Here is a 215,479-nt window from a genome sequence, read left to right on the forward strand (position 1 = left end):
GGTCAGCCGGTACATCTCACGCAGCCGGTCCCAGGTGCGGTGGGACGAGGTCTCGCCCATGGAGACCAGGGCGAGCCGCGCGTACCGGTCGGCCTGCTCCGGGTCGTCGGCGATGAAGCAGGCCGAGGCGAGGGAGATGTAGTCGAAGAGCTTGGACCGGTTGTGACCGCTGCGGCGCAGGTCCAGGGCCAGCTTGGCGTGGCGCTGCGCCGGAACCGCGGCCGCGGGGTCGTGTTCGGCGAGGGTGCGGTACGCGAGGGCCTGCATGCCGTGCATGTCGGCGTCGTCGAAGTTCTGCATCCAGCTGGGCGGCGGCACGTCCGACCGGTCGGAGACGAAGAGGTCTTCGGCCTCGCCGAGCGTACGGCGCATGGCCTGGCCCTTGCCCATGGACGCCTGCGCCCATGCCTCGATGGTGTGCAGCATCGCCTGCGTACGCGGCAGAACCTCCTCGCCGGAGCCGGACTTGGCGAGCTTCATCAGGTCGAGGGCGTCGTCGGGCCGGCCCAGGTGCACCATCTGGCGCGCCGCGCGGGACAGTGCCTCCCCGGCGCGCGGCCGGTCGCCGCCCTCACGGGCCGCGTGGGCGGCGATGACGAAGTACTTCTGGGCTGTGGGTTCCAGGCCCACGTCGTGGGACATCCAGCCCGCCAGGACGGCCAGGTTGGCCGCGACGCCCCAGAGGCGACGCTGGAGGTGGTCGGGGTGGCGGTAGGCGAGCATGCCGCCCACCTCGTTCAACTGTCCTACGACCGCCTTGCGTTGGAGACCGCCGCCGCGGGAGGCGTCCCACGCTCGGAACACCTCCACCGAGCGCTCCAGTGCTTCGATCTCCTCCGACCCGATGGGGGCGGCCTCGTAGCGGTCGAACCCAGCGGGGTCGGCGTGGAGGGGATCGTTCGCACGGGGGGCCTGCGCGGCGCGTGCGGGGTCGGTGTGGAGCCAGTCGTGCATGGCGCTGCTGAGTGCGGAGCCGGCGGCGAGCACGGCGCCCGCGCCCATCAGGCCGCGTCGGTTGAGCATGAGGTCCATTCCCGTGAATTCGGTGAGGACCGCTGCCGTACGCTCGGGCGCCCAGGGCAGCCCGTCAGGGTTGTCGGTGTTCCTGACGTTCTGCCGTCTCCCGGCGCGCCCGTGTCGTACGAACCCGAGGTCCTCGATGGTCACGACACGGCCGAGTCGCTCGGTGAACAGTGCAGCCAGCACCCGGGGTACGGGGTCGCGCGGGGTCTCCCCCATGTCGATCCATCGCCTCACCCGTGAGGTGTCGGTCGACAGTTGCGGATGGCCCATGGCCGCCGCCTGCCGGTTGACGAGTCTCGCGAGCTCTCCCTTGGACCAGCCGGCGAGGCCGAAGAGGTCTGCCAGGCGGGTGTTGGTCTGTCCGGTCACGTCTAAGCCCCCAGGTTCTCGGCTGAGTTGACAGTAACCCCCTGTCATAGGGCTGGCGACTATTCGCCAGGCTTCGCCAGGGTGCGCCCGATGTTCCGCCACCCGCGCCGGGGTGTCAGGTAGGAACGCGCCACCCCGCCCCGGCAACCGGCCCACATTCCCCAGGGTGCGGCCCGGAGGTCGGGCGGGGCGACGCACGCAACTTGTCGGCACACGAAGGGATCTGTCTCCTCCATGTACACAGCATCGTCCTCCGTGTCCGCCCCGCCCCGGCCCCAGCACCGTTCCGTACCGGTCGGCAGCGGACCGTACCTCGCCCCGGTCGTTCCGGCGGCCCGCGCGAGGCGATGGGCGGGCAGTGCCGCTCAGCCGCTCAGCGGAAGAATCGACCTGTCCGGCCCGCAGGGGGCCCAGGTGCGGATGGCCATCGCGTCCGTCCACCGGATCTGCCCGGAGTTCAACCCCGTACAGGTCCTGCGACGGAGCGGGCGTTCCGTGCTGATCGTCGGCACGACCGGGCGGGCCACGGCCGTGGCGAAGTGTTTACTGGACCACTCCCCCGCGTGGGTCGAGCGGTTCCAGCACGAAATAGCTGCCTACCGCTCCTTCGTCCGGCACCGTCCCCCGGTGCGAGCCCCCCGGCTGATCGCCGCGGACCCGGAGAACTGCACGTTGGTGATCGAGCGGATGCCGGGACGGGCGGCGGCGCTGACGCGCCACCCCGTCGAGGCTCCGCCCCGCACGGATCTGCGCGCGGCGCTCGGCGCGATCGCCCGGCTGAACGCCTGGCGGCCGCCGGCCGGCACCTTCGACGCGCCGCTGGACTACCCGTCCCGGATCGCGCGCTACCACGAGCTGGGCCTCTTCACCGACCGTGACCGGGACGACCTGCAGAAGCTGCTGCACGGCCTGGCGCACGCCGGTGGCCGGCAGGGCATGGGGCAGTTCTGTCACGGGGACGCCCTCCTCTCCAACATCCTGCTCTCGCCCGCGGGACCGATCCTGGTCGACTGGGAGCACGCGGGCTGGTACCTGCCGGGCTACGACCTGGCCACCCTGTGGTCGGTGCTCGGTGACGCGCCGGCGGCCCGGCGTCAGATCAGTCAGCTCGCCCAGCAGGCGGGGGCGGCGTCCCGGGACGCCTTCCTGGTGAACCTGATGATCGTCCTGACCAGGGAGATCCGTACGTACGAGACCGCGGTGCAGCGCACCATCAAGGAGGCTCCGCCGGCCGGTTCGGTACCCGTCCCGTCCGGTGCGGTCTCGCCCGGTGAGGAACAGCGGCGGCTGCTGCGGCGGCTGCACGACGACTGCGCCATGGCACGGCGGGCCGTGCGCGCCGCGGTCGGTACGCGCTGAGGCCGCGCCGACCGTTCCACGGGGGTGGTGACACGCCGTGCGCCCGGTGCCGACACACCGGGTGCGCGGCGTTCCGCCGTCCGCCGTGCGCTCCGCCCATTGGTCCACGCCTTTGACGCGCCGCAGGCCCGCGAGCCGTCGCCGCGAAACTCCGTGAGACTGTCCCGGCATCCCCTCTGACATGGGAACTTCCGCGCATCGAGGGGTGATTGACGGATCGTCCGGAAGCCGATACCCCTGTACGGGTCCGGCCCCGCACGCCCCCTCGTCACCCCTGGTACCGGAGGCTGCCTTGCACCGTTCCGTGTCGCGTAGACGGGTCCCCCGAGCGGTGGGCGCAGCGGCGTCCGCCGCCCTGCTCCTCCCCCTCCTGTCGGCCGCGCCACCTGCCACGGCAGAGCCGGTGGAGGCCGGCTCGCTCCAGCGGCAGTTCGCGGCGGCCGCCGAACGTCAGGGCGTGCCGCCGAGCGTGCTGCTCGCGGTGGCGTACCTCCAGTCCCGGTGGGACGCGCACGGCGGCGCCCCGAGTGTCACCGGCGGCTACGGCCCGATGCACCTCACTGACGCGGCGACCGCGCTCGCGGAGGCCCCGCACCACTCGCACGGCGAGGAGGACGTACGGGGCGACGGTTCCCGCGCGCCGCGGGCCGGCTCCGACACGCGGACCGCACCGCCCACGGCGGCGCGGCTGCCGGAGCGGCTGAGGACGCTGGACCGGGCGGCCGCGTTGACCGGGATTCCGGCGCGGGAGCTGCGAACCAGCACCTCGGCGAACATCGAGGGCGGAGCGGCACTCCTCGCCGCGGCTCAGCGCGGATCGGGGCGGCCGCTCAGCGCCGACCCGGCCGACTGGTTCGGCGCGGTGGCGCGCTACTCCGGCGCCGACGACACGGCGACGGCCACGACGTACGCGAACGACGTGTTCGACGTGATCCGGTCCGGTGAGTCCCGGCGTACCGACAGCGGGCAGGTGGTCACGCTGCCCGCGGACGCGGACCTCGTGCCCGAGACCGGACAGGTGGCGTCGCTGGGGCTGCGGACGGCGGACACGGGTCGGACCGAGTGCCCGAGGACGGTCGCCTGCGAGTGGATCCCGGCGCCGTACGAGGAGTTCGGGGACGGGGACTACGGCAACCACGACAAGGCGGACCGGCCCGCGTCCCAGTCGATCGAGTACATCGTCGTCCATGACACCGAGGCGTCCTGGGACGTCACGCTCCAGCTGGTGCAGGACCCGACGTACGTGTCGTGGCAGTACTCGCTGCGCTCGTCGGACGGCCACGTCGCGCAGCATCTGCCGCTGAAGGACGTCGGCTGGCACGCGGGCAACTGGTTCGTGAACGCCAAGTCGGTGGGTCTGGAGCACGAGGGGTTCCTCACGGCGCCGGACTCCTGGTACACGGAGGCGATGTACCGCAGCTCGGCGCGTCTGGTGCGGTACCTGGCCCAGCGGTACGACATCCCGCTCGACCGCCGGCACGTCCTGGGACACGACAACGTGCCGGGCACGACGACGTCGACGATCCGCGGCATGCACACCGATCCGGGGCCCTACTGGGACTGGGCGCACTACTTCCGGCTGCTCGGCCGGCCCTTCACGCCGACCGCGGGCCCGAACGCGGGAGTGGTGACGATCCGCCCGGAGTACACCGCGCACCAGCCGGTCTACACGGGGTGTGTGAAGGCCGGCGAGGCGTGCGCCCCGCACGGCAGCGGCGCCGTCCGGCTGCACACGGCGCCGGACGCGGACGCCCCGCTGGTGAAGGACGTCGGGCTGCGGCCGGACGGCCAGGACTCGACGACCGGGGTCAACGACACCGGGGCGCGGGCCTCGACGGGCCAGCAGTACGCGGTGGCCGAGCGGCGGGGCGACTGGACGGCGATCTGGTATCTGGGGCAGAAGGCCTGGTTCCACGACCCGAAGGCGCAGCGTACGTCGGTGGGCTCCCGGGGTCTGGTGCTGACACCGAGGGAGGGCCTCGCGGAGGTACCGGTGTACGGGCGGGCCTATCCGGAGGCCTCGGCGTATCCCGCCGGAGTGCCGGTCCAGGCGGTGTCGCCGCTGCCGTACAGACTGCTCGCGGGCCAGTCGTACGTGGTGGGCGGCCGCACCCCGGGCGAGTACTACTTCGCTCCGGTGTTCGACACCACGGGGCACCGGGTCGTCCGGGGCCAGGAGGAGTACTACGAGATCCAGTTCGGTCATCGGGTCGCCTTCGTGAAGGCGGCTGACGTGCGGGTCTCCCGGGCCTGAGCGGCTTCCGAACGGAGCGCGGAGGGGTGTCGCCGGAGGAGGGGGCCGGCGACACCCCCTCGTCGTTCATATGACTAACTTCGGTGCCGAGTGGGTCTCCCGGGCCGGGGGTAGGGCTTGGCCGGTCGACGCCCACGCTCATCGAAAGGCCCCGCACGCATGGCTCAGCCCTTCGTCCTGCCGGATTTCTATGTCCCGTATCCGGCGCGGCTCAATCCCCACGTGGAGACCGCCCGCACGCACACCCGGGAGTGGGCGCGGGAGATGGGGATGCTGGAGGGCTCCGGCATCTGGGAGCAGCACGACCTCGACTCGCACGACTACGCGCTGCTCTGCTCGTACACCCATCCCGACTGCGACGCCCAGGTCCTGTCGCTCGTCACCGACTGGTACACGTGGGTCTTCTTCTTCGACGACCACTTCCTGGAGGTCTTCAAGCGCACCCCGGACCGGCCGGGCAGCAAGGCGTATCTGGACCGGCTGCCGCTGTTCATGCCGAAGGACCCGTCCTCACCCGTGCCCGAGCCGACCAACCCGGTGGAGGCCGGCCTGGCGGACCTGTGGCGGCGTACGGTCCCGTCCATGTCCGCCGCCTGGCGGGAACGGTTCGCCACGGCGACCGAGGCGCTGCTGTACGAGTCCCTGTGGGAGCTCGACAACATCGGCGAAGGCCGGATCGCCAACCCCGTCGAGTACATCGAGATGCGCCGCAAGGTGGGCGGAGCGCCCTGGTCGGCCGGACTCGTCGAGTACGCGGCGGGCGCCGAGGTACCGGAGCAGGTGGCGCAATCGCGGCCGCTGCTGGTACTGCGCGACACGTTCTCCGACGCGGTGCACCTGCGCAACGACCTCTTCTCGTACCAGCGGGAGGTCGAGGACGAGGGCGAGAACAGCAACGGCGTGCTCGTCCTGGAGAAGTTCCTCGGCTGCACGACGCAGGAGGCGGCCGAGGCCGTCAACGACCTGCTCAGCTCACGGCTCCACCAGTTCGAGAACACGGCGCTGACCGAAGTCCCGGGACTGTGTCTGGAGAAGAGGCTGACCCCCGCGGAGTGCGCGGCGGTCGCGGCGTACACGAAGGGACTCCAGGACTGGCAGTCGGGCGGCCACGAATGGCACCTGCGTTCCAGCCGGTACATGAACGAGGGTCTGCGCACCGGGACCTCGCGGGTCGAGGGGGTGCTCGGCACCTCCGCCCTGGACGTCACGACCCTCTTCGGCCGCCCAGCCGCCGCCCGTCTGCGCGCCCTGACGCACGTCCCCCACCAGCGGGTGGGCGCATCGCTGCTGCCCGCCTTCGACCTGCCCTACCCGCTGACGGTCAACCCGCACCACCGGGAGGCGAAGCGCCGGTCCGAGGACTGGGCGGATCGGATGGGGCTCCTGGACGACATCTGGGACCGCCCCATGATGGAGGGCTTCGACCTCGCGCTCTGCTCGGCGGGGCTCGACCCCGACGCCACGGTGGAGGAGTTGGAGCTCAGCGCTGAGTGGCTGACGTGGGGCACGTACGGCGACGACTACTACCCGCTGGTCTTCGGCCGGCCGCGGAACCTGATCGGCGCGAAGGAGTGCACCGAGCGTCTCAAGTCCCTGATGCCGGTGACCGATCCGGACGCGGGGCGGGCATCGGCCGTGAGTCCGCTGGAGCGTTCCCTCGCCGATCTGTGGACGCGGACCGCGGGACCGATGAGCCTGGACGCCAGGGCGCGGCTCCGCTGCGCCATGGACGGGATGCTCGACAGCTGGATGTGGGAGCTGCACAACCAGGCGCAGCACCGGGTCCCCGACCCCGTGGACTACATCGAGATGCGGCGTCGCACCTTCGGCTCGGAGATGACGATGCTGCTGTGCAAACTGCGGCGCACGGACGGGCTGCCGCCCGGGATCTTCGACAGCGGCACGGTCCGGGCGCTGGAGAACTCGGTCTCGGACTACGCAGCCCTGCTCAATGATCTCTTCTCGTACCAGAAGGAGATCGAGGTGGAGGGCGAGGTCCACAACGGTGTCCTCGTCCTGCAGAAGTTCTTCGACTGCGACTACCCGACGGCCGTGTCGATGGTCGACGATCTGATGCACGGACGGCTGCGCCAGTTCGAGCATGTGAAGAGGCACGAACTGCCGCTGCTGTACCAGGACTTCGGACTCGACGCGCAGGGGCGCGCCGCGTTCGAGGCGTATGTGCGCGAGCTGGAGGACTGGCTCGCGGGGATCCTCAACTGGCACCGGCGAGTGCGCCGTTACGGCCCCGACGAGGTGCGCTCCGGCAGTGGTACGTCACTGGCCCGGCGAGGTCCGACCGGCATCGGCACCTCGGCGGCGCGGCTGACGGCGCTGTTCTCTGCGTAGGCCGCGGCGAGCTCGGGGAGAGCATGACTCTCCCCGAGTGACCTCGTCAAGGGGTTAGCCAAGTCTCCTGGACAACTCCGGGGACCACACCTGTTCGCTCCCTGGACTGCCATTGACGCCCCCGGCCGAGGTTGTGTAACTCTCTTTCATCGACCCACCCGCGACGGGCTGATGGAGGAGGCGGACGTGCCCAGTGGCATACGGGGAAAGGACCTGGCCGGTCTGCGGAGGATGAACACCGCAGTGGTGATCCGCGCGTTGCACGCGCGCAGTCCCCAGACGGTCAGTCAGCTGACGTCTGCCACCGGGCTGTCCAGGCCCACGATCGAGGCCCTGGTGGAGACCCTGTCCGCGCGCGGATGGGTGGCGGAGACCGAGGGGAGTCCCTCGGGAAGGGCCGGCGGCAGGCCCGCCCGCTCCTTCCGGTTCCGGAGCGAGGCGGGCCTCGTCGTGGGCGTCGACATCGGCCTGCACAAGGTCGTGATGGACCTGTCCGATCTCGCGGGCGAGACGATCGCCCGTGTACGGGAGGACACCGATCCGGAGATGACGGGGCTGGCGCGTCTCGACTTCCTGCGCACCCGTCTCGCCGCGCTCCTGTCCGCACATTCCGTGTCCTCCGACCGGCTGCTCGCGATCGCCGTCGGCGTGCCCGGCATGGTCGACGCCACGGGCCGGGTCAGGTCACTGGTGATCCCGGAGTGGAACGACGTCGACCTCTCCCGGCGGCTCGCGGACACGTTCTCGTGCCGGATCCTCGTCGAGAACGATGCCAACCTGGCCGTGGTCGCCGAGCATTGGCGCGGCTCCGCCGCGCTGGTGGACGACGCCGTCTGCATCCTGGCCGGTCGCCGGATCGCCGCCGGGCTGCTGCTGTCGGGGCGTCTGCACCGGGGGCGCCGTGGCGGCGCGGGCGAGATGAGTACGCTTCCCCAGCTCGGCCTGGGGCCGGCCCGCGAGTCCCTGCGCTGGAGCGGTGAGCGGCTGCCCGGGGAGTCGGACATCGAGGCGCTCACCCGCGCGGCGGCGGAGAAGGATCCACAGGCCCTCGCGGCCGTCCACGACTTCGCACGGCGGCTTGCCCCGGCCATCGCGGCCCTGATCCTGGCGGTCGACCCCGAGCTCGTGGTCCTCGCCGGCGGGATCAGCCCCTTGGCCGACGCCCTGATCCCCTCGCTGACCGCGGAACTCGACCACATGACCCAGCATGTACCGCCCATCACCGCCAGCACTCTGGGCGACGCGGTGGTGGCGCGCGGCGCCGTCCGCAGGGCCCTGGACGCCGTGAACCGCGAACTCCTCGACGATCCCGAGTCCCTGACTCCCATGACCTGACGAACGGCCGTCCCCTCCCCGGCTGTCTGTGAAAGAAGGAGCGAGACATGTCCGACGCGACAACGCTGCTGGTGGTCGGCGCGGGTGACCGCGGAACCCGGCACGCCCGCTACGCCCTGCACCATCCGGACCGCGCACGGGTCGTGGCCGTGGCCGAGCCGTTGCGTGTACGGCGCGAACGGTTCGCCACCGAGCACGGCCTCGTCCCCGACGCCGCCGTGGCGGACTGGCGCCGGATCGTGGAGCGCGGCCGCGTCGCGGACGCGGTCCTGCTCTGCACCCTGGACCGCGACCATCTGGAGCCCGCTCTGGCGTTCGCCGCGCAGGGCTACCACATCATGCTGGAGAAGCCGATGGCCCTGGACGAGGAGTCCTGTCGCGCCATCGTCGACGCCGTCGAGCGGGCCGGAGTGATCCTGGCCGTGGGCCACGTCCTGAGGTACACCCCGTACACCCGTGAGCTGAAGCGCCTCGTCGACGCGGGCCGCATCGGGGACGTCGTCAGCGTGCAGCATCTGGAACCGGTCGGTCACTGGCATCAGGCGCACTCCTACGTCCGTGGCAACTGGCGGCGTACGGACGAGGCCACGTCCATGCTGATGGCGAAGTCGTGCCACGATCTGGACTGGCTGCAGCACATCATCGGCGAGCCGCCCGCCCGCGTCTCCAGCTTCGGCCGCCTGACGCACTTCACACCCGCCAACCGCCCCCAGGACGCCGCCGACCGGTGCGTGGAGTGCCCCGTGCGCGGCGAGTGCGCCTTCGACGCCGTGCGGTTCTACGGCGACCGGCTCGCCGCCGGCGAGAAGGGCTGGCCGCTGTCGGTCGTGCTCGACGACTTCACCGGGCCGGCTCTGGACGAGGCGCTGCGCACCGGCCCGTACGGGCGCTGCGTGTACGCCTGCGACAACGACGTCGTCGACCATCAGGTCGTCGCCATGGAGTTCGCCGGTGGTGCCACCGCCACCTTCACCATGACCGGCTTCACGGAGATGGCCAACCGACACACCCGGATCTTCGGCACTCGTGGCGAGATCCGGGGCGACGGCCGCATGCTGCACATCCATGACTTCCGCACCGGAGCCACCGAGGAGATCGACACCGTCCCCGCCGGGGACATGTCCGCCTCGGGCGGTCACGGCGGCGGCGACGAGGGCCTCATGGAGGCGTTCGTCGCGGCGGTCGCCGCCGAGGACCCCTCGCTCGTCTCGTCAGGTCCGCGTGAGTCGCTGCTCAGCCACCTGTCCGTGCTCGCCGCGGAGCGCGCCCGCGAGACGGGAACCGTCGTCGAGGTGTCCTGAGCCCGGCGTCAGGCGGACCGGCCGCGCAGTTGGTCCAGTTCGCGGCGCTCGCGCTTGGTCGGACGGCCGGCGCCGCGGTCCCGGACCGCGGCCACCGCAACGTGCTCGCGCGGGGGCGGTGGCGGACTGTTGTCGACGTACGCCTCGGCGGCGACGGACGGGCCGACCCTCTTGGTGAGGAGCTGTGTGACCTCGACGATCCGCTCCCGGCCGCCGTGGAAGAGGCGCACCTCGTCGCCGGGCTTCACCGGCTGTGCGGGCTTGGCGCGGTCGCCGTTCACCTTGACGTGCCCGGCCCGGCAGGCGGCGGCCGCCTGCGAGCGGGTCTTGGTGAGGCGGACCGCCCAGATCCAGCTGTCGACGCGTGCGCTCATCGGCCCCCGCCTCTCGTCAGCCCTGCTGGAACAGCTCGGCGGGCAGCGGCTTGAGCAGCGCGTAGAGATCGTCGGTGATGGGACGGTCCCAACTGGCGATCGTGACGAGGACGTTGTCGCTGCGGTCGAACTGCACGCAGGCGATACGACTCTCGGAGAGCTTCAGGCGGCGCACGATCAGCAGGTTGTCTCCCTGCATCACCGGCATGTCCTCGGTGTCGAGCACCTCGACGGGCTCGTCGTTGTCCAGCGCCGCGAGGAGCTGGGCCACCTCGAAGGGGATCTGGCCCTCGGCGAGCTCGCGGGCCGGAGAGCCCTCCGGGAGGTTGCCGATGATCATCGCGGGACCACGGCCGCCGAACAGGTCGTAGCGCAGGAAGACGCCCTGGCAGCTTCCGTCGGGTGCGGGCAGCAGGCCGGCGCCGAGATTGCCGGGCCAGTCCCCCGGGTCCATGGCCAGGACGTCGAAGTCCGGGCCAGCGGGTGTGGCGGCGCTGCGGCGGCGGAGGAAGGACATACGGCCATGGTACGTGCCCCGGCGCCCACCGCGACGCGCCGGGGCGCCTCCGGCCGAGGCACCTCGGCGACACGCCGCGACACCCCTGCGGGGCGCACCACGACGGGCCTGCTCACCGGCGGTGAGCAGGGACGACGAGGGCGCCGGGCGGGTCAGGCGGGGCGGTCGGGGCTCCCGCTCTCGCGGAACTCCCGGCCGGTCTTTCCGAGGGCCTGGGCGAGGCCCGCGCGATCCGTGCCGAGCTTGCGGTAGACGGCGGACAGCAGCTGGGTCACCGCCGCCTCGTCGGCGCCCAGCGCGGCCGCCGCGTCCTCGCCACGGACAGTGAGCTCGGCCGCGGTGTGCTCACGCGCGGTGAGTGTGTCCGTGCCGGCCGGGTGGAGGGTCCGGGGCCTGAGCCCGGCGGCGGCGAGCTCTGCCCTGGCCTCGTCCCCCAGCCCGTCCGCCCCGCATGTCTGGGCGGCCTCCAGGCCCCGGTAGAGGTAGTCGGCGGCCTCGCCGGTGCGTCCGGTTCGGCGCAGCGCGCCGCCCAGGGCCACGAGGGATCGGGCCAGCTCGTACGCGGCGGGTGACCGCTCCAGCCAGTCGACGGACTCCTCCAGGAGCTTCACGCGCTCGTAGCCGCCGACGACCTCGGCCGTCACGCGCAGCGCCTGGCCGATCGTGGAGGGCGCGCCGTACTGGCGGGCGCGGGCCACGGCCTCCAGGGCGGTCGCGGTGGCCCGGTCCGGGGTCTCCCGCGCCTCAGCGAGGGCGAGGTGGAGCTGCCAGGGGCACCAGGCCGGGTTGCGCATGCCGCGCGGGTCGAGGCGCCGGCCTACGGCGGCCAGCTCGGCCGCCGCCTCCTCGACGCGTCCCGTGGCGAGGAGGAGTTCGGCGTGGACGGTCTGGGAGTCGGGGAAGGTGACGGCGGCGGGGAAGGGCTCGCCGAAGTCGTGGGTCCGGGCGATCCGTGCGGCCTCCTCGACCCGGCCCCGGGCGAGCAGCACCTCGATGGTGACACCGACGGCGTACCAGTGGGCGGGGGTGCGGGGTCCGACGCGCTCGGCGAGCCGCAGGCCGGCGCGGACGAAGTCCTCGGCCTCGACGAGCCGGCCGCGGCGCAGCCTGATGTAGCCCTGGAGCGTGTACGCGAAGGAGAGGTGGGCGCCGCGCCAGCCCTGGCGCTCGAACTCGGCGGTGCCGGCGGCGAAGAGCTCCTCGGCGCGGCCGGGCCGGTCGGCGTAGAGGAAGGTGAGCGCCACCAGGACCGGGACCTCGAAGCCCCGGCTCTCGTCGGCCCAGCTGAGGCCGCCCTCCAGGGCACGGTCGGCGTGGTCGACGGCGACGGCCGAGGGTTCGGCGCGCAGGGTGGCGTCCCAGGCGCGCAGGCCGATGACGTACCGCTCGGTGAGGTCGCGGCCGGTGAGCCGGTCGGCGAGGCGGGCCAGTCGGCGGGAGCGGGCGGGCGAGTCGGGTTCGTCGGCGCGGAAGGCGTCCCACATGAACTTCTCGGACTGCATACGGAGCCGGCTGCGGGCGTCGGTGGTGAGCCGGGACTCGCGGCCGAGGAGTTCGGAGGCCTCGACGAGCCGGTCGCTGTGGGCGAGGACCTGGGAGAGGCGGTAGACGATGCCGTGGCGCAGCGCCGGGTCGGAGACGGGCTCCTCCAGGGCGGCGCGGAGGTGGTTGACGGTGGTGGCGGGCTCGGTGAGCAGGGAGGCGCTGCCGAGTTCGAAGAGGACGGCGGCGCGTTCCTCGTCGGCGGGAGGCTCGCGCAGGGCGCGGGCGAGGAAGCGGCGGGCCGCGTCGGGGGCGCCGGCGCGCAGGGTCTCGCGGGCGGCCTCGCGCAGATGGCCGACCACCCAGGGGTCGCCCTCCGGGTGGGTCTCCAGGAGGTGGCGCGCGGCGGCGGCAGCGCCGAGTCCGGCGTCGATGACGCACCAGGCGGCCTGCCCGTGCAGTGCGACACGGGTGGCGGCGGGGATGGCCTTGTAGACGGCGGTGGCGATCAGCGGGTGGACGAACTCGAGGGTCTCGGTGCCCGCGAGGACGCGCGCGTCGCGCAGTCGTCCGGCGCAGTCGGCGACCGCCTCGCCGCCCAGCCCCGCGACGGCGCCGGCCAGCTGGGGCGAGATCTCGGTGCCGAGGACGGCGCAGGCCCACGCGAGGCGGACGGTCGCGGTGCCGAGCCGTTCGAGGGTCGCCACGAGGCCGCTGCCCTTGACGGCGGCGGCGAGGTCGCGGAGTTCGTGGGCGGCCTCGGCCCGGGGTTCGAGGCCCCGGTCGCGGACCTTGGCAGCGAGTTCGACGGCCTCGAAGGGGTTGCCGGAGGTGACGGTCCAGCACTCGCGGCAGAACGTGTCGTCGGCGTGCGAGCCGACCCGGTCGCGGACGAGGCTCGCGATGGCGGAGGAGGTGAGGGGTTCGAGGCCGAGGGGTCGCCTGCCGGACCGGCGTCCGGTGAACTCGTCTCCGCTGTCCGGGAGTTCGTCGGGCCGGTAGGCGACGACGAGGAGCATGGGCAGTTCCTCGGCGCGCGGCGCGAAGGCGGAGAGCCAGCCGAGGGACTCCGGGTCGGCCCAGTGGGCGTCGTCGAGGACGACGACGAGCGGGGCGCGCCGGACGGCCAGGTGGGTCAGGACCCAGTCGAGCCCGTCGCGCAGGCCCTGCGGGTCCGGTGGCCCGCCGTCGCCGGCGGCGCAGAGCCCGAGGGCGGGGCCGACGATGTCGTACCAACTGCCCAGCTGGGCGCGGAGTTCGGTGTCGGACGCCGCGGCGAGCTGCGGCTGCAGGAGCTGCCGCGCGACGTGGAAGGCGACACGCTGCTCCTGGTCGCCGCCGCGCGCCGCGAGCACGGTGCATCCCTTGTCGGCGGCGCGCCGCCGGATCTCGGCCAGCAGCGTGGTCTTCCCGAGACCGGCGGGCGCGGCGTAGGCGAGGACGCCACCGCGGGGCGTACGGGAGCGCGGCGGGGTGGCGCGTCCCGTCGACGCGTACCCGGGAGGTGCCGGGACCGCCGCCTGTTCCTCGGGGCCGGCGGGGCCCGCCGGTTCGGGCACACCGCGCAGGAGCCGCAGCGCCGGGCCTTCCGGCCCGGCCGAGCCCTCCCGCGGGAGCCCGCCCGGCGCTTCGGGTCCGGGTGCCTCGCGCGGTAGCGGGGACCGTTCGTCCGGATCATCCGGTTCCGGCCACGGCTCGTCGTCGCCGAGACCGGTCAGCTGGTTCAACGCCTCTTCCGCCGCCGCGAGTTCCGCCTCACGCTCGAAGAGGCCGAATCCCCGGCGGCCCGCTCTGCCACTGTGCACTGCCACGTTCGTCCACCCCCACGCCGGGGGCGCACACCCGGCGCGCGGATGAGTGCGGCCGGGCCGCTGGGCCCCGCGAGGACCCCAGCGTACGCCCGTATACGCCCCCTGCGAGGGTCAGACGGCGGACCGGTCCGGGTGTTCCGCAAGTTCTTTCAGCACGGCCAACGCCTGCTCCGCCCGGGCGTGTTCGACGAAGAGGTGGTCGTGGTGGAATCCCGCCACGACATTGCAGCTCAGTCCGGCCCTGGCGAGCTCCCGCGAGACGGCCGCGGTCAGTCCGACCGCGTCGAGCGCGGAGTGGACCCGCAGCGTGATCCAGGCGGCCACGTAGTCGTACTCCAGACCGGCGTCGTCCGCCTCCTCCTGGCGTACGACCAGCGTGAGCCCCTCGCGCTCGGCGACGGTGGCGACCGGGGCGACGCCCCCGGGAGCGGGGCCGTCCACGGTGGTGAAGACATAGCGGCCGGAGTTGAGCTCCGGCCGCATCCCGGCGACGAGCCGGGTCAGATCACGTTCTGCACTCATGACCACCACCCTAGGACGGGCGGGACCGGGAGAGGGGCCGTGGACGAGGTGTCAGGTCAGGTCGAACTCGCCCTCGCGTGCGTTGACCACGAACGCCCGCCACTCGGCCGGCGTGAAGATCAGCGACGGCGCCTCCGGGCTGCCTCCGTTCCGCATCGCGATGAAGCCCTCGACGAAGGCGATCTGGACGTCTCCCGCGCCCTGACTGCCCGACCTCCAGTCGGCGCCGCTGAGGTCGAGTTCGGGCTTGTCCCCACCCGTGAAGGCCTGCTGAGTGGTGGTGCTCTCCGCCACGTCCGTGCTCCTCCCGCATAGCGCAACGTCGTCGTTCCGGGGCTCAGGGTAGCGAGGGGGACCGGGCGCCGACAGACCTCACGCGCCGGGCGGACGGTCGCCCACGAGCCACATGGCGAAGAACTGCGCGCCCCCTCCGTACGCGTGCCCGAGCGCCCTGCGTGCGCCCTCCACCTGATGCTCGCCCGCCTGCCCGCGCACCTGCAGCGCCGCCTCGGCGAAGCGGATCATGCCCGAGGCTCCGATGGGGTTGGTGGAGAGCACCCCGCCCGAGGGGTTCACCGGCAGGTCGCCGTCGAGTTCGGTCACTCCGGCCTCGGTCAGCTTCCAGCCCTCGCCCTCCTCGGCGAAGCCGAGGTTCTCCAGCCACATCGGCTCGTACCAGGAGAACGGGACGTACATCTCGACCGCGTCGATCTCCCGGCGCGGGTCGGTGATCCCGGCCTGCCGGTAGACGTCGGCGGCGCAGTCCTTGCCCGCCTGCGGGGAGACGAAGTCCTTCCCCGCGAAGAGCGTGGGCTCGCTGCGCATCGCGCCGCCGTGCACCCAGGCGGGCGGCCGGGGCGAACGCTCCGCGCCCGCCCGGTCGGTGAGGACCATCGCGCAGGCGCCGTCGGAGGACGGGCAGGTCTCGGAGTAGCGGATGGGGTCCCAGAGCATCGGCGAGGCCTGGACCTTCTCCAGGGTGATGTCGTGCTCGTGGAGGTGGGCGTACGGGTTCTTCAGGGCGTTGCGCCGGTCCTTGTACGCGACGAGGGAGCCGACGCCGTCGGGGGCGCCGGTGCGCCGCATGTAGGCGCGGACGTGCGGGGCGAAGAAGCCGCCCGCCCCGGCGAGCAGCGGCTGCTGGAACGGGACGGGCAGGGAGAGGCCCCACATCGCGTTGGATTCGGACTGCTTCTCGAAGGCGAGGGTCAGGACGGTGCGGTGGACGCGGGCGGCGACCAGGTTCGCGGCGACGAGCGCGGTGGACCCGCCGACGGAGCCGGCGGTGTGGACGCGGAGCATCGGTTTGCCGACCGCTCCGAGCGCGTCGGCGAGGTACAGCTCCGGCATCATCACGCCCTCGAAGAAGTCGGGGGCCTTGCCGATGACGACGGCGTCGATGTCCGCCCACGTCAGTCCGGCGTCCTCCAGGGCTCGCTGGGCGGCCTCGCGGACGAGTCCGGCGATCGACACGTCGTGCCGGGCGGCGACGTGCTTGGTCTGGCCGATCCCGACGACGGCCACGGGCTCCTTAGGCACGAGAGTCCCCTTCCAGGACGGCGACCAGGTTCTGCTGCAGGCAGGGCCCGGAGGTGGCGTGGGCGAGGGCCCGGTCGGAGGCGCCCCGGTGGATGCGGGCGGCGGCCTCGCCGAGGCGGATCAGACCGGCGGCCATCATCGGGTTGGCGGCGAGCGCTCCGCCGGACGGGTTGACCCTCACGCTCTCGTCGAGGTCGAGGGCCCGGCGGAGCACGACCTCCTGGGAGGTGAAGGGCGCGTGCAGTTCCGCCGTGTCGACGGGCCGGTCGAAGGCCCCGGCGCGTTCGGCGGCGAGGCGGGTGGAGGGCGAGTCGGTGAGGTCCCGTACGCCGAGCGAGTGGGCCTCGATCCGGTGGTCGATGCCGCGGATCCAGGCCGGGCGCTCGCACAGTTCGCGGGCCCGCTCGCCGACGGCGAGGATAACGGCGGCCGCGCCGTCGCCGACGGGCGGGCAGTCGCCGGTGCGCAGCGGTGCGACGCGGTACTCGCCCTGGTCACGGGCGCCGGGCAGCTGGGCGTGCGGGTTGGCGGTCGCGTCCTGGCGGCTGCGGGCGGCGACGGCGGCCAGCGCGGGTTCGTCCGCATGTCCGGCGTCGATGAGCGCCTGTGCCTGGAGCGCGGCGAGGGCGACGCTGTCGGGCCAGAGCGGGGCGACGTAGTAGGGGTCGAGCTGCCGGGTGAGGACGTCGCGCACGGAGCCGGGTGAGGACTTGCCGTACGAGTAGACGAGCGCGCTGTCGGCCTCGCCGGTCAGCAGCTTCACCCAGGCCTCGTAGAGCGCCCAGGCGCCGTCCATCTCGACGTGGGACTCGGAGATCGGCGGCCAGGCGCCGACGCCGTCGAGGGCCATCGTGAAGGAGAAGGCGCGCCCGGCGAGGTAGTCGGAGGAGCCGGAGCAGGTGAAGCCGATGTCGGAGGTCTTCAGGCCCGTCCGTCGCAGCACGTCGTGCAGGACGGGCATGAGCATCTCGACCTCGGACAGGTCGTCCGTGCGCCGCCGGTGGTCGGTCTGGGCGAAGGCGACGATCGCCACCTCGCGGTCCGGTCGGTCCGATCGGTCCGGCGTCACAGCAGCTCCTTGTACGTGTCGTAGTCGGCGTCGGGTTCGCCGGTGGGCCGGTAGTGGTCGGGGAAGCGGCCGTCCTCGCTCCACACGGGTTCGACGCGCAGACCCATCCGGACCTGGTCGTACGGGATGCCGCCGATCCGGCCGTGGAGCGCGAGCCCGGCGCCGTCGAGGGCGATGTGGGCGTACACGTACGGCACTTCGATGTCGAGGTTCTTGGCCTTGATGTTGACGATGCAGAAGGTGGTCACGGTGCCGCGCGGGCCGACCTCCACCCGTTCGGTGGTGGCCACGCCGCAGGTGGGGCAGGCGCCGCGGGGCGGAACGTAGACCTTGGTGCAGGACGGGCAGCGTTCGCCGACGGTCCGGTTCTCGGAGAGGGCGTGGAGATAGGCGGTCTGGGCGCGGCCGGGGCTGTACGTGTAGTCCAGCCGGGCTGGGGCGACGATGCCGGTGACGGGGTCGTCGAAGGTGCCGTCGTGGTGGCGGGCGCCGGTCACGGGCTCGCCGTCGTGCGGCTCGAAGCAGGCGATGTCGGTGATGGCGCCGGCCCGTTCGGCGGCCCAGCGGATCCGGACCCGCGTCCCGGTGCTCACGGCTTCCGGTCCGGGCGCGTCCAGGGCGTGGAGGAGGGCGGTGTCGGCGCCGTCGAGCCGGACGAGGACCCAGGCGAAGGGGGTGGACAGGGGCTGTCCGGGGCGGGGTTCGGGGTTCCAGGCCCAGGTCGTGACGGTGCCGGTGGCGCCGACCTCGACGAGTTCGCGCAGTTCGGCGGCGGTCACGGGGTCGTACTCGACGGGCGGTACGAGCACACGCCCGTCCTCGGCCCGGACGCCGAGTACGGTCTCTTCGCGCAGCCCGGTCAGAAAGGCGGCCTGCACGGGCCCGAGGGACCGGGTGAAGGGGAACTCGACGACGAGGGGCGCGCGGAGGGTGTCCGGCGCGGGGGCGACTGACATGGGACTCCTTGGGTGGGGGCGAGGGCGGAGGGGAATCCAGCCCCGCCGACGTTCGAGGCGCGGAGCCGGGCCGGAGCGCCGGTCCGGGAGGCGAGGTCACTCCCGAACCGGGCTGGGGCACGGAGTTCCGGGCCGGAGCGCCGGTCCGGGAAGGGAGGCGCTCCTCAACCGGGCCGAGGGCCCGGGGTTTCCCGGGACGGGGAGCCCCTGGTCCGGGAAGGGAGGCGCTCCCCAACCGGGCTCAGGGCCCGGGGTTTCCCGGGACGGGGAGCCCCTGGCCCGGGAGGGAAGGTCACTCCCGGCGGTACACGGGCGGGCGTTTCTCCGCGAACGCCCGCGCCCCCTCCTTCGCGTCCGCCGTCTCGAAGATCGGCCAGCCGCGCTTCAGTTCCGCCGCCAGCCCCTCCCCTTCCGTCATCTCCGCCGTCTCGTACACCGACGCCTTCACCGCCTCGACCGCGAGCGGCCCGCAGGCGTTGATCTGCTCGGCGACGGCCAGGGCCGCTTCGAGTGCGGTTCCGTCGGGGACGACGCGGCCGACCAGTCCGATCCGGGCCGCCTCCTCCGCGCCGTACGGACGCCCGGTGAGGAGCATCTCCAGCGCGTGGGTCCGGGCGATCTGGCGGGGCAGACGGACCGTCGAGCCGCCGATCGGGAACAGCCCCCGCTTCACCTCGAACAGTCCGAATGTGGCGGTGACGCCCGCGATGCGGATGTCGGTGCCCTGCAGGATCTCGGTGCCGCCCGCGACGCAGTACCCCTCGACGGCGGCGATGACGGGCTTGCGGGGGCGGTGATGGCGCAGCATCGCCTTCCAGTGCAGATCGGGGTCGGCGTTCATCCGGTCCCGGTACCGCTCGCCCTCCATCCCCTTGCCCGCCAGCGCCTTCAGGTCCATCCCGGCGCAGAAGGAGCCGCCGGCGCCGGTGAGGACGACGGAGCGGATCGTGTCGTCGGCGTCGGCCTCCTGCCAGCCGTCGTAGAGCCCGACCAGCATGGGCAGTGAGAGCGCGTTCTTGGCCTCAGGCCGGTTGAGCGTGAGCACGAGTGTGGCGCCTTCGCGCTGCACGGTGAGGTGTTCTGTCCCACCCATGGACGTTCTCCCGTCTCCAGACCTAGAACAGGTTGCAGGAGGTGCGGGTCCAGTTCAATAGTTTTCTGACACCCAGTCAGATTCTTCTGCGCGACCCCTTCCCACCTCCGCCGCCCGGCGCTCTAATGACCGCCGAGTCGGAGTCAGTTCGGGCCAGGACGACCAGCGAGGTCAGGAGGAACGGTGGAGTACAACCTTGCCGACCTGTTCGAATCGGTCGTGGACGTGGTCCCGGAGCGCGAGGCGCTCGTGTACGTCGACCACCCGGGCACGGGGGCGGAGCGCCGGCTCACGTACGCGGAGCTGGACACCGCGGCCAACCGTCTCGCCCACCATCTGATCGACGCCGGGATCCGGCCGGGCGAGCACCTGGGCCTGCACCTCTACAACGGGATCGAGTACCTGCAGACCGTCCTGGCCTGCCTCAAGGCACGGATCGTCCCGGTGAACGTGAACTACCGCTATGTGGAGGAGGAGCTGGTCTACCTCTACACGGACGCCGATCTGGCCGCGCTCGTCTTCGACGCCGAGTTCACCGGACGGGTCGCGGCCGCGCTGCCGCAGACGGAGAAGCTGCGGCACCTCGTGCGGGTGGGGACCCTGCGCGAGAACGCGCCCGCGCTCGACTGCGTGCCGTTCACGGAGGCGGAGGCGGCCGGTTCGCCGGAACGGGGCTTCGCCCCGCGCTCCGCCGACGACCTCTTCATCATCTACACCGGCGGTACCACGGGGATGCCGAAGGGCGTCATGTGGCGCCAGGAGGACCTCTTCTTCGCCGGGCTCTTCGGCGGCGACCCGGCGGGCGAGCCGGTCAAGCGGCCGGAGGAGCTCGCGGAGCGCGTGGCGGCGGGCGGCTCCGGGATCACGTTCTTCCCCGCTCCCCCGCTGATGCACGGAACCTCGACGCTGACCTCGTTCATCGCCTTCAACTACGGCCAGCGGGTGGTGATCCACCGCAAGTACGCGCCCGAGGAGGTGCTCCGGACCATCGAGAAGGAGAAGGTCTCCAGTGTGTCGCTGGTCGGTGACGCCATGCTCAGGCCGCTGATCGACGCGCTCCACGGGCCGCTCAAGGGCACGGACCTCTCCTCCCTCTTCAGCGTCTCCTCGTCCGGGGCGATCATGTCGGAGACGGTACGGGCGCAGTTCCAGGCGCTCGTGCCCGGCGTCCTGCTCCTGAACAACTTCGGCTCCTCGGAGTCCGGCTCCAACGGCAAGGCGACGGACGACTCGGGCCCGGAGAAGGGCTTCCGCCTGGAGGTGAACGAGCGCACGCGGGTGGTCGACCCGGCGACGTACGAGGAGGTGGCCGTGGGCGAGCCCGGACGCCTCGCCCAGCGCGGACACGTGCCGCTCGGCTACTACAACGACCCGGCGAAGACGGCCGAGACCTTCTTCCAGAAGGGCGACGAGCGGTGGGTCCTGCTCGGCGACATGGCGACCGTCGACGAGCACGGCATCGTCACGGTCCTCGGCCGCGGTTCGCAGTGCATCAACACGGGCGGCGAGAAGGTCTACCCGGAGGAGGTCGAGCAGGCGCTCAAGTCCCATCCGGACGTGTACGACGCGCTCGTCGCCGGGGTTCCCGACGCGAAGTGGGGCAACCATGTGGCGGCCGTCGTCCAGCTGCGCGCCGGGGCCCCCGCGCTCGATCTGGAGACCGTCCAGACCCACTGCCGTACCCGGCTCGCCGGGTACAAGATCCCCCGCCAGCTCGTGATCACCGACCGCATCGAGCGCTCCCCCAGCGGCAAGGCCGACTACCGCTGGGCCCGCTCGGTCGCCGCCGCCGAGGACCCCCGGTCCTCACGCTCCTGAGCACCGACGCCGCCGGGCGCTCCGGGCCTGCCGAACCACCTCGTCCAGCCGGTACCGGGCGCGGCGTCGTCGCACGGGGCCGGTGGGGCGAGGCTGTCCTGGTATGACTCGGACATGACGCGCATCATCGCCGACATCTCGGTCTCGCTCGACGGCTTCGTCACCGGTCCCGATCCCGGTCCGGAGAGCGGTCTGGGCAGGGGTGGCGAGGCCCTGCACACCTGGGCGTTCTCCGACGACGCAGAGGACCGCCGGATCCTGCGCGAGGGGACCGTCCGCTCGGGGGCCGTCGTCCTCGGTCGTCACCTCTTCGACCTCGTGGACGGGCCGCAGGGCTGGGACGACACGACCGGTTACGGCGCCGGCGAGGTCGGCAGGCCCGCGTTCGTGGTCGTGACGAGTTCGCCACCGGAATCGGTGCGTCTCACCGATCTCGACTGGACCTTCGTCACCGGCGGTCTCCCCGAGGCCGTCGCCGTCGCGCGCGAACGCGCCGAGGCCGCCTCCTCGGTCAGCGACGAGGACCTCGACGTCGTCCTCATGGGCGGCGGTGCGACGATCGGCTCGGCTTTCGAGGCCGGGCTCGTCGACGCGCTGTCCCTGCACCTCGCACCCGTCGTCCTGGGCTCCGGGACGCCCCTGTTCACCGGCGGAACCCCGCGCACGCTGGTGCGGCGGAGCGTGACCCCGACATCGACCGCGACCCACCTGATGTACGACGTCCTCTGACCGCTGCCAGAGGGTGTCAGATGCCGAACTCCCTCAGCGCGGCGAGGAACTCGACCGGCCGGGAGGTGTGGATCTCGTGGCCCGTCCCGATCGTGACGAGGCGGCCCTCGGGCAGTCGGTCCGCCATCCAGAGCAGCCGCTCCTGCGCGAGACGGCTGCTCTCGCCCCCGGCCAGGACCAGGGTCGGTGAGGTGATCTCGCTGACGCCCTCGCGCCAGGCGGGGTCCGGCTCGTTCAGCTGGGCGTTCGTCGCGAGGACGACCTCCCAGTCGAGAACCGGGGGGCCTTCGGGGCGCTCCGCGTGGCCGCGCGGCGGGTCCAGCGGGAAGAAGACGGGCGCCTCCTCCAGGACCAGCCGGCCGATCAGGCTCGGTTCGTCCATGGCGAGGAGGTAGGCCGCGGCGCCGCCCATCGAGTGGGCGACCACGTCGGCGCCGCCGAGATCCAGCGCCTTCATGAACCCGCGCAGCTCGTCGCGGAACGCGTCGAAGCCGTACGGGCCGGTCCAGTCGCTGAGGCCGTGCCCGCGCAGATCGACGGCGTACACGCGGCGGTCGCCGGCCAGCTCCTCGGCGATCCGCACCCAGTCGGCGCCGCTCCCGCCGCGGCCGTGGACCAGCACGACGGGCGGGGCACCCTCCTCGCCCCACACCCGGTACGCGAGGCGCACGCCGTCCACGGCGACCGTGCGTACCTCCGGGTCGAGGAACGCGGCGACCGGACGGGCGAAGGCCGCCGCGTCGTCGACCCAGGGGAAGTGCCCCGCGCCGCGCTGGACGGCCACCTCGGCGTGCGGGAAGCACTCCGCGAGCTCCGCCGCCCGCGCCGGGGACGGACCGCCGTCGTACTCCCCCGCCAGGATCAGGACCGGCGCGGTGAGGGCGCTCAGCGCCGCCCGGGTCGCCCCGGGGTCGAAGGCGCCGGGTGCGTAGTAGGCGGCCGCGGCGTCCCAGTGGATCTCGTCGGCCGCCGCGGCGGCGTGGGCCCGGGCGGCCTCGTCCCACCGTCCGTAGGCGAAGGGGGAGGCGATCTCCATGACCCGCGCCATCGGTGTGTCGGTGCCGATCGTCGCGAGGCCGGCCCGCGCCCCGGCGTACCAGGGCTGGTCCGCGAAGACCTCCCCGGCCCGGTCCCACTCCTCGTCCGTGATGTCGATGCCCACCGCCCTCGTGCCCGGGGTGACCAGGACGAGGGAGCGGACCCGCTCGGGGTGCGCCGCCGCGTAGAGGGTGGCCAGGTTCCCGGCGGCCGAGTGGCCGAGCAGGTCGACGCTGTCCAGGCCGAGGTGGTCGCGGAGCGCCTCGACGTCCGCCACCTGCCGGTCGCAGCGGTACGAGGCGGGGTCCGCGGGTACGCCGCTCGCACCGGTGCCGCGGAGATGGAGCACGATCAGCCTGCGACGCGCGGCAAGGCCGCCGAGCTCGCCGAAGTACGTGGCGTCGCGCATGGGGCCGCCGGGCAGGCAGACGAGCGGCTCGCCGTCCCCCCGTACGTCATAGGCGAGTTCGGTCCCGTCGTACGTCGTGAAGGTAGGCATGGCACCGATCGTCGGCGAGGCCCGATGATCTTCGCAACCGATTTCACCCACGGCGCGATACGGTGGCAGTCCACCCCCGTCGACGAAGGAACAGCACACCCATGCCCGAGACCCTCCGAGGCGACTGCGCCAACTGCTTCGGACTCTGCTGCGTCGCGCTCCCCTTCGCGAAGTCCGCGGACTTCGCGGTGAACAAGTCCTCGGGCGAGCCCTGCCGGAACCTCCAGGGGGACTTCCGCTGCGGCATCCACACCAGGCTGCGGCCGAGCGGTTTCTCGGGGTGCACGGTGTACGACTGCTTCGGGGCAGGCCAGAAGGTCTCCCAGGTCACCTTCCACGGGGTCTCCTGGCGCGAGGCCCCGGAGACCTCGCGCCAGATGTACGAGGTGTTCCCGGTGATGCGGCAGCTCCACGAGCTGCTGCGCTACCTCACCGAGGCGCTCGCCCGGCCCGCCGCCCGCCCGGTCCACGGCGAGCTGCGGCATGCCCTCGCCCGGGTGGAGCGGCTGACGGAGGGGTCGGCGGACGACCTGGAGAAGCTCGACGTCGCCGCCGTGCGCGGTGAGGTCAACCCGCTCCTCCTGAGGACGAGCACGCTGGTGCGGGCGACCGCGGGCGGCAAGGCCAGGAGCCGGCGGGGCGCGGACCTGATGGGGGCACGGCTCAGAGGAGCCAAGCTGCGGGGCGCGGACCTGCGCGGCGCTCTGCTGATCGCCGCCGACCTCACGGGCGCGGACCTGTCCCTCGCCGATCTGATCGGCGCGGATCTGCGCGACGCCGAGCTGTCCGGGGCGGACCTCACCGGCGCCCTGTTCCTCACCCAGCCGCAGCTGAACGCGGCCCGCGGCGACGGCACGACCCGCCTGCCGGAGGGCTTCGAGCGCCCCACCCACTGGGCGCGCCCGTAGCCACCGGCCGGCGTGCCACTCCCTAGGGGGCGTACACGTACGGCGTGGTCGTCGTGAGGGCGGCGAAGCCGAGGCGCTGGAGGATGGGGCGGCTCGTCTCGGCCGCGTCGACCTGGACGAAGCGGTGGCCCCGCTCGAGGGCGATCCGTGTACGGAAGGCGACAAGCGCCCGGTACAGGCCCTTGCCCCGCCAGGGCTCGACCGTGCCGCCGCCCCACAGGCCCGCGAAGTCCGTGCCGGGGTAGAGCTCGAGGCGCGCGGCGCTGACGGGTTCGTCGCCGGCCATGGCGAGTACGGCGGCGACGGTGTCGGGGGCGGCGGCCAGCTGGCCGAGGAGCTGCCGGCCGATGTGGGAGCTGTCACCGCCGAAGGCCCGGTCGTGGACCTCGGTCACCAGCTTCACCCCGGCGGCGTCGGTGACGGGGACCAGTGCGACGCCCTCGGGAAGGTCCACGGAGGTGGGCAGCGTCGCCGCCTCGGCGACCATCAGGGTCTCCGGATCCTCGGCGGTGAAGCCGGCAGCGAGGAGGCGCTCGGCGAGGTCGGCCGGGCCGTCGTGCCCGTACACCTTCCACTCGAAGGGCAGGCCGAGCTCCGTGAAGTGCCGGATCTGTCCGGCGATGGCCTCGTCGGCGTCCCGCTCCTGGAGGCCGGACCAGAGGACCCCGTTCCAGGCGTGGGCCGGGCCGGTCTGCCGTACGACCGGGCCGACCCGCTCCACCCGGGTGCCGGGCCCGTCCGGGCGGGCGCCGAGGCGCAGTTGACGGTCGAAGAGGGCGCGTAGCGCTGCGTGGTCCATTCACGGCACTCCAGCACCCGTGTCGGGGCGCGGCAAGTGGATTTCCGCGCCCCGACGAGCCGGGGGGTGTGAACCGTCGGGTCAGGCGCGCGGACGCACGTCGACGTCGACCGGACCGATCATGAGTCGTCACGTTCTCGTCACTATCCGCATCCAGATGTGACGCATTGTTGCCCATGGCATAGGTACGCGGCCCTGCGCGCCGCAGCACGCGCGGGAGGGGGCGCCGCGCGAGCGCCGTGCACGCTCCGCCGGTCGGGCGTCGTCGCACGGCGGACGCCACGTCGTCGCACGGCAGGCGCCACGTCACCGCACTGCGGACGCCTCCCGGGCGGGCTCCCAGAACTGCGCCAGCGCGCCTTCCCGGTACGGAGCGGGGCTGACGCTCAGCTCCCCCGCGAAGGGCCGGTCGAGGACGACGACCAGGAGGAGGCTGAAGCCGATGAGCGCCGCCACCGAGGCGACGAACAGCAGCTGCATCCGCCGGCTCCGCATGCCGTAGAGGAAGGTCAGCGGGATGATCACCAGGGCACCTCCGACGGCGAGCACCTGAAGGAGGGGCGGCAGCTGCTGGCCGGCCATGGTGAGCCGGGCCCGGCGGTCGCCGGCCACGCCGTCCAGCGTGGCGACCGCCTGGGCGTAGAAGGCCTTCTGCGACTCGGTGACGGGCTCGTACGCCTGCAGGGCGTCGTACAGCTCCTCGAGCCTCCGTCCGGTGACGGAGTAGTCCGCGGTGCCCTCGCGCATGAGCGGCCACTGCACCTCGACGACGGTGTGCACATAGCCGGAGGCCGCCGCGTTCACCCGGGCCTGTTCCGCCGGCGGGAAGGCGCGGGCGTCCCGCACGATCAGCGCGACACCGGTCGCCTCGGCCGCGACGACGTTCTGGGTGTTCTCCATCTGGGTCCACAGGGTGACGATGACGAAGGCGAGGATGATCCCGTAGATGGCGCCGAACATCCCGAGGACGACACCCACCATGTCGTTGTGCTCGCCGTCGGCGAGCCGGGGGTGTCTGCGGCGCAGCAGCACGCTGCCGGTGAGTGCCGCGAGTACGGTGCCGCCGACGATCAGGACGGCGAGGGTGAGGGTACCGACGTGGTTGAGCAGCCAGAGAATCACGGTCACTCAGCGTAGGGGGGCGATCACGGGAGCAGAAAATCGGCGCCACCCTCTTGCCATGCGCCCGGTCGAGCCGGATTTACTGACCTCACTACATCTACCGAATGATCGGTAGTCCGATTTCAGACGTTCAGGGCGTTCGGACGGGAGTGGGCGGCACATGACGGATCTGCTGGACAGCGGCGAACGGCTCGGACGCGAGGAGCTTGAGGCACTCCAGCTGGAGAGGCTGCGCGCCACGCTGCGCCACGCGTACGGGAACGTGGACTTCTACCGGCAGTCCTTCGACAAGGCGGGGATGCACCCCGACGACTGCCGCTCACTGGCCGACCTCGCCCGCTTCCCGTTCACCGTCAAGACCGACCTGCGGGACCACTACCCCTTCGGGATGTTCGCGGTCGACCAGTCCGAGGTCCGGCGCATCCACGCCTCCAGCGGGACCACGGGCCGCCCGACGGTGGTCGGTTACACCGACCGCGACCTGGACACCTGGGCGGACGTCGTGGCCCGCTCGATCCGCGCGGCGGGCGGCAGGCCGGGGCACAAGGTCCATGTGGCGTACGGGTACGGCCTGTTCACCGGCGGTCTCGGCGCGCACTACGGCGCGGAGCGGCTCGGCTGTACGGTCATCCCCGCCTCGGGTGGCATGACGGCACGTCAAGTGCAGCTGATCCAGGACTTCAAGCCCGAGATCATCATGGTCACGCCCTCGTACATGCTCACCCTGCTCGACGAGTTCGAGCGGCAGGGGGTTGATCCGCGGACGACCTCGCTCAAGGTCGGGATATTCGGCGCCGAGCCGTGGACCGAGGCGATGCGCCAAGAGATCGAGGAGCGCTTCGCCATCGACGCCGTCGACATCTACGGGCTCTCGGAGGTGATGGGTCCGGGCGTCGCGCAGGAGTGCGTGGAGACCAAGGACGGCCTGCACATCTGGGAGGACCACTTCTACCCCGAGATCGTGGACCCGTTCACGGGAGAGGTGCTGCCGGACGGCGAGGAGGGCGAGCTGGTGTTCACCTCCCTCACGAAGGAGGCCATGCCCGTCATCCGGTACCGCACCCGCGACCTGACCCGGCTGCTGCCGGGCACGGCGCGGGTGTTCCGGCGGATGGAGAAGGTCACGGGCCGCAGCGACGACATGGTGATCCTGCGCGGGGTGAACCTCTTCCCCACCCAGATCGAGGAGATCGTCCTGCGGACGACCGCGGTGGCCCCCCACTTCCAGCTGAAGCTGACCCGGGAGGGGCGGCTCGACGCGCTGACCGTCCGGGCCGAGGCGCGCCCTGACGCCTCCCCCGAGCAGCGGGCGGAGGCGGCCCGGACGATCGCGCAGGCGGTGAAGGACGGTGTCGGGGTCTCGGTCGCGGTCGAGGTGGTCGACCCCGAGACGCTGGAGCGGTCGGTGGGCAAGATCAAGCGGATCGTGGACCTGCGGGGCGAGCACTGACCGGCTTCCCCTCCGGAGGGGAAGCCGGTCGCGCCGCCGTCAGGAGGCGGCGAAGCGGTCGCGCAGCTCGCGCTTGAGGATCTTTCCGCTGGCGTTGCGCGGCAGCTCGTCCACGAAGAGGACCTTCTTCGGGGCCTTGAAATGGGCGAGTTTCTCACGGGCGTGGGCGAGGAGTTCGGCCTCGGTCACCCCGGCCGCGCGGGGGACGACGACGGCGGTGACCGCCTCGATCCAGCGGTCGTCCGGCAGACCCACGACGGCGACCTCGGCGACTCCCGGATGGGTGTACAGGGCGTCCTCGACCTGGCGTGAGGCGACCAGCACACCGCCGGAGTTGATGACGTCCTTCACGCGGTCCACGACCGTGTAGTAGCCCTCCGCGTCGCGCACGGCGAGATCGCCCGAGCGGAACCAGCCCCCGCGGAAGGCGGCCCTGGTCTCGTCGTGCTTGTCCCAGTAGCCGTCGCACAGCTGCGGTGAGCGGTAGACGATCTCGCCGGGTGTGCCGTCGGGGACCTCCGCCCCGTGCTCGTCGACGACCTTGGCCTCGACGAACCGCACCGGCTTCCCGCAGGAGTCCATCCGGCCCTCGTGCTCGTCGGGGCCGAGGACGGTGGCGAGCGGACCGATCTCGCTCTGCCCGAAGCAGTTGTAGAAGCGCAGCCCGGGCAGCCGTTCGCGCAGCCGCTCCAGCACGGGCACGGGCATGATCGACGCGCCGTAGTACGCCTTGCGCAGGGCGGAGAGGTCGCGGCCGGCGAACTCCGGGTGGTTGGACAGCCCGATCCACACGGTCGGCGGCGCGAAGAGGCTGTCGGCGCGGCCCTCCTCGATCAGGTCGAAGAGCGTCTTCGGATCGGGCCCGTCGACGATGGTGTTCTCGGCGCCGACCGCGAGGTAGGGCATCAGGAAGACGTGCATCTGCGCGGAGTGGTAGAGCGGCAGCGAGTGGACGGGCTTGTCGTCCTCGTGCAGGTCGAGGGCCTCGATGGCGCTGGCGTACTCGTGGACGAGCGCCCGGTGGGTCATCCGGGCGCCCTTGGGCAGGGCGGTCGTGCCGGAGGTGTAGAGCAGTTGGACGTACTCGCGGGCGTCGCGGTCGGTGTCGTACGTGTCGGGCTCGGCGAGCGCCGCGAGGAAGGAGTCCTCGGTGTCCCGCAGGGCCCGCACCGCCAGGTCGGCCGGAACCCGGTCGGCGAGCGCGGGGTCCGCGAGGACCAGCGAACTGCCGGACTGACGCAGGATGTAGTCGAGGTCGTCGCCGGTGAGGTGGTGGTTGACGGGGACGTGGATCAGATCCGCGCGGGAGCAGGCGAGGAAGGCGATGAGGTACGCGTCGGAGTTGTGGGCGTACGTCGCGACGCGGGCCCGATCCTCGAGCCCGTACCGCTCGCGCAGCACGGCGGCCGCGGTGGTCACGGCCGCGTCCAGCTCGGCATAGGTCCAGGCGCGGTCCGCGTACCGCAGGGCGATCCGCTCGGGGGTGCGCTGGGCGCTCATGCGCAGGACGCCGTCGACGGTCCGGGTGAGGAGTCGTTCCATGCCGGGATCCTCGGCGGCCCCGTGCGACGGGTCAAGTACCGGTGCAGGCCGGGTGCGTTGCCGAGCCCGCGTCAGGGGCTGAACGACAGGAAGACGAACGCGGCGAAGATCGCGAGGTGGACGCCACCCTGGAGCAGGGTGGCCCGGCCGGGCACCACGGTCAGCGCGCTCACGACGGCGGTGAGCACGAGCAGGACCATGTGGACGGCCCCGACGCCCAGGACCAGGGGTCCGGAGAGCCAGATCGAGGCGAGGGCGATCGCCGGGATGGTCAGGCCGATGCTGGCGATCGCGGAGCCGTAGGCGAGGTTGAGGCTGGTCTGCATCCGGTCCCGGCGTGCGGCGCGCACGGCGGCGAGCGTCTCGGGGAGCAGCACCATCAGGGCGATGATCACGCCGACGACGGCCTTCGGCAGGCCGGCCGACTCGACGCCGTCCTCGATGGTCGGCGAGATGATCTTGGCAAGACCCACCACCGCGACGAGCGCCAGCAGGAGCAGGCCGAGGCTCGCCACGGTCTCCCGGACGCTCGGCGGATCGGCGTGGTCGTCCTCGGACTCGTGCCCGGGACGCGCGACGGGGAGGAAGTAGTCGCGGTGCCGGAAGGTCTGGACGGCGACGAACACTCCGTACAGACAGAGCGAGGCGACGGCGGCGAAGGCGAGCTGCGCCCCGGAGAACTCGGGGCCGGGGTGGCTGGTGGTGAAGGTCGGCAGGACCAGGGTCATCGTCGCGAGCGTGCAGACCGTGGCGACGGCGCCGCCGGACCCCTCGGCGTTGAAGACGGCGACGCGGTTGCGCAGGGCGCCCACAAGAAGGGAGAGCCCGACGATGCCGTTGCAGGTGATCATGACTGCGGCGAAGACGGTGTCACGGGCGTAGGTGGAGGCCTTCTCGCCACCGCCTGCCATCAGGGTGACGATCAGTCCGACCTCGATGACCGTGACGGCGACCGCGAGGACGAGCGAGCCGAAGGGCTCGCCCACGCGGTGGGCGACGACCTCGGCGTGATGGACGGCGGCCAGGACGGCGGCGAACAGACAGGCCGCGACGAGGCCGATGACGAAGCCCGGGAGACCACGCCCCCATGTGAGCCCGAGGGTGACGGCCGCAAGGACCGGTCCCCACGTCGTCCACTGCCGTACCAGCCCCGCCTCGCTCGAACTCATGCCCTGCATCCTGCCATAAAGGAGACATTCGCCGACTTGCGGCCTATGCTCCACCCCGCTCCGTCTACCACCCGGCTCCGTGCTCCATGCGGTCCCGGTGCCCCACGCGGTCCGGGACCGGCGGCGCGTGGTCAGCCGAGCCGGCGCCCGTCGACGTTCGGGTGGCTGTCGCCGAACACCCACGGACTCGTCCCGTCGATGAAGTCGTGGGGGAAGCCGCGCGTGAACTCCGTCGCCGCCTCCAGCCGCTCCACGACCTCCTGGGGCAGCGTCACCTCGAGTGCGCCGAGGTTGTCCTTGAGCTGTTCCGCCGAGCGGACGCCGACGATCGGGAGCACGGCCCGGGACCGGTGGCGCACCCAGGCGAGCGCGACCTGCGAGGGCGTGACTCCCAGTTCGTCGGCGGCGTCCTGCACCGCGCGCGCGACAGCGAGGTCCCGGTCGGAGAGGGAGTCGACGGAGTACCGCGAGGTCGCGCCCGGTCCGCCCGGCCGGGTGTACTTGCCGGAAAGGACGCCGCCGGCCAGCGGACTCCACGCGGTGACGCTCATGCCGAACTCCTCGGCCATCGGCAGCAGTTCGCGCTCGACGTCGCGCTGGAGCAGGCTGTACGGCACCTGAAGGCCCGCGAAGGGCTGCCAGCCGCGCCACTCCGCGAGGGTGTTGGCGCGGGCGACGAGCCAGGCGGGGGCGTCGGAGATGCCGACGTAGAGGACCTTGCCGGCGCGCACGGCGGCGTCGAGGGCGCTCATGGTCTCCTCGATCGGCGTGTGCCGGTCCCAGATGTGGACCCAGTAGACGTCGACGTGGTCCGTGCGCAGCCGCCTGAGGCTCGTCTCCAGGGAGCGGACGAGGTTCTTGCGGTGGTTGCCGCCCGCGTTCGGGTCGGTCGCGTCGCGGGTGACGGTGTACTTGGTGCCGAGGACGAACCGGTCGCGCCGCCCCGCGAGCAGCTCGCCGAGGATCGTCTCGCTCTCGCCGCCCTGGTAGTTCACGGCCGTGTCGATGGCGTTGCCGCCCGCGTCGGCGTACAGGTCGACGATCCTGCGGGCCTCCTCCGGCGAGGTGCCGACGCCACCCTCCTCACCGAAGGTCATCGCGCCGAGCATCAGCTCGGACACGCGCAGGCCGGTTCGGCCGAAGAGTCGGTAGCGCACAGCGGGACACACCTTCCGGGGCCGGGGCACGACGGTTCGACTGTACGTGAACCGGCCCGGAAGCCGGCTAGAGCGGGCGCTCGTGACCCTCCCAGTAGGGCTCCCTGAGCCTGCGCTTGTAGAGCTTGCCGTTCGGGTCCCGGGGCATGGCGGCGATGAAGTCCAGCGACTTGGGGCGCTTGTAGCCGGCGAGGCGCTCCTCGCAGTGCGCCAGGATCTCCGCGGCGAGCGCGTCGCCCGCTTCGTGGCCCTCGGCCGCCTCGACGACGGCCTTCACCTCCTCGCCCCAGTCGGCGTGCGGGATACCGAAGGCCGCGGCGTCGGCGACCGCGGGATGGGTCAGGAGCGCCGACTCGATCTCGGCGGGATAGATGTTGACCCCGCCCGAGATGATCATGTCGATCTTGCGGTCGCGGAGGAAGAGATAGCCGTCCTCGTCGAGGACGCCCAGGTCGCCGACCGTGAAGAAGTCGCCGATGCGGTTCTTCGCCGTCTTCGCCTCGTCCTTGTGGTACGAGAAGCCGCCGGTGCTCATCTTCATGTAGACGGTGCCGAGTTCGCCGGGCGGGAGGCGGTTGCCGTCGTCGTCGAAGACGGCGAGTTCGCTGATGGGCCACGCCTTGCCGACCGTGCCGGGCTTCTTCAGCCAGTCCTCGGCGGTGGCGAAGGCGCCGCCGCCCTCGCTGGCCGCGTAGTACTCCTCCACACAGCTCCCCCACCAGTCGATCATCGCCCGCTTGACGTGGTCGGGACAGGGCGCGGCGCCGTGGATGGCGTGGCGCATCGACGAGACGTCGTACCGGCTCCGCACCGCCTCGGGCAGCGCGAGCAGCCGGTGGAACTGGGTGGGGACCATGTGCGTGTGGGTGCAGTCGTGGGCGTCGATGAGCCGCAGCATCTCCTCGGGGGTCCACTTGTCCATGAGGACGAGCGGATGGCCGATGTGGAGCGCGGCGCCGGCGAACTGCAGCACGGCCGTGTGGTAGAGCGGCGAGCAGACGAGGTGCACGTTTCCGTCGAAGGGCCTGATCCCGAAGATGCCGAGGAAGCCTCCGAGGTACGTCTCCTCGGGGAGCTTTCCCGGCAGCGGGCGGCGGATGCCGCGGGGGCGGCCGGTGGTGCCGGAGGTGTAGTTCATGACCCAGCCGAGGGTGCGGTCCTCCGGGACGGACTCCGATCGCCCGTCCAGGAGTTCGGCGTACGGCCGGAACCCCGGCACCGTTCCCACGGCGTAGCGGTGGGTGGCGGGCAGGCCCGCCTCGTCGGCGGCGGCCGTCGCCGCGGGCCCGAACCGCTCGTGGGCGACGAGGACCTTGGAGCCGGAGTCCGCGACGATCCAGGCGATCTCGGGCCCGACGAGGTGGTGGTTGACCGGGACGAGATAGAACCCGGCCTGGGAGGCGGCGAGATACGCGGCGAGGAACTCCACGCCGTTGGGCAGGACGACGGCGAAGGCGTCGCCCCGCTCCAGGCCGGCCGCGCGCAACCCGTGGACCAGCCGGTTCACGTCGGCGTGGAGCCGTCCTGCCGTCCACTCCTCGCCGTCCGGCGCGATCAGCACCGTACAGGCGGGGTCGGCGGTGGCCTGGGACCAGAATCCGTTCGTCTGACTCACGGGGCACTCCGTCCGGCGATGCGGTTGATGCGGTCGACGGCCTTCTCGAACCCGCTGGTGAGCTCGTCGAAGACCTGCTGCACACTGCGCTCGGAATTCATCCGGCCGACGATCTGCCCGACCGGCGTGCCGAGCAGCGGATCGACCTCGTACTTCTGGATACGGGAGACGGCCTCGGCGACCAGCAGCCCCTGGAGCGGCATCGGGAGGGTGCCGGGGCCCGCCGGGTCGTCCCACGCGTCGGTCCACTCGGTGCGGAGCTGGCGGGCGGGCTTGCCGGTCAGGGCGCGGGAGCGGACGGTGTCGCCGGAGCCGGCGGCGAGGAGCTTGGCGGTGAGGGCGCGCGAGTGGAGATCGGCCTCGGTGGTGGTGAGCCAGAGCGAGCCGAGCCAGACGCCCTGGGCGCCGAGCGCGAGCCCGGCGGCGATCTGCTCGCCGCTGCCGATGCCGCCGGCGGCGAGGACGGGCAGCGGGGAGACGGCGTCGACGACGTCGGGGGTGAGGACCATGGAGGCGATCTCGCCGGTGTGGCCGCCGGCCTCGTACCCCTGGGCGACGACGACGTCGATGCCTGCCTCGGCGTGGTGGCGAGCGTGCCGGGCGCTGCCCGCGAGCGCCGCGACGAGCACGTCGTGGTCGTGGGCTCGCCGGACCACGTCGGCGGGCGGGGAGCCGAGGGCGTTGGCGAGGAGCTTGATGGGGTAGTCGAAGGCGACGTCGAGCTGGTTGCGGGCGACCTGCTCCATCCAGCCGGTGATGCGCCAGCCGGAGGCCTCGCCTTCGGCGAGTTCGGGTACGCCGTGCTTGGCGAGGGTGGTGCGGACGAACTCGCGGTGCCCTTCGGGGATCATCGCCTCGACGTCGGACTCGCTCACCCCTTCGACCTTCTTCGCGGGCATGACGACGTCGAGCCCGTACGGCAGTCCGTCGGTGTGGTCCTGCATCCAGTCGAGGTCGCGGGCGAGTTCGTCGGGGGCGGTGTACCGGACCGCTCCGAGCACGCCGAAGCCGCCGGCTCTGGTGATGGCGGCGGCCACCGCGGGAAAGGGCGTGAAGCCGAAGATGGCGTGCTCGATCCCCAGTTTTTGGCTCAGCTCCGTCTTCATGGGCGGCAGGATGCCGCAGGGGATCGGCCGAGGGAAGAGATTTTCTGATGCAGTGTCAGATTCTTTGCCCGACCGCCCGCTTCCTTGACGCCCCCTCACCCCGGTAAGAAAGTTTCAGCCGTTGCGCGTGTGGCCGAAGGATTCTTTCAGAGGCGTGGGAGAGGGTAGGCATGACGGAGGAATCGGCAGGAGTCGCGGTGGGCCGGGGCATCGGTCGCCGGGCGTTCGGCGGCCGGGTGCTCGCCCTGGGAGGTGCGTTGATGGTCGGCTCGATCCCGGGGGCCGCCGCGGCCTCCGCGCCCGGGGGCGGACGGACGACCCTGCGGCACGGATCCGCCGAGCGGGCCGGGCTGCTGCCGGAGCACCTGGACCGGCTGGTCGCCGACGCCGAGGCGTTCCTCGGCCCCTCCCCCCGGCACCCCTGGTACGCGGGAGCGGTGCTGCTCGCCGGGCGCGGCGGAACGGTCGCGCTGCACCGGCCGATCGGGGCGGCGGTGCGATACGCGGGGTACGACGAGACGACGGACAGCGGGATCGAGCTGCCCGCGGAGCAGCAGATCCCGATGGCGGCGGACACGGTCTTCGACCTGGCGTCCGTCTCGAAGCTGTTCACCTCGATCCTGGCGGTGCAGCAGATCGAGCGCGGGGCGCTCGATCTGGAGGCGCGGGTCACGAGGTACCTGCCGGAGTTCGGGGGCGGCGGGAAGCAGGACGTCACGGTCCGTCAGCTGCTGACGCACACCTCGGGGTTCCGGGCCTGGATCCCGCTCTTCAAGGAGCCGACGCGCGAGGGGAAGCTGCGGCTGCTCTGGGCGGAGACGCCGGCCAGCCCGCCCGGGACCCGCTACCTCTACTCGGATCTGAACCTGATCTCGCTGCAGCTGATCCTGGAGGAGATCACCGGCCGCACCCTTGATGTCCTGCTCCGGAACGAGATCACCGCTCCGCTTCGGATGCACCGCACGCGTTTCAATCCCCCGCTCTCCTGGCGGCCGAAGATCGCGGCGACGGAGGACGCCCGGCTGCCCTGGTCCGGGCTCGACCGCGGCATGGTCTGGGGAGAGGTCCACGACGAGAACGCCTACGGCCTGGGCGGGGTGGCCGGCCACGCGGGCGTGTTCTCCTGCGCCTGGGACCTCGCGGTCCTCGCCCGCACCCTGCTCAACGGCGGTGCGTACGGCGACGCCCGGATCCTGACCCCCGAGTCCGTGGAGCTGATGTTCACCGACTTCAACACCGACTTCCCGGGCGACGAGCACGGTCTCGGCTTCGAGCTCTACCAGCACTGGTACATGGGCGCGATGGCGACCCCGCACTCGGCCGGCCACACCGGGTTCACCGGTACGAGCCTGGTCCTGGACCCCACGACGGACGCGTTCCTCGTCGTGCTCGGAAACTCCGTCCACCCGGTCCGCTCGTGGCGTTCCGGCTCGGCGCCCCGGGTCGCCGCGGCGAACAACCTGGCCCGGGCGGTGCCCGTCCGCCCGGCGCACGGCCGGACGGCCTGGTTCTCCGGCATGGCGAGCGCGACGACCTCCACGCTGACGCTGCCGGCGCTCGGCGGTACGGAACGGCTGGAGTGCGCCCTGTGGTGGGACACCGAGCCGGGGGTGGACGCCGCCCTCCTGGAGGCGTCCACGGACGGCGGCGCGACCTGGGGGCCGGTCCCGTTCACCACCGTACGGAGAGGGCAGGAGCCACGGGAGCGCGCGGCCGGCTCGGTGAGCGGCTGGTCCGGGCGCGTCTGGCACGAGGCGTTCGCCGACCTGACGGCCCTGGCCGGCGCCGCCTCCGTACAGCTGCGGTGGCGGTACACGACGGACAGGCTCTACGTCGGACGCGGCGTGTACGTCGACGGTCTGCGGGTCCTCGGCCGCTCGGGGCGCCCGATCTTCGACGCCTCGCGCCCCGCGGACGCGTCCCGGATCGAGGCCGTGGGCTGGGCCAGGTCGGCGGACTGAGCCGCTCGCGCGGGGCGGGGTGCGCTCGCGCAGGGCGGGCTGCGAGACGTCGAGGCGGGGTCGGCCGGGTTCAGGCCGCGACCCGCTCGGCCTCCACCCGGGAGAGGAAGCCCTCCACGACCTGACGGTAGTGCTCCGGCTCCTCGACGGAGGCCATGTGGGCGCTCTCCTCGAAGAGCGCCCACACGGCGCCCGGAATGCTCTCCACCACGGGGCGGACCACCGCGGGGGTCACCATGTCGTGGCGGCCTGAGGTCACCAGGACCGGCAGGTCGATCTCGCCCAGCCGGTCGGCGACGCTCCAGTCCTTCAGGCTGCCCGTGACGTTCCACTCCGGGCCCCACAGCGCCGCGTTCACGTCCTCCCGCATGGCGAGCACGGAGCGCACCAGGTGTTCGGGCCAGGGGTCGAGGCGGCAGAGCCAGCGCTGGTAGAAGGCCATGGTGGCCCCCAGGTAGGCGTCGTCGTCGGTCGTCCCCTCCGCCTCGCTCCGGTCGATGACCTCGCGGATCTCGGTGGGGAGGGAGTCCTTCAGCCGCCGCGCCTCGGCGGCGTACGCGGGCGCGTCGGCGACCACGCCCGCCAGGACGAGGCCGGCCACGCCGGACGGCCTGCCGAGGACGTACTCCAGGGCCACCTGGCTGCCCCAGGAGTGGCCGAGCAGATGGACGCGGTCGAGCCCGAGCTCCCGGCGCAGTGCGCCGATCTCGGCCACGAACGTCTCGAGGGTCCACAGCGCGGGGTCCTGCGCCTGTTCGGACCTGCCGCAGCCGAGCTGGTCGTAGAAGACGACGGCGCGACCACCTCCGTCGGCGAGCGCCCCGAGGTCCTCCAGGTAGTCGTGCGACAGGCCGGGGCCGCCATGCACAACAAGGAGCGGCGGCTTCCCGTCGGGGCCGGGGAGCCTGCCGACGACCCGGTACCAGGTGTGGAAGCCGCGGAACGGCACGGTGCCTTCGGTGACGGCCATGGGGCCTCCTGGGGAGATCCGGCGTTCCTCCCATCATGGGCAGGGCGCGCGGGAGCGCGCACGCGCAGGTCCCGGCGTGCCCCGGCCTGCCGGGGCGGCCGCCGGCCTCAGCCTGCCGGTGCGGCCGCCGCCCGCAGGGCCGCGAGGACCGGGCTGATGAGGGGGTGCTCCTCGGCTCCCCTGCGCACGGCGGCGAAGACACGGCGGGTGGGCGCCACGCCGTCCACCGGGCGGATCACCACCTCGTCGAGGGGCGCGCCGCGCAGCGCGGAGCGCGGCACGAGCGCCACGCCCGCGCCCGCCGAGGCAAGGGCGACGACGGCCCGGAAGTCGTCGGAGGAGTGCTCGAGGCGGGGTTCGAAGCCGGCGTACTCGCAGGCCAGGACGGTCACGTCATGGCAGGGGTTCCCGGCGGACTGGCCGATCCAGGCGTCCTTGGCGAGATCGGCGAGGGCGATCCGCTCGTCGCCGGCGAGCGGGTGCCCGGGCGGCAGGACGGCGTCGAACGGCTCGGCGTACAGCGGTACGCGGGTGAGCCTGGCGTCGTCCTCGCCGGGAGCGCCCCGGTACTCGACGGCCACGGCGACGTCGACCTGGCGGTCCAGGACCATCAGCAGGCTCTCGTCGCCCTCCGCGTCCCGTACCCGGACCCGTATGCCGGGCGACGTGCGGGCGAGGCCGCTGATGGCGGGGGCGACGACCAGGCCGATGCCGGTGGCGAAGGCCGCGACCGTGACCGTGCCGGCCTCGCCCGACCCGTAGGCGGCGAGCTCGGACTCGGCGCGCTCCAGCTGGGCGAGGACCGCGTTGGCGTGGCTGAGGAGGATCTCCCCCGCCGGGGTGAGCCGCGCCCCGCGGGCGTTGCGCTCGACGAGGCGGTGGCCGGTCTCCTGCTCCAGGGCGGCGAGCTGCTGGGAGACGGCCGAGGGGGTGAGATAGAGCGCGGCGGCAGCCGCCGTGACGGTGCGGTGGTCGGCCACCGCCCGGAGGATGTGCAGCCGCCGCGCTTCGATCATGCCCCTAGTTTCGCAGGGCGGCGCGCGCGTCGACGAACGCGTCCACAGCCCGGTTCACATCATCGGACGAATGGGCCGCCGAGAGCTGGACCCGGATGCGGGCCTGGCCCTGCGGGACGACCGGGTACGAGAACCCGATCACGTACACACCGCGGTCCAGGAGCAGCTCCGCCATCCGTCCGGCCTCGGACGCGTCGCCGATCATGACGGGCGCGATGGCGTGGTCGCCGGGGAGGATGTCGAAGCCCTCCGCGGTCATCCGGGTGCGGAAGAGCTCGGTGTTGGCGCGCAGCCGCTCGCGCAGGTCGCCGGCGGACTCCAGCAGGTCGAGGACCTTGAGGGAGGCGGCGGCGATGACCGGCGCCAGGGTGTTGGAGAAGAGGTACGGGCGCGAGCGCTGGCGCAGCAGGGCGACGATCTCGGCACGGGCGGCGACGTAGCCGCCGGAGGCGCCGCCGAGGGCCTTGCCGAGGGTGCCGGTGACGATGTCGACCCGGTCCATGACGCCGTGCAGCTCGGGGGTGCCGCGACCGCCGGGGCCGACGAAGCCGACGGCGTGGGAGTCGTCGACCATCACCATGGCGTCGTAGCGCTCGGCCAGGTCGCAGATCTCGCCGAGCGGGGCGACGTAGCCGTCCATCGAGAACACGCCGTCGGTGACGACCAGCTTGCGCCGGGCGCCGCCCTCCGTGGCCTCCTTGAGCTGCTGCTCCAGGTCGGCCATGTCGCGGTTGGCGTAGCGGAAGCGGCGGGCCTTGGAGAGGCGGATGCCGTCGATGATCGAGGCGTGGTTGAGGGCGTCGGAGATGACGGCGTCCTCGGGGCCGAGCAGCGTCTCGAAGACACCGCCGTTGGCGTCGAAGCAGGAGGAGTAGAGGATCGTGTCCTCCTGGCCGAGGAACGAGGAGAGACGGGCCTCCAGCTCCTTGTGCACCTCCTGCGTGCCGCAGATGAAGCGCACGGACGCCATGCCGTAGCCCCAGCGGTCGAGGGCCTCGTGGGCGGCGGCGATCACCTCGGGGTGGTCGGCGAGGCCGAGGTAGTTGTTGGCGCAGAAGTTGAGCACCTCGCCAGGCTGACCACCGGCGGTGACGGCGACGGTCGCGGACTGAGGCGTGCCGATCACGCGCTCGGGCTTGTGCAGCCCGGCGGCGCGGATCTCGTCGAGGGTGGTACGGAGGTCGTCGCGTACGGAAGTGAACATGGTTCGGTCCTTTGAGGGGATCAGACGGTCCAGTCGAGGATGATCTTGCCGCCCTTGCCGGACGCGGCGTCGTCGAATGCGGCCTCGAAGTCGGTGTACGCGTAGCGGCCGGTGATCACCGGGGCGAGGTCCAGTCCGCCCTCCAGGAGGACGGACATGGCGTACCAGGTCTCGAACATCTCGCGGCCGTAGATGCCCTTGATCGTGATCATGGAGGTGACGATCTTCGCCCAGTCGACGGAGAAGTCCTCCGCGGGCAGACCCAGCATGGCGATCTTGCCGCCGTTGGTCATGTTCGCGACCATGTCGCGCATGGCGCGGGGGTTGCCGGACATCTCCAGGCCGACGTCGAAGCCCTCCTTGAGGCCGAGCGTGCGCTGGCCGTCGGCGATCGTCTGCTCGGCGACGTTCAGCGCGAGCGAGACGCCCGCCTTGCGGGCGAGCGCGAGGCGCTCCTCGCTGACGTCGGTGATGACGACGTTGCGCGCGCCGGCGTGCTTGGCCACGGCCGCCGCCATGATGCCGATCGGGCCCGCGCCGGTGACGAGGACGTCCTCGCCGACGAGCGGGAAGGAGAGCGCGGTGTGCACGGCGTTGCCGAACGGGTCGAAGATCGCGGCGATGTCGAGGTCGACGGGGACGCGGTGCACCCAGACGTTGGACGCGGGCAGCGCGACGTACTCGGCGAACGCGCCGTCGCGGCCGACACCGAGGCCGACGGTGGCGCGGCAGAGGTGGCGGCGGCCGGCCAGACAGTTGCGGCACTTGCCGCACACGAGGTGGCCCTCGCCGCTGACCAGGTCGCCGATGGCGATGTCGGCGACGTCACGGCCGGTCTCGACGACCTCGCCGACGAACTCGTGGCCGAGGGTCAGCGGCGCGGCGATGGTCTTCTGCGCCCAGCCGTCCCAGGAGCGGATGTGCAGGTCCGTCCCGCAGATGCCGGTCCGCTTGACCTTGATCAGTACGTCTCCGGCGCCGATCTCCGGCTCCGGTACGTCCATGAGCCAGAGTCCCGGCTCCGCGTTCTGCTTGACCAGCGCCTTCAATGCCATGGCTCCCGACGTGCGTGTCCTGTGACCTTCGGGGTCCGGGCGCGGGTCCGCGCCCAAGATCCCCGAAGGAAATCTTCCGTACGTCAGGCTCCCGGTCCATCGAGGTTTTCTTAAGCACCGCCACAGGTGAGCTTCACGCCGTCGGCCGGACGCGGCCTCCCGTCAGCGTCCGAGGGCCGCCATGGCGGCGTTGTGGCCGGGGATTCCGCTCACTCCGCCGCCCCTGACCGCGCCGGCGCCGCAGAGGAGGACGTTGGCGTGCGGGGTCTCGACGCCCCAGCGGCCGGTGCCCTCTTCCCCGTAGGGGAAGGAGAGGTCGCGGTGGAAGATGTGGCCGCCGGGCAGCCGCAGGTCGCGTTCGAGGTCGAGCGGGGTCTTGGCCTCAATACAGGGGCGGCCCTCGTCGTCGACGGCCAGACAGTCGGCCAGCGGCTCGTCGAGCACGGCGTCGAGTTCGGCCAGGGTCGCCTTGAGGAGGGCGGCGCGGGCGGAGTCGTTGTCGGCGGCGAACAGCCGGGCGGGGGTGTGCAGTCCGAAGAGCGTGAGGGTCTGGTAGCCGCGCTCGGCGAGGTCCGCGCCGAGGATGCTCGGGTCGGTCAGCGAATGGCAGTAGATCTCGGAGGGCGGCGCGCTCGGCAGCCGGCCGGCGGCGGCTTCGGCGTAGGCGGTGGCCAACTGGCCGTATCCCTCGGCGATGTGGAAGGTGCCGGCGAACGCCTCGCGCGGGTCGACGGACCGGTCCCGGAGCCTCGGCAGCCGGGTGAGGAGCATGTTGACCTTGAGCTGGGCGCCTTCGGCGGGAGCCGGGGGTGTCTCGCCGAGCAGGGCCGCGAGCGCCTGGGGTGAGGCGTTCACGAGCGTGTGCGCCGCCGCGACGACGCCCTCGCCCTCGGCCGTGCGGTAGGAGACCTCGGCTCGGACGCCGTCGGTCTCGATCCGGGTGACCTCGTGACCGGTGCGGATCTCCGCGCCCGCGGCGCGGGCGGCGGCCGCGAGGGCGTCGGTGAGGGCGCCCATGCCGCCGACGGGGACGTCCCAGTCGCCGGTGCCGCCGCCGATGACGTGGTAGAGGAAGCAGCGGTTCTGCAGCAGCGAGGGGTCGTGGGCGTCGGCGAAGGTGCCGATCAGTGCGTCGGTCAGGACGACGCCCCGGACGAGGTCGTCGGCGAAGGTCTCCTCGACGGCGGCGCCGATCGGCTGCTCGAAGAGCATCCGCCACGCGGTCTCGTCGCCCACGCGGGCGCGCAGCTCCTCGCGGGAGGGCAGCGGCTCGGTGAGCGTGGGGAAGACGCGCTCGGCGACCTCTCCCGTACGGCCGTAGAAGGCCTGCCAGGCCTCGTACTCGCTGTCGGAGCCGGTGAGCGCGGCGAAGGAGGCACGGGTGCGCGCCTCGCCGCCGCCGACGAGCAGGCCGCCGTCGCCCTTCGGGGTGTACGAGGAGATGGACCGTTTCCGCACCGCGAACCGCAGCCCCAGCTCGCGCACGATCTTCGGCGGCAGCAGGGAGACGAGGTACGAGTACCGGGAGAGCCGGGCGTCCACCCCCGCGAAGGGCCGGGTGGAGACGGCGGCTCCACCGGCGGAGCCGAGGCGTTCCAGGACGAGGACGGTACGTCCGGCGCGGGCCAGGTAGGCGGCGGCGACCAGTCCGTTGTGGCCACCACCGACGATGACGGCGTCGTACGAGCGCTGTGCGGTCATGTCTCTTGCTAACACGCGAAGATCGCCCCGCGGAACCCCGCGTGCGCGGATGGGCCGGACTCGCGGCCGCTGCCGGCGGGGCCGGCGGGGCCGGCGGGGCCGGCGGGGCCGGCGGGGCCGGCGGGGCCGGCGGGACGAACGGCGGGGCCGGCGGGGCGGGCACGGAACGGCGGGAGCTAGGGCGTGTTCTCCCGGGCGGCCGCGGGGCCGTCGGTGGCCTGTGGGGCGGCGACCCTGCGGTAGAGCTCGACGGCCTCCGTGTGGCGGCCGAGGCGTTCGAGGCAGTCGGCCTCGTCGTGGCGGCTTGCGCGAGTGTCCGGGTGGTCGTCTCCGAGCACACGCGCGCGTGCCCGGGCGACGTGGTGGTAGACCGCGAGCGCGTCCTCCCAGCGCGCGAGCCAGCCGAGGCCCACGGCGATCTCGCGACGGCTGACGAGCGTGTCCGGGTGGTCCTCGCCGAGGACCCGCGCGCGGATCGACCACACGTCGCGGGCCTCCTCCACGGCCTCCTCCCACCGGGAGAGACGGCCGAGGTTCACGCCGAGGCCGTGACGGGCGCGCAGCGTCTCGGGGTCGTCGGGGCCGAGGAGACGCGTGCGGGCGTCGACGAGGTCGCGGTAGACGTCGAGGGCCTCGGCGCTCCGGCCGAGGCGGCCCAGACAGATACCCACCTCGTAGCGGGCGGCAAGGGTGTCGCCGTGGTCCGGGCCGAGGACGGCGCCCCGCGCCGCGGCGACCTCGCGGTAGGTGGACAGCGCCTCCGCCCAGCGCCCCAACCGGCCCAGGTTGTACGCCACTTCGTACCGCGTCACCAGCGTGTCGGGGTGCTCGTCCCCGAGCAGCCGGGCACGCGCCTCGGCCACCTCCGCCGCCATCCGGTACGACTCGTCGAGCCGCCCCAGCCGGCCCAGGTTGAACGCCAGGTTGTGGCGGCAGCGCAGGGTGTCGGGGTGCTCCGGGCCCATGGTGCGCTCACGCGAGGCGAGCACTCCCGCGTAGACCTCGTGCGCCTCGGCATGGCGCCCGAGGCGGCCCAGGACGTACGCCGTCTCCTGGCGCGCGGCCAGGGTGTCGGGGTGGTCCACACCGAGGACCCGCTCGCGCGCCTCGGCCACCCGCCCGAACTCACGCAGGGCGTCGGCCGGCCGGGCGAGCCTGCTGAGCGTGAACCCGAGTTCGTACCCGCTGGTGAGCGTGTCGGGGTGGTCGGGTCCGAGGGCGCGGCGGCGGTCCTCGACGACCGACCGGTGCACGTCCTCCGCCTCGCGCCAGCGGCCGAGCCGGCCGAGGCTGAGCCCCGCCTTGTGCCGGCTGGCGAGTACGGCGAGGAGTTCCGGCGCCGGAGCGGGCCGTTCGGTGCGTTCGGAGGCCCACCGGGGCGGCACGGGCGACGCGGTCGTCCACTCCCCCGTGAGTTCGGCGGCCGGGTCGGACGCCAGGGTGCGCAGCGCTGGGGACGCGGCGGGGACGCGGAGTCCGGAGGTCATCCCCCTGGCCCAGGGGGGAAGCGGGCGGGATGCCGGCTCGCGCGTCCCGACGTGCGACGGCCCGAGCCCCGGCACCGGGCCGTACGCGGACACCGGGCCCGGGCCCGTGCGGGCGATGACGATCCTGCGGCGCAGGTCGCTCGCGTCCGTGGGCCGCCCGTCCGGCGTCTTGGCGAGCAGGTCGAGGACGATCCGGTCCAGGTAGTCGGGAAGCTCCGCGCGGTGCGTCCGCAGCGGTTCGGGCGGGGTGTCGCGATGGCCGACGAGGACGGCCCAGGAGTCCTCCAGGTCGAAGGGCGGGGCGCCGGTGGCGATCTCGTACAGCACGCACCCGAGCGAGTACAGATCGCTGCGGTGGTCGATCTCGCCGCCGCTGATCTGCTCCGGCGACATGTAGTGCGGCGTGCCCATGGCGATGCCCGTGCCGGTGAGCTTGGAGGTGAAACCGATGTCGGCGCCCAGGCGCGCTATCCCGAAGTCGCAGATCTTCACGGCCCCGTCGCCGAGGCGCATGATGTTGGCGGGCTTGAGGTCGCGGTGGACGATGCCCTGGCGGTGCGTGTAGGCGAGGGCCTCGGCGACCTGTTCCGCGATGTCCACGACGTCGTGCACGGGCAGCGGGTGCTGCTTGTTCTCCTCCAGGAGCTGGCTGAGGTTGTGGCCCTCCAGCAGCTCCATGACGAGGAAGAGCACTCCGTCGTACTCGCCGAAGTCGTGGACGACGGTGACACCGCGGTGCTGGAGGGAGGCGGCGACCCGGGCCTCCCGCCGGAACCGTTCGCGCAGCACCGTCATGAAGGCCGGATCCCGTTGCGGCCCCAGCGGCTTGAGGCACTTGACCGCGACCCTGCGGCCGAGCGACTCGTCGGTGGCACGCCACACCTCGCCCATACCGCCCCGCCCGATCACGTCGTGCAGCCGGTACCGGCCCTGGATCAGCCTGGTGTCCGCCATCGCGTGCTGTCGCCCCCGTTGATGTTCCGCGCCCTCCCCGGCGGGTCCAGTATGGCCGCCTTGTGCCTGAGTGTGTACGGCGCGGGGCGCGCTTCGGGGCCCAGCCGTGCCATCGCTTTCAAGATGTGACCTGGCGGCAGCCGCCAGCGGAGCCTGGCCGGGACGGAGCGCAGCAGATTGGCCGTGGCGGTGAGCCGGTACGTGACGGTGTCGGCCGGCGGTGCGGCCCTGCCGTAGAGCTCGTGGGCGTAGTGGGGCAGGGAGTCGTACGCGAGTGCTGCCACGCGCCGCCAGATGATCTCGCGCGCCGGTACGAGGGCGGGTCCGACGGGCGGGCGGCGCAGGAAGGCGTCGACCGTGCGGGCGTCCTCGCCCGCCGCGAGCTGTGGCCGGACGTCCTCGAAGTAGGAGGCGAGTTCGCCGGCGGTGGCGGGGACGGCATGCGGGTCGAGTCCGACGAGCCGGGCGGAGACGCGGTGTTCGTCGATGTAGCGGTCGGCCTGGGCGTCGGTGAGGGAGATGCCGGAGCGGCGTACGACCGACAGGTACGAGTCGACCTCGGCGCAGTGCACCCAGAGGAGGAGCTCGGGGTCGTCGACCCCGAGCAGCCGGTGGATCTTCCGTACGCGTGCGCCGGCCGCCTCGGCGGCCTCGGTGGTGCCGTAGCTGATCGTGCCGACGAAGTCCGCCGTGCGCAGCAGCCGGCCCCAGGCGTCGTTCCTGAAGTCGCTGTTGATCATGACGCCGCGTACGGCGACGGGGTGCAGCGCCTGCAGGTACAGGGCGCGGACGCCGGCGATCCACATCACCGGGTCGCCGTGCAGCTGCCAGGTGACGGAGTCGGGACCGAAGAGCCCGGGGTCGGCGTCCTGCCTCATGGCGTCCAGGCTACGGGTGGGGACGCCGGATCGTCCGGGAGGAGCCGAAGGAGAGCCGGACGCTCCGGTTCCCGTGTTCTCGCCATGCCCGCCGCGCCCGCTGCCGTACCGTCACCAGGTTCGTCTCAGCCGCGGACCTCGGGGTCGTCGGTCCAGGTCAGGGAGTCGATGAGCCACTCGCCGTCGGCCCGCTTGACCACGGTGTGCTTGCGCCCCCACGCCGAGAAGGGGACGCCGCCGCGGATGCCGTGCTTGTGGTAGAGCGAGGTGCGCAGGGCCCGGTCACCGGCGACGACGGTCGAGTACTGGACCTCGAACTCCTCGAAGTCGGTCAACTCCGCTCCGTTCAGATATTCCTGACGTGGCACCAGGAACTCCTCGACATCCATGCGGGTGACGCTCCCGTCCGCCGCCGCGTACGCGATGACGGCGTCCGGGGCGAGCACCGCGCGGGCCGCGTCGAGGCTGACCGGTTCTCCGGAGCGGCGGGTGAAGGCGGAGAGGAAGGCGGTGAGCGCCGTGTCGACGGCTCGCTCGTCGGTGGAGCGCTCCGGGGTCCTGCGCCACTCGTGGGCGAGGGCGGCGAACACCGAGTCGCTGCACCATTCGTTCTTGAGGAAGGTGGCGTCGCGCAGGACGGACTCGTGGCGCATGCCGATCCGCCGCATCAGCGCGGCGGAGGCCCGGTTGCGGATGTCGCAGATCCCTATGACGCGGTGCCAGCCGAAGTGTTCGAAGGCGATGTCGAGCGCGGCGGCGACGGCCTCGGAGGGGATGCCGGTCCCGTGCACGTCCGGGTGGAAGGCGAACCCCACCTGTCCGGTGTCCGGCTCGTCGGGCTCACGGCGGAGCAGCACCTCGCCCACCACCCGGCCGGACTCGTCCTCCACGGCCAGGTCGAGCCAGTCACCGGGCTTGGCGAGCGACTCCCCCGCGATGACCCGCTCGACGACCTCGGCGGTCACCTCCCGCGTGTGCGGCTCGTGCGGCAGGTAGCGGGCGACCTCGGGCAGCGAGCGGTGGGCGTGGACGGCCTCGACGTCGTCCATGCGCACGGGCCGCAGGCTGAGCCGCTTCGTCCGGACCGGGTACGGCGGGTGGACGGGCGCACCGTCGGCGGTCGGGTCGGCGGGGCCGGCCGGCTGGGGAAGGTCGGGTACGTCCGTCATGGGGGCTCCGTTCGCGCGGTGAACTGCACAGTCTGCCGTGCATGGTTCGGGCCGCCCTACACCGGGTCGCCGAGGCTTCCGGGCGGGCGCCGCAGCCCCCGGGGCCCGGGCTTCGGAGCGGGCACCCCGGGCCCCCGGGCCACTCCTTCGGCGGCCCTCGGCGGGCGTGGGCCCCCTGCCGCTCCCATGCTGGCCCGGGGGAGATGACCGCTGTCCGAGGCCGCCGTCGAACCCCGGCTTCCTTGGACTTGGCCGCGGAGGACCGGAGCGCCGATGAGGCTCGTCGTCGATCTCAACAGATGCCAGGGGTACGCGCAGTGCGCCTTCCTGGCGCCCGAGGTGTTCACCATGCACGGTGAGGAGACGCTCGTCTACGACCCGGCCCCGGAGGACGAGCACCGGGAGAAGGTGGCGCGCGCCGTGGCGGCCTGCCCCGTGCGGGCGATCACGGCCGAGGGTCCGGCCGGCCGGCCGCGCACCGCGGCGGCGAGCGCCGCGCAGCCCGCCGGGCCCCGGCAGGAGCCGTCCGATGCCGGCTGAGGACTACCACGCCTGGCTCAGACGCGAAGGCCGGATCGTGATCGTGGGGGCGTCCCTGGCGGGGCTGCGGGCCGCGGAGACGCTGCGCGCCGAGGGCTTCGCCGGCTCCCTGACGCTGGTCGGGGACGAGCCGTACGAGCCGTACGACCGGCCCCCGCTCTCCAAGGCCGTCCTGCTGGGCAAGGCCTCGCCCGCCCGCACCGAGCTGCCCCGGCGCCGGGAGATCGACGCCACCTGGCGGCTGGGGGTCGCGGCGACGGGCCTCGACATGGCGGCCAGGCGGGTGCGCCTCGCCGACGGGGAGGCCGTGGAGTACGACCGTCTGCTGATCGCGACCGGCGTACGCGCCCGGCCCTGGCCGCATGAGGAGGAGGCCCGGCTGGACGGGGTCTTCGCTCTGCGGACCCGTGACGACGCGGTCGGCCTCCACCGCCGTCTCGGGGCCTCGCCCCGCCGCGTCCTGGTCGTCGGCGCCGGGTTCACCGGTTCGGAGATCGCCTCGGCGTGCCGGGACCGGGGCATCGACGTCACCGTCACGGAACGCGCCGGCGCTCCGCTGGTGGGCGCGCTCGGCGGGGTGGTCGGCGCGGTCGCGGCGGACATGCACCGCGAGAACGGCGTGGATCTGCGGACGGGTGTCACGGTCACCGCGCTGGAGGGCGACGGGGCGGGCCGTGTCCGCGCCGCTCGTCTCTCCGACGGCGGCGTCGTGGAGGCGGATGTCGTGGTCGTCTCCCTGGGGGCGCTGCGCAACACCGAGTGGCTCGCGGGTTCGGGCCTCGGGGCGGGCCCCCGAGGGATCGCCTGCGACGCGGGCTGCCGGGCCTTCGACGTCCGGGGCATCGTCACGGACGACATCTACGCCGCCGGTGACGTGGCCCGGTCCCCGAACGCCCTGTTCAACTACCAGTTCCTGTCCCTGGAGCACTGGGGCAACGCCGTGGCGCAGGCCGAGGTCGCGGCCCACAACATGATCAACGCCAGTGCCCGGCGCCGTCCCCACATGGGAGTGCCCGCCTTCTGGTCCTCCCAGTTCGGCGTGAACATCAAGTCCGTCGGCGTACCCCCGATGGCCGACGAGATCATGTTCACGCAGGGCACGCCGGCCGAGCGGCGTTTCATCGGCGTGTACGGCCACCAGGGCCGCGTCGTCGCGGCCGTCAGCTTCGACAACTCGCGGTGGCTGGACTTCTACCGACGGCTGATCGAGACGGGCGCGCGGTTCCCCGTGGAGTTCCCGACGGTGGACCGGCGGCCCGAGGGCCGCAGGCCGGTCCCGGCCGACTTCCCCGACCCGTCCCTGCCGACGCACGGCCCGACGGTGACCCTCAGCGGTTACTCGCCGACCGACCAACGGCTGGTGTTCACCCCGGCCCACCGCTGACGGACCTCGCCCCAAGGACACCTCATGACGGACGCCATCCCGCTCCTGCACCAGATCACCGACTACGCCAGTCGCGCGAACCCCTACCCGCTGTACGAGAAGCTCCGCGAGACGCCGGTGCTCCAGGAGGAGGCGGGCGGCCCGTTCGTCATCAGCTCCTACCACGACATCCTCGGTCTGCTCCACGACCCCCGCATCAGCTCGGAGGCCGCCAACCTCGCCGCGGCGAGCGCAGGCGGAGGCGCCTCCGGCATGGGCGGCGCCGAGGAGACGGGACTGCCGCCGAGCTTCATCCGGCTCGATCCCCCCGAGCACGACCGGCTGCGCCGCATCGCCAACCGCCCCTTCGGCCCCCCGCACAGCCCCCGCCGGATCGACTCCATGCGCGGCGAACTGACCGAGATCGTCGCCGGGCTGCTCGACGGCCTGGCGGATGCCACGGAGATCGACCTGGTCGACCAGTTCGCGTACCCGTTTCCCGTGACCGTCATCTGCCGGCTGCTCGGGGTGCCGCGCGAGGACGAGCCGCGCTTCCGCTCCTGGGTCGACCCGATCGTGGCCGGTCTGGACCCGGACGACGGCGGTGACATCGACGAGCGGCGGCGGGAGGCGCGGGACGCCCGGCTCCAGCTGGGCATGTACCTGGCCGGGCTGGTCGAGCAGCGCGGCAGGGAGCCCCGTGAGGACATACTGTCCGAACTGGTGACGAGTCAGGGCGAGGACGGGCCCATGACGACGATGGAGGTGCTCAGCACCTCGGTCCTCCTGCTGATCGCGGGTCACGAGACGACGGTCAACCTCATCACCAACGGCATGCTCACCCTGCTGCGCCATCCCGACGTCCTGGACAGGCTGCGCGAGGACCCGGGCCTCGCCGTCAACATCGTGGAGGAGCTGCTGCGGTACGAGCCGCCCGTGCAGCTCGTACCGCAGCGCACGTGCCTGACGGACATCGAGGTGCGCGGGGTGACGATCCCGAAGGGCTCGACGATCTGGCTCGTGCTCGCCTCGGGCAACAGGGATCCCGAGCGCTTCACGGACCCCGACCGCTTCGACCCGGACCGCGAGGACATCCAGCATCTCGGCCTGGGCAGCGGCATCCACTCCTGCTTCGGCGCGCCGCTGGCCCGGCTGGAGGCCCAGATCGCGCTCTCCACGCTGGCCCGCCGCCTCGACAACCCGCGACTCCTGGAGGACCCGCCGCCGTACCGTCACAACGCGGTGCTGCGCGGCCCCCGCCATCTGCGCATCGGCGTGGACGCGGTACGCCCCTAGGGGGTGCGGTCAGGCGGTGACGTCGAGCATGCGCGTGAGGATGGTCCGGCCGCGGTCGGCGAGCTTCGGATCACGCCGGGTGATGCCCGTGTCGAGGTAGGAGACGCCCAGGCGCGCGGTGAAGAGGGGCAGGGCCCGCCGCTCGGTGTCGGAGAGCCCCCGTCCGTATCCGCCGAAGAAGGCCGGCGCGAGCTCCGGGCGCGGCGGCCAGGCCGCGCAGCACAGCCACACGAGGTCCTCGACGGCGATGCCGTGGTCGGACTTCTCGAAGTCGATCAGGCTGTGGGTGCCGCGCCGGGCGTCCCAGAGCCAGTTGCGGGTCGAGTAGTCGCCGTGCCGGAAGACGACCGGGAGGTCCTCGGCCAGCCGGGGCAGCTCGTCGCACACGCGCTGGACGAGGGCGCGCTCGGCGTCCGTGAGGTGGTCGGCGGTGCGCTCCAGACAGGCCGCGGACTCGTCCGCCTGCCGGGCCACCGCGGCCAGGATCTCCGTGCGTTCCCGGCCCGTCCTCGGCACCGGGTGGTCGTGCCACCGGCGGAGCAGCCGGCCGGCGAGTTCGTGTACGCGGGTCTCCTCCCCGGCCGTGAGCGGGAGGCCCCTGACGACCCGCCCGGGGAGCGGCGAACTCAGGATGGCCCGCAGAGCGGGATCGCAGGCCAGGAGCCGAGGGGCCTCCCCCTCGGCGAGCGAGCGGGCCGCGTGGTCGTAACCGCGCACCTCGCGGGCGAAGTTCTCCGGGTTCGGGCTGAGCTTCACGTACGCCGCCTCCGTCCCGGAGTCCACGCGCCAGACCCTGGAGTCCCCGCGGGACCAGGAGACGTCCAGGACGTGGGCGAGCCCGGGCAACCGGCGCGTGACCCATTGCCGCAGATCCGCGGGGAGGGGGGCGTCGACCGGCACGTACGGGGCTCTTCTCGGTGGGGGACCGCGGCACTCGGAGTACCGGTCTACCCGCGCCACCACCGCCCCTACGCGACCCGCGCCCACCTTTCATCCGAAAAGCACGCGCTTCCGGCCGCACGGCCGCTCTAGGTCTCCGCGCCATGCGCGTGCCGGGGCCAGTCCGGCGCGGGGTCCACGGCGAGCAGCGGCCGCAGGGCACCGACGACGGCGCCGATGCACACGTCACGCAACTGGGTGCGGGTGCAGGTCTCGTGGGTGAGCCAGTCGACACAGAGGACCTGGACGAAGACCAGCCAGCTCTTCAGGACCCCGGACACGGCCTTGCGGGCGCCCTCGTCCGCGAGGGGGAGAACGGCCAGCAGCCGCGCCCGGAGCGCGTCCAGCTCGTTCGTCATGATCGTCTGGATCACCGGGTCCCCCGCGAGGACCCGGTTCGCGGCGAGGACGGCGTTGCGGTTCGCCACGAAGTAGTCGAGATGGACGTCCATGCCCTGGATGAGCTGCTCCACCAGGGAGTCGGCGGGGTCGAACCGCGTCCGGGCGAGCAGCTGGTCGGCCGCCTGCCGGTAGACGGCCGCGAAGAGTTCCTGCTTGCCGGGGAAGTGACGGTAGAGCAGGGCCCGTGAGACGCCCGCCTCTTCGGCGACCTGCTCCATCAGCACGTCGCCGTACGGATGCGCGGCGAAGAGCCGTGCGCCGACGGCGAGGAGCTGGGCGCGGCGGTCGGCGGGGGCGAGTCGCTGGCGAGGGGTCACGGACGGAGTCTAGTTGACATGTGTCTACTAGCGCTCCACTGTAGTAGACACATGTCAACTAGACTCCGCCTCGGCGGCTTGGGGGGACGATGGTCAAGGTTCTGCGGGCACTTGCGCACCTGATGGGCTGGGCCTGCGTCGCGATCGGCCTGCTCCATGTGGCACTCGGCAACGCGGCGACCCCGGGAATCGGCGCCGCCGGTGCGACGGTCGACAGCTGGGGCCGGTTCATGGGGGCGGCCTTCGTCGGCTACGGACTGGCCTGGCTGTGGGCCGCATGGCAGCGACCGGTCCCTGCCCGGGCGGTACGGTGGCTGACCGCCGTCTTCCTGCTGGGCGGGGTGGGCCGGCTGCTCTCGCTCGCCGTGCACGGCCGGCCGCACGGCTTCCAGATAGCGCTGACGGTGATCGAACTCGGCCTGCCCCCGATCCTCTTCCTGCTGGCGGGCGCGGAGGAACGGGCCGCACGGACGCCCCGGGAGACCGCACCCGCCGGGGGCTGAGCCCGGGGCGGGCGGGCGGGGCGCCGCACGGACTCAGCGGCGGACGCGGGGCATGCCGAGGCCTATCCAGGAGATGATCTCGCGCTGGATCTCGTTGTTGCCGCCGCCGAAGGTGAAGATGACGGCCGAGCGGTAGCCGCGTTCGAGTTCGCCGTGGAGGACCGTGCCCGCCGAGCCCTCCTTCAGGGCCCCGGCCGAGCCCACGACCTCCATGAGCCAGGCGTAGGCGTCGCGGCGGGCCTCGGAGCCGTAGACCTTGACGGCGGAGGCATCCTGCGGGGTGAGGGTGCCCTGCTGGACGGCGTTCACCATCTGCCAGTTGAGGAGCTTCATCGCGTCGAGCCGGGCGTGCGTGCGGGCGAGACTCCGGCGGACCCAGCCCAGGTCGATGACCCGTCGGCCGTCGGCGAGCTTGGTGTCGGCGGCCCAGCGCTGGACGTCGTGGAGGGCGCGGATCGCCATCGTGCCGTGGGCGGCGAGGGTCACGCGCTCGTGGTTGAGCTGGTTGGTGATGAGCCGCCAGCCCTTGTTCTCCTCGCCGACGCGACGGGAGACGGGCACGCGGATGTTCTCGTAGTAGCTCGCCGTGGTGTCGTGCGAGGCGAGGGTGTTGATGAGGGTGCAGGAGTAGCCGGGGTCGCTCGTCGGCACGAGGAGCATCGTGATGCCCTTGTGGGCGGGAGCGTCGGGGTCGGTGCGGACGGCGAGCCAGACCCAGTCCGCGGTGTCGCCGTTCGTCGTCCAGATCTTCTGCCCGTCGACGACGTACTCGTCACCGTCCCTGACCGCCCGCGTCTTGAGGGCGGCGAGGTCGGTGCCGGCGTCCGGCTCGCTGTAGCCGATGGCGAAGTCGATCTCGCCGGAGAGGATCTTCGGCAGGAAGTACGCCTTCTGTTCGTCGCTGCCGAACTGCATGATCGTCGGGCCGACGGTGTTCAGGGCCATCAGCGGCAGCGGGACACCGGCCTGGGCGGCCTCGTCGAAGAAGATGAACTGCTCCATGGGGCTCAGCCCGCGTCCGCCGTACTCGACGGGCCACCCGACGCCGAGCCAGCCGTCGGTGCCGAGCCGGCGGACGGTCTCGCGGTAGAACCGCTTCTGTGCCGCCGGGTCGGCATAGCGCGCGTGGACGTCCTCCGGCACGAGCTCGGCGAAGTACCCACGCAGCTCCTCGCGCAGGCGGTGCTGGGCGGGCGTGTACTCGAGGTGCATGGGGCCTCCCGTGGCGGCGTCCTGGGTACCGTGCGCGCGACGGCGGCCACGGTAGAACGTGTTCCACAAATGGGGAAGCCCCACGACCGTCCCGGGACGGTGGCGGGGGGGGGACAGACCGAGTACCGCCGCCGGCCCGGTGGGGGATGAGGCCGGACCGAGGGCGGTCGGAGATTCTTCCGGGCGTGGGTCAGGGCAGGAGCTCGTCCAGGGATGCGCGTCCCTTCTCCGCCATGCGGCGCTCCGCCCACGCGATGCTCTTCGGATTGACGTCACGACCTGAGGCGAGGACGAGGTCCTCCGCCGTGTATTCGCCCTCCGACCCGGCATGCAAGAGGCGGTCGGGCGTCGGGCTGTCCCCCGGAGATGTCTTGTCGGACTCAGCGTTCATGCCGCCTCCTAGGAGTTCTTCCGGTACCGGCCATTCTCGTGTCCGGGCCCCGGGACCGCATCCGGGCCGGTCCGCAGGCCCGGGCTCGGCCTCGGGCACGGCCTCGGGCTCGGGCTCGGGCTCAGACCAGGGCCGCGGCCTCCTCCACCGAGAGGCCGCCGCCTTCCGCGTACCGCTGCTCGTACGTCTCCGGGTCGAGGACCGCGCGCAGGGCGTCCTCCGCGCGTTCCCGTACCGACGCCTCGGTCTGCTGGGTGAGGGGGCCGAAACCGCCGCCGCCCAGGTCCGTGCCATGGGCGTCGTACGCACCCAGGAGGCGGGCACCGTCCTCGGCTGCGCCCGGCGAGCCGAGTCCGGCCTTGGCCCACGCGGCCGTCGCGAACTGGCCGACCATGAGGTAGGGGGCCACCAGGTAGGCAAGGCTCGCCACGTCCCGTACCGAACGGGTCAGCCGCGCCGCGGCCTCGTCGTACGCGCCGTCCAGACACGCGAGCCAGCCGCGCAGTCCCCCGGACAGGCCGATGAAGAGATCGGGCGTGTCACCACTGAACTCCTCCTCGATGCGGTCGAGTTGCTCGCGGGCGAGGGCGGTGCGTCCGGTGTGTCCGTAGTGCTGGGCGAGAAGCAGGCGCGCCGTGCTGACCGGCTCGCCGCTGGGCTCCTTCGAAGCCTCCCCGGCCGCTTCGACGAGGAGCCCTTCCGCCGCGGACCGCGCCGCGGGGTCGGCGGAGATCCTCAGGCGTACGGCGGCGAGCCGGGCCTTGAAGGCGGGCAGCTGGGAACGGGCGCCGAGGCCGGCGGTGGCGAGGGAGGCCCGCTCGAAGTCGGCGGCGGCCTCGGCGAGCCGTCCCGACCGCTCGTACGCCTCTCCGCGCGCGGAGAGGGATTCGGCGATGCCCCAGGCGTCCTGGAGCCGCTCGAAGCGGGTGAGAGCCGCCTCGGCGTCGTCGGGGCGGCCACCGAGGAGTTTCGCCCGCACGAGGTGGGTGAAGGCGAGGTCCCAGTCGAGGCCCTCGGCGCGGCAGGCGGCGAGGAGCGCGCCGAGCGTCTCGTCGAGGCTGTGGAACTCGCCGGTCATCAGTCGGGCGAAGAACCACATGGTCCCCGGCTGCCGGCAGTTCTGCCGGAGGCCGGGGCGGTAGGCGGAGACGACGGCGTCGAGTCGGGCGCGGATCCCGGGCCGCTGAAGGGCGGTGGCGCCTTCGCCGCCCTCGGACGCGAGCACGAGCAGCCCGCACGCTCGTCGCGCCTCCCACAGCTGTTCCTCGGACCACGGCGGCGGCGTGTCGGTGCAGCGGCCGGCGAGGGGAGCGGCGGGTCGTACGGGTGGAGCGAACGGGTCGGGTCCGAGGGCGGCCGCGGCTCGGGACCAGGCACGGGCGTCGGCCTGCCGGGCCCGGAGCTGCCAGAACCAGCTCAGGGAGAGGACGAGACAGAGCGCTTCCTCCTCGTCGCCGCGGTCGACGGCGGTCCGCAGGGCGGCGGTGAGGTTGTCGTGCTCGCGCTCGAAACGGCGTAGCCAGAGGTCCTGCCCGGGTCCCCGGAGGGCGCCGTCCCCGGTGCGGGCGAGCTCCCGGTAGTGGACGAGGTGGCGGTACTCGGCGTCAGCCCGGTCCCCGGCCTCGTCGAGCCGCTCGCCCGCGTACTCGGCGACCGTCTCCAGGAGCCGGTAGCGCATGGCCCCGTCATCGCCGGGCGCGGCGACGACGAGCGATTTGTCGACGAGCGAACCGAGCAGATCGAGAACGTCGCCGCACGACGCCATGGCCCTCACGGGGGTGTCGGCACCAGCGCGTGGACCCGCCACGGCACCGGCGCCGGGCCCACCGCCGCCCGGACGGCCACCGGTATCCGCGGCGGCCTGTCCGGGGGGCGGGCCGTCGGCCGCCGGAGCGGCCTTCGGACCGGCCCCCTCGTGCGTCGTCGGGCAGATCGCCTCCGCCGCCTCCAGGTCGCAGCCGCCCGTGAAGACCGACATGCGGCGCAGCACGGCGCGTTCGGGTGCGGTGAGGAGGTCCCAGGACCAGTCGACGACCGCCCGGAGCGTCTTCTGCCGGGGCAGGACGGTCCGGGCGCCCGAGGTCAGGAGCCGGAAGCGGTCGTCGAGGCGGTCGGCGATCTGGCGCGGGGACAGCAGCCTGAGCCGGGCCGCCGCCAGTTCGATCGCGAGCGGGAGCCCGTCCAGGCGCCGGCAGATCTCGGCGCACGCCTCGGGGTCGTCGGCCGGCGTGAAGCCCGCGCGGGCGGCCGCACCCCGGTCGGCGAGCAGCCGGAGCGCCGTGTCCTGCGGCAGCGGCTCCACCACTCGCACGAACTCCCCCGGTACGCCCAGTGGTTCGCGGCTCGTCGCCAGAACCGTCACGCCCGGGCAGCGCGCCAGCACCTGCTCCACCAGCTGCGCCGCCGCGCCCACCACGTGCTCGCAGTTGTCCAGGAGCAGGAGCAGGCGGCGCGGCGTGCCGTACTCCACGATCCGGGTGAGGGTGTCACGCGCGGCGCCGCCCCACAGCTGTGTCTCCCGGCCGCCGAGAGCGGTGAGGACGGCGTCGGCGACGTCGGACTCCTCGCGTACGGCGGCCAGTTCGGCGACGCGTACCCCGTCCGGCTGCCGCTCCGCCGTGCCTCCGGCAGCTTCCAGGGCCAGCCGTGTCTTGCCCACTCCGCCGGGTCCGAGCAGGGTGACGAGCCTGCGCTCACCCAACTCGGTCATCAGGGATTCGAGTTCGCCTCCGCGCCCGACGAAGGAGGTCAGCCGGGCGGGGGGAGGCAGCGGGCGCCCCGCGGGCTCCTGACCCGCAAGCAACTCCGCGTGCAGCGAGCGGAGTTCGCTCCCCGGGTCCGCTCCCAGGCGGTCGGCGAGGAGGGTACGGACCTTCTCGTACGCCTCCAGCGCCTCGGCGGCCCGACCCGCCGCCCGCAGCGCGCGGATACGGAGCGCCTGAAGGGGCTCGTCCATGGGGTGCTCGGCCGCCAGGGCCTCCAGCGACGGGAGAGCCGTGTCCGCCTCGCCCAGGGCCACGGCCGCGGTGAGCCGGTCCCGGCGGGCGTGCGTGTGGCGCTGTTCCACGCGTACGACCAGCGGATCACCGTCCCGGCCCGGCAGATCCGCGAGCGCGGGCCCGTTCCACAGTCCGAGCGCGTCGTCGAGCAGCCGCGCCGCCCGCTCCGCCTCCCCGGCGGCCACCGCCGCTGCCCCCTCGGCGGCCAGCCGTTCGAACACGTACAGGTCGATGTCCTCGGGCTCCGCCGCGATCCGGTAGGCGCCGGCGAGCGAGACCACCGCCTCCCGCCCCAGCGCCCGGCGCAGCCGCCCGACCAGCGCCTGGAGTGCTTCCGTGCCGTCGCCGGGGGGCTCGTCCTCCCAGATCAGCTCGATCAGCTCACCCGTCCGGACGCCACGCCCGCCGGCTGCGGCCAGCGCCGCGAGCAGGGCCCTCAGCCGGGCGCCGCCGAGCGGGGCCTCCCGGCCGTCGGGCAGCAGGGCCCGGCTCGGGCCGAGGACGCGGTACGGGATGATCACCGGCCCATTCTCCCTCGCTGGGTCACAACTCCGGCACTCGGTGTGTCGCCGCCATGGCGTCGGAGGGGTGCGGGTTCGACAATGGTGGGGATGACCGATGAAGACCGGAGCACGCACAGTGGCGAGATCGGGCCCACCGAGCGGCTCGCCATGAACCGGACCGGCAGCTTCGACTGGGATCTCGACACGGGCACCATCGACGTCGACGAGGCCGGGCTGCTGGTCTTCGGGCTGGAGCCGGCCGCGTTCGACGGACGGCCCACCACACTCGTCCAGCGCCTCGACGAGGAGGAGCGGACCCGGCTCGGCCAGGTGATCCGGCATGCGATCACCAGTGGCGAGACCTCGTACTCCGCGCACTTCCAGACCGAGGACGAGGACGGCGCACCCCAGTGGACGCATGTGCAGGCGCGGATTCTGCGGACGCCCGACGGCATGGCGCACCGCATCGTGGGGATCGTCCGGGACACCACCACCGAGGTCGCGCACTCCGAGTTCGTCCTCGACCTCGAGAAGCGCCGCGAGGTCCAGACGAGCATCGTCGAGCGGACCACGCACGCGCTGTCGCGGGCCGTGACGGTGGACGACGTGACGGCGGCCATGACCGGGCCGGGCGGGCTCGCCCGGCTCGGCGCGGACGGACTCGCGCTCGGCCTGGTGGAGAACGGATCGCTCAACATCATCGCGCTCAGCGGGGAGTCCCTGGACGCGCTGAACGACTTCCGTTCACGCCGCCTCGACCGGGGACTGCCGCTCGCCGAGACGGTGTTGAGCGGACGGCCGCGGTTCGTGCCCTCGTTCCCCACCATCGGGCGTGACTTCCCCGTACTCGCGCCGTACGTCGAACGGCTGAGGTTCAAGTCCGCCTGTTATCTGCCGCTCGTCGCGCAGGCGCGTTCGCTCGGCGGGATGGCGCTGTTCTACCGGCGCCGCTCGGCGTTCAACGCCGACGAACGCAATCTGCTGCTCGGGCTCGCCGCGATCGTCGCGCAGTCGCTGCAGCGCGCCATCCTCTTCGACGAGGAGCGGGAGCTGGCGACCGGGCTGCAGGAGACGATGCTGCCGCGGCGCATCCCGGCGATCTCCGGCGGCGAGATCGCGGTCCGCTACCACGCGGCCTGGAGCGGCCGGCAGGTCGGCGGTGACTGGTACGACGTGATCGCGCTGCCCCGCAGCCGGGTCGGGATCGTCGTAGGGGACGTCCAGGGCCACGACACGCACGCGGCGGCGATCATGGGCCAGTTGCGCATCGCGCTGCGGGCGTACGCGGGTGAGGGCCATGCGCCCTCGACCGTACTCGCGCGGGCCTCCCGCTTCCTCGCCGAGCTGGACACCAACCGGTTCGCGACCTGCACGTACGCCCAGGTCGACCTGGGTACCGGAACCGTGCGTGCGGTGCGCGCCGGCCATCTGGGGCCGCTGATCCGGCACACGGACGGCCGGGTCGGGCAGCCCAAGCTCCGGGGCGGGCTGCCGCTGGGCCTTGCGACCGTGTTCGGGGAGGAGGAGTTCCCCGAGACCCGGCTCGACCTCGTGCCGGGCGAGACGCTGGTGCTGTACACGGACGGTCTCGTCGAACAGCCGGGCTCGGACATCCAGTCCGGCCTCGACGCGCTGTCGTCGGCGATGAGCAGCGGACCGCCGCAGGCGGAGGCGCTCGCGGACCATCTGTCGGAGCAGCTGTGGGAACGGTGGGGCGCGGGCGACGACGTGGCGCTGCTCGTGCTGCGGCGCAGCCCGGACCCCGGAACGCCGAGGGCGCCGCGCATCCACCAGTACATCCACCAGGCGGATCCGCAGGGCCTCTCGGACGCGCGGGCGGCGGTGGGGCAGGCGCTGCGGGACTGGGACATGGCCGAACTTGCCGATGACGCCGAGCTGTTGACCGGCGAGCTGCTCGTCAACGTACTGCTGCACACCGAGGGCGGCGCGGTGCTCACGTTGGAGGTGCTGCCGGAACCGGTCCGCCGGGTACGGCTGTCGGTGCAGGACCGGTCGAGCGCCTGGCCCCGCAGGCGTACACCGGGCGAGGCGGCGACCTCGGGGCGAGGCCTGATGCTGCTCGACGCCCTCGCGTCGCGGTGGGGCGTGGAGCCGCGTGGCGAGGGCAAGGCGGTGTGGTGCGAGATCGGCCCGGTGCACGCGGAGGTCGCGCCCGGGCCGCCCGCCCGAGGGTGAGTGAGGAGCGGCGATGGACCCCGTGGCGGCGCTGGACCGGATCGCCTTCCTGCTGGAGCGCTCGCAGGCGCCGACGTATCGCGTACGGGCGTTCCGTACCGCGTCCGCCGCCGTCGCGGCCATGGGAGACGACGAGGCGCGGCGGCGCGTCGCGGCGGGGACGCTGGAGTCGGTCAAGGGCATCGGGCCCAAGACGGCGGCGGTGGTCAGAGAGGCGCTGGAGGGGCGGATCCCGGAGTATCTGGAGCGGCTCGAGGCCGAGATCCCCGTCCCCGAGGCCGTCGGCGGCGAGACGCTCAGGGCGGCGCTGAAGGGCGACTGCCATCTGCACTCGGAGTGGTCGGACGGCGGCAGCCCGATCGAGGACATGGGCCGTACGGCGGCGCGGATCGGTCACGAGTGGGCGGTCCTGACCGACCACTCCCCCAGCCTGAAGGTGGCCCGCGGCCTCTCGCCCGAGCGGCTGCGGGAGCAACTGGACGTGGTGGAGCGGTTGAACGAGGAGTGGGCGCCGTTCCGTCTGCTGACCGGGATCGAGTGCGACATCCTGGAGGACGGTTCGCTGGACCAGGAGCCGGACCTGCTCGACCGGCTGGACGTGGTGGTCGGCTCGGTGCACTCCAAGCTGCGGATGGACGCGCCGGCGATGACGCGGCGGATGGAGAAGGCGGTACGCAATCCGCTGATGGACGTCCTCGGGCACTGCACCGGGCGGCTGGTCAGCGGGGGCCGGCTGCGGCCCGAGTCGGTCTTCGACGCGGAGCGGGTCTTCGCGGCCTGCGTCGAGTCGGGGACGGCGGTGGAGATCAACAGCCGCCCGGAGCGTCTCGATCCGCCGCGCCGGCTGCTGCGGCAGGCGGTGGCGGCGGGCGTCTGGTTCGCGGTGGACACGGACGCGCACGCGCCGGGTCAGCTGGAGTGGCAGATCTTCGGGTGCGCGCGGGCGGAGGAGTGCGGGGTGCCGGCGGAGCGTGTGATCAACACCTGGTCCGCGGACAGGCTGTTGGCGTGGACACGGGACCGGTAGGCCTCTCGCGGGCGCGGGGCCGGGCCCGTGGTGGCCGCGGGACCGGTAGACCGACGGTGCGGGGCCCCGCACCGTCGGGTGAGCGTCAGGAGCGCTGCCAGACCGTGGTCGCGTTGCAGAACTCGCGGATGCCGTGGCCGGAGAGCTCGCGGCCGTAGCCGGAGCGCTTCACCCCGCCGAACGGGAGCGCCGGGTGGGAGGCGGTCATTCCGTTGACGAAGACGCCGCCCGCCTCCAGGTCCCGTACGAAGAAGTCGATGTCGGCGTCGTTCCGGGTCCACACGTTCGAACTGAGTCCGAACGGCGAATTGTTGGCGACGGCAACGGCCTCTTCGATGTCGCTCACCGGGTAGAGCGTGGCGACCGGGCCGAAGGTCTCCTCCTGGTGGATGCGCATCTCGGGGGTGATGTCGGTCAGCACGGTCGGGCGGTAGAACCAGCCGCGCGGGAACTCCTCGGGACGCGAGCCGCCGCAGAGGACCGTGGCACCCTTCCGTACGGCGTCGTCGACGAGTTCCTCCAGGTCGGCGCGGCCCTGCTCGGTGGCGATCGGGCCGACGTCGGTGGACTCGTCGAGGGGGTCGCCGACGGTCAGCGCGGTCATGGCGGCCGTGAAGCGTTCGGCGAAGTCGTCGTAGACGTCGCCGTGGACGATGAAGCGCTTGGCCGCGATGCAGGACTGGCCGTTGTTCTGGACGCGGGCGGTGACGGCGGTCTTGACGGCTCGCGGCACGTCCGCCGAGGGCATCACGATGTACGGGTCGCTTCCGCCCAGTTCCAGGACCGTCTTCTTGACCTCGTCGCCCGCGATCGCGGCCACCGAGCGCCCCGCGGGTTCGCTGCCGGTGAGGGTGGCGGCGACGACCCGGCGGTCGCGCAGGACGGACTCGACGGCGCCCGAGCCGATGAGGAGGGTCTGGAAACAGCCCTCGGGGAAGCCTGCACGGCGGAAGAGGTCGCCGAGGTAGAGCGCGGTCCTGGGCACGTTGGAGGCGTGCTTCAGGAGGCCGGTGTTGCCCGCCATGAGGGCGGGCGCGGCGAACCGGATGACCTGCCAGAGGGGGAAGTTCCAGGGCATCACGGCGAGGACCGTGCCGAGGGGCCGGTAGTGGACCCGGGCGGTGTCGGCGCCCGAGTCCCGGACGTCTCCCGGGGCCGGGTGTTCGTCGGCGAGCAGCGCCTCGGCGTGGTCGGCGTACCAGCGCATGGCCTTGGCGCACTTGGCGGCCTCGGCGCGCGCGGACGTGATCGTCTTGCCCATCTCGGTGGTCATCGTGCGGGCGACGTCCTCGGCGTCCTCGTCGAGGAGGTCGGCGGCACGGCGCATGAGGCGGGCGCGTTCGGCGAAGGAGGTGGTGCGGTACTGCCGGAAGGTCTCGTGCGCGGCGTCGATCCGCCGCTCGATCTCGTCGTGCCCGTGCGCGTCGTACGTGCGCAGTGTCTCGCCCGTGGCGGGATTCACGGTGGCGATGGCCATGGGTCTCCTCCTGCCCGTCCGTCCAACAGGAACCCTCCCGCGCCCAGCCGTCGATCGCAATCGGGGAGGGGCACGGGGGTGACGGCCCGGGTGCCCGTACGTCAGGGGTTCAGGGAGCGGTGCCCGCCGGACACCCAGCGGAGCGCCCCGGCCAGATGGTCCCGGAACGTCCCGTCCGCGTACGCCTCCACGGCGTGCCCCAGCGCCGTGAAGAGGACCCGGCCGGCGCCGGCCTCGCGGCACCACACCAGAGGGTGGTCCGCGCCCAGGGTCCCGCCCCGGTACGTCGACTCGTCCGCGCAGGCCAGGACTCGTACGCCTTCGCCCCGGGGGTTCGACGTGAAGTTGTACCACTCGTCCGTCCAGGCCCAGCGACCCGGCAGCGCGGCCGTTCCGGGGTGGTCGGAGGCCTCCACGCACACCACACCCGGCTGGATCTCCGGGTGGCCGTCGAAGCGTGTGCCGAGCAGTTCCCCGTAGAAGGGCCAGTCGGGCTCGGCGTTGGCAGCCGCGTGGATCGCGAGGAAGCCACCGCCTCTCCTGACGTACGCCTCGAAGGCCGCCCGACCGGACGCGTCGAGGACCGTTCCGGTCGTCGACAGGAAGACCACCGCCGCACAGCGTCCGAGCCGCTCCGGTGTGAAGGCGGCCGAATCCTCGGTAACCTCGGCCTCGTACCCCGCCGCGCCCGCGAGCTCCGCCAACGCCTTCGCGCCCGCCGGGATCGAGTCGTGGCGGTAGCCCGCGGTGCGGGTGTAGATCAGGACGTCCGCGATCGGCACGAGGTGGGCTCCCCTGCAGGAAGTAAGCGCTTTCTGGCTCGACCGTAGCGATCGGCGGCCTCGCGCCGCAACCATTGGCGAATCGGATACATCTCTGTATCTTTTGGCGGCATCGCGTCCCGCCACCGTGAGGAGCACCCCGTGAGCACTCTCCCGCCCGCCCTGGCCGCCGCCGTGGGCCCGCTGCCGGACGGGGTCACGCTCCCCCTGCCGCCGACCTTCGGCACCGTCGAGGAGGAGCGCCGGTACCGGAAGGAACAACTCGCCGCCGGATTCCGGCTCTTCGGGAGGTTCGGGTTCTCCGAGGGGGTCGCCGGGCACATCACCGTCCGCGATCCCGAGCACCTCGACGCCTTCTGGGTGAACCCCTTCGGGATGAGCTTCAGCCAGATCAAGGCCTCCGACCTGATCCTCGTCGGGCACGACGGAACCCTGCTCTCCGGCAACCGCCCTGTGAACCGCGCCGCGTTCGTCATCCACTCCCAGGTCCACGCGGCCCGCCCCGACGCGGTCGCCGCCGCGCACTCGCACTCGTTGCACGGCAAGGCGTTCTCCAGCCTCGGCATTCCGCTGGATCCGATCACGCAGGACGCGTGCGCCTTCTTCGAGGACCACGGCGTCTACGACGACTACCGTGGCGTGGTCAACGAGCTGGACGAGGGCGAGCGGGTCGCGAAGGCACTCGCCGGACACAAGGCGGTCATCCTCAAGAACCACGGGCTGCTCACGGTGGGCCACTCCGTCGCCGAGGCCGTCTGGTGGTTCATCACCATGGAACGCTCGTGCCAGGCCCAGCTGTTGGCGATGGCCGCGGGTACACCGCAGCTGATCGACCGCGAGACGGCGCTGATCACCCGGGGCCAGGTCGGCACCCCGCTGGCCGGCTGGTTCCAGGCCCGCCCGCTGTGGGACCAGATCACCGCGTCGGACCCCGACCTCTTCGACTGACCCGCCCCACGCCCACTGGACGCCGCCCTACTCCCGGGCGTACGCCTTCCGAGTCGACGCCTCCAACAGCGGTGCCAGGAAGTCCCGTTCGAGCGTCCCGGGCGGCAACTCCTCCGGTTCCACATAGCTCTGCGCGAGTCCGCCCTCGCGCAGGGCGATCAGCATCCGGGCGAACCGGTCCGCGTCCACGGTCAGTTCGCGTCCCGCCCTGCGCAGTACGGCCGTCAGGCCCCGGGCGATCTCGGCCCGGAGCCGGGCGTCGTGCCGGGCGAGCACCCAGGCCGCCTGCCGGTCCCGGATGGCGTGCAGGGTGAACTCGGTGGTGACGAGGTACCAGTCGCGTTCGTCGGGCTCGATGCGGGAGGCGAGTTCGGCGAGCCGCTCCAGGGTGTACTCCTCGTCGGCGAGGCCGTCGACGGCCTCCGCGAGGCGTCGTACGGTCCGTTCGCTGTGCTCGTCGAAGAGGGCGAGGAAGAGCTCTTCCTTGCTGGCGAAGTTCGAGTAGTACGCGCCCCGGGTGTAGCCGGCGCGCTCGCAGATCTGCTCGATCGAGGTGGCGTGGAAGCCGTGCTCGGCGAAGGTCTCCAACGCGGCCTTCAGCAGGGCCGCCCGTGTCCGGGGACGGCGCTTGGTGACACCCTTCGGCACGGGGTGAGCCTCCTTCGGTCGCGGTGGAGGCGCCCACGATACCGGCGGCTCTCGCAGGCACGGATCAGCCCCGGAAGATAAAATTCACGCATGGGAGAGCGGCCCGTCGCGCCCGCCGCACCCGAGCTCGTCCTCGAGATCGCAGGGGACGCGACCGTGATGAGTCCGAGCCGGGTCTACCGCATCGGGCGCGACCCCACCAGTGACATCGTCCTCGACGACGACCGGGCGTCCTGGCACCACGCGGTCCTGCGGGCCGTGGGCGACCACTGGACGCTCGCGGACGAGGGCAGTACGAACGGCACGTTCGCGGACAGCCACCGCATCGCCGTGCGCGAGGTCGGTCCGGGAACGGTCATACGGTTCGGGCACCCGGGAGACGGTCCACGGGCCGTCCTCTCCGGGACGTCCGCACGGGCGGCCCCACCCGGACCAGAGGCGCCGGCGCAGGCGCCGGTCCGCGCCGGACCCGAGCCCCGGGAACCGGCGCCGACGCCCGTACGTGGTGAGCCCGAGGAACCGGCGCCCGCGCCGCCTGATCCCGAGCCCGCGGCACCCGCCGCGCAGGCCCCGTCGGCGGAGGCGCCTTCGGCGGCGGCTCCATCAGCGGCGGCTCCCTCCGCCGAGCCCCGTTCGGCGGAGCCCCTCTCGGCAGAAGCCCCCTCCGCCGGATCGCCCGAGGCTCCGGCGCGGGAGCCCGGGCCCGTGACACCCGTGCCTTCACCCGCGCCGGGTCCGGAGACGCCTCCCTCGCCCCCTCCCGTACCCAGCCCGGAGCCCCCGGCCCCCGCGCCGCCGCGGACTCCACCCCGGCCCTCCTCCGTCTCGCATCCGGCCGCGACCGGCACCTTCCGGCAGCCCACGTCCGTGCGGCCGCTGCCGACGCGCACCGTGCGGATCGGGCGCGCGCCCGACAACGACCTCGTCGTCGACGACCTCGTCGTGTCGCGGCACCACGCCGAACTGAAGGCGCGCGGCGACGGGACGTACTGGATCCAGGACCTCGGCAGTCACAACGGCACCTTCCTCAACGGCCGTCCCGTCGCCGAGGCCCGTGTCACCCCGGACGACATCGTCGGCGTCGGACACTCCGCGTTCTGCCTCATCGGAGGGCAGCTCGTCGAGTTCACCGACACCGGCGAGGTCTCCCTCGACGTGCAGGATCTGGCCGTCACGGTCGACCAGGGGCGCAAGACCCTCCTGGAGGACGTGTCGTTCCCGGTCGGGGAGAAGTGTCTGCTGGCGGTGGTCGGGCCGTCCGGGGCGGGCAAGTCGACGCTGCTCGGCGCCCTGACCGGCCAGCGCCCCGCCGACCACGGCACGGTGCTCTACGACGGCCGCGACCTCTACCGGGACTACGCGGAGCTGCGCCAGCGCATCGGTCTCGTACCGCAGGACGACATCCTCCATCTCCAGCTCACCGTGAAGCGGGCCCTGACCTACGCCTCCGAGCTGCGCTTCCCCGAGGACACCGCCGCCGACGAGCGCCGGGCCCGGGTCGACGAGGTGATCGGCGAGCTCGGCCTCGTCGAGCGGGTCGACCAGCCCATCCACAGCCTCTCGGGCGGCCAGCGCAAGAGGGTCAGCGTCGCGCTCGAACTGCTCACCAAACCGTCGTTGCTCTTCCTGGACGAGCCGACCTCGGGGCTCGACCCGGGCATGGACCGCTCGGTGATGCACATGCTCCGCGGGCTCGCGGACGACGGCCGTACGGTCATCGTCGTCACGCACAGTGTGCTGAGCCTGGACGTCTGCGACCGGCTGCTCGTGCTCGCGCCCGGCGGTCGTGTGGCCTACTACGGGCCCCCGGACGAGTCGTTGGACTTCTTCGGCTTCACCCAGTGGCCGGAGGCGTTCGAGGCCTTCGAGACCGACCGCGGCCGCGACTGGGCGGAGCAGTACCGCGCGTCGCGGCACCACCGCCGGTACATCGCCGACGCGATGCAGCGGCCGGGGCTGCCGCCCGAGGAGGGCGCGCCGGAGCCCGGTCCGCCGCAGAAGGCGCAGAGCTGGGGATCTCAGCTGCGCACCCTCGTCCGGCGCTACGCCGCGGCGCTCTCGGCGGACCGGACCTTCATCGCCATCATGATCGCGCTGCCGTTCGTGATGGGCGCGATGGCCCGGGCGCTGTCGGAGGGCAGCCTCAACCCCGAGTCGACGCTGAACGTGCTGCTGATCCTCTGTGTCGGCGGCGTGCTCACCGGGGCGGCGAACGCGGTACGGGAGCTGGTGAAGGAACGCACGATCTACCGACGGGAGAGAGCCGTCGGCCTGAGCCGTTCCGCGTACCTCATGTCGAAGGTCGTCGTCCTGGGTCTGATCACCGTCGTCCAGGCCGTGGTCCTCACGCTGGTCGCGCTGATCGGGGTGCCGCTGAACGTCCCGGACGGCAAGGGCGTGCTCATGCCGCCTCTCGTGGAGATCACGCTGGCGGTCGCGCTGCTGTCGTTCACGGCGATGATGCTCGGGCTGTTCGTCTCCGCCCTCGTGCGCAAGGAGGAGGTGACGATGCCACTGCTCGTCCTCCTCGCCATCGTGCAGGTGGTGTTCTGCGGGGCGCTGCTGACCGTCACGGGCACGCCGGTACTCGAACAGCTGGCGTGGCTGGTGCCGTCGCGGTGGGCGTTCGCCGCGATGGGGGCGACCATCGACATCGGGAAGATCGCACCGAGCGACAAGACGGCGGATCCGCTCATGGAGCACACCGCGAGCGCCTGGCTCTTCGACATGGGGATGCTGGTCGTGCTCTGTGTCGTCCTCGGGTTCCTCGTGGCGCGGCTGCTGCGGCGGCAGGAGCCGGTGATCATGCGGAAGTAGCCGATTCCCCCGACCCGACAGCCAGGATTCCGGATCCAGGATCCACGGTCCTGGATCCTGGATCAGATATCCAGGATCAGATATCCAATATCCGGAACAGTGAAGGCAGGCCGCCCATGGGCATCCCGGTCACTCCCCCGGTACCGGACGACATTCCGGACTTCCGTCCGACCCATGTCGTACCGCGCGACGGTCTGCCCACCTGGGAGACCCCCGATCCGGGCCTGCCGACCGTGCCGCTCGACGCGTTCCTGCCGGTGCAGCTCACGGACCGCGTCGGGGACTGGGGCCAGATCCTGTGCTCCAACGGGTGGACCGCCTGGGTCGACGCGCGCCTCCTGGTGTCCGTACCCGTGGATCCGCCCGAGGCCCGACAGCAGCTCGCCAGGACCGCCGACCCCCGGCCGCTGATCGCCCGGGCGGAGGAGTCGCTCGGCCGCTACCGGCGGGCGGCTGAGGAGCTGGCGGCGGGCGGGGCGGACGGGGACACCTTCGGGCGGCGTACGCACGGACTGCGGGTGGGGATGGTGGTCGACGGGGAGTCGCTCTGGCTCTTCGACGCGGAACACGAGCGCTGGGTCTACTGCGACGGTTCGGCGCTGAGTACGTACGCGGCCTCGGCGGCCCCCTCGGCGGCCGCGACCCCGCCCGAGGACGGGGTGGCGCAGGCGGGTCACGAGCCGACGCGGGTGGTGCCCCGCCTCGACGCGGGCGACGGTCCGTCGGAGCCCCCGGCGGGACCGCCGCCCACCCGGATCGTGAACCGGGCGGACCAGCAGGGTGAGCGCTGATGGCCGGCGCGGCCCGCAACGCGGATCTGCCCGCCGGCCGGGAGTCGGGACTGGTCGGCAAGCAGATCGCGGGCTACGCGGTCGAGGCCGAGATCGGCCGTGGCGGGATGGCGGTCGTGTACCGGGCACGAGACCTGCGGCTGGACCGGACCGTCGCGCTGAAGCTGCTGGCACCCGAGCTGGCCCGCAACGACACCTTCCGCAAGCGGTTCGCGCACGAGTCGCGGGTGGCGGCCGCGATCGACCATCCGCACATCGTGCCGGTCTTCGAGGCCGGCGAGACGGAGGGCGTGCTCTACATCGCGATGCGGTACGTCGCCGGGCGGGACCTGCGGGCGCTCCTCGACCGCGAGGGGCCGCTGGAGCCGGTGACGGCGGGCCGGATCGCCGTCCAGGTGGCGTCCGCCCTGGACGCGGCGCACGCCCACGACCTGGTCCACCGGGACGTGAAGCCGGGCAACATCCTGGTCGCCGAGGGCACCGACCGCGACCATCCGGAGCACGTGTACCTCACGGACTTCGGGCTGACGAAGAAGTCGCTGTCGCTGACCGGTCTGACGACGGTCGGCCAGTTCGTCGGAACGCTCGACTACGTGGCGCCCGAACAGATCTCGGGGAAACCGGTGGACGGCCGCTGCGACGTGTACAGCCTGGCGTGCGTGGTCCAGGAGACGCTCACCGGCATGCCGCCGTTCCGCCGCGACGACGACATGGCGCTGCTCTGGGCCCACCAGTACGATCCGCCGCCCCCGCCGTCCGCGGAACGTCCGGAGCTTCCGGAAGCGGCGGACGAGGTCCTGGCCAAGGCGCTGGCCAAGACTCCGGAGGAGCGCTACGGGACGTGCCTGGAGTTCGTCGCGGCGCTGCGGGCGGCCCTGGAACGGGGCGGACCCGGTCCGGGCGGCGGTCCCGGTCTGCTCGGTCCCGAGCCCCCCGCACCGCCCCCCGAACCCCCGGCCTGGGCCCGTCCGGTCTTCCGGACACCACCCCCGGCCTGGCGCTGACCCGACGCCGGTCCGCGCGCCGACGTCGGCCTCCGCCCCTCCCTCCGCTCAACTCCGGGGCTGCTTCGCCGTCGCGCCCCTTCCGAACACCGCGATCAGCCGGGTCAGGCTGTCGTCCCCGTACCCCTCGGCCGCCGCCCGCCGGAACGCCTCCAGCGTCGCGGCGGGCAGTGCCGGGTCCACGCCGGCAGCTCGCGTCGTGTGCACGACGTGGTCCATGCTGGCCACGGCCATGGAGATCCGCTCCACGTCTCCGTCGTGCTGCCCCGCCTCGATCCGGGGCGTGTAGAAGTCGAGGAACCGGCTCATCCCGCCCAGTGTCTCGGCCGCGTACGGCTTGATCTCGGAGGCGCTGATGCCGTGCGCCTCCGCCAGCGCGACGGTGTGCAGCCAGGCGGTCAGGGCGTTCCAGAAGAGGTCCATCTGGAGCTGGTAGTAGAGCGCCGCCAGCCCGGGGTCCTCGCCCCGGTAGTCCGTACCGGTGATCACCTTCAGCGTGGCCTCGCACGCGTCGAAGAGGTCCCGGGGCCCGCTGTAGTAGGTGTCGAACTCCGTCGAGCCGATACCGGAAGGCGGCGTCTGGACTCCGCCGGTGAGATGGCGGGCCCCGTGCCGTGCCGCCCAGGCGGCCCCCTCGCGGGCCCGGTCGGGGGTGTCCGAGCTGAGGTTGACCAGGACGCGGCCCTCCAGCGCCGAGGCGGCCGGCTCCAGGATGGCGTACATGGCGGCGTAGTCGGTCAGGCTCAGCACCACCACCCTGTTGGCCGTCAGCGCCTCCTCGACGGTGGCGGCGCGCACCGCGCCTCGGGCGACCAGGTCGTCGGCGCGGCCGGCGGTGCGGTTCCACACGGTGACGCGGTAGCCGGCGTCCAGATAGGCACCTGCCATCGCCCGGCCCATCGGGCCGAGCCCGATGACCGTCACGGACAGGGTGTTCACAGCGGACGTGCTCATGGATGTTCCCCTTCCCCGGAGCGCTACTAGAACGAACGCTCTAACTAGAGAGGACCGTAGCACGGTGGGTAGAACGATCGCTCAAGTTCGGTACTGTGACGGGGTGAAGACCACGACCCCCTACGACCCCGAGACCGCCGGAACGCGCGAGCGGATCGTGCGGACGACGTCACGCCTGATGCAGCGCCAGGGCTACGAGGGCACCGGCATCAAGCAGATCTCGCGCGAGGCCGGGGCGACGCTCGGATCCCTCTACCACTTCTTCCCCGGCGGGAAGCAGGAGCTCGGAACGGCCGCCGTGCGGCTCGGCGACGAGGAGTTCACCGACTTCCTGCGTGAGGCGCTCGACGCCGAGCCCGAGCCGGAGAAGGCCCTCGTCGCGCTCACCAAGGCCCTCGCCCAGGGGCTGCGGGAGTCCGACTGGCTCGACGGGTGCCCGGTCACCTCCACCGTCGTGGGTACGGCGACCACGGCCCCCGACATCCAGCAGGCGGCCGCCGAGGCGTTCGCGAGGTGGCGGACAGTGGTCGCGGGGAAGCTGGCCGCGGCGGGGTTCGCCACGACGGACGCCGAGGAGCTGGCACACACGGTGGTCGCCACGCTGGAGGGCGCCGAACTGGCGGCGCAGACCGCCCGCAGCGCGGTGCCGCTGGAGGTCGCGGGACGCCATCTGGCGCGCCTCGTCGCCTCGTACCGCTGACCCGCTCCGTAGCGCCGACTCGCCCTCGTACCGCCGACTCGCCTCGTACCACCCACACCCACGGCCGTACTCGCGTGACGCAGGTCGGCCTCAGCCCTTCGGGCGCTGCCGCTCGGGGGTGTCCACCTCGCCGCGGCGGCGGACGCGGGAGGCGAGCAGCCCGCCGAGGAAGCCGGCGACGAGCCCCCAGAGCAGGGCGAAGCCCGCCGTCCTCCAGACGTGCGGGCTCAGCACGACCTGACCGCCGAGGGATTCCAGTTCGCCGATGCCGAGGATGGAGAGCCCGAAGCGCGCTTCCACGTTGGTGATCGGGGCGACCACCAGCATCGTCAGGGCGAAGGCGACGCCCAGGTGGACCGCGTGCTGCCAGAGCCGTGTGCGGGACGGCGAGCGGACGGCGGCCACGAACGCCACGGCCAGAACGAGGACTGCCGCGATCGGCAGCATCCACCAGGCCCGGGAGTCGTACGAGGCGAGGGACGACAGGTCCACGGTGGAGAGGTTGCCGGTGTCCGTGCGCAGCACCGCGTCGAGGATCGGGGGCATCGGCAGCCCGAACGGCCCCTCGACCGTGCCCTCCCAGGACCCTCCGATGCCGACCCCGAGGGCGAGCCAGCTGACGTTGGGCAGGCCGAGCAGGATCACGGCGAGGGTCTCGGAAGCGTGCCCCCGGGTCGCCGCCACGACGATCCCGATGACCAGGCCCACGAGCACGTACGCGAGGAGCAGGAGCAGCATCGCGGAGGCGACCGGCCGTACGGACTCGTGGTAGCGGACCAGCCTGGGCGGAAGCGGGGTCCCGCGCGAGACCAGCAGGGCGATGAGGAGGACGCCGAGGATCCAGAGCAGGCCGAAGAACAGGGTGGGGCCCAGCTCGGTGCGGAATCCGACGGTGGGGTCCACCGCGTCGAGGAGTTCGCCGAAGAGGTCGGACATGGCGTCCTGGCTCTCGCCGCCGCCGATCGAGACGGGGAAGTCGTGGCGGGCGAGCGCCGAGAGACCGGCGAGCGCGGCCAGCCAGAGCAGGACGGTGCGTGCGACGCGGGCGAGCAGGTCACGGGTCCTGGCAACGGCGTGATGGCGCAGCGGGAGCAGAAAACAGAAGCCCGTGACCAGTGCACCCACCAGGGTGACGGTGAGGGGCATGGCGGTGAGATCGGCGTTCGTGCCGGCGAGTGCACCGGCGTCGCCGGAGAGACCGATCTGGCCGCCCGCGGCCATCACGACGACCGCGGCGACGATGTTCACGAAACCGCCGGGCAGATCGGCGGCGCCCGCGGCCCAGAGGCCGAGCGCGGCGACGACCGCCATCGCGACGAACCCGGCGAGGACGGCTGCCAACGCCTCGCCCCAGTGGCGGGCGAGGTGCTGGGCGTCGTGCGCCGGGCCGGATGTGGTGGGGAGCCGACTGCTCACGTTCTCCACGCTAGTACCGGTGGTTGACCTCCGCAGTCCCGATGGGTGGACGCCGTCCGCTTGCGGGCGGCCCCGGTTCCACGCACACAATGGGCCCGGAACGGAAGAAAGAGGGAAAAACGTGACTTCCCACCCGCCGTCCGATCGCCCCTCGGTACCCCCCACAGGTCCCCCTTCGGGTCCGCTCTCGGGCCCGAGCACCACACCGGGAGCGGCCGGACCCCCGCCACCCTCCGGACCGCCGCGCGGCGCCTCGGGGGGTGGTTCGAGCGGGTCCGGCGGCGGAACCGGAGGCGGCGGCGGAACCGGTGGCGGCGGCGCGCCGGGCGGCCCCGGTGACGGCGGAGCCGGCGGCGCGGGTGGCGGCGAAGGGGGCGGCGGGGGCCCTTGGTGGCGTTCCGTACCCAAGGTGGCGTCGATCGCCGCCGTGCTGGTCGCGGCCATCGCCCTGGTGGTCGTCCTCACCCGTCCGGACGGCGACAGTGACGCCGGCGGCGGCTCGGGAGGCGGCGAGGTGTTCCTGCAGAACGCCTCCGCCACCGGGCCCGATCCCTTCACCAAGTCGACGGCCGACGACTCCGGCCCCTCGCAGTCCCCCGCCCCGCTGCCCAGTGCGACCAGGTCCGCGGACGCCACCGCCACGCGCAGCGTGTCGGGTGCGTCGGCGGGTCTGTACGGGGGAACGCGGAACGTGGCGAGCTGCGACGTCGAGCAGCAGGTGAGCTACCTCGCCGACCAGCCCGCCAAGAACGCGGCCTTCGCCTCGACCCTCGGCATCTCGGCGAACGAGGTCCCGGGCTATCTGCGCTCCCTGACCCCGCTGCAGCTCCGCGTCGACACGCGGGTGACGAACCACGGCTTCCGGAACGGCGACGCCACCTCGTACCAGGCGGTCCTCCAGGCGGGTACGGCGGTGCTCGTCGACGACAGAGGCGTGCCCCGGGTGCGCTGCGCCTGCGGCAATCCGCTGACCCCGCCGGTCGCCCAGCAGTCGCCGAAGACGACGGGCACCCGATGGGCGGGCTACCAGCCCTCCCGGGTGGTCGTCGTGGCGCCCTCGGTGACCGTGGTGAACGTCTTCATCGTGTACGACCCCGAGACCGACGGCTGGTTCGCCCGCGAGCCGGGCGACACGGGAGACCAGGACAAGCCGACGACCCCGCCGACGGCACCTCCGTCGCCCTCCGTCTCGGGCTCGGGGACGGGATCTCCCACCTCGCCGGCCCCCTCGACCTCCACGCCTTCGTCGCCGCCGGCCCCCGAGTCGCCCGCGTCACCGGATTCGCCCGGTACGAGTACGCCCTCGGGGCCGGCGACCGGCGACACGGCCACGGAAGGACCGCCCACCGGCGGCGCGACGGACCAGTCGGCATCCGTGGTGAGCCCACAAGCGGGCGACGGCGGGGCACCGGTCGCCCGGTGAAATCCGGATGCCCGGGCCCCACGATCCGTGTACGGTCCACCGAGTGGAACCTCTCACCGACCGACAGATCCGCTCGTCCTTCGTGAACTGCACGAAGGGCGAGGCAAGCAGACTCAAGCTGCCGCTGGACTTCGCCGAAGTGCCCTGGCAGGACCTCGACTTCCTCGGCTGGGTCGACCCGGGCGCGCCGCTGCGCGCCCACCTCGTCGTGGCCCGTGAGGACGGTCCGCTCGGCATCACGCTGCGGGTCCCCGCCACGAGCCGCACGAGCGCGGTCAAGTCCAGCCTGTGTCAGGTCTGCCTCACGGGGCACGCCTCGTCGGGGGTGACCCTGCTCGCGGCGCCGCTCGCCGGCAGCCGCGGACGTGAGGGCAACACGGTCGGCATCTACATCTGCTCCGACCTGGCCTGTTCCCTGTACGTCCGCGGCAGGCGCCAGCCCAGGCTGAGGGCCGGCCGCCAGGAGGAGTCGCTGACGCTGGAGCAGCGGATCGAGCGTACGACCTCCAACCTGGACGCGTTCCTCGCCAAGGTGACGGCCGGTCAGTGAGAAGCGGTGGGGCGGGCCCCGCTCAGCGGAAGGCCTGCTCGCCCGTGAGCGCCTTGCCGATGACCAGGGAGTGGACCTCGCTGGTGCCCTCGTAGGTGAGGACCGACTCCAGGTTGTTGGCATGGCGCATCACCGGGTACTCCAGGGTGATGCCGTTCGCGCCGAGGACGGCGCGGCACTCGCGGGCGATGGAGATGGCCTCCCGAACGTTGTTCAGCTTGCCCACGCTGACCTGCTCGGGCGTGAGACCGCCCGCGTCCTTGAGGCGTCCCAGGTGCAGGGCGAGGAGCATGCCCTTGCCGAGCTCGAGGGACATGTCCGCCAGTTTCTGCTGGGTCAGCTGGTAGGAGGAGAGGGGCCGTTCGAAGACGATGCGGTCGCCCGCGTACGCGATCGCGGTCTCCAGACAGTCGCGGGCCGCGCCGAGGGCGCCGAACACGATCCCGAACCGCGCCTCGTTGAGGCAGCCGAGCGGGCCGGACAGTCCCCGCGCCCCGGGCAGCATCGCGTCGGCCGGCAGGCGTACGTCCTCCAGGACCAGTTCGCTGGTCACGCTCGCGCGCAGGGACAGCTTCTGCTTGATCTCGGGCGCGCTGAAGCCGGGGGTGCCGGCGGGCACCAGGAAGCCGCGGACGCCTTCGTCCGTACGGGCCCAGACGACGGCCACGTCGGCGACCGAGCCGTTGGTGATCCACATCTTGGTGCCGTTGAGCACCCAGTCGTCGCCGTCGCGCCGGGCGCGGGTGCGCATGGCTCCGGGATCCGATCCCGCGTCCGGCTCGGTCAGCCCGAAGCAGCCGATGTACTCGCCCGCGGCCATGCCGGGCAGCCACTGCTGCTTCTGCTCCTCGGAGCCGAACTTCCAGATCGCGTACATCGCCAGGGAGCCCTGGACGGAGACCAGGCTGCGCAGGCCGGAGTCGACGGCTTCGAGTTCCAGACAGGCCAGGCCGTACGCGACGGCGTTGGTGCCCGCGCAGCCGTAGCCCTCCAGGTGCATGCCGAGGACGCCGATGCCGCCCAGCTGCTTGGCGAGTTCCCGCGCGGGGATGGCGCCGGTCTCGAACCATTCCGCGACGTGGGGGCGCAGCTCCTTGTCCGCCATCGTGCGCACGGTCCGGCGGATCTCCCGTTCCTCGTCGCTCAGCAGACCGTCGATCGCCAGCAGATCGAAGGGATGGACGGGAGTCTGCTTCGACGCGTTGGGCGACTGCGGCGACGGCTTCACGGACGGCCTCCAGGCTGGTGCGGCTATGCGGCGCTCCGAAGCGTATCCGCAGATCGGATTTTGGATCCAGTATTGAATATCGGGTCTCCGATGCGTACGTTCCAGCTGGATCCGATCACCGGCGGAGGAGAGCGTGATGGGCGCAGATCAGCAGGTGACGCCCGGTCCCGGGGCACTGTCCGGAATCGTGGTGGCCGACTTCGGGCGCGTTCTGGCCGGTCCGTACATGACGATGCTGCTGGCCGATCTGGGCGCCGATGTCATCAAGATCGAGCGGCCCGGATCCGGGGACGACACCCGCGCCTGGGGTCCCCCCTTCGCCGACGGCCAGGCGACCTACTTCCTCGGGGTGAACCGGAACAAGCGGTCCGTCGCCCTGGACCTCACCGATCCGTCCGATCTGGCCACGGCCCGGGCGATCGTGGAGCGCGCCGACGTCCTCGTGGAGAACTTCCGGCCCGGCACGATGGAGAGGCTCGGTCTCGGTTACGAGGACCTGCGCGCGTCCAACCCCGGACTCGTCTACTGTTCGGTCACCGGATTCGGCGCCGCCGAGGGCGCCGGCCTGCCCGGCTACGACCTCCTCGTCCAGGCGATGGGCGGGCTGATGAGCGTGACCGGCGAGCCGGACGGGCCGGGCACGAAGGCGGGGGTCGCGCTCGTCGACGTGATCACCGGCCTCCACGCGGGCATGGGTGTCCTCGCCGCCCTGCGGCACCGGGAACGTACCGGCGAAGGCCAGCGGGTCGACGTCTCGCTGCTCACCTCGCTCCTTTCCGCACTCACCAACCAGTCGGCCGCCCACCTCGGCGCCGGTGTCGTCCCCCGGGCCATGGGCAACCGGCACCCGAGCATCGCTCCGTACGAGGTGTTCGACGCACAGGACCGCCCCCTGGTCCTCGCCGTGGGGAACGACCGTCAGTTCCGGGCGCTCTGCGCACGCCTCGGCCTGCCCGGCCTCGCCGACGACGCGCGCTTCGCGACGAACACCGACCGCGTCGCCCACCGCGAGGCGCTGGTCGCGGCGCTGGCCGGTCCCCTCGCCGAACGCACCGCCGACCACTGGTTCGAGGAACTCACCGCCGCCGGGGTGCCCTGCGGCCCGATCAACGATCTCGCCGCCGCATTCGACCTGGCGGACCGGCTGGGTCTCGCACCCCGGGTGCCGGCCGAAGCGGCAGGGCCGGGACAGGTCGTCAACCCGATCACCCTCGGCGTCACTCCGCCCTCCTATCGCGCCGCGCCCCCGCGCCTGGGAGAGCACACCGCCTCCGTGCTCGACGAGTTGGAAGAGGCGCCCGACGGTCCGTAGGAAGATATACGGATCACGTTCAGGGGCACGGAACGCCCGAACCCTCGAACGCCCGAACCACCGAACCACCGAACGACGGAAGGTCACAGGCGATGAGCAGCGCGGTGCAGAAGGGGCGGCCGCCGACCGCCCAGCAGTTCGTCCTGGCGGAGCTGCGGCGCGCGATCACCGCCGGCGAGCTGCGGCCCGGCGGGCAGATCCGCCAGGACGCGCTCGCCGCCCGCCTCGACGTCAGCCGCGTGCCCCTGCGGGAGGCCCTGAAGATCCTGGAGGGCGAGGGCCTCGTCGTCCACCACATCCATCGGGGCTACTTCGTCGCCGAGCTCTCGCTCGCTGACCTGGAGGAGGTCTACCGCATCCGGCAGCTCCTGGAGACCGAGGCGGTCCGCATGGGTGTCCGGCGGGGCGAGGACGGACTGCTCACCGCCCTGGAGAAGATCCAGCGGGAGGTGGAACGGGCCGCCGACGCCGGGGACGTCACGGTGATGGCCGCGGCCAACCGCCGATTCCACTTCGCGCTGATCGAGGCGTCCGGCATGCCGCGTCTGGTCCGGCTGATCACCACCCTGTGGGACGCCACCGACGCCTACCGGTCGCTGTACTACACGGAGGTGGCGAACCGGGAGCTGGCGGTACGGGAGCACCGCGCCGTGATCTCGGCGGTACGCAACGGGGACGAGGAGGCCGCGGTGCGCCGGCTCGACGAGCACCGGGCCCACGCGGTCGCCGCGCTGCGGGAGATCCTGGACCTGGCGTGAACCCCCGGGCGCCGCAGGCCTGTCCACCGAAAACCTGGTGACCCGCTCCGCACCCCCGCTCTAGCCTCGTCGCATGAGCCATGGACGCCTGCTGAACATCGTCGACGTCGAGGCGACCTGCTGGGACGGAAAGCGGCCGCCCGGGGCCGTGAGCGAGATCATCGAGATCGGGCTCACCGTCGTCGACCTGGACGCGGGCGAGCGGACGGGGCGCCACCGCATCCTGGTCAGGCCCGCCCGGTCCACGGTCAGTCCGTTCTGCACCGAGCTGACCGGTCTCACGCAGGCGGAGGTCGACACGGGCGTGGACTTCGCCACGGCCTGTCGGCAGCTCGCCGCCGAGCACGCAGGCGGGCTGCGCCCGTGGGCCAGTTGGGGCGACTACGACCGCAAGCAGTTCGCGGAACAGTGCCGGGTGACGGGTACGGAGTACCCCTTCGGTCACCGGCACACCAACGCCAAGGCCGTCTTCACCGAAGCGAACGGCCTCGCCAAACGCCCGGGCATGGCCCGCGCGTTGGAGATCGCGGGTCTCCCGCTGGAGGGCCGGCACCACCGGGGCGAGGACGACGCCTGGAACATCGCCGCACTCGTCCTCCAGCTGAACGACCGCGGCGCCTGGCCGTCCGGCTAAGCATCCCGGACGCCCGAAGGCATTGACAGGGTCATCTCATCCTCACCATTCTGAGAGCGCTCTCAGAGCGCTCTCACTACCTTTCCAGCCCTCGCACCCCACACCCGAGGAGCCCCCACCGTGCCTACCCACCGCCGTCGCCGCGGGCTCACCCTGCTGGCGCCCGTCACCGCCGCCGCCCTGATCGGTACCGCCGTCACGCTCGCCGGCCCCTCCCCCACGGTCCAGGCCGCGTCCACCGGCACCGCCACCGACACCGCGGGGGCCGCCGCCGTCCCGGCCACCATTCCGCTCACCTTCACCAACAACTCCGGCCGCAACGAACAGATCTACGTCTACAACCTCGGTACCGAGCTCTCCACCGGCCGCCAGGGCTGGGCGGACGCGAACGGCACCTTCCACCCCTGGCCCGCCGGAGGCTCGGTCCCGGTCCCCGCGCCCGACGCGGCCATCCCCGGCCCTGCCCGCGGGCAGTCCATGACGATCCGTCTGCCGAAGTTCTCCGGCCGGATCTACTTCAGCTACGGCCAGAAGCTCGTCTTCAAGCTGGCGACCGGCGGTCTCGTCCAGCCGGCCGTCCAGAACCCGAGCGACCCCAACCGGAACATCCTCTTCAACTGGTCCGAGTACACGCTCAACGACTCGGGCCTCTGGCTCAACAGCACGCAGGTCGACATGGTCTCGGCCCCGTACGCGGTCGGCGTCCGGCGCCCCGACGGAAGCGTCACCACCACCGGCCGGCTCAAGCCCGGCGGGTACAACGGCTTCCTCGACGCGCTCCGCTCACGCCCGGGCGGCTGGGCGAACCTGATCCAGACCCGCTCCGACGGCACCGTGCTGCGCACCCTCGCACCGGGCCACGGCATCGAGGCCGGCGCGCTGCCGTCCACCGTGATGGACGACTACATCAACCGCGTCTGGACGAAGTACAGCTCCTCGACGCTCACCGTGACGCCCTTCGCCAACCAGCCGTCCGTGAAGTACTTCGGCCGTGTCTCGGGCAACGTCATGAACTTCACCGATACCTCCGGCGCGGTCGTCACCTCGTTCCAGAAGCCCGACTCCGACAGCGTCTTCGGCTGCTACAAGCGCCTCGACGCGCCCAACGACCAGGTCCGCGGCCCCATCTCCCGCACCCTCTGCGCGGGGTACAACCGCACCACCCTCCTCACCAACCCCCAGCAGCCGGACACCACGTCGGCCGGCTTCTACCAGGACGCCGTCACCAACCACTACGCGCGGGAGATCCACGCGCGCATGGCGGACGGGAAGGCCTACGGCTTCGCCTTCGACGACGTCGGCGCGCACGAGTCCCTGGTGCACGACGGCAACCCGCAGCAGGCGTACGTCACGCTCGACCCGTTCAACTAGCGGCGGACCGGGCCTGACGCATCGCGTCCGACGCGCAGCGGAGCAGCAGCGGAACAGGCGATCCCGCCATGTGAGGGATCATGGAAGGAGGAGCGGAGAAGGGACGGAACGGACGATGCGGAACCGCACTGTCGCCGACCTGATGACGCCGACCGCGGTGGCCGTGCAGCCGGGGACGTCGTTCAAGGAGATCGCGCGATTGCTCGACGAGTACGGCATCACCGCCGTACCGGTCGTCGACGAGGCCAACCGGCCCGTCGGCGTGGTGTCGGAGGCGGATCTGCTGCGCCGCCACACCGCCAAGGACGGCCCGAGCACCGCCGGGGCGATGATGTCCAGCCCCGTGGTGGTGGCCCGCCCGTCCTGGACGGCGGTGGAGGCGGCACGGTTGATGGAGCGGCACCGGGTGAAGCGGCTGCCGGTGGTGGACGCCGGTGGTCAGCTCATCGGGGTGCTCAGCCGGAGCGATCTGCTGCAGCTGTTCCTGCGCCGCGACCGCGCGATCCAGGAGGAGATCCGAGAGGACGTCGTCGTCCGTATCCTCGGCCTCTCCCCCGCCTCGCTCCACGTCGACGTCGACGAGGGCCGGGTGACGCTCAGCGGCACGCTGGCGCGCAGGAGTCTGTCACCCGTCTTCGTCCGGCTCTGCGAGAGCGTCGACGGCGTCGTGGAGGTCGTGGACCGGCTGGCGTACGAGGACGAGGACGAGGCGGACGGAGCCGGGGTCGGGCCCGGGGGCGACGCCGAGACCCATGCCGTGGACGGAGGCGGGGCCCGGGGGCTCGGGCGGCCCGAGTTCGACGGGACGCCCGACCACGGTGTCCCGGTCGAGGATCTGCGGCCTCCCGGGGTGTGACGCGGAACCGGGCCCGCCGGTGAGGCTCCGGCGGGCCCGTGGGCGAAGCGCACCGGGCGCCCGAGGGCGAGGCGGGCCCCGGCGCCGGAGGCGCTCCCGCTACGAGACCGCCTCCGGCCAGCCGTAACCGGGACCGGTGTGCTGGGGTACGGTGCCCGCGCCCACCGCCTCCATCTCGCGGTTGGCCTCGCGCATCAACTGCCCGGCCAGGTCCCTCATGGCCCGGCTCGCGGCGAGTTCGTCACCGATCGCGGGCACGTCCACGTCCGTCGGGTTGCACCGTGCGCTGCCGTGGCCGGTGAGGGTCGACGTGCCGGTGTTGAGATGCGCCTCGGCCTTGGTCCTGCCGTCCTCTTCGACCAGTTCCAGGCCGACCGTCCACTCAAGGGTCCGTGTCATGGTCTGCCTCCTCGCACCGTCGGGACGCGTGGGGTCGCCGCGCATCCCTTGCTACTCCCATGGTCCGTCCACGCGCGCGTGAGCGCGCGGCGGCGGGAGCGCGGAGAGGGCGGATTCGACGTCGTCCAGCGCGCGCCGGGCGACCGCGATCCGCTCGCGCAGCCCCGCGTCGTCGACGGCCCCGACGACGGTCCCGTCGACCGCGCCGCGGACCGCCGTGCCGGCCACGTCCGCCCCGGCCTCCTCCGCTGTGACCACCTCCTTCATGAGAACCCCCTCCTTCACGAGAACCCCCTCCACGACCGCCCCCTTCACTACCGCCCCCTTCACTACCGCCGCCTTCTCGGCATCTCTCGTCTCCACCGCCTCCATCTCCGCCTTCTCGATCTCCCGGGCCTCCTCCAGGGAATTGATCACGACGCCGATGAGCACGTTGACGAGCACGAACGAGGCGATGAGGACGTACGAGACGTAGTAGAGGAAGCTCCACCGTGAGATCTCGAGGCCCGCGTGGACCGCGTCACCCAGTCCGTCGAGGGTCATCAGGAGGAAGAGGGTGAGCACGGCCCGCCCGATGGAGCCGAAGTGCTCGGGGTCGTGGCCGGCGAAGAAGACCCAGCCGACCATCGCGTACACGTACAGCAGCAGCGCGCCGACCAGCAGGAAGCTGACCGTGCCCGGCAGGCTCCGGCCGACGGCGACGAGGACGATCCGCAGCTGGGGGAGGAAGCGTGCGGCGCGCAGCACGCGGGCGAGGCGGAGCAGTCGCAGCACGGTGGAGTTCTCGCGGGCGGCGGGGACGAACGCGGCGAGGACCACGGCCAGGTCGAAGAGGTTCCAGGGGTCCCGGAAGAAGTCGAGCGGGCGCGCGGCGTGCGCTCCCGCACGGAGCACCATCTCCACCGTGAACGCCGCCAGGAACAGGTGCTCGACCGTCCGCAGCTCGGTGTGCCAACGGGCGCTGACGCCGGCGTACGTCTCCACCCCGAGCACCGCGGCGTTGCCGAGGATGAGCAGGAAGACGGCGGTGGCGAACCAGCGGGCCTCGGTGATCTCGCGACATCGTTCCGCCACGCGCACGCGGTGACTGCGGCCCACCACGGCCGACTGATCCGACATGTCGATGCTCCTCAATTCGTTGACCATGCTCACGTGATCCAACGGCGAGGGCGCGCAAGGGTTCTGGGTACGGATCGCCGAGCGAGTGGCGCCGGGGCTGGGCAACGACGCGGCGCACACCTTCTGGGCGCGCACGTCGGCACCACCGTGACGACGAGCCCCGTCGCCCTGACCTTCATCGGTGATCGAGCTGATCCGGCATCCGCTGGATCGCTCTGCCCGCGCTGGTCATCTCGCCGGTGGGTGTGGTCTGGGCGCCGGCGGGTGTGACCTGGGCACTGGCCTAGCCCCGTGCGGCGAGCCGCTCCAGCAGGGCGGCGCTCCGCGCCAGCAACACCTGCTCCTCATCGGTGAGTTCGGCCTCGATGGCCTGCGCGAGCCAGCCGACCCTGCGACCACGCTCCGCTTCGAGCGCGACCCGGCCCGCGTCCGTCAGCTCGACCAGCGACTTCCGGCCGTCCGTGGGGTGCGCGCGGCGCGTGATCAGATCCTGGTCCATGAGCAGCCCCACCGCGCGCGCCATCGACTGGGGGCGTACGCGCTGATCGGCCGCGAGGTCGCTGGTGGTCATGGCGCCGTTGCGGTCGAGCGCGCCGAGCACGGCGACCTGGCCGAGCGGGATGCGGTCCTCGTGGGTGACGCGTCGGGTGAGCTTGCCCATCGCGGTGCGCAGTTCTGCGGCGATGGCGGCGGCTTCCGAGGTGGGCATAGGGCACCTTACCTCGCTGGTCAGCAACGGATGCGCCATCCGGGCCGTACGGCACAGCCCATACTGCGCAGCCATGCTGTACAGCAATACTGCTCAGCCAAACTGAACAGCATTGCTGTATGGTTTCGCCCGTCGGGCTCGGCGCCAGCGTTGTCGCAGCAAGGGCACGGCACACGACAACGGGAAGGACCTCCCATGTCCGCACAGGCAGTCGGAACCGTCGACGCCACCATCGAGACCGTCACCGCACGCCGCATCATCGACAGTCGTGGCAACCCCACGGTCGAGGTCGACGTCGTCCTGGCGGACGGATCACTGGGACGTGCGGCCGTCCCCTCCGGCGCCTCCACCGGCGCCCGGGAGGCCGTGGAACTGCGCGACGGAGACCCGGCGCGCTGGCACGGCAAGGGCGTCGACCGCGCGGTGGCCCACGTGAACGGGGAGATCGCGGCGGCCGCGCGCGGCCGGGACGCGGTCGACCAGGCGGCTCTCGACGCGGCACTGGTCGCCCTCGACGGCACGGCCGCGAAGTCCCGGCTCGGCGCCAACGCGATCCTGGGCGTCTCCCTCGCCGTCGCCAAGGCCGCCGCGGCGGCCCACCGCCGGCCCCTCTACCGCCACCTCGGCGGGAGCGAGGCCCACCTTCTGCCGCTGCCGATGGTGAACATCGTCAACGGCGGCGCCCACGCCGACAATCCGCTGGACTTCCAGGAGTTCATGATCGCGCCCGTGGGCGCGGACTCCTTCGCCGAAGCCGTTCGCATGGGCAGCGAGGTCTTCCACACTCTGCGCCGCGATCTGCTGGCCGCCGGGCACTCCACGGGCGTCGGCGACGAGGGCGGCTTCGCGCCCGCGCTGCGTACCGCCGAGGAGGCGCTCGACTTCGTGATGACCGCCATCGAGCGCACCGGCTACCGCCCCGGTGCGGACATCGGTCTGGTCATGGACCCGGCGTCGTCGGAGTTCTTCCGCGACGGGGTCTACGACTACGCGGGCGAGGGGGTGCGCCGCACCCCCTCCGAGCACGCCGACCATCTGGCGAAGCTCATCGACGCCTACCCGATCGTCTCCATCGAGGACCCGATGGCGGAGAACGACCTGGACGGCTGGCGCGAGCTGACCGCCCGTGTCGGCGACCGCTGCCAGCTCACCGGCGACGACGTGTTCTGCACGAACGAGACGCTGCTGCGCGAGGGCATCCGCACCGGCGTCGGCAACTCGGTCCTGGTCAAGGTGAACCAGATCGGGACCCTGACCGAGGCCCTCGCCGCGGTGGCCGTGGCCCACGAGGCGGGCTGGACGGCGGTCATGTCGCACCGCTCGGGCGAGACGGAGGACACCACCATCGCGGATCTGGCGGTGGCGACGGGGTGCGGTCAGATCAAGACCGGCTCGCTCTCCCGTTCCGACCGTACGGCGAAGTACAACCAACTGATCCGAATCGAGGAGGAGTTGGGCGCCACCGCGCGCTTCGCGGGGCGCTCGGCACTGCGTCGGTCCTGACGTAGGCCCCCCGTGGGCTCGGGCTGCTCCTCCGGGGGGTGGGCGGGCGCTCCTCCGGGGGGCGGACGGGTGCTCCTCCGGGGGGGCGGACGGGCGCTCCTCCGGGGGCGGACGGGTGCTCGCCCAGGTCTCCGGCGGGTCCGCCACGACGTCGGTGCCGACCGCCGCCGCGGCGGCGCTGGAGTCGTGGATCTCCACCCCGCCGGGGCACGGCGCGCATCGCGTCGCGAACGCCGCCACGGGCGGCCTCCCCGGGGTCGGACCCCGGTCGGCCGAGCGCCCCCGTGCGGGGCGCCGGCCGGCCGCGCATGCTCGAAGCATGCAGGTGACCACCACGGACCTGTACGAGGTCACGATGGCGCTCTCGTACCTACGGGAGGGCATGCGGGCGCCTGCCACGTTCAGCCTCTTCGTGCGCGACCTCCCGCCGGGCCGCGGGTTCCTCGTCGCCGCGGGACTCGAGCCGGTCCTCGACCACCTCTCCCGGTTCCGGATCGGCCGGGCGGACGTGCGGGAGTTCGCCGAGGTCCTGGGGTGGCCCGTGGAGACGCTCGAACCGCTGCACGGCCTGTCCTTCGACGGACAGGTCCGCGCCGTCCCGGAGGGGCGGCTCGTCTTCTCCGGCGAGCCCCTCGTCGAGGTCACCGCGCCGCTGCCGCAGGCCCAGCTCGTGGAGACGTACCTGCTCTCGCTGCTCTGCCATCAGACGGCTGTCGCCTCCAAGGCCGCACGGTGCGTGCTGGCGGCCGGCGGGAAGCCCCTGGTGGACTTCGCGCTCCGCCGTTCTCACGGACCGGCGGCCGGCATGCAGGCGGCACGGCTCGGCGCGATGGTGGGCTTCGCCGGGACCAGCAACGTCGCCGCCGCGGTCCGGTACGGCATCCCCGGCTCGGGCACGATGGCCCACTCGTACGTCCAAGCCTTCCCGTCCGAGGAGGAGGCCTTCCGGGCGTTCGCCCGCTCCCATCCCGGCCCGGTGACGTTCGTCGTCGATACCTACGACACCGATCGCGGGGTGCGGACGGCCGCGCGCGTCCTGGCCGAGCTGGAGCGCGGTCCGGGGTGCGCGATCCGCCTGGACAGCGGTGACCTGGGCGCCCTGGCCCGCCGGGCCCGCGCCACGCTGGACGCGGCGGGGCTCCGGGACGTCGGGATCATCGCGAGCGGCGGTCTCGACGAGTACGCGATCGCCGGGCTCGTACGCGACGGGGCGCCGATCGACGTCTTCGCGGTGGGGACGCGGGTGGGGGTGGCGGCGGACGCCCCGTACCTGGACGCGGCGTACAAGCTGGTCGAGTACGACGGCACGCCGGTCATGAAGTTCTCGCCGGGGAAGGCGACGGCGCCGGGCCCGAAGCAGGTGTTCCGGGGTCCGGGTCTCCGGGACGTCGTCGGTCTGGCCAACGAGGAGCCGCCGGCGGGTACGGAGCCGCTGCTGCGGACGGTGATGCGCGGCGGGCTCCGGACGGAGCCGCCGGACACCCTCGACGCGGCGCGGGCCCGCTTCGAGGCCGACCTCGCGCTGCTTCCGGAGCCGGCCCGCGGGATCGAGGACCCCGCGGCCCCCGTCCCGGGCATGTCGACGCGACTGGGTGTACTTTCGACGATCGTCCGGCACCGGATCGAGGCGCGGCCGGGGCCCTAGACTCGCCTAACCCGGAATCGGCCCGTGCTTCAAGGAGGTCAAGGTCACAGCCGTGTGCCCTGCTGCACCTTTGTTCACCTGGCCTAGCATCCGAGCATGACAGTCCTTCCCGACGACGGGCTCAGCCTCGCCGCCGAATTCTCCGACGCAACCCGTGAGCAGTGGCAGCGCCTCGTGTCAGGCGTGCTGAGCAAGTCGGGCAAGGACGTGGAGGGCGCGGCGGCCGAGGACGTCCTGACGACCACTCTGGAGGACGGGCTTCGCGTCCGTCCCCTGTACGCGGCCGAAGACACCGCGTCCGATCCCGGCTTCCCCGGCTTCGCCCCCTTCGTGCGGTCAGGCCGGGCCGAGGGCAACACGCTGGGCGGCTGGGACGTGCGGCAGCGCCACACGGTCGCCGACGGCGAGGCGGTGCTGACCGACCTGGAGAACGGCGTCACGTCGCTCTGGCTGCTCGCCGGCGAGGGCGGCATCCCCGTGTCGTCGCTGGCTCGGGTCCTGGAGGGTGTGTACCTCGACCTCGCACCCGTCGTGCTCGACGCGGGCGCCGACGTCGAGGACGCCGCGCGGGAGTTGCTGCGCCTGTACGAGGAGCGGGGCGTCGCGAAGGAGGCCGCGCGCGGCAGCCTGGGCGCCGATCCGCTGGGCTTCGAGGCGCGTACGGGCCGGTCGTTCGACTTCGCTCCCGTCGCCGCTCTCGCGCGCCGGTGCGCCGAGGAGTACCCGGGCCTGCGGGCGCTGACCGTCGACGCGCTGCCGTACCACGAGGCCGGAGGCTCGGCCGCGCAGGAGCTGGGGTGCTCGCTGGCGACCGGAGTCGCGTATCTGCGGCAGCTCACCGAGGCGGGGCTCAGCGTCGAACAGGCCTGTGGGCAGCTCGAGTTCCGGTACGCGGCCACCGCCGACCAGTTCCTGACGATCGCCAAGCTGCGGGCCGCGCGCAGGCTGTGGGCCCGGGTCGCCGAGGTGTGCGGAGCGGGCGCGGCGGGCGCGCAGACGCAACACGCCGTGACGTCGTCGGTCATGATGACGCGTCGCGACCCGTGGGTGAACATGCTGCGTGCGACGGTGGCCACGCTGGCCGCCGGTGTGGGCGGGGCCGATTCCGTCACCGTGCTGCCGTTCGACCACGCGCTGGGGCTGCCGGACGGATTCTCCCGCCGAATCGCCCGTAACACCTCGACGATCCTCATCGAGGAGTCGCATCTGTCCCGGGTGATCGACCCGGCGGGCGGATCCTGGTACGTGGAGCGGCTGACGGACGAGCTGGCCGAGGCCGGCTGGGAGTTCTTCCAGGGCATCGAGCGGACGGGCGGTCAGGCCGCCACCCTGCGCTCGGGCCGTCTCGGGCAGGAACTGGCCGCCACCTGGGAGGCGCGCAGCGCGAAACTGGCGAAGCGGCGCGAACCCATCACGGGCGTCAGCGAGTTCCCGCATCTGACCGAGAAGCCCGTCGTCCGCGAGGCCGCGCCCGAGCGACCCGCCGGCGGTCTGCCGCGCGTGCGCCGCGACGACGCGTTCGAGGAGCTGCGCGCACGTTCCGACGCGCATCTCGCCGCCACCGGCGCCCGGCCCCGGATCTTCCTGGCCGCGCTCGGTCCGGCCGCGGCGCACACGGCGCGCGCCACCTTCGCCGCCAACCTGTTCCAGGCGGGCGGCATCGAGCCCGTCGTGGAGGGCACCTTCGAGGAGAGCGGGGCGACCGAGGCCTGCCTCTGCTCCAGCGACGCGCTGTACGAGGAGCAGGCCGCGGACCGGGCCGCCGAGCTCGGGGCGCTGGGCGCCCGCCATGTGTTCCTCGCCGGGCGGCCCGCCGCGTACGCCGGTGTCGACTCCTACGTCTTCGCCGGCTGCGACGCCGTCGCCGTACTCTCCGCCACGCTCGACCGCATGGGAGTGTCCTGATGTCCATCCCCGATTTCTCCGCGATCGGTCTGGGGACTCCGACCGCCGCGGCCGGCGCCGACGAGTGGCGGACGGCCGTCAAGAAGGCCGCCGGGGGTGACGACCTGCTCTGGGAGACCCCGGAGGGTATCGCGGTCAAGCCGCTGTACACCGGGCAGGACCTGGAGGGCCTGGACTTCCTGGGGACGTATCCGGGCATGGCTCCGTATCTGCGCGGTCCGTACCCGACGATGTACGTCAACCAGCCCTGGACGATCCGTCAGTACGCGGGCTTCTCCACCGCCGAGGAGTCCAACGCGTTCTACCGGCGCAACCTGGCGGCCGGCCAGAAGGGCCTGTCGGTCGCCTTCGACCTGCCCACGCACCGTGGCTACGACAGCGACCATCCGCGGGTGACCGGCGATGTCGGCATGGCGGGCGTGGCGATCGACTCGATCTACGACATGCGTCAGCTCTTCGACGGCATCCCCCTGGACAGGATGACCGTTTCGATGACCATGAACGGCGCGGTGCTTCCGGTGCTCGCGCTCTACATCGTGGCGGCGGAGGAGCAGGGCGTCCCGCCGGAGAAGCTCGCGGGGACCATCCAGAACGACATCCTCAAGGAGTTCATGGTCCGCAACACGTACATCTATCCGCCGAAGCCGTCGATGCGGATCATCTCCGACATCTTCGCGTACACGTCGCAGCGGATGCCGCGCTACAACTCGATCTCCATCTCGGGCTACCACATCCAGGAGGCGGGTGCCACGGCCGACCTGGAGCTGGCCTACACCCTCGCCGACGGTGTGGAGTACATCCGCGCCGGGCGTGAGGCGGGCCTGGACGTGGACGCGTTCGCGCCCCGGCTCTCCTTCTTCTGGGCCATCGGCATGAACTTCTTCATGGAGATCGCCAAGATGCGGGCGGCCCGGCTGCTCTGGGCCAAGCTGGTGAAGCAGTTCGACCCGCAGAACGCCAAGTCCCTCTCGCTGCGCACCCATTCGCAGACGTCGGGCTGGTCGCTCACCGCGCAGGACGTCTTCAACAACGTCACGCGCACGTGCGTGGAGGCGATGGCGGCCACGCAGGGGCACACGCAGTCGCTGCACACGAACGCTCTCGACGAGGCGCTCGCCCTGCCGACCGACTTCTCGGCGCGCATCGCCCGCAACACGCAGCTCCTCATCCAGCAGGAGTCGGGCACGACGCGGGTGATCGACCCCTGGGGCGGCAGCGCCTACGTGGAGAAGCTGACGTACGACCTGGCGCGCCGGGCCTGGCAGCACATCCAGGAGGTCGAGCAGGCGGGCGGCATGGCTCAGGCCATCGACGCCGGGATCCCGAAGCTGCGCGTGGAGGAGGCGGCGGCCCGCACCCAGGCCCGTATCGACTCCGGCCGGCAGCCCGTGATCGGCGTCAACAAGTACCGCGTCGACTCCGACGAGCAGATCGACGTGCTGAAGGTCGACAACTCCTCCGTGCGCGCCCAGCAGATCGCCAAGCTGCGGCGGCTGCGCGAGGAGCGCGACGATACCGCCTGCAGGGACGCGCTCGACGCGCTCACCCGGGCGGCCGGCGGCGACGGCAACCTGTTGGAGCTCGCCGTGCGCGCGGCCCGTGCCAAGGCCACCGTGGGCGAGATCTCCGACGCCCTGGAGAAGGTGTACGGACGGCACGCGAGCCAGATCCGTACGATCTCCGGTGTGTACCGCAACGAAGCCGGCGAGTCCCCCTCCGTCGACCGCACCCGCACCCTCGTGGACGCGTTCGCCGAGGCCGAGGGCCGCCGCCCCCGCATCCTGGTCGCCAAGATGGGCCAGGACGGCCACGACCGCGGTCAGAAGGTGATCGCCACGGCCTTCGCCGACCTGGGCTTCGACGTGGACGTCGGCCCGCTGTTCCAGACGCCCGCCGAGGTCGCGCGGCAGGCCGTCGAGGCGGACGTGCACATCGTCGGGGTGTCGTCGCTGGCCGCCGGGCACCTCACCCTCGTACCGGCGCTGCGCGAGGAGCTGGCCGCGGAGGGGCGCGAGGACATCATGATCGTCGTCGGCGGCGTGATCCCCCCGCAGGACGTACCGACCCTCCTGGAGATGGGCGCGGCGGCCGTCTTCCCGCCCGGGACGGTGATCCCCGACGCGGCGTACGACCTGGTGAAGCGGCTCTCGGACGGTCTCGGGCACGAGCTGTGATCGACCGGGACGCGTATGTGAAGGGTGTACTCGGCGGGAAGCGGGCGATCGTGGCCCGTGCGATCACGCTCGTCGAGTCCACCCGCCCCCAGCACCGCGCGCTGGCACAGGAGTTGCTCACCGAGCTGCTGCCGCACAGCGGGAAGGCGCGGCGGATCGGGATCAGCGGCGTGCCGGGGGTCGGGAAGTCGACGTTCATCGACGCGTTCGGCACGATGCTGACCGGTCTCGGCCACCGGGTCGCGGTCCTTGCCGTCGACCCTTCGTCGAGCCGGACGGGCGGCTCCATCCTGGGCGACAAGACGCGGATGGAGCGGCTCGCGGTGGACCCGGCGGCGTTCGTACGGCCGTCGCCGACGGCCGGGACGCTGGGCGGGGTCGCCAAGGCGACCCGCGAGTCGATCATCGTGATGGAGGCCGCCGGCTACGACGTGATCCTGGTCGAGACGGTCGGTGTCGGACAGTCCGAGACCGCCGTGGCCGACATGGTCGACTCGTTCCTGCTGCTCACGCTCGCGCGGACGGGAGACCAGCTGCAGGGCATCAAGAAGGGCGTCCTGGAGCTGGCGGACGTGGTCGCCGTCAACAAGGCGGACGGACCGCACGAGCGGGACGCCCGCGCGGCGGCTCGTGAGCTGTCGGGGGCGCTGCGGCTGATGCACGGCGCGGACGCCGCCTGGACGCCGCCGGTGCTGCACTGCAGCGCCCGCGAGTCGACCGGTCTCGACACGGTCTGGGAGCGCCTCGAACAGCACCGTACGCTGCTCGACTCGACGGGCCGCCTCGCGGCCCGTCGGCGCGACCAGCAGGTCGACTGGACCTGGACGATGGTCCGGGAGGAGCTGCTGGGGCGCCTGCACGCCCACCCGGCCGTACGGGCTCTGGCTCCCGGCCTCGAACAGCAGGTCAGGGAGGGTGAGTTGACGGCGACGACGGCGGCCGAACGCCTCCTCCGCGCGTTCGGGGAGCCGGGCGGGACGGACGACGTGTACGCGGGGCGGGACGCCGACGAGGCGTAGCCGAGGTGTCGGCATGCCGGACGCGGGCCGGAGGACGTGCGTCCTCCGGCCCGCGTCGGCGTTCACCGAGCCGTCGTCGGTCCGCCGGTGCCAGCGGCACTGACCGTGGCGCGGTCCGCGCACGGTGACGCCCGTCGTCTCGGGGGCGGGGGTGTTGCCCTCGCACCTCAGCGGTGGGCGGCAGCTGCGTACCGTAGCAGCCCCAGACGTGTGCATCTATGAGATGTCTGCTGGCTGAGACCTGACATATGCAAGGTCGAGCGGGAGAGTGCGGGCCGGGGCATGAGAGGGGCAGGGCCGGGCAGGCGAGAGCAGGGCGAGATCCGCCCTGTCGGCGCCGCCGGAGATACCCTGAGGATGCGGATCAGCACGGGGACGGAAACGGGGACGGCCTGTCGCCGGCCCTGGACGGGGCGGAGCACGACCGCACCGAGAGGAGATCCGGACCATGTCCGAGAACCAGCCGACCTCCCGTGGAGACGACGTCTACCAGCCCGCGGACGCGGACAGCGGGGACTACCCCGACGGCGAGCTCGATCCGGACAACGCCCTCGGCACACCGGTCACGGAGGACATGGGCGAACCCGGCTACTCCCCACCGGATCGCCCTCGGGGCGTGACCCGGTACGGGACGACCGTACGGGAACAGCGCGAGGGCGAGTCGCTGGACGACCGTCTCGCCCAGGAGAGCCCCGACGTCGCGACCCCGGACGGCGACGACATCGGCGACCTCCCGGACGGCGAAGGAGAGCCCGTCGACGCGGAGTCGGGCCTGTCGCGCGCCGGCCGTCTCGCCGTGCCCGCCGGAGGCAGTACGACCACGATCGTGGCCGACGACGTGGGCCCGGACGACGGCATCACCTCGGCGGAGGAGGCCGCGGTCCACGAGGAGACGGGTATCGACGGCGTCTGACCGCCGATCCGGGGCTGCCCGCTCGCGCGCCGACCCGGCCCGTCGTCGCCGTGCCGGCGCGGGTCAGCTCGGCGGGTAGAGCGCGCCCTTGAGGCGGCGGGCGAGGTGAGAGGCGTTGGAAGCGAGGGTGGCGGTGGTGGCCGCCGTCTTCGCGGGGACCTTGTCCAGGTCCTGGTAGTCGGTGTCCTGCATGGCCTCGCCGACCCAGTAGGTGACGGCGTTCGCCGGGAGGGTGAAACCGACGTCGTTCAGCCCCTGGAAGAGGTCGGCGCCGACCTTGTGGGCGCCGTCCTCGTTGCCGACCACGCAGACTCCGGCCACCTTGCCGTAGGTGAGCATGCGGCCCTCTTCGTCGCTCTCTGCGAGTTCGGCGTCGAGCCTCTCCAGGACGCGCTGGGCGATGCTGGAGGGGTGGCCTAGCCAGATCGGCGTCGACAGGACGAGGATGTCCGCGTTCAGGACGGCCTCGCGGATGCCGGGCCAGTCGTCCCCGTCGCCCATGTCCGCCTCCACGCCAGGCTTGACGTCGTGGTCGGCGATGCGGATCACCTTTCCGGTGACCCCGTGCTCGCGGAGAGCGGCCATGGTCTGCTCGGCCAGCAGCTGCGAGCTGGACGGTGCGGGGGACGGGGAAAGCGTGCAGACGAGCGCGACAGCGCTGAGCGGGACGGTCTCATAGGGTTCCATACGGCGCGGCTACCCAGCGGGCCGCGGCTTACCGCACCTGATCGCCCGCAACCCCACTGCCGAACAGGCGCATCTCGGGTAAGTTCCCTTTGTGCACGACCAGTTGATCTCTTGACGCGCGGCTCACAGGGGGAGGCGGTAGCGCCATGGGCGGGAGGTTGTACGGTCAGCAGGCCCTGCAGGAGGGGTTCGTCCCGCGTCTTGTGGGGCTGCATCACAAGGACGGGTACCTCGTCCCCTTCGCCTATCCCAAGGGCTCGCCCGTCGTGCGGATCGTCGGCGGCCGGGGCAGCGGGAAGACCGCCCTTCTGGGCGCCGTCCATGACGCGTACAACGGCCGGGTGCCGCTCGCCCGGGTGGACCTCGGGGCGCCCGGGTTCGGCGAGCCCGGTGTGGCCGACGGTGACGACGGCGTTCCCAACGCCTCCCGCATCACGCACCTGTTGTACCTCCTCGCGTACAAACTCGGCCTGGACGTACGGCACTTCGGCAAGCCGCTGGTCTTCCCACGGCTTTCCCTCGGACTTCTCGTCGTCACCGCCTGGCGCCCGCTGAACAGCGACGAGACCGACGTACGACCGCCCGACCTGCGTCGGGCGGAGGCCGATCTGCGTACCCTCATCACCGCCGAGGACCCCGACGTACGGCGTCGCAGGGAGAGCCTCGGCCGCTGGTTCGACGTCGTCACGGACAACCTCCCGCTGGTCCTGTCCGCCGTCCCGGGCCTCGACACCATCGCCGGGATCGTCCTCGACACCGCGCGGGCGCAGCTCGTGCGGAGCGAGCCGGACAAGGGCGCGCTCGCCTGGTGGGGCGACCGACTGCACCGTTCCCAGGGGTACCAGGGCGATTCGCTGCAGCGGCTCTTCCAGTTCGTCCGCGGCTTCCGCAGACTCGACGACCGCCGGCGTACCGCCGAGGAGCACCTCGTCGCCGCGCTCCTCGACGACATCGACGCCAACTACGGCACGCTGCGCAGACTGAACAGGAAGCCGCGCCCGCTGCTGCTCCTGGACAACGCCCACACCGACGTCGGACGGGACTTCCTCGACCTGCTGGACGCCGGGGACCACGGCCCCGGCGACGCGCCGGGCAAAGCGCCGACGCGCCCCGTGGTCCTCGCCACGCTGCTCGGCAGGGCGTCCGGACACCCGCCGCTGACCGAGGTCGGCGGTGACGCCGTCCCGCGGACGCGGCCACTGGTCCTGAGCATCCCCGGCATCGAACCCGCCCATATCGCGGAGATGCTCAGCCCCGTCGACTATCCCGACCACCTGCCCCGCGTCGTCGCCCGCTACAGCGGCGGCCGCGCGGCGAGCGCCCGCATCCTGGCGGACGCGGCCGTCCGCCGCGTCGAGGACGTGGGCACGATACGGGGCGGGGAGCTCCTCGACGAGGCCGCGCCCGCGCTCCTCGCGAAGCTGCTGCCCGATCCCGTGCTACGGGAGCGCCTCGTGCTGCTGTCCGCCGCCGCCGACGCGGGCACCCGGCGCGGGCTGTGGACGTTCTCCCACCCGGAGGACCACTCCGAGGAGCTGGTCGCCGTCCGCGTCCGCGAGGCCGACGACTACCGGACCCGGTCCTGCCTCGACGGCGACCGCGCCCTCGATCTGCTGCTGCGGCACCGGCTGGCCGCCAGCGTCTCCCACGAACGCTGGCGCGACACCCAGCTCCGGCTGCGTTCCCTGTGCGACCCGCGCGGCGACACGTATCTGCACCACACGCTGGCGCTGGGCCGGGTGGACGAGGTGGTCGGGGCCCTGCACCACCGGTTCACCGTCACCCCGCCGGGCGCTTGGCTGGCCGCGCTCAACGTCGTCTGCTCGGCCCCCCACCCGCGCGCCGGGTACGAGCCCCCCGCCGCGAGCCCGTTCCTGTCGTGCACGGCCTGCGGCAGCGACCTTCCCGGACCGCACCACGACGCGATCGCCTCCCTCGTGCCGCTGCTCTGGCGACTCTCCGACCCGCTCACCCTCGCCCCGCGCGAGGACGAGCTGACCACCGTCCGCATCGCGCTGGAGACGCTGTACGGCAACAAGGCCGCGCACGCCGCCTACCGCGAGGCGTCCGCCGCCTGGCCCGCCCGTCTGCGGGCCGGGGCACAGGCTCCCGACCTGCCCGTCGAGGAAGGTGCCGCGTCATGACGTCGTTCATCTCAAGACTGCCCGGCGGACCGCTGACCAAGGCCGCCGCCCTCGTCGTCGCCCTGGCCGTGCTCGGCGCCGCCGTATGGGCCGGCATCGTCGTCCTCGGGCCCGACCCGGCCTGCGGCAAGGGCATCGAGGAGCGGGGCCCCGAGGGCTCGCGGGAGTGCACGGGCGTCACCGACGGCAGCTACGTCTTCGCGGACAACCTCAGGGAGGTCAGCGCACGGATCAAGGCGGAGAACGAGCGGATCAAGGGCGAACCGCACGTCTCCGTCGCGGTGATGCTGCCCATGGCACCGACGCAGGCCTTCGAGCAGCAGAAGACGCTCCACGAGGTGCAGGGCGCCTACCTCGCGCAGTACCGCGCCAACCACGACTCCAACAGCAAGAAGCCGGCGATCCGGCTTCTGCTCGCCAACCCCGGCCGCAGCCAAGCCCATTGGCGGCCCGTCGCCGAACAGCTCGGGGCCATGTCGGAATCCACGACCGACAACCTCCGGGCCGTCATCGGCTTCGACGTCTCCACCGCCACCACCCAGGCCGCCATCGGCTACCTCACCCGCGAGCGCGGCATTCCCGTCGTCGGCGGCCCCATCACCGCCGACGACTCGGGCAACAGCGCCCAGCGGCCCGACGCGTACCCGGGTCTCGCCAGGGTCGTGCCCACCACCTCCGACCAGGCCAGGGCCCTGTCGCACTTCAACGCGGGCATCGACCCCCGGCACACCCTGGTCGTCGAGGACATCCGGACCGGCGACAACTACGTCGACGCGCTGAAGCGGGCCTTCGCCGCGCGGACCGTGGGATCGCCCCGCGCACCCGAGCAGTACCGCGCGCCCGAGGAGTTCCACGAGGAGGGCACCACCGCCAACGCCTTCGACCAGATGGTCGACACCATCTGCACCTCGGCGGCCAAGGTGATCTACTTCGCCGGACGACCGGTCCAGCTACGGCAGTTCGTCAACGAACTGGGCAACCGGGGCTGCACGGAGAAGAAGTACACCGTCATCACCGGCTCGGGCGCCTCCACGCTCTCCTCGGACAAGCTCCTCGACTGGGACGCCTTCCGCAAGGGCGTGACCCTCCAGTACGCCGCCGTCGCCCATCCCGACGCCTGGAGCGGCCCCAAGGCGCCCACCACGGGCGGTTCCCCGGCCGCCTTCCGCACCCTGGCCACGCTCGCGAGCAGCAAGGAGGTCGGGAACATCGGCCCGGTGGAGCTCACCGACTCACGGACGATCACCTTCTACGACGCCGGGCTCACCGCGATCACCGCCATCCGGATGCGCGACGACGGCGACCCGGTCATCCCCGCCCTCGGCCGTATCAGCGACTCGTGGCTGCGGCTGCACGGGATGGGCAAGGTCGACGGTGCCAGCGGATGGATCTGCCTCGACAACTACGGCAACCCGTACAACAAGGCGGTCTCCGTGGTGGAGCTCGCGCCGGACGCGCCCGGCCGCATCCGCTTCGTCGGACTCGCCTGGCCGACCGGCCGCCCCACACCGGCGGACTGCACCGCGAGCCGCGGCTGACACCGCCCCGCCGGACGCCGTGCCGGACGCCGTGCCGGCAGGAGGGGAAGGGGCCGGCGCGTTCCGGAATGCGGGCAAGGGTGTGCGGTGGCACCGTCGGTCCGCCTAAGGTGGCCCTTGCAGCTGGTTCGCCCCGTCCGCCAGGCGGGATGCGTCGTAAGAGGGAACCCGGTGGAAATCCGGGACTGCCCCGCAGCGGTGAGCGGGAACGACCGCCGTCATACGCACTGGACCCGTACGGGTCTGGGAAGCGACGGCCACTAGGGGTCTGCCTCGGCAGGCGTGCCCGCGAGTCCGAAGACCTGCCCGTTGCCCGCGCGCGATCGTTCGCGTGCGGTGATCCCGGTGACCTCGTGGGCGGGTCGGCGCGCAAATCGAGCGGCACGTGCGGCATGTCCGCGGCGTGGGCCGCCCGGTCGTCCGTTCCTTCGCGTCCACGTCCCGTCGCCGGGGCGTCCAAGGACACATCTCGCGAAGGAGAGTTCCGTGACACCGAAGCCCGCACCCGAGGCGCCCCGCGCCACCGTGTACGGCTACCCCCGGCAGGGGCAGAACCGCGAACTGAAGAAGGCCGTCGAGGGCTACTGGAAGGGCCGCGTCACCGCCGACGAGCTCCGTGAGACCGCGGCCGGTCTGCGCCGTTCGAACTGGCGGCAGCTGGCCGAGGCCGGTATCCACGAGGTGCCGACCGGTGACTTCTCGTACTACGACCATGTCCTCGACACCACCGTCATGGTGGGCGCCGTCCCCGAGCGGCACCGCGCCCCGGCGGACGACGACGCGCTGGACGGCTACTTCGCCATGGCCCGGGGCACCCAGGAGACCGCCCCGCTGGAGATGACCAAGTGGTTCGACACGAACTACCACTACCTGGTGCCCGAACTCGGTCCCGGCACCGACTTCTCCGCCGACTCGCGCAAGCAGGTCGCCGAGCTGAAGGAGGCTCTCGCGCTCGGCCACAGCGGCCGCCCGGTCCTCGTCGGCCCGGTCACCTACCTGCTGCTGGCCAAGCCCGCGCCGGACGTGGACCCTGACTTCGAGCCGCTGACCCTGCTGGACCGGCTGCTTCCGGTGTACGCCGAGGTCCTCGCGGACCTCCGTGCGGCCGGGGCCGAGTGGGTGCAGCTCGACGAGCCGGCCCTGGTCCAGGACCGCACCCCCGCCGAACTGAACGCCGCCGCGCGTGCCTACCGCGAGCTGGGTGGGGCCGCCGACCGGCCTAAGCTGCTCGTCGCCTCCTACTTCGGGCGGCTGGGCGAGGCGCTGAGCGTCCTGGCCAAGGCTCCCGTCGATGGTCTCGCACTCGACTTCACCGGGTCGGGCGCCGCCAACCTCGACGACCTCGCCTCCGCCGGCGGGCTGCCCGGCAGGCGGCTGGTCGCGGGCGTCGTCGACGGCCGCAACGTCTGGATCAACGACCTCCAGAAGTCCCTGGGGGTGCTCGGCACGCTCCTCGGGCTCGCCGGCCAGGTGGACGTCGCCGCCTCCTGCTCCCTGCTGCACGTACCACTGGACGCCGGTGCCGAGCGGGACATCGATCCTCAGGTCGCCCGCTGGCTCGCCTTCGCCCGCCAGAAGACGGCGGAGATCGCCGTTCTCGCGCGCGGGCTCGGCCAGGGCGCGGGCGCCGTCGCGGCCGAACTCGCGGCGAACCGGGCCGACCTGGCCTCCCGGGCCGCTTCCGCCCTGACGAGCGATCCCGCCGTACGGGCCCGTACCGCCGCCGTCACCGACGCGGACAGCCGGCGCTCGCAGCCGTACACGGAGCGATCTGCCGCCCAGCGGGAGCGTCTGCGCCTTCCGCTGCTGCCGACGACGACCATCGGCTCGTTCCCGCAGACTGGTGAACTGCGAGCCGCACGGGCCGAGTTGCGGGCCGGACGGATCGACGTCGCCGGGTACGAGGAGCGGATCAGGGACGAGATCCGCGAGGTGCTCGCCTTCCAGGAGAAGGCGGGGCTCGACGTCCTGGTGCACGGCGAGCCCGAACGCAACGACATGGTGCAGTACTTCGCCGAGCAGCTGACCGGCTGTCTGGCCACCCAGCACGGCTGGGTGCAGTCCTACGGCACCCGCTACGTCCGGCCCCCGGTGCTGGCCGGGGACATCTCCCGCCCCGCGCCGATGACCGTCCGCTGGACGACGTACGCCGGGTCGCAGACCTCCAAGCCGGTCAAGGGCATGCTGACGGGCCCGGTCACCATGCTCGCCTGGTCCTTCGTACGGGACGACCAGCCGCTGGGCGAGACGGCGCGGCAGGTGGCGCTCGCGCTGCGCGACGAGGTCGGGGACCTCGAAGCGGCCGGCGTGTCCGTCATCCAGGTCGACGAACCGGCGCTGCGCGAGACCCTGCCGCTGCGGGCCGCGGACCACGCCGCGTACCTCGCCTGGGCGACGGAGTCGTTCCGGCTCACGACCGGCGGGGTACGGCCGGACACGCAGATCCACACGCACATGTGCTACGCGGAGTTCGGCGACATCGTGCAGGCGATCGACGACCTCGATGCCGACGTCATCAGCCTGGAGGCCGCCCGCTCGCACATGCAGGTCTCCGGCGAACTGGCCGCGCACGGCTACCCCCGCGAGGCCGGACCCGGTGTCTGGGACATCCACTCCCCGCGCGTCCCCAGCGTGGCGGAAGCGGCCGCCCTGCTGCGCAAGGGACTCGAGGCGATCCCGGCGGAGAGGCTCTGGGTGAACCCCGACTGCGGCCTGAAGACCCGTGGTTGGCCCGAGACCCGGGCCTCGCTGGAGAACCTCGTCGCGGCGGCCCGCGAGATCCGCGCCGAACTGACCACCGGCACCTCCTGACCCCGAAGGCCGGGACGGACGCCACCGACGCCCGCCCCGGCCCCGGACGGCCCGGGCTCGGCCCCGGACGGACCGGCTCGGCCCGGCCCGGCTCGGCCCGCGACGACGGGCCGAGGGTGATCATCGCCCGGTAGGGTCGCACGCCATGACGGACGACTGGCGGACGGACCGCATCGGGAGTGCACTTCGGGGCGCGAACCCCTCGGTGGTGAGACGGCTCGAAGCCGGATTCGCCGTGATCGGGGACGTCCAGTTCCTGCCCGGATACTCCGTACTCCTGACGGACGATCCCACGGTGCAGCGGCTCTCCGAGCTGCCGAGGCACAGGCGCCTGGCCTTCCTCGCCGACATGGACCGCCTCGGCGAGGCGGTCGAACGCGCCTGCAGGAGGCTGGATCCCGCCTTCCGGCGGGTGAACCTGGAGATCCTCGGAAACACCGACGGATTCCTGCACGCCCACGTCTGGCCCCGCTTCACCTGGGAGCCCGCCGAACTCGTCGGAATGCCGGTGTGGTTGTACCCGCGGGAGGCATGGAGCGACGAGCGGTACGCCCTCGGCGCCCGGCACGACCCGCTCCGGGAAGCGATCGGCGACGAGCTGGACCGCCTCTCCGACTCCTGAGTCACGTACGGCAGTTCCGGAAGGGGGCATGCGGGAGCCGGTGCCCGTACACCCCCTTCCGGTGCGGCCCCCTGGAGCACCTTGGAGAGGAATGCCTTGGTGCGGTCGTGCCGGGGGGGGTTGGGGGGTGAGGTTGCAGGGGGGTGCCGGGGGCGGGACGGCGGTCGCGTCCGGCGGTCAGTCGACGACGCGCAGCCGGGTGACACCCAGGTCGAGCGCCCCGCGGACGTGGCCGTTCGGTGCGGTCGCGGTCCGCTGGAGGAAGCGGACGACCTCGGCGGTGATGACCTCGCCCGGCAGGACGTTGGGAATGCCGGGCGGGTACGCGGCCAGCGTGTCCGCGGAGATGCGTCCGACGGCCTGCTCCGCGGGCAGCACCCGGGTCGGGCTCAGGAACGCCTCGCGTGCCGTGAGCTTCGCGGGGCCGGGGGCCGGCAGCTGCGGTACGGCCGCCGGGTCGGCGGCGGATCCGGTGAGCGGGGAGGGAAGGGTGTGCAGCGCCTCCAGGAACCGGTCCGTGTCGGGCACGAACCCCGCGCCGATCACGGCGACGATCGCCGCGTCGGTCGCCACCTCGACCATGACCTGGTGGTTCCGGAAGAGCAGTCGCCTGGCCTCGTGCCCCGTGATCCCGCCGGCTCGCGTGTCCAGGGCGATCCGCAGCGGATCGGTGCCGACGATGTCGGGGAAGGCGGCGAACCCGTCGCTCACGACCCGGAAGCGGCCCAGCGCGCGCACCACGCCGCGTACCTTGTCGGCGGACTCTGCCGAAGCCGCCGTCGCGTCCGCGTCGGTGACCAGGCTCCTGCGGGCCAGATCCAGGGAGGCGGTCAGCAGGGCGCTGGCGCTGGTGGACTGCACCAGCCGGAACGCCCGGTCCACCAGCGCTTCCAGCCGGTCCGCGAAGGGACCTTCCGCCACATGGAGCATCGCCGACTGCGTCAGGCTGCCGCCGAGCTTGTGCGTACTGGAGGTCACCAGGTCCGCGCCCAGCGAGAGCGCGCCCGCGGGAAGGTCGGGGTGGAAGCCGAAGTGGGATCCCCATGCCTCGTCGACTATCAGCGGTACGCCCGCGGCGTGGGCGGTGTCCGCGATGGCGCGCACGTCGGCCACGGCGCCGAAGTAACTCGGGGAGACGATGTACACGGCGGCCGCGTCGGGGGTGCGCCGGAGCGCCGCCGCGACGTCCTGGGCGGTCACGCCGTGGGCGATGCCCTGCTCGGGGTCGACGGAGGGCTGGACGAACACCGCGTCCATTCCCGAGAGCACGAGCCCGTCGATCACGCTGGAGTGCACACTGCGCTGGACGACGAGTGTCCGCCCCAGGGAGGGGGCGACCATCGAGGCGATCTGGTTGCCCTGCGAGGCGCCGTTGGTCAGGAACCAGGTGCGCCGTGCGCCCCAGGCCTCGGCGGCGAGCGCCAGCGCCCTGTCGAGCGGGGTGTCCGCGCCGAGGTCGATGCCGTCGAGCAGCGGAGGGAAGTCCAGGGACGTGATCCGCGAGCCGAAGAACCCGGCGAGGTCCGATCCGGGGGCCGCGGCGTGTCCGGGGACGTTCAGCCTCAGCCAGTCCCGGGCCGCGTGGGCGAGCACTGCCTCGGCGAAGGGCGCGGACAGCTGGCCGGAGCCGGGATCGGTGGGGATCGGGGTGCGGAGATCGGTCGTTCGCGTGTTCACCCCGGGAGCGTGACACCGCCGGAGTCATTGAGGAATGGTGGACTTTTCGTGGGCCCTCCATAGGATCTCTATATGCTCGACGTGAGACATCTCCAGGTACTCCGCTCCATCGCCCAGGAGGGGTCGCTGGCCGCCGCCGGGCGGGCGCTGCACTACAGTCAGCCGACGATCACCCACCATCTGGCCTCCCTGGAAGCGCACTTCAACGCCCAGCTCGTTCAGCGCGGACCGCGCGGCGCCACCCTCACCGAGCTCGGCGAAGCGCTGCTGCCGCACGCCGAGGTCGTGCTCGAACGCCTTCGTCACGCCGAGCTGGAGGTGCGCAACCTCGCCGAGCGGGGCATGCGCACGATCCACATCGGAACGTTTCCCACCGCCGGAGCCCTGCTCCTGGCGCCGGCGGTCAAACGCCTCCACCAGCAGGGCGTCCACATCTCGCTCACCGAGGGCGAACTGCCCCTGCTTCTGAAGGCGTTGCGCGCGGGGGAGCTCCAGGCCGCCCTCGTCTTCTCCCAGCCCGGCGACCGGCTCGACCTGGAGGAGGACGTCGAGGTCCACCCGCTGCTGTCCGACCCTCTGCTCCTGGTCATGCCGGAGGACCATCCGTGCGCAGGACTGGAGCAGGTGCCTCTCGGCGATCTGCGCGACACCGCGTGGGTGGGCGCGGCCGACCCGCACGACCCCTGCGACCGCGTGCTGGCGTGGGCGTGCGGCCAGGAGGGCTTCGAGCCGCTGCACGCGATGCGTACGGACGACTACGCGGTGGTCCAGGGCCTCGTGGCCGCCGGGACAGGTGTGGCGCTCATCCCCCGGCTCGCCCTGGGAGCCACGCGGCCCGACCTCGTCACACGGCCTCTGGCCGGACCGGTCCTCGCCCGGGAGATCAGCGTCGCCGTACCGCGCTCGGCCTCGAACCGGGCCGCCCAGGAGCTGATCTCGGCGCTGCGGGAGCAGGCCACGCTGATCGAGAACCGCTGGGCCACAGCCTGAAGTCCGGCCCTCACAGGCCGAGCAGCCGCCGCAGCCGCGCGTACTTCTCACCGAGGCGGACCCGGGTCGGTTCGTCGAGAAGGGCGAGCCGGGCGGGGTCGGCGTTGTGGGCGAGGTCGGCCTCCTTGACGAGGAGCGCGCCCGGTGTGGCGAGGATCCGCCGCGTGTACGCCTCGTCGTCCTCGTCCGGGCGCTTGGTCATGGCGTCGACCAGGTCCTTCACGCGCTGGGGAAGCGCGGCCGTCGCCAGCCACTCGCGGGAGAGGACATCGTTCTCGATCGTGTCGTGCAGCCACGCGGCGGCGAGCTGTTCGTCCGAGCCGCCCCGCTTCCTCACACCGTCGACCACCGCCTGGACGTGCTCCAGGTAGGGCCGCCCCGTCTCGTCCTTCTCGTGGGCGTGGCCCTCGCGGGCGATGGCCTCGACCTGGTCGAGCGTGAGGTCCGGCATGGCTACGACTCTACGGGGGCCGTGTCGTCGTCGCCCGTCACGGCGAGCCGGACTCCGGACCCCCTCGGTGTGCGACCGCTCCGGTCGTGGAACACGTGGGGTGTCGCAGCGAGCGACCGAGCCGGAGGAGGGCGCACGTGTCACAGAGCCTGGAGTCCCTGCACGCCCGCGTCAGGCAGGAGGTGGCCGCCCGTGCCGACCGGCTGTGGGACGTGAGCCTGGCGCTGCACCGCGAACCGGAGACCGCGTACGAAGAGCACCGGGCGGCCTCCCTGTTGGCCGGCGAACTCGAACGGGAGGGCTTCGAGGTGGCACGCGGGGTAGCCGGTCTGCCGACCGCGTTCACGGCCAGGACGGGGTCGGCGGGCGACACCCGGGAGGGGCCCTGTGCGGCGCTGCTCATGGAGTACGACGCGCTGCCGCTTCTCGGGCACGCCTGCGGCCACAATCTGATCGCGTCGGCGGGCCTCGGTGCGGCGCTCGCCGTGCGGGCCGCGCTCGACGGTGAGGTGGAGGGGACGCTGCTGGCGGTCGGCGCACCCGCGGAGGAGCGCGGCGGAGGCAAGGTCGCGCAGGTGGCGGCGGGTCTGTTCGAGGGTGTGGACGCGGCGCTCATGTTCCATCCGGGCGTGTACGACTGGAGGTGGGCGCCGCTGACGGCCAGCGCGCAGGTCCGGGTGGGGTTCCACGGCCGCGCCGCGCACCCGACCGGCAGCCCCACGGAGGGGATCGACGCGCTGGGGGCGCTGATCCAGCTCTTCAACACGCTGTCCGTGCTGAGCAGGCGCCTTCCCCCGGGATCGCACGTCCACGGCATCGTGACGGACGGCGGGCGTGCCACGAACATCGTCCCCGAGTACGCGGAGGGGCTCTTCGGGTTGCGCGGGGGAACCACCTCCGCGCTGGTGGAGCTGGTGGAGGAGTTGCGCTCCTGCGCGCAGGGCGTGGCACTGGCCACCCGTACCAGGGTGGAGGTGACCGACGTGGGCGGGCGGTACGAGCACGTCCGTGACAACGAGGTGCTGTCGGGACTGTTCGCCGGCCATCTCGACCGGGCCGGCATCCGGTTGTCGGAACCGGCGCCGGGCGTCTACCTGGGGTCCTCCGACTTCGGGAACGTCAGCACGCGGGTGCCCGGGATCCATCCGTGGATCGCCGTCATGGATGCGGACGGGTCCCGTCACTCGCCCGAGTTCGCGGAGGCGGCGGCGGGGCCCCGGGCGCGGAAGGTGATGCTGGCCGCGGCGGAGGCGCTCGCGTGCACGGCGGTCGACGTCCTGCTCCGTCCCGATGTGCGTGAGGGGGCATGGGCGTCCCTGAGGGCGAAGGCCGCCTCCGGGCAGTGACGGCCACGGACAGGTGCCGTACGGCGTCGCCGGGGCTCAGCCGAGCAGCCACCGCTGCATCCAGTCCGCGGCGGCGCGGCGGAACAGCCGCCGGTTGCCGGCGCGCCGGAAGTCGTGGCCCTCGTCGCGCAGCAGGAGCAGTTCTGCCACCAGCCCCCGGGCCCGCGCGGCGTTGACGATCTGTTCGGATTCCCCCGGCGGGACGTTCGTGTCGTGCTCTCCGTGCACCGCGAGCAGCGGGACGCGCAGTTCGTCGACGCGGCTCATCGGCGACAGCGCGCGCAGCAGGTCGCGGTCCCTCTCGGGGTGGCCGTACTTGTGAGCGGCGGATTCGGCGAGCCACGGCTCGGTTCCGGCGAAGAACGTGGCGAAGTCGGACATCCCACACACCGTGATGCCGGTGCGGAAGAGGGCGGGGTGCCAGACGAGCGAGGCGAGCGTGAGGTAGCCGCCGTACGAGTGCCCCATCACGGCGAGTCGGCGGGGATCGGCGAGGCCCGAAGCGACCGCGTGGGTCGCGCAGTCGGCGACGTCCTCGATCGCGGCGAACCGGCCGTCGCCCAGGTCGGCGTCGACGAAGGAGCGGCCCCAGCCGGAGGAGCCGCGGACGTCGGGGGCGAAGACGTCCATGCCCCGCCCGAGCAGTTCCTGGTACAGCGGGTCGAAGACCGGGCGTTCCTGCTCCTCGGGACCGCCGTGCAGATGGAGGACGCACGGTGCGGGCTCTCCGCGGCCCCGGCCCGGAGCCCGGTGGTACCAGCCGCCCAGGAGCAGTCCGTCGCGAGCCGTGGCACGCAGGGGTACGGGCCGTACGGGCGGGAGCCCCTGGGGTACGGAGTCGGCGTCGCTCGCCGACCACGGCGTACGGGCGGGTGGCGCCGACGCCGGGACGGACCACACTCCGGGTCGGCGCAGGGAGCCGGAGAGCGCGACCACCATGCCGTTCGGCCCCGCGGGCGTGACGCGGGTGACCACCTCATGGGCCAGCGTCACCTCGCGCGGGGCGGGCGGGTCGGTCCGCCCACCGGTCAGCGGGAGGGTCTCGAGGACGCTCGTCCCTCCTTCGTTCCAGGCGAGGGCCGCTCGCCGATCGCTCTCCACCAGGGTGAGCAGTTCGAGGTCGCACGCGTCGCGTGCGGTCACGACCGTGAGGTCCTTCCGCTCGTCGGCTCCGTCGAGGTGGACCGCGAGCAGCGCCGCGAACTCCCGGTCGTGGTTGCTGCGCAGCCATACGGTGCGGGCGTCGGCCGAGAAGCGACCGATCCACGGGTCTCCGTCGGCCACCGGCAGCGTGCACGTCGGGGTCTGGTCCGCCGAGCGGACGACCACGGCCTCGCGTCGTCCACGCGGCCCGCGGCGCAGCAGGGCCAGGCGCCCGTCCTGGCTGATGTCGCACACGCGCAGGGTCGCGGCCTCGGTCTCGTCGGCGAGAAGGTGGGGCGCGGACACCGCGGCGGGGTCGACGAGGTACGCCGTGAGCCGGTCACGGACGGGCGCCGGTGTCCCGTCGTCCGACGTGCCGGGGCGTGCGCCGTCGAGGAGGGTGGCGTGCCCGTCGCGTTCCGTCCAGCCGGCGGGGCGGTCCGTGTCGGTGAGCGGGCCGGGGCTCTCCCCCACGGGCTCGGCGACCGTGACGGCCAGGGCCGAGCCGTCGGGCGTCCAGCACCCCAGATAGGCCGAACTCCCCGGCTCCGCGCCCGCCAGGACCCTGCGGCCGGAGCCGTCGGGGCGGACGCAGAGCACGCGCGTGTGGCCGCTGCCGCCCGGGGACACGGTGTACGCGATCCACCTGCCGTCCGGTGACCAGGAGACCTCCGTGACGTGGTCCGGACTGGTGTCCAGCAGGTGTACGTCGTCACTCCCGACCGGCCCGGCCCAGAGCTGTGGCGCGCCCTCGCGGTCGCAGATGAACGCCACCTGCTCGCCCCGCGGGTCGGCGGACGGATACCAGCAGCCGTGGGCCACCCACGGTCGCGGGGCGTCCCGCGGACCGGGCGCGTCGGCCAGCGGCTCCGCCACGGGAGCCGTCGACACGGGGTCAGAGGTCAGTTGATTCCGTGCGTCTGCAGCCATGTCTCCAACAGCGCCACTTGCCACAGGGCGTTCGCCCCCCGGTTCGTGCGGTGGTCGTCGGGTGCCGCCAGCAGCGTGGCGACGTACTCCTCGCGGAAGAGTCCGCGCGCCCGGGCCTCGGGCGCGGACAGGGTCTCCCGTACGCGTTCGAGGACGGGACCCGCCATGTGACGGATCGCCGGCACCGGGAAGTAACCCTTGGGCCGGTCGACCACGTTGCGCGGCAGTACCGTGCGGCCGGCCTGCTTGAGTACGCCCTTGCCGCCTTCGGCGAGCTTCAGCTCCGGCGGACAGGCGGCCGCCAGCTCGACCAGTTCGTGGTCGAGGAACGGCACTCGTGCCTCCAGGCCCCAGTCCATCGTCATGTTGTCGACCCGCTTGACCGGGTCGTCCACCAGCATCACGTGGGTGTCGAGCCGCAGTGCCGCGTCCAGTGCGGTCTCGGCGCCGGGTGCGGCCATGTGCGTGTGGACGAACGCGGCGGACGTGTCGTGGTCGGGCAGCATGTGCGGCTGCAGGATCGCGGCGAGGTCGGCGTGCGGGCGGTCGACGTAGACCTCTTGGTAGCGCCGTGGCTCCTGTGTCCGCTGGGCGTCCGCGAGGGCCGGGTACCAGTGGTAGCCGGCGAAGACCTCGTCGGCGCCCTGCCCGCTCTGTACGACGCTGATCTCCTTGGAGACCAGCTCCGACAACAGATGGAAGGCGACGACGTCGTGGCTCACCATCGGTTCGCTCATGGCGGCGATCGCACCGCCCAGGGCGGTGGAGACCCGGTCGGACGGAACCATCAGCTGGTGGTGGTCGGTGTCGAAGTGCCGCGACACCTGGTCGGAGTAGGCGAACTCGTCACCGTCCTCACCCGCCTCCGACTCGAATCCGACGCTGAACGTCGCCAGGTCCTTCTGTCCCTCCTCGGCCAGCAGGGCCACGATGAGGCTGGAGTCGAGGCCGCCCGAGAGCAGGACACCGACCGGCACGTCGGCCACCGTCCGCCGGCGGACGGCCGTGCGGAGGGCGTCGAGTACGGCGTCCCGCCAGTCGTCGGGTCCCATCCCGGCGAACTCGGCGCGGCGCGTGTAGGAGGGTTGCCAGTACCGGTGGTCGCGGTGCCTTCCGTCGCGTTCCACGACACGGACGGTGGCCGGCGGGAGTTTGCGTACTCCGGAGAGGACGGTGCGTGGCGCGGCGACGGTCGCGTGCCAGCTCATGTACTGGTGCACCGCGACAGGGTCGAGCGAGGTGTCCACCCCGCCGCCCGCGAGGAGGGCCGGGAGCGTCGAGGCGAAGCGCAGACGGCCGGGCAGATCGGCGAGGTACAGCGGCTTGATGCCCAGCCGGTCACGCGCGAGTACGAGCCGGCCCGTCTCGTGCTCCACCAGCGCCACGGCGAACATGCCGACGAGGTGGCTGACGAAGTCGGTGCCCCACTGGCGGTACGCCTTGATCACCACCTCGGTGTCGGAGGTGGTGGCGAAGTGGTGGCCGAGCCGCCGCAGTTCGTCGCGGAGTTGCCGGTAGTTGTAGATGCAGCCGTTGAAGACACAGGTCATCAGTGCTTCGCTGTCCGTCATCGGCTGCGCCCCGCGCTCCGAGAGGTCGATGATCTTCAGGCGTCGGTGTCCCAGGGCGACGGCACCCTGTGACCAGACTCCCCGGCCGTCCGGGCCGCGGGCCGCCATCCGGTCGGTCATGCGCTCGACCGCCGCCAGATCGGGCCGTCCCCCGTCGAAACGGATCTCACCGCTCAAGCCGCACATGCGCCACCTCCCCGACGGGCGGACACATGCGCGAGCCTCGAAGACGCTTGAGGCGGCGGGACGGTGGGGACGAATCGTGTCCGCATGAGTCCTGTTCTGTCCGGACGTTGCTCGACTTCGGCATGGTCTGCTCTCTCCTCGGTGTGCCGTCCGACGGAGGCGTCGGCGGCCCGCGGCAAGCGGCATCGACGGCCGGCGTGCCGCGTGGGTCGGTAGCGCCGGTGAGTCACCTCCAGAAGACCCTGGCGGGCGTGCCCCCTGCTCGGGTGCGGGCTGCCAGGCGTCGCGAACGCGGCCGCCTGCGACGGTTCCAGGCCTCGCCGCGGGTCTCGGCCAGGAACAGGTCCACGGCCGCGAGCAGGTCGTCGTCGTCCGCCACCCGGCGGAGGCGGTGGGCGGCGCTGCCGCGGGCCAGGGCCTCCTCCGCCAGGCGGTGAGCGGTTTCCCAGTCCCCGTACGCCTCCAGGGTCGGCCGCAGTCGGCGCAGCATGGTGCGTACGACGGCGGGGGCCGCGGCGGGCCGGCGGGTGACGGGGTCGATCAGGTCGCCCTCGAGGCCGGAGCGGGCGGCCCGCCACGTCGCGGTCCGCAGCCATTCGTGCCGGTCGCCGCAGACGGCGTCCCCGGCGGCCTCGGTGTGTGCGCAGGCGTCGGTGACCAGGGCCCGGAACAGCGCCGCGACCAGCACGACCGTCTCGACGCGCGGGCAGGAGTCGCAGATGCGCAGTTCGAGTGTCTGCAGATGCGCGGAGGGGCGGACGTCGTAGTAGATCATTCCGGGGTCGCTGATGACGCCGGAATCGACCAGCTGGTTCACTGCGGTGTCGTACTCGGCGGCGCCGGTGAAGCATCCGGCCGGTCCGGAGGTGGGCCAGCGCTGCCAGAGCATGGTGCGCCAGCTCGCGTAGCCCGTGTCGGAGCCGAGCCAGTAGGGAGAGCTCGCGGACAGGGCCAGGAGGGGCGGAAGCCATGGACTCAGGGCGCAGAGGGCCCGTACGGCGGTGTCCCGGTCGGGGACGTCGACATGTACTTGGGCGCCGCATATCAGCTGCTCGTCGGCGAGCCGGCGGTACTCGTCCGCCATCGTCAGGTAGCGGGGTTCGTCGGTCGGGTGCACGGCTCCGAGCCGTGCGACGGGGGCCGTGCCCGCCGCCATGATCGCCAGCCCCTGCGAGGCCGCGGCAGCGTTCAGCCGCCGCCGCGAGGCGCACAGGTCCGCGTGGAGTTCGTCGAGGCGCGCGTGCACCCCGCTGTTCGACTCGACGACCGACTGCTGGAGTTCCCGCGTGAAGTCGCCCCCGTCAGGGGACAGCCGTCCGAGGACAGGGGCGGCCCGAGGTGTCAGCGCACCGCTCTCGACATCGATCACATGGAACTCTTCTTCGACACCCATCCGGACGACCACTGCGCCTCCTGTGCGAGATCGACGATCGTCGGGCCGGCTGATCGCCCTGACCGGCGGCCCTGCCTGGCCTGCAGTGCGACTGCCCCATCGGGGCCGACTTAAGCACAGGCCGCTCACCTGTCACACCAGCCGCTCAATTGGGCGCGGGCGGCGAGGGAACCGGACATGCCGGGAGGGCGGCTGCCCTACGGGGTTTCGGCCGGCATCACGGCTCTGGCGATCGACGAACCGCGGTCCGGGGGACCTGACACAGCTCGCCGAAAAGCGCCGCCCGCCGGGGGAACGGGTCCACCCGACGAGGTAGAGGATCGGCCCGCAAGCTCTTCCATCCCTCCGGACACACTGTGGTTGCCGTGGCATTCACGGGGGGCCGTCGCACCCCAGCCTACCCTTGGCGGGTGCTGCCCGCGCCGTAGCGCGGTGCCGGCGGCGGCGACCGGCACGTGTGGGCGCGAGCGGAACGGAGCAGGCTCAGCGGATCGACCGTCATCGCTTCAGGAGGTACCCATGAGGATGCTGATCAACGTTCCGGAGACCGTCGTCGCCGATGCCCTGCGCGGGATGGCCGCCGCGCATCCCGAACTCACCGTCGACGTCGAGAACCGCGTCGTCCTGCGGCGTGACGCGCCTGTCGCCGGGAAGGTGGGGCTGGTGTCCGGGGGCGGGTCCGGGCACGAACCCCTGCACGGGGGCTTCGTGGGGCCCGGGATGCTGGCGGCCGCCTGCCCCGGAGAGGTGTTCACCTCGCCCGTCCCCGACCAGATGGTGCGCGCCGCCGCCGCGGTCGACAGTGGGGCCGGGGTGCTGTTCGTCGTCAAGAACTACACCGGTGACGTGCTCAACTTCGAGATGGCCGCCGAACTCGCGGAGGACGAGGGCATCCAGATCGCGAAGGTGCTCGTCGACGACGACGTGGCGGTGACGGACAGTCTGTACACGGCCGGCCGGCGCGGGACGGGGGCGACCCTCTTCGTGGAGAAGATCGCCGGTGCCGCCGCCGAGGAGGGTGCGCCGCTGGAGCGGGTGGAGGCGGTCGCCCGCCGGGTGAACGAACGGTCGCGGAGTTTCGGTGTGGCGCTGAGCGCCTGCACCACACCCGCCAAGGGCAGTCCGACTTTCGAACTACCGCCAGGTGAGCTGGAGTTGGGGATCGGCATCCACGGGGAGCCCGGACGGGAGCGACGGCCCATGATGACCTCGGGCGAGATCGCGGACGTCGCCGTCGACGCCGTCCTGGAGGACCTGCGGCCGTCCGGTCCCGTCCTCGCCCTCGTGAACGGGATGGGCGCCACGCCGCTGCTCGAACTGTACGGTTTCAACGCCGAGGTCCAGCGCGTGCTGGCCGAGCGCGGGGTGCCCGTCGCCCGCACGCTGGTCGGCAACTACGTGACCTCGCTCGACATGGCCGGCTGCTCGGTGACGCTCTGTCAGGCCGACGAGGAGCTGCTCCGGCTCTGGGACGCGCCCGTGCAGACGCCGGCGCTGCGCTGGGGGCGGTGAGCGGGGATGACCGAACCGGACGATTTCGACGCCGCGTTCTTCCGTCGCTGGCTGACCGGGGCGGCGGCGGTCGTCGACCGTGAGGCGGAGCGTCTCACCGAGCTCGACTCGGCGATCGGCGACGCGGACCACGGCGCCAATCTGAAGCGGGGGTTCGCCGCCGTGAGGGACATCCTGGAGAAGGATCCGCCCGAGACTCCGGGGGCCGTACTCGTGGCCGCGGGGCGGCAGTTGATCTCCACGGTCGGGGGTGCGTCGGGGCCGCTGTACGGGACGCTGCTGCGGCGGACCGGCAAGGCGCTCGGGAATGCCGCATCGGTGACACGGGAGGACCTGGCCGCGGCCCTGGCCGCCGGGGTCGCCGCCGTCGCACAGCTCGGCGGGGCCCAGGTCGGGGACAAGACCATGCTCGACGCGCTCACCCCCGCGGCCGAGGCGCTCGGCGACTCCTTCGCCGCGGCCCGGGACGCGGCCGAGCGCGGGGCGCTCGCGACCGTACCGCTCCGGGCGCGCAAGGGCAGGGCGAGCTATCTGGGCGAACGCTCCGTCGGGCATCAGGACCCCGGGGCCACCTCGTCGGCCCTGCTGATCGCCGCGCTCGCGGAGGTGGCCGCCGCATGACCGGCCGGCAGGGCACGGTGGGCATCGTTCTCGTCTCGCACAGCGCGGCCGTCGCCGACGCCGTCGCCGCCCTGGCCCGGGGGCTCGCGGGCGGTGGGGCGACCGCTCCCGTCGCCGCGGCCGGAGGCACGCCCGACGGCGGTCTCGGCACGAGTTCCGAGCGGATCGTCGAGGCGGCGAACGCGGTCGACGGGGGCGCCGGAGTGGCCATCCTCGTCGACCTCGGCAGCGCCGTCCTGACCGTCAAGGCGCTGCTCGCCGAGGAGGACGAGCTTCCGGACGGCTCACGGCTCGTCGACGCCCCGTTCGTCGAGGGCGCCGTCGCCGCGCTCGTCACGGCGAGCGCCGGCGGGGACCTGGACGCGGTGGCGGCGGCGGCCTCGGAGGCGTACGCGTACCGGAAGGAGTGAGGCGGGGGCGTGGGAGGCGTGCGCAGGGGCGACAGGGGTGCGTGGGGCGCGCGGGAGATCCGTCACACACCGTCCGCGACGCCTCCCGTGTTGTGATGTACCTGGTCAACCCACTAATGTCACAGCGCCTTGGTGTACGGGAAACCGGTGCGGTACCGGTGCGGCCCTCGCCACTGTGATCGGGAAGTCCGGCTCCATCCCTCCGGGGAAGCCACTGGACCGCCGCGGGAGACCGCGGGGGTGTGGGAAGGCGGAGCCGCGGCGGCATGACCCGTCAGCCAGGAGACCGGCCAAGGTGCGTTGTCCATCCACGAGGTGCTGGAGAGGGTCTCCCAACCATGCATATAGCCGAGGGGTATCTGCCCCCTGTGCACGCGGCCGCCTGGGGCGTCGCGTCCGCTCCCTTCGTCGTCCACGGTGTCCGCGCCCTGACCCGTGAGGTCAAGGCCAACCCCGAGTCCACCCTGTTGCTCGGTGCGTCCGGTGCGTTCACCTTCGTTCTGTCCGCGCTCAAGATCCCGTCGGTGACCGGCAGTTGCTCGCACCCGACCGGTACGGGCCTTGGCGCGATCCTGTTCCGGCCGCCGGTGATGGCGGTCCTGGGCACGATCACCCTGCTGTTCCAGGCGCTGCTGCTCGCCCACGGCGGGCTCACCACGCTCGGTGCCAACGTCTTCTCGATGGCGATCGTCGGGCCGTGGGCCGGTTTCGCCACGTACTGGCTGCTTCGCCGCTTCGACGTCCCGCTCATGGTGAGCGTGTTCTTCGGCGCGTTCGTCGCCGACCTGTCGACGTACTGCGTGACCAGCGTCCAGCTCGCGCTGGCGTTCCCGGACCCGGGCAGCGGTGTGCTCGGCGCGCTGGCCAAGTTCGGTGGAATCTTCGCCGTCACACAGCTGCCGCTCGCCGTCAGCGAGGGCCTGCTGACGGTGCTGGTCATGCGGCTGCTCACGCAGTCCAGCAAGGCGGACCTGACCCGCCTCGGGGTGCTGCTCCCGTCCCGGAAGAAGAACGAGAACGCGGAGGCGAGCGCCTGATGAGCCGGAACGCGAAGATCAACGCACTGCTGCTGCTCGTCGTCGGAGCGCTGGCCGTCCTCCCGCTGGTCCTGGGACTGGGCGACCACAAGGAGGAGCCGTTCACCGGCGCCGACGGTGAGGCAGAGACGGCGATCACGGAGATCGACCCGGACTACGAGCCGTGGTTCTCCCCACTGTACGAACCCCCGTCCGGCGAGATCGAGTCGGCGCTCTTCTCCCTGCAGGCTGCGCTCGGCGCCGGAGTGCTCGCCTACTACTTCGGCCTGCACAAGGGGCGCAGGCAGGGCGAGGCCCGCGCGCTCGCGAAGTCGCCGACGTCCGTGCCCGAGCCTGCTTCGGCGCCGGTGTCCACGGCCACGTCCACGGCCGGCGACGAGTAGCCGCCGGTGCTGCCGATCGACGCGGCGGCGCACAGCAGTCGCTGGCGCCGCCGTCACCCGTGCGAGAAAGCGGCGCTCGGCTTCGGTCTGACGCTCTGCGCGGTGTGCCTTCCGCCGTGGCCGGGTGCCGTGCTGGTCGCGGCGGCCACCCTGGCCGTCCTTCTCGGGCCGGCCGGGGTGCCGGTGCGCCAGCTGTGGCGCGCGTTCCGCATCCCGCTGGGCTTCTGTGTGACGGGAGCGGTCCCGCTGCTCTTCGAGGTGGGCGGGGACCGGGGCCTGGTGGCGCTCGCGCACGACGGGCCCGTGCACGCGGGCGAGTTGCTGCTGCGGACCTCGTCGGCGTCGCTGGGCGTGCTGCTGTTCGCCTTCACGACGCCCGTCTCGGACGTGCTGCCCCGGCTGGTGCGGGCCGGTGTGCCGGCGCCCGTGGTGGACGTGGCGCTGGTGATGTACCGGATCAGCTTCCTTCTTCTGGATGCGATGTCCAAGATCCGGCAGGCGCAGGCGGCCCGGCTCGGGCTGACCACGCGGGCGGCGACCTGGCGTTCCCTCGCCGGGCTCGGCGCCACGGCCTTCGTGCGCGCCTTCGACCGGGCGCAGCGCCTGCAGACGGGCCTGGCCGGCCGGGGTTACGACGGCACGTTGCGGGTCCTGGTGCCCGAGGCCGCGGTCTCGGGCCGCTTCCTGGCGTCGACGGCCGGCCTGCTCGCCGGTCTCGTCGCCCTCACCCTCGTACTGGAAAGGTCCCTGCCGTGAGTCCTGCACCACCTGTCGTGGAACTGGTGAAGGCCACGTTCGCGTACGAGGACGGGCCCGTCGTCCTCGACGGCATCGACTTCGCCGTGCCGGAAGGCCGGGCCATGGCCCTCCTCGGCCGCAACGGCGGCGGCAAGACGACGATGCTGCGGCTGCTGAGCGGAGGGCTGCGCTGCGGGAGCGGCGCGCTCCGGCTGGACGGCGAGGACGTCTCGTACGACCGGAAGGGGCTGACCCGGCTCCGTACGACGGTGCAGCTGGTCGTCCAGGACCCGGACGACCAGCTCTTCGCCGCGTCGGTCGGGCAGGACGTCTCGTTCGGCCCCATGAACCTGGGGCTGCCGGAGGGGGAGGTACGGCTCCGGGTCCGCGAGGCGCTGGAGGCGCTGGACATCGTGGCGCTGGAGGACCGGCCGACCCATCTGCTCTCGTACGGACAGCGCAAACGGGCCGCGATCGCGGGCGCCGTGGCGATGCGGCCCCGCGTCCTCATCATGGACGAGCCGACGGCCGGGCTCGATCCGCACGGGCAGGAGCGGCTCCTGGAGGTGCTCGCCCGGCTGCGGGACTCGGGAACGACGGTCGTGATGGCGACCCACGACGTCGATCTGGCGCTGCGCTGGGCGGACGAGGCCGCCGTCCTGGCGCCTTCGGGGCTGCGGACGGGCCCCATCGAGGAGCTGCTGGCCGACGACGGGCTGCTCGCCGAGGCCCGGCTGCGCCGCCCCTGGGGCATGGCCGTGACCCGGCTGCTGCGCGCGAACGGTCTGCTCGCCCCGGACGCGCAGGGCCCGCGCACGGCGGAGGACCTGGACGGTCTGCTCACCGCACCCCGAGGAGCGGCGAGCAGGGCGACCCCCTGACGAACCCCGGCCGCCCGACGCGGCACGCCCACGCACGGCCCCCGGCGGAACCCCGCCGGGGGCCGTGGCGCGTCGCAACGTCGCGCAGATCACTCCCCCACTGTTATGCAACTTGTTGCACAAGCATCCTCGGCTCGTCTACAACAGTGAGGACGACACTGCGCGAGGAGGCGCCCCCATGACCTCGACCCCGTACCCGCACCTGCTGAGCCCGCTCGACCTCGGGTTCACCACCCTGCCCAACCGGGTGCTCATGGGTTCCATGCACGTCGGCCTCGAAGAGACCGAGAACGGCTTCGAGCGCATGGCCGCCTTCTACGCGGAGCGCGCCCGCGGCGGGGTCGGGCTCATCGTCACCGGAGGCATCGCGCCCAACGAGGCCGGTCGCCCCTGGGACGGCGGCGCCAAGCTCAGCACCGAGGACGAGGTGGCCGAGCACAAGCTCATCACCGACGCCGTGCACGCCGAGGGCGGACGGATCGCGATGCAGATCCTCCACTTCGGCCGGTACGCCTACCACCCCGCGCTCGTCGCACCCAGCGCGATCCAGGCGCCGATCAGCCCCTTCGTACCCAACGAGCTCACCGACGCCGAGGTCGAGCAGACCGTCGAGGACTACGCCCGCTGCGCCGAGCTGGCCCGGGCCGCCGGGTACGACGGTGTCGAGGTCATGGGCTCCGAGGGCTACCTCATCAACGAGTTCATCGCGGCCGCCACCAACCACCGCACCGACCGCTGGGGCGGCAGCTACGAGAACCGCGTCCGCTTCCCGCTGGAGATCGTCCGCAGGATCCGCGAGCGGGTCGGCGAGGACTTCATCGTCGTCTACCGCCTCTCGATGCTGGACCTGGTCCCGGGAGGTTCGACGCTGGAGGAGGTCGTCTCCCTCGCCCAGGAGATCGAGGCCGCCGGCGCGACCATCATCAACACCGGCATCGGCTGGCACGAGGCCCGGATCCCCACCATCGCGACGTCCGTGCCGCGTGGCGCGTACACCTGGGTCACCAAGAAGCTCATGGGCTCGGTGAGCATCCCCCTCGTCACCAGCAACCGCATCAACACCCCCGAGGTCGCCGAGCAGATCCTCGCCGAGGGCCGCGCCGACATCGTCTCGATGGCCCGCCCCTTCCTGGCCGACCCGGACTTCGTCGCCAAGGCCGCCGCCGACCGCGCCGACACCATCAACACCTGCATCGGCTGCAACCAGGCCTGCCTGGACCACACCTTCAGCCTGAAGATCACCTCCTGCCTGGTGAACCCGCGCGCCTGCCACGAGACCGAGCTGGTCCTCTCCCCGACCCGGCTCGCCAAGCGGATCGCGGTCGTCGGCGCGGGCCCGGCCGGGCTCGCCTTCTCCGTCTCGGCAGCCGAACGCGGTCACGCCGTCACCCTGTTCGACGCGGCGAGCGAGATCGGCGGCCAGCTGAACATCGCGAAGCGGGTGCCGGGCAAGGAGGAGTTCGACGAGACGCTGCGCTACTTCCGCACCCAGCTCGTCGAGCGCGGCGTCGAGGTCCGGCTGAACACCCCGGTCGCGGCCGGTGACCTGGACGGTTACGACGAGGTCGTCGTCGCCACCGGAGTCACCCCGCGCACCCCGGAGATCGAGGGCGTCGACCACCCGAGCGTCGTCAGCTACCTGGACGTCCTGCGCGACGGCGCACCGGTCGGCGAGCGGGTCGCGATCGTCGGCGCGGGCGGCATCGGCTTCGACGTCGCGGAGTTCCTGACCGACGGCGGAGAGGGCGCGAGCCAGGACGCCGAGACGTACTTCCGGCAGTGGGGCGTGGACACCTCGTACGAGACGCGCGGCGGTCTGCGCGCCCCGGAGCGGCCGAGGCCGCCGCGCCAGGTCCACCTGCTCCAGCGCAAGACCACCAAGGTCGGCGCGGGCCTCGGCAAGACCACGGGGTGGATCCACCGCGCCGAGATGAAGCACCGCGGAGTCACCATGGTCGCGGGCGCGACGTACGAGCGGATCGACGACGACGGCCTGCACATCACCGTCGACGGCGAGCCGCAGACCGTTCCCGTCGACACGATCGTGCTCTGCACCGGCCAGGAGCCGCGCCGCGGCCTGTACGAGGAGCTGATCGCGGCGGGCCGCACGGCGCACCTCATCGGCGGCGCCGACGTCGCCGCGGAGCTGGACGCCAAGCGCGCCATCGACCAGGGCACGCGCCTCGCGGCCGGCCTGTGATCGTCCCGGTGCGCCGAACCTAGGATGCGTGCATGTCCCTCCCGCACGCGATCCTCACGGCGCTGCTCGAGAAGCCGTCCTCCGGGCTCGAACTGACGCGCCGCTTCGACCGGTCGATCGGCTACTTCTGGTCGTCCACGCACCAGCAGATCTATCGCGAGCTGGGCAAGCTGGAGCAGGCGGGGCACATCCGTGCCCTGCCCGCTCCGGTGCCGGCGCGGGGGCAGAAGAAGGAGTACGAGGTACTGCCCGCGGGGCGCGCGGAGCTGGCCGAGTGGGTCGCCCGCAGCGAGGATCCCAAGCCGATGCGCTCCGCCCTCCTGCTGCGGATGCGGGCGGCGGCGGTCGTCGGCGCACCCGGCATGCGGGACGAGCTGCGCCGCCATCTCGATCTGCACCGGGCCCAGTTGGACGAGTACCTGGCCATCGAGGTACGGGACTTCCCGCCCACGCGCCGCGAGAGCGAGCCGGACCGCCTGCGCCACCTCGTCCTGCGGGGCGGGATCGATCTGGAGCGCTTCTGGGTGGAGTGGCTGACGCACGCGCTGGCCGAACTGGAGCGCTGAACGCGCGTCCCGGCCGCGACGGCGGAGACTGCCGCGGCCGCCGGGACGGCCGCGGCGACGGGACTGTGGCGGCGGCGGGCACGGTCGCCGGTCCGCCGGGGCCGCCAGGGGCCGGGAAGGGCGTCGGGCCGCCGGGGCCGGGAAGGCCGCCGGGGCCGGGAAGGCCGCCGGGGCCGGGAAGGCCGCCGGGGCCGGGAAGGCCGCCGGGGCCGGGAAGGCCGCCGGGGAGGGCGACCGGAGCGCCGCCGTCTACTTCCCGGCTGCCGCCTTCCGCCAGGCCGCGTCGCGGAGCAGGCGGAGGCCGTTGAGGCCCACCAGGACCGTGGAGCCCTCGTGGCCGGCCACGCCGAGGGGCAGCGGGAGGTGGCCCGCGAGGTCCCAGATCACCAGGGCCCCGATGCAGGTGCCCGCGATCACCAGGTTCTGGATCACGAGCCTGCGGGCGCGGCGCGAGAGCGCCACGACCGCGGGGACCGTGGCCAGTTCGTCGCGTACGACCACGGCGTCGGCGGTCTCCAGGGCCAGGTCGGAGCCGGCCCGGCCCATCGCGATGCCGCTGTGGGCGGCGGCCAGGGCGGGGGCGTCGTTGACGCCGTCGCCGACCACCAGGACCCGGGCGCCCGCCCGCTCCCACTCCCGTACCGCCGCGACCTTGTCCTCGGGCAGGAGCCCGGACCGTACGTCGGTGATGCCGGTCCGCTCCGCGACCCGGGCGGCGGCGCCCGCGTTGTCGCCGGTCAGCAGGGCGACCGGGGCGCCGGTGAGGCGGGTGAGGGAGGCGACCGCCTCGGGAGCGCCGTCCCGGAGCCGGTCGGCGAGGGTGAGGACGGCGACACGGGTGCCGTCGACGACCACCTCGACGGCGGTGTCCGTGTGCGCGCCTCCGGCTCTGCGGACCCGGACCTCGTGGCCCTCGACCGTGGCCCGGACGCCGTCGCCCGGCACCGAGCCGAAGTCGCTCGCCTCGGGGATACGCAGGCCACGCGCGCGTGCCGCGGCCACGACCGCGCGTCCCAGTGGGTGTTCGCTGGGGAGTTCGGCGGCGGCGGCGAGGGCGAGCGCCTCCGGGGCGCCGTCGACGCCGGTGACGCGCGGCGCGCCCTCGGTGAGGGTGCCGGTCTTGTCCAGCGCGACCTTGTCGACCGCACCCAGCCGTTCCATGACCACGGCGGACTTGACGAGCACCCCGTGGCGGCCGGCGGTGGCGATCGCGGAGAGCAGCGGGGGCATGGTGGCGAGGACGACCGCGCAGGGCGAGGCCACGATCATGAAGGTCATGGCGCGGAGCAGCACGGTGGTGAAGTCGCCGCCGAGCGCGAGGGGGATCGTGAAGAGCGCGAGGGTGGCGACGACCACGCCCACGGAGTAGCGCTGTTCGATCTTCTCGATGAAGAGCTGGGTGGGCGCCTTGGTGGCGCTGGCCTCCTCGACGAGCGCGACGATCCGGGCGATGACGGAGTCTCCCGCGTCCTTGTCCACCCGTACGCGAAGGGCGCCCGTGCCGTTGAGGGTTCCCGCGTAGACGTCGGAGCCGGGGGTCTTGGCGGCGGGCAGGGACTCGCCGGTGATGCTCGCCTGGTCGACGTCGCTCGCGCCGTCGAGCACGGTGCCGTCGGCGGGCAGCCGCTCCCCCGGCCGTACGAGGACGGTGTCACCGATCCGCAGCTCGGCGACGTCCACCGGCTCCTCGGCGCCCGCGCCCGTGAGACGTACCGCGCGGGCGGGCGCGAGGTCCAGGAGTCCGCGGACGGAGTCGGCTGTACGGCGGGTGGCGAGTGCCTCCAGGGCGCCGGAGACGGCGAAGATGACGATGAGGAGGCCGCCGTCGAGGTACTGGCCGATGGCGGCGGCGCCGAGGGCCGCGACCACCATGAGCAGGTCGACGTCGAGGGACTTCTCTCGCAGCGCCCTGAGGCCCTCCCGTCCGGGGTCCCAGCCTCCGGCGGCGTAGCAGACCGCGTAGAGCGGGCCCCAGGCCCAGGCGGGTGCGCCGGCCAGGTCCAGCGGCAGGGCGAGCAGGAAGGCGAGGGCCGACAGCGCGGCCCAGCGCACCTCCGGCACGTCCCGGACGCGGGTGCGGCGGGAGGAGGGCGGGGCCTTGTCGGCGGGCGCCGCGGTCCGGGCGTCGAGCACCGGTGAAGCCATGGGTGGACACCTCTTCGGTCAGGGACGGCGGGGCCGTCGGGGAGCCGGCGGCCACCACCATAGCGGAATACATGAAGAGGTCTTCATTCATGAGTTTATCTCCGCGGCTACGATGAGCGCATGGGACACGGAGCGAACGGCGGGACGACCCCGGCAACCCACCTGGACGCGGAGTCCGCGGCCACGATCGCCGCCACGCTCCAGGCCCTCGCGACGCCCTCGCGGCTGATGATCCTCACCAAGCTGCGGCAGGGGCCGTGCGGAGTGACGGAACTGGCCTCCGCCGTCGAGATGGAGCAGTCCGCCGTCTCCCACCAACTGCGCCTGCTGCGCGCCCTCGGACTGGTGACCGGAGTCCGGCAGGGCCGGCGGATCGAGTACAGCCTCTACGACAACCACGTCGCCCAACTCCTCGACGAGGCCGTCTACCACATCGAGCATCTTCGCCTCGGCGCGCGCGATGTCCCCAGGGAGAGCGTGGATACTGGGACCTCGTAGACCGACCCACTACGGGGAAAGGGCGGGGATGACCGACGAGTTGGGGCACCGCGGGACACGTCACGCGGTGGTCATCGGGGGAAGTCTCGCGGGCCTGCTGGCGGCACGCGTACTCAGTGAACACGCGGAGAGGGTCACGGTCGTCGAGCGCGACCGCTTCCCCGAGGGACCGGACGCCCGCCCGGGCGTCCCGCAGTCCCGGCACGTGCACGTCCTGCTCGACGCGGGGCAACAGGCCCTCGACGACCTGCTCCCGGGGCTCACGGGTGAGCTGCGGGAGCTCGGCGCCCCCCGGGTGGGGATGCCCGAGGACATGATCCAGTGGCAGAACGGGCGCTGGTTCAGCCGCCTTCCGGCCACGACCCACCTCTACACCGGGCCCCGGGCCCAGTTGGAGTGGCTGGTGCGCCGCCGGGTGCTGGCCGACCCGCGTATCGAGGCGGTCCAGGGCACCGAGACGATCGGGCTGATCGGCGACGCGTCGCGGGTGCGGGGCGTACTGCTCCGTGAGCGGGGGGCGGGGAACTCGCGGGAGAGCCGCACCCTGAAGGCCGATCTGGTCGTGGACGCCTCGGGCCGAGGCACGCACGCCCCGGACTGGCTCGCGGCGATAGGGGCGGAGGCCCCGCACGAGGAGACCATCGACACCGGTCTCGCGTACGCGACCCGGATGTACCGCGGCGCGGCGGACCCGGGCATGGACGCGGCGGGTTTCAACGTCGTCCCCAACCCCGAGCAGGTCTACGGCGGTGTCGTACTGCCCATCGGGGACGGACTCCACCTGGTCACCCTGTCCGGACTCAGGGACGACCGGCCGCCCACCGACGACGCGGGGTTCGAGGCCTTCGCCGCGAAGCTCCCGCACCCCGTCCTGAGCGAGTGGATGGCCAAGGCCACGCCCGAGTCCTCGGTGCACGGCTTCCGGCAGACCGCCAACATCCGCCGCCGGTACGACCGTCCGGGCCGCCGGCCGGCGGGCTTCCTCGCCACGGGCGACGCGCTGTGCGCCTTCAACCCGATCTACGGACAGGGCATGACCGTCGCAGCGCTGAACGCGGTCGCCCTGCGCCGGGCGCTGGCCGATCTCCGGACGACGCCGACCACCCGCGCCGTCCAGAAGGCGGTGCTCGACTCCTCGAAGCAGGCCTGGGACATCTCGTCCGGTGCGGACAGGAACATGCCCGGCGCCACGGGCAACGCGGTCGGGTCGCGCGCGACCGACAGGCCGGTCGGCTGGTACATGCGGCGACTGCAGCAGCGGTACGGCGGGGATCCGGTCGTCGGGGCCGCGTTCCGCTCGGTCCTGACGCTCACCGCTCCGATGACCTCGCTCTTCGCACCGCCCGTGGCCCGGGCCGTACTCTTCGGCCCGGTGCCGCGGACGCCGGCCGAACCGCCCATGCGGCGCGGGGAGTAGGCCCTGGGAAGGCGACGCGAGGCGTAGGACGTGTCGCGGCGGCGCGAGGCGCAGGGCGGTGACGGCGGCGGGGCCGCCTTGACGGTGACGGCGGCGGGGCCGGTCGTTCACACGCCCGGCGCCGCCGTGATCACACCTGCGGCGATCGCCGCGCTCAGTGCCGCGTAGTCGTCGGCGTTCTGGCTCGCGTACCGCATCGCGAAGTCGGCGACGGCGCGGTCGAACACGTCCGAGGAGCCGAGGTAGGAGGCGATCGCGATGCGGTCGCCGGATCGGGCGTGCGCGCGGGCCAGAGCCCGGCCGCAGAGGCCTGCGTAGGCGCGGAGCATGGCGGGGGACAAGGTCTCCACCTCGGCAGAGCCCTTCATGTCGCGCAGCTGGCGCCAGTAGAAGTGCCGCTTCTCCGGGCCCGTCATCCAGCCGAGGAAGATGTCGCTCGCGGCCTGCGTGAGGCGCTGGCCGCGGACGACCCGCTCCCCCTGGTGCGCGTACGCGCTGGACGAGAGGTACGGCTCCAGGACCGACCGCCCTGCCTCCTTGATCTGGAGCATCAGCGGATCGCCGTCGTCACGTCCTTCGAGCAGCAGGATGAAGCAGCGGGTGCCGACGCTGCCGACGCCGACGACCTTCCGCGCGGCGTCGACGAAGTGGAAGCGGTCGAGGAGCATGCGGCGCTCCTCGGAGAGGGAGCTGCGGTAGTCGCTGAAGATCTTGCCGAGGCTGACGCGGTCGAGGCCGACGGTCCGTTCGAGCAGCGGCGGGTCCTCGACGATGCGCCGGACTCCGCTCGCGTCCGGTGCGGTGAGCTTGCCGAACGCCTGGAGGCTGGTGCGGCGGCGGGCGTGGGCGATGCGGCTCTCCAGCAAGGCGCGCCGACCCTTGCGGACCAGCGGCGCGAGGTCGTCGGCCTCGATCCGCTCGTACCAGACGGCGAGCTCGCCGAAGCCGGAGAGGCGGCGCATGGCGATGCGGTACGCCTCTGTGGTGACCAGGGCCGCGCGATGGGCCTTGGCCTTGGTGGTGCCGTTCTGGAGGGAGGCGACGGCGACACTGGCGGCGAGCCGTTTCACGTCCCACTCGAAGGGGCCAGGCAGCGTCTCGTCGAAGTCGTTGACGTCGAACAGGAGCGCCCGTTCGGGTGACGCGAAGACGCCGAAGTTGAGGAGATGGGCGTCGCCGCAGAGCTGCACGGTGAGACCGGTGTGGCGTTGCGCGCCGAGGTCGGCGGCCATGACGGCGGCGGCGCCGCGCAGGAACGCGAACGGCGAGACGGCCATCCTGCCGTACCGGATGGGGACCAGTTCGGGCACCCGGTCGACGGACTGCCGCTCGAGGACGGTCAGCGGGTCCGGGCGCTGCGACGAGGGTATCCAGCGGCCGTGCGAGGACCGCGCCACGTTCTTGCGGGCCGCCTTGCCCTTTTCGGCCCGTGCCGCCGGTGTCGTCATCCGGCCTCACCCGCTTCTTTCGCAGCCACAGGGGGTTGTGACTCATTACAAGGTCAGAGCGGTCCGCGCGCACCTCGGGGCGGTTCCGGATTCGGCCACTCCCTTCGCCGCCTCTTCCTTAATGGTTTAGACCAATGATAGGAATTGATCACCCCCGCGGATCAGACTGTCACGCTGAGCAAAGAGAGGGGTTGGAACATGACCGAGACCGAACCCGAGCAGGATGCGGCGGTCCCGCTCTACCTGAAGGTCGCCGCAGCCCTGCGGGGCGACCTCGCCGACCGGCGTATCGCACCGGGGACGCGGCTCCCGTCCGAGCGGTCCCTGGCGCACCGCTACCACGTCAACCGGCAGACGGTCCGCAGCGCGCTCCATCTGCTGCGCGAGGAGCGGCTCGTCGTCACGGACCGCCGTGGCACCTTCGCCGCGGGCTCCGAACACGAACCGCGCGTACCGGCTCTGACCGCACGTCGGCAACTCTTCCCCGGTGGCGCGGACGCCGCCGAAGCCCTGGTGCGCGCCTCACTGACGTGGGAGGCGCCGCCGGCCGGACTGGTGGGGCGGCTCGGGGTCGTGCCCGGCGAGCCGACACTCGTCCACCGGCACGTCGTCCTCTCCCCCGGCGGCATCCCGATGCAGCGGTCGGTCTCCTGGTTCTCCCGGGCCGCCCTCGCCGAGATCCCGCAGCTCGCGAGGTACCGGCGGACCCGGGGCTCGTCCACTCTCCAGCCGGACCTCCGCCTCCTCTACCACTGGATGCACCAGGCCGGACTCCGTCTCACGCGACGGGAGTCGATCGCCGTGCCGCCCTCCGCCATGGCGGGGGTCGGGGGCGGCGCGCCCCGGCTGGCCGTGCACCGGGTGGTGTGCGACCAGCACGGGCACGCGCTGGAGATCACGGACATCGACTGTGCGGCGCAGGGGGCCTCCTGGACGTACGAGTTCAGCGGATAGGGATGCGGATGGAATCCACCGCACTGGATCCAATATCCGACATCCGATATCCAGGATCAATGATCCGTGATCCGTGATCCGTGCTCCGTCACACGATCCCCTCCGCGATGTCCGCCTCCTCGCGGGCCGTTCCGTACGCCGACGGCGTGCCGTACGAGCGCCGTGCCACGTACCACCAGACGCTGGACAGGACGAGGACGACGGCCAGGGCGATGACCGCGTAGTTCATCGAGTCGATCGTCACCGGTGACTTCTGCGGCAGGCAGAAGAGCACGGTGACGCCGGCCACCCAGATCACGGCGGTCCAGCCGATCGGACGGCTCCAGCGCCCCAGGTTCCAGGGCCCCGGGACGAACCGCTTGCCCGCGCGCAGGCGCAGGTAGATCGGGATCGCGTAGGCGGGCGTGATCCCGATGACGTTGATCGCGGTGACGGCGCCGTAGGCGGTGGCGGAGTACAGGGACGGCACGGCGAGGAGCGCGGCGACGCCGACCGAGAGCCAGACCGCCGGAACCGGGGTCTGCGTACGGTGGCTGACCTTGCGCCAGAGCGTCGAACCCGGCAGGGCGTTGTCGCGGCTGAAGGCGAAGACCATGCGGCTGGCGGCGGCGACCTCGGCGTTGCCGCAGAAGAGCTGGGCCACGATCACCACGAGCAGCAGCGCGGCGGCGCCGCCCGAGCCGAGGGCGTCGAGGAGGATCTGGGCCGGCGGGACGCCCGTCGCGCTGTTCTGGGTGCCGGCGTAGTCCTGGATCGCGAAGGTCAGTCCGGCGAGCAGGGCGAATCCGGCGATCCAGGAGACCCAGATCGCCCGCACGATGCCCTTGGCGGCGCTGACCGAGGCGTTGGAGGTCTCCTCGGAGAGATGTGCGGACGCGTCGTAGCCGGAGAAGGTGTACTGGGCGAGGAGCAGGCCGACGGCCGCGACGTAGAACGGGTTGGCCCAGCCGGTGTCGTTGACGAACTCGGTGAAGACGAACTCGACCGACTGGTGACGGTCGGGAACGAAGGCGAGGGCTCCGACGATCACCGCCACGCCGCCGAGGTGCCACCAGACGCTGACGGAGTTGAGCACGCTGACGAGCCGTACACCGAAGAGGTTGAGCACGGCGTGCAGCAGCAGGATCGCGAGGAAGATCAGGAAGGTGGATCCGGCGGTGGGCACGATGCCCCACTGGAGGTTGAGGAAGGCTCCGGTGAACAGGGCGGCTCCGTAGTCGATGCCGGCGATCGCGCCGAGCAGGCCCAGGAGGTTGAGCCAGCCGGTGTACCAGCCCCAGCGGCGGCCGCCCAGCCGGTCCGCCATGTAGTAGAGCGCGCCGGAGGTCGGGTAGGCGCTGGTGACCTCGGCGAGCGCGAGTCCGACGCAGAGCACGAAGAGTCCGACGCCGGCCCAGCCCCACATCATCACCGCGGGCCCGCCGGTGCCGAGACCGAAGCCGTAGAGCGTCATGCAGCCGGAGAGGACGGAGATCACGGAGAAGCTGATGGCGAAGTTGCCGAAGCCGTCCATCCGGCGGGCGAGGACGGGCTGGTAGCCGAGTTCCCTCAGCCGGGCGGCGTCGTCGCGGCGGTCGGCTGAGGGCTTGCGTATCTCGTCGGGGGCGGTGCGGGACATGCCGGTACCTCCGGTGGTCGGGGGTGGGGGGTGGGGGGCAGGACGAGCGGGTCCTGGCCGGGTGGGGCGCAGAGGGCGGGGGCCCAGGCGGTCATGGTTCGAGACAGCGGGCACGGGCGCGCACGAAGACGTCCGCGGCGAGGTCGCGGTCGTCTGGGCGATCGGTGCGGTAGGCCCAGGGCAGCACGGTGTAGAAGGGCCCGAGGGCTTCGAAGACGCGGGCGGCTTCGGTGAAGTTCTGGGCTCCGAAGAGGGCGTGCGCGAGGTGGTTGAGGTCGAGGAGGGAGGCCTCGTCGGTGGCGCAGAAGAGGAACCAGTGGTGCAGGGCCCGCTGGGCGTCCCGCAGGGCGTCCTCCGCGACCCAGTGCAGGTCGAGGGCGTGCTGGTGGCCGCGGTCCCGTCGGTAGCGCTCGACCCGTACGTAGAGCGGCAGGGCGTGCAGGGCGGATCCGGTGGGGGCCGAGGCCGAGGCCCACTGGGCGTAGTTGACGGCCTCGGAGAGGGAGCCCGCGTGGCGGGCGTAGAGGAACTGCAGCATCCGGTGGTGCGCCTCGCGGTTCTGCGGGTCGCGTCTGTCGACCTCGGCGAGGAGCCCCCATGGGCCGGGCGGGAGGAGGGGGGCGGGCGGCGTGCGCCGGTGCTCCGCCATACGCTGCCGGTCGTCCAGCGCGGCGAGGGCGAGGAGGCAGATCCAGGGGACGGGGTCGGCGGGCGCCCGCTCGGAGGCGTCGCGGCAGGCGGTCCAGGCCGCCTGCCAGAGTTCGCGGGTACGGGTGTGGCCGCCGCGGTGTGCGCGTACCGCCCGCTCGACGGCGACGCGGGTGGACATCACGGTGGCGGAGACGCTGTCCGGCTGCTCGGTCCGCCAGGCCTGGACGACGTCGCCGGCCGCGGCGACGGTGGCGAGCACCTGGGTACGGCGCGTCCAGTCGGCCCAGCCGGACGTCTCGTCGAGTAATCGCGCCGTGGACACCCAGCGGCCGGTCCGCAGGTCCTGGAGGGCGTGACGAAGGGCGTGGTCGTGGCCCGCCGGATGGTAGACGGGCCGGAAGCCGTGTCCAGCCATCAGGGAGCGGGGCGTGCGGTGGATGACATGGGTCCTCGGTGGGTGAAGGGGGTGGTCAGTCCCCCGATGGGCATCCCGGGCCGTTGATCGGCGATCACTATAGGGTCCGCTGGACGAGAGCGATCCACTTTCGGATCTGACCGTAACTATCCGGCCACGGACCGAATATGAACATGTGTCATCTCCTTCGCCGAAGCCGACGGAGTCACCACGCGTGGCTTGACGGGAGGGAGCGCGTGCACCAGTCTTGCCGGTTCCGCGATCAAGGCCGCTGCCCCTTCGAGGACGGGAGTACGAGATGACGGGCCCGGTGCTCGCCGTCGACCAGGGAACGTCGGGGACCAAGGCGCTCGTCGTGTGCCCCGAGCGGGGTGTCATCGGGACCGGCTCCGCGCCCGTGCGGCCCCGCTACCTGCCCGGCGGGCTCGTCGAGGTCGATCCGGCGGAGCTGTACGGCTCCGTGGTCGCCGCCGGACGGGCCGCGCTCGCCGAGGCGGACACCCCGGTCGCGGCCGTGGGTCTGGCCAACCAGGGGGAGACCGTCCTCGCGTGGGACCCTGCGACGGGCGAGCCGCTCACCGACGCGATCGTGTGGCAGGACCGCAGGGCCGCGGACATCTGCACCGAACTCTCTCTGCACGCCCACGAGTTGAGGCGGCGGACCGGGCTGCCGCTCGACCCCTATTTCGCCGCTCCCAAGATGGCCTGGATCCGTCGGCACCTCACCGGAGCGGGCGTGGCCACGACGAGCGACTCCTGGCTCGTCCACCGGCTCACGGGCGAGTTCGTCACCGACGCCGCGACGGCGGGCCGGACCGGGCTGCTCGACCTCGACACGGTGTCCTGGTCCGCCCCGGCCCTCGACCTCTTCGGACTCGGCGGTGAGCGGCTCCCCCGCGTGGTCGACGCCGACACGCACGTCGGCACCACGACCGCGTTCGGACCGGCCATCCCGCTGACCGGCCTCCTCGTGGACCAGCAGGCGGCGCTCCTCGCCCAGAGCGTCACCGCCCCCGGCGCGGCCAAGTGCACCTATGGAACCGGGGCGTTCCTGCTGGCGCAGACGGGCGCGACTCCGCGCCGGGGCGACTCGGGACTCGTGAGCTGTGTGGCGTGGCGGCTCGCGGGCCGGACGAGCTACTGCCTGGACGGCCAGGTGTACACGGCGGCGTCCGCCGTCCGCTGGCTCACCGACCTCGGGGTGCTCTCGGGAGCCCGGGACCTCGACACGGTGGGCGCGACGGTGCCGGACAGCGGCGGTGTCACCTTCGTCCCGGCGCTCGCGGGCCTCGCCGCGCCCTGGTGGCGGGGCGACGTCCGGGGCTCCCTGCACGGTCTGGGCCTGGACACCACCGGCGGGCACCTGGTGCGGGCGCTCTGCGAGGGGATCGCCGCCCAGGTCGTGGAGCTGGCCCGCGCGGCCGCCTCCGACCTCGGCCGGCCGCTGACCTCGCTGCGCGTGGACGGCGGGCTCACCCGCTCCGCTCTGCTGATGCAGACGCAGGCCGATCTGCTCCAACTCCCCGTCGAGGTGTCCGCGTTGCCCGACGCCACGGCGCTCGGGGTCGGCGCGGTCGCCCGGCTCGGGCTCGACCCCGGCCTCACCGTGCACGACGCCGTACCGGAGTGGAAGCCGTCGGCCGTCTACGAGCCCGCCGTGACCGGTGCGGAGGCCGACGAGCGTCTGGAGCGGTTCCGTTCAGCCGTGGCGGCGCTCCTCGACGCCGGAGGGTCGTCGCCCGGATGACGGCGGAACCACGGCCCGGGACCGTCACCCGCAGGGGCGCGCTGCCGGACACCTCGGCGCCGGGAGCGGCGTACGACGTCGTCGTGGTCGGCGCAGGGGTGGTCGGCTGCGCGCTCGCGCGCGAGCTGGCCCGCCGGCCGTTGCGGGTCGCGCTGGTCGAGGCGTCCGGCGACGTCGGCGACGGCACCTCCAAGGCCAACACCGCGATTCTGCACACCGGTTTCGATGCCGTGCCGGGTTCGCTGGAGGCTCGGCTGGTGCGGGACGGCCGACGCCTGCTGGCCGACTACGCGCAGGAGACCGGCATCCCCGTCGAACCGGTCGGCGCGCTGCTCGTCGCCTGGGACGAGGAGCAGTCGGCCGCGCTCCCCCGTCTCGCCGAGAAGGCCGGACGCAACGGGTACGGGTCCACGCGCATCCTGGGCCGCGGGGAACTGCGCGCCCGGGAGGCCCGTCTGGGGCAGGGGGCGCTGGCGGCGCTCGAGGTCCCGGACGAGTCGATCGTCTGCCCGTGGACGACGACGCTCGCGTACGCCACCCAGGCCGTACGCTCCGGGGTCGACCTGCATCTCAACTGCCGTGTGGAGAGGGCCGATCCCGGGCGCGGGGCCGACGCACCGCATCGGCTGGTCACTCCCCGCGGAGTGCTGCGGGCCCGCTATGTGGTCAACGCCTGCGGTCTCCACGCCGATCGCTTCGACGCGCTGTTCGGCCGGGCGGACTTCACGGTGACCCCCCGGCGCGGGCAGTTGATCGTCTTCGACTCGTTCGCCCGCTCGCTCCTGTCCCACATTCTGCTGCCGGTGCCCGGCGCGCTCGGCAAGGGCGTGCTCGTCGCGCCGACGGTGCACGGAAAGGTCCTGCTCGGTCCGACGGCCGAGAACCTCGACGACCGCACGGCCACCGAGTCGACGGCGGAGGGCCTGCAGGGCCTGCTCGCCCAGGGCCGCCGTGTCCTGCCCGCCCTCCTGGACGAGGAGGTGACGGCGGTCTACGCCGGCCTGCGGGCCGCGACCGAGTACGACGACTACCGGTGCGCCGCACATCCCGGGCTGCGCTACGTCACCGCGGGCGGCATCCGGTCCACCGGTCTGACCGCCTCCCTGGCGATCGCCGCGCACCTGGTGGAGCTGCTCGCGGAGAGCGGGCTCGTCCTCGGGCCGGAGCGGCCGCTCGCCCCGGTCCGGATGCCCAACCTCGGCGAGGCGTTTCCCCGCCCGTACCGTGATGCCGAACTCATCGCCCGGGAACCGGAGTTCGGCTCGGTCGTCTGTCACTGCGAGCGGGTGACCCGGGGCGAGATCCGGGACGCGCTGGCCTCGACCGTTCCCCCGGACTCGTTGGACGGGCTGAGGCGAAGGACGCGGGCGCGGGGCGGCCGGTGCCAGGGGTTCTCCTGCGGCGCGACGGTCCGGTCGATGTTCGAGGAGGGGAGGCCGCCGTGGCCGGAGCGGTGAACCGGGTCGTCGACGTGCTCGTGATCGGTGCGGGGCCCGCGGGCCTTGCCGCCGCCGCGCGGCTCGCCGCCGCCGGAGGAGGGCAGTACCGGATCGAGGTCCTGGAGCGCGAGCGGGAGTCGGGTGGCGTCCCGCGGTACTGCGCCCACGGCGGTTTCGGCCTGGCCGACCTCGGGCGGCCGCTGGACGGCCCGGGTTACGCACGCCGACTGACCCGTGCGGCGGTCCGGGCCGGCGCCACCCTCCGTACGGGCGTCTCGGCCACCGGGTGGTCGGGGCCGCTCACACTGGACGTCACGGCCCCGACGGGCTTGGAGAGGATCACGGCCAGGGCGGTGCTTCTGGCGACGGGCGCGCGGGAACGGCCGCGCAGCGCACGGCTGGTGCCTGGCACACGGCCCGCCGGGGTGCTGACGACAGGCGAGCTCCAGCAGTCCACCCATCTGTACGGGGTACGGCGGGAGCGCCTCGGACGGCGTGCCGTGGTGATCGGTGCCGAGCCGGTGGCCCACCACGCGGTGCGGGTGCTCCGCGGGGCGGGGGCGGACGTGGTGGGGATGGTGACCGAACAGTCGTGCGGCCCCCGGCGGTTCGGGGGCCTGGTCGCCCCGCCGCTGCTCACCGGGACGACGGTGGCGGAACTGCTGGGAAGGGGCCGCCTCGCGGGGGTCCGCGTGCGTCACGCCGACGGGCGGACCGGCACGATCCGCTGCGACACCGCCGTGTTCACGGGCGACTGGATCCCGGACCACGAACTGGCCCGGTCCGGTGGGGTGTCGCTGGACTCCGGCACGCGCGGACCCGCGATCGACGACGCGTTCCGTACCGGGTCGGCGGGGATCTTCGCGGCGGGCAATGTGCTGCGCGGCGTCGAGTCGGCTGGTGCGGCGGCGGCCGAGGGACGCGGTGCGGCCGATGCCGTACTGCGGCATCTGTCGGGCGAGCCCTGGCCCGTCTCCGCGGTGCCGTTGGCGGCGGAGGACCCGGTGGTGTGGGTGGCGCCGAACCGTGTCGTCGGCGCGGTGGCCGGGCGGCCGTTCCTGGTGCGCGTCCGCGAGCCGCTGACCCGCCCGGTCGTAGAGGTCGGCCAGGACGGCCGGGTGCTCCACCGCGCCCGGCTCCTGGGCACGGTGTGGCCGCACCGTTCCGTACGCCTGCCCGCGGCGTGGACCCGCGAGGTCGATCCGGCGGGCGGGCCGGTGGAGGTGCGGGTCGCGCGCTGAACGGACGGGCGGGGCGGCCTTGAGCGGGCTGAACCCCCGGAGCTCCTGAACGCGCCTGAACCGTCAGTGGCCTGATCCACTGGCAGATGCCCCGCACCGTTGACCGGCTCGCCACCTCACCCCATCCTCATGGTCATGTTCATGACGGATAGTTCCGACGGAGGTCCCGGAGCACCCCGGAATCCCCTCCCCTTCCCACGACACGGAGGTGTCATGGTCCGGCGCATGGTCAGATCCCTGCTCGCCACGGTCCTGGTGGTGGTCGCCGCCCTCACGGGCACGGTCGCCACCTCCGGCACCGCCCACGCCGACGCCTGCTACACCTGGGGGCGCACCCTGTCCTCGGGCATGTCCGGGGCGGACGTGACACAGCTGCAGATCCGCGTGGCCGGCTACCCCGGCTACGGCGGAGTGCTCGCCGTCGACGGCTCCTACGGCCCTGCCACCAAGGCCGCGGTGACCCGGTTCCAGCAGGCGTACGGGCTCGCGGCGGACGGTGTCGCCGGTCCGGCGACCTTCTCGAAGCTGTACGCCCTCCAGGACGCGGACTGCACCCCGATCCACTTCACCTACGCCGAGCTGAACAAGTGCAACGGCGACTTCTCCGGCGGCGCCGTCAGTGCCGCCACCGCCAGGTCCAACGCCCTGCGCGCCATGTGGAAGCTGGAGGCGCTGCGGCACGCTCTGGGCGACGTGCCGATCTCCGTGAGCAGCGGCTTCCGCTCGTACTCCTGCAACTCGGCGGTGGGCGGGGCCTCCGACAGCCGCCACCTGTACGGCGACGGGATCGACCTGACGGGGTCGCCCTCGCTCTGCACGCTGGCCAAGCAGGCGCGCAACCACGGCTTCAACGGAATCCTCGGCCCCGGCTACCCGGGGCACGGCGACCACGCCCACGTGGACACCCGCAGCTCGCGTTTCTGGTCGGCGAGCAGCTGCGGGATCTGAGCCGCTCGGCCACACTGTGGCGTATGCCGGACAAGCGCAGTGCTGGGCTCCTTCTCTTCCGCGGTACGGCGGACGGCGGTTTCGAGGTGCTCATCGGCCATATGGGCGGGCCCTTCTGGTCGTCGAGGGACGTCGCTGCCTGGTCGATCCCGAAGGGCGAGTACGGCCCCGAGGAGACACCGGAGGCCGCCGCCCGCCGCGAGTTCGAGGAGGAGCTCGGCCTGCCCGCGCCGGACGGCGAGCGGATCCCGCTCGGCGAGGCCCGGCAGGCGAACGGAAAGACCGTCACGATCTGGGCGGTCGAGGCGGACCTCGACCCGACCCGGATCGTGCCGGGCACCTTCACCATGGAGTGGCCGCGCGGTTCGGGCGAACGGCGGGAGTTCCCGGAGATCGACCGGGTCGGTTGGTTCGCCCCGCCGGCGGCCGCTCCGCTCCTCGTCGCGGGCCAGCGCGTCTTCCTCGAACGGCTCACCGCGTGGCTGGACGAGCGCGGTGCCCGCGACACACCCTAGGCCGGCACGGCGGCGGTCTCCGGCTCGTCGCTTTCCGGGCGGGCCGCGGGTTCGGAGAGCTGTTCACGCAGGTAGTTCCAGACCACCGCGATCAGCGCGGCCACCGGCACCGCGAGCAGGCTGCCCACGATCCCGGCCAGGCTGCCGCCCAGCGTCACGGCCAGCAGGACCACTCCCGCGTGGAGGCCGAGGCCCCTGCTCTGGATCATGGGCTGGAACACGTTGCCCTCCAGCTGCTGCACGACGACGATGATCGCGAGGACGATCAGCGCGTCCGTCGGGCCGTTCGACACCAGTGCGATGAGGACGGCGACCAGGCCGGCGAAGAGCGCACCCACGATCGGCACGAACGCGGAGACGAACGTCAGTACGGCGAGCGGCAGGACCAGGGGTACACCCAGGACCCAGAGTCCGAGGCCGATGAAGACGGCGTCGAGCAGGCCGACGAACGCCTGGGACCGCACGAAGGTGCCCAGCGTGTCCCAGCCGCGCTCGGCGACGGCCGGCACGTCGGTGGCGAACCGACCGGGGAGCTGACGCGCGAGCCACGGCAGGAACCGCGGGCCGTCCTTGAGGAAGAAGAACATCAGGAAGAGGGCGAGGACGGCGGTGACGACGCCGTTGAGCACCGTCCCGAGCCCCGAGGCCACTGCGGTGACCACACTGCCGACGCTGTCCTGCACCCGGGCCATGGCGGTGTCGAGAGCCCCCGAGATCTGGTCGTCACCGATGTTCAGCGGCGGCCCGGCCGCCCACTCGCGCACCTTCTGGATGCCTTCGACGACGCCGTCGGCCAGTTCGCCCGACTGGGAGGCCATCGGCACCGCGATCAGCGCGGCGATGCCCGTGACGACCAGCAGGAACAGGACGGTCACGGACGCAGCGGCGAGGGCGGGAGGCCATCCGTGCCGGCGCAGGAAGCGTGTCAGGGGCCAGGTGAGGGTGGTGAGGAACAGGCCGACTATCAGCGGCCAGACGACCGGCCACATGCGACCTACGAGCCAGAGGGTCACGGCAGCCATCAGCAGGACCAGCAGTGACTCCGCGGAGACACGTGCCGCGGTGCGGAGCGCGGCGGCGGCTTTGGTGGAACTCAACGTGGCAGACATGGGGCCACCCTATTGAGCCCGCGGCCGCCCTCCGGATCCGCCTGCCCTCGCCCGGCGGCCCGGCGTCCGGCCGCAGGGGCTCTCCGGCGTCACGGCGGCGGGTCTTCGGGCGGGAGTTCGTACGACTCGGGCCGCGGCTCCAGCTGGGCGACCATCTCCGCGAACCGCAGGCACACCCGCTTGATCTCCTCATGGGTGGCGTCGCGTTCGGTGATGACCGCCGCCAGCAGAAGGTCGCCGGTGGCGGCCGGAACCGCCAGCGTCGAGACCACGAGCGCACACGGCGCCGCGCCGGCCAGCTGGAAGCGGAAGGCCGCCCAGATCAGGACGGGGGAGACGAGGAAGAGCAGGGCCGAATCGGTCGTACGGGTGGCCAGGAGGGTGACGGAGACCGTACCGGCCGCCAGCGTCACAGCCTCGATCCACCGCACCCGCCGGGCGCGCACCGGCCACCGGACCTGCGGAGCCTTGCGCAGCATCAGACAGGCACAGACCGGTGCCAGGGTGCTCCCCACGGTGATGGCCGCGACGGCGACCGCCGACGGCCCGAGGAACGCGTTCGCCAGGATGGACTGTGTCCGCGCATCACGGCTCCGGGTGCTCCGGCCGACTCTCCATCTCACCCCAGCCGCGTCCGCCGTCCGCCTCCGCAGGGAGCCCTACGGCGGCCCGGCGGCCCCGCTCGCGGGCTCGTTGTCAGACCCGTACGAGAGGGTAGAGGCCGCCAACCTGTCGAGAGGGAGCCCGACATGACCACGATCACCGTCCATGAGCGCGCCGCAGCCCAGGCGTACCTGCGTCTGCTCGAGTCCACACAGGCCGTGTTGACCGATCCGCACCTCGTTCCCTACGCGGCGGCGATGCTCACCCACCCCATGGCCGAGGCCGACGAGGCGCTGCGGGCCGCGGGTCTCGTGGGGAACGAGGCACATCTGCTGCGCCTCGTCTCGGCCCTGCGCGCCTCCCCCGCGGGCGACCTCGGCCGGGCGGGGTGAGGCGGGCACGACCACGGGCGTGGGGGGGGTGGGGGACGCTAGCGCAGGCGTACGGGTAGCGCGCGGACGCTGTTGCCGACGAAGCTCGCGTGGCGCGTGAGGTCCTCCTCGGGTACGGCGAGGTCCAGATCGGGGAAGCGGGTGAAGAGCGCCTCCAGCGCGATGGCCGCCTCCATCCGGGCGAGCGGGGCACCGAGGCAGTAGTGGGGGCCGTGGCCGAGGGAGAGGTGCCTGGCCGCGGGGACGCGCGTGATGTCGAAGCGGTCGGCGTCCGGGCCGTGCGCCTTCGTGTCCCGCCCGGCCGCCGAGTAGGCGGCCAGGACCGGTGTCCCCTTCGGGATGAGCGTGCCGCCGACGGTGAGGTCGCGGGTGGGGTAGCGGAACGGGAAGTAGCTGACGGGGCTGTCCCAACGCAGCGTCTCCTCTACGACGTCGGACCAGGCGGCAGCCCCTTCGGTGAGGAGGGCGAGCTGGTCGCGGTGGGCGCAGAGCGCGCGGACGGCGTTGGTGACGAGGTTGAGCGTGGTCTCGTGACCGGCGATGATCATCAGGACGAGCGTGCCGATGAGTTCCGGCTGGCTGAGCCGGTCGCCGCCCTCGTCGCGGGCGGCGATGAGGGCGCTGGTGAGGTCGTCGCCGGGCCGGCGGGCCCGGTCGGCGGCGATGGCGGTGAGGATCTCCAGGAGCTCACGGTTCGCGGCCATGACCTCCTCGGGGCCGATGTCGGTGGCGACGACCTGGTTGGAGAGACGGTGCAGACGGTCCTGGTGCCTCTCCTCCACACCGAGGAGTTCGCAGATGACACCGAGCGGCAGCGGCAGGGCGAAGTGGCGGCGCAGGTCGGCGACTCCGTCGCCCTCGCGGGCTGCCTCGTCCAGCCGGTCGAGGAGCCCGGCGGTGAGCGTCTCGATCCGGGGCCGCAGCGCCTCGACCCGGCGGGCGGTGAACGCCTTGCCGACCAGCGAACGGAGTCGGCGGTGATCAGCGCCGTCGGCGGTGGTCATGCCCTGGACGGTGGCGAAGGTGTGCAGCGGCCAGCCGTCGGGGACACGGCCCTCGGCGAGTGCGGTGAAATGCCGGGCGCCCTTGCCGACCTCGGGATGGGCGAGGAAATCCCGCAGCGCGTCGTGGCCGAGGACGGCCATGCCCTCCACCTCGCCGGGCAGGACGACGGGGGTCACGGCACCCTGGGCGAGGAGGCGCGCGTTGGCCGCGTGGGGGCAGCCGCCGGTGGGGTCGAGGCGGTGGGGCGTGGCGTTCATCGGGTCACTCCTCAAGGCGGGGACGGGCCGAGGCGGCTCACGGGCGGTCAGATCCTACGGCGCGTGGCGGCGGCCGTCGTGGGTGTCAACTCGGCCTGTGCCGGACGGAGTCGGGCCCGGACTGGCGAGGCGGCCGGGGGTGGCGTCCGAGGAGCTCCGCGAGACCGCGCCGGGTGGTGGCGACGAGGACGCGGTCGCCGGCGGCGAGGACGCGGTCGGGCTCCAGCTGCCAGACGAGCCCCGCGCCGTATCTGCCGAGGGGCGCGGAACCGGTCGCGAGGGCGATGACCCGCCAGGCCCCGGGACGGAAGGCCTCGGCGATCGTCCGGCCCTCCAGGAACGGGTTCTCCGCCGCCTCCACGGCCGCGAAGAGCAGCACCCGGCGCTCGACCGGGATGGCGCCCAGGATCTGGCGGCCCATCATGGCGCCGGCGAAGGCGGGCGCGGCCAGATGCGAGACGCTGCGGCTGCGGGTCAGCGCCTCGGGGTGGGCGGCCCGCAGCGTCCGGTACACGGCGGTGGCGAAGTCGTCGTCGTACAGGCGCAGGGCGACCCGCAGGTCGGGCTTGACGGAGCGGGCGGACAGCGCCGCCTCCAGGTTGGTGATGTCGATGCTGGTCAGCGCGAGCAGTGCCTGGGCGCGGTGGATACGGGCGGCCTCCAGCACGCCTTCGTCGGTGACGTCCCCGATGACGGTGGGCACGCGCAGCCTGCGGGCCAGGGCGACACCGCGCGCCTCGGGGTCGGACTCGACGCAGACGACGGGGATGTCCAGCCGGCGCAGTCGTGCGAGGACACGGGTGCCGACCTTGCCGAGGCCCAGGAGTACGACGTGGCCGGAGAGCCCGCGGGGCGGGCGGCGCAGCGAGGTCGCGGTGCGGAAGGTACCGAGGGCCTCCAGGATGCCGGCGATCAGGACGGGCATCAGGAGGAGCCCGACGAAGCCGGCGAGGATCTGCAGCACCTGTCGGCCGGTCGTCTCGTCGACAGCCGGGTCGCCGATGGCGAAGATGTCGAGGAGGGTGAGGTAGGCCGCGTGCAGGGGGTGGTCGCCGGTGGTGAGCCAGGAGGCGAGAGCGATGGCGGCGACGGCCGCGGTCACTCCGGCGAGCGACCAGCGCAGGCGCCGGGAGAAGAGCGAGCCCACGGGCAGGGCCGAGGCGCCGAACCGGGTGGCGGACAGGGTGGGTCCGGCGTAGCTGATCGCTTCGAGGGCGACCGTGCCGCGACCGGGTGCGGCCGCGACGGCCTGGTCGTCGGGGAGCAGCAGCGGACCCTGGGCTCCGCTGCGCTCGGAGCCCTCCACGCCCGCCGGGTCGTTGGTGGTGGCCGAGAGCAGCGCGAGCGTGCAGAGGCCCGGGTCGGCGGTCTCGCCACGGGCGGGCGGGGTGCGTTCGACGGCGTGCAGGAGCAGGCCGCCGGCCTGGACGACCTTGCTGGTGCCGGCGACAGCGGTGGCCGCGAGGGCGGGGGCCGCGGTGTCCGCGTCGGAGAGCACGGTCGTGGCGGCGTCGAACGCCCTGGGATCGATGCCCGGCTCGGCGACGGCGGCGGCCTGGTCGAGGAGTGTCTCCAGGTGCTGGCCGAGCTTGCGGTTGTAGAGCCGGATGACGAGCCGGAGCCTTGGGTTGAGGCGGCGGGCGGCGAGCGCGGCGCGGATGTTCGTCTCGTCGTCGTCATGGACGAGGGCGAGCGCGGCGGCCCGCTCCACTCCCGCGTCCAGCAGCACCGTGTCATCGGCCTCGCTCGTCTCGACGACCCGCACGGACCTGCCGCCCTCGGAGGCCTCCCGTGGCTCTCCCACGGGCGTCCGCGTCATGACGGCCGTCACCCGGCCGAAGAGCGATGCGGCGCGCCCCGGACGGCCCGTGTGCTGCCGCGGGGCGTCCGCGCGCGCGGGGACGAGCAGGGTGACCCTCTCCCCGTAGACGTCGTGGAGTTCGCCCGCCAGCCGGTGGGCGAGCACGTCGTCCCCGCAGACGATCATGTGGCCGGCCGGGGCGGTTCGCGGCTGCCCTTCGGACCTGATCGCGGGTGCGCCCGCGGGGGCGGCGGGGAGGCCCGTCGTGGGCGGGCCCGGCACGGGCTCCGGCGGAACGGGCATGCTCTGATACGGAAGTGAGGACACGTCACCAGCATGCCGTGCCGCGCAAAGCGGTCCGGCATCGCCCGAATGCCACCCTCAGTACGCCGGTCGGCGCACTTCGTTCTGCGGGTGTCCCCCGCGCTTCCTACGGTGGCTGAATGATCGTCATGTCAGCTGTCCGTCATGCGGCCGCCGGCGCCGCGGCGCTGCTGCTCGTGCTGCCCGCACCGGCGGCGACGGCGTCCACCGTCACCGAACCCACGCCCCCTGTCGAACGTTCCGTCGATCCCGCCCGGCTGTACCGCTCGGGCACGCAGGTCCAGGCCCTCCGGGGTGCGCCCGATGCGCCGGACGGCGTCTCCGCGCTGTCCTGGGTGGTCGCGGACGCCTCCACCGGCGACGTCCTGGCGGCGCGCAACGCGCATCGCAAGCTCCCTCCGGCCAGCACGCTGAAGACGCTGTTCGCCGTCACCGCGCTGCCGCGCATGGACCAGGAGGAGCGCCACACGGTCTCCGAGTCGGAGCTGGAGGGGATCGGCAGCGGCAGCAGCATGGTCGGGGTCCAGGCCGGATACACGTACAAGGTGTCGGACCTCTGGAACGGTGTCTTCCTCAGCTCCGGGAACGACGCGGTGCGGGTGCTCGCGGCCATGAACGGCGGCTGGGAGTCCATGGCCCGTCAGATGCAGGAGAAGGCCCGCGCGCTGGGGGCGAACGACACGCGCGTGGTCTCCCCCGACGGGTACGACGAGCCGGGCCAGGTGTCCTCGGCCTACGACCTGGCGCTCTTCGGACGGGCCGGGCTGCAGGATCCGGCGTTCGTCCGGTACTGCTCCACCCGGTACGCGGACTTCCCCTCGGGCGACTGGTCGTACGGCATCCGCAACACCAACCGGCTGCTGACGGGGGACAACGGGGTGGACCGCTATCCGGGGCTGATCGGTGTGAAGAACGGCTACACCAGCGGCGCGGGGAACACGCTGATCGCCGCGGCGCGGCGGGGCTCGCGGACGCTGGTCGTATCGGTGATGAATCCGCAGTCGGGCAGCGGCTTCGCGGTGTACGAGGAGGCGCGGACGCTGCTCGACTGGGGCTTCGCAGCGGCGGGCGAGGTCCGGCCGGTGGGCTCGCTCCTTCCCGAGGCCGCACGCGACAGGGCGAAGAACCTGCCGGAGACGAAGCCTGTGAAGGGGGTGGGCGAACGGCCCGCCGGGACGTCCTCGGCGAGCCCCGGTGTGAAGGCCGCCGGCGGCTCCGCCGAGAAGCCGGGAGGCGCCCCGGGCCAGAAGTCCGCGCCGCAGGCGAGTGCCGGGGCCCGGCCCGGAGCGGGCGGGTCCGCCGGCGCCGAGGGGCGGCCGGGCGCGGCGGTGTCCAAGGACGTGGGTGCGCTGAGCGCCCCGGGGAGGACCGTGTCCCGGGAGGACCTTCCGTCGCGTCCCTGGGCGGGTCTCCCCCTGGCCCTTGTGGGCGCGTCGCTGGGCGCCGCGCTCTCGCTCTGGGTCTGGCGGCGCCGGTCGACCGGGCGGGGCGACGGGGGCGCCGACGGGGGCCTGTGACGGCCGGTCGTGCGGCGCCTCCGGAGACGCCGGGGCCCTCGCCACAGGCCCCGGCGCAGGCCGCACGGCCGGCGCTCGGCCGCACCCCCGGTCAGGGCGGGAGGGTCACGCGAGCAGGAAGTCGCCGAGCAGCACGGCGAACTCCTCCGGGTCCACCAGACGGATGCCCAGCTCCTCGGCCTTGGTCCGCTTGGAGCCGGCCTTCTCGCCGGCGACGACCAGACCGGTGCGCTTGGAGACGCTGGAGGAGGCCCTGCCCCCGGCGCGCTCGATGAGTTCGTTCATCTCGTTGCGGCTCAGCGCCTCCAGCGGCCCGCTCATGGCTCCGGTGACGACCACCGCGAGGCCGGCCAGCGGGCCCGCCGCCACGCCGGAGGTGGCGTCCGAGGGCGCGTCCGGACCCGGAACGGGCGCGTCCGGCTCCGTCGCGGACCCGGGCGGGGGCGGCGGGGTGGCTCCGGGCTCGGTCATGTTGACCCCGGCGGCGACCAGTCTGTCGACGATCGCGCCCAGCTCGGCCAGCTCGGCGACGATGACCGGGGCCTTCTCCGCCCCGATCCCCTCGACCTCGCGCATCGCCTCGGCGTCGGCCGCCCGGATCGCGTCCATGGTGGCGAAGTGCCGGGCTATCCGACGGGACATGGAGCGGCCCGTTCCGCGGATGCCGAGGGCGCACAGGACCCGGGCGAGCGGACGGCTGCGCGCGGTGGTGATCGCAGCGAGCAGGTTGTCCGTGCTCGTCTCGCCCATCCGCTCCAGGCCGAGCAGCTGCTCGCGGGTCAGGGTGAAGAGGTCGGCGACGTCGGCGACGAGGCCCGCCTCGACGAGCTGGACGATGCGGCTCCCGCCCAGGCCCTCGATGTCGAGCTGGTCGCGGCCGACGGCGTACGAGAGGGAGGCGACGAGGTGGCAGTCGCGCCCGCGGGCGCACCGCCAGCGCTGCTCGCTGCGGTCGATCTCCGAGCCGCACTGCGGGCAGGCCTCGGGGAAGTCGATGGGCTGCTCCTCGCCGGTCCTCAGCTGGGCGACGGGTGCCTCGACGCGGGGGATGATGTCGCCCGCCTTGTAGACCATCACGTGGTCGCCGAGTCTCAGGTCGCGGCGCGCGATGTCGGAGGGGTTGTGCAGCGTGGCGTAGGTGACCGTGCTGCCGTCGATGTCCACCGGCTCCAGGACGGCGCGCGGCGCGATGATGCCCGTACGGCCGACGTTCCACTCGACGCCGAGGAGACGGGTGACCTTCTCGACGGCGGGCAGCTTGTACGCGATCGCCCAGCGGGGCGCACGGGAGCCCTCGCCCGCCTCGCGGCGGTCGGCGGCGAGATCCGCCTTGACGACGATCCCGTCGATGCCGAAGGGGAGCTCCGCCCGGAGAGCGGCTATCTCCTCCACCCGGGCGAGGACCTCGGCCACGCCGGTCGCCCTGCGGCCGGGGACGGCGGTGGCGCCCGAGGTGTGCAGGCCGAGGGCGACGGCCCGGGCGAGCAGCTCGCTGTGCGCCGCCTCGTCGAGTCCGGCCGTGCTCGCCGCGCCCTCCCCCGGCACGTTCAGCGGCAGCATGTCGTACGCGAAGAAGGTCATCTCCACCCGGTACGGGCGGTCCTTGGCGCGCAGGGTGCCCGCCGCCGCGTTGCGCGGGTTGGCGAAGGGCTCGCCGCCGTGGGCGACCCGCACCGGGTTGGCGGCCTCGAACTGCTCGGTGGTCATCAGCACTTCGCCGCGGATCTCGACCGTGACGGGCTCGGTGAGCCGCTCCGGCAGTCCGACGATCGTCCCGACGGCGTGCGACACGTCCTCCCCGGCCGTGCCGTCACCTCGGGTGATGAGCCGCGCGAGCCGCCCCTCCTCGTAGCGCGCGGCGATCGCGAGGCCGTCGAGCTTGGGCTCGACGCTCCAGTGCTCGACGCTCCGTCCGATCCTGCGCTCCAGGGACGCGGCCCAGGCGGTGAACTGCTCGGCCGAGAAGACGTTGTCGAGCGAGAGCATCGGCCGCGTGTGCGGCACGTCCCCGACGGCCGCACCCCCGGCGACCTTCCCCGTCGGGGAGTCGCTCCGCACCTCGTCGGGGTGGTCGGCCTCCCAGACGGCTATCGCCCGGGCGAGCCGGTCGTAGGCGTCGTCGTCGAGCGGGGACGTGCCGCCCGCGTAGTAGGCGGCAGCGGCTTGCTGGGCGTCCTCGACCGCACGCGCGTACGCGGCGGCATCGGCGAGAACCGGAGTCGTCGTCATGTGTCCATCGTGCCGGGCACCACTGACAACGGGCCCTCGCGACCTGGGCCCTCGTGACCACGGGCCGCCCTCGCGACCAGGAGCCCCCGCGACCCCGGGCCGTCCTCGCGGCCACGGGCCCTCGTGGTGACGGGTTTTTCGCGACCCCGGGTTCTCGCGACCCCGGGCCGCCCTCGCGGCCACGGGCCCTCGTGGTCACGGGCCCCACGACGAGGGGCCTCGCCGCTCCCGCCGACGCTCAGTCGCCGAGGGAACGCTTCAGTTCGGCCTTGTTCATCGACGAGCGGCCGTGGACGCCGCGCCGCTGCGCCTCGGCGTAGAGCTGGTCGTACGTCGGCCCCTGCGAGCCGCTGTGCGAGCGCTGCCCGCCCCGCTTCGAGGACGACATGTCCTGGGTCGAGCTCTTGCTCGCCGTCTCGGACTCGCCGGAGCGGGCGCGTTCCTTGTTGACCGTCCGCGCCGCGATCTCCTTGGCTCGCTTCGTGCTCTCGCCCCTGTCCAGGGCGCTGTCCTTGATGTGCTCGTACTGGCGTTCGCGCTTGGGGCTCGATCCACGCGGCATGACGTGCTCCTCTCCGATGTGGGATACGTGCGGCGGCCGGCCCGGAGGGCGGCGCCGGATCGTCAGGGGGGCCACGACCTCGGCTTCAGCCGTCGGGACCAGCGGACGACGAGACGCAGCAGGCCGGACAGGGTGATCACCCAGACGGCCGCGAAGGCCCAGATCAGGGCGGGCTCGGCGGTCGCGACCGCGAGCACCAGCACGACGAGGGCCACGGCGCTCAGCAGGGTGACGGCCACCGCCTCGCGGCGGCCGGCCCGACCGTGGCCCGGCCGTCCCCGCATCCGCGAGCCCGCACGCCGCGCGCGCATGGTGCGGAGCCCGCGCTCCAGCGAGGAGTCCTCGCCGAGCGCCTCCTCGATCTCGGCCAGGACGCGCCGCTCGCGTGGCGAGAGACCGGCTTCCTCCTTCACCGGGCACCTCCCGTCCCGACGCCGGTTCCGTTCCGCCGTGCGCATACCCGGGACGGGCGTTCGGACACACGTCGGCAGGGCGCACAACGGTAGAATACGGAGCGAAACGGTGCGTGTACGGACATTCTCATGGCGGAGGGACGGCTGGAGTCGTGACGACGTCCACGCAGGGGCCCCAGGGGCCCGGGACCGCCGGCCTGTCGGCCGAGAACCGGCGACTGCGGGCCGAACTCACCCGTCGCCATCTGATCGATCTGGCCACCGGTGTCCTCGCGGCCCAGATGGGGGCCTCCCCCGCCGACGCGGCGGAGCACCTGGCCGCACTGTCCAGGGCGACGGGGCTGGGCGTCGAGGACCTCTCCGCCGACATCCTCAACGGCGTCGCCGGGGCATCCGGGGGCGCGCCCGCCGCCCCCGCCCCTTCCCCCGCTCCGGCCGAGGCGGAGGACGAGCCGGCTCACGTCGTCTTCAGCACCCCCGAGGAGCGGCGGGCTCGGCGGGCGGCCAGCACGGCGGAGACGCTGGACACCGTCGGCGAGGCGGCACACGCCCTGCTCGACGGCGCGCTGGTCCCGCTCGGCGCGGAGAGCCTGTGGCTCTGGCGCCGCGACGCATGGGACTGCCTGCGCCTGGCCGGACACGCGGGTGCCGGTGCGGCGGAGGCGGCCGCCTGGCAGTGGATCCCGCCTGCGGCCCCGTCCGCGTTCCGCTCGGTCCTCGCAGACGGCGAGCCCGTCTGGCTGGACGCCGGACCGCCGGCCGGGGCGGTGCTGCCGGGCTCCGCGCCGCGCGCGGGGCGGGCCGTCCTCCCGCTGCGGCTGCGCGGTGCGACGGTCGGCCTGGCCCTGGTCGCCTGGCCGGGCCCCACGACCTTCGACGAGCCCCTGCGCAGGGCCCTGGTGGGCCTCATGGACGTGGCGGGCACCGTGCTCGACGCGACGGACTCGCCCCCGCCGGGCGCTCCGGCGCTGGTGGACGTCCTGGACGCGCTCTCGCACCCGGCGATGCTGCTGCGGGTGGCCCCGGCCGCGTCGCCGCCGACGGTCGAGCATCTCAACGACTACGCCGTGGGGGCCCTCGGCGGGGCCCACCCGCCCGGAGACCGGTCCCTGGCGCTCGCCCTCCCCCTCCTCCACGCCGACATCGCCCATCTGGCGCGGCGCGCCCACCGGACGGCGCGCACCCAGCGCGTGGCACGGCTCCCGGCTACCGCGTCCTCCGGAGGGGACGACAGCCCGCCGCTGGTCGACGTACGGGTCCTGCCGGCCGGCGACGAGCGGGTGGTGGTGCTCTGGCACGCCGCCACCGACCCGGGACTGGCCACGGAGCGCGCTGTCTCCCGGCTGCAGAGCGTGGCGCTGTTCCAGGACAGTCTGACCGGCGGCGACACGGTGTGGTCGGAGCAGGCGTACGCCCTCTTCGGCCGGAGCCGTGAGGAGCCTCCCGTACCCCTGCTCGGGCTGCGCGGGCTGGTGCACCCGGAGGACGGGGAGGCGCTGACCGACCTGCTCAGGATCCTGACGGAGCGGCGCACCGGGGCGCAGACGGTGCTGCGGATCGTCCTCGGCGACCGTGCCGTCCGTCATGTCCGGGTGGCCGCCGAGCCGCTCCTGGACGGTGGGAAGGTCACGGGCTTCGCCGGGGTGTACCAGGACGTGTCGGCGAGCCGCCGCACAGAGGCGGCGCTCACCGCGACCTTCGACCAGCTGACGGCCGTACAGACCCGGGCCGAGCTGCGGCACCAGATGGCGCAGCAGCTGCAGCAGGCGATCGTGCCCGAGGTCCCCGACCTCCAGGAGTTCCCCGGTCTCGTGGTGGCGGCCCGGTACCGGCCGGCGGCCGCGGAGTACCGGGTGGGCGGCGACTGGTACGACGTGCAGCCGCTGCCCAGCGGCAAGGTCCTCGTGGCCGTCGGGGACGTCGCCGGGCACGGGATCGAAGCGGTGACCGGCATGGTGTCGCTGCACAACGCCCAGCGGGGGCTGGCCTGCACCGGGGAGTCGCCGCGGCGGCTGATGGGGTGGCTCAACGAGATGACGCTGCGCACGAGCGGGTACCCGACGGCGACCGCGGTGTGCGCGCTGTACGACCCGGCGGACCGGGAGCTGGTCTGGTCGAGCGCGGGGCACCTGCCGCTGCTGCTCGTGCGGGACGGCGTGGCCCGGCTGATCGACCCGCCGCAGGACATCCTGCTGGGCGCGGTGCCCTCGTACGCGTACGAGGAACGGCGGACGGCGCTGCGGCCGGGCGACACGCTGCTGCTGTTCACGGACGGGCTGGTCGAGCGCCGCCACGACGGCCTGGACGACGGACTCGCGCGGCTCGCCGCGCAGGCGGAACGGGTCAGCGGCTACCCGCCGAGCGAACAGGTGGATCGCCTGCTCGACGTCGCCGACGGCGACACGGACGACGACACGAGCCTCGTCGCCGTACTCGTGCTCTGACGAGCCCGCCGCCGGGGTCCACGCCTTGGGCCCCCGGGCGGGCTCCACGCCCCGGTCGGGGCGTGGCGAGCGCATTCACGGCACGCGCGGCACCGGGTCATCCGGCAGCGCCGCGGCAGGCGTGGCGCTGCCGGATCGGGAGCCGGCCGCCCCGGCTCATGGCTCCGCGCCGTTCCGGCGCGGCGGGGTGGTCAGCCATTGGCGGACCTTGGCCATGAGTTCGTCGGCGTCCACCGGTTTCGCCACGTAGTCGCTGGCGCCCGCCGCGAGGGCCCGGGCGCGGTCGCCCGGCATGGCCTTGGCCGTGACGGCGATGACCGGAAGCCCGCCGCGGCCCGGGAGGCCGCGGATCGCCTCGGTCGTGGCGTAACCGTCCATGCCCGCCATCATCACGTCCATCAGGACGAGTTCGACCTCGTCGTGCTGCTCCAGAAGCGCGAGCGCCGCCCTGCCGCCGTCGGCCTGGAGCACCTGGACACCGTGGCGTTCGAGCATCTCCGTGAGCGCGTAGACGTTGCGCCCGTCGTCGTCGACCACGAGCACCGTACGGCCGGCGGTCCTGGGGTCCTGGACGCCGCCGGCGGACGTTCCGGAGGCGTCGGTGGCCGTGGTGCCGCCCACGTCGGTCCCGGCCGCCTGCGCCCGCGCGCCGGCCTGGGCGGGCCGCGGGGCGGGCAGGTAGAAGGTGAACCGGCTGCCTTTGCCGGGGGTGGAGTGGACATCGATCGCTCCACCGAGCAGCCCGGCCACCTCGCGGCTGATGGAGAGGCCGAGCCCGGTGCCGCCGTATCGGCGGGCCGTCGTCCCGTCCCCCTGCTGGAACGCGTCGAAGATCCCTTCGAGCCGCTCCGCGGGGATGCCCACGCCGGTGTCGGCGACCCGGAAGGCCAGCACGGACCCGCTGCCCCGCAGCGCGACGGGCGGTTCGTCGTCCTCCGCGTACTCGATGACGAACTCCACCCCGCCCTCGTCGGTGAACTTCAGCGCATTGGAGAGGAGGTTGCGCAGGATCTGCCGCAACCGCGACTCGTCGGTGGTCAGTTCTTCGGGCACGTCCGAGGAGACGGTCACCGAGAAGGTGAGGGCGCGCTCGTCGGCCACCGGACCGAACGTCGCCTCCAGGTACTCCAGGAGCTGGTGCAGCGCGAACCGTTCGGGCCGGATGTCCATCTTGCCCGCCTCGACCTTGGACAGGTCGAGGATGTCGTTGATCAGCTGGAGCAGGTCGGATCCGGCCGAGTGGATGACCTCGGCGTAGTCGACCTGCTTCTCCGTCAGGTTCCCCTCGGGGTTCTGCGCGAGCAACCGGGCCAGGATCAGAAGACTGTTGAGCGGCGTGCGCAGCTCGTGGCTCATGTTGGCGAGGAACTCGGACTTGTACATGGACGTCCGGGAGAGCTGCTGGGCCCGCGCCTCCAGCTCCTGCCGGGCCTGTTCGATGACGAGGTTCTTGGACTCGATGTCCTTGTTGCGTTCGGCGAGCAGCGCCGCCTTCTCCTTCAGTTCGGCGTTGGAGCGCTGGAGTTCCTGCTGCCGCGCCTGCAACTCCTGTGAACTGGCACGCAGTTCGTCGGTGAGCCGCTGGGACTGCCCGAGGAGTTCGTCGGTACGGCGGTTGGCGACGAGCGAGCCGACGACGGCGCCCGCGGTGTCGACGAACCGGTCGAGGAAGTCACGGTGGATGGTGGTGAAGGGCAGGAGCGAGGCGAGTTCGACGGCGCCGAGGACCTGGTCCTCGACGACGATCGGAAGGATGATCAGCATGGCCGGTTCGCCGGAACCCGCCCCCGAGGCGATGGTGGCGTACCCGGCGGGGACGCCTTCGACCACGAGCGTGCGCCGGTCGCGGGCCGCCTGGCCCACGAGGGACTGGCCCAGCCGGAAGCGGCGGGCCGGGGCGTCGGGTTCGTCGGAGGAGCCGTAGGCGGCGGTCACCACGAGTTCGGTGCCGCGGTCGTCGTGCCGGGCGAGGAAGAAGGCTCCGTACTGGGCGGAGACCAGCGGCGGCACCTCGGTCATGATGAGTTCGGCGACGTCCGGCAGGCTGCGGGTGCCCTGCATGAGACCGGTGATCCGGGCGATGTTGGTCTTGAGCCAGTCCTGCTCCTCGTTGGCACGGGTCGTGGCGCGCAGCGACTCGACCATCGCGTTGATGTTGTCCCGCAGGTCGCCGACCTCGCCCGGGGCCTCGACGGTGATGGAGCGGGTGAGGTCGCCCTCGGCGACGGCGCTGGTGACCTCGGCGATGGCGCGGACCTGCCGGGTCAGGTTGCCGGCGAGCTCGTTCACGTTCTCGGTGAGCCGCTTCCAGGTGCCGGAGACTCCCTCCACCTCGGCCTGGGCGCCGAGCTTGCCCTCGGTACCGACCTCACGGGCCACCCGGGTGACCTCCGCGGCGAACGAGGACAGCTGGTCGACCATGGTGTTGATGGTCGTCTTCAGCTCCAGGATCTCACCGCGCGCGGCGACGTCGATCCGGCTGGTGAGGTCGCCCTGGGCGACGGCCGTGGTCACCTGGGCGATGTTGCGGACCTGGTTGGTCAGGTTGTCGGCCATCGAGTTGACGTTGTCCGTGAGGTCCTTCCAGGTCCCGGAGACGCCGTGCACGGTGGCCTGGCCACCGAGCTTGCCCTCCGTGCCGACCTCACGGGCCACCCGGGTGACCTCCTCGGCGAACGAGGACAGCCGGTCGACCATCGTGTTGATGGTCTCCTTCAGCTCCAGGATCTCGCCGCGCGCGTCGACGCGGATCTTCCGCGTCAGGTCGCCCTGGGCGACGGCGGTGGCGATCTGGGCGATGGACCGGACCTGGGAGGTCAGATTGTCGGCCATCGTGTTGACGCCGGACGTCAGTTCACGCCACACCCCGCTCACGCGCGGCTCGCGCGCCCGGCCGCCGAGCAGGCCCTGTCCGCCCACCTCCCTGGCGACCCGGGTGACCTCCGAGGTGACCAGGGAGACCTGGTCGACCATGTCGTTGTAGACGGACGCGATCTCGCCGAGGATGCCCCCGGCGGACTCGGGCAGCCGGACGGAGAGGTCACCGTCCCGTACGGCGGTGAGTCCGGCCAGGAGCACGCCGAGCCCGTCCTCACCGAGTCGGTAGGCGGGCGCGTGCGGATCGGGGTGGGGGGGCCGGGGGGAACTCTCCATCGCGGACCTCACGCTCCACGGAGGGGGTACGAGAGCGGTACGGACGCGGCGCCCGCGCCACGGAGGGTCCCGGTACGAGTACCGGGCGCACCCGCGGTGGGGGCCGTTCCGCTTCTCCACTCTAGGCACGCCGTCCCGGGGTCGGCAGCGCCTTCCAGGCAGGGCGCGCGAGTCCGGTGCCTTAGGTCACCGCCATGGCGAACCAGACCGCCTTGCCCTTGCCGCGAGGGACAGAGCCCCACCCTGCGGAGAGCCGCTCCAGCAGGTAGAGCCCGTGGCCCGAGGTGCTGCTCGCCCGGTGCGGACCGCGTGGCCGAGGGTGTACCGGGCTGGTGTCGCTGACCTGGACCCACAGTCGGCGGCCCGTGCGGTCGAGGCGGAGTTCGTACGGGGTTCCCCCGTGGTCGCAGGCGTTGGCCACGACCTCGGAGACGAGCAGCAGGATGTCGTCCACGGCGACGTTCCCGACGACCCGCGCGCCGAACCACTCCTGGAGCGCCCGCCGTGTGAGGTCGCGGCATTCACCGACCACGCCCGGGCCGGCACCCAGCGTGAAAAGCCGGGACCTGTCCCCCGTGCGGGTCGTCATCCCGCCGCTCGGTGCACTCGTCATACGTCTCCGCTTCCCGGTCATTCCGTGTCAAACCACACGGAAGGGGAATGATTGCCCATGGACGCGCGAACGACGGAGCCGGCCGCCATCAGCGGCGGAGGCTCACCCCATCCCTTCCAGGAGTTCTCATGTCCACCCTCCGCAAGCCCACCGACACGACCCGCACTAGAGCCGACGAGGCTGCGGCCGTGCGCGAGCGCGCGCTGGGCGGTCTGCCCGAGATCGACCGGCCCACCGAGGTGAGCACGGCCGACGCGCAGACGCTCTCGACCGCCCTCTTCACCCGCCTGGAGGCGCTGGAGGAGGGCACGGCCGAGCACGCGTACGTGCGGAACACCCTGGTCGAGCTGAACCTCAGCCTGGTGAAGTTCGCCGCCCGCCGGTTCCGGAACCGGGCCGAGCCGGCGGAGGACATCGTCCAGGTCGGCACGATCGGCCTGATCAAGGCGATCGACCGGTTCGAGGTCAGCCGGGAGGTGGAGTTCTCGGCGTTCGCGCTGCCCACGATCGTGGGCGAGATGAAGCGCTTCTTCCGTGACACCAGCTGGGCCGTCCAGGTGCCACGACGGCTCCAGGAGCTGCGCATCGAGCTGGCGAAGGCCGTGGACACGCTGGAGCAGCGCCTCGGCCGGCGCCCGACGCGGGCGGAGCTCTCCGACCATCTGCGCATCGGCGAGGAGAGCGTGGCCGAGGGCGAGCAGGCCTCGAACGGCTATGTCGCCCGGTCGCTCGACACTCCGGCCGGGGACGACGAGTCGGCCGTCACGGCCGGTGCACGACGGCTCGCCGAGGAGGAGCGCGCCTACGAGCTGATCGACGCGCTGGAGTCGCTGAAACCGCTGATCGCGGGGCTCGACGAGCGCGACCGCCTGATACTCGCGCTGCGGTTCGGCGAGGAGCTGACGCAGGCGGAGATCGGCGAGCGTCTCGGCCTCTCCCAGATGCACATCTCGCGCCTGCTGGCGCGCATCCTGGACGAGCTCCGCACGGGCCTCCTGAAGGACCCGGCGGACCACCGGGCCGTGACGCGCCGCTAGGAACGCGCCACGCGTCGCGCCACTGGGAACGCGTCGCCCGGGGAATCGTCGCCGAGAAGGACGCCGCTCTGGCGTGCCGCAAAGGACGCTGCTCGGACGCGACCTTCCCGGTTCAGCGTCCGCCGGCGTGAGGTGCGGGGCGGGTGACCTCCAGCCACACGACCTTGCCGTGGGCACGGGACTCGGAGCCCCAGGCCCCCGCCAGGCGGTCCAGGACCATGAGGCCGTGGCCGCCGGGCAGCGAGGGGGCGCGGGGCTGGCGTCGGCGCGGGTGCTCGGGGTTCCCGTCGGAGACCTCGACCCGCAGGTGGTCGCCCCGGCGGTGCAGGACGAGCTCCTCGGGGCCGTCCGCGTGCAGACAGGCGTTGGTGACGACCTCGGAGACCAGGAGCAGGACGTCCTCCGCCCGCTCGCGGCCCTCGTCGTCCTCCGCGGGGATCCAGCCCCAGTCGCCGAGCGCCTCGGCGGTGAAGTCGCGGCATCGCATCACGACGCCCTTGGTGCCGAACAGCACCAGCCGCCGCACCTGTCCCTCGTCCACGGCTTTCCCGCCCACGACTCCCTCCGCCATCCGCGCCTAGCCGCCGGCCCGCCGGTCGCCGAGCGCCTCGGCCACGTTCTCGTACACCCGGAACACCGTCCGCGCCCCCGTGATCTCGAACATCCGGGCGACGGGCGGGCGGAGACCCGCCAGTTCCAGGCGACCGCCCTCTTCCAGGGCGGCCAGACGGGCGCGGAGCAGCACGTTCAGGCCGGTCGAGTCGCAGAAGCTGAGCTTCTCGCAGTCGACCAGGATCCGTTCCGCGCCGATCCGCTCCTCCAGAGCGCTCCGTAGTGTGTCCGCGGTGTCGTGGTCGAGCTCGCCCGTCAGGGAGAGCACCACGGCACCGGGCTGCGGTCCGGCTTCGGACGTGACGGCGAACCGCTCCGACGTCATCGGATCACCCGCCTCCCTCCATGGTCGTACGAGTCACGGTTCTACCCCTCTCATGCCCCGGAAGGATCCCGCCACGCGGCTCTCGCCCCGACAACCGGGACGACGCGCCCGGGACGCGCCGGCCCTCAGGAGCCGGGGAGGCCTTCCAGTGCAGCCCGCGGCGCGGGGCTCGTCCCTCCCACGTACCGCTCGGCGGCGTGTACGGCCTCGCGCGGGGTCCGCTCCCCCATCAGCACACACAGCGTGTACGCCGTGTCCTCGAACCGCCTGCGGATCGACAGGTCGCACGGCCGGGCCAGGACCACTCTCTCCTGGGCCCGGTAGTGCCGCAGCAGCCGGTCGATCTTGTTTCTGTCGGGCAGCAACATCATGCTCCTCCTGGCGCGGCCCCCACTCCCTCCGTCGCTCCATATTCGGGTCCCCGCCTCACCCGCGCGACCCATGCGGACACGATCCGTCACGGGGCGCGGCCGACATGCGCTTCCGCCGGGAATGACGGAAGGTCGATGCATGAAGGCGAGTACGGGACTGAAGGTCGTCGTGACGGGTGCCACGGGCAATGTCGGAACGAGCCTGACGCGCGTCCTGGCGCGCGAACCCCGGATCGCCTCCGTCCTCGGACTCGCGCGCCGCACCCCCTCGTTGACGCTGGAGAAGACCGAGTGGGCCGAGGTGGACCTGTCGCTGGAGAGCGACGAGCCGCGGCTCGCCGAGTACATCGCGGACGCCGACGCGGTGGTCCATCTGGCATGGCGGTTCCAGCCGACCCACGACCCCGTCGAGACCTGGCGCTCCAACGTCCTCGGGTCGCTGCGGGTCTTCGACGCGGTTGCGGCGGCGCACGTGCCGACCCTGGTGTACGCCTCGTCCGTCGGCGCCTACTCCCCGGGACCGGAGAACGGCCCGCCCGTCTCGGAGTCGTGGCCGACCCATGGCTGGCCGGGCGCCGCGTACACCCGCGAGAAGGCGTATCTGGAACGCGTCCTGGACACCCTCGAGCGCGACCACCCGCAGACCCGCGTGGTCCGGATGCGGCCCTGCTTCCTCTTCAAGGAAGAGGCGGCGAGCGAGCAGCGCCGGATCTTCGCCGGCCGGTACTTTCCCGGCTGGCTGTTCCGCCCCGATCTGCTGCCCCTCCTGCCGGAGCTGCGGGGACTGCGCTTCCAGGCACTGCACACGGACGACGTGGCCGACGCGTACCGCCGTGCGCTCGTACGGGACGTCCGTGGCCCCTTCAACCTCGCGGCGGACCCGGTGATCGACACCGCGGCGCTCTCCTCGCTGCTCGACGCCCGGCCCGTGAAGGTGCCGAGCGGCGCGGCGCGGAGCCTGCTCGCGGCCGCCTGGCACCTGCGGGTGGCGCCCGCCTCGCCCGACCTGTTCGACGCGGTGCTGAGGCTTCCGCTGCTCTCTGCGGACCGGGCGCGGCGGGAACTCGAATGGGAGCCGTCCTCGACCTCGCTGGAGGCGCTGGGAGCCTTCCTGCGGGGTGTACGGGCGGGCAGCGGGGACGCCACCGGGCCGCTCACCGGGCGCCGCGTAGGCTGAGAGGGTACGGGCGCGTCGCGCGCGCCCCCTCCTCGCCGCGCCGCCCATCGCACCAGGTCCCGCCCGCATGCGCGGGGGCGAATCGGGTAGCCGCTGGTGCGTCGTCGTACCGTCCCCTCGTTCGCGAGGCCTGCCCCGGGAGGCGCGCACACCATGGTTTCCCTCGCCGACACGGCCCCGGCTGTACCTCCCCGGGAACGCCCTGCCGTCCGGTTGCTCGGACTGGAGCTGCAGTACACGGGACACGAGGACATCTGCGTACCGGTGCCTGCGGTGGAGAATGCGTCCGCCCCGTTCACGGTGAAGGAAGGCACGGAGTGCCGTGCCGTGGTCCGCTTCCGGGTGGACGGCTCGTCGGTGGCCGGCCTGAAGGTGGTCGACGTCAGGCACCGGGCCGGAGCCGAACTCGGCGGCCGCGAGGTGGCGCTCGGGGACTTCCGGCACGGCGGCCCGTACGAACTGGCACTCCCGCCCGAGCGGGTTCCCAACGGCCCGCGGGCCCGGGGTCTGTACGAGGTGAGCGCGGCGCTCGTCGACGGCGAGGGGCGGGTGCTCGACCGGAGCAGCTACCGCTTCGAGGTCAGGAAGGACTGGGAGCCCGCCTCCGCCTGAGGGCCACCGAAGGCGAGGGGGCTCAGGGTTTCGGGGCCGGCCCCGTCGTCGAGCGCGGACGCGAACGCCGGGTGTGCGGAGAGGCGTCGGGCGTAGGACCAGAGCGTCCGGTGCTCCGCGATCCGGTCCTGGGTGGCGGGGTCGAGCTGCCCACGATGAACCGTGTCGAGGTGGACGAGCGTCACCCACACATGGACGTCGGCCGCGGTGAGGGTGTCGCCGAGAACGTACGGCTGCCGCTCCAGCACGCTCTCCAGCTCGCCGAGGGCGGCGAAGAGGACGACGAGCGGGCCCTGACGGGCGGCTTCCGCGTCGAGCCCCGGCTGCCCCGCGTCCCGCGCGGCGCCTTCGATGCCGCGGGTGCAGAGGTCGCCGATCGCCTCGGTCTCCGCGTCGCACCCCGGAGGCAGCAGGTCGGGCCGGTCCGGGCAGCGGAACCGGAGGGCGAGGTCGCGCAGGATGTCGGGTGCGTGGGTGCTGACGATCCGGCCGGTCCACCGGTCGCTGAGGACGGGCGCGGCCGCGGGCCCGGCGTACTGATGGGCGCTGGCCTCGTACAGGGCGCGCAGAGCGGTGTAGCCACCGCCGGGCGCGTCGGGGGTGGCGGGGAGGCAGGTCAGCGGGACGGTCTCCTGGAGACCGAGGAGGGCGTGGGTGACGGCGATGCGCAGACAGCCGGGACAGCCGCGCGCCACATGGAGCCGGTAGCGGTGCGGAACGGGGTAGTGGCCGCTTCGGACGTCCTGACCGATCCGGCCGGAGAAGGCGGGCCGGGCGGCCGCCGGGGGGACGAACGGGGCGAGGTACGGCGGTGCGTACGGGCCGAGGTGCTGGATGACGGACATGCTTCTCCCTCAGGGTGCTCGGTGTTGGGTCACGACAGCGCTCGACGATGTCGGCACCCGCCCGGAGGCAGCGGCGTTTCCCATCATTCCCTACCTGTTCACTCGGATTCCCGTCCCCGAGTGTCGGCGCGGTCACGGTCCGCGTCAAGGGCGCGGACCTCCCCGGACACGCCTCCCCCGGCCGTACGAATCCGGTCACGCACGTGCGGAATAATGCGGTCATGCGCATCTCAGCCAGGGCCGACTACGCGGTACGCGCCGCGCTTCAGCTGGCCGCCGCCCAGGACACGGGGCCGGTGAAGGCCGAGGCGATCGCCGACGACCAGGACATCTCGCACAAGTTCCTGGAGGGGATCCTCGGCGACATGCGCCGGGGCGGGCTGGTGCAGAGCCAGCGCGGCGGGAACGGCGGGTACTGGCTGGCCAGGCCGGCGGAGTCGATCACCGTCGCGGACGTCATCCGCTGCGTGGACGGCCCCTTGGTGTCCGTCCGCGGGGTCCGGCCGCCAGAGCTGTCGTACACGGGTCCGGCGGAGTCCCTGCTGACTCTCTGGATCGCGCTGCGGGCGAACGTGCGCCAGGTCCTCGACGGGGTCTCCCTCGCGGATCTCGCGGCGGCGAGGCTGCCGACCGAGATCTCCGGGCTCGCCGAGGCGCCGGACGCCTGGACCAACCCCTGACCCGCCCCTGACCGGCCTTTGGCTCTCCGCCCACGCGTCTCGCCTCACGAGATTCAACTGTCCATGATGTGAACGCCTCTTGGCGTCGGGGCGACCCTCTGAAAGTATCCCTACCATTCCAGTGGGAAACCTAGGGAACCTGAGAGGTGACGTGAGAACGCCGAAGAAGTCAGCGCTGCGCCCCACCTCCCGACCGGCCGGCCGCCGTGGTGACGACGAGATCTGGCCCCGCGTCACCCGGGAGCTCGCCGACGACCTGGCCTTCGACGCCCCGGCCAGGGACCGGGCGGGCAAGCCTCCGTTCGACGAGGTGGCCCGGCTCCAGGAGGCCGGACTGCCCGCACTGCTCGCTCCGCCGGGTCCGGGCGGCCGGGGCACCGACTGGCGGGCGGCCTGCGCGGTCGTCCGGGAGATATCCGCGGCCGACAGCTCGATCGGCGAACTCCTCGCCCACCATCACGTCCTCTCCTGGACCGCCCGCTTCCTCACCGGCGGCGAGGCATCCGCCCTCGTGAGCGAGGCATCCGCCCCCGTGGGTGAGGCATCCGGCCGCGTGGGCGAGGCACCCGGCCCCGCGAGTGAGCCGCACGGCGCCTTCGAGGGCGCCACGGCACGAGAGGGCCGGCTGCTGGCCGGCGGCATCGAGCCGTCCCGTACTCCCGGGGAACCCGGCCTCACCCTCACCCCGGCGCCGGGCGGACACGTCCTCCACGGGCGCCGTTCCTTCGCCTCTGGCGTGAGCGTCGCCGACCGACTCGTCGTCGGGGCGCGCTGTACGGAGACCGGGGAGCTGCTCGTCGTCCTGGTGGACCCGGCGGATCCGGCGGTCTTCACCGAGCCTGCGGCCGAGCGGGTCGGGCAGCGCCTCGCGGGCGCCGGGACGGTGACGTTCGATCAGGTACGGGTGGACGCGCGGAACGTGCTCGGTTCGCTCCCCCGCGACGAGCACGCCGTCCCGCCCTTCACGACGCTGGCCCCGCTCGCGCTCCGTCTCCTCCTCGTCCATGTCGGGCTCGGCATCGCCGAAGGCGCGCTGGCCGAGGCCCGGGACGTCAGTCGCGCGACCCGGGCCGTCCCCCGGCACCTCGCCCGTTCCGCCGGATCGCGTACGGGCACGCCCGACGACCCGCTCGACGACGCGTTCGGCAGCGAGGACCCGTTCCTCCTGCTGGCGTACGGGGAGCTGGCCACCTCCGCCCATGCCGCCGCGGCCGTCGTCGAGCGGGCGACGGACGCCCTGGCGCGCGGTCTGATGGCAGGAGACGCGCTCGGGGTCGAGGAGCGCGCCGACATCGCCGTCCTGGTCGCCGCTGCCGAGGCCGTGACGAGCCGGGCGGCGGTACGGATCACGAGCCGGATCCTCGAACTCGTCGACACCACGGAGCCCGCCGGCGCCCCTGGCGGCGGCCCCGGCTTCGACCGCTTCTGGCGCAACGCCCGCGCCCTGACGGCCCGGACGTCCGCCGCGCACCGTATGCGCGACATCGGCGACCACTACCTCCACGGCACGCGGCCAGGGCTCAGACTGCTCGCGTGACGTGCCGGGTCGGCGTGTCGGGACCTCCGGCCCTCTCGTCGTGCGGCGGTTTGACCCAAGCTCAGGAGGAAAGGCGCCGGTCGACAGGCCGGAGTCGTTGAGTGAGGGAGGCAGCCTGATGAGCCGTGGGATCGTCGCCGGAGTGGACGGTTCGCCCGAGAGTCTGGCAGCGGCGGACTGGGCCGCGCGGGAGGCCGTGCACCGCGGACTCGCCCTGCGGCTGGTCCACGCCTGGCGGCCGCAGCCCTTCGACCTCCCGCTGACGCAGGACCCGGTGCATCAGGAACACCTGGCCGACAAGGTGGTGCGCGGGACCGAGTCGACGATCGCCTCGCGGTTCCCCGGCCTCGCCCTCACCGCAGAGGTCCTGCCCGACTCGCCGGTCGCCGCGCTGCTGAGCACCGAGGAGCGGGCCGAGATGCTCGTCATCGGCTCGCGCGGGTACGGCCCGGTGAAGGGGTTCCTGCTCGGCTCACACGGTCAGCAGATCATCGCGGGCGCCACCCGGCCTGTCGTGGCGGTCCGTGCGCACGGTGGCGAGGAGCCGGACCCCGAGGGCGGCGAGATCGTCGTCGGTCAGCTGGGCGGGCCGGAGGACAGCGCCCCCGCGCTGGAGTTCGCGTTCGCGACGGCGGCGGCGCGCGGTGCGTCCGTACGGGCCGTACGGGCGTGGAACCTGCCGTCCCTGTACGCCTACAGCCCCGGGTCGATGGCGCTCGCCGACGAGGCCGGCGGGCTCGTCCCGTACGAGGAGAAGGCGCTGCGCGAGGCTCTGGCGCCATGGCGGGAGCGGTACCCGGAGGTCCGGGTGACGGAGCAGGTGGAGATCGGGAGCGCCGCGCAGGTGCTGCTCAGCTCGTCGGGCGGTGCGTGGCTGCTCGTGGTCGGGCGGCGGGCCCGGCGCGGGGCGGTCGGCCCCCGGATCGGTTCGGTGGCGCACGCGGCCCTCCATCTGGCTCCGTGCCCGGTGGCGGTCGTGCCGCACGGGTGATGCGGTGGCGCTACGGGTTGACCCGGCGGGGTGACGCGGCAGGTTGACGCGGTGTGTCGGCTGGTCCAGGCCCGGAAAGGGTCATGACCGCCGCCCCGGCGGCTCTCCCCCTCCGCCGGACCGTCCGGCGGGCCCGGAGAAGAGAGCGGAGCCCATGGAGCACCACGACGAGCCACGCCCCCACGAGCAGCGGACGCACGGCGGTGGCCGGCACCGCAGAGGCGGGAGTCCTCGGCGCAGGGCCGGGCGGGCGCCCTCCTTCCGTACCAGCGTGGCGCTCGCGGGTGCGGCCACGGCGGTGCTGACGGTCGCTGCCGGGGCGTACGTGGCGTCCCTGGGGAGCCCCTCAGGCACGGACACCCGTTCGGAGGGGGGCGCCCTGACGAATGTGGCGCCCCTCATCGGGAGGTCCGCGCCACCGCCCCAGGGTCCGTCCGCACCGGCAACCTCGCCGGCCACCCCGGCCGGGGCCACCGGCACCGGGGTCACCCCGTCGGTGACGCCCTCGCCGCCCCGGTCCGCACCCCCGGCACCCGCCCCCAAGGGGTCCGCGTCCGACTCGGCGTCGGCGGCTCAGGCGCCTTCCCGGGCCCCCGCGTCCGAGAAGGCGGTGGTCGCCGCGGCCCCGCAACCGGGCGGTGCCGGGACGTCCGCGCAGTTCGTCGAGCAGGTCGTCGCGCTCGTCAACACCGAGCGGGAGAAGGCCGGTTGCTCCCCGCTGCGCGCCGACGGCCGGCTGCACGAGTCGGCACAGGCGCACGCGGACGACATGGCGGACCGCGACTACTACGCCCACACCACCCCCGAGGGCCGGGACGCGGGCGACCGCATCACGGCGGCCGGGTACACCTGGTCGAGCTGGGCGGAGAACATCCACCGCGGCCCCAAAACCCCCGTGGAGGCGATGGAGGACTGGATGAACAGCGACGGACACCGCCGCAACATCCTCAACTGCTCGTTCAAGGACCTCGGCGTCGGAGTGGCGCTGACCTCCGGCGGCCCCTGGTGGGTGCAGAACTTCGGCGTCCGGCGCTGACCCGCTGCCCCGGTGCGGCGGTACGGTGCTGCGGCCCGGTGGGCCCGGTGCGGCGGTACGGGCTCAGGAGGCGGGCGTGGCCAGCTTCTGCACCCAGACCGTGCCGTCGGGACCCGGCACGGCGGCGACGCCGGTGTCGCGGTAGCGACAGTTCAGCATGTTCTGCTGGTGCATCGCGCCGTCCATCCAGCCGTCGAAGACGTCGGCCGGATCGGACGCGCCGCGCGCCAGGTTCTCGGCCCAGGCGGACCAGGCGTACCCGGCGGCCGTGATCCGCGCGTCGGCGAAGCGTCCCTCGGGACTGCTGTGCGCGTAGTAGCCGCGGCGCACCATGTCCCGGGCGTAGGCGCGGGCCGCCTCGGCGAGGCGGGGATCGTTCCTCAGGGGTTTGCATCCCGCCTCCGCCCGCCGCTGGTTGACCAGGCGGTTCAGCCGCTCCTCGGGGGTGGCCGTCCGTGTCGGGGTGGGCGTCGGGGTCGGGGTGGGGGTGGGCGAGGGTGTGGTGGGGCTGGGCAGGGGCGGGGTGGTGGTCGGGGCCGGGGGCGGGGCCGCCACAGGAGGGACCGGGGGCGCGGGCTTGCGGGCATCCGGCTCGGAGGGCACCAGCAGGATGATCCCGCCGAGCACACCGAGGGTGACCGCCCCGGCGACCCAGGCCCGCCGCAGCGAGCCCCCGGCCGCCCCGCCCGCCCCGGCCCCGGTGTCCAGAGGAATCGGGTCCGCCGGCGCGCCAGCGTACGGGGCCGGTTCGGATCCGGTGGTCGGGTACGGAGCCGGGTTCGCCGCGTCCGCCGCCCAGGCGACCGTCTCCGCTCCCTGCGGCGGCGTGGCCCAGAGCAGGAGCGGGGGTACGAGGGCCAGGCCCACCAGCAGCGCCTCGGCGGGGGCGAGGTTCGCTCCGGCGGGGACGCACCGGGCGCAGCTCGTCACATGGCGGGCGAGGCGCTTGCGCCAGAGCGGGGAGGGCCGGCCGTCCCAGTCCGCGGTGAGCTGCGCGAGCTCCGCGCAGGTCGGCCGCCCCGCCAGGGCGCGTACGACCTCCCGGCCCGTCTCCAGGCGCTCCTTCATCCGCTGGACGCGGACGGCCGCGTGGGCGGTGGTGACCTCCAGCGCCTCGGCCAGCTCCGCGCGGCTGAGTTCGCCGCCGGCCTCCAGCCACCACAGGGCGAGCACCTCGCGGTCGCTCTCGTCGAGCCAGCGGGTCGCCTCGGCGACCTCGCGCCGCTGGCCGGAGAGCCCGAGCCGCAGGATGGTCACGTCGACGAAGTCACCGTCGGGGTCGGCGAGCTCGGCGGCCCGGTCGAGGCCCGGGACGGGTCCGTTCTGGCGTTCGCGCCAGCGCCGGCGGATCTGGTTCATCGCGATGGCGACGAGCCAGGACCGGAAGCGCTCGGGGTCCCGGAGGCCGGGGAGTCCGTCGAGGGCGCGGACCATCGTCTCCTGGACGACGTCGTCGACGTCCGCGTGGCCGTCGAGCGCCCGGCCGACGATGTTGTAGACCAGCGGAAGGTAGGCGCGTATCAGCAGCTCGCCGGCTTCGGTGTCTCCGGCCGCGGCCGCGTCCACCAGTGCGGCCGTGCCGCGCTCGTCGCTGTGCATGTGCCCTGCTCCCTCGTACCTGGGTCTGTCCGTCCCCGTCGTGAGGAGACCCGTGGGAGCGGGCGGGATAACACTTCGCGGCCGGGGACGCGAGGTTACCGGGCCGCCGGGCAGGCTATGCGGGTGGGTGGGGCATGGACGGCACGGTCGCCTCGTGCCCTGCCCGTACGGCCTCGACGGCGGCCTCGTGGAGTTCGCGGCTCTCCGCCTCGGAGGAGCACGGCACCGGACTCCCCGACATCGTGAACCAGTCGGATGCGCCGGTGTACTGCACGGCTACGCGTGCTTCCCCATCTGCCCAGGTGGTGTGCACGGTCAGGTCGCCGGTGACCGTACCGACTTCCTCGGTGAGCACCCCACCCCGCCCGGTGTAGACGCCGGGGGTCGTCCATGAAGCCCAGCTCATCCATCCAGGTTCACACCCGGATGCCACATGCGCCACCGACGGGACCGCCCCGGCCGGAGAATTCCGGCCGGGGCGGCTGAGCTGTCGTTCCGCGATCAGACGAGGGAGGCGATGGCCTCGTTGAAGGTGGCGGACGGACGCATCACGGCCGCGGCCTTGGCCGGGTCGGGCTGGTAGTAGCCGCCGATGTCGGCCGGGGAGCCCTGGACCGCGTTGAGCTCGGAGACGATGGTCTCCTCCTGCTCGGTCAGGGTCTTGGCCAGGCCCGCGAAGGCCTCCGCGAGCTGCGCGTCGTCGGTCTGCCTGGCCAGCTCCTGGGCCCAGTACAGGGCCAGGTAGAAGTGGCTGCCGCGGTTGTCGATACCACCGACGCGACGGGTCGGCGACTTGTCCTCGTTGAGGAACGTGCCGGTGGCGCGGTCGAGGGTGTCGGCCAGGACCTGGGCGCGGGAGTTGCCCGTGGTGGTGGCCAGGTGCTCGAAGCTGGCGGCCAGGGCGAAGAACTCGCCCAGCGAGTCCCAGCGGAGGTAGTTCTCCTTGACGAGCTGCTGGACGTGCTTCGGGGCGGAGCCGCCGGCGCCCGTCTCGAACAGGCCGCCGCCCGCCATCAGCGGGACGACCGACAGCATCTTGGCGCTGGTGCCCAGCTCCAGGATCGGGAAGAGGTCGGTCAGGTAGTCACGGAGGACGTTGCCGGTGACGGAGATGGTGTCCTCGCCGCGGCGGATGCGCTCCAGGGAGAACTTCGTGGCCTCGACCGGGGAGAGGATCTTGATCTCCAGGCCCTCGGTGTCGTGCTCCGGCAGGTACTGCTCGACCTTGGCGATGAGCCGCGCGTCGTGGGCGCGGGTCTCGTCCAGCCAGAAGACGGCCGGGGCGCCGGTGGCGCGGGCGCGGGTGACGGCGAGCTTGACCCAGTCCTGGATCGGCAGGTCCTTGGTCTGGCAGGCGCGGAAGATGTCGCCCTCGGCGACCTCCTGCTCCAGGACCACGTTGCCGGCCGCGTCGACGAGACGGACGGTGCCGGCCGCGGCGATCTCGAAGGTCTTGTCGTGGGAGCCGTACTCCTCGGCCTTCTGCGCCATCAGACCGACGTTCGGGACGGAGCCCATGGTCGACGGGTCGAAGGCGCCGTGGGCGCGGCAGTCGTCGAGGACGGCCTGGTAGACACCGGAGTAGCTGCTGTCCGGGAGGACGGCGAGAGTGTCGGCCTCCTGGCCGTCCGGGCCCCACATGTGGCCGGAGGTGCGGATCATGGCCGGCATCGAGGCGTCCACGATGACGTCGGACGGCACGTGCAGGTTGGTGATGCCCCTGTCGGAGTCGACCATGGCGAGGGCCGGGCCCTCGGCGATCTCGGCCTCGAAGGACGCCTTGATCTCGGCGCCGTCCGGGAGGGCGGCGAGGCCGTTGAGGATGCCGCCGAGGCCGTCGTTCGGGGAGAGGCCCGCGGCGGCCAGCGCCGCACCGTGCGCGGCGAAGGTCTTCGGGAAGAAGGCGCGTACGACGTGGCCGAAGACGATCGGGTCGGAGACCTTCATCATCGTGGCCTTGAGGTGCACGGAGAACAGGACGTCCTCGGCCTTGGCGCGGGCGACCTGCTCGGAGAGGAAGGTGCGCAGGGCGGCGACGCGCATCACGGAGGCGTCGACGACCTCGCCGGCGAGGACGGGGACCGACTCGCGCAGGACGGTGGTGGTGCCGTCGGCGGCGACGTGCTCGATGCGCAGGGCGCCGGCCTCGCTGACGACGGCGGACTTCTCGGTGGAGCGGAAGTCGTTCTGGCCCATCGTCGCGACGTTGGTCTTGGAGTCCGAGCTCCAGGCGCCCATGCGGTGCGGGTGGGTCTTGGCGTAGTTCTTGACCGAGCCGGGGGCGCGGCGGTCGGAGTTGCCCTCGCGCAGGACCGGGTTGACGGCGCTGCCCTTGACCTTGTCGTACCGGGCGCGTACGTCCTTGTCCTCATCGGTCTGCGGGTCGTCCGGGTAGTCCGGGAGGGCGTAGCCCTGCGCCTGGAGCTCGGCGATCGCGGCCTTCAGCTGCGGGATGGAGGCCGAGATGTTCGGCAGCTTGATGATGTTGGCCTCGGCCGTCTTGGCCAGGGCGCCGAGCTCGGCGAGGGCGTCGTCGATGCGCTGCCCCTCTTCGAGACGCTCGGGGAATCCGGCGATGATGCGCCCGGCCAGGGAGATGTCACGGGTCTCGACATTGACTCCGGCCGTCGAGGCGTAGGCCTGGATCACGGGCAGGAACGAGTACGTCGCCAGGGCGGGCGCCTCGTCAGTGTGGGTGTAGATGATGGTCGAGTCAGTCACCGGGTGTGCTCCGCTCCACGTCTGCGTCTGCGAGATTGCTCGACATCAAGATATCTCGTGATCGGCCTCGGTGGGAAAGGGCCCTGTCGGCTCCGTCGCGACGGTGCCTGTGAGCCGGTACGGGACGGGCGTGGCGCCCAGGTCGACGCGGCGGAGCAGGGCGAGCAGCACGAGCGTGACCGCTGCGCCCGCCCCGGCGACGAGGGCTTGCCCGGCCCGGTAGGCGAGGCGCGGGACGGACGGGTCGGTGGGTTCCAGGACGAACATGGAGTCGACCAGGAGGACGGTCCCGGTGCCGAGGCCGCCCACCGCGACGAGCGCGAGGGGCGCAACGACGAAGAGCGTGCGGATCGGGAAGCGCCGGGTGAGTGCGGGGGCGACCTTCCCGCGCCGGGCGAGGACCGCGATCAGCCCGCAGGCCACGGCGAGGACGAGCAGGTCGGCGCCGATCACGTCACTGGGGCGGTGCCATCCGGCGGCCACCGTGTACGCGCCCACGGCCAGGGCCCACAGGGCGCAGAGGCCCACGGCGAGAGTGCGCGCCCCGTAGGGGACGACGAGGGTGAGCCCGAACATGACGCTCATCGCGATGGCGGTGTGCCCACTGGGGAAGCTGTTCGGCGACAGGTGCGCAGGGGCCTCTGCGAGGTCCGGACGGGCCAGGAGGAAGCGCCCGAGCACCTCGGCGAGGAAGAGGGACGCGGCGACGGTGCCCAGGGCGGCGACCGTGAGCGCATACCGCCGGCGCAGCATCCCGATCGCGGTCAGGACGAGCAGGGCGACGGCGAGGGAGTAGACGGTGATGTGCTGGAGGGCGCGGTTCGTCTCGTGGGCGGCGGCGAGCGTCTCGTCGGTGAAGCGGCCGGCGAGGACGGCGTTCTCCCAGCGCTGGCCCGTCGCGGTCAGGACGAGTCCGGCGTAGACGACTGCCGTGAGCAGCACCGAGCCGAGGCAGGCACGGCGCATCCGCTTGCGTACCCTGGTGCTGAAGGAGTCGGCCGCTTCACCGGCGACGGCGGCGTACCACCAGGTGCCGTTCTCCAGCGTCGGCACTCTGCCGTCGGTGCGGAGCCTGTCGTAGGGAGCCATGCTCCGATTCGAACCCGATGGCGTCCGGCGCGCCCGCTGGACGCACCCGAACGAATCGCCGAGCGGTACTTGCGGCGCCTGTGACGGTCGTGGGGCGTCGGGCGTCGGCCGGTCTGCTCGTCAGCCGTCCTCGCGGGGCCACTGGGCGTACCCGGCGAGGCCGAGACCGCGGAGCAGCCCCACCAGACCGACAGCCCAGCCGAAGTGCCACGACATGCCCGGCCTTCCCTCCGCACCTCCGCGCCGGCGCCGGGCGGATCATGCCACAGCGGACCGTCCCGCGGGTGAACGAGCGTGGCGGCGCGTGCCGAAGAGGGTGAACGCCGTGTTCACCAGGGCCACGTGACTGAGCGCCTGGGGCGTGTTCCCGAGCTGGCGGCCCGCGTGCGGGTCCCACTCCTCGGCGAGCAGCCCCACGTCGTTGCGGACGTCGAGGACGCGCTCGAAGGCGGTACGGGCCTCGGCCGGCCGGCCCGTCATCGCCAGGGCGTCGGCGTACCAGAACGTACAGGCCAGGAAGGCTCCTTCGGCGCCGTCCAGGCCGTCCACCTCGTGCACCTCGCCGTTGCCGACGTCCGCGTACCGGCGGACGAATCCGCGGTCGTCGAGCCGGCCCATCGCCTCGACCGTGCTCAGTACGCGCGGGTCGGACGGCGGAAGGAAGCCGAGCCTGGGAATCAGCAGCGCCGTCGCGTCGATGCGCCGGGCGCCGTAGTACTGGACGAACGACTGCTGCTCGTCGCTCCAGCCCCGCGCGCACACCTCGTCGCGCAGTTCGCTCCGCATGGCCTGCCAGCGCTGGACGGAGGCGCGCAGACCGGCGACGCGGGCGAGGCGCACGGCGCGGTCGGCGGCGACCCAGGCCATGACCTTGGAGTGGACGAAGTGGCGTCGCGGACCGCGCACTTCCCAGATGCCCTCGTCGGGTTCCCGCCGGCGCTTGTCCACGTAGTCCAGGAGGGAGGCCACCAGGCTCCAGACGTGCGGGTCGATGGCGACTCCGGCGCGTACGGCCGAGTAGATCGTGCTCAACACCTCGCCATAGATGTCCAGTTGGAACTGGTCGACGGCCGCGTTGCCGAACCGGACCGGCGTGGAGTTCTCGTAGCCGGGCAGCCAGTCGGCACGCACCTCGGGAAGGTTGCGCTGGCCGGCCACGCCGTAGAGCGGCTGGAGGTCGGACGGGTCGCCCGCGACGGCGCGCACGAGCCAGTCCTTCCAGGCGAACGCCTCGCGCCGGAATCCGCTGCGCAGGAGGCAGGACAGGGTGAAGGTGGAGTCGCGCAGCCAGCAGAACCGATAGTCCCAATTCCGTTCTCCCCCGATGCGTTCGGGGAGTGAGGCGGTCGCCGCGGCGACAATGCCGCCGGTCGGTTCGTACGTGAGGGCCTTGAGGGTGACGAGCGATCGGAGAACGGCATCACGGAAGGGACCCTCGTACCGGAATTGCGCTGTCCATTCGTCCCAGAAGGCGAGCGTGCGCGTCAATTCCGCCGCCACGTCGGGTTCCGGGGGCGGTGCGGAATGGGAGGGGCTCCAGGCGAGGACGAAGGGAATGCGCTGACCCGCCGTCACCGATGCGTCGAGCGTGATGCATTCGTCGGTGACACCGATCTCGACGCCCGGCCCGCACCGCAGATGGGCGGCGTCCGGGCCGGCCACGGTCGCCACCGTACGGCGGTCGACACGCCGCGCCCAGGGGACCACGCTGCCGTGATAGAAGCGCATCCTCAACTCGCCGTGCAGGTCGACGCGTCCGGAGACGCCCTCCACCAACCGGATGATCTGAGGCGTCCGTTCACGCGGGGGCATGAAGTCGATGATGCGCACCGCGCCGGATACGGATTCCCAGACCGACTCGAGGACGAGTGAATCGCCTCGGTAACTCCGGCGACTGCACAGACGATTTCCGACGGGCGCCAGACTCCACGCCCCGTGGGACTCGTCTCCGAGGAGTGCGGCGAAACAGGCGGGCGAGTCGAAGCGAGGCGTACACCACCAGTCGACAGCTCCGTCCTTTCCGATGAGGGCAGCCGTCTCCAGATCGCCGATAAGGGCGTAGTCTTCAATTCGCCCTGCCATGAACGGATTGTATACCGCGAGGAATGCGGCGCACGGACGGAGAGGCGGGCCCTTGACGTCACGGCATTCCGCGCAGGATGCTGAAAGTCGCTCCCGCGATTCTGGAGAAAGCCGTACCAATGGGTAACGGGCCACATCCGATGCGCCGGTCGACCGACCGTTCACCCCACGCGGACACCCGCACGGTGAGCGTGGTGATCGCGGTGCGTCCCGGGGACCACGACACGGACCGGCTGCTGGAGCAGATACCGGCCGAAGTCGGCGAGATCGTCCTGGTCGGGGCCGCGGAAAGCGCGTCGGCGAGGACGCCGGAGGGGCGCGACGGCAGGGCGGGCGACGGCAGGGCGGGCGAGGCGGGCGGTGCCCGCGCCGCGGTGACCGTACGCCGGCTCGGACCGTGGGACTGCGCGGCGGGCGACGTCCCGCACGCCGGGCTGCTCGCCGCGACCGGCGAGTTCATCGTGCTGATGGGGGCCGACGGCAGCATGTCGCCGATGGAGATCCCGCACTACCTGCACTACCTGGACAGCGGGTACGACTTCGTCAAGGGCTCGCGCTTCATCGCCGGCGGCGGCGTCGCCGACTACCCGCTCGTGCGCAGACTCGGTCACAGTGCGCTGCTCCGCCTCGCCAGGCAGCTCTACGGCCAGCGTCTGACAGACCTCTGGTACGGCTTCTGCGCTTTCCGCCGAGGCTTCGTCGACCTGCTCGACCTGCGGGAGCACGGTGTGGAGCTGGGTGCCGAGCTGGTCACCCACGCCCTGCACTACGGGCTGCGGATCGCCGAGGTGCCGAGTCTCGAACTGCCGCGCCGCCACGGCCTGTCGCCCGCTCGCACGTTCCGTGACGGGACGCGCATCCTGGGCGGGCTGCTCGACGAGCGCCCGCACAACGCCCTGCATCGGCTGGCGCCGTCACCGCGTCTCGCGGGCCGGGCGGAACGGGCCGACCACGCTTGACGGATCAGAAATCCGATGCTAACGCTAGAAGTCAGGCATTTTGGCGCATGACAGACCCTTGGCAGGGTCCGGTTGCCGGAAGAAGTTCCTCGTGAGGTCACATCTGATCGGCAGGACGCCGGCGGCACCCGCACCGCATCCGCTGCGACGGGTGACCGACTGGCCCTCCGCCGAGTCCCGGCGCCGTAGCCCGTGCGTCCCGGCCCGCCGCCCCGCGGCCCATCCCGGACGACGGGCGACCGACCGGCTCCTGCCTTCGGTCCGCACCCACCGTTGCGCCGTGCGCCGTCCGCGTACGGCAGCCAGGCGCCGGCGTTCCCGTACCGTCCGCGCCCGCGCCGCGCACGCCCGACGCGGCGGCGGATCACACGGCTCACCCTCGGAACACGCCGGACACGGGGGTCCTGTCCGGCCCGAAGCTCGCACGGACTCCGCCTTCGACGCGCGTTCCGAGGCGCCCTTCGACGTGCCTTCCGAGGCGCCCGTCGGGGCGTCCTTCGACGCGCGTTCCCAGGCGCGCGAGCGCCCCGCGCAGGCCACCGGGGCGACGAGGCGGGCCGCCCTCGACGAAGACCGCTTCCGGCTGCCGCCGCACCGCCATCGCTGTGACGAGGTGCGCGCGCCGGAGGCCCTGAGGGGGCTCGACGTGCGCGAGACGACGGTCTTGCCCGCCGGCGGCCGGGACGTACTCGTCGGCACGCCGAGCCCTCCGTGGGGGACCCGGCCATGAGGACCGCCGGACCCGTCACCCTTCGCGCGCCCGTCTTCCGGGGCGACGCGGTGCTGCGCCCCGTGGTCCTCGGCCTGCTCGTGTACGTGTCCGGCCTGACGGCCGGCTGGTCCGCCGGCGGCGTGCCGGGGATGGTGATCGGCGGGATGTGCGGGACGGTGGTCGCTCTGGGCGTCCTGCTCGTCCGTGAGGCGGGTCGACGTGGACCCGCCTCACACGCCGGCCCATCACCGCGCGCCGCCGCGCGCACGCGCCTGGCCCGCTCGTGGCGGCGCCTCCGCCGCCGCGCCCCCCACCCGGACGGCAGGCCCCCGCCCGCGACCGCGCCGGAAGCGGCCGGTCCCGACAAGGCCGGAGCGCACGGAGGGTGGCCGCACGAGCCCGGGCCGGACGGGGGGCCGTCGGGCGAGTCCCGCCCGCAGGGGAGCGAGCCGCACGGGACCGCACCGGGTGGTTCGGGGCCCGGCGACGACACCGCGCACGAGACAAGGCCGCCTGAGTCCCCGTCGCACGCGTCCGGGCCGCGCGGGCCGGAGCCGCACCGACTCCCGCCGGACGAGTCCGGGCGGGGCGGCACCGCACCCGAGGTCGCCGGGCCCGGTGAGGGCACGTGGCACGAGACATGGCCGGACGAAGCCGTGACCGACACGCCTCTCCCGCACAGGACCTCCCCCGAAGTCGCCGGGCCCGGCGGGGGCACGACGGAGCGGACCGCGCCGGACGACACCGCGTCGCACGCGTCCCGGCCGGCCGGCGGGCCGCAGCCGGGTGGGGCGGGCGCTGGGCGGGGAGTCGAGCGCGCCGTTCGTCTGCTGGTCGACGCCGTCTGGCGGGGCGACGCCCCGGCGGCGTCCGACGAGGAGCTGAGGGCCGCGCTGGCCGTCGCCCGCACCAACCAGGTCGAGGGCCGACTGGCGCAGGCATACCCCCGCCAACTGGCCTCGACCCTGCACGCGGTGGACGACGCCGGCCGGATCTTCCGGCGCAACGTCGTCGAGTCGACGGACCGGCTGAGCGCGGCAGCCGTGCCCACGGTGCTCGTCAAGGCCGATCTGCCGGGCGACCTCACGCACGGAAGCTTCGACCTCGTCGTCCCCACGGACCGCTGGAAAGCGGCCCAGAAGGCGCTCGGCGGATGGTACGTGGAGCGGTCGGCGCACTGGCTGGAACGGTCCACCTCGGTGCGCCTGACGCCGCCCGACGGTCCCTCGGCCCAGCTGCACACCGCCGTGGCCTGGCACGGCGTCTCGGTCATGGCGACCGACCGGCTCTTCGCCCACGCCGTCCCCGACCACGACGGCCGCGCCTGGCTCGTCCCCTGCCTCGCCGACCGGCTGAGGATCTGGCTGGCCCACGGCCTCTTCCTCGACCAGTCCCTCGACCTGTCCGAACTCCTCGCGCTGCGCGAGCTGCTGGCTCCCGAGGTCGTCGCCGAGGCGCGCGCCCAGACCGCCCGGGAGGGCTGGTCCGTCGGCGGAGACCGGGCCCTCGAGCTCGCGACCGGGGCGATGGCCGCGCTCGACCGGGGCGAGTCCGTACCGCTCCCCCTGCCGCTGCCCGTCACGACGTCGCTCCGCACCGGCGTGGAACACGCCGGGCATCTGCTGACCCGCGGGCGGGCCTCCACTGCGGCCCGCGAGGTCGCCCTGCGGGTGCCGCTCGCCGTCACCGAGCGACTGCGGAGGCGCACGTCATGAACACGGCGCGGCCTCTCCTGATCGCGGTCTCCGGGCCTGACGGCGCGGGCAGGTCCGCGCTGGTCCGGCGCGTGGCCGGGCTGCTGCGGCAGCGCGGCGTGGCGGTGACGACGCTCCACGGCCACGGCCGCTTCCCGGGCCGTGGGTTCGGCTCTCCTCCACGGGTGAGGGATGAGGAGGAGACGGTACGGCGCCCTGACGGTCCCCCGCACCGGGGATTGTGGGCGCGTCGTGCCCATGCCCTGCTCGACGCCGGCGACCTCTCCGTACGCACGCGTGCCGTCCGGCGCGCGCTCGCGACACGGTCCCGAGCGCGTGCCGTCCGGCGCGCGCTCGCGACACGGTCCCGAGGAGGCCCGGCCGTCGTGCTGACGGACGGCGGGCCGCTGGACGGGCTGGTCGCGTTCGGCTTCACCCCGGGGCACCGGGCCTCGGACCGCTTCGCCCGCCTCGTCCGGCGTTACGACCTGACCCTGCTGGTGGAGACCGGTCCCGCCCCCTCGCTGTACCGCGCCTGGGCCTCGCGCCTGCCCCGGGTGGTGCGGCTCGACGGCGAGCGCGCCCCGTCGCGGGTCGCCGCCGAGGTGGTGGAGCGGGTGCTCGACTCCGTACGGACCCGGCGTCTCCCGGAACCCGAGGAGGGCATGCGCGCGGCGCGCCGGAAGCGGGTCGTCGTCTCGCTCTACGACGAGACGGGCGAGTTCGACCACCGGGACGGTGGTGCCACCGTGGTCGAGAAGGTCTCCCGGCGGCTGTCCGACGAGTTCGACGTGACGGTGGTGACGGCCGGCAGGCACGGTGCCTCCCTGCGTCGTGACGGCATCCGCTACGTCTATCTCCCGGTCCGCTGGGCCGGGCAGCGCACCGGGCGGCTGCTGTTCCTGACGCTCCTCCCCTTCGTGGCCCGCAGGCTTCCCCACGACGCGTGGCTGGAGAACTTCACGCCACCGTTCTCGACGAGCTTTCTGCCGCTGTTCTCCCGGACGCCGGTCGTCGGGATCGACCAGGGTCGCAGCGCCGAGGCGCTCTGGCGCCGCTACCACGTCCCGTTCTTCCTCGTGGAGCGCCTCGGGCTGCGCTGCTACCGGCACATCGTGGTGCTCAACGAGGCCGACGCCTCCGTCGTCCGCCGGCTCAGCCCGCGGGCCGACGTCCAGGTCATCGCCAACGGCGTCGAGCAGCGGCAGATCGACGAGGCCGGGATCGGAGCGGGCCAGCACATCCTCTTCCTGGGGCGGATCGACATCTGGGTCAAGGGGCTCGACCTGCTCCTGGAGGCGTACAGCCTGAGCCGTCCTCCGCTGCCCCTGGTGCTGGCGGGCAGCGGTACGCAGGGGGAGGAACGCAAACTGGCGGCGCTGCTCGCCGCGCACCCGGGCAGCGTCCGCTGGGTGGGGTTCGCCGGGGAGGAGCTCAAGCGGGACCTCCTGCGGAACAGCGCCTTCCTGGTCATGCCGTCGCGCCGCGAGAGCTTCGGCCTGGTGGCGCTCGAAGGCATGTCGTACGGGAAGCCGGTCGTCCACTTCGATCTGCCCGCGCTGCGCTGGATGCGCGACGGAGGCGACGTGGCCGTACCGCCGTTCGACATCGTGGCGCTGGGCGACCGGATGCGGATGCTTGCCACCGACGAGCGGGCGCGACGCGCGCTCGGGCGGCAGGCCGGGCAGGCGGCGCAGCACTACACCTGGGACGAGATGACGGGCCGGTACCTGGCCCTGACGCGGCGCCTGGCGGACGACTCCGCCCGCGGGCGGCGGCCGAGGAAGGACAGGAGGGCCGGGGCATGGCCAACGAGCCGATGACCACAGCGATCGCGCCGGACCGTCCGCCGGTCGTGCCGTCGCCGCGTCCCGGGGCCGGCGTCGCGTCGAACGGGACGCTGCCGCCCCGAACCGACCGCGGGCCCGGATCATGACCGTCGGCCCGCGGCCACCGCGTGTCCTGCTCCTGACCGGCAGCCCGCTGGACGGCGCGGACGGCGCCGACGTGGCGCTGGCGAGGGACGTGCTCGGGGCGCTGCCCGACACGGACTTCCTCTGGTTCCGCCAGTGGCCCGCCCGACGTGGCAGGCCTCCCCCGCCGGCCGGCCGGGCGATCCGCCTCTGGACCCCGGACGGTCCCCCGCACCGGCGGCCGGTCCTCCTGCAGGCCGCGCTCGCCGGGGCCGTCGCCGCACGTCGCGTCGATCTGGTCCACGCGTTCGTGACCATCGGACGGGCGTTCCCCGCCTTCTCCTGGCTGCGCCCCGTGATGCTGGGGGCGCGCCCGGTCGTCCACACCGTGCCCGGTGTGGACGAGGCGCGGCTGCTCGCGAGGACCCGGCCGCTGGGGACGACGGTCGCGCTGTCGGATGCGACGGCCCGGCGGCTGCGCGCCGCGAACTTCGGCGACGTCCGGGTGGTGTCGCCCATGATCCGGCTGAGCGAGTGGCCCTTCCTGCCGCGCCCCGGCGGTGTGCCGACCGTCCTCTACGCCGGCCGTCCCGATCCGCGGGGCGGTGTCGTGACGGCCGTCGAGGCGGCGGCGGAGGCGGCGCGGTCCGGGGCGGTGTTCCGGCTGATCCTGGCGGTCCGGGGGCGGCCGGGGCGGCAGACGGCCGCGCTGCGGGAGGAGTTGAGGGAGCGGGCCGGTTCCGGGGGCCTCACGGACGTGGAGGTGCGGGGCCATGTCGACGACATGCGCGCCCTGTTGGCCTCGACGCACGTCCTTCTCCTCCCGCCTCCCGTGGTCGGCGGGACACCGGACATCCCGCTCACGGTCCTGCAGGCGATGGCCACCGGCCGGCCGGCCGTCCTGAGCGACCTGCCGCAGTTCGCGGACTTCGGGGACGCGGTGCTGCGGGCTCCCGCCGGAGACGCCCGCAGGACCGGGCAGCAGCTTGCCTGGCTGCTCGAACAGCCGCGGGTCTGGGACATGCTCGCGGAACGCGGCCGGGCGACCGTGGAGGAGTCCTTCGGGCCCGAGCGCTTCGCCGACCGGTACGGCGCCCTGTACCGGGAGTTGCTGGCCTGAGGCCGTCGACGCCGCGTCGGACGCTCTTGACGCGGGGCACCAAACGGCGCAAAGTGTATGTATACGTCGTAAATGGGCGTTGTTGGTCTACAGCGGATATGTCCGGCTGTTCTTCGTGGGGCCGGAGCCGCACACGGAGTGACCTGCGATGAGCAGTCTTTCGGTTGTCATGCCCGCATACAACGAGGCGTCCAACCTGCCGTCGGTGATCGCCACCGTTCCGGTGGCGGAGCTGGCAGACGCGGGTTGGGAGACGGAGTTGGTCGTGGTGGACAACGCGTCCACCGACGGTACGGGGGAAGTCGCCCGCTCGCTCGGGGCGCGTGTCGTGCCCCAGCCCGAACGGGGATACGGGAACGCCTACCACGCCGGGTTCGCGGCGGCGCGGGGCGACGTGATCGCCACGGGCGACGCCGACTGCACATACCCGTTCGACGCGCTTCCAGGGCTGCTCAAGGTCCTGGACGCCCTGGACGTGGAGTTCCTGACGACGGATCGGCTCGGCGCCGCCAACCGCGACGCGATGCAGCCGACGCACTCCATGGGCAACCATGCGCTGAGCCTGGTGAGCCGCATGCTGTTCCACAACGGGCTGCACGACTCGCAGTCGGGCATGTGGGTCTTCCGCCGCTACGTCTGGCAGTCCCTCGACGTCCGGTCGACGGGCATGGCGTTCTCCCAGGAGATCAAGAACGCGGCGACGCTCTCGGGCTGCCGTTGCCTGGAGGTCCCGATCACGTACCGCGTCCGCGGGGGTGAAGTGAAGCTGCACGCCCTGCACGACGGCACGGCGAACCTCTGCCAGCTCTTCGCGCACCGGTTCCGCCGCAGGAGCACCTCCGCCGCACTCCCCGCCGCGGGAGAGCCGGCGCAGGCCCCCGAGCCCCTCACCAGCCGCACTGCGGCGTGAACCCGCCCTACGGCTCCGCGCCCTACGGGTTCTCGCCCTACGGCTCCTCGCTCGTGAACCGGTCGAGCAGCGCGTCCAGGCCGGCGATGAGGCCCGCGTAACCGCCCCGCTCGGCGAGTACCGGAGTGATCTCACGCAGGGTGGGCAACTCCTGCGCCGGCATGCGGTGCAGGCCGAGACGGAACGAGGGATCGGGCTCCGCGGGGTTGTCCACCATGGCACCCAGTTCCACCGAGACGTATCCCAGGATCCACGCCGTGACGGCACGGAAGGCGGCCGCGGCCTGGACCGGCCCGAGCCCCGCGGTCCTGAGCAGAGCGAGCATGCGCTCATGACTCCTGAGGACCGCGAGCGGTCGCTGAGCCAGGGGGACCGCCAGCATGCGGGTGGCGAGCAGCGGCACGACATGGGGGTGCCCGAGGCACGTCTGGTACGTCTGCAGTGCCATCCGGTGCAGTCCGGCTCGCCAGTCGGTGTCCGGGGCGCCCGCCTGCGCGTGGTCGGGATGGTGCTCCAACTCCAGGTAGAGGGCCTCGACCAGCCCGTCCAGCAGAGCGTCCTTACCATTGGCGTAGCGGTACAGCGCCATGGCCTCCACGCCGAGTTCGGCACCGAGGCGGCGCATGCTCAGTGCGGACAGACCCTCCCGGTCGACGAGCTCGAGGGCCGCCGCCAGCACGACCTCCCGGCTGAGCCTGCCGCGGTGCCCGTGGTCGCCCGCCCGACGCGCGGGGCGGGCTGCCGAGTCCTGTGCCATGAGCGTTCCTCCTCACCACCCGACCTTATGGGTGCGTCGCCGTCTTGACTCTGCCCGAGCGAGGGCACAGTATGGACGTATACGGCGTAAATAGACGAAATCATCTTATGATGGATATCTTCCGTATACGGGGTTCTACCCCGATCGGGAGGTCATGTGCGCCTTGCGTGCTCGGGGCTGTGTTGTTCGCGCGTGTGCGCTGAAAACGTCCCAGGGCCCGGTTCGGGTGTTCCCACGGAGAGACCTGCGATGAGCAGTCCGTCGGTTGCCAAGCACGCATGGAACGAGGCGTCGGAAGTCTGCCGGCGCTCGATGCGCCGGCTCCGCCCCCGCCCTCGCAAGAGGCCCATGTCGCCCCGCCTGCGCAAGGTCGTCCTGGTCCTGCTGGCGGTCGTGGTGGCCGCCGTCGTCGCCGTGGCGACTCCCGCGATCCGCAAGGAACTGACGCAGTCCTTCTCGCCGGTGCCGGCCCGGTACACCGAGCTGTACTTCACCAGCGCCCCGGTCGTCACCGGAGGCTCGGTGCTCGTCCCGGTCTCCGTGGAGGACCGCGGGCCCGGCGAACGAACCCACCGACTGCGGGTCTCCGTCGAGGCGTCCGACGGCCGCACCACGGCATCGACCACCACGGCCCTCACCCCGGGCCCCGACGCTCCCGCGTCGGCCGTCTCCCGGCTGCCGCTGCGCGAGGGTTCCGTCATCGTCCGCGTCGCGCTCCTGGACAGCGGCCAGAGTCTGCACTTCCGGCTGCCCGCCCAGGACGCCACGGCACCCGGGAGTACCCCATGACCGACGAAGGACGCGCGCGCTCCCGCGTCGTCGTGACGACGAGCTGGGACGACGGGCACAAGCTCGACGACCGCCTCGCCGCCCTGCTCGACCGGTACGGCATCGCCGGCACGTTCTACATCGCGCCCCACAACGCCGAGATCGCGGCCCGCGACCGGCTCTCCCCGGCGGGCGTCCGTGACCTGTCCGAGCGGTTCGAGATCGGCGGGCACACACTGACGCACCAGCGCCTGCCGCGGCTGACGGACAGCGCTGCCGCCGACGAGATACGCGCCGGCAAGGAAGAACTCGAAGGCACGGTGGGCGCGGCGGTCACGAGCTTCTGCTATCCGCGCGGCGAGTACACCGCGGCCCACGTCGACTCCGCCCGGGCGGTGGGCTTCGAGCGCGCGCGCACCGTACGCCGCAACTCCCTCGCCGCCGGTCCGCCTCTGGAACTGCCCACCACCGTCCACGCCTACGCCCACCGCGTCGACGGGCCGGTCGCCCTGCGCCTGGCGCGGCTGCGGCCGCGAAGGGCCGCCAGGATGTTCCTCCAGTGGGACGAGCTCGCCGTCAGCTGGTTCGACCTCTGCCTGGAGCGAGGTGGCGTGTTCCACCTCTGGGGCCACAGCTGGGAGGTCGACGCGCACCGCGACTGGCAGCGACTGGAGCGGGTGCTCAGCCACGTATCGGGCCGCCCGGGGGTCGGTTACCTCCCCAACCGCGCTCTCCCGGAACGGGCGCGGTGATGACCGCCCACCCGCCCGGAGGAGGCCCCACGACGACTGCCCCGGCGGTGGAGCGTGCGGCGGACCGCGTCGGACGGCGCCTCGTCGCCCGCCGGGGCATCCTCGCGACGACCGTGCTGGCCGCTCTTGTCGAGCTCCTGCCCGGTGGGCTCACCCCCTTGGCGACCCTGGCCGGGATCTGGCTCCTCCTCGTCGCGCCGACCGCTGTCTGGTACGGGCCCGCCTCCCGCATCGTGTCGACCCGGGACGGGCGCGTGCTGCTGGCCGCCGGACTGAGCGTGCTCTCCTCCATCGTCGTGGCCCTGGTGGTCAACTCGGTGCTTCCGCTCGTCGGGGTGGACGGGCCGCTCACACGCGCGGCGCTCGCCACCGCCTCGGCCCTGGCCGTCACGGTCACCGCCGCCGTGGTGGACCCTCCGGTCAAGGACCCGGCCGCTGCCCCGTGGTGGCTGCGGTTCCGCGCGCAAGGCCTGCCGACCGGCCTCGTCGCCGTGACGGTCCTGGGCACGCTCGCGCTCGTCCTGTCCGTCGCGGGTCCGGTACGGCTCAACAACGACCTGGGCTCGGGAGCCGGTGTCGCCGCGCTGGTCGTCATCGGGGCCCTCCTGACGCTCCTGATGGTCAGGCACCGGCGCTACTCCTCGTCCGTCGTGGGAGTCGGCCTGTTCTTCGCCGCCGCGGGACTGCTGTTCCTCAGCTCGCTGCGCGGCTGGTACATCACCGGTCACGACATCCAGCGCGAGTACGAGGTCTTCGGGCTGACGTCGGACCAGAGCCGCTGGGACATGGCCGCGTTCAGCGACCCCTACAACGCCTGTCTGAGCATCACCCTGCTGCCGACGTCCTGGGTGCGGCTGACCGACATTCCCGGCCCGTACGTCTTCAAGGCCGTGCTGCCTCTCCTCTTCGCACTCGCACCCGTGCTCGTCCACCGCTCGGTGCGCAACGTGGCACCCCCGTTCGTGGCGGTGCTGTCGGCCGTCCTGTTCATGATCTTCCCGACCTTCTTCACGGACATGATGTTCCTGACCCGTCAGGAGATCGCGTTCCTCTTCCTCGGATGCGCGATGCTCGTGCTGACGGACAGGGGCCGGGCGCTGCGCCGCCGCCGGATCACCTTCCTGGTGCTGACCGTCGGCGTCGTCCTGGCGCACTACTCGACGGCGTACGTCTTCCTCGCGGCGCTCGCGCTGGCGCTCGGAGCGGACTTCTGCTGGCGGCTGCTCTCGCGCACCCGGGGTGCGAAGCCCGCGGCCGCCGGGGAGCCCGCCTTCGTGGCCTGGTGGATCGTCGTGTCCGCCGTGGCCGCCGCGCTCCTGTGGACGGGCCCGCTGACCCACACGGCCGGCCAGCTGAGGTCCACCGTCGTCGCCACCGTGCAGGAGGTCACGGGCGGCGGCAGGCAGCCCGCGGCCTGGTCGTCCGACGTGGCGTACAGCCTGTTCGGCGGGGAGCGGAGCAGCCCGGAGGAGCGGCTGCGCGACTTCCAGACCGTCACTCTGCGCGGCACGGCGGCCGAGCGGGCGGACGGGGTGTACGTGCCGTGGTCGGCGGCCCCCGACGGAGCGGTCGAGCCCGCACCGGAGCCGCGCCTCCCCCTCACCTCGCTCGGGCAGGCGGCGGAGGACCGGGGCGTCGACGTGTCGGCGGTCGGCGACTTCCTGCGGCAGGCCGTCGCACGGCTGTGGCAGGTGTTCCTGCTGCTCGGCATCGTCACCTCCCTCTGGGGGCGGCGCAAGGAGTTCCGGCCGACCCGTGACCAGGTGACACTGGCCGCCGGCATGGTCGCGGTCGTGGGGATGCTCACCGTTCTCCCGCAGCTCTCCGTCGAGTACGGCGTGCTGCGCGCCTTCCAGCAGGGGCTCTTCGTCTTCGCACCCTTCATCGCGGCCGGGGTGGTGTGGGCGTGCCGGTGGGTGGGACGGCGGTGGACCGAAGCGCTGGCCTGCTCGGTGATCATGCTGCTCTTCTTCGATCTGACGGGTGTCCTGCCCAAGCTCTTCGGCGGGAATCCGCCGCAGCTGCACCTCGACAACGCGGGCACGTACTACGACATCTACTACCCGCACGCGCAGGAGCGCGCGGCCCTGGCCTGGCTGGCGACACATACTCCGCCCGACGAACTCGGGGACGTCCAGTCGGAGAACCTGAGCGACCGCTACAACCTGAGCCATGACGGGACGGCAGTCCCGACCACGGCGAGGAACGACATCTACCCGCTCCTCATCCGCGAGGACGCGACCGTGCTCCTGGGCACGACCACGGTGCGCAGCGGCGAAGCGACCATCTTCCACCGCGGTGACCTGGTGACCTACAAGTACCCCACCAGCCTGCTGGAGGAGACGAAGAACAAGATCTACAGCAGTGACGGGGCGGAGATCTTCCGATGAAGGCGCAGGCACGGCCGTACTCGGGCTCCCCCGCCGGCTCGGCCGGCGGCGGAAGGAGCGCACGGCGTCAGGACCAGCTGACCCGCAGCTCGTTCTTCCTGATGGCCTCGTCGGTGGCGATGGCCGTGCTCGGCTTCGTCTTCTGGATCATCGTCGCGCGTCTCTACCCGCCCGAGCAGGTGGGTCTGGCCACGACCCTGATCTCGGCGACCGAACTGATCGCCTTCTTCAGCCTCTTCGGGCTCAACAGCACGCTCATCCGCTTCCTCGCTCCCGCGGGTACCCGGAACGCGCAGATCACCAAGTCGGTACTTCTCGTGGCGGGCTCCGCGTGCATCCTGGCGTCGGCCTACCTCTTCGGCCTGCGCTGGTACGGCCACGACCTGGTGTTCGTACGGTCCGACCTGCTGCTCGCGGCAGCCTTCGTGGCCTTCTGTGTCTTCGCCGCCCTCAACCAGCTGACCGACGCCGTCTTCATCGGCGCCCGCAAGCCGCAGTTCAACCTGGTCGTCGACGGAGGCGTCCAGGGACTGACGAAGATCCTTCTTCCCCTGTTCCTCGTGGGTGCGGGATCGTACGGGATCGTCACCGCGTCCGGCGGCGCCTGCGCCGCCGCGGTGCTCGCCTCGTTCTTCTTCCTGTGGCGCAGGGTCGGCTTCCGCGTCGACCTCCGGCTGCGCCGCGCCCCTCTGCTCCCCCAGGCCGGCTTCTCGGCCGCGAGCTACGCGTTCAGCGCGCTGACCCTGGTGCCGATCCTGGTGACGCCGCTGATCGCGCTGCACTGGCTGGGCGCCGCCGCCGCGGGCTACTACTTCGTCGCCTTCCAGATCGCGAACCTGCTGAACACCCTGTCCGACAACGTGGGAGAGGCCCTGCTCGCCGAAGTCTCCTACGACGAGACGCGGTTCGCGGTGATGCTCAGGCGTTCGGCCCTCATCCTGGCCGCGGTGCAGATCCCCGCCTCGGTCGTCCTCGTGGCCGCCGCCGGCCTGGTCCTGCGGTTGTTCGGCGGCTCGTACGTGGACCACGCCCGTGGCCCGCTGATCATCCTGACGGTCGGCGCCCTCGCCGTCGCCCTGCGGACGTGGGTCAGCTTCGGGCTCAAACTGGCCGGCCGCCTCGGGCACCTGGTCGCGAGCGGCGTCGTCCTCACCGCGGTGACCGTCGGCCTCGCCGTCGCGTGGGCGCCGAAGGGGCTGCTGTGGATCGGCTTCGCCTGGCTGGTGGGCAACCTCGCCTCCGGCGTCTACGGCTGCATCGCACTGTTCGCCCGAAGGCGGACCGCCCGCCGCCCGGCGACCACACCGGGGCCCCACCCGCCCGAGGGAGCCGAGGGAGACGTCCGATGACCGTCCACGCGTCCGTCGTGCCGCCGCTCGTACGGCGGCCGAGAACCCCGGTCCTCATACGGACCCCACGCCTCACCACGTCGTCACACACCTCTCCTGTGACGAGACACGCGCCGAAGGAGGAACCGTCATGACACCGCGCGCCGTCCTGCTCGCCTCCCCGTACTTCCCGCCCGCCCTCGGAGGGCTGGAACAGTACGTCTGGAATCTCGCGCGATCGCTGAGGACCCGGCACGGCATGCGGGTCGTCGTCGCCACGACCGCGCCCCACGGAACACGCGGCGGACGGTACGACCACCCCGACGGCTTCCCGGTCTACCGCCTGCCCGCTCCCCTGCGGATCTCCCACACCCCGCTGGGCCTGCACTGGAGCGGCCGTCTGCGCACCGTGATCGAGCACGAGGGAGTCGAACTCGTCAACGCGCACGCGCCGGTGCCCCTCTTCGCCGACGCCGCCGCACAGGCGTGCGGCGACCTTCCGTTCGTGCTGACCTACCACACGGGCCGGATGCGCAAGGGCCGCCTCCTGCCCGACCTGGTCTGCGCGGCCTACGAACGGACGCTGCTGGCCCGGACAGCCGGACGCGCCCAGGAGATCGTGTGCTCGTCCGACTACGTCCCGGGGGACCTGCCCCGGCTCTTCGCGGGCCGGTGCACGACCATCTCACCCGGTGTGACCCTGGAGAGCTTCCCGCCGAGCCCGGTGCCCGACGCGCCACGCATCGTGTTCGTCGGTTCGCTGGACCGGGCCGCCGCCTACAAGGGGCTTCCCGACCTGCTGCGAGCGGTGCGGCAGCTCGTCGGTGAGTTCCCCGATCTGCACCTCGACGTGGTCGGAGACGGCTCGGGGGCCGCCGACCACAAAGCGCTCGCACACCGTCTCGGCATCTCACGGCACGTGGCGTTCCGGGGGCGCGTCGAGGGCGCGGACCTGGCCTCGGCCTACCGTGACGCCCGGGTCCTGGCGCTGCCCACGCACTTCGACAGCTTCCCGTGCGTGCTCGTCGAGGCCATGGCCGGCGGACGCCCGGTGGTGACGACCCCTGTGGGCGGCATCCCCTCGCTGGTCGAGGACGGGGGCAACGGGCTCCTCGTGCCCCCCGGGGACGCGCGGCGCCTCGCGGACGCGCTGGCATCGGTGCTCGGCGACCGCGCCCTGGCGCAGCGCCTCGGCAGCGCCGGCCGGGAGCACGTGGCCCGCGAGCTGACCTGGGATCGGCAGAGCGACCGTACCGTCGAGGTCTTCGACCGCGCCGCCGATCCCGGCCGCCGGGCGCGCACGGTCGCCGTCGTCGCGCCCAACTTCCCCCCGCGGCGCGGCGGCGTCGAGCACTACGCGCACCGCGTGGCGCAGGCGGTCGCCGCGGAGCCGGGCATGCGCGCCGCGGTCATCACCGCGAGCACGACGGGATGGCGTACCTCGGTGGGCGTCGAGGACGGCGTGCCGGTCGTCCGTCTGGGCACCTGGCTACGCCATCTCAACACCCCGGTCAACCCGTTGTGGCCGTTCCAGCTGCGGCGCTGGCTGCGGCGGCTCCGCGTCGACGTCGTCCACGCCCACGCGCCCGCTCCCGGCCTGGGCGACCTGGCGATCGCCTGCTCCGGGCGCAGGCCGGCCGTCTTGACCTACCACGCCGGGTCGATGGTCCAGGGGCACAAGGACGTCGATCTGCTGGTCCGCGCATACGAGCGGTACGCCCTGCCCCGGGTGTTCGCCCGCGCCGACGCCCTCGTCGCCAGTTCCCCGGTCTCGCTGGCCTTCGGCCGTCCAGGGGCCATGGAGATCAACCCTGGGGTGGACGTGGAGCGGTTCACACCCGGGCCGAAGGCGTCCACCCGGCCGCGTACGGTCGTGTTCGTGGGGAGGCTCGACCGGGCCTCCCCGTGGAAGGGCGTCGACGTGCTGCTGCGCGCGTTCGCGATCCTGGGTGACGAGCTCCCGGAAGCCGGGCTGCGCCTGGTGGGAGGCGGAGACGCGGCTGCCGACCATGCGGCGCTCGCCGCGCAGCTCGGCATCACCGACCGTGTGGAGTTCACCGGGAGCGTTCCGGGAGACGTACTGCTCGACGCGATGCGGAACGCCGCCGTGCTGGTCCTGCCCTCGCTCACCGCCGCCGAGTCCTTCGGCATGGTGCTCGTCGAGGCGATGGCCTGCGCCACCCCCGTGGTGGGCTCCGACGCCGGCGGCATCCCCTACGTCATCACCGACGAGGACAGCGGACTCATCGTGCCGAGCGGCGATCCGCACGCTCTGGCGAAGGCCTGCGCACGGGTGCTGAGCGACGGCGACCTCGCCGACCGGCTCGGCGCCAACGGCAGGCGGCGCGCCGTCGAGCACTACGCCTGGCCCACCCTCACCAACCGCTACCTCGACCTGTTCCGCTCACTGCCTCCCGCACCTGCCGGCAACGGTCTCCGGCACTGATCCGGGCAGATTCAGCGTCAGGAGCCCTCCCATGAACTTCCGTTCGGTTCTGATCGTGGCGCCGCATCTCCCGCCCGACGACACCGGTCCCGTGGCGCGGCACGCGTGGCAGCTCGCGCGTCTCCTGAACTCCCGGCACGATCGCCGGGTGGTGGTCGCGGCCCCCTCGGAGCGGGGTACGCGGCCGCGGCGCCGCGAGGACCGCGACGGCATGAAGGTGTACCGGCTGGCCGCGCCCGGTACCCCCTTGGCGCTGCGCTGGGGGCACGACCTGCGCCGCATCGTCGAGAGGGAGCGGGTGGACCTCGTCGACGTCCACCTCCCCGCGCCCCTGCTCGCCGCCGCCGTGGCTCGGTCCTGCGGCGACCTGCCACTCGTGCTGACCTGCCATGTCGGCCGGCCCGCGCGGGGCCCACATGGGCCGCTCGCCCGGTCGGTCCCGGCCCGAGTCGCCTCCCGGGCCCGCGAGATCGTGTGCGTGTCGGGCTCCACGGCCGACCTGCCCGGGGTCCTCGCGGCCCGGGCCACCGCGATCGGCCGGCGGAGCCCCGGGGGCGCGCCGGGCGAACCACGCTGGGAGGAGCTGGTGGACCGTACCGTCGAGGTCTTCGACCGCGCCGCCGACCCCGGCCTCCGGGCGCGCACGGTCGCCGTCGTCGCGCCCTACTACGCGCCTCACATCGGCGGCGTCGAGCTGTACGCGCACCAGGTCGCGCACGCGGTGGCCGCGGATCCGGGGATGCGCGCCGCGGTCATCACGGCGAGCACGACCGGACGGCGCACCTCGGTGGCCGTCGAGGACGGCGTGCCGGTCGTCCGCCTGGGCACCTGGACAAGCCGGTACGTCAACACCCCGGTCAACCCGTTGTGGCCGTTCCAGCTGCGCCGCTGGCTGCGCCGGCTCCGCGTCGACGTCGTCCACGCCCATGCCCCGGTGCCGGGCCTCGGCGAACTGGCGGTCGCGGTGGCGGGCAGGAGGCCGGCCGTCATGACCTACCACGCCGGAACCATGGTGAAGGGCGACAGGATCCGCGACCGGCTCCTGGGCTGCTACGAGCGGTACGCCCTGCCCCGGGTGTTCGCCCGCACCCGCGCACTGGTCGCGGTGTCACCCGCCTCGCTTGCCTCCGGCCGTCCCGGGGCTCTGGAGATCACGCCGGGGGTGGACGTGGAGCGGTTCACACCGGGGCCGAAGGCGTCCACCCGGCCGCGCACGGTCGTGTATGTGGGAAGGCTCGACCGCACGTCCCCCTGGAAGGGCGTCGACGTGCTGCTGCGCGCGTTCGCGATCCTGGCGGACGAACTGCCGGAAGCCGGGCTGCGCCTGGTGGGAGGCGGGGACGCAACGGCCGACCACAAGGCGCTCGCCGAGGACCTCGGCGTCACCCACCGCGTGGAGTTCACCGGACCGCTCACCGGCGCCTCGCTCGTCACCGAGATGCGGAACGCCGCCGTGCTGGTCCTGCCGTCGCTCACAGCCGCGGAGTCCTTCGGCATGGTGCTCGTCGAGGCGATGGCCTGCGCCACCCCCGTGGTCGGCTCCGACGCCGGCGGCATCCCCTACGTCATCACCGACGAGGACACCGGTCTCATCGTCCCACGCGGCGATCCGCAGGCCCTGGCCAAAGCATGCGCACGCGTTCTGAACGACGGAGACCTCGCCGACCGGCTCGGCGCCAACGGCAGACGGCGCGCCGTCGAGCACTACGCCTGGCCCACCCTCACCGACCGCTACCTCGACCTGTTCCGCTCACTGCCCTCCCCTAGCCGCGGTTGAGGTGGGCGATCGCGTCGCGCAGCGCGTCGAGGGCGGGCTTCGCGCTGCCGTCCGCCCGGCGGAGGCCGTAGAAGTTCTCGCTGTCCCGTCGGTCCGTGCCGAGATCGCGCTCCGCGTACCAGATCAGGGCGCCGACGAGCGGGGTCGCGGCGGCCGTGCGCACGGCGTCCGCGGCGATCTGCGCCTGACGCGCCTCCGGTACGTGTGTCGTATCCGCACCGACGGTGCCCGGCCGGCCGTCCGACGCCGTACCGGGACCGTTCGTCGGCGCGCCGAACTCGGTGATCCACACAGGCAATTTCGGAGTGCCGTTCGCGACGAGCACGCTCCTCAGGCTGTCCCGTGCGCTGTCGATCCGCTCCCATGGAGTACCCCACTCGGTCACGGAACTCGCCAGGAACGGGTAGGTGTACGGGTGGTAGCCGACGGCGTCCACCAGGTGGTTGCCGCCGCGCGCCGACACTCCCTGCAGGAACGCGGTCTGGGAGATGTCCCCGTCCTTCGTCGTGGTCGCCGCGAGCCCGCCCAGAATGACGTACGCCTCCGGATCGCTCTCCCTCAGGGCCCGGCTCGTCGCCCTCAGCAGGGCCGTGTACGTGCCTTCGTCAGGTGCCGGTGCCCAGGCCTGGGCGAGATTCGGCTCGTTCCAGACCTCCCAGGTGTGGACCCCTCGTGGTGCGTAGCGCGCCGCGGCGGCGCCGGCGAACGCGGCGAACTCCGCCGGGTCGGCGGGCCGGCACTGCTTCTCCGCGCAGTCGGCGGGGCGTGCCCACTCCGGTGTGAATCCGAGGACCGGCAGGAGGGTCAGGTCGCGCTCCGTGACGGCGGCGACGACTCGGTCGAAGGCCTCCCAGTGGTACGCGTCCGGCCCGTCCGGCTGCACGTTCGACCAGAGCAGATCCGCCCTCACCCATCGAGCGCCGACGTCCACGGCGTCGTCGAGTGCGGCGTCGAGGTCCTTGTCGGACATCCAGACCAGACGGTCGCCGTAGGCGATTCCCACGCGCAGGTCCGGGGCCCCGGAGGCACATCCGGTGGACAGGAGCGTGACGGCCGTGAACGCGATCACCGCCATCATCGTGACCGACCGACGACGTCGGTGGTTTCCTCCCATCGAACCATCCTAACGTGGGGGCCCGTCGCGAAGCCGCAGGTGAGGGCGGTGTCCCGCGCCGGTCAGGGTCGCGGTGGCCGCTCCGTCCGGCGGGCCGTGAGGAGGAGCAGCCCCGTGTCTCCGTACTCGGGCAGGGTGCGGTCCTTCGCCAGCCGGCTGATGCGCAGCCCGTCGGTCAGCGGCGCGAAGACGGAGCGGATCGCACCCGCGTCCACCGGGCAGGCCGGCCAGTTCGGGCCGTCGCCGATGCGGTAGCTGGGCATGCGTTCCATGAAGGCGGCCACGAGATGCCCTCCGGGCCGGACCGAGCGGACGAAGTCGGCGCACAACGCGGCGACCTCGGCGAAGTCCTCGGTGACGCTCTCGGCGACGAAGTTCATCGAGGCCAGGTCGTACGTCCCCGAGGGGACGTCGTCGGCGTCGCCGGGGACGATCCGCACCCGGGCGAGGGCCTCGGCGGGCGTCTCGGGAAGGCCCGGGTCGAGTGCCCGGCAGAGGGCGTGGAAGGGCCGCCAGCTCGCGTCGGGCCCGTGGGCGAGCTGTTCACGGAGGTATCCGACGCTGGCGGTGCTGGGTTCGAGGGCGTCGATGCGCCGGCTCGCGGCGGCGGCCAGCATGAGGGGGTACAGATTGGGCCCGGCGCCGAACTCCAGGGAGCGGGCGACGCTGCCGGGCGCGAACTGCCGGTAGAAGGCCGAGTGGTGGTGGATGACGCCGATGTCGCACGGGTGCAGCTGCCGGTAGTTCTCCGCCAGGTAGTCGGAGACGGGCCAGGAGTCCCAGTCCGCGTCGTGGTTGTGCCGGAGCGCCCGCGCCGACGGGCTCATCGGGAGTCCGCGGGCCGGCCGGCGGCGACGCCGGGGTGGGGGTCTCCGTGCACCCGCTGCAGGGCGAAGCGTAGCGAGAGGTCGGTCAGCGCCGCGTTGAGCTGGTCGATCTCCTCGTCGGTGTTGGCGGCAGTGACCTGGACGCGGAAGCCCACGCGGTTGCGCGGGACGAGGGGGTAACTGGCCAGTGTGACGTAGATGCCGCGCGCCCACAGGAACGAGGCCACCGCTTCGAGGTCCTGTGCGTCGGCGAGCGGGATCTCGATGATCGGCAGGCCGTCGGTGTTGGGGGTGGCGATGTCCAGGGCGCGTACGTGGTCGAGGATCCGCGCGGTCTTGCGGAACAGATCGGCCCGGATGGCGTCCCCTCGCTCGGCGTTGACGTCGAGTCCGGCGAGGGCGGTGGCGAGCGAGGCTGTCGGGGAGGGCCCGGAGTAGAGGTAGGGCGCGGCCGCGACCTTGAGGTGGTCCTTCAGCCACTTCGGTACGGCGAGGAAGGCGAGCAGCGACGAGTACGCCTTGGAGAAGCCGCCGACCAGGACGACACCTTCGTAGGACTCGCCGAGGTGGCGGACGATGCTGTTCCCCCGGGAGCCCCAGGGCGAGGACTCGCCGCTGCCCCGTTCGCCGATCACGCCGAATCCGTGGGCGTCGTCCACGTAGAGCAGTGCGCCGTTCTCACGGCAGATCCGGGCGATCTCGCGGAGGTCCGGGAAGTTGCCGGTCATGCTGTTGACGCCGTCCATGCAGACCAGGCGGCTCTCCCCGGCGGGGACGGCCCGCAGTTGTATGTCCAGTTCCCACGGGCTGTCCGCGTGGAAGCGCTGCACGGTCGCACCCTGGCCGCGGGCCACCACACACCCGTCGTACACCGTGCGGTGGGCCGTCGCCTCGACGAAGACCTGTCCGTCGCCGGCGAGCAGCGGGATCACCGACTGGTGGATGAGGGTGATCGTCGGCAGCAGCAGGGTGTCGGGCGCGCCGAGGAGTTCGGTCAGCCGCTCCTCGATCCGGGGGTACAGCCGGGGGCTGCCGATCAGTCGGGACCAGCTGGGGTGCGTGCCCCAGCTGCTGACCTGCGGGCCGATCGACGCCATGATCTCCGGTTCGAGGTCGAAGCCGAGGTAGTTGCAGGAGGCGAAGTCGACGAGCCATTCGTTCTCGACGCGCAGCTTGCGGCCGTCGATCTCGTCGATGACGGCGTCGCACATCGGGCTGGTGCGCTTCAGCCGCTCCAGGTCGCGCCACCGGCGATCGCGCTGCGCCGCACCGCGGCGTGCGCTGCCGGTCGGCCGGTTCACCGCCGCCTGCGCCCCGGCGGCCTGGGCCCGGGCCGCCTCGGCCGCGGCCTGCTGCGCCGTCATCGGCCGGACGGGCGCGGAGGGTCGCCCGGCGACGGCGCTCCCGGCCGGTGCGGACGCGGTGACGGGCGAGGAGCGGCGCAGGAAGGACTCGGCCTGGTGGGCGGTCATGGGACGGGCGAAGAGAAAGCCCTGGCCGTACTGGCAGCCCATGTCGGCGAGGAGCTCGCGCTGCCCCTCGTGCTCGATGCCCTCGGCGACCACCTCCAGTCCGAGGACGTCGGCGATCCGGACGATCCCCTCGACCAGGGCGAGCTGCTGCCGGTCGGTGGCGATGTCGTCGATGAACGACTTGTCGACCTTGAGCACGTCGATGGGGAACTCCCGCAGATAGCTGAGCGAGGAGAACCCGGTGCCGAAGTCGTCGATCGCGATGGAGACCCCGAGTTCACGCAACTGCCGCATGGTGGTGCGGATCTGCTCGTCCCTGCGCATGAGCACGGTCTCGGTGAGCTCCAGGACCAGGGTGCCGGGTGCGAGCCCGGAGGAGTTGAGGGTACGGCGGACGTCGTCGAGGAGGCCGGGGTCGCGGAACTGCCGGGGCGAGACGTTGACGTTGATGTACAGGGGCGGCTGCCGGTCCGGGCGGGCCCGCTGCCAGCGGGCGACGTCGAGCGCCGCGTGTTCGAGCACCCAGGCGCCGAGCGGCATGATGTGGCCGCTCTCCTCGGCCAGGGTGATGAACTGGTCGGGCGGCACCATCCCGCGCCGCGCGTGCGGCCAGCGGATCAGTGCCTCGAAGCCGGCGACGGACCCGCCGGCGACGTCCACGATCGGCTGGTAGCGCAGGGCGAAGGCGTGGTCGGCGATGGCCGTGTCCATGCCCTCCTGCAGTTCGTGGCGGGCGACGAGACGGGCGTGCAGTTCCGGCCGGAACCGCCGCCAGCGCTTCTTGCCCGCGGCCTTGGCGGCGTACAGGGCGAGGTCGGCGTGGCCGAGGAGCTCCTCGGCGTGGGCGCTGTCCAGGACCGTGGCGATGCCGACGCTCGTCGAGACCGAGACGGCGCCGTCGGTGAGGTGGAAGGGCTGGCTCAGGGTGTGCACGATCTGGGCGGCGAGGGCCTCGGCGTCAACGGGTTCCTTGGCGCCCTCGATCAGGACGGCGAACTCGTCCCCGCCCAGCCGCGCGGCGGTGTCGCTGAGCCGCAGGACGGAGGTCAGCCGACGGGCCACCGCGACGAGCAGTTCGTCGCCGACCGAGTGCCCCATGGTGTCGTTGACGACCTTGAAGTCGTCGAGGTCGACAAAGAGCATGCAGGTCAGCGTGGAGTCGCGGCGTCCGCGCAGCAGTGCTCGCTCGATCCGTTCGAGGAGCAGGACCCGGTTGGGCAGGCCGGTGAGCGAGTCGTGGAAGGCGCGGTGGGTGAGCTCCCGTTCCAGCTTCCGCTGCTCCGTGACGTCCCGCAGGGTGAGGACGAGACCGTGGACGGTCTGTTCGTAACGGAGGTTGCTGCACCGGACCTCGACGTGCAGGTCCGTGGACTCGTCGCGGCGCAGCTTCCAGTCGTCCCGGGCGTCCACGTCGTCGCGCGAGCGGACGCCCGCGAGGATCCGCAGCGCGCTGGCGGCGTCGCCGGGAGCCAGGAGGTCGGTCAGCGGCGTCCCGGGCATCAGCGCGTGTCCGAACATCGACTCGGCCGACGGGCTGGCGTACCGCACGGTGTCGTCGTCGTCGACGATCAGGATGACGTCCGAGGTGTTGTGGACGAGGGTACGGAAGTACGCCTCGCTGGTGCGGCGGTTGACCTCCTCGCTGAGCCCGAAGCGCTCCAGGGCGAGGGCGGCCTGGGAGGCGAGGGACTGCGCGGGCCCGGAGATCTCGCGGAGCTTCTTCTCCGGGGCGGCGAGCAGCACCGCGCCGAGCAGCGGTTCGCCGGCGGCGGGCGCCTGCAGCGCCAGCGGGCAGAGCAGGGCGTGCGACAGCGGCCCGAGGGCGTGCGCGACGGTGGGATCGAGCTCGTCGGTGCCGACGAGCCGGCCGCCATGGGCGAGCAGCTCGGGCCAGGGCTGACTGTCGGGGCCGGAGAGTTCCGTACCGCGGAAGTTCCAGGGCAGATGCCCGGTCGGGACGGCGTAGAGGAAGCGCCGGCGGTCGCGGGCGAGGAGCATCGTCTTGTGCGGCGTTCCGGGCCCGACGAGGGTCGCGGCGGCCGCCTCGACGGCGCTGGCGACCTCACGGGGGCTCAGTGCGGCCACCAGGGAGGCGGCGGCGACCCGCAGACTGCGCTCGCGGGCCTCGGCGCTGCGGTGCTCGGCCATCATGTACCACAGGCGGGTGAGGACCAGCAGGAACATGATCGCGGAGAACACGGCGATGACGGCGATGTCCTGCTCGCGGTCCTCGCGGAGCGACTGGTAGAGCAGCAGGACGGGGGCGACGAGCGAGGCCGCGGCGAGCAGGGCCAGACGCCGTTCGGCGATGACCGGCGGCGGCTGGGGCGCACGCTCGGTCAGGCCGGTCATGGAGGGGTGCAGGGCCGCCAGTCCCCAGGCCGTGAAGAAGATGACCCAGCCGAGGTCCCAGCCGGTGCCGACCGTCCAGGTCCCCTTCAGCTGGAGCGCTCCGTAGATGACGTCGGACGCCAGGATTCCGCAGGTCCCCACGGTGAGCAGCTGCACCGCTCGGGATCTCAGCCCGCCGGGCACCAGGAGGCGGGCGAGCATCGCGAGCATCAGGACGTCGCCGAGCGGATACGCGATCGAGATGGCCTTCTCGATCCACGTCATGTCGGGCGACTTGCTGAGCGGGGTGATCAGGTACACCCAGGAGAGCAGGGCCAGCCCCGACGTGAGGATGAGGGCGTCGAGCGCCACGGCGAGGTCGCGCCCGGCGGCCCGGTAACGGATGAAGCCGAAGAGACCGATGGCGAACAGCGGGTACGTGGCCAGGTACAGGGCGTCCGCGACCGAGGGGAAGGGGTTGGGCTGGTCGAACAGGCTCTCAAGCAGGTTGTACGCGGTGTCGCCGGCGACGAAGGTGAAGTTTGCGCCCGCGAGCACGAGCCACGGCCACCGTTTGGCGGGCTTGTGGATGTGGACACCGGTGAGGATCGCGGCGACGCCGCTGAGGCCGATCAACGCCCAGAGAAGCGTGTGCCGGGACGGCACCGTGAGGTAGAAGCCCGTGAGCAGGGCGACGGCACACACATAGACGACGACCCACTGCCGCAGTGTCCCGGCCATGAACGACCGGTACTCCTGTCGCAGCGGCATCGTCGACCGCCCCCTTGCCAAGTTGCGCCCAGTGGCGCCGGGTTGCGCCCGGTGGCGCCAGGTTGCGCCCGGTGGCGGATACGGGCCCTGTTGCTGCAATTCTCCGGGCATCGCGGGCCCGATGCATCTTGGGAGGCGGTTCAGGACGACTCGCGGACGACCAGCTCCGTCGGGAGCACCCGGTGCGGCTGCTCACCCGACGACTCGGCGATCTCCTGGAGCAGCAGCCGGGCCATGGTGCGCCCCATCTCCTCGATCGGCTGCCGCACGCTGGTCAGCGGCGGATCCATGTGACGGGCCACGGCCGAATCGTCGACCCCGACGAGGGCCACGTCCTGCGGGACCCGGCGCCCCGCCTCCCTCAGCACGCCGCGGGCTCCCGCCGCCATCACGTCCGAGGCGGCGAAGACGGCGTCGAGCTCCGGTTCGCGCTCGAGCAGCTGCCGCATCGCCCGCCGTCCGCCCTCCTCGGTGAAGTCGCCCGTGGCGACGAGCCGTTCGTCCGCGGCGATCCCGGCCTCCGCCAGGCCCTGGCGGTAGCCGTCGAGGCGGCAGCGGGCGACGTACATGTCCAGGGGGCCGGTGACGGTCGCGATGCGGCGGCGGCCGCTCCCGGCGAGATGGGCGACGGCCGACCGTCCGGCACCGACGTTGTCGGAGTCCACGTAGGCCACCTCCTCCGCCTCGGTGCGGCGCCCGTTGAGCACGGCCGGCAGGCCGAGCGCCCGCACCTGGTCCGGCAGGGGATCGTCGCCGTGGACCGAGACGAGCAGCACGCCGTCCACCCGCTGGGCGGCGAGGTACTGCTCGAAGCGCTGCCGCTCCTTGTCGTTCCGGATCAGCGTGAGCAGCAGCTGCTTGTCCGCGTCGGCGAGTTCGGCGCTGACCCCGCGGATGATGTCGAGGAAGTACGGTTCGGCGAAGAGCCGGGCCTCGGTCTCGGGGATCACGAGCGCCACCGCGTCCGTACGGCTGCCGGCCAGCGCCCGGGCGGCGCGGTTGGGTACGTACCCGAGTTCGGCGACGGCGCGGGCGACGGCGGCCTTGGCGTGTTCGCTCACCCGCGGGGAGCCGTTGATCACCCGTGAGACCGTGCCCCGGCCGACACCGGCCCTGGCCGCGACCTCCTCCAGGGTGGGCCTGCCGGTCTGGCGCCCGCTCACCACCATCTGCCGTCTCCCCTCGTGTCCCCTGCGTCCCGTGACTGTATCAAGCGTGGGAGCGCTCCCAAGAACGGCGTAACGGATTCCGACCCGCCTCTTGACACCCGTACGGGCCAGGCAGCAACCTTCCGGCGAGACGCAGTGGGAGCGCTCCCACGCACGAGCCGCGCGGGCCGCACCGAGCCACGCTTCGCATCACCCCGGACGAGGAGAGTCGAATGCGCACTTCCAGCACGAGCCGCAGCAGACAGGCACGACGCCGCACCGCGTGGGCCGCGGTCGCCGGGGTCGCCGTCTGCGCCGCCCTGATCACCGGCTGCGGTGGCGACGGCGGCTCCGACGAGGCCGGCGGCGACGGACGGATCACGCTGCGCATCGGGACGTTCGGGTCGTTCGGCTACGACGACAAGACGGGCGCCAAGCTCTACGCCGAGTACGAGAAGGCACACCCGAACATCAGGATCGTCGAGTCGAACGTCGCCGACGGGCAGAAATACTGGGACACCCTCAAGCTGCGGCTCTCCCGCAACAGCGGACTGGCCGACATCCAGGCCCTCGAGGTCGGTTACGTCGCGGAGGCCACCGGCCCCGCCATGGCGGACAAGTGGGTCGACCTCGGCACGACCGGCGGCGCGGACCTCGGCTCCTACCTCGACTGGAAGGTCAAGCAGGCCACCACCGCCGACGGCAAGGTCATCGGACTCGGCACCGACATCGGCCCGATGGCGATCTGCTACAACAAGGAGCTCTTCGCCAAGGCCAAGCTGCCCACCGACCGCGCCGCCGTGGGCGCGCTGTGGCAGGGGGACTGGGCCAAGTTCCTGAAGACGGGCGAGACCTACAAGAAGGCCGCTCCGCCCGGAACGTCCTTCCACGACTCGGCGAGCGGTCTGTTCAACGCGGTCGTCTCCAGCGAGGCCGTGCAGTACGCGGACACCAAGGGTGAGCTGGACTACGAGAACAGCCCGGGCGTGAAGAAGGCCTGGGACACCGCCGTCGCCGCGGCGCAGGGCGGCCTCACGGCCAAGCTCCGCCAGTTCGACGAGAAGGGCACCTGGAACGCGGCCTTCAAGAACTCCGCGTTCGCCACGGTCGCCTGCCCGAGCTGGATGACCGGCATCATCAAGGACCAGGCGGGCGCGGCCAACCAGGGCAAGTGGGACATCGCCGCGCCGCCGGTGGCCGGCAACTGGGGCGGCTCGTTCCTCGCCGTCCCCAAGTCGGGCAAGCACGCCAAGGAGGCCGCGGAGCTGGCCGCCTGGCTCACCGCGCCCGCGCAGCACGCCAAGGTCTTCGGCGTGAACGGCAACATCCCCTCGACCAAGGACACGCTCTCCTCTGCGGCCGTGCAGGACGCGAAGCTGCCGTACTTCGGGGACACGCCCGTCGGCCGGATCTACTCGGAGGCCGCGGCCGGAATCACCCCGGCCCCGATCAGCCGCTGGGACGGCCAGGTGAAGACCTTCCTCACCGACAACGGCATCCTCGACATCGAGCAGCGCGGCACGGATCCCGCGAAGGCGTGGGAGAACGTCAGGAAACTGATCGAGGACAAGATCGAGCAGTAGCCGGGACGCGGAGGCCGCGAGGCCGCCCGGCGCTCCCCCGCCGGGCGGCCACCACCCGCGGCCCGCCCCACGCCCGTACCGACGGCACGCGCCCGTCCGCACGCGGCACGACCGCGCGCCGCGCATCCGCACCGATTCCGAAGGGACGCCCCCGTGGCCACCTCCCTCCGGGCGGCGGCCGACGGCTCCCCGCCGCCCGCTCCGCCCTCTCCCGCCCCGCCTTCTCCCCCACCGTCCCGCGCGGGCCTTCGCAGCCGGCTCTACCGGTGGGACCTGCGGTTCAGCCCCTACGCGTTCGTCGCGCCCTTCTTCCTCACCTTCGCCGCCTTCGGGATCTTCCCGCTGGTCTACACCGGCTGGCTCTCGCTGCACCGCGTGGAGCTCGGCGGTGAGGCGGAGTGGCGTGGCCTGGACAACTACACCTCCCTCGCGGAGAGCGAGTTCTTCTGGAACGCGCTCGCCAACACGTTCACGATCGGTGTGGTGTCGACCGTCCCCCAGCTGCTGATGGCGCTCGGCCTGGCCCATCTGCTCAACTACCGGCTGCGCGCCCGGGGGTTCTTCCGGGTCGCGGTCCTCGCCCCGTACGCCACCTCGATCGCGGCGGCCACCCTCGTCTTCGCCCAGCTCTTCAACACCGACTACGGCCTGATCAACACCGTCCTGGGCTGGGTCGGGTTCGAGCCGGTCGACTGGGAGTCCTCCAAGTGGCCCGCGCAGATCGCCATCTCGACGATCGTGACCTGGCGCTGGACCGGCTACAACGCGCTGATCTATCTGGCCGCGATGCAGGCCGTGCCGAAGGACCTGTACGAGGCGGCGGCGCTGGACGGGGCCTCCCGGTGGCGCCAGTTCCTCAGCGTGACGATTCCGTCGATCCGTCCGACGATCCTCTTCACGATCGTGGTCTCGACGATCGGCGCCACCCAGCTGTTCGGCGAACCGATGATCTTCGGCGGCAGTCTCGGCATCAGCGGTGGCAGCGGCAACCAGTTCCAGACGCTGAGTCTGCTGATGTACGAGAAGGGCTGGGTGACCGGGGCGCTCGGCCAGGCGTCCGCCATCGCCTGGGTGATGCTGCTGCTCCTGTTGGTGATCGGTGCGGTCCGCACGCTCCTCGCCCGGGCGAACCGCAAGAAGCTGGGGGCCTGAGCTCATGTCACGTCTGCGTGTTCCTCTCCGTCTCCGTCCGCGCCCTCCGGCCGGCGACCAGCACCGGGCCGGCCCGCTCACCTACGTCCTGCTCGGCCTCGCGGCCCTGATCTCGCTCTTCCCGCTCTACTGGAACCTGGTCGCCGCCTCCCACTCGGGCGAGCGTGTCGTCTCGCCCCCGGCGCCGCTGCTGCCCGGCCCACGGCTCTTCGACAACCTCACGTTCGCCTGGAACCAGGTCGACATGGGCGAGGCGCTGGTCAACACGACCGTCGTGGCCGGGCTGGTGGCGGTGTCCACGGTGCTCTTCGCCACCCTGGCGGGCTTCGCCTTCGCCAAGCTGCCCTTCAGGGGACGGAGCGCGATGCTGGCGCTCGTCGTGGCGACCATGACGATCCCGCCGCAGCTCAGCGTGATCCCGCTGTACCGGATCATCACCGACCTGGGCTGGGTCGACCAGCTCCAGTCCGTCGTCCTGCCGTCCCTGGTCGCCGCGTTCGGCGTCTTCTTCATGCGCCAGTACCTGATCGAGGCGCTGCCCGTGGAACTCGTGGAGGCGGCCCGGGTGGACGGCGCGCACAGCCTGCGGATCATCTGGCACGTGGTCTTCCCGGTCGCGCGGCCCGCGATGGCGGTGCTCGGCATGCTGGTCTTCGTCCAGGCCTGGAACGACTTCTTCTGGCCGTTCATCGCGCTGACCCCGGACGGCAGCCCCACGCTCCAGGTGGCCCTGGCCGGTCTGGGAGCCGGCAACCACACCGTCGACCAGTCGATCGTGCTGACCGGCGCGCTGATATCCACCCTGCCGCTGCTGCTCGTCTTCGCCGTGCTGGGCAAGCACATCGTCGGCGGCATCACCACGGGCGCGGTCAAGAGCTGACCCGAGGTCACGGGCCGGTCCGCGGGTCATGACCCGACCCCGCGGACCGGTGGCCGGCCCCTGCCCGTTCCTCCCCTCCCCCGTATCCCTCCCCTCCCCCGTACGCCTCTCTCACCCGGGAGCACTTCCGCATGACCGCGACAGATCCCCGACCGCACACGACGGTCCGTCAGTTCCCGCCCGGCTTCCTGTGGGGCGCCGCCACCGCCGCGTACCAGATCGAGGGAGCGGCGGCCGAGGACGGCCGTACGCCGTCGATCTGGGACACCTTCTCGCACACCCCGGGGAGGGTGTTCGAGGGCCATACCGGCGATGTGTCGGTCGACCACTACCACCGCTTCCGGGACGACGTCCGGATGATGGCGGACCTCGGTCTGAGCGCCTACCGCTTCTCGGTGTCCTGGCCTCGCGTCCAGCCCACCGGCCGCGGACCGGCCGTCCAGAAGGGTCTGGACTTCTACCGCCGGCTCGTCGACGAGCTGCTCGCGGCAGGCATCGAGCCGGTCGCCACGCTCTACCACTGGGACCTGCCGCAGGAGCTGGAGACGGCCGGCGGCTGGCCCGAGCGGGCCACGGCCGAGCGGTTCGCGGCGTACGCCGCGCTGGTCGGCGAGGCGCTCGGCGACCGGATCTCCCGCTGGACCACGCTCAACGAGCCCTGGTGCAGTGCCTTCCTCGGCTACGGCTCCGGGGTCCACGCCCCCGGCCGCACGGACCCCGTCGCGGCCCTGCGCGCCGCGCACCACCTGAACCTCGGCCACGGGCTGGCCGCGCAGGCGCTGCGCGCCGCGCATCCAGGGCGGGCGAGGATCTCCATCAGCCTGAACCTGCACGAGGTCCGTCCGCTCACCACGTCGGCTGCGGACCGGGATGCGGCGCGCCGGATCGACGCCGTCGGCAACGGAGTCTTCCTGGGCCCGCTCCTCGACGGCGCGTATCCCGCTGACCTCCTCGCCGACACCGCCTCGCTGACCGACTGGGCGTTCGTACGCGACGGCGACGCGGCCACGATCGGCGGTCCGCTGGACTCGCTCGGCATCAACTACTACACGCCGACGGTGGTCTCGTCGGTCGCCGAGGGGATGGCGAAGCCGCAGGACGACGGGCACGGGGCGAGCGACCACTCCCCCTGGCCCGGGGCGGACGACGTCGCCTTCCACCGGGCGCCGGGCGAGCTGACGGCCATGGGCTGGGCGGTGGACCCGAACGGGCTGTACGAGCTGCTGACCAGGATCTCCGCACGCTGCCCGGACCTGCCGCTGCTGATCACGGAGAACGGCGCCGCGTACGAGGACGTGGTCGGCGCGGACGGCTCGGTCCACGACCCCGACCGGATCGCCTATGTGCACGGTCATCTGGCGGCCGTGCACCGGGCGATCGAGGACGGGGCGGACGTCCGCGGCTACTTCCTCTGGTCGCTGATGGACAACTTCGAGTGGGCGTACGGCTACGCGAAGCGGTTCGGCGCGGTCCACGTCGACTACGACTCGCTCGCCCGCACCCCCAAGTCGAGCGCCCGCTGGTACGCGCGCGTGGCACGGTCGAACGCACTGGTGGACCCGCAGGAGGGCTGATCCGCGGTGCGTGAGGGGAGTCCGTCCCTCACGCACCCGGCCCCGGCCTCCGTCGCCTCCGGGGCGGCTGGTAATCTGCCCGTACGTCAATGAGCCTCTCCGGCTGGGCCGTCGCCCCGCCCGGGAGGCTTTTTTCATGCCACAGAACCCGAGAAGCCCCCTGCCCCGAGTCCCGAGGCGGCCCCTGCCGGACGTGTCCGTGCGTCGCGCGGCCCCTGCCGACCGGCCCACCGTGGAACGCCTCTGGCTGATGTTCCGCCACGACCTGTCCGAGTACAGCGGTGTGCTGCCGCGCCCGGACGGAACCTTCCGCAGCGAGCGGCTCGACTCGGCCTTCGCGGACGCCGACTGGGCCGCCTACCTGGTGACGAGCGGCGAGCACCCGGTGGGTCTCGCGTTCGTCCGCGGCCTCTCCGCACCGACGCGCGTGCTCAACAGCTTCTTCGTGGTGCGCGCCGCGCGGCGGGCGGGAGTCGGACTGCGCGCGGTGCGGGAGGTCATGGCCGCGCACCCGGGGCGCTGGGAGGTCGCCTTCCAGGACGAGAACGCCGGAGCCGTGCGGTTCTGGCGCCGGGTCGCCGCCGACATCGTCGGCGAGGCCTGGGAGGAGGAACGCAGGCCGGTACCGGGCCGGCCGGACGTACCCCCCGACGCCTGGATCTCGCTCGACGTGCCGGCGACGCCCCGGCCGGGCCCGGACGGGCCGGGCCTGGACGGGCCGGGCCTGGACGGGCCGGGCCTGGACGGGCCGGGCCTGGACTGGCCGGGTTCCGTGACATAAGGGCAGGTCAGAGCCGTCCAACATGCGTGGGCCACCCGCTCGGCGTAACGTCACGGTTGGATCTCGGGTACCCCGACCCACCGGCAGGCCGTGTGAGCGACTCCAGCGACTCCAGGCACGAGGACGACGCGACGCCGTCGTCCTCTCGCGGTCGGCGCATACGCATCGCGGTGACGGCGGCCGGAGTGGCCCTCGTCGCCGCGGGCGGCCTGTACGCGGCGGGACTCCTCGCCACGGGGAACGACATCTCCGAGGGCACCCGGGTGGCCGGTGTGGACATCGGCGGCATGAGCCGCCAGGAGGCGCGGGCGGCGCTGACGGCGGCTGCGCCCGCGTCCTGGACCGCCCCGATACCGGTACGGATCGGCGCGAGCACCGGCACCGTCGACCCGGCCGCGGCCGGGCTGAGCGTCGACGTGGAGAAGACCGTCGACAAGGCGGCGGATCCCTCGCGAGATCCGGCGACCGTGATCGGCCGGCTGTTCTCCACCGACGAGCGCAACGTCGAACCGGTCGTCGCCTTCGACGAGTCCGAGGCCCGCGCGGCGATGACCGAGGCGGCCCGTACCTACGACCGGACGACCGTCGAGGGGGCCGTCTCCTTCGAGGACGGGCAGGCGGTCACCGTCCAGCCCCGCATCGGACAGAAGCTGGACGTCGACGGCGCCGTGGACACGCTGCGGGCGAACTATCCCGAGCCCGACGAGAATCCGGTGCCGCTGCCGACCGCCGTCTCCCCGCCCAAGGTCGGCGAGGCGGAGACGGCCCGGTTCCTCAACACGTTCGGGACGCCCGCGATGTCGGGGCCGGTGACCCTCACCGTCGACGGCGAGAGCCTGCGGATCACCCCGACCACGCTCGGCGCGCATCTGACGGTGAAGGCCGACGACGAGGGCAGGCTCGTCCCCACCCTCGACGAGCAGGGGCTGATCCGTGACCCTGCCGTGGCGCGCCCGCTCGACAGGGTCGCCACCGGTCCGGTCGAGGCCCGCCTCGGGGTGGAGAACGGCAAGGTGGTGGTCCTCGCTGACGGGCGGCCCGGGCACGAGGTGACGGCCCAGGCCCTGGGTGCGGCGGTCATGCCGCTGCTGCCGAAGCGGGGCGACGCCGCGCGGACCGGTCCCGTGGCCACCAGGCTGATCCAGCCGGTGCTGACCCGGAAGTCGGTGGCGGAGATGGGGATCAAGGAGCAGATGTCGACGTTCACGGTGAACTTCCCCACCGCGCCGTACCGGACGACCAACATCGGACGGGCGGTCGAGCTGATCAACGGCTCGCTGGTGAAGCCGGGCGAGGTCTGGAGCTTCAACAAGACGGTCGGGGAGCGCACCAAGGCCAACGGCTTCGTCGACGGCACGATGATCCTGGACGGGCAGTACCACTCCGCGCCGGGCGGCGGGGTCTCCGCCGTCGCGACCACGGTCTTCAACGCGATCTTCTTCGCGGGGGTCAAGCCGGTCGAGTACGGGGCGCACTCCTTCTACATCGAGCGGTACCCGCCGGGCCGGGAGGCGACGGTGGCCTGGGGCACGCTGGACCTGAAGTTCCGCAACAACTCCGACGCCTGGATCTACATCAAGGCGAGCTCCACCGACTCCTCCGTGACCGTCAGCTTCCTCGGCACGAAGAAGTTCGACGCCGTGGAGGCGGTGGAGGGCCCCCGCACCAATCTGACGGAACCCGCCGAGCGGACCGGCTCGGGCCCGAAGTGCGAGCCGCAGACTCCGCTGGAGGGCTTCGACATCACCGTGGACCGGGTCTTCCGCGACGGCGGGGCGGAGGTCGGCCGGGAGACGTTCCGTACGCACTACACCCCGCGCGACCGCGTCACCTGCGAGGAACCGGGAGCCGACGAGGACCCGGGAACCGCGCAGGGCTCCCCCACGCAGAACCCGGGCCGGCAGGGCTCAGGGGCCGACGACTGAGCTGCGCACCAGAGGCGCCTCGGCGCCCAGCACTCCCAGCAGATGGGAGACCGCCTCCGCGACGGCCGTGCGCGCCGGGCCGAGGTAGCGGCGCGGGTCGACGGTCGTGGCGTTCTCCCCCAGGTGGGTCCGGACGGCTTGGGTGAACGCCTTGTTGAGGTGCGTGGCCACGTTCACCTTCGTCATGCCGGCGCCGACGGCCCGGCCGAGGTCGGCGTCCCCGACGCCCGAGGAGCCGTGCAGGACAAGCGGGACGTCCACGGCCTCGCGCAGTCGGGAGACGAGGTCGAGGTCGAGGACGGCATCCCGGGTGAGCATCGCGTGGGAGCTGCCGACGGCGACGGCGAGGGCGTCGACGCCGGTGGCGGCCACGAAGGCGCGCGCCTCGGCGGGGTCGGTGCGCACCCCGGGCGCGTGGGCACCGTCCTTGCCGCCCACCTCGCCCAGTTCCGCCTCCACCCACACGTTCTCGCGGTGGCAGTAGTCGGTCATCTCGCGGGTGGCGGCGACGTTCTCCTCGTACGGGAGGGTGGAGGCGTCGAACATGACGGAGCCGAACCCGAGGGCGACGGCCTCGCGCACGAGGCCGGGCGACTCGGCGTGGTCGAGGTGGACGGCGACAGGAACGGCGGCCCGGCGGGCGATGGCGAGCGTCGCGAGCGCGATGGGCTCCAGGGCGCCGTGGTAGCGGGCGGTGTTCTCGCTGATCTGGAGGATGACGGGACGGTCCGCGGCCTCGGCGCCGGCCACGATGGCCTGCGCGTGCTCGATCTGGATCACGTTGAACGCTCCGGCGCCCGCCGCGTGCTCGCGGGCTTCGAGGACGATCTCGCCGGTGGTGGTGAGCGGCATCAGCTCTCCTCCGTCGCGCCGTGGTCGAGGACGACGGACCGGGTGAGGTTGCGCGGCCGGTCCGGGTTCTGTCCCTGGGCCTCGGCGAGCAGGACGGCGAGCCGCTGGGCGCGGACGAGGTCGGCCATCGGGTCGAGTTCGCCGTCGGCGTCGCCGGACTCCGCGACGAGGGTGCCGCCGACGCGGGCCACGTCGGCGGCGAGGCCGGTGGGCACGGGGCCGAAGGACCAGGCGACCCGGCCGGGCGCGGTGATGCTGATCGGGCCGTGGCGGTACTCCATGGCCGGGTAGGCCTCGGTCCAGGCGCCGGCTGCCTCGCGCATCTTCAGGCCCGCTTCGAGGGCGAGTCCGTAGGTCCAGCCGGTGCCGAGGAAGGTGTACTGCTCGGCACCGGTGATCGCGGCGGCGAGCGGTTCGGCGACGGCGCGTTCGGCGTCCTTGGCCGCCCGTTCGACGGTACGCACGCCGGCCGGGAGGGCGTCCTCCGCCTCCAGGTGCGCGCGGAGCAGGGCGAGGGCGGTGGTGGCGAAGCGGGTCTGCACCACCGATTCCTCGTCGGCGAAGTCGAGGACGGCCACGGCGTCCGCGGCGGCCATGACGGGGGTCGCCGGGTCGGCGGTGAGTGCGCCGGTGACGACGGTCCCCTTGACGCGGCGGAGCAGGTCGAGGACTTCGGTGGTGGTGCCGGAGCGGGTGATGGCGAGGATCCGGTCGTAGCGCCGTCCGAGAGGGAACTCGGAGGCGGCGAAGGCGTCGGTCTCGCCGTGACCGCCGGTCTCGCGGAGCTGGGCGTAGGCCTGGGCGATGAACCAGGAGGTACCGCAGCCGACGACGGCGACGCGCTCGCCCCGCACCGGCAGCGCCGCGCGGTGCTGGGGCAGGGTCTCCGCGGCCTTGCGCCAGGAGGCGGGCTGGGAGGCGATTTCGGCGGCGGTGCGGGAGGGACCCGTAGGGGGCACGTGCGACTCCTTCACAGACAGAGGATGCTCAGTCATGCTCGTAATAGATGATTTTCGAGCATCTTCGAGCATCTATCACTGTGCGCAGTATCCATCAGCGGCGGCGTGCGGTCCAGGGCCCACGGCGTCGGCGCGGCGCTAAAATCGCGATCATGTCGAAGCACGAGCGGTGGAACACGCTCCTCGAACTCCTCGCCTCCACCGGCAGGCTGGAGGTCGAGGAGGCCGCCGCCACGCTCGACGTCTCCCCCGCCACGATCCGCCGGGACCTGGACGAACTCGCCGAACAGCGGCTCCTGGTCCGTACCCGCGGCGGAGCCGTCCCGCACGGTGTCTCGTACGAGCTGCCCCTGCGCTACAAGTCCTCCCGGCACGCCTCGGAGAAGCAGCGCATCGCCGCCGCGGCGGCGGAGCTGGTCCACGAGGGCGAGGTGCTCGGGCTCAACGGCGGAACGACGACCACCGAGGTGGCCCGCGCGCTGGCGCTGCGCTTCGGCGGCGGCAGGGCGGAGGCGCCCGGCACCCCGCCCGCCCCCGCGCTGACCGTGGTGACCAACGCGCTCAACATCGCCGGCGAGCTCGCCGTACGGCCACAGATCAAGATCGTCGTCTCGGGGGGTGTGGCGCGCCCGCAGACGTACGAACTGGTCGGCCCGCTCGCCGCCGGGGTCCTGAACGAGGTGGTGCTCGACGTCGTCGTCCTCGGCGTCGACGGAATCGACCCGGAGCTCGGCATCATGGCGCACCACGAGGACGAGGCGGGGATCAGCCGGCTCTTCGCCGAGCGCGCGAGCCGGGTCGTCGTGGTCACCGACTCCTCGAAGATGGGGCGGCGCGCCTTCGCCCGGATCTGCGGCCTCGACCACGTCGACGTCCTGGTCACCGACGCGGCCCTCCCGGCGGAGGCGGTGCGGCGGCTGACCGACGCCGACGTGCGGGTCGTCACCGTCTGACCGGCCGCCGCACCGCCCCCTTCCGGCCTCAGCCGGTGACGATCCCCGGGTCGCTGACGCCCGCCGTGCCGTTCTCGACATGGCCCGCGAAGCGCCGGAGGAAGGTGCTGTTCCCGCTGGAGACGACCGACAGGTCGTACCAGCGCTTGCTGCCCCGCAGGTCCACGGTGTGCGTCACCGTGGCGCCCTTGGCGACCGTGACCCGCTGGACCTGGCCTCCGTAGGCGGGCGCGCTGGTGACCGTGAGGGTGACCGCGGCGACACCGGTGTTCGTCATCGTCAGCACGACGTTGCCGGAGACGGCATCATGACGTGCCGTCACCTCCGGACCCGCCGTCGTGCCCGGCCCGCGGAAGCCGCGCAGGAAGCCGTTGGGGCCGGTCACGGTGAGGTCGTAGACCCCGGCGGAGTAGGCGGAGTTCCAGGAGTCGGAGATGCTCCGGCCGGCCGACACCGTGTACGTCCACGGCCCGTCGGTGCGGTTCGGCGCGGTGATGTAGTAGCAGGCACCGGCCTTGGCACCCGCGCCGAAGGTCAGCGCGAAGCGCCCGGTGGACGGCGTCGCCGCGCCGTCGACGTACAGCTCGTACGGCAGCGCCCTGGCCGGGCGCGCTCCCGCCTCCTGGACGGGCAGCACCGGCTTGGCCGGCGGCTTCGGTACGTAGCTGGGGTGCCGGTCGTTGTCGAGCGGCTTGTACGCCGAGGTGTCCGGCAGCGCCGCCGGCGCCGTGTCCTCGAGGCCGAAGTCGAAGGCGGAGGTGAGATCGCCGCAGACGGCGCGGCGCCAGGGCGAGATCTGCGGTTCCGCCACTCCGAAGCGGCGCTCCATGAAGCGGATGATCGAGGTGTGGTCGAAGGTCTCGGAGCAGACGTAACCGCCCGTGCTCCAGGGCGAGACGACCAGCATCGGGACTCGCTGGCCGAGGCCGTAGACACCGGCGGCGTAACTCGCGTTGCCGGAGAACCGGTCGAGGGAGGTGTCGACGGTCGAGAGCCCCTGGGAGGCGGAGGACGGCGGGTACGGCGGGACGACGTGGTCGAAGTAACCGTCGTTCTCGTCGTACGTGATGAAGAGCGCGGTCCTGCTCCACACCTCCGGGTTGGAGGTCAGCGCGTCCAGGACCTGCGAGATGTACCAGGCGCCGTAGTTCGAGGGGAAGTTGGGGTGCTCGGTGAAGGCCTCGGGGGCGGCGATCCAGGAGATCTGCGGGAGCCGTCCGGCGGCGACGTCGGCCCGCAGGATGTCGAAGAAGCCGTCGCCCTTGGAGGCGTCCGTGCCGGTGCGGGCCTTGTCGTAGAGCGGGTTGCCGGGCTGGGCGTTGCGGTACTGGTCGAAGTACAGCAGCGAGTTGTCGCCGTAGTTGCCGCGGTAGGCGTCGTTGATCCAGCCCCAGTGCCCGGCCGCGTTCAGACCGTCGCCGATGTCCTGGTAGATCTTCCAGGAGACCCCGGCCTGCTCCAGCCGCTCGGGGTACGTCTTCCAGCTGTACCCCGCCTCCTCGTTGCCGAGGACGGGACCGCCGCCCGTGCGGTCGTTGCCGGTGTGGCCGGTCCACATGTAGTAGCGGTTGGGGTCGGTGGCGCCGATGAACGAGCAGTGGTAGGCGTCGCAGATCGTGAAGGCGTCGGCGAGCGCGTAGTGGAACGGGATGTCGTTCCGGTTCAGATAGGCCATGGTGCCCGCGGACTTGGCGGGGATCCACTGGTCGTACCTGCCGTTGTTGAAGGCCCTGTGGCCGCCGGCCCAGTCGTGGTTCAGGCCTGCGATGAACTGCATGCCGAGGTCCTCGGCGGTGGGGTGGTACGGCAGCACGGTCTTGGAGCCGTCCTGCTGGTGCCAGACCGACTTTCCGCTGGGGAGCGTGATGGGGCGCGGGTCGCCGAAGCCTCGGACCCCCTTCAGGGCTCCGAAGTAGTGGTCGAAGGACCGGTTCTCCTGCATCAGGACGACGATGTGCTCGACGTCCGCCAGGGTTCCGGAGGTCCGGGCGGCGGGGATGGCGGCGGCCCGGGCGATGCTGCTGTCGAGCGCCGCGAAGCCTGCGGTGGCGCCCGCTATCTGGAGGAAACGGCGCCGGTTGAGTTCGGTCATGGGTCTGAGCACCTCTGATGGATTCCGGTGGGGGGACGGTGGTCCGAGCGAGCCCAAGATCAGTGGGTGAGAGGACGTGGACGTGTCGTCGATGCGTGGGGGCGCGGTACAGGACGTGAACGCGGGGCACCTGGTCGCGGAATTGCCGGGACGCCGCCAGGGCCCCGGGCCCACCCGCGGCCGGGGGCGCCCCCGCGGCCGACGTTCACCGTAGGGTCCGCCGCCGCCCGGCGGGGGCGGTGTGCGAAGAGTCCATGGGGTCGCGCAAGAAGTCCATGCGCCGCCCGTACGCCGTCCTCGCGCCGTCCGCACCCCACGCGCGCGCCCTTGCCGGGAACCGGTCGTGGCCGGAATCTGTCCCCGTTGAAGAAGACTGGGGGCGGGATGAACGCTTGGGTGGTGCCCGGATACACGGAGTTCCGGGAGCTGGGTGCGGGTGCGAGCGGGCGCGTGGTACTCGCCGTCCACGACGCGACCGGGCAGCCGGTGGCCGTGAAGTACCTCGGCGAGCGCCTGCGGACCGATCCGGCCTTCGTCCGGGGGTTCCGGGCGGAGGCGCGGCGGCTCGCCGCACTCGAATCGCCGCACGTCGTGGGCTTGTACGAGTACGTGGAGGCGCCGCGGGGCGCCGCGATCGTGATGGAGCTGGTCGACGGGGTCGCCCTGCGCGCGCTGCTCGCCCGGGAGGGCGCCACCGGACCCGAGGCGGCGCTCGTGGTCCTCAAGGGCTCGCTCCTCGGCCTGGCCGCCGCGCACGGGGCCGGGGTCGTGCACCGCGACTACAAGCCGGACAACGTCCTGGTCGCCGCCGACGGCTCGTCCACGCTCGTGGACTTCGGCATCGCGACGGACCACGGTGGCACGCCGGGTGTCGCGGGCACACCCGCCTACATGGCGCCCGAGCAGTGGAACGGCGAGCCCGCGTCCCCGGCAGCCGACGTGTACGCGGCGACGGCGACGTTCTTCGAGTGCCTGACCGGACGCAAGCCCTTCACCGGCCAGAACATCGCCGAACTGGCGCTGCAGCACCTCGACGCGCCCGTGCCGGACGCGGACGTCCCGGAGCCTCTGCGACCGCTGATCCGGCGCGGTCTCGCGAAGAACCCCGGGGAACGCCCCGCACACGCGACGGCCTTCGTGGCCGAGCTGGAAGGGGTCGCCACGGCCGCCTACGGACCCGACTGGGAGGAACGGGGGCAGCGCAGGCTGGCCGCGCTCGCCGCGCTCCTGCCTCTGCTCTTCCCCACCTCCGCCGGAGAACCGGCCACCGGCACGACCGCGCTGGCCACGACCACCCTGCCCCGGCCGGCCGGCCGGTGGCGCCGGCTGTGGCCGGAGATCGTCGTCCCGGCCGGTGTCACCGCGGTGATCCTCGCCCTGCTCGCGGCCGTCGCCGCCCGCGCCGGTGACGAGGGCGGTCGTACGACGGCGGAGGCGTTCGCCACCACGAGCACGCTACCGACCGCACCCGCCTCCCCCACGGCCGCGCCGCCCACGAGCACGGCGTCTCCCGAAGCCACGCCCTCGGCATCCGAGGAGGCGACCCCTTCGGCCACCCCGTCCCCGACGCTCACGATGACCCCGACGCCGACGGTGACCCTCGTCCCCACGGCGACGACGGATCCGCCGACCACGCCCCCGACGACACCGCCCACCACTCCGCCGACCACTCCGCCCACGACACCGCCCACGCCCCGTCCGGTCGGTGTGAAGGCGGTCTCCGTCACCGCGCTGCGGCAGACGGGCACGAGCACGGCGGAGGCCTCGTTCGAGGTCGTGACGGACGGGACCGGTCCGGTCGTCGTCCAGATCTCCTGGTTCACGGCCGACACCAAGGGCTCGGCGGGTGTGCCGGACGGCTCCGAGAGCGTACGGCGCAGTGGCGCGACCCGGTACACGATCACGCTGCCCCACACCTTCCCGCGGGCCGGCGGCTGCTACTGGGGCGTCCGGGCCACCACGGACCCGGCCGCCGCGAACGGCGCCTCCACGCAGCAGATCCTCACGAGGAGGTGCACGATCTCATGAGCGGCCACGACCCCGACGAGTACAGCGCCACGGTGCTCGGCAGCCAATGGTTCGAGGGACCCGCGCAGGACGTGGAGCCGGACCGGGTGGAGGGCGACGTCCTCAGGTTCGGCCCCGGGGTGACTCCTGCCACTCGGCTCCGCATGGCCGGTGGCCCGACGACCGCCCAGATCTGGCACGGCGGTCCGCCCGAGGCTCCGCCGCGCCGCCACAGGGCACTGCGACGGTACGCCCTGCCCGCCGCCGTCCTGCTCGCCGTCCTCGCGTTCCTCGCCTGGCAGCGGCTCGGGCCGGAGGTCTCGGTACGCGGGGTCTCGGTCGCCGCCCCGGCACGGCCGCCCGGTTGCGGCGGCACCGCCGACGTCGTGGCGGTCCTCGAGACCGACGGGCGGCCCGGCAGCGTCACGTACCGCTGGGAGCGCAGTGACGGGACCTCGTCCGGGCTGCTGCGGGAGCGGCTCGCCCGCCACCAGACGCAGGCGCGCCTGCATCTGCTGTGGACGTTCCACGGCCCCGGCGAGCACCGGGCGACGGCACGGCTCGTCGTCGTCTCCCCCACCCGGCACACCGCGGAGACCCGCTTCACCTACCGCTGCGAGACGGCTCCGTAGGGCCGGCCGGACAGCAGCTCGGGCGTGGCGCAGGCCGGTACACGGTCGACGTCCGGATCCGTGAGACGGGTGTGGAGGGCACGCCAGGCGTCGTGGTCGTCGCCGAGCCGCTCGGCCACCAGCCGGGCGGTCTCCTCCAGGGCGGCCCCCACCTCCTCGGGAGCGTCCGGCCGTCGGCGGGCGCGGCCCAGGTAGCCCAGGACGACGGCCGCCGGCGCGGCCTCTCGGACGAGGTCGCGCCCGGTCAGCCGGCCGGTCCTCAGCAAGTGGTCCAGCAGGGCGTCCACCGGTTCGCGCCCGTACGTGTCGACACCGTGCCGGACACGCGCCACGGTCACCTCCCGGTCCGGCGGCGTACCGAACGCCGACATCCGGTGGAGGTGCCCGGCGTGCCGGATCCGGAAGTCCCGGGGAGCGCTGGGGTGGCGGACCACGGCCTCCCAGAAGGGGACGGGGTCCCGCGCGTGCTCGGCCTCCAGTGCCTCCCACTCCGGGGTTCCCGGGGTGGCGTCGAGGAGGGCGCGGGCATCTCCGTGCGTACGGCACTTCCGCAGCCGCGCCACGAGGCGTCCGGGCGCCAGCTCCTTCGCCGCCCGGGCCGCGAGAACGGAGGCCGGATCGCCGCTCGCCAGAGCCTTCTGGCAGAGGCGGGTGACGGCGGCCCCTAGTCGTCCGCCCGCCGCGAGGGCGGCGAGCCGGCCGGGCCCGCCGTGACGCAGCAGGCTGAGCGCGCCGACCAGTTGCTGGGCCATCGTCAGCTGCTTGCCGGCCCTGTCGAAGACGAGCTCGACGAGTTCCGGCTGGGCCGACTCCAGCCATGCCGTACGCCCGCCGGGGAGTTCGGCGAGGGGGTCGGCGCGCACGGCGGCGGCGAGGCGCCGAGTGAGGGCGCCCGGGCGGGCGGCGACGCATCGGGACACGTCCGGATCGCCGTTGGTGCGGAGCACGGCGAGGTCCACGTCCGGGTCGGCGAGGTCCAGGAGCTCGCGCAGGGCGGTGGAGTCGAGCCAACGGGACTGCTGCGAGAGCACCGTCAGGGCCGACGGGTCGCGGTGGGCCAGGAGGAACGCGAAAGGGGTGGGCGCAGTCGCGCGGAACCGGAGGACGAACGCGGCCAGCATCCACGGCCCGTCGGGGCCGAGTCGGGCCATCACCGAGGCGAGGGCGGCGGGTCCCGCCACGCAGAGCAGGGTCCCGAGCGGCCAGGCCCACAGGTGGTTGCCACGGGCGAGCAGGCGCACCGCCGACTCGGGCGAGGTGGGCGGGTCGGTGGGGGTGAACGGCGAGGCGTGGCCGAGGGGAGCGCGCGCCTCTTCCAGGAGGACAGCCGTGCGCCGGGCGTCGCGCCGTGACCGGTCGAGGAGTTCGGGCCAGGTGGCCGTGTGGCGGCCGGCGGTCCCGCCCCCGTCCGGCTCGGACGTCGACCGTCGGGCGGCGGCCGCGAGCCGCAGCCAGCCGTCCGCCTCGGTACCCAGTTCGCGGTCCAGGAAGGTGGCGAGAGCGCGTCGCCAGGCCGCGAGAAAAGCCAGGTCGTTCCAGTCGTGGGGCACGCGCAGCATCAGGGCGGCCGGGAGGTGGCGGAGCAGGTCGTCGGCCGACACTATGCCGTGCAGATAGGCCTGTTCGGTGATGCGGGCGAGGGAGCCCGGCTCCGGTGTCTCCGCCATCCGTGCGAGCGTGTCGGTGCGTGTGGGCGGGTGGCACCGGTGCGCGAGGTCGTTCGACCCCCGCGCCATGCAGGCCTCGTGGAGCCAGTCCGGGTGGCGTAGGCCGGGGACGTCGTCCCGGGTGTGGGCGGACAGGCGGCGCAGGACCTCCGGATCGTCCGGCAGCGGCGCGGTGCCGGGGGCGGCCAGCGACCTCAGCAGGTCGATCGCGCCGAGCGCTGCACGCGCCCGCGCACCTGCCGGTCGCGCCGGCGGTGCGGCCGCCTCGCCGTCCGTGGCGGGAGCGCTCCCGGCACGTGCGGGAGGCACGCCTTCGTCGTCGGCCCGGCTCGGAGCGGGCGTCGACGTGTACGTCTGCGTCTGCGTCTGCGACGGCGTCGCATGCCGGACGCCCGCGCTCCTCGCCGCCTCGGTCAGCGTGCCCGGGTGATCGGGAAGGTTCCGCAGGAGCGTCTCCACGGCATCGGGGCGCACCGCCAGGTGGTCCTCGTACAACGCGGCCAGCGTTCTTCTGAGGCCATCGCCGTCCAGGCCCCGTTCGCAGACCGCGCGGAGCGCCTCCACGGCCCGGGCCGCGGGCCTGGCCTTCGTCACCAGCTCAGCGGGGTCGAGCAACCCCGCCTCGACCATGCCGACGGCCCAGTCGGCGGCCGAGTCGTCCAGCAGCTCCTCGGACAGACGGCGGCCGGGCGGGGTGAGGTTGCCCGCGATACGGCCGCCGGCCCGCCACGGTCCGTTGAGCAGCGTCAGCCGGAACTCCGCGCGCTCGGCGTCGGTGGCGTCCTCGTGGCGGAGCAGTTCCTCCGCCGCCTTCGGCATGAAGGGACGCGTCCGGTTGGCCGCCGCCAGGGCCCGGAAATCGTGGGCGTACGGCTCGTTGAGCAGATCGCGCAGGGTGCTGGTGCCACGCGAGACGCCGAGGAGCCGTGGCAGCACGGCCGGGTCGTCGTACGGTTCGCCCGAGGCCCGCAGCCGGAGCGCCGCGTCCCCGCCCGCCGCGTGGAGTGCTTCGGCGGCTTCGGCGCGGATCTCCGGGTGGACGAGCGGCACGACGGACGGATCGGCGAGCATGGTGCGCAGGGCGTCCGCGCCCCGGCATTCCAGGACCCGCAGCAGGGCATGGCGCTGCGCCGCCTTGCGTACGCCCCAGGTCAGCGCCTGTCCGACCAGAGCCGGGTCCCCGCTGACGAGCAGGGGCGCGGTCCGGCTACGTGACGCGGTACCGGCGGGCGACAGCAACTCCGCTCTGAGTTTCTCCTCGAGCGGGACGCGGGCCTGCGCATGGGCGTGGACGATCGTGCGGCGCAGGGACGGGGTGCAGCGGTTGTTGCGGTAGACGGCCGCGTTCACCTGCGGGTCGTCCGCGCCGACCAGCCGCTTGAGGACCCTGGCGTCGATCCGGGGGTGGCGGGCCAGCGCGGTGCGGGCCCTGGTGTCGCCGTGCAGCACGACGGCGGAGGTCAGCGAGGGACCGGGGAGGGAGCCGCCCGCGAGAATCGTCTCCAGGGTCCGCTCCGGCAGCGCGGTCAGCGCGGCCGCCGCGTGCGCGGGCGCCGCCCGCTCCAGGAGCAACTCCATGGTGGCGCAGACGGACTTGGGCGGGAGCCGGTCCGCCTCGGATGCGCTCGGGACGGGCAGCTCGGCGAGCAGTTCCGGCAGTGCGTCCGGCGCGGTGGTGAGGGCGTCGTGGAGCCGGCGCCAGCGCGTCCCGGATCCCGCGAGGTGGCGATCCGTCAGCTCTCTCAGCAGCGCGGCGGCGGCTCCGCCCGGCGGCAGGTCGCGGGAGAGTGCTCGCGCCAGGCCGCGCGCGGGGCGCGCCGACCTGATCACCGCGACGGCGGCCTGGTCGTCGCGGCGGTCCGTCACGACGGCCGCGCCGTCACGGGACGGACCGCCGGGGCCGGTCAACGCGTCCATCAGACGACGCAGTTCGGCCGGGGCCGTGGATGCACCGGACATGCTCGTGTTCCCCCTCGCGCTCGGACGGCGACGAGGAACATTGGATCATCCGGGTCCGACAGTGCCGCTCCGCCCGGACGGCCCCGCGCGCGGAGCGGACTCCCTGCCCTAGCGGCCGCGGCGGATCCGGGCGGCCTGCCGGGCCTCGGCCGTCTTGCGGGCCTCGGCGGAGCGCCGCGACTCGTTCTTCGCGCGGCCGGGCTTGCCCGGAACGGTTCCGATGCCGCGGAAGGGCGCACCGCCGCGCTTGGGGCCCTCCGTGCTGGGCGCGGCGCCGTCGACAGGACGGCCGGACGGGGCCTTGGCGCCGGTGATGCGGCTCAGCTCGGCCTCGCCGGAACGGACCTGGGTGACGCGGGCGCGGATCCCGGCCTCGCCCATCAGCCGGACCACGTCCTTGCGCTGGTCGGGGAGGACCAGCGTGACGACGCTGCCGGACTCGCCGGCGCGGGCGGTCCGGCCGCCGCGGTGCAGGTAGTCCTTGTGGTCGGCGGGCGGGTCGACGTTGACGACCAGGTCGAGCTGGTCGACGTGGATTCCGCGCGCGGCCACGTTGGTGGCGACGAGGACGCTGATGTCACCGCTCCTGAACCGCTCCAGGGTGCGGTTGCGCAGCGGCTGCGACTTGCCGCCGTGCAGTGCCTCCGCGCGCACTCCGCTGCCCCGCAGGTGCTTGGTGAAGCGGTCGACGGAGGCCTTGGTGTCCAGGAACATGATCACGCGCCCGTCGCGGGCGGCGATCTCCGTGGCGGTGGCGTACTTGTCGGCGCCGTGCACCTGGAGGACGTGGTGCTCCATGGTGGTGACGGTGGCGGCGGAGGGGTCGACCGAGTGCACGACCGGGTCGTGGAGGTAGGTCCGCACCAGTTGGTCGACGTTGCGGTCGAGGGTGGCGGAGAACAGCATGCGCTGGCCGTCCGGGCGTACGAGGTCGAGCACCTCGGTGACCTGCGGAAGGAAGCCCATGTCGGCCATCTGGTCGGCCTCGTCGAGGACGGTGATGTCCACGCGGTCGAGGCGGCAGTCCTTGCGCTCGACGAGGTCGTTCAGACGGCCCGGGGTCGCGACGAGGACCTCGGCGCCTTCGCGCAGCGTGGCGGCCTGACGGCCGATCGACATGCCTCCGACGACGGTGGCCAGGCGCAGCTTCAGGACGCGGGCGTACGGCGTGAGCGCGTCGGTGACCTGCTGGGCGAGCTCACGCGTGGGGACGAGGATCAGGGCCTGCGGCTTGCGCGACTCGGCCCGGCGCCCGGCGGTGCGCGCGAGCAGCGCGAGGCCGAACGCGAGGGTCTTTCCCGAACCGGTGCGTCCGCGCCCGAGGACGTCACGTCCTGCGAGGGCGTTCGGCAGCGTGGCGGCCTGGATCGGGAAGGGTGTGTCGACACCGAGCTCGGTGAGCAGCGCCAGCACCTCGGCGGGCAGGTCGAGCTCGCCGAAGGCGGCGACCGCGGGAAGGGCCGGGGTGTGGGAGACCGGGGGTGCGAATTCGTTCATCAGAGTGACCTCGTCCGAAAATGCGACGAGCTGAGGCCCTCACCTCGTCGGTGAGGACCCCAGCTGCGTCGGAAGGCTCGGCGTCAGGCGGGGAGGATGTTCTCCGCCTGCGGGCCCTTCTGACCCTGGGTGACGTCGAAGGTCACCTTCTGGCCCTCCTGGAGCTCACGGAAGCCGGAGGTCGCGATGTTGGAGTAGTGGGCGAACACGTCCGGGCCGCCACCCTCCTGCTCGATGAAGCCGAAGCCCTTTTCCGAGTTGAACCACTTCACGGTGCCATTAGCCATTTTAAATCTCCTTCGAGGCACTACCCGGGGATCCACACCGCGTGAATCCCGGCGTCGCCGCGCGATTGCCCCGTCCGGAAACAGCACCGAAAATACAAAAAGTGCCTGGCGAATTGAATTCACCCAAGGCACTTGAAGTTTATTGGGAACCACAACTGCAACTGAGTCGACTGTAGCACGGTGTGGTCGAACGTGCACGGAATTCGTCACTCCGCGTCGCTTCGGGCCACGTTCGGCCCGCGCGCGCCCGCCTCTGCACGGCCCCCGCTCCGGCCTGCCGGTTCTCCGTCGAACGCGCCCCGCACGCGCCCCGGACGTCGTCCGCCGGTGACGAGCCCGACGACCGGGCGACGGTGGTGGCCGGAATGCCGGCTCGAAACCGGGGCCCCGTTCCCTCGATTCCGGCTGACGTACGGGAAATCGCGGTAGCGGCCCGGCGTGTCGGTCAGGCCGTCAGAGGGAGGTGGTAGAGGGCGTAGGCCTTGCCGATCACGGGCTGGGCGACGTTGCGGACCCTGATACCGCCCGCCGTCATACCGTGTTCGGTACCGAGATGGGCGTGGCCGTGGACCGCGAGGTCGGCACCTGCCTCGTCCATCGCCTCCGCGAGGAGGTAGCTGCCGAGGAAGGGGTAGATCTCGCGTGGCTCCCCCGCGAGGGTGTCCGGCACGGGCGAGAAGTGCGTCAGCGCGATCCGGAGTGCGCAGCCGTCGTCGGCCAGCTCGGTGAGCGACCTCCGCAGGGCGTCCGCGCTGCGCCGGGTGACGCGTACGAAGTCCTTCATCTCGCGCTCCCCGAACTCGCCGGCGGAGCGGCCGGCGAAGCCGCCGCAGAACCCCTTGGCCCCGGCGACACCCGTCTTCCTCCCGTACAGCGACAGAACGGTGGCCGTGCCCTCCAGGACGGCGACACCGGCGTCCGCGAGAACGCGGGAGACAGCCTCCTCCTGCTCGGAGTGGTGGTCGTGGTTGCCCAGCACCGCGACCACGGGGACGCCCAGGTCCTCGACCTCGCCTGCCACCACCTCGGCCTCTGCGACGGTCCCGTGGCGGGTCAGGTCGCCCGCGAGGAGCAGCAGGTCCGCGCGGTCCGGGAGGGTCGCGAAGGAGGGGCGGAGCAGACCGCGCGAGTCGGGGCCGAGATGGATGTCGCCCACCGCGGCCACGCGCACGACGGCCCCGGCCTCGGGGTCCGCGCCGCCGGCGGGGGCGTTCACGGCAGGTCCTCGTGGCCGTCAGGGGGTTCCGCGCTCGCGACGCCCAGATCGGCGAGGACGGGCATGCCGGCCAGCTCGGAGTCGGCGATCCGAAGGATCTCCTCCCGGTGGTCGGCCGTCGGCAGGGTGCCGGAGAGGAGGACGGCCCCACCGCGCATCTCGATCCGTACGCCCAGTTCGGCCGTGTCCCCGCCCGCCAGCCGCTCACGGAGCCGGGCGATGCGGTACTCGCCCGTGTCGCGCGCGTTCATCACGTCTCCTCCTCGCCCGGGATCACGCCGAGCCGCTCCAGGAGGTACAGAAAGGCGGCCGGCATCGGTTCCTCGCCGTGTTCCTCGCGCAGCCGTGCCCAGTCCACGCGCTCGCGCAGCCCGCGGGCGACGGGCAGCAGGGCGCCGAAGTCGCAGTGGTGCTCCGACAGCGCCGCCAGGCGGCTGCTGAGGAGATCGGTGGGGGCGAGGACGGGCATGTGCACGGAGTCCACGGGCAGCGACTCGGCCCGTTCGAGGAGTTCGGTGGTGACCGGCCGGTTGGCGAGCGCGAAGATGAGGTCGATCTCCTCGCCCCGCGTCCGGGCCTTGACCAGCCAGTCCTCGGGCGGCCTGACGATCTCGACCTCATGGTCCTCCAGCGCCTTCACGACGTCCTCGGCGTCCTCGCGGCGTACGGCGAAGTCGGTGTCGTGCTGGAGCGTGAGCGGGATGCCGTGGGCGTAGACCGCGACGCTGCCGACGAGCGCGAAGGGGTGACCGGACGCCTTCAGGAGGGAGCCCACGCGTTTCGTGGCCTCCAGGATCGCCTGGGTGTGATCGGCGGGAAGGGTGTCCTCCCGGGAGCGGGCCGTAGCCGGGTCTGCGTTCATCGCCTCTCTCCGTCCCGCGCCCTGTGCGGGGCCTGGCGGCTACCCGCGCGGGCCGCGCTCACACCCGCGACGCGTGTTCGCGGACCGCGATCTGGGCCAGCTTCGTCAGCATCATGCCGTTGCGGACCGCCACGATGTAGTCCACCGGGAGGCCGTGCATCCGCGTGCCGGGGCCGCGCAGGGGGTGCCAGTCGAGGGTGAAGAGGGTGTTCTCACCCCAGGGCGTCAGGTACATGGCGATACGGGCCGCGCCGAAGGGCTCCGCCCTCGCCTCCAGTTCGAGGCGGCGCTCCGGTTCGCAGATGCGGACCACGCAGGTGTCGTCGAGGGTCATGGACCCCACGCCGACACGGACCTTCAGGCGGGCGCCCACGTCCGGCCAGTGCGGGTCCGCGGCCAGGACCTGCTGGGTGCCGGTCACCCACTCCCCGTAACGGCGGCCGTCGGAGAGGAGGCGCCAGACCTCGGACGGCGAGCTCAGGATCAGACGGCGGTTCCGGGCCACGCTGGTCACGCTCCTTCCGGGTACGACGTCCAGCCTGGCGCCTGCCGGCCGCCCGCGCAGTCCGGCGGGCCCGAACGGAGACGGCGTCGCGCCCGGTGGAGCAGCCTCGGCCCGCACGACGCGCCGACGCGCGAATGCGGGCATATCGTGCGTTCTGATTGGCCGGTCTCCCAGGAGCCCGTGTGCCGCGGCCCCGTCCACGCCCCTGCGATCGCCCACGAAAGGCCTGGTCCCATGCATCCTGCGCTCAGCAGCGAACTGCTCGCGAAGCTGCGTCAGCCACGCCCCTATCCGGCCGTGTCGCTCGTGATGCCGACGCACCGCCGGGAGCCCGACAACACCCAGGACCCCGTCCGGCTCCGCAACCTCGTGGCCCGGGCCGGAGAGCTGGTCGAGCAGGACCCGGCGGTGACCCGTGAGCGGCGGCTCGACGTGCTGAGCCAGCTGGAGCAGGCCCTCACCGAGGTCGACCTCGCCCACGCCGAGGACGGTCTCGTGATCTACGCCGCACCCGGGGAGCACCTGGTGTGGACGGTGGCACGGACGGTCCCGGAGCGGGTCGTCGTCGCCGACACCTTCCTCACGCGCAATCTCGTCGCCGCCCAGGCCGCCGAGCAGCCCTTCTGGGCGCTGACCGTGGCCGCCGACCGGGTCGCCCTGTGGAGCGGCGACCAGGAGGGCGTCCACGAGCACACCGCGGACGGCTTCCCGCGGACACGGAGCCTGGCGGACCCCGACGCCGAGCGCAAGGAGCAGATCGGCGATGTGCCGAGCACGTTCCGGGACGAGCGGACCCGTCACTTCCTGCGCGAGGCGCACGAGGCGATGCGCGTCGTGCTCAGCTCCTCGCCCCGCCCCTTGTACGTGATCGGCGAGGCGGCGGCGATCACGCTCCTGGAGGAGGTCGGGCCGCTGGCCAAGGACACGACGACCGTCCGGCGCGGCGGCCTGGGCTCCGGACCGGCCGCGGCCGTGTGGCAGGCGCTGGAGCCGCTTCGTAGGGCACGGCTGGAGTCCGACACGGCCGCCGTGGTCTCCGAGCTGGACGCCGCGCAGGGCCGCCGCGAGTTCTCCGGAGGAGTCGACGAGGTGTGGGTGGCCGCGAAGGAGGGCCGGGTGCGCCTGCTGGCCGTGGAGGAGCACTACCAGACGGTCGTACGCGACTACGGCGACCACCTCGAACCGGCCGACCCCACCGACCTCGACTCGCGGGACGACATCGTGGACGAGATCGTCGAGCAGGCCCTGTCGACCGGTGCGGCGGTGCGCTTCGTCCCCGACGGGACGCTGTCCGGATCGGGCCGGATCGCCGCCGCCCTCCGGTACTGACCGCTCGCGGCGACAGCTCTGTGGGGGGGGGCCGGGCGTGGAGGGGGCGCCCCCCCCGGCGAGGCCGCGGCCCCCCCGGGGCCGGTCCCACCCCGCCCGGGGACGGGGCCGCCGGCGGCGCGGCCG

General features: G+C 72.8%; 172 protein-coding genes and 2 riboswitches (1 of these 174 running past the window's edge). Of the genes, 89 read left to right on the forward strand and 83 right to left on the reverse strand.

Features of this window, described 5'->3' with window-relative positions; genetic code table 11:
* On the reverse strand, positions 1-1,392 hold the 5' portion of the coding sequence (locus ACF1G2_RS18295) for a hypothetical protein (protein WP_391799234.1). The gene continues 102 nt to the left of window position 1, outside the view; 1,392 of the gene's 1,494 nt are visible here — the first part of the coding sequence; it begins with the start codon at positions 1,390-1,392; the stop codon falls past the left edge of the window.
* A 234-nt stretch (positions 1,393-1,626) separates the two neighbouring features.
* On the opposite strand from ACF1G2_RS18295, the gene ACF1G2_RS18300 reads away from it, so the two are divergent.
* From ACF1G2_RS18300 to ACF1G2_RS18320, 5 genes are all read left to right on the forward strand, one after another.
* Positions 1,627-2,751: an aminoglycoside phosphotransferase family protein gene (locus ACF1G2_RS18300; protein WP_391799235.1), complete on the forward strand. Its 1,125-nt coding sequence runs from the start codon at positions 1,627-1,629 to the stop codon at positions 2,749-2,751.
* A gap of 331 nt (positions 2,752-3,082) precedes the next feature.
* Entirely contained in the window at positions 3,083-5,005 is a 1,923-nt protein-coding gene (locus ACF1G2_RS18305; RefSeq protein WP_391799236.1) for an N-acetylmuramoyl-L-alanine amidase, read from the forward strand.
* Between the two features lie 159 nt (positions 5,006-5,164).
* Positions 5,165-7,354, forward strand: coding sequence for a germacradienol/geosmin synthase (locus ACF1G2_RS18310; RefSeq protein ID WP_391799237.1), 2,190 nt, complete (start codon positions 5,165-5,167; stop codon positions 7,352-7,354).
* Between the two features lie 186 nt (positions 7,355-7,540).
* On the forward strand, positions 7,541-8,689 hold the full coding sequence (locus ACF1G2_RS18315) for an ROK family transcriptional regulator (RefSeq protein WP_391799238.1): 1,149 nt from the start codon (positions 7,541-7,543) through the stop codon (positions 8,687-8,689).
* A gap of 47 nt (positions 8,690-8,736) precedes the next feature.
* Positions 8,737-9,990, forward strand: a complete 1,254-nt coding sequence (locus ACF1G2_RS18320) for a Gfo/Idh/MocA family protein (protein ID WP_391799239.1) — start codon at positions 8,737-8,739, stop codon at positions 9,988-9,990.
* Positions 9,991-9,998: 8 nt separating this feature from the next.
* Here ACF1G2_RS18320 and ACF1G2_RS18325 read toward each other — a convergent pair whose 3' ends face one another.
* From ACF1G2_RS18325 to ACF1G2_RS18365, 9 genes are all read right to left on the reverse strand, one after another.
* Positions 9,999-10,364: an RNA-binding S4 domain-containing protein gene (locus ACF1G2_RS18325; protein WP_391799240.1), complete on the reverse strand. Its 366-nt coding sequence runs from the start codon at positions 10,362-10,364 to the stop codon at positions 9,999-10,001.
* 16 nt (positions 10,365-10,380) lie between these two features.
* Entirely contained in the window at positions 10,381-10,881 is a 501-nt protein-coding gene (locus tag ACF1G2_RS18330) for a hypothetical protein (RefSeq protein ID WP_352189247.1), read from the reverse strand.
* A 152-nt stretch (positions 10,882-11,033) separates the two neighbouring features.
* Complete coding sequence (locus ACF1G2_RS18335) at positions 11,034-14,174, reverse strand: ATP-binding protein (protein ID WP_391799241.1); 3,141 nt, start codon at positions 14,172-14,174, stop codon at positions 11,034-11,036.
* 111 nt (positions 14,175-14,285) lie between these two features.
* Positions 14,286-14,696 carry an ACT domain-containing protein gene (locus tag ACF1G2_RS18340; RefSeq protein ID WP_391799242.1) on the reverse strand — a complete coding sequence of 137 codons (411 nt, stop codon included), beginning with the start codon at positions 14,694-14,696 and terminating at the stop codon, positions 14,286-14,288.
* A gap of 51 nt (positions 14,697-14,747) precedes the next feature.
* Entirely contained in the window at positions 14,748-14,990 is a 243-nt protein-coding gene (locus ACF1G2_RS18345) for a DUF397 domain-containing protein (protein ID WP_391799243.1), read from the reverse strand.
* Between the two features lie 78 nt (positions 14,991-15,068).
* Positions 15,069-16,235: a thiolase domain-containing protein gene (locus ACF1G2_RS18350; RefSeq protein ID WP_391799244.1), complete on the reverse strand. Its 1,167-nt coding sequence runs from the start codon at positions 16,233-16,235 to the stop codon at positions 15,069-15,071.
* The gene (locus ACF1G2_RS18355; protein ID WP_391799245.1) at positions 16,228-17,304 is read right to left on the reverse strand and encodes a thiolase domain-containing protein; all 1,077 of its coding nucleotides are present in this window, start codon (positions 17,302-17,304) and stop codon (positions 16,228-16,230) included. Before ACF1G2_RS18355 ends, ACF1G2_RS18350 begins: the two co-directional genes overlap by 8 nt.
* Positions 17,301-18,260, reverse strand: coding sequence for a Zn-ribbon domain-containing OB-fold protein (locus ACF1G2_RS18360; RefSeq protein ID WP_391799246.1), 960 nt, complete (start codon positions 18,258-18,260; stop codon positions 17,301-17,303). Before ACF1G2_RS18360 ends, ACF1G2_RS18355 begins: the two co-directional genes overlap by 4 nt.
* A 292-nt stretch (positions 18,261-18,552) precedes the next feature.
* Positions 18,553-19,353 (reverse strand): crotonase/enoyl-CoA hydratase family protein, encoded by an 801-nt coding sequence (locus ACF1G2_RS18365; RefSeq protein ID WP_391799247.1) that lies wholly within the window; start codon positions 19,351-19,353, stop codon positions 18,553-18,555.
* Between the two features lie 183 nt (positions 19,354-19,536).
* Between ACF1G2_RS18365 and ACF1G2_RS18370 the strand changes: the two genes are divergently transcribed.
* Positions 19,537-21,171 (forward strand): acyl-CoA synthetase, encoded by a 1,635-nt coding sequence (locus tag ACF1G2_RS18370; RefSeq protein ID WP_391799248.1) that lies wholly within the window; start codon positions 19,537-19,539, stop codon positions 21,169-21,171.
* Positions 21,172-21,285: 114 nt separating this feature from the next.
* Positions 21,286-21,900, forward strand: a complete 615-nt coding sequence (locus tag ACF1G2_RS18375; RefSeq protein ID WP_391799249.1) for a dihydrofolate reductase family protein — start codon at positions 21,286-21,288, stop codon at positions 21,898-21,900.
* A gap of 16 nt (positions 21,901-21,916) precedes the next feature.
* Here the strand turns inward: ACF1G2_RS18375 and ACF1G2_RS18380 are convergent, their stop codons facing one another.
* Entirely contained in the window at positions 21,917-23,437 is a 1,521-nt protein-coding gene (locus ACF1G2_RS18380) for an alpha/beta fold hydrolase (protein ID WP_391799250.1), read from the reverse strand.
* Positions 23,438-23,538: 101 nt separating this feature from the next.
* Between ACF1G2_RS18380 and ACF1G2_RS18385 the strand changes: the two genes are divergently transcribed.
* Positions 23,539-24,345 (forward strand): pentapeptide repeat-containing protein, encoded by an 807-nt coding sequence (locus ACF1G2_RS18385; protein WP_391799251.1) that lies wholly within the window; start codon positions 23,539-23,541, stop codon positions 24,343-24,345.
* Positions 24,346-24,367: 22 nt separating this feature from the next.
* Here ACF1G2_RS18385 and ACF1G2_RS18390 read toward each other — a convergent pair whose 3' ends face one another.
* Positions 24,368-25,144, reverse strand: a complete 777-nt coding sequence (locus ACF1G2_RS18390; RefSeq protein ID WP_391799252.1) for a GNAT family N-acetyltransferase — start codon at positions 25,142-25,144, stop codon at positions 24,368-24,370.
* A gap of 306 nt (positions 25,145-25,450) precedes the next feature.
* Complete coding sequence (locus ACF1G2_RS18395) at positions 25,451-26,266, reverse strand: DUF4239 domain-containing protein (RefSeq protein ID WP_391799456.1); 816 nt, start codon at positions 26,264-26,266, stop codon at positions 25,451-25,453.
* A gap of 160 nt (positions 26,267-26,426) precedes the next feature.
* Here ACF1G2_RS18395 and paaK point away from each other — a divergent pair, with 160 nt between their 5' ends.
* Positions 26,427-27,716 (forward strand): phenylacetate--CoA ligase PaaK, encoded by a 1,290-nt coding sequence (gene paaK / locus ACF1G2_RS18400; protein WP_391799253.1) that lies wholly within the window; start codon positions 26,427-26,429, stop codon positions 27,714-27,716.
* A gap of 39 nt (positions 27,717-27,755) precedes the next feature.
* Here the strand turns inward: paaK and ACF1G2_RS18405 are convergent, their stop codons facing one another.
* The 5 genes from ACF1G2_RS18405 to ACF1G2_RS18425 all read right to left on the reverse strand — a co-directional run bounded on the left by ACF1G2_RS18405 (position 27,756) and on the right by ACF1G2_RS18425 (position 34,305).
* Positions 27,756-29,258 (reverse strand): fatty acyl-CoA synthetase, encoded by a 1,503-nt coding sequence (locus tag ACF1G2_RS18405; RefSeq protein ID WP_391799254.1) that lies wholly within the window; start codon positions 29,256-29,258, stop codon positions 27,756-27,758.
* 71 nt (positions 29,259-29,329) lie between these two features.
* On the reverse strand, positions 29,330-30,427 hold the full coding sequence (locus tag ACF1G2_RS18410; RefSeq protein ID WP_391799255.1) for a calcium:proton antiporter: 1,098 nt from the start codon (positions 30,425-30,427) through the stop codon (positions 29,330-29,332).
* A gap of 131 nt (positions 30,428-30,558) precedes the next feature.
* Positions 30,559-31,584 (reverse strand): aldo/keto reductase, encoded by a 1,026-nt coding sequence (locus tag ACF1G2_RS18415; protein WP_391799256.1) that lies wholly within the window; start codon positions 31,582-31,584, stop codon positions 30,559-30,561.
* A gap of 67 nt (positions 31,585-31,651) precedes the next feature.
* Positions 31,652-33,199: an acyl-CoA synthetase gene (locus tag ACF1G2_RS18420; protein WP_391799257.1), complete on the reverse strand. Its 1,548-nt coding sequence runs from the start codon at positions 33,197-33,199 to the stop codon at positions 31,652-31,654.
* Positions 33,196-34,305, reverse strand: coding sequence for an NAD(P)H-dependent flavin oxidoreductase (locus ACF1G2_RS18425; RefSeq protein ID WP_391799258.1), 1,110 nt, complete (start codon positions 34,303-34,305; stop codon positions 33,196-33,198). Before ACF1G2_RS18425 ends, ACF1G2_RS18420 begins: the two co-directional genes overlap by 4 nt.
* 170 nt (positions 34,306-34,475) lie before the next feature.
* On the opposite strand from ACF1G2_RS18425, the gene ACF1G2_RS18430 reads away from it, so the two are divergent.
* Positions 34,476-36,266, forward strand: coding sequence for a serine hydrolase (locus ACF1G2_RS18430; protein WP_391799259.1), 1,791 nt, complete (start codon positions 34,476-34,478; stop codon positions 36,264-36,266).
* A gap of 70 nt (positions 36,267-36,336) precedes the next feature.
* Here ACF1G2_RS18430 and ACF1G2_RS18435 read toward each other — a convergent pair whose 3' ends face one another.
* The 8 genes from ACF1G2_RS18435 to ACF1G2_RS18470 all read right to left on the reverse strand — a co-directional run bounded on the left by ACF1G2_RS18435 (position 36,337) and on the right by ACF1G2_RS18470 (position 46,700).
* On the reverse strand, positions 36,337-37,236 hold the full coding sequence (locus ACF1G2_RS18435) for a proline iminopeptidase-family hydrolase (RefSeq protein WP_391799260.1): 900 nt from the start codon (positions 37,234-37,236) through the stop codon (positions 36,337-36,339).
* A gap of 107 nt (positions 37,237-37,343) precedes the next feature.
* A complete protein-coding gene (locus ACF1G2_RS18440; protein WP_391799261.1) occupies positions 37,344-38,252 on the reverse strand; it encodes a LysR family transcriptional regulator in 909 nt (302 codons plus the stop codon).
* A 4-nt stretch (positions 38,253-38,256) separates the two neighbouring features.
* Entirely contained in the window at positions 38,257-39,456 is a 1,200-nt protein-coding gene (locus ACF1G2_RS18445) for a glycine C-acetyltransferase (protein ID WP_391799262.1), read from the reverse strand.
* Between the two features lie 20 nt (positions 39,457-39,476).
* Positions 39,477-40,505 carry an L-threonine 3-dehydrogenase gene (gene tdh / locus ACF1G2_RS18450; RefSeq protein ID WP_391799457.1) on the reverse strand — a complete coding sequence of 343 codons (1,029 nt, stop codon included), beginning with the start codon at positions 40,503-40,505 and terminating at the stop codon, positions 39,477-39,479.
* Positions 40,506-40,673: 168 nt separating this feature from the next.
* Complete coding sequence (locus ACF1G2_RS18455; RefSeq protein ID WP_391799263.1) at positions 40,674-42,212, reverse strand: phytoene desaturase family protein; 1,539 nt, start codon at positions 42,210-42,212, stop codon at positions 40,674-40,676.
* A 176-nt stretch (positions 42,213-42,388) separates the two neighbouring features.
* Positions 42,389-44,653 carry a tetratricopeptide repeat protein gene (locus ACF1G2_RS18460; protein ID WP_391799264.1) on the reverse strand — a complete coding sequence of 755 codons (2,265 nt, stop codon included), beginning with the start codon at positions 44,651-44,653 and terminating at the stop codon, positions 42,389-42,391.
* Entirely contained in the window at positions 44,635-45,531 is an 897-nt protein-coding gene (locus tag ACF1G2_RS18465; RefSeq protein WP_391799265.1) for an oxygenase MpaB family protein, read from the reverse strand. The genes ACF1G2_RS18460 and ACF1G2_RS18465 overlap by 19 nt, the downstream gene beginning before the upstream one ends.
* A gap of 125 nt (positions 45,532-45,656) precedes the next feature.
* Complete coding sequence (locus ACF1G2_RS18470; RefSeq protein WP_391799266.1) at positions 45,657-46,700, reverse strand: GNAT family N-acetyltransferase; 1,044 nt, start codon at positions 46,698-46,700, stop codon at positions 45,657-45,659.
* 273 nt (positions 46,701-46,973) lie between these two features.
* Here ACF1G2_RS18470 and ACF1G2_RS18475 point away from each other — a divergent pair, with 273 nt between their 5' ends.
* From ACF1G2_RS18475 to ACF1G2_RS18485, 3 genes are read left to right on the forward strand one after another with little or no spacing between them, the layout of a single operon-like run.
* The gene (locus ACF1G2_RS18475; RefSeq protein ID WP_391799267.1) at positions 46,974-47,240 is read left to right on the forward strand and encodes a ferredoxin; all 267 of its coding nucleotides are present in this window, start codon (positions 46,974-46,976) and stop codon (positions 47,238-47,240) included.
* A complete protein-coding gene (locus ACF1G2_RS18480) occupies positions 47,230-48,624 on the forward strand; it encodes an NAD(P)/FAD-dependent oxidoreductase (RefSeq protein ID WP_391799268.1) in 1,395 nt (464 codons plus the stop codon). Before ACF1G2_RS18475 ends, ACF1G2_RS18480 begins: the two co-directional genes overlap by 11 nt.
* 24 nt (positions 48,625-48,648) lie before the next feature.
* A complete protein-coding gene (locus ACF1G2_RS18485; protein ID WP_391799269.1) occupies positions 48,649-49,899 on the forward strand; it encodes a cytochrome P450 in 1,251 nt (416 codons plus the stop codon).
* A gap of 9 nt (positions 49,900-49,908) precedes the next feature.
* On the opposite strand, the gene ACF1G2_RS18490 is transcribed toward ACF1G2_RS18485, so the two are convergent.
* Both ACF1G2_RS18490 and ACF1G2_RS18495 read right to left on the reverse strand, forming a co-directional pair.
* Entirely contained in the window at positions 49,909-50,799 is an 891-nt protein-coding gene (locus ACF1G2_RS18490) for an aminoglycoside phosphotransferase family protein (protein ID WP_391799270.1), read from the reverse strand.
* 128 nt (positions 50,800-50,927) lie between these two features.
* The gene (locus ACF1G2_RS18495) at positions 50,928-51,557 is read right to left on the reverse strand and encodes a TetR/AcrR family transcriptional regulator (protein WP_391799271.1); all 630 of its coding nucleotides are present in this window, start codon (positions 51,555-51,557) and stop codon (positions 50,928-50,930) included.
* A gap of 89 nt (positions 51,558-51,646) precedes the next feature.
* Here ACF1G2_RS18495 and ACF1G2_RS18500 point away from each other — a divergent pair, with 89 nt between their 5' ends.
* A complete protein-coding gene (locus tag ACF1G2_RS18500) occupies positions 51,647-52,060 on the forward strand; it encodes a DUF4345 domain-containing protein (RefSeq protein ID WP_391799272.1) in 414 nt (137 codons plus the stop codon).
* Between the two features lie 33 nt (positions 52,061-52,093).
* Here the strand turns inward: ACF1G2_RS18500 and ACF1G2_RS18505 are convergent, their stop codons facing one another.
* The 3 genes from ACF1G2_RS18505 to ACF1G2_RS18515 all read right to left on the reverse strand — a co-directional run bounded on the left by ACF1G2_RS18505 (position 52,094) and on the right by ACF1G2_RS18515 (position 57,183).
* Complete coding sequence (locus ACF1G2_RS18505; protein WP_391799273.1) at positions 52,094-53,272, reverse strand: acyl-CoA dehydrogenase family protein; 1,179 nt, start codon at positions 53,270-53,272, stop codon at positions 52,094-52,096.
* 190 nt (positions 53,273-53,462) lie between these two features.
* A complete protein-coding gene (locus tag ACF1G2_RS18510) occupies positions 53,463-53,663 on the reverse strand; it encodes a hypothetical protein (protein ID WP_352191786.1) in 201 nt (66 codons plus the stop codon).
* Positions 53,664-53,784: 121 nt separating this feature from the next.
* A complete protein-coding gene (locus ACF1G2_RS18515) occupies positions 53,785-57,183 on the reverse strand; it encodes an ATP-binding protein (protein ID WP_391799274.1) in 3,399 nt (1,132 codons plus the stop codon).
* A gap of 90 nt (positions 57,184-57,273) precedes the next feature.
* Here ACF1G2_RS18515 and ACF1G2_RS18520 point away from each other — a divergent pair, with 90 nt between their 5' ends.
* Both ACF1G2_RS18520 and ACF1G2_RS18525 read left to right on the forward strand, forming a co-directional pair.
* The gene (locus ACF1G2_RS18520; RefSeq protein ID WP_391799275.1) at positions 57,274-59,361 is read left to right on the forward strand and encodes a SpoIIE family protein phosphatase; all 2,088 of its coding nucleotides are present in this window, start codon (positions 57,274-57,276) and stop codon (positions 59,359-59,361) included.
* A gap of 13 nt (positions 59,362-59,374) precedes the next feature.
* Positions 59,375-60,388, forward strand: coding sequence for a PHP domain-containing protein (locus ACF1G2_RS18525; RefSeq protein WP_391799276.1), 1,014 nt, complete (start codon positions 59,375-59,377; stop codon positions 60,386-60,388).
* Between the two features lie 85 nt (positions 60,389-60,473).
* On the opposite strand, the gene ACF1G2_RS18530 is transcribed toward ACF1G2_RS18525, so the two are convergent.
* Together ACF1G2_RS18530 and ACF1G2_RS18535 are read right to left on the reverse strand one after the other, a co-directional pair.
* Positions 60,474-61,865, reverse strand: coding sequence for an NADP-dependent succinic semialdehyde dehydrogenase (locus ACF1G2_RS18530; RefSeq protein WP_391799277.1), 1,392 nt, complete (start codon positions 61,863-61,865; stop codon positions 60,474-60,476).
* A 101-nt stretch (positions 61,866-61,966) separates the two neighbouring features.
* Positions 61,967-62,647, reverse strand: coding sequence for a ThuA domain-containing protein (locus tag ACF1G2_RS18535; RefSeq protein ID WP_391799278.1), 681 nt, complete (start codon positions 62,645-62,647; stop codon positions 61,967-61,969).
* A gap of 141 nt (positions 62,648-62,788) precedes the next feature.
* On the opposite strand from ACF1G2_RS18535, the gene ACF1G2_RS18540 reads away from it, so the two are divergent.
* A complete protein-coding gene (locus ACF1G2_RS18540) occupies positions 62,789-63,595 on the forward strand; it encodes a class II aldolase/adducin family protein (protein ID WP_391799279.1) in 807 nt (268 codons plus the stop codon).
* A 27-nt stretch (positions 63,596-63,622) separates the two neighbouring features.
* Here ACF1G2_RS18540 and ACF1G2_RS18545 read toward each other — a convergent pair whose 3' ends face one another.
* The gene (locus ACF1G2_RS18545; protein ID WP_391799280.1) at positions 63,623-64,243 is read right to left on the reverse strand and encodes a TetR/AcrR family transcriptional regulator; all 621 of its coding nucleotides are present in this window, start codon (positions 64,241-64,243) and stop codon (positions 63,623-63,625) included.
* 90 nt (positions 64,244-64,333) lie between these two features.
* On the opposite strand from ACF1G2_RS18545, the gene ACF1G2_RS18550 reads away from it, so the two are divergent.
* The 3 genes from ACF1G2_RS18550 to ACF1G2_RS18560 all read left to right on the forward strand — a co-directional run bounded on the left by ACF1G2_RS18550 (position 64,334) and on the right by ACF1G2_RS18560 (position 68,855).
* Positions 64,334-67,060: an FHA domain-containing protein gene (locus ACF1G2_RS18550; protein WP_391799281.1), complete on the forward strand. Its 2,727-nt coding sequence runs from the start codon at positions 64,334-64,336 to the stop codon at positions 67,058-67,060.
* 116 nt (positions 67,061-67,176) lie between these two features.
* Positions 67,177-67,851 carry a hypothetical protein gene (locus ACF1G2_RS18555; protein ID WP_391799282.1) on the forward strand — a complete coding sequence of 225 codons (675 nt, stop codon included), beginning with the start codon at positions 67,177-67,179 and terminating at the stop codon, positions 67,849-67,851.
* The gene (locus ACF1G2_RS18560) at positions 67,851-68,855 is read left to right on the forward strand and encodes a serine/threonine-protein kinase (protein ID WP_391799283.1); all 1,005 of its coding nucleotides are present in this window, start codon (positions 67,851-67,853) and stop codon (positions 68,853-68,855) included. The genes ACF1G2_RS18555 and ACF1G2_RS18560 overlap by 1 nt, the downstream gene beginning before the upstream one ends.
* 48 nt (positions 68,856-68,903) lie before the next feature.
* Here the strand turns inward: ACF1G2_RS18560 and ACF1G2_RS18565 are convergent, their stop codons facing one another.
* Entirely contained in the window at positions 68,904-69,809 is a 906-nt protein-coding gene (locus ACF1G2_RS18565) for an NAD(P)-dependent oxidoreductase (protein ID WP_391799284.1), read from the reverse strand.
* Between the two features lie 103 nt (positions 69,810-69,912).
* Between ACF1G2_RS18565 and ACF1G2_RS18570 the strand changes: the two genes are divergently transcribed.
* Complete coding sequence (locus tag ACF1G2_RS18570) at positions 69,913-70,509, forward strand: TetR/AcrR family transcriptional regulator (protein WP_391799285.1); 597 nt, start codon at positions 69,913-69,915, stop codon at positions 70,507-70,509.
* Positions 70,510-70,599: 90 nt separating this feature from the next.
* Here ACF1G2_RS18570 and ACF1G2_RS18575 read toward each other — a convergent pair whose 3' ends face one another.
* Positions 70,600-71,925, reverse strand: a complete 1,326-nt coding sequence (locus ACF1G2_RS18575; protein WP_391799286.1) for a streptophobe family protein — start codon at positions 71,923-71,925, stop codon at positions 70,600-70,602.
* A gap of 121 nt (positions 71,926-72,046) precedes the next feature.
* Between ACF1G2_RS18575 and ACF1G2_RS18580 the strand changes: the two genes are divergently transcribed.
* Complete coding sequence (locus tag ACF1G2_RS18580; RefSeq protein WP_391799287.1) at positions 72,047-73,348, forward strand: DUF6777 domain-containing protein; 1,302 nt, start codon at positions 72,047-72,049, stop codon at positions 73,346-73,348.
* Between the two features lie 7 nt (positions 73,349-73,355).
* The gene (locus ACF1G2_RS18585) at positions 73,356-73,898 is read left to right on the forward strand and encodes an FBP domain-containing protein (RefSeq protein ID WP_391799288.1); all 543 of its coding nucleotides are present in this window, start codon (positions 73,356-73,358) and stop codon (positions 73,896-73,898) included.
* Positions 73,899-73,920: 22 nt separating this feature from the next.
* Here the strand turns inward: ACF1G2_RS18585 and ACF1G2_RS18590 are convergent, their stop codons facing one another.
* Positions 73,921-75,126 carry an acyl-CoA dehydrogenase family protein gene (locus ACF1G2_RS18590; protein ID WP_391799289.1) on the reverse strand — a complete coding sequence of 402 codons (1,206 nt, stop codon included), beginning with the start codon at positions 75,124-75,126 and terminating at the stop codon, positions 73,921-73,923.
* Between the two features lie 136 nt (positions 75,127-75,262).
* On the opposite strand from ACF1G2_RS18590, the gene ACF1G2_RS18595 reads away from it, so the two are divergent.
* From ACF1G2_RS18595 to ACF1G2_RS18615, 5 genes are all read left to right on the forward strand, one after another.
* A complete protein-coding gene (locus ACF1G2_RS18595; RefSeq protein ID WP_391799290.1) occupies positions 75,263-76,438 on the forward strand; it encodes a CaiB/BaiF CoA transferase family protein in 1,176 nt (391 codons plus the stop codon).
* 92 nt (positions 76,439-76,530) lie between these two features.
* The gene (locus ACF1G2_RS18600; protein ID WP_391799291.1) at positions 76,531-77,196 is read left to right on the forward strand and encodes a GntR family transcriptional regulator; all 666 of its coding nucleotides are present in this window, start codon (positions 76,531-76,533) and stop codon (positions 77,194-77,196) included.
* Positions 77,197-77,269: 73 nt separating this feature from the next.
* Positions 77,270-77,830, forward strand: a complete 561-nt coding sequence (locus ACF1G2_RS18605; RefSeq protein ID WP_391799292.1) for an exonuclease domain-containing protein — start codon at positions 77,270-77,272, stop codon at positions 77,828-77,830.
* Positions 77,831-77,950: 120 nt separating this feature from the next.
* The gene (locus ACF1G2_RS18610) at positions 77,951-79,201 is read left to right on the forward strand and encodes a glycoside hydrolase family 64 protein (protein ID WP_391799293.1); all 1,251 of its coding nucleotides are present in this window, start codon (positions 77,951-77,953) and stop codon (positions 79,199-79,201) included.
* Positions 79,202-79,316: 115 nt separating this feature from the next.
* Complete coding sequence (locus ACF1G2_RS18615; protein WP_391799294.1) at positions 79,317-80,057, forward strand: CBS domain-containing protein; 741 nt, start codon at positions 79,317-79,319, stop codon at positions 80,055-80,057.
* A 99-nt stretch (positions 80,058-80,156) separates the two neighbouring features.
* Here the strand turns inward: ACF1G2_RS18615 and ACF1G2_RS18620 are convergent, their stop codons facing one another.
* From ACF1G2_RS18620 to ACF1G2_RS18630, 3 genes are all read right to left on the reverse strand, one after another.
* Positions 80,157-80,456 carry a DUF1876 domain-containing protein gene (locus tag ACF1G2_RS18620; protein ID WP_391799295.1) on the reverse strand — a complete coding sequence of 100 codons (300 nt, stop codon included), beginning with the start codon at positions 80,454-80,456 and terminating at the stop codon, positions 80,157-80,159.
* A gap of 51 nt (positions 80,457-80,507) precedes the next feature.
* The gene (locus ACF1G2_RS18625; protein WP_391799296.1) at positions 80,508-81,575 is read right to left on the reverse strand and encodes an ion transporter; all 1,068 of its coding nucleotides are present in this window, start codon (positions 81,573-81,575) and stop codon (positions 80,508-80,510) included.
* A 283-nt stretch (positions 81,576-81,858) separates the two neighbouring features.
* A complete protein-coding gene (locus ACF1G2_RS18630; protein WP_391799297.1) occupies positions 81,859-82,284 on the reverse strand; it encodes a MarR family winged helix-turn-helix transcriptional regulator in 426 nt (141 codons plus the stop codon).
* Positions 82,285-82,479: 195 nt separating this feature from the next.
* Here ACF1G2_RS18630 and eno point away from each other — a divergent pair, with 195 nt between their 5' ends.
* The 6 genes from eno (at position 82,480) to ACF1G2_RS18660 (ending at position 91,443) form a co-directional block, all read left to right on the forward strand.
* Positions 82,480-83,787 (forward strand): phosphopyruvate hydratase, encoded by a 1,308-nt coding sequence (gene eno, locus ACF1G2_RS18635; RefSeq protein WP_391799298.1) that lies wholly within the window; start codon positions 82,480-82,482, stop codon positions 83,785-83,787.
* Positions 83,788-84,106: 319 nt separating this feature from the next.
* A complete protein-coding gene (locus ACF1G2_RS18640; RefSeq protein ID WP_391799299.1) occupies positions 84,107-85,432 on the forward strand; it encodes a nicotinate phosphoribosyltransferase in 1,326 nt (441 codons plus the stop codon).
* 96 nt (positions 85,433-85,528) lie between these two features.
* On the forward strand, positions 85,529-87,337 hold the full coding sequence (locus ACF1G2_RS18645; protein WP_391799300.1) for a methylmalonyl-CoA mutase family protein: 1,809 nt from the start codon (positions 85,529-85,531) through the stop codon (positions 87,335-87,337).
* Positions 87,337-89,511 (forward strand): methylmalonyl-CoA mutase, encoded by a 2,175-nt coding sequence (gene scpA / locus ACF1G2_RS18650; RefSeq protein WP_391799301.1) that lies wholly within the window; start codon positions 87,337-87,339, stop codon positions 89,509-89,511. The genes ACF1G2_RS18645 and scpA overlap by 1 nt, the downstream gene beginning before the upstream one ends.
* On the forward strand, positions 89,508-90,530 hold the full coding sequence (gene meaB / locus ACF1G2_RS18655) for a methylmalonyl Co-A mutase-associated GTPase MeaB (protein WP_391799302.1): 1,023 nt from the start codon (positions 89,508-89,510) through the stop codon (positions 90,528-90,530). The genes scpA and meaB overlap by 4 nt, the downstream gene beginning before the upstream one ends.
* 448 nt (positions 90,531-90,978) lie before the next feature.
* The gene (locus tag ACF1G2_RS18660) at positions 90,979-91,443 is read left to right on the forward strand and encodes a DUF5709 domain-containing protein (RefSeq protein ID WP_391799303.1); all 465 of its coding nucleotides are present in this window, start codon (positions 90,979-90,981) and stop codon (positions 91,441-91,443) included.
* A gap of 63 nt (positions 91,444-91,506) precedes the next feature.
* Here the strand turns inward: ACF1G2_RS18660 and ACF1G2_RS18665 are convergent, their stop codons facing one another.
* A complete protein-coding gene (locus ACF1G2_RS18665) occupies positions 91,507-92,130 on the reverse strand; it encodes a flavodoxin family protein (protein WP_391799304.1) in 624 nt (207 codons plus the stop codon).
* A 146-nt stretch (positions 92,131-92,276) separates the two neighbouring features.
* On the opposite strand from ACF1G2_RS18665, the gene ACF1G2_RS18670 reads away from it, so the two are divergent.
* The 4 genes from ACF1G2_RS18670 to ACF1G2_RS18685 all read left to right on the forward strand — a co-directional run bounded on the left by ACF1G2_RS18670 (position 92,277) and on the right by ACF1G2_RS18685 (position 99,245).
* A complete protein-coding gene (locus ACF1G2_RS18670; RefSeq protein ID WP_391799305.1) occupies positions 92,277-94,274 on the forward strand; it encodes a hypothetical protein in 1,998 nt (665 codons plus the stop codon).
* A complete protein-coding gene (locus tag ACF1G2_RS18675; RefSeq protein ID WP_391799306.1) occupies positions 94,271-95,812 on the forward strand; it encodes a hypothetical protein in 1,542 nt (513 codons plus the stop codon). The genes ACF1G2_RS18670 and ACF1G2_RS18675 overlap by 4 nt, the downstream gene beginning before the upstream one ends.
* Positions 95,813-95,919: 107 nt before the next feature.
* Positions 95,920-96,137, forward strand: a riboswitch (cobalamin riboswitch).
* Positions 96,138-96,298: 161 nt separating this feature from the next.
* A complete protein-coding gene (gene metE, locus ACF1G2_RS18680) occupies positions 96,299-98,623 on the forward strand; it encodes a 5-methyltetrahydropteroyltriglutamate--homocysteine S-methyltransferase (RefSeq protein WP_391799307.1) in 2,325 nt (774 codons plus the stop codon).
* Positions 98,624-98,768: 145 nt separating this feature from the next.
* On the forward strand, positions 98,769-99,245 hold the full coding sequence (locus ACF1G2_RS18685; protein WP_391799308.1) for a diadenosine tetraphosphate hydrolase: 477 nt from the start codon (positions 98,769-98,771) through the stop codon (positions 99,243-99,245).
* A 177-nt stretch (positions 99,246-99,422) separates the two neighbouring features.
* Here the strand turns inward: ACF1G2_RS18685 and ACF1G2_RS18690 are convergent, their stop codons facing one another.
* Positions 99,423-100,922 (reverse strand): aminotransferase class I/II-fold pyridoxal phosphate-dependent enzyme, encoded by a 1,500-nt coding sequence (locus ACF1G2_RS18690; RefSeq protein WP_391799309.1) that lies wholly within the window; start codon positions 100,920-100,922, stop codon positions 99,423-99,425.
* Positions 100,923-100,994: 72 nt separating this feature from the next.
* Between ACF1G2_RS18690 and ACF1G2_RS18695 the strand changes: the two genes are divergently transcribed.
* Positions 100,995-101,912, forward strand: a complete 918-nt coding sequence (locus ACF1G2_RS18695) for a LysR family transcriptional regulator (RefSeq protein ID WP_391799310.1) — start codon at positions 100,995-100,997, stop codon at positions 101,910-101,912.
* Between the two features lie 10 nt (positions 101,913-101,922).
* On the opposite strand, the gene ACF1G2_RS18700 is transcribed toward ACF1G2_RS18695, so the two are convergent.
* Complete coding sequence (locus ACF1G2_RS18700; protein ID WP_391799311.1) at positions 101,923-102,363, reverse strand: HD domain-containing protein; 441 nt, start codon at positions 102,361-102,363, stop codon at positions 101,923-101,925.
* Between the two features lie 137 nt (positions 102,364-102,500).
* Between ACF1G2_RS18700 and ACF1G2_RS18705 the strand changes: the two genes are divergently transcribed.
* The gene (locus ACF1G2_RS18705) at positions 102,501-103,709 is read left to right on the forward strand and encodes an amidohydrolase (protein WP_391799312.1); all 1,209 of its coding nucleotides are present in this window, start codon (positions 102,501-102,503) and stop codon (positions 103,707-103,709) included.
* A gap of 36 nt (positions 103,710-103,745) precedes the next feature.
* Here the strand turns inward: ACF1G2_RS18705 and ACF1G2_RS18710 are convergent, their stop codons facing one another.
* The 3 genes from ACF1G2_RS18710 to ACF1G2_RS18720 all read right to left on the reverse strand — a co-directional run bounded on the left by ACF1G2_RS18710 (position 103,746) and on the right by ACF1G2_RS18720 (position 108,932).
* Complete coding sequence (locus ACF1G2_RS18710; RefSeq protein WP_391799313.1) at positions 103,746-105,782, reverse strand: S9 family peptidase; 2,037 nt, start codon at positions 105,780-105,782, stop codon at positions 103,746-103,748.
* Positions 105,755-107,539 (reverse strand): N-acetylglutaminylglutamine amidotransferase, encoded by a 1,785-nt coding sequence (locus ACF1G2_RS18715; protein ID WP_391799314.1) that lies wholly within the window; start codon positions 107,537-107,539, stop codon positions 105,755-105,757. Before ACF1G2_RS18715 ends, ACF1G2_RS18710 begins: the two co-directional genes overlap by 28 nt.
* 226 nt (positions 107,540-107,765) lie before the next feature.
* On the reverse strand, positions 107,766-108,932 hold the full coding sequence (locus ACF1G2_RS18720; protein WP_391799315.1) for a glutamate--cysteine ligase: 1,167 nt from the start codon (positions 108,930-108,932) through the stop codon (positions 107,766-107,768).
* A gap of 519 nt (positions 108,933-109,451) precedes the next feature.
* On the opposite strand from ACF1G2_RS18720, the gene dhaK reads away from it, so the two are divergent.
* The 9 genes from dhaK (at position 109,452) to ACF1G2_RS18765 (ending at position 117,280) form a co-directional block, all read left to right on the forward strand.
* Entirely contained in the window at positions 109,452-110,444 is a 993-nt protein-coding gene (dhaK, locus tag ACF1G2_RS18725) for a dihydroxyacetone kinase subunit DhaK (RefSeq protein ID WP_391799316.1), read from the forward strand.
* Positions 110,445-110,450: 6 nt separating this feature from the next.
* Positions 110,451-111,065 (forward strand): dihydroxyacetone kinase subunit DhaL, encoded by a 615-nt coding sequence (gene dhaL, locus ACF1G2_RS18730; RefSeq protein ID WP_391799317.1) that lies wholly within the window; start codon positions 110,451-110,453, stop codon positions 111,063-111,065.
* Positions 111,062-111,475, forward strand: coding sequence for a PTS-dependent dihydroxyacetone kinase phosphotransferase subunit DhaM (locus ACF1G2_RS18735; RefSeq protein WP_391799318.1), 414 nt, complete (start codon positions 111,062-111,064; stop codon positions 111,473-111,475). The genes dhaL and ACF1G2_RS18735 overlap by 4 nt, the downstream gene beginning before the upstream one ends.
* A gap of 85 nt (positions 111,476-111,560) precedes the next feature.
* Positions 111,561-111,785, forward strand: a riboswitch (cobalamin riboswitch).
* Between the two features lie 28 nt (positions 111,786-111,813).
* A complete protein-coding gene (locus ACF1G2_RS18740) occupies positions 111,814-112,512 on the forward strand; it encodes an energy-coupling factor ABC transporter permease (protein ID WP_391799319.1) in 699 nt (232 codons plus the stop codon).
* Positions 112,512-112,895: an energy-coupling factor ABC transporter substrate-binding protein gene (locus ACF1G2_RS18745; RefSeq protein WP_391799320.1), complete on the forward strand. Its 384-nt coding sequence runs from the start codon at positions 112,512-112,514 to the stop codon at positions 112,893-112,895. Before ACF1G2_RS18740 ends, ACF1G2_RS18745 begins: the two co-directional genes overlap by 1 nt.
* 6 nt (positions 112,896-112,901) lie before the next feature.
* On the forward strand, positions 112,902-113,651 hold the full coding sequence (gene cbiQ, locus ACF1G2_RS18750; RefSeq protein ID WP_391799321.1) for a cobalt ECF transporter T component CbiQ: 750 nt from the start codon (positions 112,902-112,904) through the stop codon (positions 113,649-113,651).
* Entirely contained in the window at positions 113,648-114,514 is an 867-nt protein-coding gene (locus tag ACF1G2_RS18755; protein ID WP_391799322.1) for an energy-coupling factor ABC transporter ATP-binding protein, read from the forward strand. The genes cbiQ and ACF1G2_RS18755 overlap by 4 nt, the downstream gene beginning before the upstream one ends.
* 178 nt (positions 114,515-114,692) lie before the next feature.
* A complete protein-coding gene (locus ACF1G2_RS18760) occupies positions 114,693-116,714 on the forward strand; it encodes an FAD-dependent oxidoreductase (protein ID WP_391799323.1) in 2,022 nt (673 codons plus the stop codon).
* A gap of 32 nt (positions 116,715-116,746) precedes the next feature.
* Positions 116,747-117,280, forward strand: a complete 534-nt coding sequence (locus ACF1G2_RS18765; protein WP_391799324.1) for a PadR family transcriptional regulator — start codon at positions 116,747-116,749, stop codon at positions 117,278-117,280.
* Positions 117,281-117,529: 249 nt separating this feature from the next.
* On the opposite strand, the gene ACF1G2_RS18770 is transcribed toward ACF1G2_RS18765, so the two are convergent.
* Positions 117,530-119,425, reverse strand: a complete 1,896-nt coding sequence (locus tag ACF1G2_RS18770; RefSeq protein ID WP_391799325.1) for a heavy metal translocating P-type ATPase — start codon at positions 119,423-119,425, stop codon at positions 117,530-117,532.
* Between the two features lie 120 nt (positions 119,426-119,545).
* On the opposite strand from ACF1G2_RS18770, the gene ACF1G2_RS18775 reads away from it, so the two are divergent.
* Both ACF1G2_RS18775 and ACF1G2_RS18780 read left to right on the forward strand, forming a co-directional pair.
* Positions 119,546-119,923: an ArsR/SmtB family transcription factor gene (locus tag ACF1G2_RS18775; protein WP_391799326.1), complete on the forward strand. Its 378-nt coding sequence runs from the start codon at positions 119,546-119,548 to the stop codon at positions 119,921-119,923.
* 28 nt (positions 119,924-119,951) lie between these two features.
* On the forward strand, positions 119,952-121,340 hold the full coding sequence (locus tag ACF1G2_RS18780; protein WP_391799327.1) for an FAD-dependent oxidoreductase: 1,389 nt from the start codon (positions 119,952-119,954) through the stop codon (positions 121,338-121,340).
* Between the two features lie 107 nt (positions 121,341-121,447).
* On the opposite strand, the gene ACF1G2_RS18785 is transcribed toward ACF1G2_RS18780, so the two are convergent.
* Positions 121,448-122,788 carry a DUF2252 domain-containing protein gene (locus ACF1G2_RS18785; protein ID WP_391799328.1) on the reverse strand — a complete coding sequence of 447 codons (1,341 nt, stop codon included), beginning with the start codon at positions 122,786-122,788 and terminating at the stop codon, positions 121,448-121,450.
* A 198-nt stretch (positions 122,789-122,986) separates the two neighbouring features.
* Here ACF1G2_RS18785 and ACF1G2_RS18790 point away from each other — a divergent pair, with 198 nt between their 5' ends.
* Positions 122,987-123,742, forward strand: a complete 756-nt coding sequence (locus ACF1G2_RS18790) for a GntR family transcriptional regulator (RefSeq protein WP_391799329.1) — start codon at positions 122,987-122,989, stop codon at positions 123,740-123,742.
* Positions 123,743-123,830: 88 nt separating this feature from the next.
* Here the strand turns inward: ACF1G2_RS18790 and ACF1G2_RS18795 are convergent, their stop codons facing one another.
* A complete protein-coding gene (locus ACF1G2_RS18795; RefSeq protein ID WP_391799330.1) occupies positions 123,831-125,360 on the reverse strand; it encodes an amino acid permease in 1,530 nt (509 codons plus the stop codon).
* Positions 125,361-125,451: 91 nt separating this feature from the next.
* Positions 125,452-126,426, reverse strand: a complete 975-nt coding sequence (locus ACF1G2_RS18800; RefSeq protein ID WP_391799331.1) for a hypothetical protein — start codon at positions 126,424-126,426, stop codon at positions 125,452-125,454.
* A 298-nt stretch (positions 126,427-126,724) separates the two neighbouring features.
* Between ACF1G2_RS18800 and ACF1G2_RS18805 the strand changes: the two genes are divergently transcribed.
* The 5 genes from ACF1G2_RS18805 (at position 126,725) to ACF1G2_RS18825 (ending at position 132,316) form a co-directional block, all read left to right on the forward strand.
* On the forward strand, positions 126,725-128,173 hold the full coding sequence (locus tag ACF1G2_RS18805; protein ID WP_391799332.1) for an FGGY family carbohydrate kinase: 1,449 nt from the start codon (positions 126,725-126,727) through the stop codon (positions 128,171-128,173).
* On the forward strand, positions 128,170-129,630 hold the full coding sequence (locus ACF1G2_RS18810; RefSeq protein ID WP_391799333.1) for an FAD-dependent oxidoreductase: 1,461 nt from the start codon (positions 128,170-128,172) through the stop codon (positions 129,628-129,630). The genes ACF1G2_RS18805 and ACF1G2_RS18810 overlap by 4 nt, the downstream gene beginning before the upstream one ends.
* Positions 129,615-130,853: an FAD-dependent oxidoreductase gene (locus ACF1G2_RS18815; protein WP_391799334.1), complete on the forward strand. Its 1,239-nt coding sequence runs from the start codon at positions 129,615-129,617 to the stop codon at positions 130,851-130,853. Before ACF1G2_RS18810 ends, ACF1G2_RS18815 begins: the two co-directional genes overlap by 16 nt.
* Positions 130,854-131,066: 213 nt before the next feature.
* On the forward strand, positions 131,067-131,801 hold the full coding sequence (locus tag ACF1G2_RS18820; RefSeq protein ID WP_391799335.1) for a D-Ala-D-Ala carboxypeptidase family metallohydrolase: 735 nt from the start codon (positions 131,067-131,069) through the stop codon (positions 131,799-131,801).
* Positions 131,802-131,824: 23 nt separating this feature from the next.
* The gene (locus ACF1G2_RS18825) at positions 131,825-132,316 is read left to right on the forward strand and encodes an NUDIX domain-containing protein (RefSeq protein WP_391799336.1); all 492 of its coding nucleotides are present in this window, start codon (positions 131,825-131,827) and stop codon (positions 132,314-132,316) included.
* Here the strand turns inward: ACF1G2_RS18825 and ACF1G2_RS18830 are convergent.
* Together ACF1G2_RS18830 and ACF1G2_RS18835 are read right to left on the reverse strand one after the other, a co-directional pair.
* Positions 132,313-133,425, reverse strand: coding sequence for an AI-2E family transporter (locus tag ACF1G2_RS18830; RefSeq protein ID WP_391799337.1), 1,113 nt, complete (start codon positions 133,423-133,425; stop codon positions 132,313-132,315). The two genes, ACF1G2_RS18825 and ACF1G2_RS18830, sit on opposite strands and share 4 nt — an antisense overlap.
* 89 nt (positions 133,426-133,514) lie before the next feature.
* Positions 133,515-134,048, reverse strand: a complete 534-nt coding sequence (locus tag ACF1G2_RS18835; RefSeq protein WP_391799338.1) for a hypothetical protein — start codon at positions 134,046-134,048, stop codon at positions 133,515-133,517.
* A 126-nt stretch (positions 134,049-134,174) separates the two neighbouring features.
* Here ACF1G2_RS18835 and ACF1G2_RS18840 point away from each other — a divergent pair, with 126 nt between their 5' ends.
* Positions 134,175-134,420 carry a hypothetical protein gene (locus ACF1G2_RS18840; RefSeq protein WP_391799339.1) on the forward strand — a complete coding sequence of 82 codons (246 nt, stop codon included), beginning with the start codon at positions 134,175-134,177 and terminating at the stop codon, positions 134,418-134,420.
* Positions 134,421-134,458: 38 nt separating this feature from the next.
* On the opposite strand, the gene ACF1G2_RS18845 is transcribed toward ACF1G2_RS18840, so the two are convergent.
* Together ACF1G2_RS18845 and ACF1G2_RS18850 are read right to left on the reverse strand one after the other, a co-directional pair.
* Positions 134,459-135,682 carry a cytochrome P450 gene (locus ACF1G2_RS18845; protein WP_391799340.1) on the reverse strand — a complete coding sequence of 408 codons (1,224 nt, stop codon included), beginning with the start codon at positions 135,680-135,682 and terminating at the stop codon, positions 134,459-134,461.
* An 85-nt stretch (positions 135,683-135,767) separates the two neighbouring features.
* The gene (locus ACF1G2_RS18850; protein ID WP_391799458.1) at positions 135,768-137,669 is read right to left on the reverse strand and encodes an NAD-binding protein; all 1,902 of its coding nucleotides are present in this window, start codon (positions 137,667-137,669) and stop codon (positions 135,768-135,770) included.
* A 257-nt stretch (positions 137,670-137,926) separates the two neighbouring features.
* On the opposite strand from ACF1G2_RS18850, the gene ACF1G2_RS18855 reads away from it, so the two are divergent.
* Positions 137,927-139,324 carry a D-alanyl-D-alanine carboxypeptidase family protein gene (locus ACF1G2_RS18855; RefSeq protein ID WP_391799341.1) on the forward strand — a complete coding sequence of 466 codons (1,398 nt, stop codon included), beginning with the start codon at positions 137,927-137,929 and terminating at the stop codon, positions 139,322-139,324.
* 105 nt (positions 139,325-139,429) lie between these two features.
* Here the strand turns inward: ACF1G2_RS18855 and ligA are convergent, their stop codons facing one another.
* From ligA to ACF1G2_RS18870, 3 genes are all read right to left on the reverse strand, one after another.
* A complete protein-coding gene (gene ligA / locus ACF1G2_RS18860; RefSeq protein ID WP_391799342.1) occupies positions 139,430-141,553 on the reverse strand; it encodes an NAD-dependent DNA ligase LigA in 2,124 nt (707 codons plus the stop codon).
* Between the two features lie 238 nt (positions 141,554-141,791).
* Positions 141,792-142,115 carry a plasmid stabilization protein gene (locus ACF1G2_RS18865; RefSeq protein WP_391799343.1) on the reverse strand — a complete coding sequence of 108 codons (324 nt, stop codon included), beginning with the start codon at positions 142,113-142,115 and terminating at the stop codon, positions 141,792-141,794.
* Between the two features lie 62 nt (positions 142,116-142,177).
* The gene (locus ACF1G2_RS18870; protein WP_391799344.1) at positions 142,178-142,528 is read right to left on the reverse strand and encodes a DUF3040 domain-containing protein; all 351 of its coding nucleotides are present in this window, start codon (positions 142,526-142,528) and stop codon (positions 142,178-142,180) included.
* A gap of 152 nt (positions 142,529-142,680) precedes the next feature.
* On the opposite strand from ACF1G2_RS18870, the gene ACF1G2_RS18875 reads away from it, so the two are divergent.
* Positions 142,681-144,972 (forward strand): SpoIIE family protein phosphatase, encoded by a 2,292-nt coding sequence (locus tag ACF1G2_RS18875; protein WP_391799345.1) that lies wholly within the window; start codon positions 142,681-142,683, stop codon positions 144,970-144,972.
* 156 nt (positions 144,973-145,128) lie between these two features.
* Here the strand turns inward: ACF1G2_RS18875 and ACF1G2_RS18880 are convergent, their stop codons facing one another.
* Both ACF1G2_RS18880 and ACF1G2_RS18885 read right to left on the reverse strand, forming a co-directional pair.
* Positions 145,129-148,125 carry a HAMP domain-containing protein gene (locus ACF1G2_RS18880; RefSeq protein ID WP_391799346.1) on the reverse strand — a complete coding sequence of 999 codons (2,997 nt, stop codon included), beginning with the start codon at positions 148,123-148,125 and terminating at the stop codon, positions 145,129-145,131.
* Between the two features lie 181 nt (positions 148,126-148,306).
* Positions 148,307-148,738 (reverse strand): ATP-binding protein, encoded by a 432-nt coding sequence (locus ACF1G2_RS18885; RefSeq protein ID WP_391799347.1) that lies wholly within the window; start codon positions 148,736-148,738, stop codon positions 148,307-148,309.
* A 128-nt stretch (positions 148,739-148,866) separates the two neighbouring features.
* Here ACF1G2_RS18885 and ACF1G2_RS18890 point away from each other — a divergent pair, with 128 nt between their 5' ends.
* Positions 148,867-149,775: a SigB/SigF/SigG family RNA polymerase sigma factor gene (locus ACF1G2_RS18890; RefSeq protein ID WP_391799348.1), complete on the forward strand. Its 909-nt coding sequence runs from the start codon at positions 148,867-148,869 to the stop codon at positions 149,773-149,775.
* A 112-nt stretch (positions 149,776-149,887) separates the two neighbouring features.
* Here the strand turns inward: ACF1G2_RS18890 and ACF1G2_RS18895 are convergent, their stop codons facing one another.
* The 3 genes from ACF1G2_RS18895 to ACF1G2_RS18905 all read right to left on the reverse strand — a co-directional run bounded on the left by ACF1G2_RS18895 (position 149,888) and on the right by ACF1G2_RS18905 (position 151,080).
* A complete protein-coding gene (locus tag ACF1G2_RS18895) occupies positions 149,888-150,331 on the reverse strand; it encodes an ATP-binding protein (protein ID WP_391799349.1) in 444 nt (147 codons plus the stop codon).
* A gap of 21 nt (positions 150,332-150,352) precedes the next feature.
* A complete protein-coding gene (locus ACF1G2_RS18900; protein ID WP_391799350.1) occupies positions 150,353-150,712 on the reverse strand; it encodes an STAS domain-containing protein in 360 nt (119 codons plus the stop codon).
* 125 nt (positions 150,713-150,837) lie between these two features.
* On the reverse strand, positions 150,838-151,080 hold the full coding sequence (locus ACF1G2_RS18905; RefSeq protein ID WP_391799459.1) for a DUF5133 domain-containing protein: 243 nt from the start codon (positions 151,078-151,080) through the stop codon (positions 150,838-150,840).
* 142 nt (positions 151,081-151,222) lie between these two features.
* Here ACF1G2_RS18905 and ACF1G2_RS18910 point away from each other — a divergent pair, with 142 nt between their 5' ends.
* Together ACF1G2_RS18910 and ACF1G2_RS18915 are read left to right on the forward strand one after the other, a co-directional pair.
* Positions 151,223-152,260 carry an NAD-dependent epimerase/dehydratase family protein gene (locus ACF1G2_RS18910; protein WP_391799351.1) on the forward strand — a complete coding sequence of 346 codons (1,038 nt, stop codon included), beginning with the start codon at positions 151,223-151,225 and terminating at the stop codon, positions 152,258-152,260.
* Positions 152,261-152,413: 153 nt separating this feature from the next.
* Positions 152,414-152,872 (forward strand): hypothetical protein, encoded by a 459-nt coding sequence (locus ACF1G2_RS18915; RefSeq protein ID WP_391799352.1) that lies wholly within the window; start codon positions 152,414-152,416, stop codon positions 152,870-152,872.
* Here ACF1G2_RS18915 and ACF1G2_RS18920 read toward each other — a convergent pair.
* Positions 152,827-153,717 carry a glutathione S-transferase C-terminal domain-containing protein gene (locus ACF1G2_RS18920; protein WP_391799353.1) on the reverse strand — a complete coding sequence of 297 codons (891 nt, stop codon included), beginning with the start codon at positions 153,715-153,717 and terminating at the stop codon, positions 152,827-152,829. The genes ACF1G2_RS18915 and ACF1G2_RS18920 overlap by 46 nt on opposite strands.
* A gap of 221 nt (positions 153,718-153,938) precedes the next feature.
* Here ACF1G2_RS18920 and ACF1G2_RS18925 point away from each other — a divergent pair, with 221 nt between their 5' ends.
* From ACF1G2_RS18925 to ACF1G2_RS18940, 4 genes are all read left to right on the forward strand, one after another.
* Positions 153,939-154,397, forward strand: coding sequence for an RrF2 family transcriptional regulator (locus ACF1G2_RS18925; RefSeq protein WP_391799354.1), 459 nt, complete (start codon positions 153,939-153,941; stop codon positions 154,395-154,397).
* Positions 154,398-154,548: 151 nt separating this feature from the next.
* A complete protein-coding gene (locus ACF1G2_RS18930; RefSeq protein ID WP_391799355.1) occupies positions 154,549-155,934 on the forward strand; it encodes an acyl-CoA dehydrogenase family protein in 1,386 nt (461 codons plus the stop codon).
* A 118-nt stretch (positions 155,935-156,052) separates the two neighbouring features.
* Entirely contained in the window at positions 156,053-156,925 is an 873-nt protein-coding gene (locus ACF1G2_RS18935; RefSeq protein WP_391799356.1) for a universal stress protein, read from the forward strand.
* Positions 156,926-157,079: 154 nt separating this feature from the next.
* Complete coding sequence (locus ACF1G2_RS18940; protein ID WP_391799357.1) at positions 157,080-157,961, forward strand: CAP domain-containing protein; 882 nt, start codon at positions 157,080-157,082, stop codon at positions 157,959-157,961.
* Between the two features lie 63 nt (positions 157,962-158,024).
* Here ACF1G2_RS18940 and ACF1G2_RS18945 read toward each other — a convergent pair whose 3' ends face one another.
* From ACF1G2_RS18945 to ACF1G2_RS18965, 5 genes are all read right to left on the reverse strand, one after another.
* Positions 158,025-159,560 (reverse strand): sigma-70 family RNA polymerase sigma factor, encoded by a 1,536-nt coding sequence (locus ACF1G2_RS18945; RefSeq protein WP_391799358.1) that lies wholly within the window; start codon positions 159,558-159,560, stop codon positions 158,025-158,027.
* A 115-nt stretch (positions 159,561-159,675) separates the two neighbouring features.
* Positions 159,676-159,966, reverse strand: coding sequence for a hypothetical protein (locus tag ACF1G2_RS18950; protein WP_391799359.1), 291 nt, complete (start codon positions 159,964-159,966; stop codon positions 159,676-159,678).
* A 95-nt stretch (positions 159,967-160,061) separates the two neighbouring features.
* Complete coding sequence (locus ACF1G2_RS18955; protein ID WP_391799360.1) at positions 160,062-162,281, reverse strand: NADP-dependent isocitrate dehydrogenase; 2,220 nt, start codon at positions 162,279-162,281, stop codon at positions 160,062-160,064.
* Positions 162,282-162,326: 45 nt separating this feature from the next.
* Positions 162,327-163,370: a phosphatase PAP2 family protein gene (locus ACF1G2_RS18960; RefSeq protein WP_391799361.1), complete on the reverse strand. Its 1,044-nt coding sequence runs from the start codon at positions 163,368-163,370 to the stop codon at positions 162,327-162,329.
* Positions 163,371-163,628: 258 nt separating this feature from the next.
* Positions 163,629-165,452 (reverse strand): glycoside hydrolase family 15 protein, encoded by a 1,824-nt coding sequence (locus ACF1G2_RS18965; protein WP_391799362.1) that lies wholly within the window; start codon positions 165,450-165,452, stop codon positions 163,629-163,631.
* A gap of 185 nt (positions 165,453-165,637) precedes the next feature.
* Here ACF1G2_RS18965 and ACF1G2_RS18970 point away from each other — a divergent pair, with 185 nt between their 5' ends.
* The 6 genes from ACF1G2_RS18970 (at position 165,638) to ACF1G2_RS18995 (ending at position 172,760) form a co-directional block, all read left to right on the forward strand.
* Positions 165,638-166,411 (forward strand): glycosyltransferase, encoded by a 774-nt coding sequence (locus ACF1G2_RS18970; RefSeq protein WP_391799363.1) that lies wholly within the window; start codon positions 165,638-165,640, stop codon positions 166,409-166,411.
* Positions 166,412-166,877: 466 nt separating this feature from the next.
* Positions 166,878-167,141, forward strand: a complete 264-nt coding sequence (locus ACF1G2_RS18975; protein ID WP_391799364.1) for a hypothetical protein — start codon at positions 166,878-166,880, stop codon at positions 167,139-167,141.
* Entirely contained in the window at positions 167,138-168,838 is a 1,701-nt protein-coding gene (locus ACF1G2_RS18980; protein ID WP_391799365.1) for a hypothetical protein, read from the forward strand. The genes ACF1G2_RS18975 and ACF1G2_RS18980 overlap by 4 nt, the downstream gene beginning before the upstream one ends.
* The gene (locus ACF1G2_RS18985) at positions 168,835-170,640 is read left to right on the forward strand and encodes a glycosyltransferase (RefSeq protein ID WP_391799366.1); all 1,806 of its coding nucleotides are present in this window, start codon (positions 168,835-168,837) and stop codon (positions 170,638-170,640) included. The genes ACF1G2_RS18980 and ACF1G2_RS18985 overlap by 4 nt, the downstream gene beginning before the upstream one ends.
* Before the next feature lie 109 nt (positions 170,641-170,749).
* On the forward strand, positions 170,750-171,850 hold the full coding sequence (locus tag ACF1G2_RS18990) for a glycosyltransferase family 4 protein (RefSeq protein WP_391799367.1): 1,101 nt from the start codon (positions 170,750-170,752) through the stop codon (positions 171,848-171,850).
* Between the two features lie 148 nt (positions 171,851-171,998).
* A complete protein-coding gene (locus tag ACF1G2_RS18995) occupies positions 171,999-172,760 on the forward strand; it encodes a glycosyltransferase family 2 protein (protein ID WP_391799368.1) in 762 nt (253 codons plus the stop codon).
* Between the two features lie 37 nt (positions 172,761-172,797).
* Here the strand turns inward: ACF1G2_RS18995 and ACF1G2_RS19000 are convergent, their stop codons facing one another.
* Positions 172,798-173,517 carry a TetR/AcrR family transcriptional regulator gene (locus tag ACF1G2_RS19000; RefSeq protein ID WP_391799369.1) on the reverse strand — a complete coding sequence of 240 codons (720 nt, stop codon included), beginning with the start codon at positions 173,515-173,517 and terminating at the stop codon, positions 172,798-172,800.
* Between the two features lie 348 nt (positions 173,518-173,865).
* Here ACF1G2_RS19000 and ACF1G2_RS19005 point away from each other — a divergent pair, with 348 nt between their 5' ends.
* From ACF1G2_RS19005 to ACF1G2_RS19030, 6 genes are all read left to right on the forward strand, one after another.
* Positions 173,866-174,306 (forward strand): hypothetical protein, encoded by a 441-nt coding sequence (locus tag ACF1G2_RS19005; protein ID WP_391799370.1) that lies wholly within the window; start codon positions 173,866-173,868, stop codon positions 174,304-174,306.
* Positions 174,303-175,037 (forward strand): polysaccharide deacetylase family protein, encoded by a 735-nt coding sequence (locus ACF1G2_RS19010; RefSeq protein WP_391799371.1) that lies wholly within the window; start codon positions 174,303-174,305, stop codon positions 175,035-175,037. The genes ACF1G2_RS19005 and ACF1G2_RS19010 overlap by 4 nt, the downstream gene beginning before the upstream one ends.
* Positions 175,037-177,427: a DUF2206 domain-containing protein gene (locus ACF1G2_RS19015; RefSeq protein ID WP_391799372.1), complete on the forward strand. Its 2,391-nt coding sequence runs from the start codon at positions 175,037-175,039 to the stop codon at positions 177,425-177,427. The genes ACF1G2_RS19010 and ACF1G2_RS19015 overlap by 1 nt, the downstream gene beginning before the upstream one ends.
* Positions 177,424-178,776, forward strand: coding sequence for a lipopolysaccharide biosynthesis protein (locus ACF1G2_RS19020; protein WP_391799373.1), 1,353 nt, complete (start codon positions 177,424-177,426; stop codon positions 178,774-178,776). Before ACF1G2_RS19015 ends, ACF1G2_RS19020 begins: the two co-directional genes overlap by 4 nt.
* Before the next feature lie 130 nt (positions 178,777-178,906).
* Positions 178,907-181,201: a glycosyltransferase family 4 protein gene (locus tag ACF1G2_RS19025; protein ID WP_391799374.1), complete on the forward strand. Its 2,295-nt coding sequence runs from the start codon at positions 178,907-178,909 to the stop codon at positions 181,199-181,201.
* Between the two features lie 31 nt (positions 181,202-181,232).
* Positions 181,233-182,978 carry a glycosyltransferase gene (locus tag ACF1G2_RS19030; RefSeq protein WP_391799375.1) on the forward strand — a complete coding sequence of 582 codons (1,746 nt, stop codon included), beginning with the start codon at positions 181,233-181,235 and terminating at the stop codon, positions 182,976-182,978.
* Here ACF1G2_RS19030 and ACF1G2_RS19035 read toward each other — a convergent pair.
* From ACF1G2_RS19035 to ACF1G2_RS19050, 4 genes are all read right to left on the reverse strand, one after another.
* Positions 182,965-184,047, reverse strand: coding sequence for a cellulase family glycosylhydrolase (locus ACF1G2_RS19035; protein WP_391799376.1), 1,083 nt, complete (start codon positions 184,045-184,047; stop codon positions 182,965-182,967). The genes ACF1G2_RS19030 and ACF1G2_RS19035 overlap by 14 nt on opposite strands.
* A gap of 107 nt (positions 184,048-184,154) precedes the next feature.
* On the reverse strand, positions 184,155-184,919 hold the full coding sequence (locus ACF1G2_RS19040) for a class I SAM-dependent methyltransferase (protein WP_391799377.1): 765 nt from the start codon (positions 184,917-184,919) through the stop codon (positions 184,155-184,157).
* Positions 184,916-189,493, reverse strand: coding sequence for an aminotransferase class I/II-fold pyridoxal phosphate-dependent enzyme (locus ACF1G2_RS19045; protein ID WP_391799378.1), 4,578 nt, complete (start codon positions 189,491-189,493; stop codon positions 184,916-184,918). Before ACF1G2_RS19045 ends, ACF1G2_RS19040 begins: the two co-directional genes overlap by 4 nt.
* 140 nt (positions 189,494-189,633) lie before the next feature.
* Positions 189,634-190,662: a LacI family DNA-binding transcriptional regulator gene (locus tag ACF1G2_RS19050; RefSeq protein ID WP_391799379.1), complete on the reverse strand. Its 1,029-nt coding sequence runs from the start codon at positions 190,660-190,662 to the stop codon at positions 189,634-189,636.
* Between the two features lie 212 nt (positions 190,663-190,874).
* On the opposite strand from ACF1G2_RS19050, the gene ACF1G2_RS19055 reads away from it, so the two are divergent.
* From ACF1G2_RS19055 to ACF1G2_RS19080, 6 genes are all read left to right on the forward strand, one after another.
* Entirely contained in the window at positions 190,875-192,224 is a 1,350-nt protein-coding gene (locus tag ACF1G2_RS19055) for an ABC transporter substrate-binding protein (RefSeq protein ID WP_391799380.1), read from the forward strand.
* A gap of 153 nt (positions 192,225-192,377) precedes the next feature.
* Entirely contained in the window at positions 192,378-193,376 is a 999-nt protein-coding gene (locus ACF1G2_RS19060) for a carbohydrate ABC transporter permease (RefSeq protein ID WP_391799381.1), read from the forward strand.
* Between the two features lie 4 nt (positions 193,377-193,380).
* Positions 193,381-194,256, forward strand: coding sequence for a carbohydrate ABC transporter permease (locus tag ACF1G2_RS19065; RefSeq protein ID WP_385854022.1), 876 nt, complete (start codon positions 193,381-193,383; stop codon positions 194,254-194,256).
* Positions 194,257-194,387: 131 nt separating this feature from the next.
* Complete coding sequence (locus ACF1G2_RS19070; protein WP_391799382.1) at positions 194,388-195,830, forward strand: GH1 family beta-glucosidase; 1,443 nt, start codon at positions 194,388-194,390, stop codon at positions 195,828-195,830.
* A 184-nt stretch (positions 195,831-196,014) separates the two neighbouring features.
* The gene (locus tag ACF1G2_RS19075) at positions 196,015-196,611 is read left to right on the forward strand and encodes a GNAT family N-acetyltransferase (RefSeq protein ID WP_391799460.1); all 597 of its coding nucleotides are present in this window, start codon (positions 196,015-196,017) and stop codon (positions 196,609-196,611) included.
* A gap of 92 nt (positions 196,612-196,703) precedes the next feature.
* Positions 196,704-198,536, forward strand: a complete 1,833-nt coding sequence (locus ACF1G2_RS19080) for a VanW family protein (RefSeq protein WP_391799383.1) — start codon at positions 196,704-196,706, stop codon at positions 198,534-198,536.
* Here ACF1G2_RS19080 and ACF1G2_RS19085 read toward each other — a convergent pair.
* On the reverse strand, positions 198,519-199,388 hold the full coding sequence (locus ACF1G2_RS19085) for a ketose-bisphosphate aldolase (protein WP_391799384.1): 870 nt from the start codon (positions 199,386-199,388) through the stop codon (positions 198,519-198,521). The genes ACF1G2_RS19080 and ACF1G2_RS19085 overlap by 18 nt on opposite strands.
* On the reverse strand, positions 199,388-200,383 hold the full coding sequence (locus ACF1G2_RS19090) for an SIS domain-containing protein (RefSeq protein ID WP_391799385.1): 996 nt from the start codon (positions 200,381-200,383) through the stop codon (positions 199,388-199,390). Before ACF1G2_RS19090 ends, ACF1G2_RS19085 begins: the two co-directional genes overlap by 1 nt.
* A 116-nt stretch (positions 200,384-200,499) precedes the next feature.
* On the opposite strand from ACF1G2_RS19090, the gene ACF1G2_RS19095 reads away from it, so the two are divergent.
* Positions 200,500-201,300 (forward strand): DeoR/GlpR family DNA-binding transcription regulator, encoded by an 801-nt coding sequence (locus ACF1G2_RS19095; RefSeq protein WP_391799386.1) that lies wholly within the window; start codon positions 200,500-200,502, stop codon positions 201,298-201,300.
* A 28-nt stretch (positions 201,301-201,328) separates the two neighbouring features.
* On the opposite strand, the gene ACF1G2_RS19100 is transcribed toward ACF1G2_RS19095, so the two are convergent.
* Positions 201,329-203,392 carry a phosphocholine-specific phospholipase C gene (locus ACF1G2_RS19100; RefSeq protein WP_391799387.1) on the reverse strand — a complete coding sequence of 688 codons (2,064 nt, stop codon included), beginning with the start codon at positions 203,390-203,392 and terminating at the stop codon, positions 201,329-201,331.
* A 384-nt stretch (positions 203,393-203,776) separates the two neighbouring features.
* Here ACF1G2_RS19100 and ACF1G2_RS19105 point away from each other — a divergent pair, with 384 nt between their 5' ends.
* Both ACF1G2_RS19105 and ACF1G2_RS19110 read left to right on the forward strand, forming a co-directional pair.
* A complete protein-coding gene (locus ACF1G2_RS19105; RefSeq protein WP_391799388.1) occupies positions 203,777-205,420 on the forward strand; it encodes a protein kinase in 1,644 nt (547 codons plus the stop codon).
* Entirely contained in the window at positions 205,417-206,031 is a 615-nt protein-coding gene (locus ACF1G2_RS19110) for a hypothetical protein (RefSeq protein ID WP_391799389.1), read from the forward strand. Before ACF1G2_RS19105 ends, ACF1G2_RS19110 begins: the two co-directional genes overlap by 4 nt.
* On the opposite strand, the gene ACF1G2_RS19115 is transcribed toward ACF1G2_RS19110, so the two are convergent.
* From ACF1G2_RS19115 to ACF1G2_RS19145, 7 genes are all read right to left on the reverse strand, one after another.
* Positions 206,007-209,657, reverse strand: coding sequence for a hypothetical protein (locus ACF1G2_RS19115; RefSeq protein WP_391799390.1), 3,651 nt, complete (start codon positions 209,655-209,657; stop codon positions 206,007-206,009). The two genes, ACF1G2_RS19110 and ACF1G2_RS19115, sit on opposite strands and share 25 nt — an antisense overlap.
* Before the next feature lie 108 nt (positions 209,658-209,765).
* Entirely contained in the window at positions 209,766-211,154 is a 1,389-nt protein-coding gene (locus ACF1G2_RS19120) for a DEAD/DEAH box helicase (RefSeq protein ID WP_391799391.1), read from the reverse strand.
* Positions 211,155-211,237: 83 nt separating this feature from the next.
* The gene (locus ACF1G2_RS19125) at positions 211,238-211,441 is read right to left on the reverse strand and encodes a cold-shock protein (protein ID WP_015031667.1); all 204 of its coding nucleotides are present in this window, start codon (positions 211,439-211,441) and stop codon (positions 211,238-211,240) included.
* A gap of 445 nt (positions 211,442-211,886) precedes the next feature.
* On the reverse strand, positions 211,887-212,657 hold the full coding sequence (locus tag ACF1G2_RS19130; protein ID WP_391799392.1) for a metallophosphoesterase: 771 nt from the start codon (positions 212,655-212,657) through the stop codon (positions 211,887-211,889).
* The gene (locus ACF1G2_RS19135) at positions 212,654-212,908 is read right to left on the reverse strand and encodes a BON domain-containing protein (RefSeq protein ID WP_391799393.1); all 255 of its coding nucleotides are present in this window, start codon (positions 212,906-212,908) and stop codon (positions 212,654-212,656) included. The genes ACF1G2_RS19130 and ACF1G2_RS19135 overlap by 4 nt, the downstream gene beginning before the upstream one ends.
* Complete coding sequence (locus ACF1G2_RS19140) at positions 212,908-213,519, reverse strand: nucleotidyltransferase family protein (protein WP_391799394.1); 612 nt, start codon at positions 213,517-213,519, stop codon at positions 212,908-212,910. The genes ACF1G2_RS19135 and ACF1G2_RS19140 overlap by 1 nt, the downstream gene beginning before the upstream one ends.
* Positions 213,520-213,577: 58 nt before the next feature.
* Entirely contained in the window at positions 213,578-214,024 is a 447-nt protein-coding gene (locus tag ACF1G2_RS19145) for an SRPBCC family protein (RefSeq protein WP_391799395.1), read from the reverse strand.
* Positions 214,025-214,258: 234 nt separating this feature from the next.
* On the opposite strand from ACF1G2_RS19145, the gene ACF1G2_RS19150 reads away from it, so the two are divergent.
* Positions 214,259-215,353 carry a chemotaxis protein gene (locus ACF1G2_RS19150; protein WP_391799396.1) on the forward strand — a complete coding sequence of 365 codons (1,095 nt, stop codon included), beginning with the start codon at positions 214,259-214,261 and terminating at the stop codon, positions 215,351-215,353.
* Positions 215,354-215,479: the final 126 nt, after the last annotated feature.

The sequence above is a fragment of the Streptomyces sp. NPDC013457 genome, assembly GCF_043089925.1.
In the GTDB taxonomy this organism is placed as follows: Bacteria; Actinomycetota; Actinomycetes; order Streptomycetales; family Streptomycetaceae; genus Streptomyces.

Bases quoted from the DNA above. Each gene is read 5' to 3' on its own strand.
- ACF1G2_RS18905 (WP_391799459.1), bottom strand. From the start codon at position 151,080: ATGTTGCTGCCCGACAGAAACAAGATCGACCGGCTGCTGCGGCACTAC.
- ACF1G2_RS18640 (WP_391799299.1), top strand. From the start codon at position 84,107: ATGCAGGTGACCACCACGGACCTGTACGAGGTCACGATGGCGCTCTCG.
- ACF1G2_RS18595 (WP_391799290.1), top strand. From the start codon at position 75,263: ATGGGCGCAGATCAGCAGGTGACGCCCGGTCCCGGGGCACTGTCCGGA.
- ACF1G2_RS19015 (WP_391799372.1), top strand. From the start codon at position 175,037: ATGACCGCCCACCCGCCCGGAGGAGGCCCCACGACGACTGCCCCGGCG.
- ACF1G2_RS18840 (WP_391799339.1), top strand. From the start codon at position 134,175: ATGACCACGATCACCGTCCATGAGCGCGCCGCAGCCCAGGCGTACCTG.
- ACF1G2_RS19105 (WP_391799388.1), top strand. From the start codon at position 203,777: ATGAACGCTTGGGTGGTGCCCGGATACACGGAGTTCCGGGAGCTGGGT.
- ACF1G2_RS18385 (WP_391799251.1), top strand. From the start codon at position 23,539: ATGCCCGAGACCCTCCGAGGCGACTGCGCCAACTGCTTCGGACTCTGC.
- ACF1G2_RS18365 (WP_391799247.1), bottom strand. From the start codon at position 19,353: ATGGGTGGGACAGAACACCTCACCGTGCAGCGCGAAGGCGCCACACTC.
- ACF1G2_RS18360 (WP_391799246.1), bottom strand. From the start codon at position 18,260: ATGTCAGTCGCCCCCGCGCCGGACACCCTCCGCGCGCCCCTCGTCGTC.
- ACF1G2_RS18920 (WP_391799353.1), bottom strand. From the start codon at position 153,717: ATGTCCGTCATCCAGCACCTCGGCCCGTACGCACCGCCGTACCTCGCC.
- ACF1G2_RS18375 (WP_391799249.1), top strand. From the start codon at position 21,286: ATGACGCGCATCATCGCCGACATCTCGGTCTCGCTCGACGGCTTCGTC.
- ACF1G2_RS18405 (WP_391799254.1), bottom strand. From the start codon at position 29,258: ATGGAACGACTCCTCACCCGGACCGTCGACGGCGTCCTGCGCATGAGC.
- ligA (WP_391799342.1), bottom strand. From the start codon at position 141,553: ATGACGACGACTCCGGTTCTCGCCGATGCCGCCGCGTACGCGCGTGCG.
- ACF1G2_RS18765 (WP_391799324.1), top strand. From the start codon at position 116,747: ATGTCCCTCCCGCACGCGATCCTCACGGCGCTGCTCGAGAAGCCGTCC.
- ACF1G2_RS19095 (WP_391799386.1), top strand. From the start codon at position 200,500: ATGTCGAAGCACGAGCGGTGGAACACGCTCCTCGAACTCCTCGCCTCC.
- ACF1G2_RS18805 (WP_391799332.1), top strand. From the start codon at position 126,725: ATGACGGGCCCGGTGCTCGCCGTCGACCAGGGAACGTCGGGGACCAAG.
- ACF1G2_RS18845 (WP_391799340.1), bottom strand. From the start codon at position 135,682: ATGAACGCCACGCCCCACCGCCTCGACCCCACCGGCGGCTGCCCCCAC.
- ACF1G2_RS18760 (WP_391799323.1), top strand. From the start codon at position 114,693: ATGACCTCGACCCCGTACCCGCACCTGCTGAGCCCGCTCGACCTCGGG.
- ACF1G2_RS18735 (WP_391799318.1), top strand. From the start codon at position 111,062: ATGACCGGCCGGCAGGGCACGGTGGGCATCGTTCTCGTCTCGCACAGC.
- ACF1G2_RS18325 (WP_391799240.1), bottom strand. From the start codon at position 10,364: ATGAGCGCACGCGTCGACAGCTGGATCTGGGCGGTCCGCCTCACCAAG.
- ACF1G2_RS18695 (WP_391799310.1), top strand. From the start codon at position 100,995: ATGCTCGACGTGAGACATCTCCAGGTACTCCGCTCCATCGCCCAGGAG.
- ACF1G2_RS18700 (WP_391799311.1), bottom strand. From the start codon at position 102,363: ATGCCGGACCTCACGCTCGACCAGGTCGAGGCCATCGCCCGCGAGGGC.
- ACF1G2_RS18670 (WP_391799305.1), top strand. From the start codon at position 92,277: ATGGGCGGGAGGTTGTACGGTCAGCAGGCCCTGCAGGAGGGGTTCGTC.
- ACF1G2_RS18820 (WP_391799335.1), top strand. From the start codon at position 131,067: ATGGTCCGGCGCATGGTCAGATCCCTGCTCGCCACGGTCCTGGTGGTG.
- ACF1G2_RS18810 (WP_391799333.1), top strand. From the start codon at position 128,170: ATGACGGCGGAACCACGGCCCGGGACCGTCACCCGCAGGGGCGCGCTG.
- ACF1G2_RS18660 (WP_391799303.1), top strand. From the start codon at position 90,979: ATGTCCGAGAACCAGCCGACCTCCCGTGGAGACGACGTCTACCAGCCC.
- ACF1G2_RS18865 (WP_391799343.1), bottom strand. From the start codon at position 142,115: ATGCCGCGTGGATCGAGCCCCAAGCGCGAACGCCAGTACGAGCACATC.
- ACF1G2_RS18645 (WP_391799300.1), top strand. From the start codon at position 85,529: ATGACAGTCCTTCCCGACGACGGGCTCAGCCTCGCCGCCGAATTCTCC.
- ACF1G2_RS19050 (WP_391799379.1), bottom strand. From the start codon at position 190,662: ATGGTGGTGAGCGGGCGCCAGACCGGCAGGCCCACCCTGGAGGAGGTC.
- ACF1G2_RS18510 (WP_352191786.1), bottom strand. From the start codon at position 53,663: ATGAACGCTGAGTCCGACAAGACATCTCCGGGGGACAGCCCGACGCCC.
- ACF1G2_RS18710 (WP_391799313.1), bottom strand. From the start codon at position 105,782: ATGGCTGCAGACGCACGGAATCAACTGACCTCTGACCCCGTGTCGACG.
- ACF1G2_RS18600 (WP_391799291.1), top strand. From the start codon at position 76,531: ATGAGCAGCGCGGTGCAGAAGGGGCGGCCGCCGACCGCCCAGCAGTTC.
- ACF1G2_RS18445 (WP_391799262.1), bottom strand. From the start codon at position 39,456: ATGTTCACTTCCGTACGCGACGACCTCCGTACCACCCTCGACGAGATC.
- ACF1G2_RS18500 (WP_391799272.1), top strand. From the start codon at position 51,647: ATGGTCAAGGTTCTGCGGGCACTTGCGCACCTGATGGGCTGGGCCTGC.
- ACF1G2_RS18520 (WP_391799275.1), top strand. From the start codon at position 57,274: ATGACCGATGAAGACCGGAGCACGCACAGTGGCGAGATCGGGCCCACC.
- ACF1G2_RS18995 (WP_391799368.1), top strand. From the start codon at position 171,999: ATGAGCAGTCTTTCGGTTGTCATGCCCGCATACAACGAGGCGTCCAAC.
- ACF1G2_RS18565 (WP_391799284.1), bottom strand. From the start codon at position 69,809: ATGAGCACGTCCGCTGTGAACACCCTGTCCGTGACGGTCATCGGGCTC.
- ACF1G2_RS18615 (WP_391799294.1), top strand. From the start codon at position 79,317: ATGCGGAACCGCACTGTCGCCGACCTGATGACGCCGACCGCGGTGGCC.
- ACF1G2_RS19005 (WP_391799370.1), top strand. From the start codon at position 173,866: ATGTCGCCCCGCCTGCGCAAGGTCGTCCTGGTCCTGCTGGCGGTCGTG.
- ACF1G2_RS18390 (WP_391799252.1), bottom strand. From the start codon at position 25,144: ATGGACCACGCAGCGCTACGCGCCCTCTTCGACCGTCAACTGCGCCTC.
- ACF1G2_RS18900 (WP_391799350.1), bottom strand. From the start codon at position 150,712: ATGACGTCGGAGCGGTTCGCCGTCACGTCCGAAGCCGGACCGCAGCCC.
- dhaK (WP_391799316.1), top strand. From the start codon at position 109,452: ATGAGGATGCTGATCAACGTTCCGGAGACCGTCGTCGCCGATGCCCTG.
- ACF1G2_RS19140 (WP_391799394.1), bottom strand. From the start codon at position 213,519: ATGAACGCAGACCCGGCTACGGCCCGCTCCCGGGAGGACACCCTTCCC.
- ACF1G2_RS18890 (WP_391799348.1), top strand. From the start codon at position 148,867: ATGTCCACCCTCCGCAAGCCCACCGACACGACCCGCACTAGAGCCGAC.
- ACF1G2_RS19055 (WP_391799380.1), top strand. From the start codon at position 190,875: ATGCGCACTTCCAGCACGAGCCGCAGCAGACAGGCACGACGCCGCACC.
- ACF1G2_RS18505 (WP_391799273.1), bottom strand. From the start codon at position 53,272: ATGCACCTCGAGTACACGCCCGCCCAGCACCGCCTGCGCGAGGAGCTG.
- ACF1G2_RS18630 (WP_391799297.1), bottom strand. From the start codon at position 82,284: ATGCCCACCTCGGAAGCCGCCGCCATCGCCGCAGAACTGCGCACCGCG.
- ACF1G2_RS18940 (WP_391799357.1), top strand. From the start codon at position 157,080: ATGGAGCACCACGACGAGCCACGCCCCCACGAGCAGCGGACGCACGGC.
- ACF1G2_RS18990 (WP_391799367.1), top strand. From the start codon at position 170,750: ATGACCGTCGGCCCGCGGCCACCGCGTGTCCTGCTCCTGACCGGCAGC.
- ACF1G2_RS18910 (WP_391799351.1), top strand. From the start codon at position 151,223: ATGAAGGCGAGTACGGGACTGAAGGTCGTCGTGACGGGTGCCACGGGC.
- ACF1G2_RS18980 (WP_391799365.1), top strand. From the start codon at position 167,138: ATGAGGACCGCCGGACCCGTCACCCTTCGCGCGCCCGTCTTCCGGGGC.
- ACF1G2_RS18530 (WP_391799277.1), bottom strand. From the start codon at position 61,865: ATGGCCATCGCCACCGTGAATCCCGCCACGGGCGAGACACTGCGCACG.
- ACF1G2_RS18790 (WP_391799329.1), top strand. From the start codon at position 122,987: ATGACCGAGACCGAACCCGAGCAGGATGCGGCGGTCCCGCTCTACCTG.
- ACF1G2_RS19040 (WP_391799377.1), bottom strand. From the start codon at position 184,919: ATGAGCCCGTCGGCGCGGGCGCTCCGGCACAACCACGACGCGGACTGG.
- ACF1G2_RS19045 (WP_391799378.1), bottom strand. From the start codon at position 189,493: ATGCCGCTGCGACAGGAGTACCGGTCGTTCATGGCCGGGACACTGCGG.
- ACF1G2_RS18465 (WP_391799265.1), bottom strand. From the start codon at position 45,531: ATGAGGCAGGACGCCGACCCCGGGCTCTTCGGTCCCGACTCCGTCACC.
- ACF1G2_RS18470 (WP_391799266.1), bottom strand. From the start codon at position 46,700: ATGACGGACGTACCCGACCTTCCCCAGCCGGCCGGCCCCGCCGACCCG.
- ACF1G2_RS19065 (WP_385854022.1), top strand. From the start codon at position 193,381: ATGTCACGTCTGCGTGTTCCTCTCCGTCTCCGTCCGCGCCCTCCGGCC.
- eno (WP_391799298.1), top strand. From the start codon at position 82,480: ATGTCCGCACAGGCAGTCGGAACCGTCGACGCCACCATCGAGACCGTC.
- ACF1G2_RS18605 (WP_391799292.1), top strand. From the start codon at position 77,270: ATGAGCCATGGACGCCTGCTGAACATCGTCGACGTCGAGGCGACCTGC.
- ACF1G2_RS18440 (WP_391799261.1), bottom strand. From the start codon at position 38,252: ATGATCGAAGCGCGGCGGCTGCACATCCTCCGGGCGGTGGCCGACCAC.
- ACF1G2_RS18800 (WP_391799331.1), bottom strand. From the start codon at position 126,426: ATGGCTGGACACGGCTTCCGGCCCGTCTACCATCCGGCGGGCCACGAC.
- ACF1G2_RS18830 (WP_391799337.1), bottom strand. From the start codon at position 133,425: ATGTCTGCCACGTTGAGTTCCACCAAAGCCGCCGCCGCGCTCCGCACC.
- ACF1G2_RS18435 (WP_391799260.1), bottom strand. From the start codon at position 37,236: ATGGCCGTCACCGAAGGCACCGTGCCGTTCCGCGGCTTCCACACCTGG.
- ACF1G2_RS18965 (WP_391799362.1), bottom strand. From the start codon at position 165,452: ATGGCAGGGCGAATTGAAGACTACGCCCTTATCGGCGATCTGGAGACG.
- ACF1G2_RS18585 (WP_391799288.1), top strand. From the start codon at position 73,356: ATGCCCGGGCCCCACGATCCGTGTACGGTCCACCGAGTGGAACCTCTC.
- ACF1G2_RS19135 (WP_391799393.1), bottom strand. From the start codon at position 212,908: ATGAACGCGCGCGACACGGGCGAGTACCGCATCGCCCGGCTCCGTGAG.
- ACF1G2_RS18560 (WP_391799283.1), top strand. From the start codon at position 67,851: ATGGCCGGCGCGGCCCGCAACGCGGATCTGCCCGCCGGCCGGGAGTCG.
- ACF1G2_RS18925 (WP_391799354.1), top strand. From the start codon at position 153,939: ATGCGCATCTCAGCCAGGGCCGACTACGCGGTACGCGCCGCGCTTCAG.
- ACF1G2_RS18525 (WP_391799276.1), top strand. From the start codon at position 59,375: ATGGACCCCGTGGCGGCGCTGGACCGGATCGCCTTCCTGCTGGAGCGC.
- ACF1G2_RS19110 (WP_391799389.1), top strand. From the start codon at position 205,417: ATGAGCGGCCACGACCCCGACGAGTACAGCGCCACGGTGCTCGGCAGC.
- ACF1G2_RS18780 (WP_391799327.1), top strand. From the start codon at position 119,952: ATGACCGACGAGTTGGGGCACCGCGGGACACGTCACGCGGTGGTCATC.
- ACF1G2_RS18945 (WP_391799358.1), bottom strand. From the start codon at position 159,560: ATGCACAGCGACGAGCGCGGCACGGCCGCACTGGTGGACGCGGCCGCG.
- ACF1G2_RS18740 (WP_391799319.1), top strand. From the start codon at position 111,814: ATGCATATAGCCGAGGGGTATCTGCCCCCTGTGCACGCGGCCGCCTGG.
- ACF1G2_RS18885 (WP_391799347.1), bottom strand. From the start codon at position 148,738: ATGACGAGTGCACCGAGCGGCGGGATGACGACCCGCACGGGGGACAGG.
- ACF1G2_RS18555 (WP_391799282.1), top strand. From the start codon at position 67,177: ATGGGCATCCCGGTCACTCCCCCGGTACCGGACGACATTCCGGACTTC.
- ACF1G2_RS18850 (WP_391799458.1), bottom strand. From the start codon at position 137,669: ATGATCGTCTGCGGGGACGACGTGCTCGCCCACCGGCTGGCGGGCGAA.
- ACF1G2_RS18675 (WP_391799306.1), top strand. From the start codon at position 94,271: ATGACGTCGTTCATCTCAAGACTGCCCGGCGGACCGCTGACCAAGGCC.
- ACF1G2_RS18775 (WP_391799326.1), top strand. From the start codon at position 119,546: ATGGGACACGGAGCGAACGGCGGGACGACCCCGGCAACCCACCTGGAC.
- ACF1G2_RS19120 (WP_391799391.1), bottom strand. From the start codon at position 211,154: ATGAACGAATTCGCACCCCCGGTCTCCCACACCCCGGCCCTTCCCGCG.
- ACF1G2_RS18785 (WP_391799328.1), bottom strand. From the start codon at position 122,788: ATGACGACACCGGCGGCACGGGCCGAAAAGGGCAAGGCGGCCCGCAAG.
- ACF1G2_RS18880 (WP_391799346.1), bottom strand. From the start codon at position 148,125: ATGGAGAGTTCCCCCCGGCCCCCCCACCCCGATCCGCACGCGCCCGCC.
- ACF1G2_RS18320 (WP_391799239.1), top strand. From the start codon at position 8,737: ATGTCCGACGCGACAACGCTGCTGGTGGTCGGCGCGGGTGACCGCGGA.
- ACF1G2_RS19010 (WP_391799371.1), top strand. From the start codon at position 174,303: ATGACCGACGAAGGACGCGCGCGCTCCCGCGTCGTCGTGACGACGAGC.
- ACF1G2_RS18330 (WP_352189247.1), bottom strand. From the start codon at position 10,881: ATGTCCTTCCTCCGCCGCCGCAGCGCCGCCACACCCGCTGGCCCGGAC.
- ACF1G2_RS18300 (WP_391799235.1), top strand. From the start codon at position 1,627: ATGTACACAGCATCGTCCTCCGTGTCCGCCCCGCCCCGGCCCCAGCAC.
- ACF1G2_RS18795 (WP_391799330.1), bottom strand. From the start codon at position 125,360: ATGTCCCGCACCGCCCCCGACGAGATACGCAAGCCCTCAGCCGACCGC.
- ACF1G2_RS18455 (WP_391799263.1), bottom strand. From the start codon at position 42,212: ATGACCGCACAGCGCTCGTACGACGCCGTCATCGTCGGTGGTGGCCAC.
- ACF1G2_RS19000 (WP_391799369.1), bottom strand. From the start codon at position 173,517: ATGGCACAGGACTCGGCAGCCCGCCCCGCGCGTCGGGCGGGCGACCAC.
- ACF1G2_RS18915 (WP_391799352.1), top strand. From the start codon at position 152,414: ATGGTTTCCCTCGCCGACACGGCCCCGGCTGTACCTCCCCGGGAACGC.
- dhaL (WP_391799317.1), top strand. From the start codon at position 110,451: ATGACCGAACCGGACGATTTCGACGCCGCGTTCTTCCGTCGCTGGCTG.
- ACF1G2_RS18460 (WP_391799264.1), bottom strand. From the start codon at position 44,653: ATGGCGGACACCAGGCTGATCCAGGGCCGGTACCGGCTGCACGACGTG.
- ACF1G2_RS18425 (WP_391799258.1), bottom strand. From the start codon at position 34,305: ATGAAGACGGAGCTGAGCCAAAAACTGGGGATCGAGCACGCCATCTTC.
- ACF1G2_RS19125 (WP_015031667.1), bottom strand. From the start codon at position 211,441: ATGGCTAATGGCACCGTGAAGTGGTTCAACTCGGAAAAGGGCTTCGGC.
- ACF1G2_RS18950 (WP_391799359.1), bottom strand. From the start codon at position 159,966: ATGAGCTGGGCTTCATGGACGACCCCCGGCGTCTACACCGGGCGGGGT.
- ACF1G2_RS18745 (WP_391799320.1), top strand. From the start codon at position 112,512: ATGAGCCGGAACGCGAAGATCAACGCACTGCTGCTGCTCGTCGTCGGA.
- ACF1G2_RS18985 (WP_391799366.1), top strand. From the start codon at position 168,835: ATGAACACGGCGCGGCCTCTCCTGATCGCGGTCTCCGGGCCTGACGGC.
- ACF1G2_RS18825 (WP_391799336.1), top strand. From the start codon at position 131,825: ATGCCGGACAAGCGCAGTGCTGGGCTCCTTCTCTTCCGCGGTACGGCG.
- ACF1G2_RS18485 (WP_391799269.1), top strand. From the start codon at position 48,649: ATGACGGACGCCATCCCGCTCCTGCACCAGATCACCGACTACGCCAGT.
- ACF1G2_RS18770 (WP_391799325.1), bottom strand. From the start codon at position 119,425: ATGGCTTCACCGGTGCTCGACGCCCGGACCGCGGCGCCCGCCGACAAG.
- ACF1G2_RS18620 (WP_391799295.1), bottom strand. From the start codon at position 80,456: ATGACACGGACCCTTGAGTGGACGGTCGGCCTGGAACTGGTCGAAGAG.
- ACF1G2_RS18480 (WP_391799268.1), top strand. From the start codon at position 47,230: ATGCCGGCTGAGGACTACCACGCCTGGCTCAGACGCGAAGGCCGGATC.
- ACF1G2_RS19115 (WP_391799390.1), bottom strand. From the start codon at position 209,657: ATGTCCGGTGCATCCACGGCCCCGGCCGAACTGCGTCGTCTGATGGAC.
- ACF1G2_RS18855 (WP_391799341.1), top strand. From the start codon at position 137,927: ATGATCGTCATGTCAGCTGTCCGTCATGCGGCCGCCGGCGCCGCGGCG.
- ACF1G2_RS19030 (WP_391799375.1), top strand. From the start codon at position 181,233: ATGAACTTCCGTTCGGTTCTGATCGTGGCGCCGCATCTCCCGCCCGAC.
- ACF1G2_RS18935 (WP_391799356.1), top strand. From the start codon at position 156,053: ATGAGCCGTGGGATCGTCGCCGGAGTGGACGGTTCGCCCGAGAGTCTG.
- ACF1G2_RS19085 (WP_391799384.1), bottom strand. From the start codon at position 199,388: ATGCCGCTCACCACCACCGGCGAGATCGTCCTCGAAGCCCGCGAGCAC.
- ACF1G2_RS19070 (WP_391799382.1), top strand. From the start codon at position 194,388: ATGACCGCGACAGATCCCCGACCGCACACGACGGTCCGTCAGTTCCCG.
- ACF1G2_RS18310 (WP_391799237.1), top strand. From the start codon at position 5,165: ATGGCTCAGCCCTTCGTCCTGCCGGATTTCTATGTCCCGTATCCGGCG.
- ACF1G2_RS19020 (WP_391799373.1), top strand. From the start codon at position 177,424: ATGAAGGCGCAGGCACGGCCGTACTCGGGCTCCCCCGCCGGCTCGGCC.
- ACF1G2_RS18685 (WP_391799308.1), top strand. From the start codon at position 98,769: ATGACGGACGACTGGCGGACGGACCGCATCGGGAGTGCACTTCGGGGC.
- ACF1G2_RS19100 (WP_391799387.1), bottom strand. From the start codon at position 203,392: ATGACCGAACTCAACCGGCGCCGTTTCCTCCAGATAGCGGGCGCCACC.
- ACF1G2_RS18410 (WP_391799255.1), bottom strand. From the start codon at position 30,427: ATGAGTTCGAGCGAGGCGGGGCTGGTACGGCAGTGGACGACGTGGGGA.
- ACF1G2_RS18550 (WP_391799281.1), top strand. From the start codon at position 64,334: ATGGGAGAGCGGCCCGTCGCGCCCGCCGCACCCGAGCTCGTCCTCGAG.
- ACF1G2_RS18430 (WP_391799259.1), top strand. From the start codon at position 34,476: ATGACGGAGGAATCGGCAGGAGTCGCGGTGGGCCGGGGCATCGGTCGC.
- ACF1G2_RS18625 (WP_391799296.1), bottom strand. From the start codon at position 81,575: ATGTCGGATCAGTCGGCCGTGGTGGGCCGCAGTCACCGCGTGCGCGTG.
- paaK (WP_391799253.1), top strand. From the start codon at position 26,427: ATGACGGATCTGCTGGACAGCGGCGAACGGCTCGGACGCGAGGAGCTT.
- ACF1G2_RS18340 (WP_391799242.1), bottom strand. From the start codon at position 14,696: ATGAGTGCAGAACGTGATCTGACCCGGCTCGTCGCCGGGATGCGGCCG.
- ACF1G2_RS19150 (WP_391799396.1), top strand. From the start codon at position 214,259: ATGCATCCTGCGCTCAGCAGCGAACTGCTCGCGAAGCTGCGTCAGCCA.
- ACF1G2_RS18380 (WP_391799250.1), bottom strand. From the start codon at position 23,437: ATGCCTACCTTCACGACGTACGACGGGACCGAACTCGCCTATGACGTA.
- ACF1G2_RS18720 (WP_391799315.1), bottom strand. From the start codon at position 108,932: ATGGGTGTCGAAGAAGAGTTCCATGTGATCGATGTCGAGAGCGGTGCG.
- scpA (WP_391799301.1), top strand. From the start codon at position 87,337: ATGTCCATCCCCGATTTCTCCGCGATCGGTCTGGGGACTCCGACCGCC.
- ACF1G2_RS18665 (WP_391799304.1), bottom strand. From the start codon at position 92,130: ATGGAACCCTATGAGACCGTCCCGCTCAGCGCTGTCGCGCTCGTCTGC.
- ACF1G2_RS18715 (WP_391799314.1), bottom strand. From the start codon at position 107,539: ATGTGCGGCTTGAGCGGTGAGATCCGTTTCGACGGGGGACGGCCCGAT.
- ACF1G2_RS18960 (WP_391799361.1), bottom strand. From the start codon at position 163,370: ATGGCTCCCTACGACAGGCTCCGCACCGACGGCAGAGTGCCGACGCTG.
- ACF1G2_RS18475 (WP_391799267.1), top strand. From the start codon at position 46,974: ATGAGGCTCGTCGTCGATCTCAACAGATGCCAGGGGTACGCGCAGTGC.
- ACF1G2_RS19025 (WP_391799374.1), top strand. From the start codon at position 178,907: ATGACACCGCGCGCCGTCCTGCTCGCCTCCCCGTACTTCCCGCCCGCC.
- ACF1G2_RS19090 (WP_391799385.1), bottom strand. From the start codon at position 200,383: ATGACTGAGCATCCTCTGTCTGTGAAGGAGTCGCACGTGCCCCCTACG.